This is a genomic window from Rothia sp. HMSC071C12 (genome assembly GCF_001813895.1).
GTDB lineage: Bacteria > Actinomycetota > Actinomycetes > Actinomycetales > Micrococcaceae > Rothia > Rothia mucilaginosa.
In genome coordinates this window covers 41,620-244,520 of record NZ_KV814374.1, presented here as the reverse complement: position 1 = coordinate 244,520, position 202,901 = coordinate 41,620, and the positions used below count along the sequence as shown (strand labels likewise).

At 58.9% G+C, this 202,901-nt stretch carries 169 protein-coding genes, 5 tRNA genes and 1 pseudogene; 124 read left to right on the top strand and 51 right to left on the bottom strand.

Features of this window, described 5'->3' with window-relative positions:
* Nucleotides 1-78: pseudogene (locus HMPREF2942_RS09530) on the top strand (luciferase); the annotation flags it as partial.
* A gap of 220 nt (nucleotides 79-298) precedes the next feature.
* On the opposite strand, the gene HMPREF2942_RS05990 reads toward HMPREF2942_RS09530, so the two are convergent.
* The gene (locus HMPREF2942_RS05990; protein ID WP_012902938.1) at nucleotides 299-847 is read right to left on the bottom strand and encodes a pyrimidine dimer DNA glycosylase/endonuclease V; all 549 of its coding nucleotides are present in this window, start codon (nucleotides 845-847) and stop codon (nucleotides 299-301) included.
* A gap of 2 nt (nucleotides 848-849) precedes the next feature.
* The gene (locus HMPREF2942_RS05985) at nucleotides 850-2,601 is read right to left on the bottom strand and encodes a DUF7059 domain-containing protein (RefSeq protein WP_044150140.1); all 1,752 of its coding nucleotides are present in this window, start codon (nucleotides 2,599-2,601) and stop codon (nucleotides 850-852) included.
* A gap of 144 nt (nucleotides 2,602-2,745) precedes the next feature.
* On the opposite strand from HMPREF2942_RS05985, the gene HMPREF2942_RS05980 reads away from it, so the two are divergent.
* The 5 genes from HMPREF2942_RS05980 to HMPREF2942_RS09525 all read left to right on the top strand — a co-directional run bounded on the left by HMPREF2942_RS05980 (nucleotide 2,746) and on the right by HMPREF2942_RS09525 (nucleotide 10,251).
* Entirely contained in the window at nucleotides 2,746-3,204 is a 459-nt protein-coding gene (locus HMPREF2942_RS05980) for a pyridoxamine 5'-phosphate oxidase family protein (protein ID WP_044145909.1), read from the top strand.
* A gap of 341 nt (nucleotides 3,205-3,545) precedes the next feature.
* Nucleotides 3,546-6,362, top strand: a complete 2,817-nt coding sequence (gene topA, locus HMPREF2942_RS05975) for a type I DNA topoisomerase (protein ID WP_070688639.1) — start codon at nucleotides 3,546-3,548, stop codon at nucleotides 6,360-6,362.
* A gap of 247 nt (nucleotides 6,363-6,609) precedes the next feature.
* Nucleotides 6,610-7,581 (top strand): Ppx/GppA family phosphatase, encoded by a 972-nt coding sequence (locus HMPREF2942_RS05970; protein ID WP_049357216.1) that lies wholly within the window; start codon nucleotides 6,610-6,612, stop codon nucleotides 7,579-7,581.
* Nucleotides 7,582-7,692: 111 nt separating this feature from the next.
* A complete protein-coding gene (locus HMPREF2942_RS05965) occupies nucleotides 7,693-9,294 on the top strand; it encodes a hypothetical protein (RefSeq protein ID WP_070688638.1) in 1,602 nt (533 codons plus the stop codon).
* Nucleotides 9,295-9,702: 408 nt separating this feature from the next.
* On the top strand, nucleotides 9,703-10,251 hold the full coding sequence (locus tag HMPREF2942_RS09525; RefSeq protein WP_070688637.1) for a DUF6609 family protein: 549 nt from the start codon (nucleotides 9,703-9,705) through the stop codon (nucleotides 10,249-10,251).
* A 78-nt stretch (nucleotides 10,252-10,329) separates the two neighbouring features.
* On the opposite strand, the gene HMPREF2942_RS05955 is transcribed toward HMPREF2942_RS09525, so the two are convergent.
* Complete coding sequence (locus HMPREF2942_RS05955; RefSeq protein ID WP_070688636.1) at nucleotides 10,330-11,739, bottom strand: chloride channel protein; 1,410 nt, start codon at nucleotides 11,737-11,739, stop codon at nucleotides 10,330-10,332.
* Between the two features lie 351 nt (nucleotides 11,740-12,090).
* On the opposite strand from HMPREF2942_RS05955, the gene proC reads away from it, so the two are divergent.
* Complete coding sequence (gene proC, locus HMPREF2942_RS05950) at nucleotides 12,091-12,936, top strand: pyrroline-5-carboxylate reductase (protein ID WP_070688635.1); 846 nt, start codon at nucleotides 12,091-12,093, stop codon at nucleotides 12,934-12,936.
* A gap of 213 nt (nucleotides 12,937-13,149) precedes the next feature.
* Here proC and HMPREF2942_RS05945 read toward each other — a convergent pair whose 3' ends face one another.
* Together HMPREF2942_RS05945 and HMPREF2942_RS05940 are read right to left on the bottom strand one after the other, a co-directional pair.
* Nucleotides 13,150-13,812: a potassium channel family protein gene (locus HMPREF2942_RS05945; RefSeq protein ID WP_005504725.1), complete on the bottom strand. Its 663-nt coding sequence runs from the start codon at nucleotides 13,810-13,812 to the stop codon at nucleotides 13,150-13,152.
* Nucleotides 13,805-15,430, bottom strand: coding sequence for a TrkH family potassium uptake protein (locus HMPREF2942_RS05940; protein ID WP_070688632.1), 1,626 nt, complete (start codon nucleotides 15,428-15,430; stop codon nucleotides 13,805-13,807). Before HMPREF2942_RS05940 ends, HMPREF2942_RS05945 begins: the two co-directional genes overlap by 8 nt.
* A gap of 411 nt (nucleotides 15,431-15,841) precedes the next feature.
* On the opposite strand from HMPREF2942_RS05940, the gene HMPREF2942_RS05935 reads away from it, so the two are divergent.
* The 4 genes from HMPREF2942_RS05935 (at nucleotide 15,842) to HMPREF2942_RS05925 (ending at nucleotide 20,709) form a co-directional block, all read left to right on the top strand.
* Nucleotides 15,842-17,290 (top strand): ArsR/SmtB family transcription factor, encoded by a 1,449-nt coding sequence (locus tag HMPREF2942_RS05935; RefSeq protein WP_070688629.1) that lies wholly within the window; start codon nucleotides 15,842-15,844, stop codon nucleotides 17,288-17,290.
* Between the two features lie 95 nt (nucleotides 17,291-17,385).
* The gene (locus HMPREF2942_RS05930) at nucleotides 17,386-19,488 is read left to right on the top strand and encodes a FadR/GntR family transcriptional regulator (RefSeq protein WP_070688627.1); all 2,103 of its coding nucleotides are present in this window, start codon (nucleotides 17,386-17,388) and stop codon (nucleotides 19,486-19,488) included.
* Between the two features lie 274 nt (nucleotides 19,489-19,762).
* Nucleotides 19,763-19,861: a 30S ribosomal protein bS22 gene (locus HMPREF2942_RS09270; protein WP_005504750.1), complete on the top strand. Its 99-nt coding sequence runs from the start codon at nucleotides 19,763-19,765 to the stop codon at nucleotides 19,859-19,861.
* Between the two features lie 158 nt (nucleotides 19,862-20,019).
* Complete coding sequence (locus HMPREF2942_RS05925; RefSeq protein ID WP_070688625.1) at nucleotides 20,020-20,709, top strand: histidine phosphatase family protein; 690 nt, start codon at nucleotides 20,020-20,022, stop codon at nucleotides 20,707-20,709.
* 126 nt (nucleotides 20,710-20,835) lie between these two features.
* Here HMPREF2942_RS05925 and HMPREF2942_RS05920 read toward each other — a convergent pair whose 3' ends face one another.
* From HMPREF2942_RS05920 to gluQRS, 6 genes are all read right to left on the bottom strand, one after another.
* Nucleotides 20,836-21,234 (bottom strand): PLD nuclease N-terminal domain-containing protein, encoded by a 399-nt coding sequence (locus HMPREF2942_RS05920; RefSeq protein ID WP_070688623.1) that lies wholly within the window; start codon nucleotides 21,232-21,234, stop codon nucleotides 20,836-20,838.
* Nucleotides 21,235-21,336: 102 nt separating this feature from the next.
* Nucleotides 21,337-22,251, bottom strand: coding sequence for a 1,4-dihydroxy-2-naphthoate polyprenyltransferase (locus HMPREF2942_RS05915; RefSeq protein ID WP_070688621.1), 915 nt, complete (start codon nucleotides 22,249-22,251; stop codon nucleotides 21,337-21,339).
* Nucleotides 22,252-22,362: 111 nt separating this feature from the next.
* Entirely contained in the window at nucleotides 22,363-23,733 is a 1,371-nt protein-coding gene (locus tag HMPREF2942_RS05910) for an AMP-binding protein (protein WP_070688620.1), read from the bottom strand.
* Nucleotides 23,734-23,892: 159 nt separating this feature from the next.
* Nucleotides 23,893-24,846: a 1,4-dihydroxy-2-naphthoyl-CoA synthase gene (locus HMPREF2942_RS05905; RefSeq protein WP_049356266.1), complete on the bottom strand. Its 954-nt coding sequence runs from the start codon at nucleotides 24,844-24,846 to the stop codon at nucleotides 23,893-23,895.
* 164 nt (nucleotides 24,847-25,010) lie between these two features.
* Nucleotides 25,011-26,498 carry a sodium/proline symporter PutP gene (gene putP / locus HMPREF2942_RS05900; RefSeq protein WP_070688618.1) on the bottom strand — a complete coding sequence of 496 codons (1,488 nt, stop codon included), beginning with the start codon at nucleotides 26,496-26,498 and terminating at the stop codon, nucleotides 25,011-25,013.
* A gap of 381 nt (nucleotides 26,499-26,879) precedes the next feature.
* A complete protein-coding gene (gene gluQRS, locus HMPREF2942_RS05895) occupies nucleotides 26,880-27,887 on the bottom strand; it encodes a tRNA glutamyl-Q(34) synthetase GluQRS (RefSeq protein WP_070674833.1) in 1,008 nt (335 codons plus the stop codon).
* A 308-nt stretch (nucleotides 27,888-28,195) separates the two neighbouring features.
* Between gluQRS and HMPREF2942_RS05890 the strand changes: the two genes are divergently transcribed.
* Nucleotides 28,196-29,104 carry an MBL fold metallo-hydrolase gene (locus HMPREF2942_RS05890; RefSeq protein WP_044150153.1) on the top strand — a complete coding sequence of 303 codons (909 nt, stop codon included), beginning with the start codon at nucleotides 28,196-28,198 and terminating at the stop codon, nucleotides 29,102-29,104.
* 136 nt (nucleotides 29,105-29,240) lie between these two features.
* On the opposite strand, the gene HMPREF2942_RS05885 is transcribed toward HMPREF2942_RS05890, so the two are convergent.
* The 3 genes from HMPREF2942_RS05885 to HMPREF2942_RS05875 form a co-directional block, all read right to left on the bottom strand.
* The gene (locus tag HMPREF2942_RS05885; RefSeq protein WP_070688617.1) at nucleotides 29,241-30,260 is read right to left on the bottom strand and encodes a glycosyltransferase; all 1,020 of its coding nucleotides are present in this window, start codon (nucleotides 30,258-30,260) and stop codon (nucleotides 29,241-29,243) included.
* Between the two features lie 276 nt (nucleotides 30,261-30,536).
* Nucleotides 30,537-32,384 carry a 2-succinyl-5-enolpyruvyl-6-hydroxy-3-cyclohexene-1-carboxylic-acid synthase gene (gene menD, locus HMPREF2942_RS05880; protein WP_070688616.1) on the bottom strand — a complete coding sequence of 616 codons (1,848 nt, stop codon included), beginning with the start codon at nucleotides 32,382-32,384 and terminating at the stop codon, nucleotides 30,537-30,539.
* Between the two features lie 77 nt (nucleotides 32,385-32,461).
* Complete coding sequence (locus HMPREF2942_RS05875) at nucleotides 32,462-33,505, bottom strand: o-succinylbenzoate synthase (RefSeq protein WP_070688615.1); 1,044 nt, start codon at nucleotides 33,503-33,505, stop codon at nucleotides 32,462-32,464.
* Between the two features lie 293 nt (nucleotides 33,506-33,798).
* Here HMPREF2942_RS05875 and HMPREF2942_RS05870 point away from each other — a divergent pair, with 293 nt between their 5' ends.
* The 3 genes from HMPREF2942_RS05870 (at nucleotide 33,799) to HMPREF2942_RS05860 (ending at nucleotide 37,039) form a co-directional block, all read left to right on the top strand.
* Nucleotides 33,799-35,436 carry a phosphatase PAP2 family protein gene (locus HMPREF2942_RS05870; RefSeq protein WP_070688614.1) on the top strand — a complete coding sequence of 546 codons (1,638 nt, stop codon included), beginning with the start codon at nucleotides 33,799-33,801 and terminating at the stop codon, nucleotides 35,434-35,436.
* A gap of 168 nt (nucleotides 35,437-35,604) precedes the next feature.
* Nucleotides 35,605-35,982, top strand: a complete 378-nt coding sequence (locus HMPREF2942_RS05865; protein ID WP_005504776.1) for a cupin domain-containing protein — start codon at nucleotides 35,605-35,607, stop codon at nucleotides 35,980-35,982.
* A gap of 223 nt (nucleotides 35,983-36,205) precedes the next feature.
* A complete protein-coding gene (locus HMPREF2942_RS05860; protein WP_070688613.1) occupies nucleotides 36,206-37,039 on the top strand; it encodes an oxidoreductase in 834 nt (277 codons plus the stop codon).
* A 101-nt stretch (nucleotides 37,040-37,140) separates the two neighbouring features.
* Here the strand turns inward: HMPREF2942_RS05860 and HMPREF2942_RS05855 are convergent, their stop codons facing one another.
* From HMPREF2942_RS05855 to HMPREF2942_RS05845, 3 genes are all read right to left on the bottom strand, one after another.
* Entirely contained in the window at nucleotides 37,141-37,920 is a 780-nt protein-coding gene (locus tag HMPREF2942_RS05855) for an amino acid ABC transporter ATP-binding protein (RefSeq protein WP_049347100.1), read from the bottom strand.
* Between the two features lie 33 nt (nucleotides 37,921-37,953).
* Nucleotides 37,954-38,757, bottom strand: coding sequence for an amino acid ABC transporter permease (locus HMPREF2942_RS05850; protein WP_049347098.1), 804 nt, complete (start codon nucleotides 38,755-38,757; stop codon nucleotides 37,954-37,956).
* A 134-nt stretch (nucleotides 38,758-38,891) separates the two neighbouring features.
* Nucleotides 38,892-39,731, bottom strand: coding sequence for an ABC transporter substrate-binding protein (locus HMPREF2942_RS05845; protein ID WP_049347096.1), 840 nt, complete (start codon nucleotides 39,729-39,731; stop codon nucleotides 38,892-38,894).
* Nucleotides 39,732-39,986: 255 nt separating this feature from the next.
* Here HMPREF2942_RS05845 and HMPREF2942_RS05840 point away from each other — a divergent pair, with 255 nt between their 5' ends.
* From HMPREF2942_RS05840 to HMPREF2942_RS09265, 4 genes are all read left to right on the top strand, one after another.
* A complete protein-coding gene (locus HMPREF2942_RS05840) occupies nucleotides 39,987-40,718 on the top strand; it encodes a demethylmenaquinone methyltransferase (protein WP_049349165.1) in 732 nt (243 codons plus the stop codon).
* Between the two features lie 54 nt (nucleotides 40,719-40,772).
* On the top strand, nucleotides 40,773-41,834 hold the full coding sequence (locus HMPREF2942_RS05835) for a polyprenyl synthetase family protein (protein WP_070688611.1): 1,062 nt from the start codon (nucleotides 40,773-40,775) through the stop codon (nucleotides 41,832-41,834).
* Between the two features lie 381 nt (nucleotides 41,835-42,215).
* Nucleotides 42,216-43,799 (top strand): sodium-dependent transporter, encoded by a 1,584-nt coding sequence (locus HMPREF2942_RS05830; RefSeq protein ID WP_005504797.1) that lies wholly within the window; start codon nucleotides 42,216-42,218, stop codon nucleotides 43,797-43,799.
* A gap of 8 nt (nucleotides 43,800-43,807) precedes the next feature.
* Complete coding sequence (locus tag HMPREF2942_RS09265; RefSeq protein WP_080974509.1) at nucleotides 43,808-43,951, top strand: methionine/alanine import family NSS transporter small subunit; 144 nt, start codon at nucleotides 43,808-43,810, stop codon at nucleotides 43,949-43,951.
* A gap of 97 nt (nucleotides 43,952-44,048) precedes the next feature.
* Here the strand turns inward: HMPREF2942_RS09265 and rarD are convergent, their stop codons facing one another.
* Nucleotides 44,049-45,020: an EamA family transporter RarD gene (rarD, locus tag HMPREF2942_RS05825; protein WP_070688610.1), complete on the bottom strand. Its 972-nt coding sequence runs from the start codon at nucleotides 45,018-45,020 to the stop codon at nucleotides 44,049-44,051.
* A 188-nt stretch (nucleotides 45,021-45,208) separates the two neighbouring features.
* The gene (locus HMPREF2942_RS05820) at nucleotides 45,209-46,546 is read right to left on the bottom strand and encodes a DUF6882 domain-containing protein (protein ID WP_070688609.1); all 1,338 of its coding nucleotides are present in this window, start codon (nucleotides 46,544-46,546) and stop codon (nucleotides 45,209-45,211) included.
* Nucleotides 46,547-46,826: 280 nt separating this feature from the next.
* On the opposite strand from HMPREF2942_RS05820, the gene HMPREF2942_RS05815 reads away from it, so the two are divergent.
* On the top strand, nucleotides 46,827-48,161 hold the full coding sequence (locus tag HMPREF2942_RS05815; RefSeq protein ID WP_070688608.1) for an SseB family protein: 1,335 nt from the start codon (nucleotides 46,827-46,829) through the stop codon (nucleotides 48,159-48,161).
* 112 nt (nucleotides 48,162-48,273) lie between these two features.
* Here HMPREF2942_RS05815 and HMPREF2942_RS05810 read toward each other — a convergent pair whose 3' ends face one another.
* Nucleotides 48,274-48,864: a Fur family transcriptional regulator gene (locus HMPREF2942_RS05810; protein WP_005504803.1), complete on the bottom strand. Its 591-nt coding sequence runs from the start codon at nucleotides 48,862-48,864 to the stop codon at nucleotides 48,274-48,276.
* 194 nt (nucleotides 48,865-49,058) lie between these two features.
* On the opposite strand from HMPREF2942_RS05810, the gene HMPREF2942_RS05805 reads away from it, so the two are divergent.
* Entirely contained in the window at nucleotides 49,059-49,322 is a 264-nt protein-coding gene (locus HMPREF2942_RS05805; protein ID WP_005504804.1) for a hypothetical protein, read from the top strand.
* Between the two features lie 139 nt (nucleotides 49,323-49,461).
* Nucleotides 49,462-50,346, top strand: coding sequence for a zinc metalloprotease HtpX (gene htpX, locus HMPREF2942_RS05800; protein WP_005504807.1), 885 nt, complete (start codon nucleotides 49,462-49,464; stop codon nucleotides 50,344-50,346).
* A gap of 233 nt (nucleotides 50,347-50,579) precedes the next feature.
* Here the strand turns inward: htpX and HMPREF2942_RS05795 are convergent, their stop codons facing one another.
* Entirely contained in the window at nucleotides 50,580-51,071 is a 492-nt protein-coding gene (locus tag HMPREF2942_RS05795) for a YajQ family cyclic di-GMP-binding protein (protein ID WP_005504808.1), read from the bottom strand.
* Between the two features lie 141 nt (nucleotides 51,072-51,212).
* Here HMPREF2942_RS05795 and HMPREF2942_RS05790 point away from each other — a divergent pair, with 141 nt between their 5' ends.
* The 3 genes from HMPREF2942_RS05790 to HMPREF2942_RS05780 all read left to right on the top strand — a co-directional run bounded on the left by HMPREF2942_RS05790 (nucleotide 51,213) and on the right by HMPREF2942_RS05780 (nucleotide 52,674).
* Nucleotides 51,213-51,599, top strand: a complete 387-nt coding sequence (locus HMPREF2942_RS05790; RefSeq protein ID WP_005504812.1) for a hypothetical protein — start codon at nucleotides 51,213-51,215, stop codon at nucleotides 51,597-51,599.
* 267 nt (nucleotides 51,600-51,866) lie between these two features.
* A tRNA-Tyr gene (locus tag HMPREF2942_RS05785) sits at nucleotides 51,867-51,948 on the top strand.
* A 348-nt stretch (nucleotides 51,949-52,296) separates the two neighbouring features.
* The gene (locus HMPREF2942_RS05780) at nucleotides 52,297-52,674 is read left to right on the top strand and encodes a thioredoxin family protein (protein WP_005504813.1); all 378 of its coding nucleotides are present in this window, start codon (nucleotides 52,297-52,299) and stop codon (nucleotides 52,672-52,674) included.
* Between the two features lie 96 nt (nucleotides 52,675-52,770).
* On the opposite strand, the gene HMPREF2942_RS05775 is transcribed toward HMPREF2942_RS05780, so the two are convergent.
* A complete protein-coding gene (locus HMPREF2942_RS05775) occupies nucleotides 52,771-54,045 on the bottom strand; it encodes a DNA-3-methyladenine glycosylase family protein (RefSeq protein WP_070688607.1) in 1,275 nt (424 codons plus the stop codon).
* 236 nt (nucleotides 54,046-54,281) lie between these two features.
* Here HMPREF2942_RS05775 and HMPREF2942_RS05770 point away from each other — a divergent pair, with 236 nt between their 5' ends.
* The 5 genes from HMPREF2942_RS05770 to HMPREF2942_RS05750 all read left to right on the top strand — a co-directional run bounded on the left by HMPREF2942_RS05770 (nucleotide 54,282) and on the right by HMPREF2942_RS05750 (nucleotide 59,539).
* Nucleotides 54,282-56,126: a DUF2079 domain-containing protein gene (locus tag HMPREF2942_RS05770; RefSeq protein ID WP_070688606.1), complete on the top strand. Its 1,845-nt coding sequence runs from the start codon at nucleotides 54,282-54,284 to the stop codon at nucleotides 56,124-56,126.
* A gap of 649 nt (nucleotides 56,127-56,775) precedes the next feature.
* Nucleotides 56,776-58,977, top strand: coding sequence for a DEAD/DEAH box helicase (locus HMPREF2942_RS05765; protein WP_070688605.1), 2,202 nt, complete (start codon nucleotides 56,776-56,778; stop codon nucleotides 58,975-58,977).
* Between the two features lie 305 nt (nucleotides 58,978-59,282).
* Nucleotides 59,283-59,354: transfer RNA gene (locus tag HMPREF2942_RS05760), tRNA-Thr, on the top strand.
* Nucleotides 59,355-59,392: 38 nt separating this feature from the next.
* Nucleotides 59,393-59,466, top strand: a tRNA-Met gene (locus HMPREF2942_RS05755).
* Nucleotide 59,467: 1 nt separating this feature from the next.
* A tRNA-Thr gene (locus tag HMPREF2942_RS05750) sits at nucleotides 59,468-59,539 on the top strand.
* Nucleotides 59,540-59,722: 183 nt separating this feature from the next.
* Here the strand turns inward: HMPREF2942_RS05750 and HMPREF2942_RS05745 are convergent.
* The gene (locus tag HMPREF2942_RS05745; protein ID WP_005504823.1) at nucleotides 59,723-60,724 is read right to left on the bottom strand and encodes an LLM class flavin-dependent oxidoreductase; all 1,002 of its coding nucleotides are present in this window, start codon (nucleotides 60,722-60,724) and stop codon (nucleotides 59,723-59,725) included.
* Between the two features lie 194 nt (nucleotides 60,725-60,918).
* Here HMPREF2942_RS05745 and HMPREF2942_RS05740 point away from each other — a divergent pair, with 194 nt between their 5' ends.
* The 3 genes from HMPREF2942_RS05740 to HMPREF2942_RS05730 all read left to right on the top strand — a co-directional run bounded on the left by HMPREF2942_RS05740 (nucleotide 60,919) and on the right by HMPREF2942_RS05730 (nucleotide 63,175).
* Nucleotides 60,919-61,371, top strand: coding sequence for a MaoC family dehydratase N-terminal domain-containing protein (locus HMPREF2942_RS05740; protein WP_005504824.1), 453 nt, complete (start codon nucleotides 60,919-60,921; stop codon nucleotides 61,369-61,371).
* A complete protein-coding gene (locus tag HMPREF2942_RS05735; RefSeq protein WP_070688604.1) occupies nucleotides 61,371-61,832 on the top strand; it encodes a MaoC family dehydratase in 462 nt (153 codons plus the stop codon). Before HMPREF2942_RS05740 ends, HMPREF2942_RS05735 begins: the two co-directional genes overlap by 1 nt.
* Nucleotides 61,833-62,068: 236 nt before the next feature.
* Nucleotides 62,069-63,175: a UDP-N-acetylmuramate dehydrogenase gene (locus tag HMPREF2942_RS05730; RefSeq protein ID WP_070677556.1), complete on the top strand. Its 1,107-nt coding sequence runs from the start codon at nucleotides 62,069-62,071 to the stop codon at nucleotides 63,173-63,175.
* A gap of 117 nt (nucleotides 63,176-63,292) precedes the next feature.
* On the opposite strand, the gene HMPREF2942_RS05725 is transcribed toward HMPREF2942_RS05730, so the two are convergent.
* Entirely contained in the window at nucleotides 63,293-64,264 is a 972-nt protein-coding gene (locus HMPREF2942_RS05725; RefSeq protein ID WP_070688603.1) for a histidine kinase, read from the bottom strand.
* Between the two features lie 132 nt (nucleotides 64,265-64,396).
* Nucleotides 64,397-65,824: an MFS transporter gene (locus HMPREF2942_RS05720; RefSeq protein ID WP_070688602.1), complete on the bottom strand. Its 1,428-nt coding sequence runs from the start codon at nucleotides 65,822-65,824 to the stop codon at nucleotides 64,397-64,399.
* Between the two features lie 215 nt (nucleotides 65,825-66,039).
* Here HMPREF2942_RS05720 and HMPREF2942_RS05715 point away from each other — a divergent pair, with 215 nt between their 5' ends.
* Nucleotides 66,040-66,429, top strand: coding sequence for a PGPGW domain-containing protein (locus HMPREF2942_RS05715; protein WP_070688601.1), 390 nt, complete (start codon nucleotides 66,040-66,042; stop codon nucleotides 66,427-66,429).
* Between the two features lie 91 nt (nucleotides 66,430-66,520).
* Here HMPREF2942_RS05715 and asd read toward each other — a convergent pair whose 3' ends face one another.
* From asd to HMPREF2942_RS05680, 7 genes are all read right to left on the bottom strand, one after another.
* Nucleotides 66,521-67,660 (bottom strand): aspartate-semialdehyde dehydrogenase, encoded by a 1,140-nt coding sequence (asd, locus tag HMPREF2942_RS05710; RefSeq protein WP_070688600.1) that lies wholly within the window; start codon nucleotides 67,658-67,660, stop codon nucleotides 66,521-66,523.
* Nucleotides 67,661-67,872: 212 nt separating this feature from the next.
* Entirely contained in the window at nucleotides 67,873-68,523 is a 651-nt protein-coding gene (locus HMPREF2942_RS05705) for a dihydrofolate reductase (protein WP_070688599.1), read from the bottom strand.
* A gap of 24 nt (nucleotides 68,524-68,547) precedes the next feature.
* Nucleotides 68,548-69,429 (bottom strand): thymidylate synthase, encoded by an 882-nt coding sequence (locus HMPREF2942_RS05700; RefSeq protein ID WP_070688598.1) that lies wholly within the window; start codon nucleotides 69,427-69,429, stop codon nucleotides 68,548-68,550.
* A 153-nt stretch (nucleotides 69,430-69,582) separates the two neighbouring features.
* Nucleotides 69,583-70,590, bottom strand: coding sequence for an NUDIX hydrolase (locus HMPREF2942_RS05695; protein WP_070688597.1), 1,008 nt, complete (start codon nucleotides 70,588-70,590; stop codon nucleotides 69,583-69,585).
* A 251-nt stretch (nucleotides 70,591-70,841) separates the two neighbouring features.
* Nucleotides 70,842-73,115, bottom strand: a complete 2,274-nt coding sequence (locus tag HMPREF2942_RS05690) for an RNA degradosome polyphosphate kinase (RefSeq protein ID WP_083313467.1) — start codon at nucleotides 73,113-73,115, stop codon at nucleotides 70,842-70,844.
* 66 nt (nucleotides 73,116-73,181) lie between these two features.
* Nucleotides 73,182-74,246 carry a mycothiol synthase gene (mshD, locus tag HMPREF2942_RS05685; protein ID WP_070688596.1) on the bottom strand — a complete coding sequence of 355 codons (1,065 nt, stop codon included), beginning with the start codon at nucleotides 74,244-74,246 and terminating at the stop codon, nucleotides 73,182-73,184.
* Nucleotides 74,247-74,425: 179 nt separating this feature from the next.
* The gene (locus tag HMPREF2942_RS05680) at nucleotides 74,426-75,103 is read right to left on the bottom strand and encodes a winged helix-turn-helix transcriptional regulator (protein WP_005508348.1); all 678 of its coding nucleotides are present in this window, start codon (nucleotides 75,101-75,103) and stop codon (nucleotides 74,426-74,428) included.
* 647 nt (nucleotides 75,104-75,750) lie between these two features.
* On the opposite strand from HMPREF2942_RS05680, the gene HMPREF2942_RS05675 reads away from it, so the two are divergent.
* Together HMPREF2942_RS05675 and HMPREF2942_RS05670 are read left to right on the top strand one after the other, a co-directional pair.
* Nucleotides 75,751-76,440: a nitrobindin family protein gene (locus tag HMPREF2942_RS05675; protein WP_005508349.1), complete on the top strand. Its 690-nt coding sequence runs from the start codon at nucleotides 75,751-75,753 to the stop codon at nucleotides 76,438-76,440.
* A gap of 65 nt (nucleotides 76,441-76,505) precedes the next feature.
* Nucleotides 76,506-77,741, top strand: coding sequence for a CAF17-like 4Fe-4S cluster assembly/insertion protein YgfZ (locus HMPREF2942_RS05670; protein WP_070688595.1), 1,236 nt, complete (start codon nucleotides 76,506-76,508; stop codon nucleotides 77,739-77,741).
* Between the two features lie 131 nt (nucleotides 77,742-77,872).
* On the opposite strand, the gene HMPREF2942_RS05665 is transcribed toward HMPREF2942_RS05670, so the two are convergent.
* Together HMPREF2942_RS05665 and HMPREF2942_RS05660 are read right to left on the bottom strand one after the other, a co-directional pair.
* Nucleotides 77,873-78,904, bottom strand: a complete 1,032-nt coding sequence (locus HMPREF2942_RS05665) for a 6-phosphofructokinase (RefSeq protein ID WP_005504866.1) — start codon at nucleotides 78,902-78,904, stop codon at nucleotides 77,873-77,875.
* A 473-nt stretch (nucleotides 78,905-79,377) separates the two neighbouring features.
* Nucleotides 79,378-80,580, bottom strand: a complete 1,203-nt coding sequence (locus HMPREF2942_RS05660; protein WP_049341095.1) for a pyridoxal phosphate-dependent aminotransferase — start codon at nucleotides 80,578-80,580, stop codon at nucleotides 79,378-79,380.
* A 353-nt stretch (nucleotides 80,581-80,933) separates the two neighbouring features.
* Between HMPREF2942_RS05660 and HMPREF2942_RS05655 the strand changes: the two genes are divergently transcribed.
* The 12 genes from HMPREF2942_RS05655 to HMPREF2942_RS05600 all read left to right on the top strand — a co-directional run bounded on the left by HMPREF2942_RS05655 (nucleotide 80,934) and on the right by HMPREF2942_RS05600 (nucleotide 92,740).
* Nucleotides 80,934-81,006 (top strand) — tRNA-Trp (locus tag HMPREF2942_RS05655).
* 77 nt (nucleotides 81,007-81,083) lie between these two features.
* Nucleotides 81,084-81,362, top strand: coding sequence for a preprotein translocase subunit SecE (gene secE, locus HMPREF2942_RS05650; protein WP_070688594.1), 279 nt, complete (start codon nucleotides 81,084-81,086; stop codon nucleotides 81,360-81,362).
* Between the two features lie 104 nt (nucleotides 81,363-81,466).
* Nucleotides 81,467-82,213, top strand: coding sequence for a transcription termination/antitermination protein NusG (nusG, locus tag HMPREF2942_RS05645; RefSeq protein ID WP_049327539.1), 747 nt, complete (start codon nucleotides 81,467-81,469; stop codon nucleotides 82,211-82,213).
* A 266-nt stretch (nucleotides 82,214-82,479) separates the two neighbouring features.
* Nucleotides 82,480-82,908, top strand: a complete 429-nt coding sequence (rplK, locus tag HMPREF2942_RS05640; protein ID WP_005504870.1) for a 50S ribosomal protein L11 — start codon at nucleotides 82,480-82,482, stop codon at nucleotides 82,906-82,908.
* 137 nt (nucleotides 82,909-83,045) lie between these two features.
* Nucleotides 83,046-83,741: a 50S ribosomal protein L1 gene (gene rplA / locus HMPREF2942_RS05635; protein WP_005504876.1), complete on the top strand. Its 696-nt coding sequence runs from the start codon at nucleotides 83,046-83,048 to the stop codon at nucleotides 83,739-83,741.
* 305 nt (nucleotides 83,742-84,046) lie between these two features.
* Nucleotides 84,047-85,021 carry a TDT family transporter gene (locus HMPREF2942_RS05630; protein ID WP_070688593.1) on the top strand — a complete coding sequence of 325 codons (975 nt, stop codon included), beginning with the start codon at nucleotides 84,047-84,049 and terminating at the stop codon, nucleotides 85,019-85,021.
* A gap of 101 nt (nucleotides 85,022-85,122) precedes the next feature.
* Complete coding sequence (locus HMPREF2942_RS05625; protein ID WP_070688592.1) at nucleotides 85,123-86,250, top strand: ABC transporter ATP-binding protein; 1,128 nt, start codon at nucleotides 85,123-85,125, stop codon at nucleotides 86,248-86,250.
* 410 nt (nucleotides 86,251-86,660) lie between these two features.
* On the top strand, nucleotides 86,661-87,191 hold the full coding sequence (rplJ, locus tag HMPREF2942_RS05620) for a 50S ribosomal protein L10 (protein WP_005504882.1): 531 nt from the start codon (nucleotides 86,661-86,663) through the stop codon (nucleotides 87,189-87,191).
* A gap of 155 nt (nucleotides 87,192-87,346) precedes the next feature.
* Nucleotides 87,347-87,721: a 50S ribosomal protein L7/L12 gene (gene rplL, locus HMPREF2942_RS05615; protein WP_005504884.1), complete on the top strand. Its 375-nt coding sequence runs from the start codon at nucleotides 87,347-87,349 to the stop codon at nucleotides 87,719-87,721.
* A gap of 322 nt (nucleotides 87,722-88,043) precedes the next feature.
* Nucleotides 88,044-89,585: a glycoside hydrolase family 32 protein gene (locus HMPREF2942_RS05610; protein ID WP_070688591.1), complete on the top strand. Its 1,542-nt coding sequence runs from the start codon at nucleotides 88,044-88,046 to the stop codon at nucleotides 89,583-89,585.
* A gap of 239 nt (nucleotides 89,586-89,824) precedes the next feature.
* A complete protein-coding gene (locus HMPREF2942_RS05605) occupies nucleotides 89,825-91,813 on the top strand; it encodes a PTS sucrose transporter subunit IIABC (protein WP_070688590.1) in 1,989 nt (662 codons plus the stop codon).
* A gap of 273 nt (nucleotides 91,814-92,086) precedes the next feature.
* Nucleotides 92,087-92,740: a GNAT family N-acetyltransferase gene (locus HMPREF2942_RS05600; RefSeq protein WP_070688589.1), complete on the top strand. Its 654-nt coding sequence runs from the start codon at nucleotides 92,087-92,089 to the stop codon at nucleotides 92,738-92,740.
* Between the two features lie 103 nt (nucleotides 92,741-92,843).
* Here the strand turns inward: HMPREF2942_RS05600 and HMPREF2942_RS05595 are convergent, their stop codons facing one another.
* From HMPREF2942_RS05595 to moaA, 5 genes are all read right to left on the bottom strand, one after another.
* Entirely contained in the window at nucleotides 92,844-93,935 is a 1,092-nt protein-coding gene (locus HMPREF2942_RS05595; RefSeq protein WP_049353358.1) for a LacI family DNA-binding transcriptional regulator, read from the bottom strand.
* 136 nt (nucleotides 93,936-94,071) lie between these two features.
* Complete coding sequence (locus HMPREF2942_RS05590) at nucleotides 94,072-95,385, bottom strand: molybdopterin molybdotransferase MoeA (RefSeq protein ID WP_070688588.1); 1,314 nt, start codon at nucleotides 95,383-95,385, stop codon at nucleotides 94,072-94,074.
* A gap of 151 nt (nucleotides 95,386-95,536) precedes the next feature.
* Complete coding sequence (locus tag HMPREF2942_RS05585; protein WP_065424770.1) at nucleotides 95,537-96,214, bottom strand: molybdenum cofactor guanylyltransferase; 678 nt, start codon at nucleotides 96,212-96,214, stop codon at nucleotides 95,537-95,539.
* Nucleotides 96,215-96,228: 14 nt separating this feature from the next.
* The gene (locus HMPREF2942_RS05580) at nucleotides 96,229-96,495 is read right to left on the bottom strand and encodes a MoaD/ThiS family protein (RefSeq protein WP_070643103.1); all 267 of its coding nucleotides are present in this window, start codon (nucleotides 96,493-96,495) and stop codon (nucleotides 96,229-96,231) included.
* Nucleotides 96,496-96,613: 118 nt separating this feature from the next.
* A complete protein-coding gene (moaA, locus tag HMPREF2942_RS05575) occupies nucleotides 96,614-97,825 on the bottom strand; it encodes a GTP 3',8-cyclase MoaA (RefSeq protein WP_070688587.1) in 1,212 nt (403 codons plus the stop codon).
* A gap of 232 nt (nucleotides 97,826-98,057) precedes the next feature.
* On the opposite strand from moaA, the gene modA reads away from it, so the two are divergent.
* The 22 genes from modA to tuf all read left to right on the top strand — a co-directional run bounded on the left by modA (nucleotide 98,058) and on the right by tuf (nucleotide 134,221).
* Nucleotides 98,058-98,864 carry a molybdate ABC transporter substrate-binding protein gene (gene modA, locus HMPREF2942_RS05570; RefSeq protein ID WP_070688586.1) on the top strand — a complete coding sequence of 269 codons (807 nt, stop codon included), beginning with the start codon at nucleotides 98,058-98,060 and terminating at the stop codon, nucleotides 98,862-98,864.
* Nucleotides 98,865-98,907: 43 nt separating this feature from the next.
* On the top strand, nucleotides 98,908-99,780 hold the full coding sequence (locus tag HMPREF2942_RS05565) for an ABC transporter permease (protein WP_070688585.1): 873 nt from the start codon (nucleotides 98,908-98,910) through the stop codon (nucleotides 99,778-99,780).
* 124 nt (nucleotides 99,781-99,904) lie between these two features.
* Nucleotides 99,905-101,284 (top strand): molybdopterin molybdotransferase MoeA, encoded by a 1,380-nt coding sequence (locus HMPREF2942_RS05560; protein ID WP_070688584.1) that lies wholly within the window; start codon nucleotides 99,905-99,907, stop codon nucleotides 101,282-101,284.
* Nucleotides 101,285-101,390: 106 nt separating this feature from the next.
* Nucleotides 101,391-101,891 (top strand): cyclic pyranopterin monophosphate synthase MoaC, encoded by a 501-nt coding sequence (moaC, locus tag HMPREF2942_RS05555; RefSeq protein ID WP_049341109.1) that lies wholly within the window; start codon nucleotides 101,391-101,393, stop codon nucleotides 101,889-101,891.
* 56 nt (nucleotides 101,892-101,947) lie between these two features.
* Complete coding sequence (locus HMPREF2942_RS05550; RefSeq protein ID WP_049341111.1) at nucleotides 101,948-102,466, top strand: MogA/MoaB family molybdenum cofactor biosynthesis protein; 519 nt, start codon at nucleotides 101,948-101,950, stop codon at nucleotides 102,464-102,466.
* Nucleotides 102,456-102,962, top strand: coding sequence for a molybdenum cofactor biosynthesis protein MoaE (locus HMPREF2942_RS05545; protein ID WP_005504913.1), 507 nt, complete (start codon nucleotides 102,456-102,458; stop codon nucleotides 102,960-102,962). Before HMPREF2942_RS05550 ends, HMPREF2942_RS05545 begins: the two co-directional genes overlap by 11 nt.
* Nucleotides 102,963-103,075: 113 nt before the next feature.
* Nucleotides 103,076-104,269, top strand: coding sequence for a ThiF family adenylyltransferase (locus HMPREF2942_RS05540; RefSeq protein ID WP_070688583.1), 1,194 nt, complete (start codon nucleotides 103,076-103,078; stop codon nucleotides 104,267-104,269).
* 78 nt (nucleotides 104,270-104,347) lie between these two features.
* Nucleotides 104,348-108,067 carry a nitrate reductase subunit alpha gene (locus HMPREF2942_RS05535; protein ID WP_070688582.1) on the top strand — a complete coding sequence of 1,240 codons (3,720 nt, stop codon included), beginning with the start codon at nucleotides 104,348-104,350 and terminating at the stop codon, nucleotides 108,065-108,067.
* Nucleotides 108,067-109,680 (top strand): nitrate reductase subunit beta, encoded by a 1,614-nt coding sequence (narH, locus tag HMPREF2942_RS05530; RefSeq protein ID WP_005504921.1) that lies wholly within the window; start codon nucleotides 108,067-108,069, stop codon nucleotides 109,678-109,680. Before HMPREF2942_RS05535 ends, narH begins: the two co-directional genes overlap by 1 nt.
* 3 nt (nucleotides 109,681-109,683) lie before the next feature.
* Nucleotides 109,684-110,424, top strand: coding sequence for a nitrate reductase molybdenum cofactor assembly chaperone (gene narJ, locus HMPREF2942_RS05525; RefSeq protein ID WP_005504922.1), 741 nt, complete (start codon nucleotides 109,684-109,686; stop codon nucleotides 110,422-110,424).
* Between the two features lie 26 nt (nucleotides 110,425-110,450).
* The gene (gene narI, locus HMPREF2942_RS05520) at nucleotides 110,451-111,284 is read left to right on the top strand and encodes a respiratory nitrate reductase subunit gamma (protein ID WP_070642956.1); all 834 of its coding nucleotides are present in this window, start codon (nucleotides 110,451-110,453) and stop codon (nucleotides 111,282-111,284) included.
* A 30-nt stretch (nucleotides 111,285-111,314) separates the two neighbouring features.
* Nucleotides 111,315-112,535: an MFS transporter gene (locus HMPREF2942_RS05515; protein ID WP_005504924.1), complete on the top strand. Its 1,221-nt coding sequence runs from the start codon at nucleotides 111,315-111,317 to the stop codon at nucleotides 112,533-112,535.
* Between the two features lie 286 nt (nucleotides 112,536-112,821).
* Nucleotides 112,822-115,662, top strand: coding sequence for an aminomethyl-transferring glycine dehydrogenase (gene gcvP, locus HMPREF2942_RS05510; protein ID WP_070633776.1), 2,841 nt, complete (start codon nucleotides 112,822-112,824; stop codon nucleotides 115,660-115,662).
* A 172-nt stretch (nucleotides 115,663-115,834) separates the two neighbouring features.
* Nucleotides 115,835-116,953 (top strand): glycine cleavage system aminomethyltransferase GcvT, encoded by a 1,119-nt coding sequence (gene gcvT, locus HMPREF2942_RS05505; protein ID WP_049353778.1) that lies wholly within the window; start codon nucleotides 115,835-115,837, stop codon nucleotides 116,951-116,953.
* A 275-nt stretch (nucleotides 116,954-117,228) separates the two neighbouring features.
* On the top strand, nucleotides 117,229-118,725 hold the full coding sequence (locus HMPREF2942_RS05500) for an L-serine ammonia-lyase (protein ID WP_053087935.1): 1,497 nt from the start codon (nucleotides 117,229-117,231) through the stop codon (nucleotides 118,723-118,725).
* A 257-nt stretch (nucleotides 118,726-118,982) separates the two neighbouring features.
* Entirely contained in the window at nucleotides 118,983-122,489 is a 3,507-nt protein-coding gene (gene rpoB, locus HMPREF2942_RS05495; protein ID WP_005504932.1) for a DNA-directed RNA polymerase subunit beta, read from the top strand.
* Nucleotides 122,490-122,599: 110 nt separating this feature from the next.
* A complete protein-coding gene (locus HMPREF2942_RS05490; RefSeq protein ID WP_070688581.1) occupies nucleotides 122,600-126,502 on the top strand; it encodes a DNA-directed RNA polymerase subunit beta' in 3,903 nt (1,300 codons plus the stop codon).
* A 576-nt stretch (nucleotides 126,503-127,078) separates the two neighbouring features.
* Complete coding sequence (locus HMPREF2942_RS05485; RefSeq protein WP_246823702.1) at nucleotides 127,079-129,115, top strand: neutral/alkaline non-lysosomal ceramidase N-terminal domain-containing protein; 2,037 nt, start codon at nucleotides 127,079-127,081, stop codon at nucleotides 129,113-129,115.
* Nucleotides 129,116-129,798: 683 nt separating this feature from the next.
* Nucleotides 129,799-130,173, top strand: coding sequence for a 30S ribosomal protein S12 (rpsL, locus tag HMPREF2942_RS05480; RefSeq protein ID WP_005504939.1), 375 nt, complete (start codon nucleotides 129,799-129,801; stop codon nucleotides 130,171-130,173).
* A complete protein-coding gene (gene rpsG / locus HMPREF2942_RS05475; RefSeq protein ID WP_005504941.1) occupies nucleotides 130,173-130,643 on the top strand; it encodes a 30S ribosomal protein S7 in 471 nt (156 codons plus the stop codon). Before rpsL ends, rpsG begins: the two co-directional genes overlap by 1 nt.
* A 72-nt stretch (nucleotides 130,644-130,715) precedes the next feature.
* Nucleotides 130,716-132,830, top strand: coding sequence for an elongation factor G (gene fusA, locus HMPREF2942_RS05470; RefSeq protein ID WP_049347282.1), 2,115 nt, complete (start codon nucleotides 130,716-130,718; stop codon nucleotides 132,828-132,830).
* 200 nt (nucleotides 132,831-133,030) lie between these two features.
* Nucleotides 133,031-134,221: an elongation factor Tu gene (tuf, locus tag HMPREF2942_RS05465; RefSeq protein ID WP_005508397.1), complete on the top strand. Its 1,191-nt coding sequence runs from the start codon at nucleotides 133,031-133,033 to the stop codon at nucleotides 134,219-134,221.
* 620 nt (nucleotides 134,222-134,841) lie between these two features.
* On the opposite strand, the gene HMPREF2942_RS05460 is transcribed toward tuf, so the two are convergent.
* Nucleotides 134,842-138,171 carry a Fe2+/Zn2+ uptake regulation protein gene (locus tag HMPREF2942_RS05460; protein ID WP_246824372.1) on the bottom strand — a complete coding sequence of 1,110 codons (3,330 nt, stop codon included), beginning with the start codon at nucleotides 138,169-138,171 and terminating at the stop codon, nucleotides 134,842-134,844.
* A 576-nt stretch (nucleotides 138,172-138,747) separates the two neighbouring features.
* On the opposite strand from HMPREF2942_RS05460, the gene rpsJ reads away from it, so the two are divergent.
* From rpsJ to glmM, 37 genes are all read left to right on the top strand, one after another.
* On the top strand, nucleotides 138,748-139,056 hold the full coding sequence (gene rpsJ, locus HMPREF2942_RS05455; protein WP_004005287.1) for a 30S ribosomal protein S10: 309 nt from the start codon (nucleotides 138,748-138,750) through the stop codon (nucleotides 139,054-139,056).
* Nucleotides 139,057-139,069: 13 nt separating this feature from the next.
* A complete protein-coding gene (gene rplC / locus HMPREF2942_RS05450) occupies nucleotides 139,070-139,726 on the top strand; it encodes a 50S ribosomal protein L3 (protein ID WP_005504955.1) in 657 nt (218 codons plus the stop codon).
* Between the two features lie 6 nt (nucleotides 139,727-139,732).
* Nucleotides 139,733-140,350: a 50S ribosomal protein L4 gene (rplD, locus tag HMPREF2942_RS05445; protein ID WP_005504957.1), complete on the top strand. Its 618-nt coding sequence runs from the start codon at nucleotides 139,733-139,735 to the stop codon at nucleotides 140,348-140,350.
* Nucleotides 140,350-140,652, top strand: a complete 303-nt coding sequence (gene rplW / locus HMPREF2942_RS05440) for a 50S ribosomal protein L23 (RefSeq protein ID WP_005504959.1) — start codon at nucleotides 140,350-140,352, stop codon at nucleotides 140,650-140,652. The genes rplD and rplW overlap by 1 nt, the downstream gene beginning before the upstream one ends.
* Nucleotides 140,653-140,692: 40 nt before the next feature.
* Nucleotides 140,693-141,529: a 50S ribosomal protein L2 gene (rplB, locus tag HMPREF2942_RS05435; RefSeq protein ID WP_005504961.1), complete on the top strand. Its 837-nt coding sequence runs from the start codon at nucleotides 140,693-140,695 to the stop codon at nucleotides 141,527-141,529.
* 12 nt (nucleotides 141,530-141,541) lie between these two features.
* Complete coding sequence (gene rpsS, locus HMPREF2942_RS05430) at nucleotides 141,542-141,823, top strand: 30S ribosomal protein S19 (protein ID WP_004005282.1); 282 nt, start codon at nucleotides 141,542-141,544, stop codon at nucleotides 141,821-141,823.
* Nucleotides 141,824-141,883: 60 nt separating this feature from the next.
* Nucleotides 141,884-142,249 (top strand): 50S ribosomal protein L22, encoded by a 366-nt coding sequence (gene rplV, locus HMPREF2942_RS05425; protein WP_005504964.1) that lies wholly within the window; start codon nucleotides 141,884-141,886, stop codon nucleotides 142,247-142,249.
* On the top strand, nucleotides 142,250-143,047 hold the full coding sequence (gene rpsC, locus HMPREF2942_RS05420) for a 30S ribosomal protein S3 (protein ID WP_005504966.1): 798 nt from the start codon (nucleotides 142,250-142,252) through the stop codon (nucleotides 143,045-143,047). It begins immediately after the preceding gene.
* A complete protein-coding gene (gene rplP / locus HMPREF2942_RS05415; protein ID WP_005504968.1) occupies nucleotides 143,048-143,467 on the top strand; it encodes a 50S ribosomal protein L16 in 420 nt (139 codons plus the stop codon).
* A 5-nt stretch (nucleotides 143,468-143,472) separates the two neighbouring features.
* Nucleotides 143,473-143,712: a 50S ribosomal protein L29 gene (gene rpmC, locus HMPREF2942_RS05410; RefSeq protein ID WP_070688578.1), complete on the top strand. Its 240-nt coding sequence runs from the start codon at nucleotides 143,473-143,475 to the stop codon at nucleotides 143,710-143,712.
* Nucleotides 143,709-143,981 carry a 30S ribosomal protein S17 gene (gene rpsQ, locus HMPREF2942_RS05405; protein WP_005508401.1) on the top strand — a complete coding sequence of 91 codons (273 nt, stop codon included), beginning with the start codon at nucleotides 143,709-143,711 and terminating at the stop codon, nucleotides 143,979-143,981. Before rpmC ends, rpsQ begins: the two co-directional genes overlap by 4 nt.
* A 473-nt stretch (nucleotides 143,982-144,454) precedes the next feature.
* Nucleotides 144,455-147,187 carry an LPXTG cell wall anchor domain-containing protein gene (locus tag HMPREF2942_RS05400; RefSeq protein ID WP_049347278.1) on the top strand — a complete coding sequence of 911 codons (2,733 nt, stop codon included), beginning with the start codon at nucleotides 144,455-144,457 and terminating at the stop codon, nucleotides 147,185-147,187.
* A 1,502-nt stretch (nucleotides 147,188-148,689) separates the two neighbouring features.
* Nucleotides 148,690-149,328 carry a YncE family protein gene (locus HMPREF2942_RS09520; RefSeq protein WP_239663374.1) on the top strand — a complete coding sequence of 213 codons (639 nt, stop codon included), beginning with the start codon at nucleotides 148,690-148,692 and terminating at the stop codon, nucleotides 149,326-149,328.
* Between the two features lie 657 nt (nucleotides 149,329-149,985).
* The gene (gene rplN, locus HMPREF2942_RS05390; protein WP_005504986.1) at nucleotides 149,986-150,357 is read left to right on the top strand and encodes a 50S ribosomal protein L14; all 372 of its coding nucleotides are present in this window, start codon (nucleotides 149,986-149,988) and stop codon (nucleotides 150,355-150,357) included.
* A 3-nt stretch (nucleotides 150,358-150,360) separates the two neighbouring features.
* The gene (gene rplX, locus HMPREF2942_RS05385; RefSeq protein ID WP_005504988.1) at nucleotides 150,361-150,696 is read left to right on the top strand and encodes a 50S ribosomal protein L24; all 336 of its coding nucleotides are present in this window, start codon (nucleotides 150,361-150,363) and stop codon (nucleotides 150,694-150,696) included.
* Nucleotides 150,696-151,256, top strand: coding sequence for a 50S ribosomal protein L5 (gene rplE, locus HMPREF2942_RS05380; protein WP_005505001.1), 561 nt, complete (start codon nucleotides 150,696-150,698; stop codon nucleotides 151,254-151,256). The genes rplX and rplE overlap by 1 nt, the downstream gene beginning before the upstream one ends.
* 73 nt (nucleotides 151,257-151,329) lie before the next feature.
* Nucleotides 151,330-151,728: a 30S ribosomal protein S8 gene (rpsH, locus tag HMPREF2942_RS05375; protein WP_005505003.1), complete on the top strand. Its 399-nt coding sequence runs from the start codon at nucleotides 151,330-151,332 to the stop codon at nucleotides 151,726-151,728.
* A 27-nt stretch (nucleotides 151,729-151,755) separates the two neighbouring features.
* Complete coding sequence (gene rplF / locus HMPREF2942_RS05370; protein WP_005505004.1) at nucleotides 151,756-152,292, top strand: 50S ribosomal protein L6; 537 nt, start codon at nucleotides 151,756-151,758, stop codon at nucleotides 152,290-152,292.
* Between the two features lie 2 nt (nucleotides 152,293-152,294).
* Entirely contained in the window at nucleotides 152,295-152,654 is a 360-nt protein-coding gene (gene rplR / locus HMPREF2942_RS05365) for a 50S ribosomal protein L18 (RefSeq protein WP_005505006.1), read from the top strand.
* Nucleotides 152,655-152,683: 29 nt separating this feature from the next.
* Complete coding sequence (gene rpsE / locus HMPREF2942_RS05360) at nucleotides 152,684-153,328, top strand: 30S ribosomal protein S5 (RefSeq protein WP_171840195.1); 645 nt, start codon at nucleotides 152,684-152,686, stop codon at nucleotides 153,326-153,328.
* 2 nt (nucleotides 153,329-153,330) lie between these two features.
* Entirely contained in the window at nucleotides 153,331-153,537 is a 207-nt protein-coding gene (gene rpmD, locus HMPREF2942_RS05355; RefSeq protein WP_004005265.1) for a 50S ribosomal protein L30, read from the top strand.
* Between the two features lie 2 nt (nucleotides 153,538-153,539).
* Nucleotides 153,540-153,986, top strand: coding sequence for a 50S ribosomal protein L15 (gene rplO, locus HMPREF2942_RS05350; RefSeq protein ID WP_005505008.1), 447 nt, complete (start codon nucleotides 153,540-153,542; stop codon nucleotides 153,984-153,986).
* A 281-nt stretch (nucleotides 153,987-154,267) separates the two neighbouring features.
* The gene (gene secY / locus HMPREF2942_RS05345) at nucleotides 154,268-155,575 is read left to right on the top strand and encodes a preprotein translocase subunit SecY (protein ID WP_049338085.1); all 1,308 of its coding nucleotides are present in this window, start codon (nucleotides 154,268-154,270) and stop codon (nucleotides 155,573-155,575) included.
* On the top strand, nucleotides 155,572-156,135 hold the full coding sequence (locus HMPREF2942_RS05340) for an adenylate kinase (RefSeq protein WP_005505015.1): 564 nt from the start codon (nucleotides 155,572-155,574) through the stop codon (nucleotides 156,133-156,135). Before secY ends, HMPREF2942_RS05340 begins: the two co-directional genes overlap by 4 nt.
* A 120-nt stretch (nucleotides 156,136-156,255) precedes the next feature.
* Nucleotides 156,256-157,095, top strand: a complete 840-nt coding sequence (gene map / locus HMPREF2942_RS05335; protein WP_049338086.1) for a type I methionyl aminopeptidase — start codon at nucleotides 156,256-156,258, stop codon at nucleotides 157,093-157,095.
* Nucleotides 157,096-157,218: 123 nt separating this feature from the next.
* On the top strand, nucleotides 157,219-158,433 hold the full coding sequence (gene rlmN, locus HMPREF2942_RS05330) for a dual-specificity RNA methyltransferase RlmN (RefSeq protein ID WP_049349259.1): 1,215 nt from the start codon (nucleotides 157,219-157,221) through the stop codon (nucleotides 158,431-158,433).
* A 286-nt stretch (nucleotides 158,434-158,719) separates the two neighbouring features.
* Entirely contained in the window at nucleotides 158,720-158,941 is a 222-nt protein-coding gene (infA, locus tag HMPREF2942_RS05325; RefSeq protein WP_005505018.1) for a translation initiation factor IF-1, read from the top strand.
* Nucleotides 158,942-159,065: 124 nt separating this feature from the next.
* A complete protein-coding gene (gene rpmJ, locus HMPREF2942_RS05320) occupies nucleotides 159,066-159,179 on the top strand; it encodes a 50S ribosomal protein L36 (protein WP_004005257.1) in 114 nt (37 codons plus the stop codon).
* 179 nt (nucleotides 159,180-159,358) lie between these two features.
* The gene (rpsM, locus tag HMPREF2942_RS05315; RefSeq protein WP_005505026.1) at nucleotides 159,359-159,727 is read left to right on the top strand and encodes a 30S ribosomal protein S13; all 369 of its coding nucleotides are present in this window, start codon (nucleotides 159,359-159,361) and stop codon (nucleotides 159,725-159,727) included.
* A 68-nt stretch (nucleotides 159,728-159,795) separates the two neighbouring features.
* Nucleotides 159,796-160,203 carry a 30S ribosomal protein S11 gene (rpsK, locus tag HMPREF2942_RS05310; protein WP_005505028.1) on the top strand — a complete coding sequence of 136 codons (408 nt, stop codon included), beginning with the start codon at nucleotides 159,796-159,798 and terminating at the stop codon, nucleotides 160,201-160,203.
* 138 nt (nucleotides 160,204-160,341) lie between these two features.
* The gene (locus HMPREF2942_RS05305; RefSeq protein ID WP_005505031.1) at nucleotides 160,342-161,334 is read left to right on the top strand and encodes a DNA-directed RNA polymerase subunit alpha; all 993 of its coding nucleotides are present in this window, start codon (nucleotides 160,342-160,344) and stop codon (nucleotides 161,332-161,334) included.
* Nucleotides 161,335-161,439: 105 nt separating this feature from the next.
* Nucleotides 161,440-162,093, top strand: coding sequence for a 50S ribosomal protein L17, sunset domain variant (gene rplQ, locus HMPREF2942_RS05300; protein WP_070688577.1), 654 nt, complete (start codon nucleotides 161,440-161,442; stop codon nucleotides 162,091-162,093).
* 174 nt (nucleotides 162,094-162,267) lie between these two features.
* A complete protein-coding gene (gene truA / locus HMPREF2942_RS05295) occupies nucleotides 162,268-163,233 on the top strand; it encodes a tRNA pseudouridine(38-40) synthase TruA (protein ID WP_049353769.1) in 966 nt (321 codons plus the stop codon).
* A 364-nt stretch (nucleotides 163,234-163,597) separates the two neighbouring features.
* Nucleotides 163,598-164,041, top strand: a complete 444-nt coding sequence (gene rplM / locus HMPREF2942_RS05290) for a 50S ribosomal protein L13 (protein WP_005505035.1) — start codon at nucleotides 163,598-163,600, stop codon at nucleotides 164,039-164,041.
* 32 nt (nucleotides 164,042-164,073) lie between these two features.
* Nucleotides 164,074-164,565 carry a 30S ribosomal protein S9 gene (gene rpsI / locus HMPREF2942_RS05285; protein ID WP_005505036.1) on the top strand — a complete coding sequence of 164 codons (492 nt, stop codon included), beginning with the start codon at nucleotides 164,074-164,076 and terminating at the stop codon, nucleotides 164,563-164,565.
* A gap of 179 nt (nucleotides 164,566-164,744) precedes the next feature.
* On the top strand, nucleotides 164,745-165,812 hold the full coding sequence (gene ppk2 / locus HMPREF2942_RS05280; RefSeq protein ID WP_070541458.1) for a polyphosphate kinase 2: 1,068 nt from the start codon (nucleotides 164,745-164,747) through the stop codon (nucleotides 165,810-165,812).
* 242 nt (nucleotides 165,813-166,054) lie between these two features.
* The gene (gene glmM, locus HMPREF2942_RS05275; protein WP_049349264.1) at nucleotides 166,055-167,413 is read left to right on the top strand and encodes a phosphoglucosamine mutase; all 1,359 of its coding nucleotides are present in this window, start codon (nucleotides 166,055-166,057) and stop codon (nucleotides 167,411-167,413) included.
* A gap of 172 nt (nucleotides 167,414-167,585) precedes the next feature.
* Here glmM and mscL read toward each other — a convergent pair whose 3' ends face one another.
* From mscL to coaA, 3 genes are all read right to left on the bottom strand, one after another.
* Complete coding sequence (gene mscL / locus HMPREF2942_RS05270) at nucleotides 167,586-167,969, bottom strand: large conductance mechanosensitive channel protein MscL (RefSeq protein WP_049349266.1); 384 nt, start codon at nucleotides 167,967-167,969, stop codon at nucleotides 167,586-167,588.
* Nucleotides 167,970-168,261: 292 nt separating this feature from the next.
* Complete coding sequence (locus HMPREF2942_RS05265; protein ID WP_070688576.1) at nucleotides 168,262-169,179, bottom strand: M15 family metallopeptidase; 918 nt, start codon at nucleotides 169,177-169,179, stop codon at nucleotides 168,262-168,264.
* 151 nt (nucleotides 169,180-169,330) lie between these two features.
* Nucleotides 169,331-170,287, bottom strand: a complete 957-nt coding sequence (gene coaA / locus HMPREF2942_RS05260; protein ID WP_049349270.1) for a type I pantothenate kinase — start codon at nucleotides 170,285-170,287, stop codon at nucleotides 169,331-169,333.
* 185 nt (nucleotides 170,288-170,472) lie between these two features.
* Between coaA and glmS the strand changes: the two genes are divergently transcribed.
* The 3 genes from glmS (at nucleotide 170,473) to HMPREF2942_RS05245 (ending at nucleotide 174,737) form a co-directional block, all read left to right on the top strand.
* A complete protein-coding gene (gene glmS / locus HMPREF2942_RS05255) occupies nucleotides 170,473-172,356 on the top strand; it encodes a glutamine--fructose-6-phosphate transaminase (isomerizing) (RefSeq protein ID WP_070688575.1) in 1,884 nt (627 codons plus the stop codon).
* A gap of 265 nt (nucleotides 172,357-172,621) precedes the next feature.
* Nucleotides 172,622-173,062, top strand: coding sequence for a holo-ACP synthase (locus HMPREF2942_RS05250; RefSeq protein ID WP_049341794.1), 441 nt, complete (start codon nucleotides 172,622-172,624; stop codon nucleotides 173,060-173,062).
* Between the two features lie 88 nt (nucleotides 173,063-173,150).
* Nucleotides 173,151-174,737, top strand: coding sequence for a bifunctional ADP-dependent NAD(P)H-hydrate dehydratase/NAD(P)H-hydrate epimerase (locus HMPREF2942_RS05245; protein WP_049341797.1), 1,587 nt, complete (start codon nucleotides 173,151-173,153; stop codon nucleotides 174,735-174,737).
* Nucleotides 174,738-174,961: 224 nt separating this feature from the next.
* Here HMPREF2942_RS05245 and HMPREF2942_RS05240 read toward each other — a convergent pair whose 3' ends face one another.
* From HMPREF2942_RS05240 to HMPREF2942_RS05230, 3 genes are all read right to left on the bottom strand, one after another.
* The gene (locus HMPREF2942_RS05240) at nucleotides 174,962-176,443 is read right to left on the bottom strand and encodes a sugar transferase (RefSeq protein ID WP_044150222.1); all 1,482 of its coding nucleotides are present in this window, start codon (nucleotides 176,441-176,443) and stop codon (nucleotides 174,962-174,964) included.
* Between the two features lie 510 nt (nucleotides 176,444-176,953).
* The gene (locus tag HMPREF2942_RS05235; protein WP_049338094.1) at nucleotides 176,954-177,736 is read right to left on the bottom strand and encodes a phosphatase; all 783 of its coding nucleotides are present in this window, start codon (nucleotides 177,734-177,736) and stop codon (nucleotides 176,954-176,956) included.
* 28 nt (nucleotides 177,737-177,764) lie between these two features.
* On the bottom strand, nucleotides 177,765-179,027 hold the full coding sequence (locus HMPREF2942_RS05230) for a glycosyltransferase (RefSeq protein WP_070677603.1): 1,263 nt from the start codon (nucleotides 179,025-179,027) through the stop codon (nucleotides 177,765-177,767).
* A 143-nt stretch (nucleotides 179,028-179,170) separates the two neighbouring features.
* Here HMPREF2942_RS05230 and alr point away from each other — a divergent pair, with 143 nt between their 5' ends.
* The 5 genes from alr to tsaD all read left to right on the top strand — a co-directional run bounded on the left by alr (nucleotide 179,171) and on the right by tsaD (nucleotide 183,750).
* Nucleotides 179,171-180,484 carry an alanine racemase gene (gene alr / locus HMPREF2942_RS05225; RefSeq protein ID WP_070688574.1) on the top strand — a complete coding sequence of 438 codons (1,314 nt, stop codon included), beginning with the start codon at nucleotides 179,171-179,173 and terminating at the stop codon, nucleotides 180,482-180,484.
* Nucleotides 180,484-181,089, top strand: coding sequence for a tRNA (adenosine(37)-N6)-threonylcarbamoyltransferase complex ATPase subunit type 1 TsaE (tsaE, locus tag HMPREF2942_RS05220; protein WP_060824446.1), 606 nt, complete (start codon nucleotides 180,484-180,486; stop codon nucleotides 181,087-181,089). Before alr ends, tsaE begins: the two co-directional genes overlap by 1 nt.
* Nucleotides 181,090-181,112: 23 nt before the next feature.
* Complete coding sequence (gene tsaB / locus HMPREF2942_RS05215; protein ID WP_070688573.1) at nucleotides 181,113-181,937, top strand: tRNA (adenosine(37)-N6)-threonylcarbamoyltransferase complex dimerization subunit type 1 TsaB; 825 nt, start codon at nucleotides 181,113-181,115, stop codon at nucleotides 181,935-181,937.
* The gene (gene rimI, locus HMPREF2942_RS05210; RefSeq protein WP_049346428.1) at nucleotides 181,938-182,492 is read left to right on the top strand and encodes a ribosomal protein S18-alanine N-acetyltransferase; all 555 of its coding nucleotides are present in this window, start codon (nucleotides 181,938-181,940) and stop codon (nucleotides 182,490-182,492) included. It abuts the gene before it with no gap.
* 157 nt (nucleotides 182,493-182,649) lie between these two features.
* Nucleotides 182,650-183,750, top strand: a complete 1,101-nt coding sequence (gene tsaD / locus HMPREF2942_RS05205) for a tRNA (adenosine(37)-N6)-threonylcarbamoyltransferase complex transferase subunit TsaD (protein WP_070642916.1) — start codon at nucleotides 182,650-182,652, stop codon at nucleotides 183,748-183,750.
* 157 nt (nucleotides 183,751-183,907) lie between these two features.
* On the opposite strand, the gene HMPREF2942_RS05200 is transcribed toward tsaD, so the two are convergent.
* Together HMPREF2942_RS05200 and HMPREF2942_RS05195 are read right to left on the bottom strand one after the other, a co-directional pair.
* Entirely contained in the window at nucleotides 183,908-185,056 is a 1,149-nt protein-coding gene (locus HMPREF2942_RS05200) for a glutamate--cysteine ligase (protein ID WP_070688572.1), read from the bottom strand.
* A gap of 285 nt (nucleotides 185,057-185,341) precedes the next feature.
* A complete protein-coding gene (locus HMPREF2942_RS05195; RefSeq protein WP_246824370.1) occupies nucleotides 185,342-186,817 on the bottom strand; it encodes a class I SAM-dependent methyltransferase in 1,476 nt (491 codons plus the stop codon).
* Nucleotides 186,818-187,043: 226 nt separating this feature from the next.
* Between HMPREF2942_RS05195 and groES the strand changes: the two genes are divergently transcribed.
* The 8 genes from groES to guaA all read left to right on the top strand — a co-directional run bounded on the left by groES (nucleotide 187,044) and on the right by guaA (nucleotide 197,499).
* Nucleotides 187,044-187,331, top strand: a complete 288-nt coding sequence (gene groES / locus HMPREF2942_RS05190; RefSeq protein ID WP_005505066.1) for a co-chaperone GroES — start codon at nucleotides 187,044-187,046, stop codon at nucleotides 187,329-187,331.
* A gap of 106 nt (nucleotides 187,332-187,437) precedes the next feature.
* Nucleotides 187,438-189,024, top strand: a complete 1,587-nt coding sequence (groL, locus tag HMPREF2942_RS05185; RefSeq protein ID WP_049341811.1) for a chaperonin GroEL — start codon at nucleotides 187,438-187,440, stop codon at nucleotides 189,022-189,024.
* A gap of 308 nt (nucleotides 189,025-189,332) precedes the next feature.
* Nucleotides 189,333-190,850 (top strand): IMP dehydrogenase, encoded by a 1,518-nt coding sequence (gene guaB / locus HMPREF2942_RS05180; RefSeq protein ID WP_049341812.1) that lies wholly within the window; start codon nucleotides 189,333-189,335, stop codon nucleotides 190,848-190,850.
* A gap of 145 nt (nucleotides 190,851-190,995) precedes the next feature.
* Nucleotides 190,996-192,126, top strand: a complete 1,131-nt coding sequence (locus HMPREF2942_RS05175; RefSeq protein WP_005505070.1) for a GuaB3 family IMP dehydrogenase-related protein — start codon at nucleotides 190,996-190,998, stop codon at nucleotides 192,124-192,126.
* A gap of 284 nt (nucleotides 192,127-192,410) precedes the next feature.
* Nucleotides 192,411-192,728, top strand: a complete 318-nt coding sequence (locus tag HMPREF2942_RS05170) for a lactococcin 972 family bacteriocin (protein ID WP_083309207.1) — start codon at nucleotides 192,411-192,413, stop codon at nucleotides 192,726-192,728.
* Nucleotides 192,729-192,964: 236 nt separating this feature from the next.
* Nucleotides 192,965-195,013 (top strand): hypothetical protein, encoded by a 2,049-nt coding sequence (locus HMPREF2942_RS05165; RefSeq protein WP_141752177.1) that lies wholly within the window; start codon nucleotides 192,965-192,967, stop codon nucleotides 195,011-195,013.
* The gene (locus HMPREF2942_RS05160) at nucleotides 195,013-195,684 is read left to right on the top strand and encodes an ABC transporter ATP-binding protein (protein ID WP_083309206.1); all 672 of its coding nucleotides are present in this window, start codon (nucleotides 195,013-195,015) and stop codon (nucleotides 195,682-195,684) included. Before HMPREF2942_RS05165 ends, HMPREF2942_RS05160 begins: the two co-directional genes overlap by 1 nt.
* Nucleotides 195,685-195,906: 222 nt before the next feature.
* Nucleotides 195,907-197,499: a glutamine-hydrolyzing GMP synthase gene (gene guaA / locus HMPREF2942_RS05155; RefSeq protein ID WP_070688570.1), complete on the top strand. Its 1,593-nt coding sequence runs from the start codon at nucleotides 195,907-195,909 to the stop codon at nucleotides 197,497-197,499.
* A gap of 225 nt (nucleotides 197,500-197,724) precedes the next feature.
* On the opposite strand, the gene HMPREF2942_RS05150 is transcribed toward guaA, so the two are convergent.
* Nucleotides 197,725-198,153 carry a hypothetical protein gene (locus HMPREF2942_RS05150; protein ID WP_141755596.1) on the bottom strand — a complete coding sequence of 143 codons (429 nt, stop codon included), beginning with the start codon at nucleotides 198,151-198,153 and terminating at the stop codon, nucleotides 197,725-197,727.
* Between the two features lie 359 nt (nucleotides 198,154-198,512).
* On the opposite strand from HMPREF2942_RS05150, the gene HMPREF2942_RS05145 reads away from it, so the two are divergent.
* Nucleotides 198,513-199,487, top strand: coding sequence for an AEC family transporter (locus HMPREF2942_RS05145; protein WP_070688568.1), 975 nt, complete (start codon nucleotides 198,513-198,515; stop codon nucleotides 199,485-199,487).
* A gap of 140 nt (nucleotides 199,488-199,627) precedes the next feature.
* Here the strand turns inward: HMPREF2942_RS05145 and HMPREF2942_RS05140 are convergent, their stop codons facing one another.
* Nucleotides 199,628-201,433 carry a glycoside hydrolase family 13 protein gene (locus HMPREF2942_RS05140; RefSeq protein ID WP_070688567.1) on the bottom strand — a complete coding sequence of 602 codons (1,806 nt, stop codon included), beginning with the start codon at nucleotides 201,431-201,433 and terminating at the stop codon, nucleotides 199,628-199,630.
* 126 nt (nucleotides 201,434-201,559) lie between these two features.
* Nucleotides 201,560-202,901, bottom strand: a 1,342-nt coding sequence (locus HMPREF2942_RS05135; protein WP_070688566.1) for an alpha-amylase family glycosyl hydrolase, incomplete at its 5' end; no start/stop codon positions are given.

The window sequence follows — 202,901 nt, the reverse complement described above, 5'->3', positions numbered from 1 at the left end:
TACGAAAACCCGCTCTACATGGCTGAACTTGCCGACATGGCCGATCTCATTGCGGCGGGTCGACTGCAGTTGGGTGTGGACTTCAACCTGAAGATGCTTGAGGCAATCGTGAAGGAAATTAAGCCCGCGCTGACCACCAAGTAAAGCCCCTGAGGTAAAGACCCCGTGCCAAGCTGTTTCCAGCGCTCTGTAATGCGCTGAGATGAGCTTGAGCCATACATACAGCGATGCCCCGGCAGGCACCCGCAAGGGTTCCGCCGGGGCATTACTATGCTCACGTTCTTAGAAATCCTTCTGTCTAAAAGTCTTTCGTCTTTTCCCAAGGCTCAATAGCCCCCGGAACCACCTCAAACAGCGGATGCGCACACGCCGCCAGCTCGCCGCGCGCCGCCAGGCGCTCGCTCAACTGGTGCTCCCACTCGGGGTCGCGCCCAGCCACCTTGTGCTGTAGGAAAGCAAGCTCGTACTCCAACTGACCCAAAGAAACGGGAATACGCGCGACCGAAGCGTACGGGTTTTCTGCCTTGTCAGCGCAGTTTTTATCGGTACCGTTTTTGCCTGCGCTATTTTCGTTTGTGCTATCTTTGCCCGCATCGTCTTCGCCCGCGCCAATCAGTGCGCGGTTGAACGAGTAGCCGCGGGCATCCGCCTCATCCGCCAGCCCGGACAGGTAAGCGGCAACCGCCTCCAGCGGCTGCGGGTGCGCGCGAAAACGAATCAGCTGCGGATGGTTCGTGTACCCGCGAGTCAGGCCCCGCAGAACCTTCTGCGCCAGCAGAGTTTCACGCCAGCAGGCGACCAGGGCGCGCCGATCGAGCAGACAGGGGTGAAGAGACCAAATACGCACGCCTAGCCCTGCGCTTCTGCAGTGCTCTCGTCAGCCGATGCTGCGCCCGCGTGCTCGTCGCTAAAGTGCAGGAAGCTCTTGAGCACCAGCTCGCGCACCGCGTGCAGCAGGGTGTCGCGCGGATGCTGCTCCTGCGTACCGCGTGCGGCGGCGGCAGCCTCGTCGTATTCGGGCCAGGACAGTAGCATGGCAAGAGCCGCCACAATCTGACCCACGGCAAGCTCACCATCGCTCGCCGACGCAAAACCAGCGGTCTCGGTGGAGAGCAGCTGGGTGCGGCACAGACCCGAACCGGCACGCAGCAAAATGACGCTGGGATGCTCGGCGCCGGGGCGGCCGTGGCGTTCCTCGGTGACGTCCTCGGCGACCTCCAGGTGTGCGGTAAGGAGCGCCTCATCGTCCATGGCGGCGAGGCGGTCGTAGCGGCGCACGGACTCGGTGAGGGCGCGGGCGATGGGCTGCTGAATCGGGTAGGTAATCTCCTCGAAACGCTGTAGGGGCTCGGTCACCCCTGCCGCGGTTGCCTCGGTCGGGCGGCGCAGCCAAATCATGCCGAAACCAATAGAATGAACGTTCCGGGAAGCGAAGTCGTTCAGGTACGCCACGTAGGTCTGCTCGTAGTGGCTGCGGTCGCGGTTCTCGCTCGCATCCTTCAACCAGGTCTCCGCGTAGGAGGCGGGGGTCAGCGCCTCACGCTGAATAAACCACGCCTCCGCGCCGCCGTCGGCAACCCAGGCGCGCGGACGCTCATCCCACGGGCGCGGTGCGTCCGGGTCCGCCGAATCGCGAATAATTTCCCAGTTGCCCAGCATCTGCGCGCGGCCACCGGGCACCAGCACCGACGGCAGCTGACGCACCATCGTGCTCACAATTTCGTCACCGGGCAGGCCGCCGTCGCGGTAGGTGAACTGCTCCTCGGCGCTCTCACCGGCAACGCGCGGGGTAATCACGAACGGCGGGTTCGACACCACCAGGTCAAAAAGCTCACCGGCGACCGGCTCCAGCAGGGAACCCTCACGCAGGCTCACGCGCGCCTGCGGGTTCTGCGGATCAATATTGAGCGCCTGCGCGTTCAGCAGCAGGTTAAAACGGGCGAACGCCAGGGCACGCTCCGAAATGTCGGTGGCGGTCACGTGCTCAGCGTGAGCGAGCAGATGGAAGGTCTGAATACCGCAGCCGGTGCCCACATCCAGGGCGCGCTTGACGGGGGTACGCTCGGTAATCTGCGCCAGAGTCAGGGAGGCGTGACCAATGCCGAGCACGTGATCCTTACGGAGCACTCCGGGGCGCTGATGCGCACCCAGGTCGGCGGCAACAAAGATTTCGGTGCCGTCATCGGCGGCGTGCGGGCGCAAATCAACGCTCGCGGACCAGCGGGTAGAATCCGCAGCGTCGCGCTCAATCAGCGCGGCATTCTCGAAGTCAACCAGGGCATCGCCGAAAACCTCGGCTGCCTCAGTCTCAGTGAGCGGGCGAGCCAGCAGGAAAAACGCCAGCAGACGCGCCAGGTTCTTCTCACCCGCACTGTAATCGCCGCGCAGAATATGCTCCACACGCCACAAGCCCGGAACCACCTGGTCACGAGCCATCGCCTCAGCCGCCTCAACACCGAGCAGCTCCTGCACAGCGTCATAGCTGTAGTTCAACGCCAACAGGCGTTCACGGATGCGGATCAGGCGGGCGTAATCATCGCTGCGGGGAGCATCCGCAACGGCGGCGTACTCGGGAGCGAAAGAGGCGGCAGAAATAGTCATGCACACCATTCTACGCACCCGCCGCATCTGCCCGGGCGCGCCCACCGCGTATAGGCGGCAACGCAATGACACGGCCCCGACCCACCCCCTGACCAAAACCGTCATCTACGCAAGAGCGCCCACCCCATCGCATACACTGAAACCATGAGTAACCTGTACCCCGATGAAAGTATCAGCGTCGACAAGTGCTGGGAGCGTCTGCACGCAAACACTCTCGGCCGCCTCATCCTCACTGACGGACAGCACGTCGATGTGCTGCCCGTGCTCTACGCCGTCGCCAGCCAAGACGACAAGCAGGAAATCTACATCCGCACCACCCGCGGCAACAAGTTCTCCTCCGTGGTGGTCAGCCGCCGCGTTGCCTTCGAAATCGACGAAACCCTCGAAGACGGCATCCGCTCCGTCATCGTGGTCGGTATCGCCCACTGGCTACCGCCGGAAATGACCCCGCAGATCGTGCGCACCTTCGACCTGCCCGACTCCGAAACCCACGAAATGCAGTGGGTGCGCATTGCGCCGCAGACCGTGTACGGCCGCGAATACCCGCTGCTGCCCGCATACCTGGACGGCACCCACCCCGACTCTGACACCCTCACTAGCTAGAAACGCAGGTGAGCGGGTGCGGTGCGCCCCAGCACCCGCCCCCATGTACCCCGTGCACACACCACCGCTCCGGTACCGTATGATGTACCGAGTACCCTGCGCACTCGTGCAAGCTCAACACGCCCGGTTCACATCAACTAGAACCGTGCCAGCTCGCCTCGCGCCGGGCCACCGCGCGCTCGCCGCATGAAACGCACCGAGCGCACCACATCAACCCAACATAAACTACACCCCCACCGATCACCTCACCCGCGTACAACCACAACCGACCGGCACCCACAAGCGCCAGCGTAGGTTATGGTTGAATACGTAGCTTTTCAACACACAGATAGAGGAGTGCCGTGCCCGCTCAGGCAAAGACCGGAAAAGCCCTGCTGATTGTGGAGTCTCCCTCCAAGGTCAAAACCATTAGCAGCTACCTCGGCGAGGACTACCTTGTCGACTCGTCCATGGGCCATATCCGCGACCTTCCGCAGCCCTCCGAACTGCCCGAAAACCTCAAAAAGAGCCCCGTCGGCAAGTTCGCTGTCAACGTTGAAGAGAACTTCGAACCCTACTACGTGGTCAACCCCGACAAAAAGAAAAAGGTCGCCGAACTCAAGCGCAAGCTCAAAGAAGTAGACGCGCTCTACCTGGCAACCGATGGTGACCGCGAAGGTGAAGCCATCGCATGGCACCTGAAGGAAGTCCTCAAGCCCAAGGTACCCGTCTACCGCATGACCTTCCCCGAAATCACCCGGGAAGCCATTCAGCGCGCCTTCGGCGAACTGCGCGACATCGACCTGCACCTGGTCGACGCGCAGGAAACCCGCCGTATCCTCGACCGCATCTACGGTTACGAAATTTCCCCCGTACTCTGGCGCAAGGTCGGCCGCGGCCTCTCCGCAGGTCGCGTGCAGTCCGTCGCAACCCGCCTCGTCGTTGAACGCGAACGCGAACGCATGGCATTCGTCGCCGCCAACTACTGGGACCTGACCGGACGCTTCCTGACCGCAGCCTCCGAAGGCTTCGACGCCAAGCTGGTCGCCGTAGACGGTAACCGCATCGCCACCGGCAAGGACTTCGCCGACAACGGCACCCTCAACACCTCCAAGGTCACCCACCTGAATGAGGAAGCCGCCCGCGCGCTCGCCGCAGCCCTGCAGTCCGCCGCGTTCTCCGTACGCTCCGTTGAGACCAAGCCGTACAAGCGCCGCCCGGCAGCGCCGTTCACCACCTCCACCCTGCAGCAGGAAGCCGCACGTAAGCTGCGTTTCTCCTCCCGCGTGACCATGCAGGTGGCGCAGCGCCTCTACGAAAACGGTTACATCACCTACATGCGTACCGACTCGGTGGCGCTGAGCGAGCAGGCGATCTCCGCCGCACGCCGCCAGGCATCCGAGCTGTACGGCGCCGAGTTTGTGCCCTCAGCACCGCGCGTGTACACCTCCAAGAGCAAGAACGCGCAGGAAGCCCACGAAGCAATCCGCCCCGCGGGTGACACCTTCCGCACCCCGGACGCTGTGCGCGGCTCCCTGTCCAACGACGAGTTCCGCCTCTACGAGCTGATTTGGAAGCGTACCGTCGCCTCCCAGATGGCTGACGCGACCGGTTCCACCGCCTCCGTACGCCTGGGCGCCGTGGCATCTAACGGCCAGGACGCCGAGTTCGCTGCATCCGGTACCGTCATCACCTTCCGCGGCTTCCTCGCCGCCTACGAGGAGGGCGTTGACGCATCCCGCGTGGCTGAGCGTGAGGCGAAGGACGCTGAGAAGCGCCTGCCGAACCTGACCACCGGCGAGGCACTGACCGCCGAGGCGATTGAACCCGCTGGCCACGAGACCCTGCCGCCTCCGCGCTACACCGAGGCGTCCCTCGTGAAGACCCTGGACGAGCTGGGCATCGGCCGCCCGTCCACCTACGCGGCGGTTATTTCGACCATCATGGACCGCGGATACGTGAACGTTCGTTCTGGTTCGCTGATTCCGTCCTGGATCGCGTTCTCCGTGGTGCGCCTGCTCGAATCCAGCTTCGGCCCCTACGTGAACTACGAGTTCACCGCGCAGATGGAAGAAGACCTCGACCGCATCGCACGCGGCGAAGAATCCCGCGTCGAGTGGTTGGACGAGTTCTACTTCGGCGGCGACTCCAAGCGCGGCCTAAAGCCCATCGTCGACAACCTCGGCGAGATTGACGCCCGCAGCATCAACTCCATCCCGATCGCGGACGGCATTGTGCTGCGCGTGGGCAAGTTCGGTCCCTACCTGGAGGCCGAAGGCACCCTCGACACCGAGACTGGCGAGCTGACCGAACCGGTCCGCGCGAATGTACCTGCCGACCTGGCACCGGACGAACTGACCGAAGCGAAGGCACGCGAACTGCTCGAACAGGGCAAGTCCGACGGCCGCGTGCTCGGCGTGGACCCGGTCTCCGGCAACCAGATTGTGGCTCGCGACGGTCGCTACGGCCCCTACGTTACCGAGGTGATCGAGGAGATGACCGAGGAGCAGATTCAGGCATACCTGGACGCGCAGCCGACCGAATACTACAAGAACGGTAAGCCCAAGCCGAAGAAGAAGCCGAAGCCCGCCAAGCCGCGCACCGCGTCCCTGTTCAAGTCCATGGACCTGGCGACCGTGACCCTTGAGCAGGCACTGCAGCTGATGAGCCTGCCGCGCGTGCTCGGTACCGACGCTGAGGGCGTGGAAATCACCGTGCAGAACGGCCGCTTTGGCCCGTACCTGAAGAAGGGCACGGACTCCCGCTCGATTGGCAGCGAGGACGAAATCTTCACGATTACGCTGGAGCAGGCCCTGGAGATTTACTCCCAGCCGAAGCAGCGCGGTCGTGCGGCGGCTAAGCCTCCGCTGGCTGAGCTGGGTGTGGACCCGGTCAGCGAGAAGAAGATTGTGGTGAAGGACGGCCGCTTTGGCCCGTACATCACCGACGGTATTACGAACATTACGGTTCCGCGTGCGGAATCGGTCGAGTCTCTGACCCACGAGCGTGCGGTGCAGCTGCTGGCTGACAAGCGTGCGAAGGGCCCGGTCAAGCGTAAGACCGCCGCGAAGAAGACCACCACGGCTAAGAAGACGACTGCTAAGAAGACGACTGCAAAGTCTACTACCGCGAAGAAGACGACCACTCGTAAGACCGCAGCGAAGAAGACCGCCGAGTAGCTCTTCTACCTGAAGGCGCAGGATGCGTCCCGAACCCCTTAGCGGGGGTGGGGCGCCTCCTGCGCCTTTTGCGTGCTCGGGAGAGTACATGCCCGGCGTATTTTTTGCCCGCGCTGTGCTGATGCTGGGCATCCGCCCGGATTGTTTGCGGAGTGAGCCGCGCCTCTGACAGACTGGAAGAGGCACCGCACCTGCGGTACCGCACACAGACAATATCCCGCCGCGGGGCGGGGGAGGGGAGCGCATCGTGCGCCTGGGAGTTCTGGATGTCGGGTCGAATACGGTCCACCTGCTACTGATTGACGGCAGCCCTGGAGCGCGCCCCGAACCGTACGCGTCGCATAAGATTCCGCTGCAGCTCGTGCAGTACCTCGACGCTGAGGGCAATATTTCGCAGGAGGGCGCGGACGCGCTGACCCGCTTCGTGACCAGCGCCCGCGACTTCGCGATCGAGAATGAGGCGGAGGACCTGCTGGCGTTTTCTACGAGCGCTATCCGTGAGGCGGGTAATGGTGCGGCGGTGCTGCATCAGGTGCGTGAGCAGACCGGTGTGAGCCTGAACGGTATTTCGGGCGACCAGGAGGCGGCGATTACGTACTTTGCGGTGCGCCGCTGGCAGGGCTGGGGTGCGGGCCGCATCCTTGATTTTGATATTGGTGGCGGCTCGTTTGAGTTTTCGACGGGTACGAATGCGTTGCCGGATGCGGCGATGAGCGTGCCGTTGGGTGCGGGCCGTCTGACGCGTGAGTTTTTTGATGAGCAGCCGCCGAGCCCGAAGCAGGTGAAGCGTCTGCGTAAGTATGTGCGTGAGCAGATCGCCCCGGTGGCGGAGAATCTGTTGCGTTATGGTGCGCCGGATATGACGGTGGGTACGTCGAAGACGTTCCGTTCGTTGGCGCGTATTTGTGGTGCGGCGCCGTATTCGGCGGGCCCGCATGTGAAGCGTGAGATGCATTTGCAGGATTTGCGCCTGTGGACTCGTCGTATGGAGGCGATGACGGTGTCTGAGCGTAGCGATTTGCCGGGTGTTTCGAAGGCGCGCGCGGAGCAGATGCTGGCGGGCGCTATCGCTGCGGAGGCGGCGATGGAGGCGTTCGGGGTTGAGACGATGCGCGTGTGCCCGTGGGCGCTGCGTGAGGGCCTGATTCTGAAGCGTATTGAGCACCTGGCGGAGGGTACGGGTACTCCGGTCAACCCGAAGACCCTCCTGGGTGAGTAGAACATGATGATGAACCCCGCAGGCTGGTGCGTAACGGGCACCGGCCTGCGGGGTCACCGCTTATAACGTGTATATCCCGCCGACAAAGATGTAGGAAAGGAACAATCACCGATGAAAATCGAAGACATTATTGACGAGGTCAACGAAGCCTGGGGTGAAGAGCACGAAGAAAAAAGTAGAAAAATATTTTGGGATAACCTCGTCCGTATCCCATGTTGGGAATTTTTTCTGTGGACGTTAGTTTATTTATCACCATTAATTATTCTACTTCCTGCTTTATTTATTTCGTCTGAAAAAACTGGAAATCTTCCACTGCCTTTGGCGCAATTTTGGATTAACATACCATACTATTTGCTGGATATAAGGGCTGGAATTATTGTTTCACTTGCCAGCATTCTATTGAGCTTATATGTGAGTGTGGGTAAATTTGCTGATGGGGTAGAAGGAGTTAGTGGTGATGCGCGTCGAGCCACGTATAGAAAGTTTGCCCGTATTGTTGGTGAAATTGTCTTTGTGGTGTTTGTAATTAATTTTTGGTATGGACTTATTGCTGGGTATCTTCAAGGTACGTCTCTTGTGCCGCTTGGGCCCTGGAGTGTTGGTCCGGGGTGGGGCAAGCTCATCGTTTCCGAGCATATCAACCTTACTCGCTATCAAGAAATTCCTTTATGGGTTCTGTTATTTTTTGCCTGGTTTACCATGGTCTCTTCTCGAATGCTTACTTATAGTGAAAAAGATATATTGGTTAGAAGCTCAATTTATCTTGACAGGTTAAAGAATGCGAATGGAAACGGAAGTATGTCATATTCTAAAGAATACGACATAGCGAAGTGTGAGTTCGAAGAAGAATTTTTTGGGAAGCAAATAGGGGGAAATGATTTATTTATCCCTGGCAGATCTCTTTCTCGTAGAGAAGGTGCTTACTCTGGGATGTTCTACTCCGGTGTAAGATACATGGGGTTTGGTGTTAATGTGGGTGTGAAGTCTTATGTTTTCCACCGGCAATTTCGGAACATTTTTATTTCATGGATTTTTGTGAGTATTTTGGCGATAGCTACCATGTGGATTAACGGTTTTATCCTTGTGATCATCGGAAGTGTTTTTTATGGCACATATTTATCTATGGTTATCCAGTCTAGTGTTAATCTTGACTCGAATATATATAAATTAAATGTTTTGCGGTTGAATAAGGGGTATCGCAGGGTTTTTGAATATGTATCGTTTTATTGGAAAAATTGGATGAATAGATTGGCTGCTTATATATCTAGTAGCCTTGTGTTTATGTTTGTATTGGTGGAGTATCAGGGTGATTTAGCTAATGTATTTGAATTTCTTGGCCTTTCGGATGGGGCAGCTTCTGCACTTTTTCTCATAGTTTTCTTGGTGATTTCTATAGGATCAACAGTTGTTATTGTTTATGTGGTGGAAAAGTTTGTCTATCTGTCAATGAGGCGGATCATAGGAGAGCGCTCTGCTGTTGCTCTGGAGAAAAATATAAAATATTCTGAACTTTTGGAAGAGGATAAGGGGAAAATCGACTTTTTGATGGTTGCTTATATCTATTGTTTAATGCTTGAAGTGAATAAATACTATATGGATTATAAAGCTGAAGTGGGACATGTTGACTTATCGCCGAACCAATCTGAATTGATTAGAATCAGGTATTCCAGGCCGGCTATATATAAGGAATTGAAAAGCCCTAGTCATAAGTAGTCTGGCCAAAGGTAAATATTGAGGAGCCACATGTGTTTCGAATAGCAACTTATAATGTGGCTTCTGGAAACATATGTGGCTTCTCACTATGTGGGGCTATAACCTCCTCCAGAGTTTGTGCCATAGGTTAGCGTCTTCTGCCATGGTTTTTAACTACGACCAAAGACGCTAACCTATGGCACAACTTTCAGTGCAGCACGATAAAACAAAAGTTGCCCCGGACGCGCACGCATCCGGGGCCGCCCCTCGTTTCTTAGGGGGATTTTATCGCCATCTTGATACAATCACAGAGGGTGCAATTAGCACACAGAAGGGTTGGAGTATATTAATATATGGCAGAACTTTTCACAATAAAATTTAGTGGCGCGACAAGAGAATTAATTTCACGAGAGACTATTGGAGGCATCGATGGCTTTTCTAAGCTACAACAAAGACGAAAAGTTAGAATTTAATTACAAGAGGGCCTGCGGGTTGTGGCTAATTACGGTGGCGGTAGTTATCGCAATAGCCATCATGGCCGGAGGAAAGCAAATAATAAACATGCAAGTATTCAGTATCGGCTATGTCGTCAGCTTTTTCTCAATCAACATGAATAAAAAGGTGCTGAATAGACTAGCCGATGGCCCTTCGAGTGAATTTCAAAAGAAAGTATCTTCGCGTGCCGTTATTCTATTATTTGTCTTAATGGTTTTGCTGGGCGGCCCATTCTTCGCAACAGAAAATTGGAGACTGATTTGGCTGGGAGCGCTGATGGCAACCGCGCTGCATTTCTTCCCATACTATTTTGTGCATGGAAAGTCAATGATATATCTGGGTCTTATCTGTGCCATTAACGTGTTTGCAGGATATATTTTTACCAGCATCCCGTTAGAGGTAATTGCATATATCGATGCGGCGATTAAGCTCCTCTTCGGAATCTATCTGCTATTCCTTTCAAAGCCGTCAAAACAAAAGTAAGGCAAATCTTCGGCACGGCAAAACAGGGCGGCCCCGGACGCACACACGCATCCGGGGCCGCCCGCCACCTGTCAGGACCTACTTCTTAGCGCCGAACGCCCGTGTCCACGCCCAGCGGGTCAGCACCGCCGTGCCCACCGCAACCGCCATCGGCAGCCACGCACTCGCACCCTGACCCGTAAAACCAATCAACAACGTCAACGCAGACAACGGCGCATTCATCGAAATACCCAAAAACGCCGCCGTACCCGTCAACGCCGCCGCATACAACACCATCGACGCGCCACCCGGCACCCCGCCCAAACCCGGGAACGCCCACAGCACCAGCGCCGCCACACAAAACGCAACCGCCGCACCCAACGCCAAACCCGGCGTCAACGTACCGCCATAAGAACCGAAACGCAGACTCAACACCACCACGGCAGCCTTCGCAACAGCCAACGCCAACACATACACTGCCGCCGATGCGGTCAAACCGCCCGCCGCCGCATCCAGCGACACATTAAACGTGTGCTGAGTCAGCAGACGACCATTACCCAGAATCTCCGGAAGCCACAGCGAAACCACCGCGACCAGCGCAAACGCCACAGGAATACGCCACAGAAGAGAACGATCCTTCGCCTTCAACTTCTCCGCACGCTGCGACAACGCCCTAAAACCCAACGCCAATGGAGTCAACACCACACCCGTCAGCGCCGCCACTGTCAGCGTCGTCGCATCCAACGGAAGCTGCGGCACCGGGTACGTCGGCTCATTGACAATCACCAGATTTGCCGTGACCGTCGCCGTCCACACCGTCACCGCACCCACATACAGCGACCGCAGGCTCAAACCAACAGCCATCGCCTCCACAAGGTACACCACGCCACCAATCGGCACCTGATACACCGCCGCCAAACCAGACGCCGCACCCGCCGCCACCAGCAGACTACGCTCACGAACACCCAACAGCGGGGCACCATCAGCGCCCACAAAACCAAGACGCTCCAACAGGTTCGCGGTACGGCCAGCCGCCAAAGCACCCAGCTCACGAGGCGCGACCTCCTTACCCACAGGAGAGCCCGCACCCACAGCAACAATCTGAATCACCGAATGCGAAATCTGCCGCCACAGCGACGGGGTACGGTTCTCCTCGGTAGCACCGGCAATCTGCGACTTCACGCCGACCACACGCCGCCCACCGGACTGCAGGTAGTACCACACCAGCGCCACGAACGGACCCAGCGCCGCCAAAACCAGGGCACGACGCGCCGGATCGGCACCGTCAGTCACCATCGGGTGATGCCCCTCAGCCTGACCGAAAGTTAGCTCCTGCATAAAGTCCAGAACATAATGCAGAGCAATCGCGCCCAAGCCGCTGAACACGCCCGTGACCAGCGCGGCAAGGGTCAGCCCCAGCAGGAGGCGAAACGAAAAAGAACGGAAACCCGCAGGATTCTGCGGGCTATTCGAGGAAGATTTCGAGGAAGAACCAGTATGAGAAGACATAGAAAAAGGGGTTTGTGTGTTGCGTGCTGTGTGGTTTGAAGGCTTCATGCCCGGCGCAAACTGCCGCGGGTGAAGCTGTTTTCATTCTACGCCCGCAGAATTACGCCCTCCCCGGCATGCCAGAACGTGAGAAGCGGAGCCCCGCGCATTGGGTCGCGGAGCATGAGGTGAAGCCGCTGCCCAGAAAACGCGGAAGAAACACGAGCCAGGTCATATGCCCGTAGCCGCACCCGCTATGCTGGAAGGGTACGCCTCCACGCGCCCGCCGCGCACCGAACAGTAGCCCCCGGAACACACCGGCGGCACGCCTGCCGGCACCCGGCGCAGGCACCCCATTAGGAAGGATCAACGATGACCGCAACTATCGCTTTTCTCGGCACCGGCTCCATGAACGGCTCTATCGCCGCAGGTTTGCTCGCTGCAGGCCACGACCCCGCCCACATCCGCGCCACCGTGCGTAGCGAAGAATCTCGCGCCGCCCTCGCCCAGCGCCTCGGCGACAAGGTCGAAATCATCACCACCGGCGGCGAAGCTGATGGCAACCACAAGGCAACCGCCCACGCGGACGTTGTGCTGCTCGGCGTGAAGCCCTACGGCATCGTTGAGCTTGCCCGCGACATCGCACCTGCTCTCGCGCCGAACGCTGTTGTGGTGTCCGTTGCTGCTGGCGTGACCCTCGAAACTCTCGCCGAGTGCCTTCCCGCAGGTCAGCCCATTGTTCGCTGCATGCCGAACACCCCCTCCTCCGTGGGCAAGGGCGTGCTCGCCATCTCCACCACCGACACCGTGAAGGCCGAGCAGAAGAAGCTCGTCGAAGAGGTCCTGGGCACCGTCGGCTTGGTTGTTGAGGTCCGCGAGGACCAGATGGATGCGGTCACCGCCGTCTCCGGTTCCGGCCCGGCATACGCGTTCCTGCTTGCGGAGGCGATGGCAGCCGCAGGTGAGAAGCTCGGCCTGGACGCAGACACCGCCCTCAAGCTTGCCAGCGCAACCGTTGCCGGTGCGGGCTTCCTGCTCGACACCAACCCGGATGCACCCGCCCTGCGCCGCGCCGTGACCAGCCCGAACGGCACCACCGAGCGTGCACTGAACACCTTCGTGGACGGTGGCCTCTTCCAGCTGACCGAGGACGCGATGCGCGCCTGCGCGGCACGTTCGGCGGAAATGAGCCAGCTGTACACTGCTGACGAGGACTAATCGGCGGGAATTAACCGATGAGGGCTAATACCGTCCGGTAGCATCCCCCTGACTAGCTGAAACTACAGAAAAACAGCCTCCTCCCGGAACTTCGGGAAGAGGCTGTTTTTCTATGTCTAATCGCGGGCTGCTCAAACGTGGGTTGCTCAACCGCGGGCTCCTCAAAACCAGCAGAGCTGGGAAAGATAACTCCCGCAGCGAGGAAACGTGCGCTTAGGGGCGCGCCGCGAAACGCTCGATCAGGTCCACCTGACCGGACACAATCAGAATGTCGCGCGAGTGAATGCGGGTGGTGGCGTCCGCGTAGGTGAAGTCCTCACCGGGCGACTTAATACCGACCACGGACACGCCGTACTTGGAGCGAATATCCGACTCGGCGAGGGTGAATCCGTGGGTTTCCTTCGGCGGGCGCATCTTCGCAATCGCGAAGTCGTCATCAAATTCAATGTAGTCCAGCAATCGACCCGAGACGAGGTGCGCGGCGCGGCGGCCGGCGTCCGCCTCCGGGTAGACCACGTGGTGCGCGCCAATACGCTCCAGAATCTTGCCGTGCGCGGGGGTAATAGCCTTCGCCCAAATACGCTCCACGCCAATGTCCACGAGGTTCGCGGTAATCAGCACGGATGCCTCCACGGAGGTGCCCACACCCACCACGGCGGAACCGAAATCGTCCGCACCCAACTGGTGCAGGGTGTCGATATCGGTCGCGTCGGCGGAGACCACGTGCGTCAGCACGCCGGACCACTTCTGCACCAGCTCGGGGTCCTTCTCAATAGCAAGGACCTCCTTGTTCTGCAGGCGCAGCTGGGCCGCCACCGCGGAGCCGAAGCGTCCCAGACCAATCACGAGGACGGGGGCGTTATGTGCACTAGCCAATGGTGGGCCTTTCTTCGGGGAACTTGTAGAGGCGGCGGCGTGAACGCAGCGCCAGGCCGGTCGCGGCGGTTGTGGTGCCCACACGGCCAATGAGCATCAGGCCGCTGAGCACGTAGATACCCGCCGGCGGCAGGCTGGAGGAGAGGCCATTCGAGAGGCCGCAGGTCGCGAAGGCGGAGATGACCTCGAAAATGACTTCCTTGAGGTCCGCGCCGCTAATAATCAGAATCGACGCGGCGCCGACACCTACCACGGTAGCACCCATAACAATCACGGAGATAGCAATACGCAGGGAGGACTCGGGGATGGTGCGGTTGAACGCGACAACCTTCTGATCGCCTCGCGCCTCAGCAAGGATAGACAGGGCAATCACGGCGATGGTCGTGACCTTCACGCCACCCGCGGTCGAGCCGGAGCCACCGCCAATGAACATGAGCATGTCCGTCAGGAGCGTGGAGACGGGGGTAATGCTGCTCATGTCGACCAGATTGAAGCCGCCCGAACGCATCATGACGGAGGCAAAGATGGCGTTCAGAACCTTGTCGCCTGCGGAGTAGTCGCCGATGGTGGCGGGGTTGTTCCACTCGAAGAGACCCCAGAAGAACGCGCCAAAAGCAAAGAAAAACAGGGTCGTCACGGTGGTCAGCTTCGCGGTGAGCGACCAGTGGCGGGGGCGGAAAGGGTGATGCTGAATCGCAATGAAAACAGGGAAACCGAGCGAGCCCAAGAACACGGCAATGCAGATGGGCACGAGCAGGAAAAGGTCATGACCGTAAGGCACGATGCCGTCGGAATGCGGGGTGAAGCCTGCATTGTTGAAGGCTGAGATGGAGTAGAAAATGCTGTGCCAGATCGCCTGGAACGGGTCTTCGCCGAGGGTCAGGAAACGAGGAATCAGCACAAGCGCAATGATTGCCTCGATGGAGAATGAAGCATAGGAGACGCTCTTGATGATGCCACCGACCTCGCCAAGACGGCTGATGTTCAGGTCTTCCTGTGCGATGAGTTTGGTGCGCAGACCCATCTTACGGCCGATAGCCAGCGCCAGCAGGGAGGTAATGGTCAGAGTACCCAAACCACCGACCTGACAAGCCACAAGAATCATTGCCTGACCGAAGGTGGACCACTGCTCGGCGGTGGAGACGGTAGTCAGGCCGGTCACGGTCACCGCGCTGGTAGAGGTAAAAAATGCGTGGTGGAAAGGCGCGGGCTGCCCATCATTGGAGGAGATGGGCAGTAGCAAGGTGAGCGTAAAGAAGATGATGACCAGCAGAAACGCAGTGATTGCGGTGCGCGAAGGCGAGGCAAGAACGGTCACGTCAATAAAGTCACGGAACCGTTCGAGGGTCTGCAGATTGAACCCCATGGGGGCGCGCTTACGCTGAACCTCGGAGGTTTCGCTCACGTGGTCGCGTAGGGTGAGCAGACGATCGAGGTCAATACCGGGCACGCTCGTGAGGATGCTAAGGTTTTCGGCCTCGAGGCGGTCGCGTCGGCTACGGTGAACCTGCTGCTTTTGAGGTACGGATGTGGTGCCGCTGAGGGTGTCCCAGCGGCGGTTGAGCTGACCCTGGGGGTGGTGGTGTCGGCGCCGGGTGCGGCGGATGATGCGTCCCATGCGCCTCCTTCAGCTGGTCTGGGTGTTGGTGTGTTGGGTGGCGGATATGTGCCTGTTTTGACGCCTTCTAGTGTATCGCGCCTAATGTGTGCGGAGGGGGTTGTAGTTGTGGTGGCTTGGGGCTAAATATGTGAGCCTTGAGAAGACGCATAGTTGGTTTTGTGGGTGGAGCCACGAAAACTATATATTCTGTATCTGTTATATAAGTATTGAGGAAGGTGAAGGGTGGTCATATGCCAGGGATGAGATACATAAACTCCGCACCATATGTGATGGACACTTCATGCTTTTATCCCCTTCAACGCTTCGTTTTGAGTTAGTGTTCAGGCTTCTTTCAGAATTTTTGAAGGTAATTTCTGCATCAGCCTCATTCTAAGCTTGAAGCGCCACTTTATATGTCATAATCGCTATATGCATTCTGATGTTTTTTCTGTCATCGCGGATCCGACTCGCCGCCGAATTGTGCGTATTCTCGCTGAGCAAACCCACACGGTGGGTGCTGTGGTTGAAAAGCTGGGCATGAGCCAGCCGACCATTTCGAAGCACCTGAAAGTCCTTCGTGATGCAGACGTGGTCTCCGTGACCGTGGAGGGGCAGCGTCGCCTCTACTCCCTGAACCCGGATGTATTCGCCACCGTGACCGAGTGGATCAACGAGACCGTCCAGATTGCGCGCCAGTCCAGCGAAGCGCACGTACCCGTGGCACTGCCCGGTGGCGTGACTGCATCTGCCTCCGACAAGACGATGGCTGAGAGGATTGCAGCTGAGAACGCAGTCGAGAAGGCTGGGCAGAAGCCGGTCGAGAAGACCTCTGAAAAGAGCGCTCAGAAGCCCGCAGCCGAAGAACCCGCTCAGAAGCTTGCACCCGCTGCAACTGCGCCGGCTGCATCCGAGAAGAACGCAACCGCGGAGAAGACCGAGGCGACCGACTCTGAGACTTTCGTCGTTGAGGCGCCCACCCCCGAGGAAATCGAGCAGGCTCGCATTCAGCGCGCCCGCGCACAGCACCTGACCCCCAGCGTGCGCATTTACTCGCGCCCGGCGGAGCAGGCTGCTGAAAGTGCCGCCTCCGAATCGACTGTTGAGAAGACCACTGCTGAGCCCACCTCGCAGGAAGAGACAGTGGATAGCACCCCGATGCGCCCCTTCACTCCCGCATCGTACGGTTACGATGCTGGGGTGACCCCCGCGGCGTCGGCATCCCCCGCTCAGCCCGCTACCCCTGCGGCACCTGCTGAGGTGAAGCCCGCTGAGACCACCAAGACCACTGAGGCTAAGCCTGTCGTAGCGCATAAGCCGGTGGTATTCCCTCAGCCTGCGGCTGTAGTGTCTTATGGCACCGACCCCGCTGCGGTTGTGGGTGGTTCGATTCAGCCTATCGCTGTGATCCCCGAGGCTGTTGCGCTTGAAAAGGCCGCCGACGAAAAGGTTGCTGTTGAGAAGCCTGTTGCACCCGCTGAATCCGTCACGGAAGAAGCAACCGGCAAGGATTTTGCAGCTGAGGAATCTGCATCTGAGGATTCTGCAGCTGAAAAGTCTGTGATTGAGAAGAACGTAGTGGATGAAGCCTCGGCAGAAGAGCCGGTGAAGGCTGATTCTGCTGAGGAAGCAGCTTCGCCCGCAGAAGCTACTGAAAAGGATGAGCTCGCTAAGGGCGAGCCTGCCAATGATGAGCTCACCAAAGATGAGCCTGTCGAGGGTGAGCCTGCTAAGGCTGAAACCTCCGCTGAGGAGCCCGAGTACCAGACCATGCCCTCCTACGATTCGGTGTACCGCCCCAGCACTGAGACGAACAGCGCTGAGGCGAAGGATAACCACCGCGGTGGCCTCTTCGGCTTCCTGCGTGGCCGCCGCCGCTAAAACGGGCGGCTAGGGTCTGCCCTGCCGATCACTTCCGGCATTAACTCTCTGTAAAACACACACTCACTCACTTTTTGACCGAAAGACGCATTCACGTGGCTATTCATCGTAAAATTCTGCGCTGGCTCGAGAACGAACTGTTCGAGGGCAACATTCAGCTGGGCCAGGACCTGCCCAGCGATAGCGAAATTGCGCGCGCTATTGGTGTGAGTCGTTCCCGCACCCGCGAGGCTCTACGCACCCTGGAAGATATGGATCTGGTGCAGCTATACAACGGTCGCGGCAAGGAAATGCTGGTGCACCTGAGCGATGAGCCTGCCGCTGCCGCCAGCGCTGCTCTGCGCCTGCACATGTCCAGCTCGCGTTACCCGACTCGTGACTTGGTGCAGACCCGTATTCTGCTGGAAAGCTGGGCGATTGCGCGTATTGACCCGAAGACCACCTCCTTCGCGGAGATGGACGAGGTCCTGGAGCAGATGGAAGATTTCGACCTGTCGATTCGTGATTTCCTCGAGCTTCTGCTGACTTTCCACCACCAGGTGATGCGTTGCGCCGGTAATGAGCTGCTGGTGGGTCTGCTCGCGTCGGTGCGTCAGCCGAGCTTTGAGTCGATGCTGTCGCTGGTGGGTCGTATGCCGCTGTGGAGTAGCGCTGTGGAGCGTCTGCGTGCTGAGAGTCGTGCTATTGCGGAGGCTTTGAAAGCAGGCGATTCGGCGACGGCTCGTGCCATGGTGATTGGTCAGCTGCGCGGCATGTATTCCGATGCCGGTATTGATCTGGAGCAGGAGGCGACCTCTGCGAACGGTCTGCCGGGTGAGCCGATTGCGTCTGAGTTCGCGCCGGTTGATGTGGATGAGTTTGCCGCTGATGACTTTGATGATTTGATGCAGGACGATGCGTCCTTCGCCGATGTGGGGGCACTTCCTGCCGCGGATGCTCCTGTTGCGGCACCGGCTGAGCTGGCTCAGGTTCCTGCTCCGGTGTCTGCGCAGTCTGCTGACGTGGAGTATGAGCAGTCTGAATCCGAGGCTGCCCGCGTTGAGGTTGCCCACGTTGAGGAGGCGGCGTCTGGAATTCCCTCCGAGCCGACTGATACCTCTGCCGAGACTACTTCTGGCGCAGATATTTCTGCTTCTGACAAGGTAGAACGTTCCATTCCCGCTGCGTCTCAGCCCGTACCTGCCGCGGCTTCCGCAGCCCCCGCGCAGCCTACCGCTCATACGGTGAGCGCGGATGTGCCGCTGAGCTTCGGTACCCCGCGCCGCAGTACCCCGGTAGCGCAGGTAACCCCCGCTGCTTCTGCGGCACCGGTTGCTTCTGTAGCGGCTAGCTCCCAGACTCTCGCTTCCCAGCCTCTCAGCTCCCAGACCCCCAGCGGTCAGCTGCCGAGCGTCCCTGCCGCGTACGCGCAGGAAGAGGTTGAGGGTCCCGCGAAGGTTCTGCGCGCCTCCACGGCGGCTCCGCGTCGTCGTAGCGGTCAGATTATTTCTCCGGTGCGTGCGACCATCATTAAGCCTGTGGACCGTAGCAAGGTGCTGACTGCGCCTGCCCGTACCGCCCGTCCTGCGGCTGTTGTGACTGCCGCGGCGCCTGCGGAGTCTGAGTCGGCTGAGAAGGTTCTGCGTGCCCCTGCACGCCAGGAGGTGCCCGCCGTTCAGCCTGCTGAGCCTACCCGCCTTGAGGCGGCAGCGACCATCCACGACACCTACGAGAAGCTTCCGCATGATGAGCCGGTGCAGGAGCGCGGCGGCATCTTCTCGAAGATGAAGCGTTTCTTCGGTGTGGATGTGTACGAACCTAATGAAGCGCAGGAGAGCGCTGAGAAGGATCAGGCAGTGAAGGAGCAGGTTCTGAAGGCAGAAACGAAGCCCGAGCCCCAGCCTGAGCCTCAGCCCGTCATTGATGAGGAGGCGCTGGCTCGTGCCGAGGCTGAGCGTGCTGAGCGTCTGAAGGCGTTGCACGCGGCGGCTGAAGAAGAGGCAGCTGAGGAAAGCGCCGTTGAAGAGGTTTCGGTGGAAGAGCCGGTTGAAGAACCCGCTGAGGCTTCTGATCCCGCGCAGGAATCGGCTGCGGAATTGGTAGAGGCCGCCTCCCCGGCTGAGGAGAGCGCTCCTGATGCTGCTGTAGCTTCTTCCGGTTCGGTGCTGTCTCATGGCCGCGCTAAGGGCTCGAAGAAGTCGAAGAAGAAGCGCCGTTAGGGCTACCGAATCCTCGTTTTCGCCCTGAGATATCCCCGAGATATCCTCGATATCCCCGCGGGAAAAGCGGAAATTCAGGGAAAAACTCCTGAAAAGCCGCTCTCGAATGGTGAAAATGGGGGTAAACCTAGTACTCTAGGTAGGTAGCGCTCTAAAACGCAAGGGTATTTCTGTGCCTAAAATGCGTTTTGGATCGGTTATACCGGTATAAATATCCCCGGGTAGCTACCGAGTCGAATGGCTCGGCCGGGTACGAGTAAAGTGAGGAAATCCTATGGGTTCCGTTATCAAGAAGCGCCGCAAGCGTATGTCCAAGAAGAAGCACCGCAAGCTGCTTCGTAAGACCCGCCACCAGCGCCGCAACAAGAAGTAAATAGACTTCTTTCGCCCCGCCCTCCGTATGGAGAGGCGGGGTTTTTGTGTTCCTGCAGTTTTTGCGGGCTGGGCTTTGTACGCCGGGTTTTGTATTTGTAGAGCGTATGCGCGGGTTACCTGTTTGGGGTGCGGCGCGCTATCTGAGAGACTGGGATTATGACTGAAACTTCCACCATTAAAGTTCACCTCATGCGTCACGGCGAGGTGCACAACCCCGAGCGCATTGTGTACGGCCGTCTGCCCGGTTACCGTCTGTCCGATAAGGGCCAGCAGATGGTGCGTCTGAGCGCTGAGGAGTTCGCGGCTCGTGCTGAGCGCGGCGCCCGTTTCGTGCATCTGGTCTGCTCGCCGTTGCAGCGTACCCGTGAGTCTGCCGCTCCGGTTGAGGAGTTGCTGGGTCTGACTGCGCAGCCGGATGAGCGCGTCATTGAGGCGGATAACTATTTTGAGGGTCTGCACGTGAACGCGCAGGAGCTGCTGAAGAACCCGCGTCACTGGACTAAGCTGTACAACCCGGCGCGCCCCTCCTGGGGTGAGTCGTACCTGGATCAGATTCGCCGTATGGCAGCGGCTGTTCAGGATGCGGCGCGTACCGCCTACGAGCGCGGCGGTGAGGGTGCGGAGGCGATTATTGTGTCGCACCAGCTGCCGATTTGGATTACTCGCCTGGGCATTGAGGGTCGCATGCTACAGCATGACCCGCGTGCCCGTGAGTGCAACCTGGCGTCGATTACGACTCTGGCGTTTAGCACCACTGATTTTGAGCATGAGATGCCGCATTTTGTGGGGTATTCGGAGCCTGCCGCGCCGCTGTACGGTGGCGTGATTCAGCTGCCCGGTAGCTAAAACATCCGGTAGCTAGTTCCTGAAGCTGTTTTTGAGCATAGTAAGAGGCTGTGAGCCCGTCCGTTGCGGATGCGCTCACAGCCTCTTGCTGTAAACCTTGAGGGGGTGCGAGCCTAGCTGTTCTGACTAGTTCTGCCCGTTACTCTGATTCGGCGTGCCGTCCTCGGGATCCTGCTTGTTGTTCGACTCTGCTTCGCGGCTGCGGCGTTCGCGTTCTGCTTTTGCTTTGAGCCAGCGCAGGTATTCCTCATCGTCGTCGGGGGAAGATACCGAGGGCGCCGGGGTGCTGCGTCGCTGACCGAAGCCGTGGCGAGGAGCGCCTGCTGCGGGCTGTGCTTTGGGGCGGCCCAAGATAAGCCACATGAGCGGGCCCACCACGGGGAAGAGCAGGGTGACGAGAACCCACAGCCACTTGGGCAGGGTTCGCGCCTCGTGTGCGGGGGTGCGGACGGCGTCCAAGAGGGTGTAAAGGGTCAGCCCCACGATGAGGGCGGCGCCGCCAATAATCAGCATGGCTCGAATCATAAGCACTACTATGACATACCGCCGCGTTATTGCGGAACTGTGAACCGGGTGCCCGCCAACGGCGTAACGGCGCGGCAATCCGGTGCAGATTTGTACGTCGGCTTAGTAGCCGGTGAACACCTGAACCTCGTGGCTAATAATATCCAGCGAGCCCAGCCACACGGCGAGGGCAAGAATCACGGAGTACACGAGCGCCACAATACCCGCCTGCTTGAGCACGGGAATCAGGTCGCGGCCGCCGCGCGTCCACACGGTCACGCAGGAGTGGATGGTCGGGCCGACCAGCAGGAAGATCAGCAGGAACCAGGGGTTCTCATCGAGCAGGAGCACGCCCAGGCCCAGTGCCAGCGCCATCTCCACGATGTAGGTGATGCGCGACCAGCGTTCGCCCAGGCGGACCGCCATGGTCAGCTTGCCCGCCTCAATGTCGGTGGGAATGTCACGTACGTTATTCGCCATGAGCAGCGCACAGGAAATCAGACCAATGCCGATAGCGCCCACCCAGCCGAGCAGGGTCAGGGTGTGCGCCTGCGTGTAGAGGGTGCCCAGGGTCGCGACCAGACCAAAGTAGACGAAGACGAACACGTCGCCCAGGCCCATGTAGCCGTATGGGTGCTTGCCGCCGGTGTAGCCCCACGCCGCGAAGACGCTGGAGGCGCCAATCGCCAGGAACCACCACTGGTTCGCCAGAGCAACCAGGGCAAGACCCGCAAGCATCGCCAGACCGAAGCAGGTGAATGCGGCGTACTTGACGGAGCGGGGGCTTGCCACGCCGGAACCGACGAGGCGTAGCGGACCCACGCGGTCTTCGTCGGTGCCCTTGATACCGTCGGAGTAGTCGTTGGCGTAGTTCACGCCGACCTGCAGGAAGAACGCGACGAGGAACGCCAAGAACGCGTAGAGCGGCTTGAATGCGTTGATCTCGTAGGCGGCAGCTGAGCCGGCAATAATGGGGGCGACGGCGAGCGGCAGGGTGCGCAGGCGAGCGCCTTCAATCCATTGGGCGGCAGTTGCCACGGGGGTTCCTTCCGGGTCTAAGTGTGTATGATGCGTGGGTGTTGTGACGGTGATGGTCAGGGCGTGCGGGCGACTGCGTGTGCGGGGTGAAAACCCGCGGATGAGCCTGCTTTAGCCCTGACGGTAGTCTCTGTCCAGGATACTGTATATTTCTGCGCGGTCCGGCTTGCCGGTGCTGGTGAGCGGGAAATCCGGCAGGATGCTCAGCTGCTTGGGGGCGGCGGGGGCGCCGAGCTTTTCGGCACAGCGGGCACGCAGTAGGGCGCTGAGTTCTTCGTTCAGGTCGGGGCGATTCTGGGTAGATGTAGCCGCGGCATCGGCAGAAGGCACCAGCGTGACCGCTGCGGCAATGGCTGTGCCCCAGCGGGCATCGGGTAGGCCGATGACGCAGGCTTCGCGTACGGCGGGGTGCTCTTCGAGGACGGTCGCTACGGCGCGGGCGGAGATTTTTACGCCTCCGCTGATGAGTACGTCGTCGCTACGGCCGAGCACCTGCAGGCGCTGCTCACTACAGTTCTTGTTGCTGTTGGGAGCCGCTGCAGGGCTCAACAGCCCGTAGTCGTCGGTGCGGTACCAGTGGGTGCCGTCGGCGGCGGTGAAGAAGTGCTCGGCGGTGCGGGTGGCGTCGCCAATGTAGCCGCTGGCGAGGTGCGCACCGCTGATCCAAATACGGCCCACCTGCACAGACTCTTCATTCGCCGACTTCCCCTCAATATCCGGTACGGCGGGCATACCTTCTTCGGGGACGAGTTTAACCCGCACGCCGGGCAGTACGGAGCCGGAGTAGACGCATCCGCCGGCGGTTTCGGCACTGCCGTAGGTGGTCACCGTGTTCAGCCCCAGGGCGGTGGCGGCGGCGAGCAGGTCGGCGCTGGCGGGGGCGCCTCCGAGTAGGATGCCAGTGAAGGAGCCGAGCGCCTCGTGAATTTCAGCGCCCAGGTGCGGGTTGGTGTCCGCGCTTTCGAGCAGTTTATGGAGCTGGGTGGGCACCAGGGAGATAAACCGGCGTGCCGAGCTCATGCGCTCAACCGCCTGCAGGAAAACCTCGGGGCTAAAGTGCACGGGCTCGGTCACGGAGCGGGCAATGACCGGGGCGGTGCCTGCGAGCACGGAGCGGGCGAGCACCTGCGCGCCGGCAATATAGTGCGCCGGAAGAGCCAGAAGCCACTGCGAGGCGGCATCGGAGTTTGAGCCGAAGAAGCGCTCGGTGGCTGCCGCGCTAGCGGCAAGAGCTCGCGCGGTCAGTGCGGTGCGTTTGGGGGTTCCGGTGGATCCGGAGGTGCCCACCACCAGGGCAATAGGCTCCGCAGCCGCGCCCGCACCAGCATCCGCCGCGTACCCGCCCAGTAGCTGCTCAAAGGCGCCCAGCATGGTGTGCGGGTCGGCGGGCTGGTCGGCGCGCACCTGTACCGCCTGCGGGTGCAGGGCTGCCTCCTGCGGAGCGGGGGAGGGGACGAGCCCGGGTACGGGGGTATTCATCATGGCTAAATCCTTAGCGGCTGCGTGCTGTCATGCGCCGGTGTCATATGCCGGTGCGGCATCAAATGCGCCGGAGCCGGATTCTTAGCTGAGGTTCTCAGGGTTGAATCCGGCTCCGAGCCTATGCATCTGAATCTACTTCTGCAGAAAAGGGGCTGTCTCTTAGAAGTAGTAGGGGTAGTTGGACCAGTCCGGGTCACGCTTCTGCAAGAATGCGTCACGACCCTCCACAGCCTCGTCGGTCATGTACGCCATGCGGGTTGCCTCACCGGCGAAGACCTGCTGGCCGAGCATGCCGTCATCAGGCAGGTTGAAGGCGTACTTGAGCATGCGGATTGCCTGCGGGGACTGGCGGGCAATGTGCGCCGCGTATTCCAGTCCCTTGTTCTCGAGCTCTGCGTGGGGGACTACGTCGTTGACTGCGCCCATTTCGTACATGCGCTGTGCGTCGTATTCCTTGGCGAGGAAGAAGATTTCGCGGGCGAACTTCTGACCCACCTGGCGTGCGAGCAACGCCGAACCGTAGCCTGCGTCGAAGGAGCCGACGGTTGCGTCGGTCTGCTTGAACTTGCCGTACTCTTCGGAAGCGATGGTCAGGTCGGCTACCACGTGCAGGGAGTGGCCGCCGCCTGCAGCCCAGCCGGAGACGAGTGCGATAACAACCTTGGGCATGGTGCGGATGAGGCGCTGCACTTCCAGGATGTGCAGTCGGCCTGCGCGTGCCGGGTCGATGCTTTCTGCGGTGTCGCCGCTGGCGTAGTGGTAGCCGTCGCGGCCGCGGATGCGCTGGTCGCCGCCGGAGCAGAATGCCCAGCCGCCGTCCTTGGCGGAGGGGCCGTTGCCGGTGAGCAGTACGGTACCTACGTTGGAGGTCATGCGGGCGTGGTCGAGGGCGCGGTAGAGTTCGTCCACGGTGTGCGGGCGGAATGCATTGCGGACCTCGGGGCGGTCGAATGCGATGCGCACGGTGGGCAGATCGCGTAGGATTTCACCGTTTTCGTCGCGCTGAACCTGGCGGTGGTAGGTGATGTCGGTGAAGTCTTCGAAGCCTTCGACGACGCGCCAGTCGGCGGGGTTGAAGATGTCCGAGACCTTTTCGGGAAGTTGTGCAGTCATAGACCCTATTCTACGTTGCCCGGGCGCTGTCTGAGGCTGTGAACCTGGTTGCCAGGTATAGCGAATCAGGTTGCCGAGCATATAAGAAGGCCCGGACCGCGTGTGTGCGGCCCGGGCCTTAGAAGTTGGGTAAGGAAGCTTACCCGGTCTTGGTTACCTAGGGGTTACTTGACCTTTGCGAGCTCTACCGCGCGGTCGAACTCTTCGTCAATGGCGTCGTTCTTCTTGTAGGTCATGAGCGAAACCACGATGGCGACAAGCAGCGCCGAAGCGAAGCCGGGAACCATTTCGTAGAGCACGGACTTCATCGGGCTCTGGCCCCACGCGAATGCCACAACGGCACCGGTAATCATGGAGGCGAGTGCACCCTGGGTGGTCAGCTTACGCCAGTAGAGGGAGAGCAGAACGGTCGGGCCGAATGCCGAACCGAAGCCAGCCCAAGCGAATGCGACCAGCTGCAGAATGGAGCTGTTGGGGTTCCATGCCAGGGCACCGGCGACCAGCGCCACGATTGCCACGCCTGCACGGCCGAGCCACAGGGACTTGCCGGCGCTGAGCTTCTTCGAGGAGAAGATGCCGTAGAGGTCCTCCACCAGAGCGGAGGAGCACACAATCAGCTGCGAGGAGAGGGTGGACATAATTGCCGCCAGAACCGCAGCCAGAATTAGGCCCGCAATGAGGGGGTGGAACAGAATCTGGGCGAGGTCCAGGAAGACCGACTCAGCGGTTTCCGGGTTGGTGAGGGACGCCTCGGGGTGGCGTGCAAAGTATGCGATACCCATGAACGCGCCGCTCAGTGCGCCGAACACGGTCAGAACCATCCAGCTAATGCCGATGCGGCGGCCGGACTTAGCGTCCGCGGGGGTGCGCATTGCCATGAATCGCACAATAATGTGCGGCTGACCGAAGTAGCCCAGACCCCATGCGAGGGACGAAACAATACCGGCGAAGGTGGTGCCTGCGAAGAGGCTGAGTGCGTCGGGGCGTACCTGGCTGATGGACTCAACCACGGGGCCCACGCCGCCGAGGTCAATGATGGTGACAACCGGAACGGCAATCAGTGCTGCGAGCATGAGCAGGCCCTGAACCATGTCGGTGTAGGATGCGCCCATGAAGCCGCCGAAGAAGGTGTAGAACACGGTGATGCCTGCCAGCAGGAGCATACCGGTGTGGTATTCCTGTCCGAAGGAGGACTTGAAGAACAGGCCGCCGGACACCATGCCGGAGGAGACGTAGAAGGTGAAGAACACCAGAATCACGACGCCGGAGACGATGCGCAGCACGCGCTTGGTGTCCTTGAGGCGGTTGCTCAGGAAGACGGGGACGGTCACGGCGTCGCCTGCTACTTCGGTGTAGCTACGCAGTCGCGGTGCCACGAACTTCCAGTTGCACCATGCGCCGATGGTCAGACCGACGGCGAGCCATGCCTGGGAGAGGCCGCTGAGGTAGACGGCGCCGGGCAGACCCATGAGGAGCCAACCGGACATGTCGGAGGCGCCCGCTGAGAGAGCGGCGACGGTGGGGGAGAGCTGTCGCCCGCCCAGCACATAGTCGTCAAGACTGTTGTTTTTGCTATTTGCCCATAGGCCGATCGCGATCATGGCAACAAAATAAATCGCCAGCGCGATGACCTGGTATGTACTCGCGGCCATAATGTTCCTTCTCTCCTGGTGATAGTGTGCGCCTGTGTGTATTTATGCGCTACCCCATAACTTTATGAGTGGCATAGGATACAGTCTAGGCTTTGAGGGGCTGAAAATAAAGTCTATTTGACGCCTGGGAATGAGAAGCCATGGAATAAATATGTATTTTCTGTGTAAGTTCTATGGTCGTACAGGTGGGGTGCTGTGGGAGCATGTGCGAAAAAGTGCCCGAAAAATCCCTGGATTTCAGGGTTTCGGGCACTTGAGTGAAAGATATGTAGTTGAAAAGCAACGCAAACGCTCAGTGGCATATGCATCTAAAACGAATTAAACGAAAAATTTAAAAGCCGTTCGGAGTGTTGAACTGTTACACAACAATGTCACAGAGGCTTAGAGATCCCTCACAACCCACGGCTCAGAAGCCATACGAGCCGGGTCAAAACGCTCCAAAATCGCCGCCGCATTAGGCACCGGAACATCCGCGGAATGGGCGGATCCATCAGCGTTATACACCGGAATAGACGCGGCAATCCAACCCAAAATCGTCGGGATTTCAACGCCGGCCTCATGCAGCTGCGGCAGGGTTACCGCCCCATCGCGCTTCGCCAGGCGCTTACCCTCCTCATTGAGCGCCAGCGGCACGTGAGCGTAACGCGGCTGCGTCAAACCCAAAAGTTGCGCCAAATACGACTGGCGAGGCGCCGAAGGGAGCAGATCATCACCGCGCACAATCTGCTCAACCCCCACAAACGCATCGTCCACCACGGAGGTCAGGTTATAGGCGTAGGTGCCATCATTGCGCACCAATACAAAATCATCCACCAGCCCCGTGTAGGTGCCGTAAAGATCATCCTGCACCGTGTAGCTCGTGCACTCGGCACGCAGGCGCAGAGCCGGCGGACGCTGAGCACGGCGCTCCTCCCGTTGCGCCTTGCTCAGCTCACGGCAGGTGCCCGGGTATGCGCCCGGCGCACCGTGCGGGGCGCTAGAAGCCTCCTGAATTTCGCGGCGGGTACAGAAGCACTCATAGACGAGGTTCGCCTCGCGCAGCTGCGCAACCGCCTGCTCGTAGGCGGCAAGGCGCGTGCTCTGATACAGTACGCCCGCCTCTTTGATCTCGGCTCCCTCAACGCGCTCTGTCGGGGCGCCGGGGCTCGCGTCCCAATCCAGGCCCAGCGCCGCCAAATCGGCAATCTGACGCTCTGCAGCACCCTGGCGCACGCGATCCAGATCCTCCACACGCAGGTAGAAGGGCTTGCCGCCGCGGCGCGCCATCGCCCACGCCAAAATAGCGGTACGCAAATTACCCAGATGCAAATCCCCCGAGGGGGAGGGGGCGTAGCGTCCGGTACCGCTGGGGAAAGGCTGAGCTGAGGGAGGGGTAGGGGAAGAAGTCATACTCCTATCCTATAGGGGCGTTAGATGCGGGGTAACCGTGCGCACGACTCTAGGTTGAGTGGCATCGTGGCATAAATATTGCTTCTACGGATGCGCGCCGGGCTTTTCGAGGGGCTCCTTTGGTGATGATGTGCTGTTCAAACAATCCGGAGAGGTTGATAAGGCTCACCACTTTCTTATCACTAGAGATAATTTTGTGCAAAATAATTCACTTTCATTGCCTTGAATTGTTACCGAACAGTAAATTTCTGTTCTCTGGAAGCCCGAATAGCCCCGCAAGTACCAAAAATTACAGTAGGGTTGTATCTATGGCTCGTACTATTGAACTCGCAGACGGCGTGTACCGTATTGCGACCGACAACTACCGACTGAACACCGGACTGGTCCTCGGACTGGAACGGGCACTTGTCGTGGATACCGGCGCAGGTCCCCGTCAGGCAACCGAAATCTATGATGAGGTTCGCCGTCTCACGCGCCTTCCTATCACCGTCGTAAACACTCACGGTCACTATGAGCGTTTCTTCGGTAACGATGTTTTCGCGGCAATGGGTGCCGAAGAATTCTGGGCGCATCCTCGCGCCGCGCGTGCAATTCGTAAATACGGTGAGGCGCAGCGTCCCTACGTCGAGACGCTCGAACCGGAAATGGCACACCACCAGGGTGCAGCCACCAATATTATTGTTCCCAACCGCCTGGTCGCCAATAGCGGTGACGGTATTACCTTCACCCCCATTGACCTGGGTGAGCGTAGCGCAACCCTCATGTACATGGGTCCCGGCCACACCGACGGTGACATTCTGGTCGGCATTGAAGATGTGCTCTTCATGGGCGGTCTGATTGAAGAGGGTACCGACCCCTACTTCGAGGATTCCTTCCCGGATCGCTGGATTGATACTCTCGGTGCCGTGCTCGAATTTGATCGCTACCGTGTGTTTGTGCCCGGTAATGGTGAGCCGGTGGACCGCACCTTTGTGGAGCGTGAGCGTAACACCATGGTGACCGCTATTGAGTCGATTCGTTCCTCCACTCTGGACCGTGAGGATGAAGCAACTACCGCGGCAATGTATAAGCTGCCGTATGCGCCGGGTGCGACTCGCTTCCTGCTGGATCGATTGGCTCAGCTGGAGAACGCACCGGTGGCGGCGTACCTCGATTCGGAGCACCCGGATACCAGTGGTTTCACGGGTCCGATTACTCTGGGTCAGGCATCGTACTAAACCCCGTATGCAATATGCCTCATGGGGTATAAATACAGGTGAGGGCTGGTTTCTGTGATAGAAACCAGCCCTCACCTTTTATATACCCTCAGCTGCTACATGTCTTCATCTGCATGTCTTCAGCGAGGTGACGTTTTTAGTGCTGAACGTACTGGGCGCGCATTGCCTCGCAATCAGCCTTCAGGGAGGCAGGGACCTCACCCATTGCCTCGCACAGCTGAACGAAACGGTGACGCCAATCCAGGCGCTGCAGCGCCTGACGAATCTGCTGCTCACCCTGTGCCGGAGTCCAGCGGGAGGCAGCCTCGGCAACCTGCGCGAGGCCCGCACGAGCATCCGCGTGGTCAATGTCGATGGTCGCGCCGTCCCAGAGAATCTCGCGTACGGTGGTCGTGTTCGGAACCTTGCCGACCACGGTCACGCCCGAAGCCAACGCATCGGTCCAACGACCGGTGATGTACTCCTTGGTCGGGTGAGTGTAGGGTGCCGGGCTGACCGAAGTAGAGAACGCCAGCAGGAACTTCGCGCGGTTCAGAGAATCCTGCAGGTGCTGAGCCGACTCGCGGTCATTTGCGCCGAAGGGTGGGCGGCCCTCAAAGCTCAGACCCAGCTCGCCGGCGAGGGCGGCGGTCGCCTCGTCATCTTCGTAGGCGGCGGGCTGACGGCCCACGCGCAGCAGGTCGGTGCTCTTTGAGCCCAGAGTAGCCAGACGGTCGCTGAACTTGCTCCAAACATCCGCACCCCAGGGCAGAACGCCGGGGTTCTTCACGCCCGCGGCAGTCCAGGGCTGAACGTCGTCAACATCCGCAACGAAAATACGGTCGTAGGTGGAGGACTTAGCCACCGCAGGAATACGGTCATCCCAGAAGCTATCAATCACCCAGCCGTAGACCGCGCCGTAGCGGCGGAACGCGAAGGAACGCTGCGAAATGGCGTACAGCTGACCGGGATCAGAAGCAATCACCAGGCAACGCTTCGAGCCGCCCTTGAGGCGGGGCAGACGCGCCAGAAGCTTCGTTTCCTTGCTGAGGGATGCGCCCACATCCACGGTGTGCACGGTGCCGCCGGTGTAGCGGGCGAGAAGCTCCGCCATGGCGTGTACGGGAACCCAACCGGCTCCGGAGGGGACAGCAACAATAATATCGAGTGAGCTCATGAGAATCCTTGGGGGCAACGTCCGCCGCATGCACCGGGCTCACCGGGGTAAAACCTCGGGTCGCGGGCGGTGTGCATCAGCGGCAAGAGCGTGAATGTCAATAAATGATAGATAGGGTGCCTTACGTCAGCAGGCGCGCAAAAACGCGAATGCAGCGGCGAGTGAAACCGCTACGACCGGCTAGCGTTCAGCCACGGAAGGCTATGGCACAGGTAGTTTTCAGTATATCGGTCAACCCTGCGCACGGGGCTTAGCCTGCAGCCTTTAGAAACAGCTTTAGGGTGTGTGAATGCGCACCTCAACGCCCGATTCGGTGCCAAACCCGGCAGCCATGCGCGCCAAATCAGTATTCGGGGCGGCAGCCACCGTGAAGAAACGATCCACAGCCGCAGTGAACTGCTCCTGACGAGCCATATCACCGTGTTCAAGGGTCGTGAAAATACCGCCGCCGGCATCGTCAAAGACCTCAACGCGCAGTTCGGGCAGAAGCTCAGTATTCGGCAGGTTCAGCGAGGACACATCGTGCTGGAAGGTCAGGTCACCGCACAGCAGGGTCACCGGCAGGGCGGCACCACCAATAATCGGGCGGGAGTTCTCATCTACACCGGCAGGGTAGTAGCCAGACAGGGATACACCAATAGCGGTCGCAATCGTGCCGTCAATACCGGCAAGACCGCGATTAGCAAACACGCGCGCGGGGGCGGGCTCACCCAGAGCGGGGGCTGCCGCATCCAAATCACGCACCAGGTTTGAAGAACCCAGTACGAGCAGGCGGCGCTGAGCCACCGCATCCTGCCAGACGCGGCGGGCGTAGGAGCGGCCGGCGGTGCGGTTGCGGTAATCGGTGTAGTCAACCGAGCTCTCAGCGCTGCCTACTGAACTCTCAGCACCGGGGTGTTCGTAGGCGGCAATGGCGCGCAGGCACTCATCCTGCAGCTCGCGGGCGGGCTCAACCCACTGCTCTAGCCAGCTCAGCTCGTCAGCCGGTTCAGCAGCAACAGCGGAGGCGCACGCAAACTCGGCAAGCTCATGCGGGGTAGACAGCTCCACGAAGGAGCGAGCGCCCGGCTCGTACCAGCTGGCGCGGCGCGGCGCGTAGAACGCACACTGAATATCCGTGCGTTCGAGCAGCGCCGTAATCGGGCGTGAGAGCGTCGGGTGTCCGAAGAGCACCACACGCTCAATATGTGCCGCGGGCGCGAACGACTCATCGCCGAGCAGCTGCGGATAGTGGGGGATAGAGGTCGCTCCGTGGCGCGCCTCGGAGGAAGGCTCCGCAAACAGCGGCAGGTCCAGCACACGCGCAAACTCAGCCGCGAACTCACCGGCACCATCAGCGGCAACCACCACGGTGCGGTGCGCCGGGGTGAACTCCGCCAGGTCCGCCTGCGCCTCCAAGGAGTCCAGGAGCCAACGCTGCTCAGCGCTGGAGAGCCCCGAACCCTCGGCGCGGGCGGCGCGGGCACGACCCTCAGCCTGCGGGTCGTAATCCTCCAGCAGGCTCTGCGCCCACTGCGGCAGCATCTGCGCAAAACGACCCGAGGGTGTCAACGGCGTATCAAAACAAATGTTCAGGTGCACCGGGCCAATCGGATCAGCCGACTGCTTGCGCCAATGCTCGGCGCTACGACCGGTCAGCGCATTCAGGCACGCCGCAAAAGCCTGAGTCTGCTCACCCTCAACCTGCTCCGGGTAGGAGGTCAGATCAGCTTCAGCACGAACAAAAGGATGGAAGAAACTCGCCTGGCGGGTCGTCTGATTCACGCCGCTACCGCGCAGACGCTCGGGGCGGTCAGCGCTCAGTACCGCCAGAGGCACACCGGCGTGGTACGCCTCCATGACAGCGGGCATGTACTCGCCCAGAGCCGTACCGGAGGTGCACACCAGACCCACCGGCTGACCGGACGCCTTCGCAATACCCAGGGCGGTGAAGGCTGCACTTCGCTCGTCCACACGCACGTGCGCAATCAGGGCGCCGGCTTCAGCGGCGGCGGCAATAGCGTACGCAAGAGGTGCGCTGCGGGATCCCGGAGACACGACAACATGCCGCATACCGGCACGAATCAGCGAATCGAGCACGGATACTGCGGTGAGCATGGCGGGGGTTGAGCGGTTTTCAGTCACCGTACCATTCTAATGCCGAGGGCATTTTCCTTCAGTTATGGTTACCCTTCACGACCTCATCATTACGGCACTAGCCGTTACAGATCAGCGGTGCGTTCCAGAACGCGGTAGCAGGCGGTAACTCGTTCCACCCACCACTGGCGGGTCTGCTCATCGGTCGCAAGATGCGCCAGACGCTGCGGACTGGGGACGATGGCGCGCAGATCCATGAACCCGTCGCGGGCAATGAGCGGCTCGTCGGTCACATCCTCAGCCATGAGGGAGACCGTGCCCAGGCCGCACCCGTACCTCAGGGTCGGCAGGGAAGCCGCCAGGGATGCACCGGTGGCGATGCCCACCGAAGACTCCAGTGCGGAAGAAACCACCGCCGGAAGCTGCGCCTGCTTCACCAACGCGAGGGCACGACGCACACCACCCAGAGGCGCCGCCTTAATAACCATCAGGTCGGCGGCGTTTGTGCGAGCCACGCGCAGCGGGTCTTCCGCCTTGCGAATCGACTCGTCGGCGGCAATGCGGACGGGCAGCCCCTCCTTAGTAATGGCAAAGCGGAGCGTAGCCATGTCCTCAATGGATGCCACCGGCTGCTCGGCGTAAATAATGCCGTACTCGCAGAGCTTGCGCAGCGACTCAAGGGCACCGCCGAGGGTGTAGCCCATGTTCGCGTCCACCTTCAGACGAGCATTTGGGAGGGCATTTCGTGCCGCCGCCACACGCGCAATATCGTCGGCGAGGCTCTGACCCTTCTCAGCCACCTTGATTTTGAGTTCCTGAATCTCGCCCTCGTACTTGGCGAGCACCTGCGGAACACGCTCCGCCGGTACTGCTGGCAGGGTCGCGTTCAGCGGGATGCGCGTACGCACCGGCTCCGGTGCGGGCAGCCACGCCGCCTCCAGCGCGCAGGCAAGCCACGCGGCAGACTCCTGCGCACCGTACTCGAGGAAGGGCGCGAACTCGCCCCAGCCGTGCGGGCCGCGAATCAGCGCGCTCTGGCGGCTATTGACCCCGCGGAAGGTGACCGTCATCGGAATTTCGACCGTGAACAGGTTTTCCAGAACCTCCTGCAGTGGCGGCAGGGGAGTGTTCGTGAGGTGAAAACCGTAGCCGAGAGGCGGCACGCTCATACTGGTGTTCAAGGTATCTGCCCTTCTGTGATGCGCTATGAGCTCACCATAGCATTCTGGGGGCGGGCGGGTGCGCTCGCGCCCTGTCATGTATTCTCTGGAAACTCTCAGGTTGTGGTCGAAAAAACTTTAGTTTTTCATAGCTTAACCTGGGATAGTAGGTAGTTATTCGCCCGAGAACTCGGACGGTGCTTCGCATAAAACGGCAGCTTGGGGGCTACCGTTTTGAGGGGTGGGCATCGGCGGGCTCGGGTATGGCTAACAGACATGAGGGCAAGAAGGTACGAAGGGTTATGAAGAAGAAAACACCGGCAAATACATCGGGTTCGGGAAACTCTGGTTGGGAGAGCTCCGAAAACCTCGATGCTACCAGTGTGCTTCACCCCGCTGATGTGCATGCAGCCGTGGCTGATAATGCGCCGACTACGGTATTTTCCTCTGACGAGACGCAGGTGCTCTCCGATTATCAGGATGCTACCCAGGTGCTCGCCTCCCACGAGACGGCTACCCCTGCTACTGCGCACAGTGATGACCGTACGAAAGTTTTGACGGATTACGGTTCATCGCCAGCTCACGAAGCTGCGCCTGTAGGTTCTGCAAACGCGGCTTCTGCGAACGCAGGTTCCGTGAACGCTGAATCTGCGAATACCGAAGTTATTTCTTCGCACCAGGACTCTACAGAAGTTATTGGCGCGACCCGCCCTCTGCCGCGCGCCTACCGTGCCCCCATTAAGATTCCTGAGACGATTCCCTCGCCGCAGGAACGCGCCTCTCAGGGGAACTACAGCGCGGATGAACCGATGCAGGCTACGCGCCGTCTGGATCCGCCGAAGCCTTCGGTGAGCGGTTTCCCGCTGAATAATCAGATGGGTACCCCCCAAATGGGTGCCTCCCCAATGGGCGCCCAGCAACCGCTTCCCACGCGTGCGATGCCTCCGCAGCCGGTGGCTTATCCTCCTGAGGCGTATCCTGCCGCCGCCTACCCGAACGGTGCGTATGTTCAGACCGGTCAGGTTCCCGTGGATGCTTCGGGCCGCCCGGTGAATCGTCCCGGCGAAGAGCAGGGGCATCATCTTCCGAGTACCGGTATTTTGATGCGTCACGTGATGGCGTTGCTGTTCTTGGGTCTGTCTCTCTACGGTGCGTTTGTGTTCTTCATTTACACGGCGACCGGCCAGCAGGTTGATGAGCAGGCGTACACCGAGTATGCGCATCAGTTCAAGAGTTACCGCGGTCCGACCCTGACTGCGCTGGATTCTTTGCCCACGATTGTTGGTGTGATTGCGGTGCTGGGTCTGATTGCGGTGCTGATTTGGAAGCACCGGTTCCTGCCCTCGCTGATTGGCGTGCTAGTTGGGGCTGCGGCGGTGACGAGCACGTACCTGCTCAAGCACTACCTGATCGTGAAGCCCGACCTGGGTGTTCAGGAGGCGCTGAGCAACTCGGCGCCCAGTGGCCACACGACCTTCGCGGCGGCGGCTGGCGCGGCGCTCTTCCTAGCGGCGCCTCGTTTCTTGCGGCCCACGGTGGCTCTCTGCGCGGCGGTGGCGACCTGCCTGACGGGTGCCTCCACGATTATTAACGGTTGGCACCGCCCGGCGGATGTGGTGACCGCTATTCTGGTCACCGCCATCTGGACGGTCGTGGGTATGGGCGTGTTGCGTTATGTGCGTCCGGCAGATTTTGCGGTGCCGGCGCGTGGCGGTTTGGTGCTGGTGCCGTTGATGACGATTGCGACGCTGTTCCTGTCGTTCTGCGCGGTCATCCTGTATCTGATTGCGATTTTTGCGCCGATTCCCGGTGGTGCGTTTACCGCGGCGACCTGCATGATTATTGCGGTGAGCTTTGGTACGACGGCGTTGATGGTGAACCTGTTGCGTCCGCGTAATAGTAATCGCTCCGCCTATTCGAAGGTGTGGAGTTATCAGTAGATGTTGTTCCCCTCCCTGCTCGGCATGTTTTAGCTCGGTGTGAGTTGAGGTATTGTCCTGTTGCGGGGAGGGGAATACAATATAAGAAATTTAGTATTTTAAATACCAATAATAGGGAGGGGGTTGCGCACCCCCTTTCACTCACCCCTGAAGAGAAAGGTGCGTACCATGGCAGGTACCCACGAAGGCCGCGTCCTCGTATTCCCCCAGCTCACCGAAGCGCTGACCCCCTTTGAAGATAAGCCCCAGGCTCGCAAGATTGTTGATGCCGACGGCGGCAACCTGACCCTCATGGAACTGGCTGCAGGCCAGTCTTGGCACGAGCACCACAGCGTGCACCCCGTCTTCGTGCAGGTGCTCAAGGGCGAGGTGATTTTCCACGTGAAGGACCGCGATATTACCCTGGTGCCCGGCAAGCCGATTCACGTGACCGCTAAGCTGCTGCACTCCCTGCGCGCCGTGAAGGACTCCACCCTGCTGGTGACCATGCTGACCGGCGAATCGCACCCCGAACCCAAGGTCAATATTGACGTCGAAGAGGTCTAATCCCCGGCCTCTAAACCCCTGACCCCAAAACCTTAGCTCGCCGCCGCATCTGCACCGGATGCCGCGGCGAGCTTTTTCTCTGTTCTCCTGCCCTCACATATGGCGGCAAGAATACCCTCACGCTACGCCCTGAGCTTTCTGCACGCTCGTACACCCCGCGCGGGCGTACCCTGAGAAGTACACTCCCGCTAACATCACAGGGAGCAACCCGAAAGGATACGCAATGCCCAAGTCACTGCAACGCCCCGTCGTTCTTCTCACCGGCGCCAGCTCGGGTATCGGCTACGACGTGGCGCCGCTACTGGTGCGCTACGGCTACACCGTCTACGGTGCCGCCCGCCGCGTTGAGAAGGTTGAAGAGCTCGCCTCCGAGGGCGTGAAAGCGCTCAGCCTGGACGTTACCGATGAAGCATCCATGGAAGCCGCCGTACAGCAGATTATTGACGCAGAAGGCCGCATTGACGTGCTCATCAACAATGCAGGCTACGGATCCTACGGCGCCATTGAAGACGTCCCCATCGACGAGGCACGCCGCCAGTTCGAGGTGAACCTCTTCGGCCTCGCGCGCCTCACCCAGCTGGTACTGCCGCATATGCGCGCACGGGGCAGCGGGCGCATCCTGAATATCTCCTCAATGGCGGGGCGTATTACCTCGCCCCTGGGTGCCTGGTACCACGCCACCAAGTACGCCCTCGAGGCGTTCAGCGATGCACTGCGCATGGAAGTTGAAGAGTTCGGTATTGACGTGGTCATTATCGAGCCCGGCGGTATCAAAACCCCCTGGGGGCTCATCGCGGCAGACCACCTCGAGGAATCCTCCCGAAACGGTGTCTACGCGGCTCAGGCGCAGCGGGTTGCGGCAAATATGCGTAAGCTCTACTCGCCGTCTTCCAACCTCTCAGAGCCCAAGGTTATCTCTAACGCTATTCTGCGAGCCCTGGAGGCGCGCCGCCCCAAGACCCGCTACCTCGTGGGATTCGGCGCTAAGCCCTCCGTGTTCCTGCATACCGTGCTGCCCGACCGTCTCTTTGACAAGGTTGCGCGCCGTATCTTCTAGAACCGAAATAGCCGCGAACTAGAACATTAAAAAGCGGGCGGTGCTGCGCGAAACAGAATGTTTCGTACAGCACCGCCCGCTACGTTTTTCAAGAGCTAGTACTAGTCTACTACGGCGTGGGTCGGATCGAGCACGCGCGCCAAGAAAGCCTGAGTACGTTCATGCTGGGGGTTGCCAATCACCTGATCGGCGGGACCCTCTTCCACGACCACGCCATCGGCCATGAAGACGACCTTATCGGCGACCTCGCGGGCGAACGCCATCTCGTGAGTCACCACGATCATGGTCATACCCTCATCAGCAAGGTTGCGCATAATGCTCAGAACCTCGCCGACCATCTCCGGGTCGAGTGCACTGGTCGGCTCATCGAAGAGCATCAGGTCCGGGTGCATGGACAGTGCACGCGCAATAGCCACACGCTGCTGCTGACCACCGGACAGCTGAGCCGGGAAGCGGTCTTCCTTGCCTTCCAGACCAACCTTGGCGAGCTGCTCGAGGGCAACCGCCTCCGCCTCCGCCTTGGAACGGCCCAGAACCTTAATCTGAGCGATCGTGCAGTTATCCAGAATGTTCAGGTGACCGAACAGATTGAACTGCTGGAACACCATACCCATGTGGGTACGCACGCGGTTAATGTCTACGTCCGGGTCGGTGACCTCGGTATCGCCCACCATGATGGTGCCGTCGTTCGGCTCCTCCAGCAGGTTCACGCAACGCAGCAGGGTGGACTTACCGGAACCCGAAGGGCCGATAAGGCACACGACCTCGCCCGGCTTGACCTGCATGTCAATGCCCTTGAGAACCTGAACCTTGCCGTAGGACTTGTGCAGGTTAGAAATGCGCACCGAGGAGGCGGCCATGGATGAAGTTGAAGCAGTCATAGTATCTTCCGTAATCCGTATCTGTCGTTGCGCTTACTTGCGGCCCGCAAGCTGGGTGCGGCGCTCAAAGTATGCGGAGAGCTGGCCCAGCGGAACAGTGATAATCAGGTAGCACAGACCCGCAACCACCAGGGGAGTCAGGCCCGCGTTAGCGGCGGTCAGGCCCTCACGACCGAACTTCGCCAGCTCGTACTGAGAAACCGTCACGCCCAGCAGGTACACGAGGGAGGAGTCCTTGGTCAGCAAGATAACCTCGTTGGTCAGCGGGGGCAGAACCACGCGGAACGCCTGGGGAATAATGATCGAAATCATCGCGCGAGTGTGGGACATACCCAGGGAGCGTGCCGCCTCCATCTGGCCCTTCGGAATCGCCTGCAGGCCCGCACGCAGAACCTCACTAATGTAAGCAGCCGAAACCATACCCAGGGACAGGGTCACCGGAATCAGGTTATCCACGAAGCGAATCTTGAACGCCAGAGGAATACCGTAACCGAACGCGAAGAAAACCAGCAGCGCCGGGATGCCGCGGAAAAGCTCCACGTACAGGGTCGCAATCCAACGGTAGGGAGCGATAGAGGAAATACGCATGAGCGCCAGCAGCAGACCGCCGGAGAGACCCACGATGAAGCCCAAGGTGGTGTACAGCAGGGTGTTCTTCAACGCCACGGTGATGACGTCGGGGAACTGCTGAGCCGCAACGTCCAGGTTGAATACCTGCTGGCTGAGGGTCTTCCAGTCAGCCAGAAGAATGGCTGCCAGGGCGATAACTGCCAGAAGGGCGTACTGTGCGTAGCGGAAGAGCTTCTGCTTCTGACGGGGTGAGAGTTTAGAGGGCATGCGCTTTCTTATCCGTGTGCTGTTCGGTTAGGAGCGTTCTACACGCTCACAAGGGGTAAAGGCCGGAGAATCCCCCAACCCAAAAGTAATAAGGGTACTCCTGAATTGGGGGGGGAGGCTAACCGGCTAGATGCTTAGGAAGCGGAGGAAGAGGCGCTCGCGGAGGTAGAGGAAGTGGCACCAACCCACTTGGCCTTCATCTTGTCGAGTTCGCCGTTTTCCTTGAGCTTGGCGATGGTGGCGTTTGCCTTGGTCAGCAGTGCCTTGTTGTTGGAGGAAACTGCTGCGGCAATCTGCTCGGTGTTCTCGGAATCCTGGTAGGCAATCTTGAAGGAGTCCGGGTCGTTGGTCAGCGCCTCGGACACCACGGAGAGGTTCGCTGCGACTGCCTTGACCTGACCGGTCTTCAGGGCGGAGAACATGAGGGAGGTGTCTTCGTACTGGATGACCTCTGCACCGTTTTCCTTGGCGTAGGTTTCACCGCTGGTTGCCTGCTGTGCACCAACGCTGACACCCTTCAGGTCTGCGGCGGAGGTGATGGAGGAACCCTTGGGAACCAGGATTGCCAGGTTGTCGTCGAAGTAGACGGTGGTGAATTCCATCTTGCTCTTACGTTCGTCGGTCACGCCGATACCGGCAAGGGCGATATCGCACTGACCGGTGGCCAGGCCGGTTCCGGAGTCCAGGCCCTCGAAGCTGATGGAGGTCAGCTGAGCCTTCACGCCCAGATCAGAGGCGATAGCGTTGGCGATGTCTGCATCCAGCCCGACGATGGTGCCGTTTTCTTCGTATTCGAAGGGCTTGTAGGGGGTGTTGGTGCAGACGCTGAGGGTGCCGGACTTGACGAGGCTGACCTCGCCGTTAGGGTCGGTGTTCTCGTTGGCGGTGGAGACGCAGCCGGTCAGCGCTAGGGGCAGTACTGCCAGTAGTGCGAGGGGCTTGAGGGATGCCTTCTTGAGGGATGCGGTGTTCATTGGGATGCTCCTGTGTGGGGTGTGCTCTATGAAATCTATGGTCTATTGTGCGCGCCTATGTTAAAAAATGCAAGTATATACATAAATATTCATAAATTTTTGCTGAATATGAATAATTTACACCCCCAAAAACTGAATAAAACCCCGAATTAGCGACTCGAAAACCACTTCAGAACGCACCTTAACGCACCGTGCGACACTACTACGGTTTACCCAACTATCGAATCTAGTAACCTCCATGCCACAATTGAGAGCGTGAACGCAGAGAAGAACACCCGCGCAACCCGCGCAACCCTAGACAAGAAAACCAGCGACATCGCCGCCATGTTCGATACCGTAGCCGAACGCTACGACCTCATGAACGGCATCCTCTCCCTCGGCCAGCACATCTACTGGCGCAAGCAGGCAGTCGCAGCCGTCGACGCGCACCCCGGCCAGAAAGTGCTGGACGTAGCCGCAGGTACCGGCGTCTCCTCCGAACCCTTCGCCGACGCCGGTGTGGACGTCATCGCAGCAGACCTCTCCGAAGGCATGCTGGATGTGGGCCGCCGCCGTCGCCCCGACATGACCTTCGTGCAGGCAGACGTCACAGCCCTACCCTTCGACGACGAAACCTTCGACGCAGTGACCATGTCCTACGGCCTGCGCAACGTCGCAAACTACCCCAAAGCGCTGAGCGAAATCTACCGCGTGCTCAAGCCCGGCGGACGCATCGTCATCCTCGAGTTCTCCACCCCGACCTTCGCCCCCTTCGGCGCGGTCTACAAGAACTACATCATGAAGGCGATTCCGCCGATTGCCCGCGCAATCTCCTCCAACCCCGAATCCTACGAATACCTCGCCGAGTCCATCATCGCCTGGCCCAACCAGCAGGAACTGGCGCAGAAGTTCAAGGAGGCGGGCTTCACCTCCGTGCAGTACCGCAACCTCACCGGCGGCATCGTCGCCATTCACCGCGGTTTCAAGCCTGAAGCACACAACGCATAGACACCGCGTTCACACACCACCGAAGACACCAACACCAAGAAGATAGAAGACACCGTGAGCAACGCAGAGCAGCCCATTGCCGCAACCGACCTGCTGGGAGACCTCGACCTGAAGCTTCCTGCAGGCTTCGAACTCATCGCCGCAGACCCCAAGCTGGGTCCGCAGATTCTTTCCTCCCTCGCGCGTATTGAGGAGCGCCTGGCAGAAGCCATCGCACAGACCGATCACCTGGCGGATGTTGCATCCCGCCACCTGCTCTCCGCGGGCGGCAAGCGTGTGCGTCCCCTGCTGGCGCTGCTCTCGGCAGCTGTCGACGGCGAAATCAACGACGAGGTTATCGAGGCCGCCGTGGTCGTTGAGCTGACTCACCTGGCAACCCTCTACCACGACGATGTTATGGACGACGCCCCCAAGCGCCGTGGTGTGGACAGCGCCCAGATGATTTGGGGCAACTCCGTCGCCATTCTCACCGGTGACCTGATCTTCTCCCGCGCATCCCTGCTGGTCTCCGAGCTGGGTACCCGCCCCATGAAGATTCAGTCCCAGACCTTTGAGCGTCTGGTGCTCGGTCAGCTCTTTGAGACCACCGGCCCCCGCGAGGGCCAGGACCTGCTCGACCACTACATCGCGGTCATTGAGGGTAAGACCGGTTCCCTGATTGCCGCTGCCGGTGAGTACGGCTCCCTGCTTTCGGGCGCTTCCGAAGACGTCATCTCCATGGTCAAGGCGTACGGCGAGCTGGTCGGCGTGGCATTCCAGCTCGCTGACGACGTGATTGACATTGTGAGCGACGGCAAGACCAGCGGTAAGACCCGCGGCACCGACCTGCGCGAGGGCGTGCCCACCCTGCCGACCATCCTGCTGGACCGCGCGGTAGCCGCCGGCGACGAATCTGCTATCAAGGTTCGTGCACTGCTGGATGCCGACCTCAGCTCCGACGAGGCACTGGAAGCCGCTGTGGAGGCGCTCGCCGCCCACCCGGTCACCCAGGAAGCATGGCAGATCGCCTACGACTGGGCGGACCGCGCAATCGCCGCGATTGCTCCGTTGCCCGAGTCCACCGCGAAGGCTGCGCTGGAGTCCTTCGCTCACGCTGTGGTTCACCGCGAGGGCTAAAATACCTCACCACGTAGCGTGTGCGCTGGCGTAAGCGCTGATGCGTCTCATACTTCAAACCCCCGCTGAATCTGACTGGATTCAGCGGGGGTTTTTATGCATTATGGCTAGTCAACGCCGTTTTTCAGGGTGGGTGTGAGCGAGTGCCCTGTCCCGCATGGTTCCGTATGCTGGGGTCTCCTTGACCGCTACATGCCTTTAAGGTAATCCTTATAGGCATGCCTGAGGCGCACATCCACTCTTCAGACGTTTGACGGCTCCCACGCCCACCCCGTGTTGGAGAGCCGTTTACTATTTCTGGACGCGAGCAGAGCCCAAACACCCCGACGGGTTATTCTCGCACCAACCATCCGCGTCCCCACACATTCGAGGTTTACAACTATGGGAGCATCTACCCCTAAGGCGCCCACGAAGCGCGAAGGCTTCTCTAGCCGTCGCGTCTTTATCTTTGCCGCCATCGGTTCTGCTGTTGGTCTGGGCAATATTTGGCGTTTCCCCTACATCGCATTTGATAACGGCGGCGGCGCCTTCATGATTCCCTACATTGTCGCCCTGCTGACCGCCGGTCTGACCTTCCTGTTCTTTGACTACGCGATCGGTCACCGTGCGCGTGCGTCGTCCCCGCTGGCTTTCCGCCGTCTGAACCGTAAGACTGAGTTCATCGGCTGGTGGCACATGGGTATTAACTTCGTCATCGCTATCTACTACGCCGCTATTGTGGCGTGGGCTCTGCGTTACATGGTTTTCTCTTTCACGAATGAGTGGGGCGATAACCCGAAGGCGTTCTTCCAGGGCGAGTTCTTGAAGGTCGCAAAGGACCCCGGCGTCTCCTTGGACTTCAACATGAACATCCTGATTCCCATGGTTCTGGTGTGGGGCGTTCTGCTTGCTGTGATGGCTCTGGGCGTTCAGAAGGGCGTGGGCGCAGCCAACATTATCTTCATCCCGCTGCTGCTGGTCATGTTTGTTGGTTTGGTGATTTACTCGCTGACCCTGCCCGGCGCTGTGGACGGTCTGAACGCTCTGTTCACCCCCAGCTGGGACTCCCTGGCTAACCCGGACGTGTGGGTTGCTGCTTACGGCCAGATTTTCTTCTCGCTGTCCATTGGCTTCGGCATTATGGTCACCTATTCTTCCTACCTGAAGCCTAAGACTGACCTGACCGGTTCTGGTGCAGTGGTTGGTTTCGCGAACTCCGGATTCGAGCTTCTTGCTGGTATCGGTGTGTTCGCGGCTCTGGGCTTCATGGCTCAGGCTGCTGGCACCCAGGTGAGCGAGGTTGCGACCAGCGGTATTGGTCTGGCGTTCATCGCGTTCCCGACCATTATTTCTCAGGCACCCGGCGGCGTGCTGATCGGTATCCTCTTCTTCGGCTCCCTGCTCTTTGCTGGTTTCACCTCCCTCATTTCAATTCTTGAGGTGATTATCGCCGGTATTCAGGATAAGTTCGCGACCTCCCGTCTGGCGTCTACCATTCTGGTGATTGTTCCGATGGCTCTGATTTCGCTGCTGCTGATGCCGACCACCACCGGCCTGTACGTGCTGGATATTCTCGATAACTTCGTGAACCTCTTCGGCATTCTGGCAGCCGGCCTGTGCGCCATTATCGTGGTTGCATACGTGGTGCGCGCACTGCCCGCTCTGGCTGATCACCTGAACCGCTACTCCTCCATCAAGGTCGGCAAGATCTGGATGGGTCTGCTGGCTGTCGTGACCCCGCTGATTCTGGGTTACTCTCTGATTCAGAGCGTTATCAAGCTGATTGCGACCCCGTATGAGGGTTACCCCGCGGATCTGCTGGCGATTTTCGGTTGGGGTATGAGCGCACTGCTTCTGGTTGGTGCGATCGTTGTTTCTCTTCTGCCCTGGTCGAAGAAGTCTCGTGCGGCTGAAGAGCCGCCGGCGCCTCCGGTGATTTCCGGTCAGGTGGAGCACGGCCACGTTGATTCGACCATTACCCGTTAGGAGCCCTCATGTCTATCTCTGCAATTGTGATGCTCGTTGTGGCAATCCTGATCATTTGGGGTGGCCTGGGTTTGGCTCTGCTGAACCTGCACCGTCAGCCGGATCTGGATGCTCTCGACGATGCTGCTGAGGCTCAGGGCTCTGAGCTTTAGCGTGTGAACGCGATATATAGTGATGCCCCGCAGGCTAACGTCTGCGGGGCATCACTGTGTTTTATGCGGGACTGTGTTTTGTGCGAGTTAGGGAGAGCTACTTGCTCTGTACGTCTTCAGCCTGCACGAGCGGGATCATGCCGGTTTCCGGGTCGGACAGCGCGGAGGCGCGGTAGGAGCGGGAGGCGCGCACCGCATCCACGGTGAAAATGATGAGCGCAATCCAGATGAGGCTCAGACCCAGCACCTTATCGGCGCTCATCTGCTCGTGCAGAACGGTCAGCGCCAGAACAAACTGGATGGTCGGGCCTAGGTACTGCACCATGCCAATGACTGACAGCGGTAGAGCCTTGGTGGCCGCCGCAAAGAGCATGAGCGGCACAACGGTGACCACGCCGGTGGAGGCGAGGAGCCAGAAATGTCCGGGACCCTCACTGAAGAGAGTCATCTGCCCCTGCGCGTTCAGCACAAGCAACGCTGCTATGCCCAGAGGCGCCAGGATAAAAGTCTCTAGAGACAGCGAGATGAGGGGGCTCACGTCGTGGGCTACACGCGCCTTGAGCAGGCCGTAGATGCCGAAGGAGAATGCCACGCCCAGACCCGTCCAAGGCACCTGACCGTAGATGAGGCTCATCATCAGCACGGCAATACATGAAATCACCACGGACACCCACTGCGCGGCGCGCAGGCGCTCCTGCAGGAAAATCACGCCCAGCACCACGGAGACTAGCGGGTTAATGAAATAGCCCAGAGACACGTCAATCGTGTGGCCGGTCGTTGTCGCCACCACGTAGATGAGCCAATTCGCGCAGATGAGGAACGATGCCGCCGTCAGCACCAGCATGATGCGGCGGTCCTTGAGGGCGCGGCGGAAGTCCGCGGTTGCCCGCAAAATCGGTAGTAGCAGGGCGCAGAAAATGAGGGAGAAGACCACTCGCGCCACCACAATCTCAATCGGGCCTGCCGGCGCCATCAGCACAAAATACAGGGGGAGCAGACCCCAAATGATGTAGGTGCCGATGATGGTGATAAACCCGTTACGGGTGGTGTGCTTCTGCGTTTCTGACATGGTTTCGTCTGACCTGATTCTTCGGTTACGTTCTTCTAAGCTATTCATCGGGATGCGCCAGCTGGGTACCCACACAGGTTTCGATGCGCGCACACTACTGTACCCGATACGGGGTGCAGCATACGCTAGGGACGCCGCAGGCGCGGTACCACGAGGATACCGCGCCTGAGGAATGCTGCGTATTCGGTTTAGAGACCGAAGAAGCGGGAGAAGAAGCCCTTCTTCTTGGGCTGCTCTGCCTCGCGGCGTGCAGTTTCTTCCTGCTCGCGGCGGGCTGCCTCTTCGTGTTCTGCCTGCAGATCGGGAGCTGCGCCAGCGTTGCGGATGGGCTCCACGTGCTGCTCTTCGTATTCTGCTGCATCCTGCTCGACCTCGACGGGCTGCTCAGCTGCAGTCTCAGCGGCGACCGGCTCCTCAGCGTACTCTGCGGAAGTCTCAACGGTCTCGTACTCGGGCTGCTCGGCGCCGATGGACTCGTCGGTGTAGACGCGAGCCTGTTCGGTCTCTTCTGCCTCGTACTCGCCGGGCAGGGTCTCCACGGTGACCAGACCGGGCTCTGCGTGCTCTGCCGGATCCTGATCGAAGGGAGCCTCGTCGGCGGGGTAGAGATTCTCGGTGCTCTCGACGCCGGGTACCTCGGTCTCTGCGACCGGTGCGTGCTCGGCGATCTCGACGGCGCGCTCAGCCTCAGCCTCGGCACGTGCGGCGGCGCGTTCTGCTGCCTCCTGCTCGCGCTGTGCGTTCTGAGCGGCTGCCTCTGCGGCTGCCACGCGCTCAATCTCGGCGCGCAGTGCGGCGAGGGATTCGCGACGCTGTGCGGCAGCGGCTGCGCACTGCTCCAGAACCTCGGGGCCAACCTGAGGCTCAGCCTGCTCGATGCCGCTGATGCGACCCTCGTCGAACCACAGGCGCAGGGCACCGTCGGTTGCGGTCAGCACGGCGGTTGCCTCGGTGTCCCAGGCGATGTGGAAGCCGCGCTGCTGAGCGTAGGAGTCCACCGCCAGAACCTGGTTGTGTACCTCTTCGCTCTGCAGGGTCTTAGCAATGACGCGGCCAATACCCTTGTAGGTCGGTGCCTCGAGGGTCAGCTCAGCGCCCTCCAGCAGGGTCCATGCGCGCACGCCAGCGCCCGCGGGCAGCGGGTAGTGTGCGTACAGGCCGCTGATGGTCTTGGTTGCCAGGGTCAGGCGGCGTGCCAGGGACTCGGAGAGGGGCAGCTCGTCGGTGGTCAGTTCGGCCAGGCCGTCACGCTCACCGGTTTCGCGCGCCTGAATAGCGGCGGAAACAACGGAGTCGGGGAAGTAGCCCAGCTGCTGCCAAGACCAAATCCAAGTACCGCGGTTCTCGGATTCGGTGCCCAGCAGGTGCGGCTTGAGCGAAAGCGGGGGAGTGGTCTCAAAATCCAGAGACTGGGAGGTGAAATCCACGTTCCACTCGGAGGTACCCACGAGCTCGGCGAGTCGAGCCTGGTACTCGGTGGAGATAAAGATCGATGCGTCGATAAGGTCCTGCAGAGAATTCGTCATGCTTCAAGATTATCAACCTTTTAGCGTTCACTATGCCGTGTATACCCGGTTTTAGTGTGTGCTTTATGCGTATTGGGCTTTAAGGTGCCTGATTGAGCCGTGTCCAAGAGCTCGGAGGGAGAGATAGAGCATATATCTTTCGGCGTAAACTATCTGCGTTGAGTGCCCGTGTTCGTTAGAATCGAAGAGACGGCTTCTTCCGGCACCCTGTAAGCCGACACTACGACCGAACACGGATGCCTCCAGCCGCGCCGTATTCACACTCAAGGATGTATGAACTATGACTGAACCCCGCCTTGCCGAGACGAGTAGCCGTGCCGCGCGCATCCAGGATGCGCTGAACAACATTGGAAGCTGGCTGCTGGATGTCGTTAGTGTTGACCCCGGCTGGAGCGAAATGGTGCTGGACGTCAAGCCTCTGGCAGGTCAGATTTTTGTGCGTGTGCGTGAATTCCGTGACGGTGAAGAGGTCATCGGCACTATCGGCCCGCTCAAGGACGGCTCGCCCATTATTGCTGAGGTCCGCAAGTTGCAGCGTGCCGCCTACGACGGTAACCGCGGCACCTGGTTCACCGCCTCCATCGTGGTGGCGGCAACCGGCTGGCCCAACCCGCAGTTCAGCGTGGGTGCCTCCTATAACCGTGACGATGAGCCTGCCAGCTGGAAGAATGAAGGCACCCTGACCGCAACTGACGTGCGTGAGCACCTGGCTGAGTTCCCTCGTGATGCTTCGCGTATCCCTCAGTGGGCTCGTGAGCGTATGGAGGGCCGTGCACGCCATTCTGCCGCAGAGTCACTATCTTCGAGCGAGCACGAGATCCCGAACCCGTACCTGGTCGTTGCCTTGGAGACCTTCCGTAACGATGTGCAGGAGCGAACCCTCATTAACGTGGTCCGCACGATGCTCGGTGGTGACGTTCTGCTCGATGCGACCGGCTCCCTGCTGATTCCCTCCGAGACGGATGCAATGGGCCCCGAATCCGTGCTGGCCCACCAGGTCATTCGCATGCCCGAGACCGGCATGCAGGCGTTGTGCGTGTTCTCCTCCTCCGAGCACATTGGCAAGAGCTATGTGCGTCAGGAATCCGAGGGCGACGAGCTGATTCTGCGCGAACCGGCGATGAAGGTCTTCATTGACTTCCTCAGCAATGAGGCACTGGACCTGATTGTGGTTGACCCCGGCACCGACCACGAGTGCTACATTGAGCGCGCTCAGGTGCAGTGGATTGTCACTTCGCCCCGTAACGACGGCGCGAAGATGGCGCTGACCCAGGACAACATGCAGATGCTACTCGGCTCGCTGGTGTCCCCGGCGTCCGTGCTGCTGGTGGGTGTTGACCCGGCTGACCCGTCCGGTACCTCTTTCGTCTTTGACCCGGATGAGAACGGTAACCCGCAGAGCCTGCTGGTGTTCACTTCGCCCATTGAGATTGCGGCACTGGATCCGCATATTGAGGTGCGTTCGGCGAACGCCCTGGATATTCTGCGTTACGCCCTGGAGATTGGCGCCCCGAGCGTGAAGGTGAACGCGATTAACCCCTCCACGGTGTTGACCGCGGCGCAGATCCGCGAGCTGCTGGAGATTGTGGGCTCTCAGCCCCGCATGGGTGCCTAAGCCCTTGCATCGAATATCTTAACCGTTGAGGCGGCGACACGAGTTGTGTCGCCGCCTCAACGGTTTAAAACGCTCATGACCGAGCCTGCCCGAGACTCCCGGGGCTATAGGGTTATGCCGCCAGGATGCGCGTTGCCGCTTCCTGCTGGGTGCGGGCGAGTGCCGCCTCCTGCTCGGTCTGGCAGTCTACACATACGCCCTGGTAGAGCACGTCTGCGCTGAAGAGCGCCATGCCGTGAAAATCGCTGGGGGTCAGGCAGGGTGCGGAGCCGACCGCGCAGTCCACGTCTTCGACCTTGCCGCAGCGTACGCAGAAGGCGTGGTGGTGGTTGTCGCCCGTGCGGGTTTCGTAGAGGGCGGGGGTTCCCGGCGGCTCAAACTTACGCAGCAGGTCGATGTCGGTCAGGTCGGCAAGAATCACGTAGACCGACTGAACCGTAATGGCGGGGATGCGCTCGCGGACTGCCTGCACGATGGTGTCGGCGGTGGAGTGCGGGTGTTCCTGCACTGCGTGGAGTACGGCGAGGCGCTGCTTGGTGACGCGGCGGCCCCTGGCGCGCAGGCCGGTGGTCCATGCTTCTTCGAGCTGTTCGGGGCTCATTGCGGAGAGCAGGGGCAGGCCGGTGGTGTGGGCGCAACCGGTGTTGTGATGGTCTGGGCTTTGAGCCTTCTTCGTGTCGGAGGTTGTCTTTGCGTCGGTCATAGGTTTAAGTCTACACGTTATTATGAGAAATTCATCATTATTTTATGAAAAATTCATAATAAGCCGGTGGAGCGTCCCTTTCATCCACTCTGTGGCGCCCCTCCTCGCCCCGGCCTCGGGTGTGAAGAGATGCCGTACAATCAAAGAACCTAGAGTAACCCGTACCGGCAATCACCATCAAGGAGGATAGGGTCATGGTGTACGACTTCACAAACCCCATCTACATTCTGCTGATGATTCTGCTCTTCGGTGTGCCCATCGTGACCCCGGTGATTTACGGCCAGTACCGCAGTACTACCACCGGTTTTGATCTGGAAGGTCAGCTGATGCTCGGCCTGCTCTTCATCCTTTTCCTGGGTGCTTACGGCACGATTCTGCTGCTGGGTATTTTCCCCACTGCTACGGCGCAGGTGCTGGAGCAGGTGCCCCTAGTAAATATCCCTGGCGCTATTCCCTAATCCCTTATGAGCTTTCGGCGCATGGGTGACGCTCTGGGTGAATCTGCGCTCCAGAAGGTGCGCACGCGAGTGCTTGCACGTATTCTATAGAGTCAAGTACACGCTGTACGCACTGACCTAATTGTTCAGGAGGATACCCATGCACAGCCATAACAACGGACTGAAAACTGCCCTGTTGATGGGCTCCATGGTGGGCATGATGCTGCTCATCGGTGGCCTGCTTTCGGCGACTTTCCGCACCTCCATTTTCATCTGGGTTATGGGCCTGTTTAGCTTGGGTTCGGTCGCGTACACCTACTGGAACTCCGATAAGCTTGCTCTGCGTTCCATGAATGCTTACCCGGTCAGCCGTGAAGAGGTTCCGGTGCTTTACGACATTGTGGAGGAGCTGTCCTCCCGCGCGGGCCAGCCCATGCCCGCCCTCTATGTGGCACCGACCATGACTCCGAACGCGTTCGCGACCGGTCGTAACCCGCAGAATGCGGCGGTGTGCTGCACCGAGGGTATTTTGCAGTTGCTGGATGAGCGCGAGATGCGCGGCGTGCTCGGCCACGAGCTGATGCACGTGTACAACCGCGATATCCTCACCTCTTCGGTGGCGGCGGGTATCGCCTCCATTATCGGTACTGTGGCTCAGTTCCTCTCGTTTGGCGCGATGTTCGGCGGATCCAACCGCGATGGTGAACGCGCCAACCCCCTCGCCATGTTCGTGGTTGCCATGCTGGCTCCCATTGCTACGCAGGTCATTCAGATGGCCATTAGCCGCACCCGCGAATTTGATGCCGACGAAGATGGTGCACGTCTGACCGGTGATCCGCTGGCTCTGGCTTCGGCGCTGAACAAGCTGGAGAGCGGTGTGTCCATGTATCCGATGGACCCGAACAACCGCAACACGGAGGCGGCGAGCGCCATGATGATTGCGAACCCCTTCGGTTCGCTGAAGAACATGCTCTCTACTCACCCGCCGATGGACCAGCGTATTGCGCGTCTGCAGCAGCAGGCTCGTGAGATGGGGCAGTACTAAGTCTTTTCTTCGCTGAATCATCCGGGCGCGAGTGTGTCACTGTATGCATGTGACGCTGTACGAATATGACCCGGCGTGACGATTATGACCCGCGATGACGGGTTGGCAGACAAAAATCCTCGGGGTGGCTACTGTGGAAGTAGCCACCCCGAGGATTTTTGTGTAGAAGATTTTACGTTTCGGCTTCTAACCGCCTCCCTCACCCATTGCTGGGCGGGGAGCCTCGCCTGAGTTTAGCGGTAGTTGACGAACTGCAGGTCAATCTCAAGGTCAGCGGACTTGAGCATTGCAATGACTTCCTGCAGGTCATCGCGGGACTTGGAGGAGACGCGCAGCTCATCACCCTGGATGTTTGCCTTCACGCCCTTGGGACCCTCTTCGCGAATCATCTTGGAGATCTTCTTCGCCTGGTCCTGCGCGATGCCTTCCTTGATGGAGCACTCGATACGGGTTTCCTTGCCGGATGCGTAGGGCTTGCCGGAGTCCAGGGACTTCAGGGAGATGCCGCGCTTGACCAGCTTGGACTGGAAAACGTCGAGCACTGCCAGGGCGCGCTCTTCGGCGTTTGCCTTGATGAGGATCTTATCGCCGGAGTAGTCGATTTCTGCACCTACGCCGCGGAAGTCGTAACGCTGGGAGATTTCCTTCTGCGCCTGGTGCAGTGCGTTGGAAACTTCCTGCTTGTCCACCTTGGACACAATGTCGAATGACGATTCGCTAGCCATGGGCTTTCCTTTCGTGAATGAGGTGCTACTGGCACCGGTTAGTACTAGCCTACCGGGTTGGGGCTCTTGTTCACAGCTAACTATCAGAATAACGGGCCTGTTTTACAGGTGTTACTAACCTTAAAAGAGGACAATAGAAACATGACCACTCCTAACCTGTCCACGACGGACCTGCGCACGAGCGAGGAAGCTCGCGACCTGCAAACCCTGCTCTTCATTGACTTGCATACCTCTCTGGGCGCTGAGCCCGAAGGTATTCCTGAGGCTGAGCGCCTCAACGAGTCTGACCACCACGATATTCATCTTGACCTGCATGCGGAAGAGTCTAAGCATTCTCCTTTTGAAGGCATTGGTATTACTCTGACTGAGCCTTCGCTGGTGGCACGTTTCCGTGGCGTTCGCCGTGACCTGGAGCGTGAGATTGCCGGTGACATGTGCACTGTGGAGCAGGCGCGCCGCTATCTGGAGCACCTGGAGATTGTGCTTCTGCTTGAGCAGGATGGCGATACTCCGTCCCGCTCCTTCTAAAGCTGCTGTAGGCATTGGCTTTATTCACGGCTTTATTCATGAGGGCTTTATTCAATTAGGATGAGGGCGCGGGCGCTGCGATAGATATGCGCGGTAGATATGGATGCGCGGTGAGCGTGCACCGACGCTCTGATGTGACGAAAAGACGATAAATATAACCAGATATATAACCTTCGTCACAAAACCCTGTGTGAAGTGTACAAGTCCCTAAAACTGCTGTAGAGTAGTCTCTGTTCGCTTGAGCGAGCAACTAGCACCTAGCTAGGCGGCAGGTTACCCGAGCGGCCAAAGGGGGCTGACTGTAAATCAGCTGGCACTGCCTACGGGGGTTCGAATCCCTCACCTGCCACAAATAGCCCGGTTACGAAAGTAACCGGGCTTTTGTGTATCTAAAACCAGTTTCAGGGTGGCTCCCGCAGCGGCCTTCCGTGGGTGCGCCCGTTTTTCCCGATGTCCGCGAGGGGCTTTCTTGCGGGAGGGGAGGGAGAGCTCACACGGGGGCTTTCGCCTGCCGGGTCGTGCGCCTCCATCACCTGGTGCGGAACCTTTCGCGGGAGCCTCCGCGACACGCCCGCGGGCCGGCTGAAACTGCCGCGGAAAGAGCCAACTATGACGGCAATTTGTCATATCTTTCACAATGTTTGAATCCCAGGGCGAACAATTAGCGATTGGGGTCTTGAGGGTGTAGCTTTATCTCATGGCTACTATTGAAATTACTCAGCAGAACCTGACTGCTACCGTCGAGAGCAATGACATCGTCTTCCTGGACTTCTGGGCAGATTGGTGCGGTCCCTGCAAGCAGTTCTCCCCCGTCTACGAGGCGGCTTCGGAGAAGCACAGCGACATTGTTTTCGGCAAGGTTGACACCGAGGACCAGGGCCAGCTCGCTCAGGCAGCAGGCATCACCTCCATCCCCACCATCATGGGCTTCCGTGGCGGTATCCTGGTTTACCAGCAGGCCGGCGCACTGCGCGAAGACCAGCTGGAGACCGTGATTGGTTCGATCCGCGAGCTCGACATGGACAAGGTCCGTGCAGAAATCGCAGCAGCAGAGGGCTCTGCAGAGAAGAAGTAAGCTCACCACCACAAAAGAGCTTGAACGGGGCGCACCCGCCGGCACAACCGGCTGGGGCGCCCCGTCCCCTTTTAACCTCGTTAGGGTGCATGCGTGTTAGCGGTCGCGGTGATCTTCAATGGTCATGCGCGCCCCGAACCTCTGCTTTGAGAAGCCAGAAGCATGCATGAGCCGCACCAGACGTTGCCGATGCGGGCTGTAGGGTACCAGCAGGGCGAGCATACCCGCATCATCGGTGCGTTGACCGGTGAATAGCTCACCGACCGCGTGCGCCAGATGGTAGTCGCCCACGCTGATGGCATCTGGATGCCCGCACACACGCTGCAGAACCTCGGAAATACTCCACGGGCCCACGCCGCGCACAGTGTGCAGGCTCCGCGCCAGAAGCGCCACGTCGCCTTCTGCCGCAATGTTTTTCAGAGACTCGGCGGAACGAGCGTAAGCGTACACGGCATCGTAGCGGCTTTTATCAACGCCCGCCCGATGCCAATCCCAGGTGGGAATCGTCGCCAGGGTCCGGGCGCTTGGGTAGACGCGCATGCCTTCGGGCTGATGCCCCAACCCGGTCGATGGGGCGGGGGAGCCGTACTTTCGCAGAACCCAGCCTAAGGTTCTGAACGCTTCGGTCTGGGTGATGCGCTGCTCCACAATGGCGTTGAGCATCTGCCGGTCCAACTGCCCCGAGGCGCTGAGGCGGAGCCCCGGATTCTGCCGCCACGCCTGCTGAATACGCGGCGGAAGAGCCTCAAAAGACGACAGCGCGCCAAACTGTTCGGCGGGGTCGTGCAACCCCAGCCAGTACGTCATTTCCTGCGCCAGCGCCTGAAGATCGGCTCGCGCCTGCATCTGCTGATCTGCGGCACTATAAGAAACCCAGATGCGAATACGCACCGGGCGCATCAGCAGGCGATGCAGGGAGGGGAGAGCCTCGGCGCGGGCGGTCACCTGCTCGGCTGGCTGCGCCAAACGTTCGGCGTACAGCACCGCCGGGAACTCGTGAAACGGCGTGCGAGCCGTCACCCAGATTCGCTCGGCACCATCCGCGCGGCTCAGCGCACGATACGAAAGATCCTGAGCACCGCGGCGCAACGAACCCAAAGTCTGCGCCAACTGCACCGGAACATGCGGCTCAATCACAACCTCGCACGCCTCGGGAGCCAGAGCGCCGGGAAGGGGCGAAGCGGCGGGGGAGAGAGTACGAACCTGAACACGCGGTTGGTGAAGAACTCCAGGCTCCTGAAGAACGCCCGTGAGCGTTGGCGCATAGGGCACACCAGCAGCCGCCAGGGGATGCCGGATGCGCCGTGCACCCGCTGCCGCGCGGCTACCGGAGGTCGCACCGCCGGGGTTTGAGGAAGGAAACGTACTCACCCCACCAGTCTATGCGCCCAAACCGGGCAGCAACATCCGCGGCAGATAATTGCGGACCAAGATACAAAAAGTGCAGGAAGGGCAGGCACGCCACTAATGCGATACCCTAAAGGGTAGAGCGAGAACGAACGCAAACTCCGCCACCGGCACGACACAGGCTATGCGTTCCGCCCGTTCACAAGGGCGCCCACGCCCGGACACGCACCCCGGACATACACCCCGAGAGAAGGACGCCTATGGCAGCGGAAGCACAAGAAGCATCCTCGAATACTGACGCACCTGAACAGAAGAACAGCGCCGCCACCAGTGCGGGCCGTACTCAGCGCGCCAAGAAACAGCCGCGTCAGTCCCTCACCGAGCGCGTCAAGAGCATCCGCCCCCTCGAACTACTACCCGGTCTGCTGCTTGCCGCCGCCGTCATGGCGTTGTACACCTACTACTCGCTGCAGCAGATGAAGCACTGGATTACGCCCTCCTGGGACCTGGCGATTTTCACCCAGATGGCACAGGCCTACTCGCATTTCTCCGTGCCCATCGTGCCGATTAAGGGGCCCGACTTTAACCTCTGGGGTGACCACTTCCACCCGATTCTGGTGCTTCTGGGACCCATCTACGCGCTGTTCCCCTCGCCGACCACGCTACTGGTCGTGCAGAACGCCCTGGTCGCCTTCGCAAGCTTCGCCATTGTGCGCTTCACTCAGCGTGCCTTCGCGCTCGCCCAGAAAACTGAAGATGCGCAGAAGAACGAACCTGCGCAGAATGCTCAGTCCGCAAAACTTCAGAGCGTCATCCCGACCCTCACCGGTCTGCTGCTCGGCGCCGGATTCGCCCTCAGCTTCGGCGTTCAGCAGGCTATCGCCGCCCAATTCCACGAAGTAGCCTTCGCCGTGCCGCTGCTTGTCATGAGCCTCGGCTATCTGGTGCTTGCCTCGCGAGTGAGCGGCACTGAACGTGCCCGCTACCTTGCCTATGCCTGCTGGTGGTCCCTGCCCATTGCCTTCGTCAAAGAAGATATGGGTATTACTGTTGCAGCCATCGGCCTCATTATCTTTATCCGCACCGGCTGGCTGAGCACCGCCGTAGACATTCTGATGCCGCGCCTCTCCGCAGGAACCCCCGCCCCCATGCGCACCCGCATGCAGCAGCTCTACTCCTCGTGGGCACGCACCCCCGCCGTCGCAGAATCCACCATGGTCATGATGTGGGGTGTGTTCTGGTCGGCCGTCGCCGTCTACGTGATCCTGCCCTACTTCAATAGCGGTGGAAACTTCGATTACGCCGACAAGGTGAACTTCTCCGCAGCCCTGGGCGACCCCTTCGGCTCAGCGCAGCAGATGCTCAGCAACAACACCAAGCTGGCAACCCTCGGCCTGCTGCTCATTACCGGCGCAATCCTCTGGGTCATTTCTCCGCTCGCGGCAATTGCCCTGCCGACCCTCGCCTGGCGTCTGCTCTCCACCATGGAATCCTACTGGGCAAGCACCTGGCACTACTCGCTCGTGCTCATGCCCGTCGTCTTCCTCGCCCTGCTCGACGCCGTCATGCGGATACGTTACGGCGTGGTTCCCGCCGCGATTCCGGTGCGTTTGGGTGCGCGAGTAGCCGATAGCGCCTCCGTGCAGGAGGCCGATGCAGCGGCTGAGCCTGGCCGCCTCAGCGCCATGGCACGCCGCATGCCCGTATGGGCTATGCCCGCCGTGGCGCTCTTCCTCGCGGTATCCCCAATCTTTGTGGCAGGCTCCCAGCAGCCCCTCGCGTCCCTGGGTAATGCGCAGTTTACCGCCTCCGCGCTGACTACCACCGACCAGATGAAGCAGGACGCCGTGCAGAAGGTACCCGAAGGGGTGACGGTCGCATCTGACCTGTCGATTCTGACCCAGCTCATTCCCGGCCGAACCGTCTACTGGATTGGCCACACCGGTGAGCCCGCACCCGACTACGTGGTCATTGACCGCAAGAGCAACTCCTGGGGCGGTAACCCTCCGACCAATGCCGCACAGTACGCGGCTGACCGCTACGGCCACTCCTACGCTAAGTACGCAACCGTCGGCACGATTGATATTGTGCGTCGCGTAGATTAGCCCCTTGGTTTAACTTCTCAATGAGCGCCTACCCCGCAAACGCTGGGGTGGGCGCTCGCTTTTAAGAGATGAGGTTTTAAGCACCTTTTTATAGCCCAGGCAGGGACCCTACTGTACACTGGATAGAACACGGGAACCCCCGATGAAGGTCTTGTGCGCACCCGGCACCCAAGGTGGTGCTGGAATTGTAGGTGCGCCGTACTCACCATCACCGATTGATACGCCCCACAAAAATGCGGTTCACACCGTACCCGAGGGCTTCTCTTAACGATCTCTGGTCCAGCGTCTTTGCTGCGTCTGCTGTAACAGACACACCACCGCCACAGAGCGGGAAGGCGAATCACCAGGAATACGTGACATTGCATGTGAGCATTACCCACCCTGTACACCCCTGAATCACAGGGACTACTGTGCGCTGAGCGCAGAGTACGAGCAGGCGTGCGGATAATGTGCCGAGAAATTCAAGACCACCCCCAGCAAAAAGCCGCTACCCGTAGCATCCGCAGAACACCTCTGCAGAATGCGCCGGTAACGGAGGACCCCTGGACGTTCTACTCCCCAGGGGATGATGTGTGGCTGGGCCGTGAAGGGGACACCCGGTAAGCGCCGAAAAGCGTGCGCTATCCACCCCTACCGTATAGAGGAAAAATTGACTGAGAATACTGCTACCCCGGCCGAACTGAACGCCGAGGCAGAGACCGTTGTGACCACTGAGAACATCACCGAGAACACCGTTGAGAGCCCTGCTGTAGAAGCAGAAGAAACCACCGCAGAAGCTACTGCAGAAGCACCCGCCGAAGAAACCGCCGACAAGGCTGAAGAAGAAGGCGTACGCTTCACCGACCTGGGCCTGGACGCACGCGTCCTGGCAGCGCTGGAAGAGGTTGGCTACGAGAAGCCGTCCCCCATCCAGGAACAGACCATCCCGCTGCTGCTCGAAGGCCACGACGTGGTCGGTCTGGCACAGACCGGTACCGGTAAGACCGCAGCATTCGCGCTGCCGGCACTGTCCCGCATGGCTGAACTCGCCGACATCAACGGCATCTCCCGCGACACCCAGGTTCTGGTCCTGGCACCCACCCGCGAGCTGGCTCTGCAGGTTGCAGAAGCCTTCTCCTCCTACGCAACCCACATGGAGGACTTCACCGTTCTGCCCATCTACGGTGGCTCCCCCTACGGCCCGCAGCTGGCTGGTCTGCGCCGCGGTGCGCAGGTCGTCGTCGGTACCCCCGGCCGCGTGATTGACCACCTGGAAAAGGGCTCCCTGGACCTGTCCAACCTGCAGTACCTGGTACTGGACGAGGCAGACGAAATGCTGCGCATGGGCTTCGCCGAAGACGTGGAAAAGATCCTCGAGGGCACCCCCGACAGCAAGCAGGTTGCGCTCTTCTCCGCAACCATGCCCAACTCGATCCGCAAGATCGCTCAGCAGTACCTGAACGACCCCGTCGAGGTTCGCGTCAAGGCTAAGACCACCACCAGCGCAAATATCTCCCAGCGCTACATGCAGGTCATGCACTCCCACAAGCTGGATGCAATGACCCGCGTGCTCGAGGTCGAAAACTACGACGGCATCATCGTCTTCGTGCGCACCAAGAAGGAAACCGAGGAAGTTGCCGACAAGCTGAAGGCACGCGGTTTCGCGGCAGCAGCGATTAACGGTGACATCCCCCAGCAGCTGCGTGAGCGCACCGTTGACGCCCTGCGTGACGGCCGCATCGACATCCTCGTGGCAACCGATGTGGCGGCACGTGGCCTGGACGTTGAGCGCATCTCCCTGGTCGTCAACTACGACATCCCCCACGACACCGAGTCCTACGTGCACCGCATCGGTCGTACCGGCCGTGCAGGTCGTGAAGGTGCCGCAATCCTCTTCGTCACCCCGCGTGAGAAGTACATGCTGCGCCAGATCGAGAAGGCAACCCGCCAGAAGGTCGAGCCGATGCACATGCCCACCGCAGAGGCAGTGAACGAGACCCGTAAGCAGCGCTTCGCACAGCAGATTACCGAGACCATCGAGTCTGAGGACCTGAGCTTCTTCCGCCAGATTATCGAGGACTACGAGAACGAGCACGACACCACCGCTGAGGACATTGCAGCTGCACTGGCTGTTATCGCCCAGCAGGGTCGCCCCTTCTTCCTCGATGAGAGCGAAGATATCGCCAACAAGTCCCGCCCCTTCTCTGACGAGGATTCGGATCGCGGCGGCCGTAAGGCAAAGCGCGCGCACAACGACGAGGGCATGGTCAACTACAAGCTGAACGTTGGCCGTTCCTCCCGCGTGACCGCAGGCGCTATTGTGGGTGCACTGGCTAACGAGGGTGGCATTAAGGGCTCCCAGATCGGCTCCATCGACATTCGCCAGCACTTCACCATTGTTGGCCTGCCCGAGGACCTGCCCCGCGACTTCTTCGATCGCCTGCGCGACACCAAGATTGCTGGCGAGTTCATCAACATCCGCAAGGACAACGGTCCCAAGGGCGGCGGCGGTGGCCGCAGCTTCGGTGGTGGCCGTCGTGAGGGCGGTTTCCGCGACTTCGATCGCCGCGAGGGTGGCCGTCGTGAAGGCGGCTACCGCGGTAACCGTGAGGGTGGCCGTGACTTCGGCGGTGACCGCGACTTCAAGCGTGGCGGCCGTGATTTCGGTGGCAAGCGTAATGACCGTGACTTTGGTGGTCGCGACTTCGGTGGCCGTGATAACCGCCGTGATGGCGGCTACCGTGGCAACCGCGATGGTGGCCGTGACTTCGGCGGTCGCGACTTCGGTGGCCGTGATAACCGCCGCGATGGCGGCTACCGCGGTAACCGTGACGGTGGCCGTGACTTCGGCGGCCGCGGCAAGCGCTACTAAGATTTCAGCTAAGCCTGAATTTGCGGTATGAGGGGCTTGCTAAGGCTATCGGCTAGCAGCCTTGTCATTCGCATATGAGTCAAAGACCGGCAGGGGAGCGATGAGCTCTCCTGCCGGTCTTTATGTATATGGGTGTTGATGTGTTTGCGTCAGCTGTTGCGGTGGTGCCTGATCATTACTGGGGCGCCTGGTCATTGCTGGGCTATCGTGCGGCAGGGCGGAGAACAGGAAAACGTTAAATGTGGTGCATGCCATAGCTTCTCCGCTTGCGAGCATTCTTGAAGACCTGTATAGTTTTACCTGTTGCCCCGATAGCTCAGTGGTAGAGCGCCATCTTGGTAAGATGGAGGTCCCGGGATCGATTCCCGGTCGGGGCTCTCTCATTAATTCATGCGAGAGCACGTATTAATGATGTGGCGGTGTAGCTCAGCTGGTTAGAGCGCACGACTCATAATCGTGAGGTCGACGGATCGAGCCCGTCCACCGCTACGCCCCGATAGCTCAGTGGTAGAGCGCCATCTTGGTAAGATGGAGGTCCCGGGATCGATTCCCGGTCGGGGCTCAGATAAGCCTGTCTCTTCGGAGGCAGGCTTTTTTGTTTGCCATTTTGTCTGCCTATTTTCTTTGCCTGAAGCCCGGTCTGCATGTGCTCAATAGGTACTCAGCCCCGCGGCCCGATGCCGGGCATAGCAAAGCCCCCGAGAAAAATACTCGGGGGCTTCATCTTTATGCTCTGATCGAAGCGTTAGGAGGCGCGGCGCACCACCGGCAGCTGGGACAGCAGCTCGTAGGAGCGCAGACGGTCCTCGTGCTCCCACGCCTCGGTCATGACGATGAGCTCGTCAGCGCCCGTGCGCGCCACCAGGTCCTCAATACGAGCCTGTGCGGTGGCGGGGGAGCCTACGATTGCTTCGGCGGTCATGCGTTCAATGTGCATCTTCTCCGCGTCGGTCCAGACGGCGTCCATATCTTCCACGGGAGGTGCGAAAGACAGATTGCCGCGCACCACGCCCAGGAAATGCTGCTGCTGGGTCGTGTACAGGTAGCGTGCTCGCTCGTCGGTATCGGCGAGCATTGCGGTTGCACCCACCATGACGTAGGGCTGTTCCAGGTGCTCGGAGGGCTTGAAGTTTGCGCGGTAGGTGTCTACCGCCTCCTGCAGCATTGCGGGCGCAAAATGCGAAGCGAACGCGTAGGGCAGACCCAGCTGTGCGGCAAGCTGCGCACCGAACAGGGAAGAACCCAGAATGTACAGGGGCACCTTCGAGCCCTGGCCGGGAATGGCGTGCACGCGGTGCATGGGGGAGGGCTCGCCCAGGAAGCGCTGCAGCTGCTGCACCTCGGCGGGGAAGCTCATGGCGGCAGAATCGTCGCGGCGCAGAGCGGCGGCGGTCATCGGGTCGGTGCCGGGCGCACGGCCCACACCCAGGTCAATACGGCCGGGGTGGAATGCGTTGAGGGTACCGAACTGCTCCGCCACCACGTAGGGTGCGTGGTTGGGGAGCATAATGCCGCCCGAACCCACGCGAATACGCTCGGTTGCGGCAGCGATCTCCGCCATGACCACGACGGTCGCCGAGGACAGCAGGGAGCCGGCATTGTGGTGCTCGGCGACCCAGAAACGCTCGTAGCCGTAGGACTCAGCCGCGCGGGCGGCATCGATGGTGTTGAGCATGGTCTGGTGCTGGCTCTGGTCGGGGCGGTGCGGCATCAGGTCAAGCACCGAAATTTTTACGTTGGAAGACATAACTTTTCCTTCTGAAATAGATTGCGGGTACCCGTCCAGCCTACGCCTGCTTGGGCTGGATGGGTAGGGGCCTTCGCTAGCAGGTAAAAATGCGACGAAATACTGCACGCCTGCACGCCGGTTACCTGTACAGTGGTCTGTCCACTCTGTACGTTTGAGCTGAACACTGTGCACAAGAACGGTAGACTGAAATCATGAGCATTAACCCTGAGATTGTGGGCAGGGTCTACCCGTCCGAGAACACCTACGTTGTCGGTCGCGAAAAGATCCGCGAATTTGCCCGAGCAGTTCACGCAGAAAACCCCCTCCACCACGACGTTGAGGCAGCCCGCGCGGCAGGGTACGCAGATGTGATTGCCCCGCCGACCTTCGCCATTATCCTGGCGCAGGCAGCTGACGCGGCACTCATCAACGACGATTCCGCCGGTATTGATTTCTCCCGCGTGGTGCACGCCGACCAGCGCTTCACCCACCACCGCCCCATCGTTGCCGGTGATGAGCTGCGCACCGAAGTTCACGTGGACTCCGTGCGCGTTATGGGTGCCGGCGCAATGCTGACTACCCGTGAAGAAATCGTTGACGCGCAGGGCGAGCCGGTCACCACCTGCATTTCTTCCCTGCTGGTTCGTGCTGAGGAGGAAAACTAATGGTGCGTTTTGAAGAGCTTGAAAAGGGCCAGGACATCGGTTCGCGTACCGTGGAGCTCTCCCGCGCTTCGCTGGTGCGTTACGCTGGCGCATCCGGTGACTTCAACCCGATTCACTGGAACGAGCGTTTTGCCCAGTCGGTGGGCCTGTCCGGCGTGATTGCTCACGGCATGCTGACCATGGGTACCGCCGTGCAGCTCGTGAGCGACTGGGTGGGCGACCCCGGCGCGATCGTGGACTACCAGACTCGATTCACCAAGCCCGTTCCCGTGGCGGATGCACCCGGCGGCGAAAACCCCGATACCCCCACGAACGCCCTGACCATCAGCGGTAAGGTGGGTGCCCTGAATGAGGAGGAGCGCACCGCCCGCATTGACCTGACCGTCACCGCTCGTGATGAGGAAGGCAAGGAGCAGAAGGTTCTGATGAAGAGCCAGGCTGTGGTTCGTCTCTCGGTATAGAGTTTCTGTGCTTGCAGATAGCCGTGTGAAAGCAACTATGTGAAGGCCCCGGCGCTACCCGATGCGGTGGTTCCGGGGCTTTCGCGCGCTCACCGCTTTTGTGTGCTTACCGGCGGGGTAGTTGCGTTTTTCTGAGAAAGGCGCGCCGGAAAATGAAGGCAAAATCACCATAAGGTTTTCATGACTTTAACGCGTGGCGGGTGTTGACCCCGCACAACGACCGGTATTCTTAACCTATGACTGAAAAGCTGTTGAGCGAACTGACCACCGCCCAGGTAGGCGGCCCCGCTAAGACCTACGTCCGCGCCACCTCCGAAGCAGAAATTATCGAAGCAGTCTCCGCTGCAGACGCCGCAGGCGAACCCGTCCTCATCGTGGGCGGCGGCTCCAACCTGCTGGTTTCCGACGAAGGCTTCAGCGGAACCGTCGTGCACATCGCCTCCGAAGGCGTAGAGGTTCTGCCCATCCCCGCATGCGGCGGCGCGAACGTGCGCGTGCAGGCGGGCACTATCTGGGACGACTTCGTGAAGCTCAGCATCGAGAACGAATGGGTTGGCCCCGCGGCTCTCTCCGGCATTCCCGGCACCGTGGGTGCAACCCCCGTGCAGAACGTCGGCGCATACGGCGTTGAGGTGGGCGAGTTCATCGCCTCCGTACGCACCTGGGACCGCGAAAAGAACACTCGGAAGACCTTCGCGAGCGCAGACCTGCGCTTCGGCTACCGCGACTCGGTGCTCAAGCGCGCAACCGTCAACGGCTCGCCCCGTTACGTGGTGCTGACCGTTGATTTCCAGTTCACCCTCGGTAGCCTGTCCTCCCCGATTCGTTACGCCGAGTTGGCGAGGAGCCTGGGCGTTGAGCCCGGTCAGCGCGCCGAATCCGCCCTGGTGCGCGAAAAGGTGCTGGAGCTGCGCGGCTCCAAGGGCATGGTGCTCAACCCCGAGGACCGTGACACCTTCTCCACCGGTTCTTTCTTTACCAACCCGATCGTTCCGCGCTCGACCCTGGATTCCCTGCCGGAGGGCGCCCCGAACTTCCCGGTGGTCGTGAAGACTTCCCCGTTCACCGCGGGTGTCGAGGACCCCGATCACGTGAAGCTTTCGGCTGCTTGGCTGATTCAGCACGCCGGTTTCGAGAAGGGCTTCGGTCTGGAGGGTGAGTCTCGCGAGATTGCTCAGGGCCGTGCGAGCCTGTCGACCAAGCACACCCTGGCGATTACGAACCGCGGCGGCGCATCCGCTGAGGACATCTTCGCTATCGCCCGCGCTGTGCGCGACGGCGTGCGTGAACGTTTTGGTGTGACTCTGGTTCCTGAGCCTGTCGTGGTTAACGGCGAAATCTAAACGCTCAACTTCTCGCTTCTCGTAGCGCTAGGACGCATAGAATAAACGCTTCAGAATAAACGCTTCGGGCGGTCTCTGTATCAGAGGCCGCCCGAAGCGTTGTATTGACTCACTGAGCTAGTGGCGAGGGGAAAAGATGCGCACCTGCCCCGGCAGGTAAGGCCTGCGCTTGGGCGCTGTGCGCGTTGCCGCAAGGGGAGCGGCGGGCAGGTGCTCCATCAACACCTGGACCGCCAGGGGAAGCTTCTGCGGCGGGCTGGGGGCGTGGAAAATCGGCTTATGGCGCGTGGGTCGGTAGGGGTAGTATTCCGCGTCCTCGCTGTGTGACCAGACAAGGTTGCCGAACTCGCCGGGAACGGGGGAGAGCACGTTGGCGTAGTAGGCGCGCGTCTGCAGGTCGACACGCTCGGAGGCGCCAGTAGTGGTGCCGGTGGATACGCCGCTGGGTACGCGGTCCTGTTCGATGATGAGGGCGCGGACCATGCCGCCTACGGTGCTAATCGCGTTTACGTGTAGGGCGAGCAGATCCCCGTCCTTGTGGTCGACCTGTACCTGCCCGTCCGCGAGGATTTGGGTGCCCATTGTGATGCTGCTGGCGATTCCTTCGCAGAGGGCACGGATGAGCGCCATGCGTGCAGGGTAGAGGTCTGCGATATCCCAGCCGATGAGGGCGGGCGTGGCGGAATTGCCTGCGTATTCCTCGCAGGATTCGTAGGCTGCGACGTCCACGTAGCCGCGGGCGATGGGCTCGCGGTCGTAGGGGCGGCCGTCGCGCTGCTCCCAGAAGCTGAGGGCGGTTGCGGTGAAGACAGCCTGACCGTCGCGTACGGCGACGCTGAGCGTAAAGTCCTGTGGGTAGCCATTTTTGGTGCGCGGGCGCAGGGTGATTGCGCGGGTGTATTCGTTGAATTCCTCGGGCCAGTCCAGGTAGTAGCTCATTTTTGCCCCGTCGCCACGGTGCACGGTGAGTTCGCCCGGCAGTAGCATGGCTTCGGGCACGCCGCCGGCACGTTCGGTGGCGTAGTGTTCGCTCACGGGCCAGGGGCTGAACTCTGTGCGGTAGGGGCTGGAGAGGAAGGAATCGAGCATAGAACGTATCCTCTCATAGTTTGAGGTTGTGGCGCATGGATAGGGGGCTTAAATGACAAATGAGCTGTCCCTTCTGGTTGCTCGGAAAAAGCGTTCAGGAGGGACAGCCCATCATGTAGGCTAGGCGGCTCGTTAGAGGGATTCGCCGCGGCGTTCAGGCAACAGGAACACGGTGGTTGCCGCTACCAGGAACGCGGTGGAGAAGAGCGTAAAGAGCAGCGGGGTTCCACCGAATGCGATCAGCGGCGGCACAATGAGCGGCGCCGCGATGGAGGCGATACGACCAATGCCGGCGGCGGCACCGGTGCCGGTTCCGCGCAGGTGGGTCGGGAAGATTTCCGGGCTCAGGGCGTAGAGGGCACCCCACGCGCCGAGGTTGAAGAAGGAGAGCATGCAACCGGCGAGGATAATGAATACCTCGGAGTGCGCCATGCCGTAGCCAGCCGCTGCGAGGGCGGAGCCGAGCAGGAAGGTCGCCAGGGTTGCGCGTCGGCCCCACTTTTCGATGAGGTAGGCGGCGACCGCGTAGCCGGGCAGCTGGGCGAGGGTCATGATGAGCGTGAACGCGAAGGACTTCACGAGGCTGAAGCCCTGGGCGTTCAGCAGCGCCGGAATCCAGATGAATGCGCCGTAGTAGGAGAGGTTGATGCAGAACCAGATGACGCACAGGGCGATGGTCTTGCGGCGCTGACCGGCAGCCCAGATGGAGTGAATCTTCGCGGATTCTGCGTTGTCGGCACTTTCTGCGGCACCGTGTGCGGAAGCGTCTTCGGTCTGCTTCTTACCGGTTCGGGAGAAGAGCGCGGGGGAGGCCTCGAAACGTTCGACCACCTGTCGTGCCTGATCGTGCTTGCCGACCGACTCCAGGAAGCGCACCGACTCGGGGGTTCCCATACGGATTACGAGCGAGTAGATGGCGGGGATCAGACCGATGGCAAGCGCCCAACGCCAGCCATTAGCCTGCGGAACGACGAAGGTACCGATGAGCGCGGCGAGGATCCAGCCCAGAGCCCAGAAAGCCTCCAGGGCGACCACGACGCGCCCGCGAATAGCACGCGGCGAGAACTCAGAAATCAGGGTGGACGCCACGGGAAGTTCCGCGCCCAGACCCAGACCAACCAGGAAACGGAAGACGAGCAGCACACCCAGGGAGGTTGCCAGGGCGGATGCGCCGGTCGCCAGACCGTAAATCAGCAGGGTGAGGGCGAAGATGTAGCGGCGGCCGAGCTTATCGGCGAGTAGGCCGCCGAAGGTTGCACCGAGCGCCATGCCGGCGAATCCGATGGATCCGAGCCAGGAGGCTTCGGTGGGGCTGAGCTGCCATTCCTTGATGAGTGCCGCCATGACGAAGGAGATGAGGCCAACGTCCATGGCGTCCAGCGCCCAGCCGAGACCCGAGATGCCCAGGAGCTTGCCGTGGGCGCGGGTGAAGGGGAGGTTTTCGAGGCGCTCATTGAGCGTGGGAGGTGCCGTGCGTTCCGCGGTGGGTGCAGTGGTGCTGGCGGGCGCAGCGGCGTTGGTGCGGTGTGAGTCCGTCGATGCGGGACGTGAGGAGGACACGGTAGTGGGTCGCTTCCTTAGTGTTTAGGCACAAGTGCCGGGTGAATTGTTCCATTACAGTGTATAAAGGTACTTTCGACTTGAACACTATTGAAACGAAAAAACTTTGAAATGACGAAAAAATCTCAACATGAAGAAATCTTTCACAGCACCCACCCAGCGGCGGGTGCTATTCTCTAACCACCGCCGCCCGGTGAAACTCACCTACGGCACGTTTGGAAGGACCACCCCTGAAAACCATTGAAGATGAAGTCAAGGAAAGCGAGACCAGCCGCTTTCACCGCTGGCTCGAAGCCCGCAAGGAGCGCATGCACGCGCATCCGGTCATGCGTCATCTCTACAAGCCCCTCGTCATCGGTGTGGGCGCCTTCTGCTTTATTGCCGGACTGATTATGCTCGTCACCCCCGGCCCCGGCTGGCTGTTCATCTTCATCGGCCTGGGCATCTGGGGCACCGAATTCACCTGGGCACGCCGCGCCAATATTTTCATGAAGCACGTGGTGCTCACCGCCTGGTACCGCTACTGTGCCTGGCGACAGCAGCGCAAAGAGCGCAAAGCCGCACGCAAGGCAGAACGCAAAGCCGCCGCCGAGAACCATCGCTAAGCCCGCATAAGCTATACCTAGACACAGAAGCCCTCGCTCCCATCCGATAAGGATGGTAGCGAGGGCTTTTATATAGGCTTGTCAGTGAGCTTTAGAGCTTGCCAATAGCAATCTGCAGCATACGGCGAATCGGCTCAGCAGCACCCCACAGCAGCTGGTCACCCACGGTGAACGCGCTAATGTACTCGGGGCCCATAGCGAGCTTACGTACGCGGCCGACCGGAATCTCCAGAGAACCGGAAGCAGCCACGGGGGTCAGCTGCTCCATGGACGCCTCACGCTCGTTCGGCACGAAGCGAACCCAGGGGTTATCCTCGGCGATGATGCGCTCGATCTCCTCCAGCGGCAGGTCCTTCTTGAGCTTGATGGTCAGCGCCTGAGAGTGCGAGCGCATTGCAGCGATACGGACGCACAGGCCGTCCATGGTGATCTTGTCGTCTTCGGGGCGGCCCAGAATCTTGTTGGTCTCGACCTCAGCCTTCCACTCTTCGCGGGACTGGCCGTTACCCAGGTCGGAGTCAATCCAGGGAATCAGGGAGCCGGAGAGCGGCACACCGAACTGGGAGGAATCCAGCTCGCCGGAACGCTGCTTAGCCAGGACCTTGCGGTCAATATCCAGGATTGCGGATGCGGGGTCGCTCAGCTCCTCGGAGACCTCGTTGCCCAGGTCGCGGAACTGTGCGAGCACCTCACGCATGTGGCGTGCGCCGCCGCCGGAAGCAGCCTGGTAGGTCATGGAGGTTGCCCACTCGACCAGGTCGTTCTTGAAGAGGCCGCCCAGGCCCATCAGCAGGCAGGAGACGGTGCAGTTACCGCCAACGAAGTCCTTCACGCCGGATGCCAGGCCGCGGTCGATAACATCGCGGTTAATGGGGTCCAGCACGATGATGGAGTCATCGTTCATACGCAGGGTGGAAGCGGCGTCAATCCACAGGCCGTCCCAGCCAGCTGCACGCAGCTTCGGGTGCACAGCCTCGGTGTAGCCACCGCCCTGAGCGGTCACAATAATCGAGTGCTTACGCAGCTCGTCAATGTCGTATGCGTCCTTCAGCTCGGACGGCTCAATTACGCCGTCGAAGGTGGGCGCCGCGCCACCAACATTAGAAGTGGTGAAGAAGACGGGGGTAATGCCCTCGAAGTCGCCTTCCTCAACCATGCGCTTCATGAGGACGGAGCCCACCATGCCGCGCCAGCCAACAAAACCTACAGAGTCACCGGGATTAAAGTTCATGGTTCCCAGTGTACTCTCAGGCTGGCGGGTGCGGACTAACACCGTACAAAAAATTTGATATTCGGAACGGGATATTCTGCGGAGGTGCTGGTCTCGGTACCGGTTATGCACCGCGGAGGCGTTAAAGCGCTCAAGCCTGCGGTACTCCGGGTGGAGTAGCCGCAGGCTCGAAATGTACGTCCATATTAGCGAGTGAACGCGGGAAGCTTGAGCTAGATACGTTCCAGCCGCTGGAACGAGAAGTACATGGGGTTCTTCGTGCCCGACTCATCGAGCAGGTAGCCCTTCTCGCTCTTCTCCCAGGCGCTCTCGGAAACCGTCCGCCAGCACCCGTTCGGGGAGCCAGCCGCGCAGTTACCCTGAGAATCTGCAAGCTGCAGCTCGGGCGCTCGCGTATCGCCGGTAATCTCGTTGCCCTCCTGGCAGTAGAAGAGGGTCCGCTCCACCGTCTCCACCCGACCGAAGGCGGGCAGGTCGGTGCGGGAGAGCGCCTCCGCGTACACGGAGCCTCCGCCAATAATCCAGGCATCAACTGCTGCAGCATCTGCGGGGGTATCCTCAACCGGCGCGCCCGCGGCGTCACGAGCCGCGTACAGCGCCGCATCCAGTGAAGGAACCCACAGGGCTCCGTCGCGCTCTTCAGCCTCAGAGACAGAACGGCTAATCACAATATTCGTACGACCCGGCAGGGGGCGGAAACGCGGCGGAAAGGACTCCCACGTGCGGCGACCCATAATCACCGGAGCACCCAGCGTCACCTTCTTGAAGTGCGCCAAATCCTCCGGAGCGTACCAGGGCATATCCCCGTCACGACCAATGATGCCGGCATCGGTTTGAGCCCAAATAGCGCCCAGACGATACATCATGCCTCCTAGAACTACCTGCAGTTAGACCGCAATCGGGGCGGCAATACCAGGGTGGTGCTTGTAATCCACCAGCTCAAAGTCTTCGTACTCGTAGTCGAAAATAGAAGGCTTCTTGGTTTTAATAACGAGCTTCGGGTACGGGTACGGTTCGCGCGGCGGGTAGGGGTTACCCTCCGGGTCGGTGCCGTAGCCCAGCTGCTTCTTCACCTGCTCCAGGTGGTTCGAGTAGATGTGGCAGTCGCCGCCGGTCCAGATGAACTCGCCCGGTACCATACCGACCTCTTCGGCAATCAGGTAGGTCAGCAATGCATACGAGGCGATGTTGAAGGGCACGCCCAGGAACATATCGGCACTACGCTGGTACAGCTGGCAGGACAGCTCCTTCACACCGTCGGCGCGTTCGTGCACGTAGAACTGGAACAGCGCGTGGCAGGGCGGAAGCGCCATGTTGTCCACCTCGGCAGGGTTCCATGCCGAAACAATATGGCGGCGAGAGCTCGGGTTATTCTTCAACGAATCGATAACCTTAGCAATCTGGTCAATCGTGCCACCGTCGGGGGTCGGCCATGAACGCCACTGCACGCCGTAGACCGGGCCCAAATCGCCGTTCTCATCAGCCCACTCATCCCAAATGGTCACGCCGCGCTCCTGCAACCAGCGTACATTCGAGGAACCGCGCAAGAACCACAGCAGCTCAATGGCAACAGACTTGAAGTGCACGCGCTTGGTGGTAATCAGCGGGAACGACTCACGCAGGTCAAAACGCATCTGACGCCCAAACACGCCGAAGGTGCCGGTGCCGGTACGGTCGGAACGCTGTGCATCCGCCGCGATGGCGTCCTTGTTCTCCTCGAGGATTTCGCGCAGAAGATCTTCGTAAGGGGTGGGGATTGCGTGAGTCATAAGAAAAACCTTGAATCCTGTTAGTAGACGTGAGAGACGGTCACAAATCAACCGCCCCTCTATTGTAAAACCCACGAATGGGCGCAGGTAGAGCAAACGCGCTGAGCATAAAGCCCAGCGCGCTCGCTGTTAGAAGATCAAAGTATATGGATGCTAGTCCAGAGCCGCGCGTACTCGCTCCACCGAGACAATACGCGGGTTATCGCCCTCGGTCACCTGCAGAACCAGGGCATCGCCAGGCTCCAGGTACGGGTCCTCAGTCGGAAGAACCTCCGCGGAGCCCTCCAACAGGTACTCGCGCAGAACATCCATCACCTGGGGCAGCACCGGGCGGTGAGTGCACAGCAGGGACGAAGAATCCTTATCGAACAGTGACGCCACGGTGCGGGCAGTACGTGCCGGGTGACGCTGAGCGCCAGCCTCCGACAGGGACTTCTTCTCCTTCACAGACACACCGTAATCCACCGAATACGGGGTCACAGTCTGAACGCAACGCAGCCACGGGGAAGAAATAATACGGCTCGGAGCCCACGCCGCAAAGAGACGGCTAGAAGCCAACGCCTGACGCTTGCCGGTAGCCGCAAGCGGGCGGTCATCCTCAGCGGCAGCCCAGTTCGAACGCGGCTTAGCCTTCGCGTGGCGGGCAATCAAAATCGGGCGGGTACGCAACGCATCCGCCTCAGCCAGAGCCTCCAGGGACTCCAGGGGTGCCAGGTCGTCCTCGTTGGTCAGCAGGGCGCGAGCAACCTCGGTGGATACCCAGCGCAGCTCATCCACTTCACCCTCATCCGCCAGGGCACGGGCGCCCTCGGGAAGCTCAGCAGACCAGTAGAAAACATCCTTCGGACGGCCACCCACCGGATAGGAAGTCACCGCCAGGGGCACACCCAGAACAACCTGCAGACTGACCTCTTCGCGAATCTCACGGATAGCGGTCTCAGCCAGGGACTCGCCCGGATCCTGCTTGCCCTTAGGCCAGGACCAGTCATCGTAGCGGGGGCGGTGAATGATGAGGACCTCAAGCGCACCGTCGCGCATACGCCAAATCAGTGCGCCAGAAGCAACAATATCCGCAGTGTTCGCGGGGGCTCGGTCAATGCTGTTGACCGCGTCAAAACGTCGTGCCGAGTAGTAGATGGAGGGGGAATCCAGCGGTGCCATATCTCTCTCTGAACCTCTTCGCTAGGCTTGCGCACAATGCCAGAGGGCACCATGCTCCGCGTCTAATTGTAGGTGAGAGAGCGGTCAAGTTGTAATCTCAACGTAACCTGTTGTTCACTTTTACTCTAAGTGCACTAGTCCACCGCACGTTTTTGCACGACACGCGGAAAACCCCGCCTGCCCCACGCCATAAAGCGCGAGAACAGACGGGGCTCACAACCAGAAAACACTGGCAAATCAGGGGCAAGTCCTTAGACCTTATCGACCACGTTCTTACGGGAACGCGAGCTCAGGTAGTACGACTGCACATCCTGCAGCGGGTTACCCTGATCGTCGGTGTCGTGGCGGGTCCACTTACCCTCAGAATCCAGGTGCCAGGTACGCGAAGAATCACTCATGTAGATGGTGAACATATCACGCAGGTACTTCACATGGCGCGGATCCTTCACCGGCACCAGCGCCTCAATACGGCGATCCAGGTTGCGGTGCATCATATCGGCAGAGCCAATGTAGACAATCGGATCGCCACCATTCTCAAATGCAAACACACGCGAATGCTCCAAGAAGCGGCCCAACACCGAACGAACGCGAATATTCTCGCTCAGACCCTTAACGCCCGGGCGCAGAGCGCAAATACCGCGAACCACCACATCCACCGGCACACCAGCCTGCGAAGCGCGGTACAGCGAATCGATGACGGCCTCATCCACCATGGAGTTGCACTTGATCTGAATCTTCGCCGGACGGCCCGCCTTGTGGTTCTCAATCTCCTGATCGATGCACTCAATCAGGCCGCTACGCAGAGTACGCGGCGCCACCAGCAGCGACTGGTAGTTGGTCTTCGGCGCGTAACCGGACAGCTGGTTGAACAGGCGGGAGACATCCTCACAAATCTGCTCATCGCAGGTGATGATGCCCAAATCCTCGTAGAAACGAGCGGTCGACGGGTGGTAGTTACCGGTACCAATATGTGCGTAACGGCGCAGGTGGTTACCCTCGCGGCGCACCACCAACGACAGCTTGCAGTGAGTCTTCAGACCCACGATGCCGTACACCACGTGAACGCCAGCGCGCTCCAGCTTACGAGCCCACGAGATGTTGGCTTCCTCATCAAAGCGAGCCTTGATCTCGACCAGTGCCACAACCTGCTTGCCTGCCTCAGCTGCCTCAATCAGCGCATCCACGATGGGGGAGTCACCACTGGTACGGTACAGGGTCTGCTTAATCGCCTGAACACGCGGGTCGGCGGCAGCCTGCGCCAAGAACGCCTGCACACTGGTCGCAAACGAATCGTACGGGTGGTGCAGTAGCACGTCGTGGTCGCGGGCGGCAGCGAACACATCCGCAGCCTTCGCGGTCTCGGTGGCGTTGAGCCAACGGGAAGTGTGCGCAATGTGCTTGGGGTAGTGCAGCGCCGGACGGTTCGCACGAATAATCGCACTCATACCGCGCAAATCCAGCGGGGCCGGCAGACGGTACACCTCAGACTCGTTGATGTTCAGCTCAGAAATCAGCAGATCCAGGATGGTCGGGTTGATGGTGTCCTCCACCTCCAGACGGACCGGAGGGCCGAAACGACGGCGCAGAAGCTCCTTCTCCAGGGCCTTTAGCAGGTTCTCTGCGTCGTCCTCTTCCACCTCAAGATCCTCGTTACGGGTCACGCGGAAGACGTGGTGCTCCACAACCTCCATACCCGGGAAGAGGGTGTCCAAGTGCTCAGCAATGATGTCTTCCAGAGCAATGTAGCGGCTCTCGCGGCCCGCAGTGTTGGCGGCGCGGGAACCATCCACAGAGACCATACGGTCCAGCTGATCGGGCACCTTCACACGAGCGAACAGTTCCTTGCCGGTCTGCGGGTTACGCACCAGCACCGCAAGGTTCAGCGACAGACCCGAAATGTACGGGAAGGGGTGCGCCGGGTCAACAGCCAGAGGGGTCAGAATCGGGAAGATATCCTGCATGAACTCCTGGCGCAGGCGCTGCTTAGCGTCCGCATCCAGGTCGTTCCAACCCACGATACGGATGTTCTGCTCCTCCAGAGCCGGAAGAACCTGGTTGTGGAACACATCAGCGTGGCGAGTCTGCAGCTGGTGAGCGCGTTCAGCAATCTCTTCCATCTGCTCCTCGGGGCTCAGACCTGCCGCCGAAGGCACCGCCAGACCGGTCGCAATGCGGCGCTTCAGACCCGCCACACGCACCATGAAGAACTCATCCAGGTTAGACGCCACAATCGACAGGAAGTTCAGACGCTCCAGCAGGAACAGGTTCGGGTCCTCCGCCAGCTCCAGCACGCGGGTGTTGAAGTCCAGCCAGCTGCTCTCACGGTCGAAGAAACGCTCCGGGCCGAACTCCTCTTCCAGACTGAAGTAGGAGCGCTTCTCGCCCTTCTCAATGCGGTCGCCGCGAGACTCGGCACGCTCAATCTTCGAAATATCGTGGCCGATATGAATGACACCGGTCATGGGTGCCGGCTCAGACGGCTTAGGCTTAGGCGCCTTATTCAGGCCATTGGGGGCGGGTACCATACTGTACTTGCCTTTCTAATCGGGGATAAGTCGTGAAGAAGCACGCCAGAGACGGCGCACCAAAAGCTAGGCGGCAGGCACGTCCTGCTGGGCGGGGGCGTACATGCGGTCAACCGTCGCCACGCCGAAACCCAACGAAGTGTAGAGGGAATATGCGGTGGTGTTATCGGCATCCACGTACAGGTCGATGGCGCGCAGCGGCTCGCCGTTCTCGTCCTCAGCGCATGCCAGGTATGCCAGCGCGCGCAGGGTGAGGGTTCGGCCCAGGCCGCCTCCCTGAGCCTGCGGGTTCACACCCACCACATAGATCTCGCCGGAGGGGGACAGCTCGCCCTGCTCCTGACCGGTCGGAATCTTCGTCCAGGTGAATGCCGCAATGGCGGAGTCATCATCCACCTCGGAGGCGATGAAGAAACCCTCGGGACGGAACCAGGGGGAGCCGGTGCGCTCGCGCAAATCGGCAAGGGTGAGCTTGCCCTGCTCCGGGTGGTGCGCAAACGCTGCGGCATTCACGCGCAGCCAGGGGAACTCGTCCGCGCCGGTGAAGGTGCGCATCCGCAGGTTCTCCGGCAGAGTGCGCGCGTCAGAGCGTTCCACGAGCTCTTCGCGGGTCTGCGCGTCCAGGGGCAGAACCATCTTGTACAGCACGCGCACCGGCTCGAAGCCGTGCAGGGTAGCGAACGCGTGGGCGGGGCTTTCAATGCCGGTGTCGGTGGCGCTGCCGTGAACCCAGAGTCGGTATCGTACGGCGTCTTCACCCAGCTGGCGAACGGCGTGGTCGAAGAATGCGCTACCGGCGCCTCGTCCGCGGTATTCGGGGGCGACGGCTGCCTCAATTACGCCGGTATCTTCGTCGTCTGCCGGGGTGAGCGCCACGAAGACGGCGGCGAGGGTGCCGTCGTCCTCGGCAACAAAGAAACGCGGAGGGGTGAGGGTGCTTTCGCGCAATGCCTTGCTCAACTCAACGCGGGTCTGCTCAGAGAACGCCGAGACGCCGTCATGGCGGGCAACCTTCTGCGCAAAGGAATCGAATCGTTCCAGCAGCTCTTCGGTGAGATGCGGTTCCGCGTAGACAAGGGAGCTTTCAGCGGGCAGGGTGGAGGGATTGGGTGTCTGACTGTGTACCATCATCGCCTTCTTTCGTAGCCTTCTGATTCAACTCTACCGGGGATAGTTGCTCTTTGAAGAGTTTGTTCTTCGTCCTGGGCGAATATGACAAGAACCGGAACATTTACACATTCTGGTACTCGGCTCAGCGGAGAGGCTACTTTATAACGGGTACACCAAAACAGGGGTTGGAGCCCCAAAATTTAGCGGGTGCTGTTGAAGGAATAGCCCACGTTACGCACGGTCGAAATCATCTGCTCGTATTCGGTGCCGAGCTTGGAACGCAGACGACGCACGTGCACGTCCACGGTGCGGGTGCCGCCGTAGTAGGAGTCGTAACCCCACACCTCGGAGAGCAGCTGGGCTCGGGAGAAGACGCGTCCGGGGTGCTGAGCCATGAACTTGAGCAGTTCAAACTCTTTGAAGGTCAGATTCAGAGCGGTGCCGGAGAGGTGCGCCGAGTACGCCTGGGTGTCAATGACGAGGTTACCCGCGCGCACGATGCGCTCTTCGGAGTTCTCTTCTTCTGCGGCTGCGTCGCTCTTGATGGCGAGGCGCAGGCGCGCATCCATTTCGGAGGGGGACGCCTGGTCAGAAACAATATCGTCAACCTGCCAGGAGGCAGCAACCGCCGCCATACCGCCTTCATTCAGGAGTGCGATGAGCGGCAACTGTACGCCGGCGGCGCGCAATAGCTGGGCGCATTGGCGTGCTTTGACGAGTGCGGTGCGGGCGTCAACCATGAGCAGGTCGAAGGTCTCAGATTCGAGGGTGGTGTGGGCAGTGTCGAGGGGGAAGACGTGTACCTTGTGGCTGAGCAGGCTCAGCGAGGGGATCATATCCTGCGCGGCGGTATCGCTCATGAGCGCAATACGGTACACACCCTCTCCTTTCCCGCGTATTTTTCGTGTATTTCCCGTGTAAAACTTTTGGGCTCTTTCTAGTGTACTCGCCAGGCTGTGACGCGGCTGTGGGCGCCGGTGTAGACCGGGCCGAATATCGTATTCCGGACTGTTCGTACAGGCTTCTCAGCTGGTCATGATGGGGCACCTACCCGGATTCTGCGGGGCTAATATTTTGCTGGTGCCGGGCAGGGCGTATGCCTGTTGAGAATCGTGCTGTCCACTATGTTTCTGCCGCTGATTCTGCGCCCTTTCGGGGCGGGTCTGTGGTAGGTTTAAGGCATGGAAAACAATCTTATGGCTCTTGAAGCTCTCTTCATGTCGCTGATGGCTATCATCTCCGTGTGCATCGGTATCGGTGCATTCGCAGTGTTGCGTGGCCTCTTCAGCGGCCAGAAGTAGTCTTCCCGCACAGAGCAGAAGCATCGCCCACACAGGGCTTTAGGCGGTCGTACGGTTCGTACCGCCTCGCCAATGACGGCGTGAACCCCCACCCGGTCCCCTCCGGTTGGGGGTTTTCTTTATGCTGCCTGCCGTACCGTTTACTCTGCAGACGGCGGCGCTACCCCGTGCCGTGAGCGAACGAACAGGCTACCGTTGTACGCACGGGTACTAAAATGGAAGGTATGGCTATTGAAATCCCTACCAACCTAACCCCTGAACTTGTTCCCTTCGCATGGCTGCTCGGCACCTGGGAAGGCACCGGAACCATGTGGTACGAAGGCCAGGAAAACACCCCCTTCGGCCAGATTATTACTTTTGAGCAGGATGGTCTGCCCTTCATCGAATACCGCGCTGAGTCTTTCCTGCTCGATGACGAGGGTCAGAAGCTGCGCCCCATCACCGTTGAAACCGGTTTCTGGCAGATCGACCGCCCCCTGACCGACGCTGACGGCGGCTTCGGTATTGTCCCCAAGGACGTTGTTCCCGCCTTCGCTGACGCGGCAAGCGTAGAGACTCTCCGCAATGCCGACGACGGATTCTCTCTGCTGGCGACCATTGCGCACCCCGGCGGTATTAGCGAAAACTACGTGGGCATGGTCAAGGGCCCGGTCATTCGCATGCAGACCGGCAACCTGCTACGCGATGATATTTCCCACGACTACGCCGGCTCCGTGCGCCTGTGGGGCCTGGTCAACGGCAACCTCATGTGGGACTGGGAGGTCGCAGACGCCGAGGGTAAGCTGCACAAGCACGCCTCCGCTGAACTGCGCAAGACCTCCTCGATGACCGGTGATTCCCTGGGCACTTCGATGTTCGGTTCCTTGGATGGCGAAGAATCCACCGGTGAGCCCGGCTCCGAGCCCACCGCCTAATAACTAACTTGTGTCTGCCCCGCCGGTCGGCGGGGCAGACTCTTTGCGTGAAAGGTGCACCTTCCGTGACTGAATCTTCGCTTGAAGCGCCTCAGGCTGAGGCACCCCAGCCCGATGCCGCCCGCCCGGTGAGCCCCCTGCTGAGCCTGCACGGCGCTTTTGCCGCCTCCGGGCTGGATGCCGGCGTCGCCGCACACTACGGCAACCCCATGCTGGAGCAACGCGCCCTCAGCTTCGACCGCTCCGCCAGTGCGGACGAGCCGCTGGTGCTGGTGGACCGCTCCTCCCTGGGCGTGGTGCGCGTTGAGGGGCCGGACCGCCAGACCTGGCTGACGTCCATCGCCTCGCAGATTCTGACCGGCATGACCGCCGGGGAGAGCCGCGAGTTCCTGCTGCTTTCCCCTCAGGGCCGCGTGGAGTACGCACCCTCCGCAATTGAAGACGGCGAGGCGCTCTGGCTGATCGTTGAGGGCTACCAGGCTCAGCCGCTGACCGATTACCTAAACCGCATGAAGTTCATGATGCGCGTTGAGGTGCAGAACCTCAGTGACGAGTATGCGGTACTGGAGAGCGCCCGCAACCCGATCCTGCAGGACGGTTCGGTACATCCTGCGCTCGCTGAGGGTAAGCCGCTGGTGTGGGAGGACCCTTGGCACACTCCGGCACCGGGTAGCTACCGCTACGATGAGGCGGGCGATGCTCACCCGGGTGCGGACTACGTGCGTTTCTTGAGCATTGTGCCGCGCTCTGTTCTGCCCGCCCTAGCTGAGTCTTCGGACGCGCGTTTTGCGGGGCTGTGGGCTGCGGAGGCTCTGCGTATTGAGGCATGGCGCCCGCGCTACGGTACCGAGGCGGACGATAAGACGATCCCCCAGGAGCTGGATTACACCCGTACGGCGGTGCATTTTGATAAGGGCTGCTACAAGGGCCAGGAGACGGTGGCCCGCGTGCATAACCTGGGCCGCCCGCCGCGCCGCCTGGTGTTCTTGGATATCGACGGTTCGGAGCACACCCTACCCGCGGCAGGTAGCGAGCTGTTTGTGGAGGGCAAGTCCCGCCCGGTCGGTCGTATTACCTCTGTGGCGTTGCATCACGAGGCGGGCCCGATCGCTCTGGCTGTGATTAAGCGCGGCGTTGACCCGCAGGTGCCTTTGCGTGCGGTTGATGGCGGCGACTTCCTGCCCGATGGTTCGCCGGCGCCGGCGACCGAGTACGCGGTGGCTCAGACGACGGTGGTTTCGCCGGAGTCCGGTGAGGTGGCGCGTCGTTCTTTGGCGGGTCAGGACTTCCTCAAGCGCTAGACGCTCCCGACCCAAAACCGCCTGAACTAGAACCCATCCCAACTAGAACCGCGGAGGCGGACACCCGTTACGGGTGCCCGCCTCCGCGGTTTTAGTATGAGTGCTCAGCGAGCTTGCTGAGTCTGTGGGGTTTAGCGGCCGAAGAGGACGGCTGCTTCTTCCCAGCGTTCCTGAGGTACGGACTTCAGGCCGTCCAGTGCCTCTTCGAGGGGTACGTACTTGATCTCGGTGCCCTGCACGGAGACCATCTTGCCCCACTGCTTCTGAGCGACCATGTCGACTGCGCCCATGCCCAGGCGGGTTGCGAGCACGCGGTCGTAGCCGGTGGGTGCGCCACCGCGCTGGATGTGGCCCAGGATGGTGTTACGGGTTTCGACGCCGGTCATCTTCTCGATCTCGTGGGTGATGTACTCACCGATGCCACCGAGGCGGGGACGACCGTCCTTTTCGGTACCCTTGTTTGCCATGACGTCGTCGAAGCCTTCGGGGATGAAGCCTTCAGCAACAACAACCAGGGGAGAGCGGCCGCGGTCGTGTACTTCCTTGACCCATTCAGCAACCTGCTCCATGGAGACCTTGACCTCGGGAATCAGGATTGCGTGTGCGCCTGCTGCCATACCGGAGTGCAGTGCGATCCAGCCGACGTGGCGGCCCATGACCTCTGCAACCATGCAGCGGTGGTGCGATTCACCGGTGGTGCGGATGCGGTCCATTGCCTCGGTTGCGATGGACACTGCGGTGTCGAAGCCGAAGGTGTAGTCGGTTGCGCGCAGATCGTTGTCAATGGTCTTGGGGACACCGATGACGGGCAGGCCTGCGTCTGCCAGGCGCTTTGCGCCTGCGAGGGTGCCTTCACCGCCGATAGCAACGATTGCGTCGATGCCGTGGCGTTCCATCATGATTTCGATGTTTTCGGGGCCACCGTTGGGGCCGTCGAAGGGGTTGGTGCGGGAGGTACCGATGATGGTGCCGCCCTGGGCTGCCAGGCCGCGGACCTTCTGACGGGGCAGGTCCATGTAGTCGCCTTCAACGACGCCGCGCCAGCCATCACGGAAGCCGACGAACTCGTAGCCGTACTTCTTGACGCCGTTGAGGACAGCGCCGCGGATGACAGCGTTCAGGCCGGGGCAGTCGCCGCCGGAAGTAAGCAGACCGATCTTCATAGTTGGCTCCTAATGTCTGCGCGTTTTAGGTGTTGTGCGCGCGCGTGTATATAACTATGACCTCCACGAATTCGGCACGCGAATGTTCGCCGGTCGGGAGGTCGTTCTCTTGGTCTCTATTTTAGCGATGTTTGGGTTGTGTGGGTAGTGGTGGAAAGCCGTGGGAACGCCGGTTTTGGTGCTGAAAAGTTCAGGTTTTTGAAACCTGTATGTTTGGGTTTGAAACACAAATAGCCGCCCTTTCCCACCTATGGCACCGAAGAGGCGAATGAGGCTTCCTCACATCTGTAAAGATGCGGGAAGCCTCATTCGTTTTAAAAATATTTTTAAATATTTGTGGGATTCTCCGTTTTTAGGACAAAAAACGGTCAATAGTCCTGTGATTGATCGTTTCGCACCGGTTTATCCCACGTCTGAACCGCTTCCCACGGGGTGAGTTGCAGGTTCAGCAGGCGCGCTCAGAGGGGGCGGAACTAGTCGCGTGCCTGACCGAGGAACTTCTGCAGGCGTGCCAGGCCCTCCGCCAGGTCCTCGTCGCTCAGGGCGTAGGAGAGGCGCAGGTAGCCGCTGGGACCGAATGCCTCGCCGGGAACTACGGCGACCTCAGCCTTTTCGAGGATGAGCTCAGCCAGCTCTGCGGTGGTCTGCGGGCGTACGCCTTCAATTTCCTTGCCGAGCAGTTCGCGTACGTCCGGGTAGGCGTAGAACGCGCCGGTGGGTACGGGGCAGTGCACGCCTTCAATAGCGTTCAGGCCATCTACGATGGTGCGGCGGCGGCGGTCGAAGGCTGCGTGCATGATTTCCACGTCGTCCTGCGGGCCGGTCAGCGCGGCGAGGGCTGCGCGCTGGGCGATGTTGTTGACGTTGGAGGTCATGTGGGACTGCAGGTTGGAGGCTGCGGCGATGACGTCGCGCGGGCCAATCATCCAGCCCACGCGCCAGCCGGTCATGGCGTAGGTCTTTGCCACGCCGTTGAGGATGACGCACAGGTCAGCGAGCTCGGGTACTGCCTTCAGGATAGAGACTGCCTGAACACCGTCATAGGTGAGGTGCTCGTAGATTTCGTCGGTCAGAACGAAGATGCCCTTGGCAAGTGCCCATTCGCCGATGGCGCGGGTTTCTTCTTCGGTGTAGACGGCACCGGTCGGGTTGGAGGGGGAGACGAAGATGAGCGCCTTGGTGGCGGGGGTGTAGGCCGCTTCGAGCTGCTCGACGGTGACCTTGTAGTGCTGGTCGCTACCGGCGAAAACCTCGATAGGGTTACCGCCAGCCAGGCGAATGCACTCGGGGTAGGTGGTCCAGTAGGGTGCGGGCAGCAGGACGTCGTCGCCTTCGTCAATGACGGTTGCGAATGCCTGGTAGACCGCCTGCTTGCCGCCGTTGGTGATGACAACCTGGGAGGGGTCAATCTCTACGCCGGAGTCGCGCAGGGTCTTTTCCGCGATTGCCTTCTTCAGCTCGGGAAGACCGGAGGCGGGGGAGTAGCGGAAGTTCTTGGGGTCGTTGAGCGCTTCGCGTGCGGCGTCCACAATGTGCGCGGGGGTGGGGAAGTCCGGTTCGCCTGCGCCGAAACCGATGACGGGGCGTCCCTGAGCCTTGAGTGCTTTTGCCTTTGCGTCGACGGCAAGGGTTGCGGAGGGTGCGATGGCACCGATGCGGCTTGAAATACGCGCCATGGGGCTCTCTTCTCTTTCTTCTTGTGCGCTGCCGGCGTGAAGTCGACAAGGAAATAGGTGATGGGAATGCACGTGTGGGGCCAATCCGCGCGTGATGGGCGCGGGTGTGTGCGGCGTTCCTTGTAATAGGATACGGTCCACTAGTAGCGATACGGAACCCTTCGTCAAGGTATCTCAAGAGGTTTTTCGAAAAATATTACATTTTGAAGTTGCATCAGCCCCGAAAGATGGTTTACAGTTAGTTCTGCACCCGCAAGGGTGTAATTGTTTGCCCCTCTAAAGCCACGGCTTAGGAGGCAGTGGAGGAGTAGACAAGTGAGAAGCAACTCTCACACCTGAAGTTAACGCTTCAAAGGGTGGTGGCTCAATTGGTAGAGCAGCGGTCTCCAAAACCGCAGGTTGCAGGTTCGAGTCCTGTCCGCCCTGCTTTTATTGCCTCAATAAATAATTTGTACGCCCGCACCCCGGGCGTACTTTTTTAGACTCAGAAAGGGGCAGAAGAAATGGCATCGTCTGCTACCGCCGAGAAGGTTGTTAAGCCCGGCGCATCGTCGAAGAACGATAAGAAGCTCGGTTTCTTCGGCCGTATTTTTGCATTCCTCCGTGAAGTTTTTGCGGAGTTGAAGAAGGTTACTACTCCCACCGGACGTGAACTGGTTGGTTACTTCTTCGGAGTTCTGTTCTTCGTCGTGGTGATGCTCCTTCTTATTTCTGGTCTGGATTATCTTTTCGGCCAGGGAGCATTCTGGATTTTCGGTAACGGAACCATTCAGCGTAACTAGTACAGGCTGCATCCTTATTTGGGGTGCCCCATCAGTGATTTCCCTCAGCGCATTGGCGAGTGGAAGTCCTCTCTAGATGATTAACGATAGAAAGTAGGAGCGACGTGTCCGAGCAGGAACTGGTATCCGAGATTGAAGAGGTCGAGGTAGCCGTTGCTGAGGCTACTGAGGAGTCTGCAGCTATTGAGCAGCAGGCTGAGGAAGCTACCGAGGCTGTCGAGGTGGCTGAAGCAGCTGCTGAGGCTGCTGAGGAAGTCGACGCTCTGGAAGAATTCAAGTCCAAGCTGCGCCGTCAGATGGGCGACTGGTATGTGGTTCACACCTACTCCGGCTACGAGAACAAGGTGAAGACCGGTATCGAGACCCGTATCCAGAACCTGGAAGCTGAAGATGAGATCTTCGAGGTTCAGGTTCCCATGGAGACCGTGGTTGAGTTCAAGAACACCGTGAAGAAGACCATCCGCCGCGTGCGTGTTCCCGGTTACGTTCTGGTTCGTATGGAACTGACCGACCACTCGTGGGGCGTTGTCCGCCACACCCCCGGTGTGACTGGCTTCGTGGGTCAGGATGCGTACAACCCGGTCCCGCTGCGCATGGACGAGGTCTTCGACATGCTCCTGCCGGTCTTCGAAGAGCAGCAGCAGAGCCAGGGTCTGCCTGTTTCCAAGCCCGTTATCGAGTCCGACTACACTGTGGGCGAGAATGTCCGCGTGAAGTCCGGTGCTTTCGAGGGCATGGACGCTACCGTTTCGGAGATCAAGGGCGAGTCCCAGCAGATTGTCGTGATGATTTCCGTCTTCGGCCGCGATACCCCGGTGACCTTGAGCTTCACCGAGATCGAAAAGATTTAACGCTTTTAGCGTGTGAATATGAGCCTCGCACTTCGGTGTGGGGCTCATATTTTGTAGCGGCTGTATAGCCGGTGGCGGCTGCGCAGGTGAGGTTTACTCTTTCTGCTAGCTGGCGCTGGATTAAGTCGCTGATTAACGCTAGAATGTTGGTTTGTGTATGCGCATGTCACGCTTTCATGTGGATGCACGGGTGACCGCGCCACGGTCACCGTCTTGCCGGCGTACGCTCCTGTGCGTCGGTTCCCAGCTAAGAAAAGGACCCTACATTGGCTCCCAAGAAGAAGGTCACTGGCCTCATTAAGCTGCAGATCCAGGCAGGCGCCGCTAACCCGGCTCCCCCCGTCGGCCCCGCACTGGGCTCGCACGGTGTGAACATCATGGAGTTCTGCAAGGCATACAACGCTGCAACTGAGTCGCAGCGCGGTAACATCATCCCCGTTGAGATTACCGTCTACGAGGATCGCTCCTTCACCTTCATCACCAAGACCCCTCCGGCTTCCCAGCTGATCAAGAAGGCTGCTGGCGTTGCTAAGGGCTCCGCTGTTCCTCACACCACCAAGGTTGGTTCGCTGACCGAGGCTCAGGTGCGCGAGATTGCTGAGACCAAGATGCCCGACCTGAACGCAAACGACCTGGATGCTGCTTCCAAGATCATCGCAGGTACCGCTCGTTCCATGGGTATCACCGTCGAGTAATTTCGGTTCGCCGAATAGCCGAGTAATCGGCACCGTAGATTTTTCTACACAGAACTTGTAAATGCCCGTCGTATGGACGGGATGTGGCAGAGCCGAGCGCGGCTCACGAGACCACAACTGCATAAGGAGAAAAGCAGATGGCAAAGCGCAGCAAGGCGTACAAGGCAGCTGTAGCCAAGATTGAAGAGGGTAAGCTCTACACCCCCGCTGAGGCAGTTGCCCTGGCGAAGGAAACCTCTTCCACCAAGACCGACGCAACCGTTGAGGTTGCAATGCGTCTGTCCGTTGACCCCCGTAAGGCAGACCAGATGGTTCGCGGTACCGTGAACCTGCCCCACGGCACCGGTAAGACCGCTCGCGTGGTCGTTATCGCAGCAGGCCCCAAGGCTGCTGAGGCTGAGGCAGCTGGCGCTGACTACGTTGGTTCCGACGAGCTGATCGCAAAGATCGCTGGCGGCTGGACTGACTTCGACGCAGCGGTTGCAACCCCCGACATGATGGGCAAGGTCGGCCGCCTGGGTAAGATCCTGGGTCCCCGTAACCTGATGCCGAACCCCAAGACCGGTACCGTGACCATGGATGTTGCAAAGGCTGTTGCAGACATCAAGGGCGGTAAGATCGACTTCCGCGTTGACCGTAACTCCAACCTGCACTTCATCATCGGTAAGGCTTCCTTCACCGCTGAGCAGCTCGAGGAGAACTTCCAGGCAGCTCTGGAAGAGGTTAACCGTCTGAAGCCCTCTTCGGCTAAGGGTCGTTACATCTCCAAGGCAACCGTTGCTACCACCTTCGGCCCCGGCATCCCCGTTGATCCGGCTGCCGTTGCTGCCTAAGGTATGCACCTGTAGCTTCTAGCATTTAGCTAGTAGTCGCCCCCGACGTTTAGGCGTCGGGGGCGATTTTTTTGTGCATGATTTTGTCTGTGCGAAGATTCAAAACACAGCGTGAAGATTCAAGACATTGCGTGACCGGAATCGGTTAAAGTACGTCACGGACTTCCAGCTTGTATAGGCTTAAAAACATAGAATGATTTTCTGGTCCCTGGTTCCTATGGCGTTGCCCATGCTCCGGTACCGTCGAAACACATATTGGGGCTGCGTGCCCCATCCTGCCCTACAACTATGAGAGGTAAAACCTAATGCCTTCTTCCCTTCAGAGCGAGCAGAGCGCCCGTCGCGGTCTCAGCGTGCCGGTCAATTATTTTGCGGTGGCGCTGGGCACCGGTGCTTTGGGTGCTGCCTGGCGTACCGCTGCGTCGAAGGGAATGGCACCTGATTGGGTGGGGGAGAGCATCCTGGCTTTTAACGCTGTGGTGTGGCTGCTCCTTGTGGGGTTTTTGGTTCATTCGGTGGTGAAGTACCGTGCGTGGGTGCGTAGTTTTTGGGAGCATCCGGCGCGTACCTGCTTCTTTTCGCTAATTCCGGCGACGACGGCGCAGGTGGGTGCGGCTCTCTACCCGTATGCTGAGGTTCCGGCTCTGACTCTGGTGGTGCTGGGAGCTGTGGGTCAGTTGTATTTCGCGTCTCATCGTATTGCCGGTACGTGGCGTGGTGGGTATGTGCCTGAGGCTGCCTCGCCGGTGCTGTATCTGCCGACTGTGGCGACGAATTTTGCGACCGCTACGGCGATGGGCTTTGTAGGGTGGCACGATATGGCGATGCTCTTCTTCGGTGCGGGCCTGATTTCGTGGTTCAGTGTCGAGGCCGCGATTCTGAGCCGCCTGCGCACCTTGACTCCGCTACCTCAGGGGGAGCGCGGCATTATTGGTATTCAGATGGCGCCGCCTTTTGTGGGTGGTAACGCGTACCTGGCGGCTAATGGCGGCACGGTAGACTGGTTCTTTTTGGTGCTGACCGGTTATGGCATTCTGCAGCTGTTCTTCTTGATGCGTTTGCTCCCCTGGACTCTTGAGGGTGGTTTCTCGATGAGCATGTGGGGTTTCTCGTTCGGTATGGCTTCCATGGCGGCGAGCGGTATTCGCTTGACGGCTGCTGGTTCGCTGGGGTTGGTGGGTCCTGCGCTAACGGTGGCGGGTACGGCTTTCCTCATCTTCCTGTGGGTGGGCACGCTGCATCTGGCGTTGAAGGGGCGTTTGCTGGTACGACCGAGCTAGGGTGCTCATATGAGACTCTGGTGCGAGGCTCGCATGCTGTTTTATGACGGTGCTTATCTTCTGCACCCGTGCCGGGCACAAGTTTCGGCGATAATGGGGGAATGACTTCTGCATCCTACTCTTCTGCCGCGGCGGAGCCTTTTGAAGGCCTGCGTATTCGAGGTGTGGCTAAGACCTTTGGCACTGATACGACGGTTCTGAATGAGATTGACCTGGATGTACACCCTGGCGAGTTGATTTCTCTGGTTGGTTCTTCGGGTACGGGTAAGTCGACCCTGCTGCGTATTATTGCCGGCCTGGAGGAGCCGAGCGCCGGTCGGGTGACCTACGCCGGTCAGCCTCTGGAACGCGGCTCGGTGGGTGTGGTTTTTCAGCGCCCTATTCTGTACCCGCACCTGAGTGTGAAGGATAATATTCTCTTCCCGACCCGGCTGGGTGCGTTCGCCGGTCGGGTTGATATGGACTACTACCGTGAGCTGCTGGAGGCTTTGAAGCTTGAGGGGCTGGAGTCCCGCAAGCCTTCGCAATTGTCGGGCGGTCAGGCTCAGCGTGTGGGTATTGCGCGTGCTTTGATTCGTCGTGCTCCGGTGGTTCTTTTTGATGAGCCGCTGGCGAGTGTGGATGAGCAGATGAGCGCGAGTATCCGCGCCGATATTGTGCGCCTGCATGAGCGTTACGGTTTTACGGGCCTGTACGTGACCCATGATCAGAATGAGGCGCTCATGCTGGGGCAGCGGGTGGCGGTGATGGATGCTGGCTACCTGGTGCAGGTGGACACTCCGGAGCGGCTGCTGGCGCATCCGCATACTCTGCAGGTGGCGAAGCTTTTGGCGGCGCCCGCGCTGAACCTTTTGGCTCTTGAGGATTCGGAGTTTCTTCCTGCTGGGTGTGAGCTGGCGATTCGTGCGACCGCTCTGTGCCCTGTGGCGGCAGACGCTGCTCATGCTCTGCCGGTGCAGGTGCTCGGCAGCCGCCATCTGGTGGGTGGCATGCTGTACCGTGCGCGTCTGGTGGAAGCTGTGTCCCTGCCTCTGGAATCTCGGCGGGCTTCGGCGGATTCTGAGCTGAGTGCCCGAATGTGTGCCCGAGTGCGTGCCGGTCAGGAGCTTGAGTTCTTTATCTCGGATGCGCAGGGCGGCTCCTCCCTAAGTGTTGGGGAGCAGATGCACCTGGGTGTGGCGGCGGAGCGTTGCTTCTTATTCTCGGATGGAAAGCGTTTTTACCTCTAGAACACGGTTTCTGGGTCTTTCAGCCGGGCCTTTTAGGTGGGAGAAAGTGCGGGTTAATCGGCTTAAGGAGGGGCTTTAAGTGATTAACCCCGCTTAATCTCATTAATTTCTTGTTTTAACTTGCGACTCGGGCTTTAACCTGAGATGATGAATGAACCAAAGACCGCCGGTCTAGAACTATGTCCTTTATCGCCACCTCGATGGAGACGAAGAACAGAGTTCTGATAAGAGCAGATTTCACTAGAAATCGCCGCCCGCGTAGGTAACTCGAAGTGAATAGCCGTCGCCCTCATGCAGGGTTCCGTCTATCGTGCCTCGTACGCCTACGCGTCGGGGCATTTTTTATTGCTTGCAATAAATGCTTCGAGGCTCTACCGGCGACCTTACAAGAATCGGAAGAAGGAACTACCATGGCGACTCAGGAAAAGATCGCTGCAGTATCCGAGCTGAAGGAACTCTTCGAAGCTTCGAACGCAGTCATCCTGACCGAATACCGCGGTCTCACTGTTGCACAGCTCAAGGAGCTGCGCCGCGCACTCGGTGCAGAGACCGAATACGCCGTGGTGAAGAACACGCTGGCTGCTATCGCAGCTAAGGAAGCTGGCATCGACGCATTCGAAGGCCACCTCCAGGGTCCCTCCGCACTGGCATTCATCAAGGGCGACCTGATCGATGCTGCTAAGGGCCTGCGTGACTTTGCCAAGGCTAACCCCCAGCTGATTGTGAAGAACGGTTACTACGAAGGTGCCGCTCTGACCGAGGACGACGTCAAGCGCTACGCTGACCTGGAATCCCGCGAGGTTCTGCTGTCCAAGGTTGCAGGTGGTGCAAAGGCTACCATCGCACGCATCGCACAGGTTGTGGACGCACTGCGCGTCAAGCTGGAGGAGCAGGAAGGCGCAGCTCCCGCTGCTGCCGAGGAGGCTTCGGAAGAGGCATAAGCCCCTTTCGTGCTACTGCACCAGCGCTGAGATACTCAGCAGCGTGAACGCGAATAGCGTGTAACGCACCCTAAATTTGACCGACCCTTTCGGGTAGGTACTGAAGATTTACACCGCGGGCGTCAGTCCGCACCAGATAGTGAAGGAGCCAAACAATGGCTAAGCTGTCCATCGAAGAACTCATTGCAGCATTCAAGGAACTGTCCCTCGTTGAGGTTTCCGAGTTCGTCAAGGCATTCGAGGAAGAGTTCGACGTCACCGCAGCTGCTCCCGTTGCAGTTGTAGCAGGCGGCGCAGCAGGCGAGGCTGCTGAAGAGAAGTCCGAGTTCGACGTTATCCTGGAGTCCGCTGGCGACAAGAAGATCGCAGTGATCAAGGAAGTTCGTGCCCTGACCTCCCTCGGCCTGAAGGAAGCAAAGGACCTGGTTGACAGCGCTCCCAAGGCTCTGCTCGAGGGCGTTTCCAAGGAAGACGCTGAGAAGGCTAAGGAGCAGCTCGAGGCTGCTGGCGCAACCATCACCCTCAAGTAATCGACTTCTTCTCGATTCTTACGCGGGCGGTGCATCCATCGGATGTGCCGCCTCGCGGCATTTAACAGCCCCGAACCCGCCCGGTATGAAGACTGGGGAGGTTCGGGGCTTTGCCGTGTTCGCCTTTTCTCCTGTAGCAAACGGTGGCGCTGTCCCATCTGACCGCGCTCACCTGCAGAAGTCGCTGTGACCGCACTGTGCCCCGGGTGAGAGAGGCTGAGAGCACTGTGGTGCCTCTCTCCTAGAGCCCGGCAACGGGGCAGAGGTGCCGTATGATGGGATGAGACAACCCAGACATTCCTTTGCACGAAAGCGGATAGACATGAGCGAGCAGAAGAAAAAGAAGAAGAGCGCAACCGAGCGACCCGCCCGCGACTTGGCGGCTGAAGCACAGCAGGTCCTGGACGCTTTCGGTGCCGGTGTTCGTGAAGACCGCGATTACCCGGCTCTACACCTGGCGCCTCCCGTGGGCCGTCTGAATGACCCGAACGGCCTGGTCTTCGATGGTAAGCGTTATCACGCCTTCTACCAGTACTCGCCCCTGCACCCGGAGCGTATGGTCTACTGGCGCCATGCGGTCAGTGAGGACCTGACCCACTGGACCGATGAGGGTACCGCGCTGGTTCCCGATAGCCGCTACGACTCGCACGGCTGCTACTCCGGCTCCGGTATTAAGGTTCCCGGCGGTTTTGAGTTCTTCTACACCGGTAACGTGAAGGACGAAAAGGGCAACCGCGAAACCTACCAGATTCTCGCAACCGCTGGTGAGGACGCGAAGCCGACCCGTCAGCTGCCCCCGCTGATTTCCGGCCCCGCAAAGGGCTACACTGCACACTACCGCGATCCGCACGTTTTTGAGCGTAACGGCGAATGGTGGATGGTTGTTGGTGCTCAGCGTGAGGACCTGACCGGCGCCGTGGTCGTGTACACCTCCAAGGATCGCCGCGAGTGGACCTTCCGCGGCGAGCTGGGCATCAAGGACAAGACCCTCAAGGGCACCTACATGTACGAGTGCCCCTCCCTGCTGAGCATGCGCGATGAGCTGACCGGCGAAATCCGCGACGTGCTGATTTTCAGCCCGCAGGGCATGGAGCCCCTCGGCGAGAAGTACAACAACATTTTCCAGAGCGGCTACATTGTTGGTTCGCTGGATAACGAGACCCTCAAGTTCACCGTGGAGACCCCCTTCACCGAGCTGGATGCAGGTTTCGAGTTCTACGCTCCGCAGACCATTTCCGGTACCGGCCTGACTGCTGACCCGAAGGCACCCCACACCGTGAGCGGCGATGCCCCGGTGATGATTGCGTGGCTGGGTAACGCAGCCCAGGACGACCTGCCCTCGTGGAGTCACCGCTGGGTGCACATGTTCACCTACCCGCGTGAGTTGCACCTGCGTAACGGCAAGATTTTCCAGCGTCCGGTTCCGCAGCTGAATGACGCGATGGAGATGAAGCCTCTGTACCGTGAGGAGGAGAAGGGCAAGCTCGTGGAGCTGAAGAACGCCCTGACCTTCCGTCTGCGTGGCCGCGTGAACGTCTCTGATGAGCGCGTGAAGCTGAAGATTAAGGACACTCACGGCGTGGCTCTGAGCATTGTGCTGGATAAGGACTTTGTGCAGATGGACCGTGGCGGTACCCGCTACACCGAGGGTGGTAGCCTGCGCCGCCGTACCCTGAAGCGTTCGAAGATTCGCGAGTTTGATCTGCTGGTGGATGGCTCGGCTACCGAACTGTACGTGGGTGGCAAGCTGGTCGCATCCATGGGCGCTGAGGTCATGACCGCTCGCACCTTCTTCAAGGGCGATAAACGCCGCGTCCGCCTGACCGGTGGCGAGGTGCTGTCCCTGGAGTATGGCCGTCTCTAAGCCGTTTTCTAAGCGTTAGGAGCCGCCCGCACGGGTGGTTTCCGGTAATTTCTGAATATGTCTGAGGGCTCACTTTCCGTGTGGAGGGTGGGCCCTCGCTTTTAAGAACTTTCCCGTGATACCATGTTTTACATCCGATATGTCAAACGTATGACATATGCATGACATGCACACACAGACATATCTCACCTCATTCACAAAGCATCATACGGTGGTGCTCCAAACAAAGGAGAGCGAGCGTGGACCACAAGTCAGTGGCACAGCGCGTGCTGAAGGACGTCGGGGGCGCCGGCAATATCGTTGCAGCCGCACACTGCGCAACCCGCCTTCGCCTCGTCCTGAAGAACCAGGACAAGGTCGACCAGACGGCAATCGACAACGACGAAGACCTCAAGGGCAGCTTCCTTAACGCTGGCCAGTTCCAGATTATCGTCGGCCCCGGCGACGTCAACGAGGTTCACAAGCATCTCATCGCTGCTGGCGCACCCGAGGCATCCAAGGACGAGCTCAAGGAAATTGCTTCCAAGCAGGGCAACATTGTCTCCCGCTTCATCAAGACCATTGCTGACATCTTCGTGCCGCTCATCCCGGTGCTGGTCGGTGGCGGTATGCTGATGGCGCTCAATAGCCTCCTGACCTCTAAGGGTATTTTTGGCCCCCAGGCAGTTATTGAACTTTTCCCTGAATGGGCTGACTTCGCGGATATCGTCAACCTGCTCTCCGCAGCTCCCTTCGCCTTCCTGCCCGTGCTGGTCGGCTTCTCCGCCACCAAGGTCTTCGGCGGTAACCCCTACCTGGGTATGACCATGGGTGCCGCAATGGTATCCCCGGCCCTGATGAATGGCTACAACGTCGCAGCATCCCTGGCAGGTGCTGAAGGCACCGACCCGATGAAGTACTGGAACCTCTTCGGTCTGCAGGTTCAGCAGGCGGGCTACCAGGGTACCGTGCTGCCCATCATGCTGGTCGCATTTATCCTGTCCCACGTCGAGAAGTTCTTCCACAAGGTCCTCAAGGGAACCATCGACTTCATCTTCACCCCGACCCTCACCATCCTGATCACCGGCTTCCTGACCTTCCTGTTGGTCGGACCCCCGATGTTCCAGCTGGGCACCTGGCTGGGTGAAAGCATCAACTGGCTCTACACCGTTGCCGGCCCGCTCGGCGGTCTGCTCTTCGGTACCTTCTACGCATTCATCGTGATGACCGGTATGCACCAGGCATTCCCGCCCATCGAGATGAGCCTGTGGGCTACCGGTGGTTCCTTCATCTTCGTCGTTGCCTCCATGTCTAACGTGGCTCAGGGCGGTGCCGCAGCCGGTGTCGCGCTGACCACCAAGAACAAGAAGATTAAGGGTATTGCTTCTGCAGCCGCACCCTCCGCGTTCCTGGGCATTACCGAGCCCGCAATGTTCGGTGTCAACCTGGCTCTGCGCTGGCCCTTCTACATTGCAATCGTTTCCGCGGGTATTGGTTCGATGGTTACCTCTATTCTTGGAATTAAGGCGGGTAAGCTGGGCGCTGCTGGTTACCTTGGCTTCCCCTCGATTGAAGCAACCGTTGGTGCAGGTATCCCGGGCTTCTTGGGCTGCCTCGTCCTGACCACCGTCATCGCCTTCGTTGCCTCCTTCATCTGGGGTAAGAAGGTCGAAGCTGGCAACACTGAGGAAGCTGAGGCACCCGCTGCTGCAACTCCCGTAGCAGCTGCCGCAGCCCCCTCTACTGCCGTAGCAGCTGAGGTTGGCGAGAGCGTCGAAATCGGCTCCCACATGGTCGGTTCCGTGGTTCTGCTGGCTGACGTCAAGGACCCCACCTTCTCCTCCGGCGCACTGGGTGCAGGCACTGCTGTGGAGCCCACCGAAGGTAAGCTCTACGCACCGGCTGACGGCAAGATTACCGTCGCATTCCCCACCGGCCACGCCTACGGTCTGCGAACCGAGGACGGTCTGGATTTGCTGATGCACATCGGCATGGACACTGTTGAGCTCGACGGCAAGCACTTCGAGCCCAAGGTTGCTAAGGGTGACACCGTCAAGCGCGGCGACGTGATCGCTGAGTTCGATATTCCCGCGATTAAGGCTGCTGGCTACCCGCTGGCAACTCCCATGGTGATCACCAACTCCAAGAAGGCAGCTGCTTCGGTTGAAGATGTCCAGGCTTCGGGCGCTTCTGTGACCAACGCGGATTCGCTCCTGAAGGTTGCACTGAAGGCAAAGGCTAACGCATAGTCTGCACTCTTAATGAGTAGATAACCTCAACGTGATGTACACCCCGTACCGCTCTTCCTAGAGCTGGTGCGGGGTGTTCAATTTTTCCTGCAAAAGCGTGCAAAAAGTATGCGAATAAATATTCACTAAAATTATGCATATTGGTGCAATATAAGCTGGCACACATTGGTGCATGGCCATGAAAAATGTCTTGATAAGGAACAATTTATTAGCCAGGAGTGAATAATCCAGCTAATATTTATGTATACTTTCAAGCTTTTGTAAAGGGTGAATATGACCTTAGCTTCCTATACTGTCCGCACCGCCGAGCCTCATGAATATGCTGACGCGCTCGAAGTGCTGATTGCCGCATTCGACGGTGACCCCGCCATGATGGCAGTCATTGCAGGTGGTAGCCGCCGACAGGAACTTGCCAAGCTCCGCGCCATTATGACCCTGCAGGTCTATGGCAACTTCCGGGACCGTGGACGCATCGACATTGGCATCGACGAATCCACCGGCAAAATTGTCGGCGTCTGCCTCTGGAGCACCCCCGAATCCCAGGAAGGATCCTTCCTCAACGAACTCAAGCAGATAGGCGCCTACTACAAGGCTCTCGGCTGTAAAACCCTGCTACGAGCCATCACGATGGAGCTGCATCTCCTCAAGTACCGCCCCGCCTACAAGCATTGGTACCTCTTCAACATCGGTGTGCTCGAAGAATTCCGCGGTCGCGGCATCGGCTCGAAGCTACTCGACTACGGCACCGAACGCATCGGCGACTACCCCGCCTACCTCGAAGCCTCGACCTACGACAGTGCACGCCTCTACGAGCGCCGCGGATTCTTCTCCCTCGGCCCGCTCCACGGTATCTTCTCCAAGGCGCACGCCGTTGGCATGGTCTACCCCGGAACCGGCCCGACCGAGATTGTGCAGCGCAACTCCTAAAACTTCCGGACGCTCACAAAACCGATAAATGTATATACAAAATCCGCCCCACCGTGAGCACTCGCACGGTGGGGCGGATTTTTATTCTCAGAAGACGAGATTCTTATTGGAGCTCATCCGGGGCAGACATATCAGGCTGAATCTGATCCAGATCTGGGATGGAACGCACCGTAGCCCCCAGATGGAGCTCAACGGGGAGTACATCCTCAGGCTGGCTTATCGGGGGCTGGCTGTTTGGGGGAGCATCTTCCTCAGTAGATTCTCCCTGCTGCATCTCAATCAACTCCAGCAGGCGCTGCGCGGTACGCTTCGCTATACCCTCAATCGGCTGAACCACGGTCGCCAGTTCCGGCATGAGCAACTGAACGCTCTGCGTGCCGTCATAGCCAATCACCTGGAAATCCTCAGGAACACGGATGCCTCGAGCACGCGCCCAGCCCAGGGTGAGTGCGGCGTAATTATCGTTGGAGGCGAAGACCGCGTCCACCGGCTCGGGGCTATCGGCACGCTCATCCAGGTAGCGGTAGAGCACCTCACGCTTAATGCCCAGCGAAGGGCGGAAGCCCAGCTCCACGAACTCCGGTATGAGCCCCGCCTCAAGCATTGCCTCACGGTAGCCTCGCTGACGCTCATTGTGCTCACCCAGGGTAGAAGTTACGTGCACAATATTCTGCGCACCCGTGGCGATGAGGTGCTCCGTGGCGGCGCGGGCACCTCCGTAGTTATCGGAGCGAATATTCGGGTAGAAACCGCTTTCGAGACGGTCTACGGTCACCAGGGGAGCCTGTGCATGCGGAATGTTAACCAGCGCGTCTGAGTGGGCGCCACTGATGATGCCGTCCACCTGATTGGAGAAGAGCATCTCCAGGTAGCGCTTCTCTTGCTCGGGATGATCGTCGCTATTGCAGAGAATGACCCGGTAGCCCTCTTCGGCAAGGTAGCTTTCGAGGCGGTACACCATCTCCCCGTAGAAGGGGTTCGCAACCGTGGGGAAGATGAGGCCCACCATCTGCGAGCGCTGACCCTGCAGGCTGCGGGCGATGGCATTGGGTCGATAGCCGAGTTCCCGCATCGCGTCGTGGACCTTGGTGCGGGTATTTTCGCTCAGGTAGCCGCGGTTATTGAGTACGCGGGAGACTGTGGTCGGGGAGACGCCCGCTAGGGCTGCAACGTCGCTGAGTTTGGGCTTTGCCATGGGGGCTCCCTTCGTTATGCTAAACGATTGACATATCTCTCTACTATACCTTCTTCACGGGGGCTAACGTGGCCTCAAAAACCAGAAAAAACGCTTTTCCCCTGTGCTGTCAAACGCACCGATTTATCGTACCGGTCTACAGCACCGGAATAATCGGAACGCGAGCCCCCACCTCATGGGCAGAACCCCGCACCGAAGAATCATCCAACACCGCGCAGTGAGTAGCCGCCGCCAACGAGGACAACATATGCGACGCCGACTTCGGCAGAGGATACGCCACGCCATCACGCACCGACACCGGAAGCAGACGAGCCCCCGCCGGCTTACGCAAAGTATCCACCGGATCACCCAGAACCGCTGAATCCAGCTCAGGAAGAGGCATATCCCTCATACCAGCCAAAAGCGGCGGCAAATACGAATACAAAGCCGTGTACGCAGCCAAAGGATTACCCGGAAGACCCAACACAAAACGCTCACGACCCGAATTCGGGCCCGTCTCCGGAACCGGCAAACGCGCAGCCAACGCAGGATGACCCGGACGCACATCCACCGACTCAAACAGATAGGTTGCGCCCATATCGTTGAGCACTTTACGCACCAAATCAACACCCGAGGTGCTTGACCCGCCCGTAAACACCAGCACACGAGCCGTCGACGTAGACAAGAATGTGCGGAACTCGGACTCAACATCCGCCAGACGAATTGAAGGGCGCGCCTCGCAGCCCGCAGAAATAATCGCATGCTCCATAAAGCCGCCAAACGCATCACGCACCTGACCCGGCGCAGGCACACCAAACGTAATGACCTCATTACCCGTAAACGCGCAACGCACCGGAATCGGAGCATACACCGGCAACTCATCAAAACCATTCGTGCCCAAAAACGCAGCCATACGAGCAGACACACGGTCACCGTGGCGCGCCAACAGCTCGCCACGCTCCAGCTCAGCACCAGCATGGCGAATATCAGCACCCGGTGCCGGAGGCTCAAAACCTTCCGCCATATCCAAGTAATGAATGCTCGCCTGAGTCTCCAAATGGGAACCCATGCCCGGACGCGAAGAACCCTCCGCACCCTCATACAGGCGGGAATGCTCCTCACGCACAATCGCCTCGGCACCCTCCGGGATTAAACCGCCCGTCAGAATCGGGGTCGCCTCACCCGGAACAATCGGCACCGTCAGACGGTGAATATTCGCGCGAGAATCCTCCGGATACGCCGGCGTTACCAGACGCCACGGAGGCGCACCCGCCACAGCGTAACCGTCCATCGCGGAAGAGCTATAGTGGGGCACCGGCATCATCGAATAAATATCATCCGCCAAATAGTGGCCAATCGTCGCCAACAGCGGCAAAGACTCCGTCTTCACATGATGCGCAATGTCCAGGCCCTGCTCATGCAGAATCTGGCGGGCCTGCTGCCACGAAACAGAAGGAATATGGTGAGACATCGTACCTCGTAAAAGTGTGTGCGGGACGCGCAACAGCGCGCGAGCTCAAAAATACTACCGAATGCGGTGCCCAGAGCCCTAACCTACTACCTAGGTTACTCGTAGCTTGGCAACTAGCGCTTCTGGGCGCCTCAGATGCTAATAACTCGTGCTAATAACTCGACCAGAGCGAAGTCGTATAGCCAAGAGCCTGCGCCTGCTCCCACGTATCAACATCGGCGGTATCAGCGGCAGACATCTCCACCGCCGCGGGGTTCAAACGGCGCAAAAAAGAACGAACAGAAGCGTCAGTCGTGCCGGTCGAAAAGACCGAACGGATCGCCTCAAAACGGTAAATACCCACCAGCGGCTGATAGATGCCCTCAGCGACACCCCAAAAACCTGCAGATGCTTCAGAAGCAGCGGGGGCTGACTGCCCTACAGAAGCCTGCTCGGCAACCCGCGCGGCGGCAATCAACAGCTGAACCGCCGGGGCAATACGCGGAGTATCCACACCCAAAATCAGACACCATTCAGGCAGAGGCACCTGCGATCGCTCGCAATCCGCCGCAATACACTCCAACCCGGCATGAATCGCAGCGGCAGGACCCGAAAACGGTGGATCCTCACGAGTGCGCAACACACCGGACGGCAACGGCAAGCTCTCAGGACCCACCACCACGCGCGGGGACGCGGCGTCCACCGCCTCCAGGGCACAACCCAGCAGGGTATTCGTGCCATCAGACAGGGACGCCTTCGGCACGTGGTTCAGGCGGCGAGAAGCGCCTCCGGCAACAATGACCGCGGCGCACGAAAAATCACCCTCGGCGGCAAGCTCAGAACCGGGCATCTTATCCGCCCGCATTATCCACCCGCAAAGGGAGGCAGAACGTCCACACGATCGGCATCCTGCAACGGAGCCTGCGCATCAGAACGGGCACCATTGACCAGGAACGAGCACTGCTCCATGACCTGCGCAAGAGTCAGGCCTGAAGGGGTCGTACCCTCCAAACTCTGACCCAGATGCTCAATCAGCGCGCCAAGAGTTGCAGACGACAGCTCAGCCAGGGGCACCGACAGCTGCGCGGTACCCGCCGCAGAACGCGCGGCAGCGAAAAAATGAACCTGCATAATGCTCCTCAATCCTAAGTCAGGGGACAGTCGAAAATCACGGGTGCAAGGTGCCAGCAAAAGCCCTTGTCCCAGGCATATTTGGCTGTATGTCCGGCTAATAAATAGGGTAGCTTCCTTAGCCACCAATAGCGCTCATCGAGCGGCTCGCCTTGGCGAACTCCTCAATATCGAAGTCAGCATCTTCCTTGCCGTGAGCGCGCGGCTTAAACCACATGCCCTCACGCCAACGCAGAGCCAGTTGCTGATCGTCAGCACCGGAACGCAGAAGCTGCATCAGGTCAGTCTCAGTGTCAGAGAACAAACACGAGCGAATCTTGCCGTCCGCCGTCAGACGGGTGCGGGTGCACGCATTGCAGAACGACTCCGTCACCGAGGCGATAATGCCCACACGGCCCAGCGACTCGGTACCGTCAGCCGGGAAGCCCGCCTCATCCAGGGCAGTGCCGAGCGGGTACACCTCCCACAGCTGAGCGGGGGAATCGCCACGTGCCTCAGCCACCGAACCCAGAACGTACTCAGCCGATAGCTTCTCGCGAATCTCAGCGGCAGTAATCGTGCCCTCGCGGGTCCAACGGTTATCGGCATCCAGCGGCATCTGCTCAATAAAACGCAGCTGATAGCCACCCGCCAACGCCCAGCGCAGAAGCTCCGGAGCCTGATCATCATTCAGACCCGGCATCAGCACAGCATTAATTTTGATGGGCCACAGACCAGCCTCAGCAGCACCGTCAATACCCTTGAGCACGGCATCGAGCTTATCGCGGCGGGTCAACTCGGCAAAGGTTTCACGGCAAATCGTATCCAGAGAAACATTGATGCGGGTCAGACCAGCCTCCGCCAGGGCGGTGGCACGCTTCTCCAAGCCAATACCGTTCGTCGTAATAGCAAGCGGAACATCCGGATGCGCCTGATGGATACGGGAAATAATGTCCACCAAATCGGCGCGCACCAGCGGCTCGCCACCGGTAAAGCGGATCTCCTCAACGCCCAGCTCAGTAATCGCAATATCGGCAAGGCGCGCGATCTCCTCGGCGGAGAGCAGATTCTCCTTGGGAAGCCACTGCAAACCATCCGCCGGCATGCAATAAATGCAACGAAGATTACATTTATCGGTCAGAGAGATACGCAGATCCGTCGCCACGCGACCCCAACGGTCCAAGAGCGGACCGCTGTTTGTAATATTCGGGAGCTTACGCTCGACCTTTACGCCGCTCTCAGATTTTTCGGGCGTAATAAAAGCAACCCCGTTACCCTCCGCAGAAGATAAGGTGCTTAACGTTGGGCCCGCAATGAGCTCAGAAGAGGCCGAATTTGCCGTGTACGCCATGTAAAACCTATGTGGAAAATTTGCATATTTCAGGTGACAATATGATTATTCCATGTTCCGGCGCCCCGTACATAGTGTGTGCAGGGTAAGTTACAACTGCGCCACGGCAGACAACCACGACGAAGTAACGCCGCGTGTACAAGCTAGGGACGTACACGGAACGTCATACAGAGCCCGCACATGGACGCACCTCACCTTCAATAGCAGTACGAACTAACCAAGGAAATACCTCATGAAGACCCCCCTCGCAGCCCTCAGCGCGCTTGCCGCAGCAACCCTCGCCCTCACCGGATGCGGCGCCACCCAGAGCTCCTCTTCGTCCACTGCCTCCGCATCGAGTAGCCAGGCTGCTTCCGGCAAGGTCGAAGTCTTCGCCGCCGCCTCCCTGAACAACGCAGGTGCAGACCTCGAAAAGGCATACGAAGCCGCCAACCCCGGCGTAGACGTCACCTTCGTCTATGAAGGCTCCGCAAAGCTCGTCAACCAGATCGAACAGGGCGCAACCCCCGACCTGCTCATCACCGCAGACACCAAGAACATGGACAAAGCAAAGAAGCTCGACCAGTTCTCCGACTCCGAAACCAACGTTCTGGTCACCAACAAGCTCGTGCTCGTCACCGCCGAAGGCAACCCCGGCAAGATCAACAGCCTCGACGACCTCAAGACCACCGACGGCGTCGTCGCAGTCTGCAAAGAAGACGTCCCCTGCGGCACCATCGCCCACCAGGAACTGAAGAAGCACGACATCACCCTCAAGAACGCAACCACCGAAAGCAAGGTCACCGACGTAGCCACCAAGGTCACCACTGGTAACGCCGATGCGGGCTTCATCTATACCACCGACCTCGCCGCCGCGAAGAAAAAGGGCGTCAACCTCGGCTCCGTCGAGCTGACCGATGTGGAACGCAACGAATACCCCGCAGCGCTCAGCAAGACCGGCTCCTCCTCCGAAACCGCGAAGAAGTTCAACGAATGGCTGAAGAACTCCGACGAGGCGAAGAAAATCCTCACCGAGTACGGCTTCAACACCGCACAGTAATTCAACACCGCCACAGTAGGGAACAACCCGCGTCTCATCACCCATGACAGACACTACCGCTACCCATCGCAACGCCGGAACCTCACGCACACCCGGAAGTAGCCTCTTCGCCTCCGTGCCCGTGCTCTTCCTGGTTCCGGCGTCGCTGGGTGTTTTCCTCATCGCCGGGCCGCTCCTCGGGCTCTTCCTCAATATCCCCTGGAACCAGCTCGGCAGCATCTTCACCCCGCAGGTGCTCGGGGCGGCAAACCTCTCCCTCAGTACTGCCGCCGCCTCCACCCTCATCTGCGGGCTTCTCGGTGCACCCCTGGCGCTCGTGCTCTCCAAAGTGCTCAACCGCTCGCGGCTGCACCGATTCGGGTCAGTTCTCTACGCCATCATCTACACCCCGGTGATTCTCTCGCCGGTTGTTTCCGGCCTCGGGCTGCTCTTCTTCTGGGGACGCAAGGGAATGATCGGCACCTACCTCTACCAGGCAGGAATCTCCATCCCCTTCACCCCCAACGCGGTGATTATCGCCCAGGTCTTCGTCGCCCTACCCTTCTTCGTTGCCACCGCAGTCACCACCCTGCAGGCTATTCCCCGCGAATACGAAGAAATCGCCCTCGTCGAAGGCGCTAAACCCGCAGAAATCACCTTCAAAGTGCTCCTGCCCCTCGCCGCGCCCGGCCTCGCCACCGCCTTCCTTCTCTCCTTCGCCCGAGCGCTTGGTGAATACGGCGCAACCGTCACCTTCGCCGGCAACGTCCAAGGAAAAACCCAAACCATACCCCTCGCCATCGACCTAGCCATCAACAGCAGCGACATCCCCAGCGCCCTCGGAAGCGCCCTGATACTCATCAGCCTCTACTTAGGAATCTTCGGGGTCCTCGGCCTGATCCGTGCCCTCAAAAAACTACGCGAAAGCACCCGATAAGCCGCTTCGTCACTTGCCCCACATACCGGCCGGCACACACCGGTCCTTAGGCAAAACTGCATTTACCAGTCCACAAACACACACCTACACTAGTCATAACCGCCGCCGCACGATTGGAACCGCCATGATTTCCCCCGAATTCAATGGAACCCCTAGCACCGAAGAATACCGCGCCTACCTGGCGCTCCTGCTACGCGAAGTCTTCATCGGCACAGCAGAAACGGTTCCCCTCTACCATGCGGCAGGACGCATCCTCGCCCAAGACGTCACCGCACGTATGGACGTACCCAGCTTCGACAACTCCCAAATGGACGGCTACGCCCTCACCGCTGAAGCCGCAGGACGCGAAGACCGCATCTTCACCGTCGGACGCGAAATCCCCGCCGGCCGCCCCCTGCAGCGTTCCCGCTCCTCCGACGACCTGACCTACCCCATCATGACCGGCGCGCCCATGCCCAAGGGCTACGACGCCGTTATTCCCGTCGAACAGTCCGAACGCATCGAATACCCCGACCTGCCCGAATCCTTCGGCCGCCCCAGCGAAAAGGTCAAACTTGCCCCCGGCAAGCCCGGGCAGTTCGTGCGCCGCCGCGGTGAAGACGTCGTCACCGGTCAGGTCCTCGCACGCGCCGGTGAACGCGTCACCCCCGCTCTGCTCGGCGCGCTCGCATCCCAGGGCTATGCCCGCTTGACCGTCGCGGCAGGTCCCCGCGTGCTCGTCTGCACCGGTGGCGACGAGATCCTCTCCGGTGTTGAAGAAGACGGCAGCGCCACCACCCAGGAACTCGGCCAGGGCCAGATTTTTGACGCCAACGGCCCCATGCTCACCGCCATGCTCCGCGAAGACGGAGCGGAGGTGCGGCGTATCGCTATTGGTGATGATCCCATCGAGCTGTTGCACCGCCTCACGGCAGAATACGAGAGCTTCAAACCGGACATCATCATTACCTCAGGCGGTATTAGCCACGGTAAATACGAGGTGGTGCGCAACGCCATCGCCAAGGCGCACGAAGCCGATATTCTGGTGCCCATCTCCTGGTTCGGTCACGTCAGCCAGCAGCCCGGCGGCCCCCAGGGCGTAAACGTTCTCGCTTTCAAGGGTCACCGCGTGCCCATGATTTCCTTCCCCGGCAACCCGGTGAGCACCCTCATCTCGTACGCGCTGATTCTGCGCCCCTACCTGCGTGCAGGCGGCCCCTACGGTGTGCCCTATGCGGTTGCCTCCGAACAGGCAACCCTGAACAACGCACCGCGAGGCGTGCTCGTCACCGAAACCCCGATCACCGCCCCGGCAACCAAGCGCCAGTTCCTGCGCGGAACCCTCGGCATGGTCGAGGTCGAGCCCGGAACCTACCGGGTGGAACTCTACCCCGACGTGCTCTCCGGCTCGCACCTGTTACACCGCGCCGCACAGGCGGACGTGCTCATTGAGCTGGCGCCCGGAACCACCTACACCGGGGGAGAAGCGGTACCCTACCACCGCATCCGCCTCACCGATAACTAAGCCCCCGCCCCGCATTGTTCCTTGGTCGAACGACAAGGAATAATTGAGACTCACACTAAGTAACGATTCGCGGCAGAAGAATACCGCGCAGAAGCCAGGAGAAACGATGACCTCTACCTCTCAGCCCAACCAGGAACTGACTCACGTGCGCGCCGACGGCTCGGCACACATGGTGGACGTTACGGAGAAGTCAGTTACCACCCGCACCGCCCTGGCTGAAGCAACCGTGCGCACCCGCGAAGACGTGATTGCCATGATTTTTGACGCTGACCTGCCCAAGGGCGACGCTCTTCCCGTTGCACGTGTTGCCGGCATCATGGGCGCTAAGCGCACCCCGGAAATCATTCCCCTCTGCCACCCGCTGCCCCTGGGCAAGATCACGGTGGACTTTGAGCGCGGCACCGACTTCGTGCGTATTGAGGCCTCCGTGAAGACCCGCGGCGTCACCGGCGTAGAGATGGAGGCGCTCACCGCCGTCTCCTCGGCGGCACTGACCGTTTTCGACATGATCAAGGCAGTCGATAAGTACGCCGTAATTACCGATATCCGTGTTCTGGAGAAGAGCGGCGGCAAGTCCGGCGACTGGTCCGTCCGCGAGGAATCCTAAGCTACGGCGGTGCACCGCCCCCACCGTCACCTGATAGATACAGAAAAGGAAAGCCAATGAGTAGCGAAGACTACACCATGCCCGAGAACCTCACCGGTCTGGTTATTGTCGCCTCCACCCGCGCAGCCCGCGGCGTGTACGAGGATAAGTCCGGCCCCATCGCCGTGGAGTGGCTGCGCTCGCGCGGCTTCGACACCCCGGATGCCGTGGTCATTGAAGACCGCGATATTGTCGAGTACTTCAACACCCTGGTGACCGAAGGTAAGAAGAACGGTAACCTGCCGACCTTCATCCTGACCAGCGGTGGTACCGGTCTGAACTCTGACGACCAGACCGTGGAGGCGGTTCGCCCCCACCTGGACAAGGAAGTTCCCGGCGTTATGCATGCCTTCTGGATGAACGGTCTGAAGAACATTCCCGCGGCGGTGCTTTCACGCGGCGTGGCGGGCGTCATTGACCGCACCTTCGTGATGACCCTGCCCGGTTCGCGCGGTGGCGTGAAGGATGGCGTGGCAACCCTCGACCCGCTTGTTGAGCACATTTGCCGTCAGATGGAGGACTACCATGACCACTAAGCCGCAGAACGAAGAATCCCTGGACCATTCGGGTGCGCACGGTGCTGAGCCGAGCGGCTCGACCGTGGTGTTCACCGATATTACGGAAGCGCCCCTGGAGCCGCTGTACGCGGCGGCTAAGGCTGAGGTCATGACTGACGCTATGGGTGCACTGGTAATTTTTGACGGCATTGTGCGCAACCATGATCACGGTAGCGCGGTGCGCGGGCTGTCCTATAGCGCGCATCCGCAGGCTCGTGAGTATATTGCGGAGGTTGCCGCCGAGGTTGCTGCCGAGCTGGACGGTGTGCGTCTGTGGGCTGTGCATCGTGTGGGTCCGATTGCTATTGGTGAGTCGGCTCTGACCGTGATGGCGGCGGCTGCTCACCGTGGCCGCGCGTTTGATGCCTGTGAGCTGGTGGCTGACCGGGTGAAGGCTCGTGTGCCGATTTGGAAGGAACAGGAACTGCTCGATGGAAGTATCGAGTGGGTTGGTGTGGACACTTCGCCTGCTTAGCCTTCTGAATATTCTGATATCTCTATATAAGCCTGTCAGGGGGATTTCTCTCGGGCAGGCTTATTCTCCTTGAAAGCTCAAGTCACCTCTACTACTAGACGCGAGGAATCCCTATGTCTTCTCAGCCTTCAACCGGCACGGGCGAGCTCTCTGCCGCTGAGCGTGCGTTCTATTCTCGTCAGCTGATTCTGCCCGAAATGGGCTACGAGGCTCAGCTGGCGCTCAAACGCGCACGCGTGGTGGTGCTGGGTGCTGGCGGTTTGGGTGCTCCCGCGCTGCTGTACCTGGCGGGTGCCGGGGTCGGTCAGATTGTGGTGGTTGATGATGACGTCGTGGATGCCTCGAATCTGCACCGCCAGGTGATTCATACGCACGCCAGAGTGGGTAATTCTAAGGCTGAGTCTGCCGCAGAGTCTTTGCGCTCGCTGAATCCTTTTATTGAGGTTGTGCCTGTGCGTGAGCGTTTGACGGAGGCGAATGTTGATGAGCTTCTGTCTGGCGCTGACCTGGTGCTGGATGGTAGCGATAATTTCGAGTCGCGTTATGTGGTGTCGGCGGCGGCTGCGCGTGCTGGGATTGCGCATGTGTGGGCTGCGATTCTTGGTTTTGATGCGCAGCTGAGTGTGTTTTGGGCTGGTCGCGGTCCGGTGTATGAGGATTTGTACCCTCATGCTCCTGCTGCCGGTAGCGTGCCGTCGTGTAGTACTGCTGGCGTGGTGGGTGCTATGGCTGGCGTGGTGGGTGCTGCGATGGCCATGGAGGCGGTGAAGCTGCTGACCGGGGGGGGGGAGCCGCTCATGGGGGAGGTTGGCCTATATTCGGCATTAAGCGGAAGGTGGGAATATATACCTCTTGTAGCTAGCGTGCAAGCTGTACCTAAGAAAAGCGCTGTTTTGCCCCAAGAAACGAGTCATAAGCCCAAAAATCATGTAACAATTCGTAATATTTCTCAGGATTTTACAAGCTCTTCTGCTGACTCGAAGCCCCGCTCGATGAGCGCTCAGGACCTTAAAAAGATGTCATCGGGTGAAAATATTGCCCTTTTGGATGTCCGTGAGCAGGTGGAGTTCAATGCCTTTGCGATTGATGGTGCCATTAATCTACCCCTCACTGAATTGCTTGAAGCGGCTCGAAATGACTCCCTCAAAGCCCTAATTGAGCGTAAAATCCCCGCAAATGCCCAGAAAATCGTTATTTACTGCACCGGATACACCCGAACGGTTGAAGCGGCTCGTGAAATAGCGCCTCTGGAGGAGCGTTCTGTGTACATGCTTGAGGGTGGAATTTCCGCCTGGCTTACGGTCTAAAACACCCTTATTTCGCATGAATTAGGCAAGGTTTTTATCTCGTATTTTCTATGCCAAATTTCCGATATATTGGGCAGTATGGAACAAGCATCACAGATTAAGGGCCCGGATGGCCCCCTTACCGATCAGCTGATCAAGTTCGGTAAGTTCTTCTCCCGCTGGGATGAGACTGAAGACGGCCGCGCCGTCTTCCGTGAAGGCGGCCGCGAAGGTGACGCCTTCTACCGCGACCGTTGGAGCCACGATAAGGAAGTTCGCTCTACCCACGGCGTGAACTGCACCGGCTCCTGCTCCTGGAAGGTGTACGTCAAGGACGGCATTATCACCTGGGAAGCACAGGAAACCGATTACCCCTCGGTTGGTCCCGACCGCCCCGAGTACGAGCCCCGCGGTTGCCCCCGCGGTGCAGCATTTTCGTGGTACACCTACTCTCCCACTCGCGTTAAGTACCCCTACGTTCGCGGTCTCCTGCTGGAGATGTACCGCGAAGCGAAGGCAATCCACAACGATCCCGTGGACGCCTTCCACTCCATCGTGTCCGACCCCGCCAAGCGTGCACGCTACGTGAACGCACGTGGTAAGGGTGGTCTGGTGCGCTCGACCTGGGCTGAGGCTCTCGAGCTGATGGCTGCTGCTCACGTGCACACCATCAAGTACTACGGCCCCGACCGTAACACCGGCTTCACCCCGATTCCGGCAATGTCCATGGCGTCCTTCAGCGCGGGTGTTCGCTACATCCAGCTGGCCGGTGGCGTCATGACCAGCTTCTACGACTGGTACGCTGACCTCCCCGTGGCTTCCCCGCAGGTCTTCGGCGACCAGACCGACGTTCCCGAGTCCGGCGACTGGTGGGACGCTGCATACCTCATCATGTGGGGTGCAAACGTTCCGCTGACCCGTACCCCGGATGCTCACTGGGTCTCCGAGGTCCGCTACCGCGGTACCAAGGTTGTCACCGTGAGCCCCGACTACGCCGACAACACCAAGTTCGCTGACGAGTGGCTGCCCGCCCAGGCAGGTACCGACGCGGCACTGGCAATGGCGATGGGCCACGTCATCCTCAAGGAGAACTACGTCGACCAGCGTGTCGAGTTCTTCGAGGACTTCTCCCTGACCTACACCGACCTTCCCTTCCTGGTCACCCTGGAAACCCGTGAAGACGGCATTAAGGTTCCCTCCAAGTTCCTGACTGCAGCTAAGCTCGCTGGCGAGGCTGAGCAGCCGAACGCTGACTTCAAGCCCGTTCTGATGGACCGCGAGACCGGCGAGGTCTTCGTGCCCAACGGCACCATGGGTCACCGTTACGCTCAGGAAGACCAGGGCAAGTGGAACCTGGATTTGCAGGGTCGTAAGCCGATTCTGTCGATTCGCGACCTGCCTCAGGGCCAGACTGCAGCTGCAGAGATCAAGATGCCGACCTTCGACAACCCGAAGGGCCACGGCGACGTCATTACCCGCGGCGTGCCCGTAACCTACGTTGATGGTCACGAAGTTACTACCGTCTTCGACATCATGCTGGCACAGTACGGTGTGGGCCGTGAGGGTCTGCCCGGTACCTGGGCTAAGGACTACGAGGACTGGAACGTTCAGAACACCCCGGCATGGCAGGAGCAGATTACTTCTGTCCCCGCCGAGGCTGTTATTCGCGTTGCCCGCGAGTTCGCCAAGAGCGCCCTGGATTCCGGCGGTCGCTCCATGGTCATCTTCGGTGCAGGTATCTGCCAGTGGTACCACGCTGACACCACCTACCGCGCTATCCTCGCTCTGCTGAACCTGACCGGTTGCCAGGGCCGCAACGGTGGCGGTTGGGCTCACTACGTGGGCCAGGAGAAGGCACGTCCTCTGACCGGTCTGACCAACATTGCGAACGCTCTGGACTGGAGCCGCCCGCCGCGTCACATGATCGGTACCGGCTTCTGGTACATGCACACTGACCAGTTCCGTCAGGACGCGTACTCCACCGACTACCTGCAGTCCCCGCTGGCTAAGGGCGAGCTGCGCGACGTTCACACTGCTGACGTTGTGGCACGTTCTACCCGTATGGGCTGGATGCCGTTCTACCCGCAGTTCCCCGAGAACTCGCTGGATCTGGCAGACAAGGCAGAGCAGGCAGTGGCACGCGGCGAGGCTTCCTCGAACGCGGACTACATTGCACAGCGCCTGAACTCCGGTGACCTGGAGTTCTCCGTTGAGGACGTTGACAACCCCGTCAACTGGCCTCGTACCCTGACCCTGTGGCGTTCGAACCTGTTCGGTTCCTCCGCTAAGGGTGAGAGCTACTTCCTGAAGCACCTGGTCGGTAGCATGGACAACGTCCAGGGCTCCGACTCGGAGAAGCTGCCGAACGAAGTGAAGTGGGTTGACGACGCGCCTCAGGGCAAGCTGGATCTGCTGGTCACCTCGGACTTCCGTATGACCTCCACGACCCTGCTGTCTGACATCGTTCTGCCGACTGCTACCTGGTACGAGAAGCACGATATCTCCTCGACCGATATGCACCCGTTCCTGCACGCGTTCTCCCCGGCAATTGACCCGCCGTGGGAGGCAAAGACCGACCACGAGACCTTCAAGGCACTGGCGTTTGAGTTCAGCCGCCTGGCTAAGAAGCACCTCGGCGTCCGTAAGGACATCGTTTCGGTCCCGCTGTTGCACGACACCCCCGGCCAGATTGCTCAGCCCGGCGGTCACGCACCCGACTGGAAGAACACCCCCGGTATGGTGGGCGTACCCGGCAAGAACATGCCGAACTTCGTCACCGTCGAGCGCGACTACGGCGCACTGTACGACATGTACACCACCGTTGGCCCGCTGTTCGATAAGCTCGGTGCAACCACCAAGTTCATCACTTACGACCTGAAGGACGAAGTCGCGAAGATGGCTAAGGAATTCGGTGTGATGGACTCCGGTAAGGGCGCAGGCCGTCCGGCACTGGATACCGACGTGAAGATTTCTGAAGCAATCCTCATGATTTCCGGTACCTCCAACGGTGAGGTCGCTGTCAAGGGCTTCAAGGAGCTTGAGAAGCAGACCGGTCTGCACCTGATGGACCTGGCAGAAGGTAACGAGGAACGTCGTATCACCTTCCCCATGACCCAGGCCGCACCGCAGCCCGTGATGACCTCCCCCGAGTGGTCCGGTTCGGAGACCGGTGGTCGCCGTTACGCTCCGTTCACCGTCAACATCGAGAAGAAGAAGCCGTTCCACACCCTGACCGGCCGTATGCACTTCTTCCTCGACCACGACTGGATGCACGAAATGGGCGAGGCTCTGCCGATTTACCGTCCGCCGCTGGATATGACCGGCCTGTACAACGAGCCTGAGCTCGGTACTACCGATGGTGTTTCGGTTGCTGTTCGCTACCTGACCCCGCACAACAAGTGGGCAATTCACTCGCAGTACTTCGATAACCACTACATGCTGAGCATGTTCCGTGGCGGTCCGACTGCATGGATGAGCCCGCAGGACGCTGAGAAGATTGGCGTCAAGGATGGCGAGTGGATTGAGTGTGTGAACACCAATGGTGTCTTCGTCGGCCGTGCGGTTGTTTCGCACCGTATGCCCGAGGGCGTTTGCTACGTCTACCACGCTCAGGAGCGTATGGTTAGCCCGAAGTCTGAAGTCACCGGTAAGCGCGGTGGTATTCACAACTCGGTGACCCGTATTCTTCTGAAGCCCACCCACATGATTGGTGGCTACGCTCACCAGGCGTTCGCCTTCAACTATCTTGGACCGACCGGTAACCAGCGAGACATCGTCTCGTACATCCGTCGCCGTAAGTCCCAGGAGGTAACTTTCTAATGCGCGTTATGGCACAAGTTGCTATGGTGATGGCGCTCGATAAGTGCATCGGCTGCCACACCTGCTCCGTGACCTGTAAGCAGGCATGGACGAACCGAGCCGGTACCGAGTACGTCTGGTTCAACAACGTTGAGACTCGTCCCGGTCAGGGTTACCCCCGCCGTTACGAGGATCAGGAGAAGTGGAAGGGCGGCTGGGTGCTGAACAAGCGCGGTCGTCTGGAGCTCAAGAGCGGTAACCGCTTCCAGAAGCTCTTCACGATCTTCGCTTCCCCGATTCAGCCCGAGCTGAACGACTATTACGAGCCCTGGACCTACGATTACCAGAACCTGACCAGTGCTCCTCTGGGTGATGACTTCCCGGCTGCTAAGCCGGTCTCCCTCATCACCGGTGAGGACACCAAGGTCGAGTGGGGTATGAACTGGGACGACAACCTGGCTGGTGCGACCGAGTACGGTCACCTGGACCCGCTGGTTGAGAAGGTTCGCAAGAAGGCAGAGGACAAGATTAAGTTCGAGTTCGAGCAGACCTTCATGTTCTACCTGCCTCGTATTTGTGAGCACTGCTTGAACCCCTCCTGCATGGCTTCTTGCCCCTCCGGCGCTATCTACAAGCGCGCTGAGGACGGTATCGTTCTGGTTGACCAGGACCGTTGCCGCGGTTGGCGTCAGTGCATCACCGGCTGCCCCTACAAGAAGGTGTACTTCAACCACAAGACGGGTAAGGCTGAGAAGTGTACCTTCTGCTACCCCCGTATTGAGGCTGGTATTCCGACCGTGTGTGCTGAGACCTGTGTTGGTCGTATGCGCTACATCGGTATCTTCCTCTACGATGCAGACCGCGTGACTGAGGCTGCTTCGGTCGAGGATGAGAAGGATCTCTACGAGGCTCAGCTGTCGCTGATGCTTGATCCTTCGGATCCGGCTGTGATTGAGCAGGCTCGTAAGAACGACATCCCCGATGCGTGGATTACTGCAGCTCAGAAGTCGCCCGTGTACAAGCTGGCGAAGGAGTGGAAGGTGGCTCTGCCCCTGCACCCCGAGTACCGCACCATGCCGATGGTTTGGTACGTGCCGCCGCTGTCTCCGATTGTTGACCTGCTCAAGGAGCAGGGCCACGATGCAGAGAACAGCAACAACCTGTTCGGCGCTATTGAGTCTCTCCGTATTCCGGTTGAGTACCTGGCTGAGCTGTTCACCGCTGGTGACACTGAGGTTGTTACTAACGTTCTGCGCCGCCTGGCTGCGATGCGTTCGTACATGCGTGACATCAACCTCGGTGGCGAAGGCAACGAGGAGATTGCTCAGGCAGTTGGCATGACTGGTCAGCAGGTGTACGAGATGTACCGCCTGATGGCTATCGCTAAGTACAACGAGCGTTACGTCATTCCGAAGGCTCACATGGAAGACGCCCACAACCTTGAGGAAATGGGCTGCTCCTTGAGCGTGGATGGCGGACCCGGCATGTACGGCGATGCGTTCAACGACATGGAGGGTCGCCCGACCCCCGTGTCCACCGGTGTCTACGAGGCTAACAACAAGGTCAGCTTGTTCAGCTGGGACGGTTCTTCCCGTCCTGACGGCCTCTTCCCGAATACCACCGGAAAGAAGTAATAAGTGGCTGGATTCTTTTCCAAGCTCATGGGCAAGGCCGGTTCCGAGGCTACTGTCTCGGAGCCGGCTCAGCCGGAGAACCCGTTTGATATCGATTACGGTCCCGGCGAGGATAAGGACTCGGTGATTTACCAGGTGAGCGGTATGCTCCTGGGCTACCCCGATGAGGAGACTCTGAAGGTTCTGCCTGAACTGGTGGAGATTACCGCTTCCACCCAGGATGAGGCTTTCATTGCTGCCGTTGATGCGGTTCAGCAGTGGCTGACTTCTAAGGACCTGGAGGATGTGCAGTCCGAGTACGTGCAGGAGTACGACCTTTCACGTCGTCATTCTCTGCATCTGTCCTACTGGACCGATGGTGATACCCGCCGCCGTGGTGAGACGCTCCTGCGTTTTAAGCAGATGTACCGCGACTCCGGTATGTTGACCGTTTTGAATGGTGAGCTTCCGGACTACCTGCCGCTGGTGCTGGAGTTCTGTGCGTTGGTGGATCGCCGTAAGGGACGTTCCGCTTTGCAGGCGTACCGTCCGTCCCTTGAGCTTCTTCGTCTGTCCATGAAGGACGGAAATCTGCCCCACTACGGGTTGTTGCAGAGCATCTGCGATACCCTTCCTGGCGTCTCTCCGCAGACTCAGGAGGAGGTCCAGAAGATGGCTGGCTACGGCCCTCCCGTCGAGACTGTTGGCCTGAATGGCTACGCTGATCATCAGCTGCTCCAGCAGGCTTCGGCTCGTTCTAACTAGTTTTATCCCTTGTGAGGAGACAACACGTGTACGTACTTGCTTCTGAGAACGCAGGACATGCTGCACAGGCTGTAGCCGATCCGGGTATTGTTGACATCCTGCTGTGGGGCGTTCTGCCCTATGTTGCACTGGTCATTCTGATTGGTGGCACCATTTGGCGTTACCGTACTGACCAGTTCGGATGGACTACCCGCTCGTCCCAGGTCTATGAATCGAAGCTGTTGCGCATCGCTTCGCCCCTGTTCCATTACGGTCTTGCGGCCGTTTTCCTTGGCCACGTTGGTGGTCTGCTGGTGCCTAAGGCATTCACCGACCTGGTCATTTCGGAGGACACTTACCACATTGTGGCGCTGGCTGGCGGTTCTGTTGCTGCGGTCGCAACCATTGTTGGTATGTTTGTTCTGATTGGTCGCCGTGTTTCGAACTCTCGTGTGCGTTCGGCTACCACTCGTAATGACGTTTTCATGTATGTCGTTTTGGTTCTGGTGATTCTCGCCGGTACTGCGGCTACTCTAATTTCGGCAGTGAACCCCTCGGGTGGTTTGCCTCCGGTGAATGGTCACGAGGTTCACTTCAACTACCGTGAGACCATTTCTGTGTGGTTCCGTTCGCTGTTCTACTTCCACCCTGAGGTGGCTCTGATGGTGAATATTCCTGTGGCTTTCAAGATTCACATCGTGGTGGCTATGGTTCTGTTCATCATTTGGCCGTTTACCCGCCTGGTGCATGCACTGACTGTGCCTCTGCACTACCTCTTCCGCCCCTACACCGTGTACCGCTCTCGTGGCGGCCAGCGTGTTGGTGCACGTCGAGGTTGGGATCCGGTTGGTACTCTCCCGCGTGAGCGCGCCGACCGCTAATACACATATCCATATTGCAAAAGAGGAAATATGAGCACCCCTGCTGCACCGAGCTACGACCTGAAGAATGGTCAGCTCCGTAACGTTCTGCTTGCAACCTTCGCCTCGACCATTGGTTTCTGGGCGTGGACCGTTGTTGGCCCGCTGGCCAAGATGTACGCAAAGCAGATGCACCTGGACGCTGGTATGACCAGCCTTCTGGTTGCTATGCCGATTTTCATCGGCGCTATCGGCCGTATTCCCGTTGGTGGTCTGACTGACCGCTACGGTGGTCGTATTATGTTCACCGCTGTTCTGGCGATTAGCGCACCCCTGGTCTTCCTGGTTGGTGTTGCTGGTCAGATGAACTCGCTGCCCATGCTGCTTGTTGTGGCGTTCTTCCTGGGTATTGCGGGTACCGTGTTCGCTGTGGGTATTCCCTTCAGTTCCGCATGGTATGACGCTTCCAAGAAGGGTTTTGCGACCGGTGTGTTCGGTGCCGGCATGGTGGGTACTGCAATTTCTGCATTCGCTACCCCCCGCCTGGTGCAGGGTATTGGTTACTTCCAGACTCACGTTCTGATTGCTGTTATCTGTGCTGTAACCGCTGCTATCTCTTTCTTCTTCTTGAAGGATTCCCCGGCAACCATCGGCCGTGAGGTTACTCCGCTGATGCCGAAGATTGTTCAGGCATTCAAGGTGAAGACCACTTGGCAGCTGTGCTTCCTCTACGCTGTTGTGTTCGGTGCGTTCGTGGCATTCTCGAACTACCTGCCTACTTACCTGAGCAACATCTACAACTTCAACGCTAACGACGCTGGTATGCGTGCGGCTGGCTTTGCGGTTGCTGCTGTGATTGCTCGTCCCTTCGGTGGTGTGCTGGCTGATAAGTTCGGTCCGAAGATTATCACCCTCATCTCCCTGGGTGGTGTGGTGATCCTGGCAGTTATTACCGCGTTCCAGCCTGATGCTGAGCACGTGTATGGTGCTGTTTTCATCCTGATGGCTGCTCTTCTGGGTCTGGGCCACGGCTCGGTCTTCGGCTGGGTGGCTCGTGCGGCTGATCCGAAGAACGTTGGTGCGGTGTCCGGTGTGGTTGCTGCTGCTGGCGCTCTGGGTGGTTTCTTCCCGCCGCTGGTGATGGGTGCAACCTACAACCAGGCTGAGAACAACTACTTCATCGGTCTGATGCTGCTGGCTGTGACTGCGGCTCTGGCTTTCCTGTCGGCATTCCTGGTGCCGCACGGTGGCAAGCCCAACCACGCTAAGTAGGTTCTTCTAGTACATCCTTCTGCAGGATGTATGCGAAGTTTGCTTTGACTCAGTCCGGCTCGTTTTCTCTTCGGAGGGAACGAGCCGGACTTTGTGCTTTTTTGCTGTTTTGTCGTCTGACAGGGGTGGGCTTTGGCGGGGCAGAAGAGTTTGATGTTTGGGCATGTCGAATGTTGGTAAAGCTAGCGAAACTTTGTGGAGATGTGGGACACTTTAAAGTGTTCGACTCGTCGCAATAGCGCGACGTGACCCCTCTACGGTTTGCGCCGACCAATAGGAGAATCCTATGTCCTTTATTGATCGTCATCTCGGCCCCCGTTCCGCAGACGCAGAGCAGATGCTCGAAACCCTGGGATACTCTTCCCTGGATGCGCTGATGGACGCTGTCGTCCCCTCCCAGATTCGCCTTGACGGCGAATTGCAGTTGCCTGCTCCGCTGTCGGAGCATGAGGCTCAGGCAAAGATCGCCGGCTATGCTGCGAAGAATAAGGTTCTCGCCCAGATGATTGGTGCCGGATACTACGATGCAGTAACTCCCGCAGTTCTGCGCCGTAACATTCTGGAAAACCCCGGTTTCTACACTTCTTACACCCCGTACCAGGCTGAGATTTCTCAGGGTCGTCTGGAGGCTCTGCTGAACTTCCAGAACACCGTGATGGAGCTGACCGGCCTGGAGATTGCAAACTCCTCCCTGCTGGATGAGGCGTCAGCAGTGGCTGAAGCAGCTGTCATGATGTACCGTGCAAACCGCAAGGTGAAGAACGGCTTCTTTGCTATTGACTCCCGTTGCCTGCCTCAGGTTATTTCGGTGACTCGCGGCCGTGCAGAGATGCTCGGCATTCCCTTCGTCATTACTGATTTCTCTGAGGGTCTGCCCGAGGGTGACCTGTACGGTATCGTCCTGGCGTACCCCGGCAATGAAGGCGATATCCGCGATATTGAGCCGCTGATTAAGGCCGCTAAGGAGCGTAACGCCCTGGTCACTGTGGTCGCTGACCTGCTGGCTCTGACCCTGCTGAAGTCCCCGGGTGAGCTGGGCGCTGATATCGCTGTGGGTAACACTCAGCGTTTCGGTCTGCCCTTCTTCTTCGGTGGCCCCCATGCTGCGTACATGGCTGTTCACAAGGGTATGGAGCGTACCATGCCTGGCCGTCTGGTGGGTGTTTCTAAGGACTCTGCCGGTAAGCCTGCGTACCGTCTGGCTCTGCAGACTCGTGAGCAGCACATCCGCCGTGAGAAGGCTACTTCCAATATTTGTACTGCTCAGGCTCTGCTGGCGATTGTTGCTGGCGCTTACGCGATGTACCACGGTCCTGAGGGCCTGCGCGCTATCGCGAACCGCCTGCACACCAACGCCGCTCGTGTTGCTACCGCGCTGAAGGCTGCGGGTTACGGTATCGCTCACGATACTTTCTTCGACACCGTTGTGGTGGAGGCTGCTGGCCGTGCCGACGAGCTGGTTGCGAAGGCTCTGGACGCTGGCGTGAACATCCGCCGCTTCGACGAGAACCGTGTTGGTATTTCCGTGGGCGAGTCTCACGGTGAGGAACTGCTCAAGGGTCTGGTCGAGGCTCTGGGCGGCACCCTGGGCGAGGCAGATGCACAGTACGATCTGCCCGCTGAGCTGCTGCGTACCGATGACTACATGCAGCACCCGATTTTCCACAAGTACCGTTCCGAGACCGAGATGATGCGCTACCTGCGTCACCTCGCTGACAAGGATCTGGCACTTGACCGCACCATGATTCCGCTGGGTTCGTGCACTATGAAGCTGAACGCGGCCGCTGAGATGGAGCCCATCTCCTGGCCTGAGTTCGCGAACATTCACCCGCTGGTCCCGGAGGATCAGGCTGAGGGCTGGCACGAGCTGATTAAGGACCTGACTGAGTGGCTGGTTGCTATTACCGGTTACGATGCTGTGTCCCTGCAGCCGAACTCGGGTGCAACCGGTGAGTACGCTGGTCTGCGCGCTATCCGTTCCTTCCACGAGGCTAACGGTGACCACGAGCGCGATACCGTCCTGATTCCGCTGTCTGCTCACGGCACCAACGCGGCATCTGCTGCTCTGGCTGGTCTGAAGGTTGCCGGTGTGGCAACTGCGGCTGACGGCTCGATTGATGTTGATGACCTGAAGGTCAAGATCGAGAAGTACGGTCCCAAGGTTGCCGGCATCATGATTACCTACCCCTCCACCCACGGTGTGTTTGAGGAGCAGGTTGCTGAGGTTTGCCAGCTGGTTCACGAGGCTGGCGGCCAGGTGTACGTGGATGGCGCGAACCTGAACGCTCAGATGGGCTTCGCTCAGCCCGGTAAGTTCGGCGGCGACGTTTCGCACCTGAACCTGCACAAGACCTTCTCCATTCCTCACGGTGGTGGCGGCCCCGGTGTTGGCCCGCTGGCTGTTCGTGAGCACCTGGCGAAGTTCCTGCCCGGCGACGCATACCGCGCTGACTCTGAGGGTAAGCTCCCCAACGATGCTGCACTGCCGATTTCGCAGGCGTTCTTCGGTTCTGCCGGCGTTCTGCCGATCAGCTGGATGTACATTGCGATGACTGGTGCTCAGGGTCTGAAGGACTCTTCGCAGTACGCGGTTCTGAACGCTAACTACATTGCGAAGAAGCTCAACGACAAGTACCCGGTGCTGTACACCGGCCCCGGCGGTCTGGTCGCTCACGAGTGCATCCTGGACCTGCGTCAGCTGACCGATCAGTCTCACGTGACTGCTGAGGACGTCTGCAAGCGTCTGATGGACTTCGGCTTCCACGCTCCGACTCTGGCGTTCCCGGTTCCGGGCACCCTGATGGTTGAGCCGACTGAGTCTGAGTCGAAGGAAGAGCTGGACCGCTTCATTGAGGCAATGGAGACCATCTACGACGAGATTATCGAGGTGGCTGAGGGCAAGGTCGCTGTGGATGATTCGGTTCTGCGCAACGCACCGCACACCGTTGATGTGGTGAGCGCTGATGAGTGGGATCGCCCCTACAGCCGTACTCAGGCAGCTTTCCCTGTCCCGAGCCTGCGCGCTAACAAGTACTTCACCTCGGTGGGTCGTATTGATGGCGCTGGCGGTGACCGTAACTTCGTGTGCGAATGCCCCCCGATGGAGGCTTTCGACCTGGAAGCATAAGGAGCCTGTAACGCTCCTGGGTAGGCTGTAGCGGTCTACCTGCCTCACCCGTCCTCAGGTTTCTGGGGGCGGGTGGGGGTCGCCTCCGCAGCGTATCTCGTGTCTGTGGGGGTGAACTAAATCTACGACGATTGAACGATAACAGCACAAGGCTGTGCGTGAGGAGAATCTAATGTCCCCCAAGAAGACCTCTCTGTACTCTGTCCACGAGAAGCTTGGCGCTTCTTTCACCGACTTCGGCGGCTGGGATATGCCCCTGAAGTACGCTAATGACGTTGCTGAGCATGAGGCTGTCCGTACTCGTGCCGGTATTTTCGACCTGTCCCACATGGGTGAGTTCCGTGTGACCGGTCCGGATGCGGGTGCGTTCCTGGATTACGCTCTGGTGTCGAACATGTCCATCCTGAAGGTCGGTAAGGCAAAGTACTCGATCCTGGTCAACGACAAGGGCGGCGTGATTGACGACCTGATTACTTACCGTCTGGGCGATGAGGAGTTCATGGTCGTTCCGAACGCTTCGAACATTGACACTGACTTCGCTGCGATGAGCGAGCGCCTGGGCGATTTCAACGTTGAGTTCGTGAACGAGTCGGATCAGACTTCCCTGGTGGCTGTTCAGGGTCCTCGTGCTGAGGAGATTCTGCTGGCCGCTGGTGTTTCTGATGAGGAGGCTGTCCGCGAGCTGAAGTACTACGCTTCGGTGCCGCTGACTGTTGCCGGTGTTGATGTTCTGCTGGCTCGTACCGGTTACACCGGTGAGGACGGCTTCGAGCTGTTCGTTCCGAATGAGAACGCTGTTGAGCTGTGGGATAAGCTGGCTGCTGCTGGTGAGCCTTTCGGTATGATTCCTGCCGGCCTGGCTTCTCGTGACTCCCTGCGTCTTGAGGCTGGTATGCCGCTGTACGGTCATGAGCTGGGTCTTGAGATTACTCCGTTTGAGTCCGGTCTGGGCCGTCTGGTCGAGATTGCTCTGGAGAAGAAGGCGGCTGACTTCGTTGGTCGTGAGGCTCTGACTGAGCTGGCTAAGAGCGAGTCGAAGCGCATCCTGGTTGGTTTGAAGGCTCAGGCGAAGCGTCCTGCTCGTGCCGGTTCTAAGCTGGTGGATGCTGAGGGCAATGAGATTGGTGAGGTTACCTCCGGTATTCCTTCCCCGACTCTGGGCTTCCCGATTGCTATGGCGCTGGTGAACCGTGAATTCTCTGAGGTTGGTTCTACTGTGGATGTTGATATCCGCGGTAAGCGTGCTCCGTTTGATGTTGTGGCTCTGCCGTTCTACAAGCGTGAGAAGTAAGAGTTTTTCTGCAGGTAATCTGTAGGGTAGAGGCGTCGTGTCCTGTGTGGGCACGGCGCCTTTTCTGCGCCGTGAGGTGGGCATTGAACGGTGGGGGAGAGCGCGAGGTGTTCTGAGCCTTAGTTTGTGCTGGTTCTGAAGTGCGTTAGGATTAGAGCGGCCAGTCAAGGGTGATTGTCCGCACTTATAGACCGCAGATTGATGTGTGGTTCCTCCGTTGAGGGGCGCGTATCTTTTGGTGCGGTGCACAGACATTTTTATTTGAAGGACAGAACGTGGCTATTAACCAGAGCGCGCCCAGTAGCGTGCAGAAGAAGGCAGAGGCTCTGCCGTATGACATCAGTGTTTTTGAGATGTTCAGCATTGGCGTGGGTCCTTCGAGCTCGCATACGGTCGGTCCGATGCGTGCTTCGAATCGTTTTGTGGCGGAGCTGATTGATGAGGGCCTGCTGAATCGTGTGACGGGTGTGCACGTGGATCTTTATGGTTCGTTGGCGGCTACGGGTGCCGGTCACGGCACGATGAGCGCGGCGTTGAAGGGTCTGTGCGGTTTTGTGCCTGAGACGATCAATATTGCTGATTCTGAGGCGATGATTGAGCGCAATAGCGTGGATGGTACTTTGCCGCTTGCTGGTTATCCGTCCTCTGCGTACGGTGTGACTGCGCCCGGTGGTGAGGAGCAGAAGGTGTACGGCCCGGTGGTGAATTACCGTGAGCTGGATATGACTCTGCGTCCATTGACGGTTCTTCCGCGCCATACGAACGGTATGAAGATTGCGGCGTTTGCGGGTGAGCAGCTGCTGTTGGAGCGCACTTACTATTCGATTGGTGGTGGATTCATTGTTGAGGGTGATGAGGAGGCGACCGGCGGTGCGTCACTGATGAACCCTCCGTATCCGTTTGGTTCGGCTACTGAGCTGCTGGAGATGGCGAATGAGTCTGGTCTGTCGATTGCGCAGTTGAAGATGACGAATGAATGTTCTCTGCGTTCGGAGCAGGAGGTCCGTGATGGCATCTTGCATATCTACCGTGTGATGAAGGAGTGCATTGGCTCTTCTCTGGCGCGTGTGGGTTATTTGCCGGGGCCTCTGAAGGTGCGTTGCCGTGCGGGTGCGTGGCATCGTGATTTGATGGTGGAGGATCCTTCGAAGTCTCCTGAGTTCGCTATTGACTGGGTGAACCTGATTGCTTTGGCGGTCAATGAGGAGAACGCTTTTGGTGGTCGTGTGGTGACTGCTCCGACGAATGGTGCTGCGGGTATTATTCCTGCGGTGCTGCATTACGCGATGAATTACACGCAGGGTATCCGCCATTGCGGTCAGGCTGCTCGTGATCAGGCGGTTGTTGATTTCTTCTTGGCGTCTGCTGCTGTGGGTGTGCTGTATAAGAAGCGCGCGTCGATTTCTGGTGCTGAGGTGGGTTGCCAGGGTGAGGTGGGCAGTGCCTCCTCGATGGCTGCTGCTGGTTTGGCGCAGGTGATGGGTGGTACTCCCGAGCAGGTCGAGAATGCGGCTGAGATTGCGATGGAACACAACCTGGGTCTGACGTGTGACCCGGTGGGTGGTTTGGTGCAGATTCCGTGTATTGAGCGTAATGCGATGGCTGCGTCGAATGCTGTGACGGCGGCTCGTATGGCGTTGCGTGGTGATGGTACGCACCGTGTGTCGTTGGATCAGGTGATTGAGACGATGCGTCAGACCGGTTTGGATATGTCTCACCGTTATAAGGAGACGTCCATGGGTGGTTTGGCTGTGAATGTGGTGGAATGCTAGGTGCACGCTGCGGCAGGTTTGCACTCCTGATGAGGGTGTGGTAGACAGAAGGGCTTTCTTCCTGTATCGTTAGTATTTACGCTTTCCCTAACCTTTGTGCCTTCATATAGCGGTGGGCACGGGCTGAAGGTGACGTTTTTCCGTCCGACTCTATAGCTTCGAGCACCGTTTTATTCGGGGGCTGAGGTTGTCGTGTCGCCGGTAATGTCGCCGGGAGGCTGATTGCTAACAGACATGTCTGTGGAAGGATCCCCATTTTGGTCGCTTCGAGCACCTCTAACCATGACGCCGCTAACGGCGCAGAGAACGTCTCGCGCCGAATTTCATTCGCGAAGATTAACGAACCGCTGAAGGTTCCCAACCTGCTTGCTATCCAGACCGATAGCTTCGACCGCCTCGTTGGTAACGAGCGCTGGGCGGAGCGTCTGGAGAAGGCGCAGGCTGCTGGTGACACTTCTGTCCCCGCTCAGTCCGGTCTGGCTGAGATTTTTGAAGAAATCTCCCCGATTCGTGACTTCCAGGAGACTATGCAGCTCTCCTTCTCTGAGCCTGAGTTTGCTGACCCCAAGTACTCTGTTGAGGAGTGCAAGGACCGTGACGCAACCTACTCGGCTCCGCTGTACATTAAGGCTGAATTCATGAACCTCGCTACCGGCGAGGTCAAGCAGCAGACCCTGTTCATGGGTGACTTCCCCCTGATGACCGAGGCCGGTACCTTCGTTATTAACGGTACTGAGCGTGTGGTCGTTTCTCAGCTGGTGCGTTCCCCCGGTGCTTACTTCGAGAAGGCTCCGGACCGTACCTCCGATAAGGACATTTACTCTGCCCGCGTGATTCCTTCCCGCGGTGCATGGTTCGAGCTTGAGATTGATAAGCGCGACCAGGTTGGCGTGCGTCTGGACCGCAAGCGTAAGCAGTCCGTGACTGTTCTGCTGAAGGCTCTGGGCTGGACCGAGTCCAAGATCCTGGCTGAGTTCGGTCAGTACGACTCCATCCGCGCAACCCTGGAGAAGGACTCCGTCAAGGACCGCGACGAGGCTCTGCTGGACATCTACCGCAAGCTGCGTCCGGGTGAACCCCCGACGGTTGAAGCTGCCCAGGCTCTGCTGGACAACATGTACTTCACCCCGCGTCGCTACGACCTGGCGAAGGTTGGCCGTTACAAGCTGAACCGTAAGCTCGGTGTGGACGTTCCCATGGATTCTCCCGAGGCTTCCGTTCTGAGCCAGGACGACATCGCTCAGATGATTCGTTACCTCTGCGCTCTGCACGCAGGCGAGACCAGCATCCCCGGCGTCCGTGACGGCGAGGAGATCTCCCTCAAGATTGATATCGACGACATCGACCACTTCGGTAACCGTCGTATCCGCACCGTGGGCGAGCTGATTGAGAACCAGATCCGTACCGGTCTGTCCCGTATGGAGCGCGTGGTTCGCGAGCGCATGACCACCCAGGACGTGGACGCTATCACCCCGCAGTCCCTGGTGAACATCCGCCCCGTCGTGGCGGCTATCAAGGAGTTTTTCGGTACTTCTCAGCTGTCGCAGTTCATGGACCAGAACAACCCGCTGGCAGGTCTGACCCACAAGCGTCGTCTGTCCGCACTGGGCCCGGGCGGTCTGTCCCGTGACCGTGCAGGCATGGAAGTTCGAGACGTCCACCCCTCGCACTACGGTCGTATGTGCCCCATTGAAACCCCTGAAGGCCCGAACATTGGTCTGATTGGTTCGCTGGCAACCTACGGTCGCATCAACTCCTTCGGTTTCATTGAGACCCCCTACCGCGTGGTGACTGATGGCCGCGTGACCGATGAGGTCCGCTACCTGACTGCTGACGACGAGAAGTCTGTTGTTATCGCACAGGCAAACGCACCGCTGAACGCTGACCGCACCTTCGCTGAGAACGAGGTTCTCTGCCGTGCGGGCGATGGTTCTGGCGAAGCTGTTCTGGTTGCTCCCGGCGCCGTTCAGTACATGGACGTCTCCCCGCGCCAGATGGTGTCTGTTGCTACCGCTCTGATTCCTTACCTGGAGCACGACGACGCTAACCGAGCACTGATGGGTGCTAACATGCAGCGTCAGGCTGTGCCCCTGCTGGAGTCTGAGGCTCCCGTGGTTGGTACCGGTATGGAGAAGTACGCAGCACTGGACTCCGGTGACTCCGTGCTCGCGAAGAAGCCCGGTGTGGTTTCCTCCGTGGACGCTAAGACCGTTATCGTCCGTAACGACGACGGCTCTGTCTCCACCTACCCGATCATGAAGTTCTCCCGCTCGAACCCGGGTAACTGCTACAACCAGCGCGTTGTGGTGAAGGAAGGCCAGCGCGTCGAGTACCGCGACGTTATTGCTGATGGCCCCTCCACCGACGGTGGCGAGCTGGCACTGGGTAAGAACCTGCTCGTGGCATACATGCCGTGGGAAGGCCTGAACTACGAGGATGCAATCATCCTCTCCCAGCGCATGGTTTCTGAGGACGTGCTGACCTCGATTCACATTGAGGAGCACGAGATTGACGCCCGCGACACCAAGCTGGGCCCCGAGGAGATTACCCGCGACATTCCGAACGTGTCCGAGGATGTTCTCTCGGCTCTGGACGAGCGCGGCATCATCCACATCGGTGCTGAGGTTGAGGCTGGCGACATCCTCGTCGGTAAGGTCACCCCCAAGGGCGAGACCGAGCTGACCCCCGAGGAGCGCCTGCTGCGCGCAATCTTCGGCGAGAAGTCTCGCGAGGTTCGCGACACCTCCCTGAAGGTTCCTCACGGCGAGTCCGGTACCGTCATCGGTATCCGTATCTTCGACCGCGAGAACAACGATGAGGACGATCTGCCCCCGGGCGTGAACCAGCTGGTCCGCGTGTACGTGGCTCAGAAGCGTAAGATTACCGACGGCGACAAGCTTGCAGGCCGCCACGGTAACAAGGGTGTTATTTCCAAGATCCTGCCGATCGAGGATATGCCCTTCCTGGAAGACGGTACCCCCGTGGACGTCATCCTGAACCCGCTGGGCGTGCCCGGTCGTATGAACATTGGTCAGGTTCTGGAAGTCCACACCGGTTGGCTGGCTAAGCAGGGTTGGAAGATTGAGGGCGAGCCCGAGTGGCTTAAGCACATGCCGAACTTCCCGAAGGAATCCGGCCCGACCCGCCTCGCAACCCCGGTGTTCGACGGTGCCCACGAGGACGAACTGTTCGACCTTATGGACCACTCGAACCCGAACCGCGATGGTGACCGTCTGATCAACCGTTCCGGTAAGGCACGTCTGATTGACGGCCGTTCCGGTGAGCCGTTCCCGGACCCGATTTCGGTTGGTTACCAGTACATCCTGAAGCTGCACCACCTGGTGGATGACAAGATTCACGCTCGTTCCACCGGTCCGTACTCGATGATTACCCAGCAGCCTCTGGGTGGTAAAGCGCAGTTCGGTGGTCAGCGCTTCGGTGAGATGGAAGTGTGGGCGCTGGAAGCATACGGCGCTGCATACACCCTGCAGGAAATCCTGACCGTCAAGTCCGATGACGTGGCGGGCCGTGTGAAGGTTTACGAGGCTATCGTGAAGGGCGAGAACATCCCTGAGCCGGGTATCCCCGAATCCTTCAAGGTTCTTATCAAGGAAATGCAGTCTCTGTGCCTGAACGTCGAGGTGCTCTCCACCGACGGCAAGATTATTGAGATGAGCGACTCGGAGGAAGAAGGCTTCCGGGCAGCAGAAGATATGGGCGTGAGCCTGACCCACGACGAGCCTAGCTCCGTCGACGAGGCATAAGCACCGCCTCCTTCTAGGGTGGGGAGCCCCGCATGCGCTCGCGTGCGTTGTGGGGTTCCCGCCCGCTAACCCAAGTCTTCAGAAACTTACAGAAAGAGATTAGGACCGATATGTCCAACGAATCTTCGCTTGGTTTGATGCGAATTGGCCTCGCCACCGCCGACGACATCCGTCGTTGGTCTTTTGGTGAGGTTAAGAAGCCCGAGACCATCAACTACCGTACCCTGAAGCCCGAGAAGGACGGCCTCTTCGACGAGCGTATCTTCGGCCCCACCAAGGACTGGGAGTGCTACTGCGGTAAGTACAAGCGCGTGCGCTTCAAGGGCATTGTGTGTGAGCGCTGTGGTGTTGAGGTGACCCGCTCTAAGGTACGTCGTGAGCGTATGGGTCACATTGAGCTGGCTGCTCCTGTTACCCACATTTGGTACTTCAAGGGTGTTCCTTCCCGCCTGGGTTACCTGCTGGATCTGGCTCCGAAGGACCTGGAGAAGGTCATTTACTTCGCTGCGTACATGATCACTAAGGTTGACGAGGAGGCTCGTCACGAGGATCTGCCGATGCTGCAGGCTGCTCACGATCGTGAGAAGCAGGAGCTTGAGGCTGCTCTGAACGCTGACGTGAACGCTATCAGCCGTGAGGTTGAGGCGGAGCTGGCTCGTATTGAGGCTGAGGGCGGCAAGGCTGCTGAGAAGCGTAAGCTGCGCGATAACGCTGAGCGTCAGCTCGCGTCGGTGCGTAAGCGCTACGAGCGTGAGGCTGAGCACCTGGATCGTGTGTGGGATCGCTTCAAGAACCTGAAGGTCGCTGACCTTGAGGGTGATGAGGCTCTGTACCGTTCCATGATTGATAAGTACGGCCTGTACTTTGAGGGCGCTATGGGCGCAGAGGCTATTAAGAAGCGTCTGGAGTCCTTCGACCTGGAGGCTGAGGCTGAGGCTCTCAAGGAGATTATTCAGACCGGTAAGGGGCAGAAGAAGACCCGCGCTCTGAAGCGTCTGAAGGTTGTTAACGCCTTCCTGACCACTAACAACTCTCCGCTGGGTATGGTCCTGGATGTTGTTCCGGTTATTCCGCCGGAACTGCGCCCGATGGTTCAGCTGGACGGTGGCCGTTTCGCGACCTCCGACCTGAACGACCTGTACCGTCGTGTGATTAACCGTAACAACCGTTTGAAGCGTCTGCTGGAGCTGGGTGCTCCCGAGATTATCGTGAACAACGAGAAGCGTATGCTGCAGGAAGCTGTGGACTCGCTGTTCGATAACGGTCGTCGCGGTCGCCCGGTGACCGGCCCCGGTAACCGCCCCCTGAAGTCTCTGTCTGACATGCTGAAGGGTAAGCAGGGCCGTTTCCGTCAGAACCTGCTCGGTAAGCGTGTTGACTACTCGGGTCGTTCCGTGATTGTGGTTGGTCCTCAGCTGCAGATGCACCAGTGTGGTCTGCCCAAGCAGATGGCGCTGGAGCTGTTCAAGCCCTTCGTCATGAAGCGTCTGGTGGAGCTGAGCCACGCTCAGAACATTAAGAGCGCTAAGCGTATGGTTGAGCGTTTCCGCCCGCAGGTTTGGGACGTTCTGGAAGAGGTTATTGCTGAGCACCCGGTTCTGCTGAACCGTGCACCTACCCTGCACCGCCTCGGTATTCAGGCGTTTGAGCCGAAACTGGTTGAGGGTAAGGCTATTCAGCTACACCCGCTGGTTTGCTCCGCGTTCAACGCTGACTTCGACGGTGACCAGATGGCAGTTCACCTGCCGCTGTCTCCCGAGGCTCAGGCTGAGGCTCGTATCCTCATGCTGTCCTCGAACAACATCCTGAAGCCGTCGGATGGCCGCCCTGTGGCTGTTCCTTCGCAGGATATGATCATTGGTCTGTACCACCTGACTACTCCTCGCGAGGGTCAGAAGAACGAGGGTCACGCATTCTCTTCGGTGTCTGAGGCTCTGATGGCGATGGATCGTCACGAGATTGAGCTGTACACCAAGGTGAAGATTCGCCTTGAAGGTGACCAGTTTGTTGCTCCTGAGGGCTGGGAAGCTCCTGAGGGTTACAAGGCTGGTGACCCCGTGCTGCTGGACTGCACCGTTGGTCAGGTTCTGTTCAACCAGGCTCTGCCGAAGGATTACCCCTGGTTCTCCGGTGTGGCAGATAAGAAGGGCCTGGGTAGCCTGATTAACGATCTGGCTGAGCGTTACCCGATGGATGTTGTGGCTCGTGCTCTGGACAACCTGAAGAACTCCGGTTTCTACTGGGCTTCTCGTTCAGGCGTGACCGTGGCTGTTTCCGATATTGCTACTCCCGCTGAGAAGCCGGCAATTATGGAGCGCTACGAGAAGCAGGCTGCTGCAATTCAGGATGACTTCGAGATCGGTACCATCGATGACGAAGAGCGTCGTCAGGAGCTGATTAAGGTTTGGACCGAGGCTACCGACGTGGTTGCAGAGGCTATGCGTGAGAACTTGAGCTCTCACGGTGGTCTGAACACCATTTACCGTATGGTGACCTCCGGTGCACGTGGTAACTGGATGCAGGTCCGTCAGATTGCGGGTATCCGTGGTCTGGTGTCGAACCCGAAGGGTGAGATTATGCCTCGCCCGATTAAGTCCTCGTACCGTGAGGGCCTGTCGGTTCTGGAGTACTTCATCGCGACCCACGGTGCACGTAAGGGTCTGGCTGATACCGCGCTGCGTACCGCTAACTCGGGTTACCTGACTCGTCGTCTGGTGGACGTTTCGCAGGACGTTATCGTTCGCGAGCACGACTGTGGCACTCGCCGCGGTCTGGTTCTGCCTCTGATTGATGAGGATGGCGGTCTGCACCAGGATGTTGAGACTTCGATTCACGGTCGTACCCTTGCGGTTGACGTGAAGGACGAGGCTGGCAACGTTCTGGCTGCTGCTGGTTCCGATGTCTCTGATGAGCTCATTGAGAAGCTCTTCAAGGCAGGCGTGAAGGATGTTCGCGTCCGTTCGGTTCTGACCTGTGAGTCCGCTATTGGTGTGTGTGCACTGTGCTACGGTCGTTCGATGGCTTCGAACGTGCTGGTGGACATTGGTGAGGCTGTTGGTATTATTGCGGCTCAGTCGATTGGTGAGCCCGGTACCCAGCTGACCATGCGTACCTTCCACACCGGTGGTGTGGCTTCGGCTGACGATATTACTCAGGGTCTGCCCCGTATTCAGGAGCTGTTCGAGGCTCGTACCCCCAAGGGTGTTGCCCCGATTTCTGAGGTGTCTGGTCGCGTGACCATTGAGGATACCGAGAAGTCCTACAAGATTGTGGTGACCCCGGACGATGGTTCCGAGCCCCAGTCCTACACTGTTCTGCGTCGTGCGGCTTCTAAGCTGCAGAACGGCGATCACGTTCAGGTTGGCGATCAGCTGGCTACCGGTTCTGTTGATCCGAAGGAGGTTCTGCGTATTCGTGGTCCTCGTGAGGCTCAGAAGCACCTGGTGAGCGAGGTTCAGGGCGTGTACAAGTCGCAGGGTGTGGAAATCCACGACAAGCACGTTGAGGTTATTGTTCGCCAGATGCTGCGTCGCGTGACCGTGATTGAGTCCGGTGATACCGATCTGCTGCCTGGTGAGCTGGTTGATAACATTGCTTTCCAGACTGCTAACCGTAAGGCACTGGTTGAGGGCAAGAAGCCCGCAGCTGGTCGTCCGGAAATGATGGGTATTACCAAGGCTTCGCTGGCTACCGAGTCCTGGCTGTCGGCGGCCTCCTTCCAGGAGACCACCCGCGTCCTGACTCAGGCTGCTATGGAGGCGAAGACTGACCCGCTGCTCGGCCTGAAGGAGAACGTGATCATCGGTAAGCTGGTTCCCGCCGGTACCGGTCTGGCACGTTACAACGATATTGAGGTTGAGCCCAGCGCCCAGGCTACTGCTGAGCGTATGCAGGCTCTGGACACTTTCGGTGGCTACCAGAGCGCGTTCCAGATGGATAACGAGGTGTACACTTACGGCAACGGCGGCTTTATGGCTGTTTCGCTGGATGAGTACGGTCGTGGTCTGGACTAAGGCTTCTGCCGTGAGGGGTAGGTTGGGGGTTTAGGCTCCCGGCCTGGTCCTTGATAAAGAACGCGGATACTCGAGTTTGTCTCGGGTATCCGCGTTTTTGTTTCATGAGGAGGTGGAGGTTTCTTTTAAGTGTGGCTTTAATATTCTTTACCCTTCAATGTGAGGTTGTAGATTTTATGCCTAGTGGGTGAATTTATTTATAAAAAAATCATTGGAGTGCATCATTTTTCATGATGAGAAAATTGCTTGACTGCGCAAGAAATTAGATGGCGGTCAAATATTCTAAATCTCCCTAGAAACCGCACTAGGACTGCAATATATAGAATATCCACTCGTTTTTCTTTGGGGTATATATGGAACAAATGTTCTTGATTTGAACAATGCTAATTCAACTGGAAAGCCTTTTGGCTAGGTTCTATTCTTGAAGGCATGCATATCACTCCAATCACTTCCGGACGGGTGACTACTAGTGGCACCCGACTGCCTTCCGGAGCATCTCAATCTCAGATGTCTGAACAGAATTCCTCTTTGTCTGCAGGGGAGCAAAAGCGCTCCTCTGTTTTTTCGCGTTTTAAGGTGCCTACCCATTCTCTTGCTCGCATTGGTGCAGCATGCCTTATTGCGGCTTCCGCAATTCTTCCCGCCGGTCAGGTTGCGACCGCGGCCCCTGCTTCTCAGAGCGCTAGTGCTACCCCCTACCTGGTAGGTGCGGGTGCGGCGGATATTACCGGTGAGCCCGGTGAAGTTGGCTTCATGGGCTATGGTGACTCTTCTCAGAAGGGTAGTGGTGTGCATACTCGCCAGTATGCTCGCGCTTTTATCGCGGTGGATCGCGCCTCCGGTAAGCGCAACCTCATTGTTGTCCTGGACTCTCTGACTGGCTGGCAGTCACTGCGTGATGAACTGGTCAAGCGTATCCGTGCAGAGTTTGGCTCCGCGTACGATGAGTCGAACATTATGATTACCGCGACTCACACCCACGCGACCCCCGGTGGTATTACGCACCAGAGCCTGTACAACATTACGACCCTGGGCTTCCATCAGGATACGTTCAACGCTCAGGTGAACGGTTCGCTGAAGGCAATCCGCGAGGCAACTAAGGATCTGGCTCCGGGTAACCTGACGATTTCGTCTTCGAAGCTGACCGGTGTTGGTGCTAACCGTTCCCGCGAGGCGTTTAACCTGGATTCTCCTCAGCTGCGTTCTAAGTTGCCCGGCGGTACCGATCCGACCAATATGACTCTGCGTCTGGAGCGTAACGGTAAGACTCGCGCGGTGCTGAACTGGTATGCGATTCACCCGACGTCATTGACCTCGAAGAATACTCTGATTTCGAGCGATAACAAGGGTTACGCGGAGTATCTGCTGGAGACTCAGGATCACGGCGTTGACCGCAATGTTCCCGGTAGCGGCGATGGTTTCGTTGCGGCGTTTGCGAATGCTAATGCCGGTGATGTTTCCCCGAATACCTGGTTGAAGCCTGGTCAGGGTCCCACTAATGACCAGTTCAAGAATGTGAAGATTCAGGGCGAGAAGCAGGCTAATGCTGTGCGTTCTCAGCTCAAGAGTGCGGGTACTCCGGTGGGTAAGGGTCTGGATTCGCGTATTTCGTACTTCAATTTCTCGGGCATGAACGTGGATGCCAAGTACACCGGTAGCGGCCATAATGAGCGCACCTGCCAGGGCTTCCTGGGTACTTCGTTTGGTGCCGGCTCCACTGAGGATGGCGGCGGTGGCTGGGATGCCTATAAGGAAGGCTCTGGTCGCCCCTCTATTCTGGGTACTTTGGTGTTCACTCCGAGCGCCGCGCAGGCGCGTTGCCAGCAGCCGAAGGGTATTCTCTTCTCTGCAAAAAATGGAACGATCATTCAGGAAAAGTATCCGGTGCAGATTATGCGCTTCGGTGACTACTACCTGCTGGGTATGCCCGGTGAGTTCACCGGCGCGGTGGGTGTGCAGTACCGCCAGGATGCTGCCAAGCTTTTTGGTGTTCCCGAATCGCATATTATTCTGCAGGGCTACACCAATGCCTACGACCACTACGTGACGACTCCTGAGGAGTATGACTCTCAGCAGTATGAAGGTGGTGCGACCCTCTTCGGTCGTTACACCTCCAGCGCGTTCCGCCAGACCATTAACATTGTCGGAACCTCGCTGAAGAACGGTACCCCTCTGAGTATTGGTGACCGTCCGAATGATCGTCGCCCGGTAGCGAGTCTGCAGGGTAAGGTCGTCTACGATACCCCCATGTTCGGTGTGCGTTACGGTCAGGTCACTCAGCAGCCTCAGGACGCTATTGCCGGCCGCGAAGAGGTGACTGCTCGTTTTGCTGGTGCTCACCCGAATAACAACATGCATCACGACGGTAGCTACTTCGTGATTGAGCGTCGTGTGGGTAATACCTGGAAGTACTACACCGCCGATAACAACCCGGATACCTTCTTTGAATGGAAGCGAATTGGTGTTTCGGCGTCTCAGGTGACGGTTCGCTGGAAGGTGCCGGCTAATACTCCTAAGGGGCAGTACCGCATCCGCTACTACGGCAATGCTAAGAAGAATTCGAAGACTATCACCCCGTTTGAGGGTCAGACTCGAGTCTTCCAGGTGGCGTAGTCTCTTCCAGATGGCGTAGTCCAGTAGCTGCTGTGGCGGACCTATAACTGAATACTCTCTTGCGGGAGGCGGGTGCGGATATGCGCTCGCCTCTCGTATCTGTTGAGGTCGCCAAGAATCGTCGAGAGGGTTCTTGACGGTCTTCTGCTTTAAATTGTGTCAAGGAGACAAGAGAAACAGAGATGGTGGAGGAGGTAGTGGGGGAGTGGTAAATCCCAAAGATGTAATTTAAGTGAGGCAAATCATTAGCTTTTACCCTTAGATGGGGGCTTAAAAGCAAAGAATCCCCGCTCTGGCGCTAGATTAAGCGGGATTTAACCTGTATAGTCTTATCCGAAGTACTTGAGCTCGGTGCACAAGGATCCACCCCCGGTGGGTTTACGCGGGATATTTCCCGAGGGCACGGGCATGATGAATCAATGGCAGTATGGATACCGTCCTTTGGCGTTGCTTTTTGCTGACGCCTAAATGCCATTTTTAAGCGTGCCCAAAAACTTTTTCACCTCTGATGGTGGGGAATTTTAGCCCTGAGAACTCGCCGAGATGTCGAGGAACCTATAGAAACCAACCGGATATGCATCCGAGCGTTTCTGATAACCGAGAGCACCCATCCAACGTGATGGAGGCCAGTAAGTTTATACGGGCTTCTCTAACGAGAAACCTGATCAAGCAACGGAGAAAACGTGCCTACTATTCAGCAGCTGGTCCGTAAGGGCCGGACTCCCAAGGTCGTTAAGACCAAGGCGCCCGCACTGAAGGGCAACCCCATGAAGCGTGGCGTGTGCACCCGTGTGTACACCACCACCCCGAAGAAGCCGAACTCGGCACTGCGTAAGGTCGCTCGTGTCAAGCTCAACGGCGGCGTCGAGGTTACCGCATACATCCCCGGTGAGGGTCACAACCTGCAGGAGCACTCGATCGTGCTCGTTCGCGGTGGTCGTGTGAAGGACCTCCCCGGTGTTCGCTACAAGATCGTTCGTGGCGCTCTGGATACCCAGGGTGTTAAGGGTCGCGGCCAGGCTCGCTCCCGCTACGGCGCTAAGAAGGAGAAGAAGTAATGCCTCGTAAGGGTCCCGCTCCCAAGCGTCCCCTCGTAAACGATCCTGTTTACGGTTCCGCTCTGGTCACCCAGCTGATCAACAAGGTTCTGCTGGACGGCAAGAAGTCCGTCGCAGAGCGCATCGTCTACGGTGCCCTCGAGGGCGTCGAGAAGAAGACCGGTTCTGACCCGGTCGCAACCCTGAAGAAGGCTATGGACAACATCAAGCCTTCTCTCGAGGTTCGCTCCCGCCGCGTCGGCGGTGCAACCTACCAGGTTCCGGTTGAGGTTCGCCCCGGCCGTTCCACCGCTCTGGCTCTCCGCTGGCTCGTTGGCTTCTCCAAGCAGCGCCGCGAGAAGACCATGACTGAGCGTCTGATGAACGAGATCCTGGATGCATCCAATGGTCTCGGTGCCGCTGTGAAGCGTCGCGAGGACACTCACAAGATGGCCGAGTCCAACAAGGCCTTCGCACACTACCGCTGGTAATTCTCCGTTTAGAGCCTGCCGAGTCGATTCGAGTCGGCAGGCTTTCGGAGTATCTCATTTAGGGAGAATAACGTGGCACTTGACGTGTTCACCGACCTTAACAAGGTCCGCAACATCGGTATTATGGCGCACATCGACGCCGGTAAGACCACCACCACTGAGCGCATTCTGTTCTACACCGGTATTAACCACAAGATTGGTGAGACTCACGACGGCGCTTCCACCATGGACTGGATGGCTCAGGAGCAGGAGCGAGGTATTACCATTACCTCCGCAGCAACCACCTGCTTCTGGAAGGACAACCAGATCAACATTATCGACACCCCCGGTCACGTCGACTTCACCGTTGAGGTTGAGCGCTCCCTGCGCGTCCTCGACGGCGCAGTTGCTGTGTTCGACGGCAAGGAAGGTGTTGAGCCCCAGTCTGAGACCGTTTGGCGCCAGGCTGACAAGTACGATGTCCCCCGTATCTGCTTCGTCAACAAGATGGACAAGATGGGTGCTGACTTCTACTTCACCGTTCAGACCATCATCGACCGCCTGGGCGCACGCCCGCTGGTTGTTCAGCTCCCCATCGGCGCTGAGAGCGACTTCCTCGGTGTTGTTGACCTGCTCGAAATGAAGGCATACGTCTGGCCCGGCGACGCCAAGGGTGACGTGACCATGGGCTCCTCTTACGAGGTTCAGGACATTCCTGCTGACCTGGTTGAGAAGGCTGAACAGTACCGCGCTGAGCTGGTTGAGGCTGTTGCTGAGGCTAGCGAAGAGCTCATGGAGAAGTACCTCGAAGAGGGCGAGCTGACCATCCCCGAGATTAAGGCTGGTATCCGTCAGCTGGTTATCTCCGGTGAGGCATTCCCCGTTCTCTGTGGTTCTGCATTCAAGAACCGCGGTGTTCAGCCCATGCTGGACGCTGTGATCGAGTACCTGCCCTCCCCGCTGGACGTTCCGGACGTTGTCGGCTCCAACCCCTCCAACGAGGAAGAGAAGCTGACCCGTAAGGCATCCGCTGAGGAGCCCTTCGCAGCACTGGCGTTCAAGGTTGCAGCTCACCCGTTCTATGGTCAGCTGACCTACACCCGTGTGTACTCCGGTACCGCAGCTCAGGGCCAGCAGGTTCTGAACTCCACCAAGGGTAAGAAGGAGCGCATCGGTAAGCTCTTCCAGATGCACTCCAACAAGGAGAACCCTGTTGAGGAGATCACCGCAGGTCACATTTACGCTGCAATCGGTCTGAAGGACACCACCACCGGTGACACCCTGTGCGACCCCGCACACCCGATTGTTCTCGAGTCGATGACCTTCCCCGATCCCGTGATCTTCGTGGCTATCGAGCCCAAGACCAAGGGTGACCAGGAGAAGATGTCCACCGCTATCCAGAAGCTCTCCGCTGAGGACCCCACCTTCACCGTTTCGCTGAACGAAGAAACCGGTCAGACCGAAATTGGTGGTATGGGTGAGCTGCACCTGGACATCATCGTTGACCGTATGAAGCGTGAGTTCAAGGTTGAGGCTAACGTTGGTAAGCCTCAGGTTGCTTACCGCGAGACCATCAAGAAGGCAGTCGAGAAGGTCGACTACACCCACAAGAAGCAGACCGGTGGTTCCGGTCAGTTCGCAAAGGTGCAGGTCTCCTTCGAGCCCCTGCCCCTGGATGGCGAAGAGCTGTACGAGTTCGAGGACAAGGTCACCGGTGGCCGCGTTCCTCGCGAGTACATCCCCTCGGTCGACGCTGGTATCCAGGACGCTATGAAGTTCGGTGTCCTCGCTGGCTACCCGATGGTGGGCGTGAAGGCAACCCTGATCGACGGTGCTTACCACGACGTCGACTCCTCCGAAATGGCGTTCAAGATCGCTGGTTCGATGGTCTTCAAGGAAGGCGCTAAGCGCGCTAACCCGGTCCTGCTCGAGCCGCTGATGGACGTTGAGGTTCGTACCCCCGAGGAGTACATGGGCGACGTTATCGGCGACCTGAACTCCCGCCGTGGCCAGGTTCGTTCCATGGAGGACGCATCCGGCGTTAAGATCATCAAGGCTATCGTGCCCCTGACCGAAATGTTCGGTTACATTGGCGACCTGCGTGGCAAGACCCAGGGTCGTGCAGTGTTCTCGATGGCATTCGACAGCTACGGCGAGGTTCCCAAGAACGTCGCTGACGAGATCATTCAGAAGAGCCGCGGCGAGTAATTTTCGCGTCTCACCCGTGGGCCACGGGCTAAAAACCTGTGGCCCACGCTAAAATTTTCAATTAAATCCATTATTGAGAGCATGAACAGTTTCATCTCTGCGGCGTAATCCGCTATTGTAGACGCTAGACCGTTTTATAACGGGATGCGCCGGAGCGAAGATCCGCGTGCATGTTTTCAATCGTTCTAGGAGGAACACTCTTGGCTAAGGCTAAGTTCGAGCGCTCCAAGCCTCACGTTAACGTCGGTACCATTGGTCACGTTGACCACGGTAAGACCACCCTGACCGCAGCAATCTCCAAGGTTCTGGCTGACAAGTACCCGGACCTGAACGAGAAGCGCGACTTCGGTATGATCGACTCCGCTCCCGAGGAGCGCCAGCGCGGTATTACCATTAACATTGCTCACATCGAGTACCAGACCGAGAAGCGCCACTACGCACACGTTGACGCTCCCGGCCACGCTGACTACGTCAAGAACATGATTACCGGTGCGGCTCAGATGGACGGCGCAATCCTCGTGGTTGCTGCTACCGACGGCCCCATGGCACAGACCCGCGAGCACGTTCTGCTCGCTCGCCAGGTTGGCGTCCCCACCCTGCTGGTTGCACTGAACAAGGCAGACATGGTTGACGACGAAGAGCTCCTCGACCTCGTCGAGATGGAGGTCCGTGACCTCCTCTCCTCGCAGGAGTTCGACGGCGACAACGCTCCCGTTGTTCGCGTTTCCGCACTGAAGGCTCTCGAAGGCGACCCCGAGTGGGTTGCTAAGGTCGAGGAGCTCATGGACGCAGTCGACACCTACATTCCGGACCCCGTGCGTGAGAAGGACAAGCCCTTCCTCATGCCCATCGAGGACGTCTTCACCATTACCGGTCGTGGCACCGTTGTTACCGGTCGTGCAGAGCGCGGTACCCTGAAGATCAACTCCGAGGTCGAGATTGTCGGTATCCGTCCGATCCAGAAGACCACCGTTACCGGTATCGAGATGTTCCACAAGCAGCTCGACGAAGCATGGGCAGGCGAGAACTGTGGTCTGCTGCTGCGTGGTCTGAAGCGTGACGATGTTGAGCGTGGTCAGGTTGTCGTGGAGCCGGGCTCCATCACCCCCCACACCGAGTTCGAGGCAAACGTCTACATCCTCTCCAAGGATGAGGGTGGCCGTCACAACCCCTTCTACTCCAACTACCGTCCTCAGTTCTACTTCCGTACCACTGACGTGACCGGCGTTATCACCCTCCCCGAGGGCACCGAGATGGTTATGCCCGGTGACAACACCGAGATGACCGTTACCCTGATCCAGCCCATCGCAATGGAAGAGGGCCTCGGCTTCGCTATCCGTGAGGGTGGCCGCACCGTTGGTTCGGGTCGCGTTACCAAGATCATCAAGTAATTGCCGTAAATTTACGACAATTCGCTAAAGATCTGCCGGAGAGGTAACTCTCCATCAGGTAGCGATACTCAAGGACCCCCGCATCTGCGGGGGTCCTTTTGTTATGCCCTTTTGCGGGTTGCTGAAGGCTCCGGCGAAGGAGAGAGCGGCATTATCTGCTGGGCTGTATAAAACCCGCTCTGAGCGTTATCAGTTCGTCTCAGCAGCCGCTCAAGGCTTCTGAAGGGGTATACGTGGCCGATAGCGGAGTTCATGGTGAATCTGTAGCGGCAGGGAACACCCTCCTCGGCGGCGGTATGACATGTCCGTACCTTCTAGCCGTAGATTCTGAACTCCTGGATATGGAAAGAAGCTGGACATGGAAAGAACCTGGGTAGGGGAACGATTGCCTACTCCGTTCAGAGATCTGCTGGCTCGAGACAGAATCTGGGTCATGCGGACCGGCTTGCGGCGGGGGAGCGACTACAGACCCTGTAGATGGAATATAGAATCTGCGGACAAAGAAAAACGGTTCCCAGCCCGAAGGCTGGGAACCGCAATTCGAATGACTGCCCCTCGGAAGGGACATAGGTAATCCTACTACAGAATGCCGTAGGAATAGAACCTATACGTGCTGATAGCTAGATGTTTTCCTCATGACGAGGCTCGTAGCCTTGCTGAGGAGCCGGGGGCTGCTGCATCTGGACATTGCTCTGAGGGTACATACCCGGCTGATTCTGAGACGGCGGGAAGTCCTCGAGCTGCTCAGAACCCTGGTGCGGAGCTACCACATCCTGCTTATTCTGTCGCGCCAGCAGACGCCAGATAACGCCGGCAATAAGCAAAATCGAGATGATTAGCAGGGTCAGCGGGTTCAGACCGTTGAGCAAAATTGCCAGGTCGAGGGTGACCAGAGCAGTTGCGATATAGGTCCAGACTCGGTCGAGCAGCAGAGCGCTCAGGAGAGTCAGGGCAATACCGAGTACCAACACCACGATATCCGGACCATCAGCGGGAACTGCCCACGTTACCAGGGTGAGGAACACCTGCAGACCCAAAGCCCAGTACAGAGGAGAATCCGATACCTGCGTATCTACAGGCCTCTTTGCGATGAAGTTCTTGAGAACCTTGGCTGCCACAACAGCCAGCAGAATCAGGAGAGCAACCTCAAGAATGACGCTCAGGGGGTTGGACTTCGAGTAATCAATGACCAGACGGGCGATGAAGAGGCTGAACGCCGTGGTGCAGACAATCGGCAGGTTCTTCGCCTTGGTGACAGATACGAAGGACAGAGCACCCAGACCCCAGAGAAGTGCGTTGAGCTCCACCTGCCTGGGCTCAAAAACCAACCCAACGAAGGTGTAGAATCCCAGCACCGCCAGAGCGGGAATCATCAGCAGCGTATTGACCGGTGCATAGATACCCTGGCTCAGGGGACGGCGAGACATGAAACGCGCGTAGGGGGCACCCAGCGGGCCGTGCATCGGCAAATCAACCATCGTATTACCGGCCGGAACAGCGATGCGAGGACGAACATTTGCCCTCACACCGAAGACCTCAACCGGGAGCGTGACCTTCAGAACGAACAGGATGATGACGGCAATCAGAGCGTAGTAGCCCAGAAGAGTCATCTCCATTGTGCTTTCCCTCGTGTTGAAGAGATTCCACAGAGCACCGATGCAGAAAGTCGTGATGCTGATGGAGGCACCAATCTGCATGCGGGAGACCCTGAAGATAAGGGCAAGCACCCATACAGAGATGAAGATAGCAGGAGTTGCTACCGCGAACAGAAGATTATCAAAATCGCCAATGAAACGGCCTGCGCTCAGGACAGAACCGAGCGTGAAGAAAATCGCCGCCGCGTATGCTTCGTAGTTTCGCTTGGAGTACGCGTAGAGTAGCACGCTGCACAGAGCCTGAACCGCCAGCAGCGCAAGTACGAGGAAGTCTACGAGCGATTCCTTCATATTGCCGGTGATCGCGAGCAGAATGACCGACCAGCAGATGGGGAACCGCGCAACGGTGAGTAGCTCCGAACGAATCGAAGAGCCAACCGGCATAAAGAAACCAAGCGCACCATAAACGACGGTCAGGAGCGCCGGCAATGCTACAGCAATGTACTCCTTCTGCAAGTCGTACAGCAGGTAGTGTCGCGAGCCAATCGTCGCGATAAGCAGAGTCGCGTAGAACGCGATACGGACAAACATGACAAGCGTGGAGCGGAAGGAACCAACATCCGAAAGTCGTAGCGCGCGGGCCAGAATAAGAGCGCTCAGGACGCTCAAGAAGAGGACGGCACCCGAGAAGAGAGGGAAACCAACCCAGAATCGGCCATGTGCTCCGCCATCAGCATGGTTAGCTACGTACCCCACGAAGAGAGCAAAAACGCCCAAGAAGAGGTACGTCGACATCTCTACAAGACGGTAGCTTGCGTTCTGCGCTGCAACGCCCTGAGAGAGGACAAAAGTCAGTAGCGCAATAGCGGCGCAGACCAACGCAAACATCAAAAGTGACTCAGAAGTCTGCATCTCAGGAATGAGAGCGAGGAAGAGCTGAATCATACCAATGGCATAACCGATGTTGCTCAGTACCGCTCCAGCAGTACGTGCCTCGGGAGCCTTAGCAGTGACCAGATAGATGACTACAGCCGCGGCAAAGAAGAGGTAGAACGTTCCCTGGTTGCCAGGGGAAGCATACATGCCAATGACCGGGATGAGCGCTACAAAACTCATGAGCACCAGAGGCTGAATTGCCTTGCGGTACAGCAAGAAACTGACAATGCAGAGGACACCAATAACCCAGGGCGCGGGGAAGACACCTTGATTACCCTCTGCATAGGGAAGGAAAGTGCTCCAGCGCGTTGCGTAGGTAACGCTATCAGCGACGTGAGCAGTGTAGAAGGCATCAAGGAGAGCAAAGAAGGAGAAGAATACGCCGACGCATGCGTCAATTGCCGGCAACCACTCTATCTTGCGAGCGGGTTGGTGAAGAGCTTCCTTCGCCCAGGGGATAGCCGGGGTGCTTTGCACCTGCTCGGACTGTTCAGCGGCAGCAGGAGCGGAACCAGCAATAGTCTTCTGCAGACGAGGAATAAATACGTAGGCAGAAATCAGGTTAACAACCAGAACAGAGACGAAGAAGATACTGGGGAACCACGGGCCGTGATCCGAGTCCATGATGAAGGAGAGAATGGATGCAATCGGGTAGATGCGTGCCTGGGCGTAGTAATCCGCCGTGCCGTTCAGCCAGGTGAACAGAATGGCGTGCACAGACATGACCGCAAAGGCAATACCTGCATCCGTGTAGCTCAGATCGTTGGTAAAGAAGAAAATGGCGACGGCAGTAGCCGGGACGAAAATACGGGAAGAATCAACAAGACCTTCGCGGATACCCTTCGGGGCAGCATTCGGGGCAAAGTGCAGAATCAAACCCAGAACAGTGGCAACGGCAGTCAGAGAAACGAAATACCAAACGAAAGGCAGAGCCGCCACCTTCGTAGCTGCCAACGAGTCCGAAACGATGAACGAAATCAGCAGGTACGCCATCACACGGTTACGCATGAGGGCGCAGGCTCCAACAATAGCTGCAGTGCCAACCAGAGACGTGAGGAGCCAGATGTAGCGTCCTTCAGTCCAAATCTTGAGGACATAGATAGCAACGCCGGTCAGAGGAATAAACGCAAGACCCGTTGCTGCAAAAGAGTAGGAGGCAATACGCAGGCGCTCTACGAAACGGTAGGTGAGCAGACCGGCTCCGTAGAAGACAATTGCTCCAAGCGCCATTGCGAGGACACGGAAGATAGCCGTTTCATCCTGAGAAGAAGTCACCGAGGTGACAAAAAGACCTGCAGCGCCGATGAGCAGGAGCGAGCCGATGTACAGAACAATATTGAGGAAGATATCCTCATTGACCCGGCGTCGCTGCGCAGGAGGCTGAGGATACGGACTCGATAGGGACGGGGGAACGTACAAGCCGAGACCTTGCGGCTGAGCATACTGAGGGCTCTGAGACGAAGAGTGAGAGCTAGAGGATGCCTGATGAGGTTGTGTCGGCTGAGACATGGTTTCTCCTTAGGCTGTAGTGATACTTCTACGATACGAGAGTCTTTAGGCCTAAAAGCTTTATTAAGAGCAATAAAGCGCATGGAACTTACTGAAAGTAGATTGAAAGCTCCCTGAGAGTTACATCGCGGGAGTATCCTCAGGTTGACAGCGACAGTTAAGTGTTCTTAAGCACTTAACTTGTGTTCGTATTGCATCAGGGCTCTAACTCTGAGAGAATTGACGACGTTGTCAAAGCGTCTACCTGCACTAAAGGTAGGCCCACGTATGACCCGGTCCGAAGGATGACGGGACGAGTTTGTCTAGAAAATAGGCGACACGCCCGAGTTCGGGGGTCGGTACTCAGGCGGGGTGAGGAACCCGGCAAAGCCGGATTCAGTCCGTTCTGAGTGGCGCACGTGATGAATATATCGCGTTCCTTAAGCGCTATAACAAAGGGGCAAAAGCTCCGATACAGGGAATACATCAAGAAAGAGAGTCCGACAGATGGCGGGACAGAAAATCCGCATCCGTCTGAAGTCCTATGACCACGAGGTCATCGATTCTTCGGCACGGAAAATCGTCGAAACGGTCAAGGGCGCAGGCGCAACTGTAGTTGGCCCCGTGCCGCTGCCGACCGAGAAGAACGTCTACTGTGTTATTCGTTCTCCCCACAAGTACAAGGACAGCCGCGAGCACTTCGAGATGCGTACGCACAAGCGTCTGATCGACGTTGTTGATCCGACCCCCAAGGCTGTTGATGCCCTCATGCGTCTCGACCTGCCGGCAGACGTAAACATCGAGATCAAGCTGTAGAGGATCGCATCTAATGACTAACAAATTCGAGCGCCAGGTGAAGGGCCTGCTGGGCACCAAGCTCGGCATGACCCAGGTCTGGGACGAGGACGGCAAGTTCGTGCCCGTCACCGTCGTCAAGGCTGATTCTAACGTTGTTACCCAGATCCGTAACCAGGAAACTGACGGCTACGAAGCTGTTCAGATCGGTTTCGGTGCAATCGACTCTCGCAAGGTTACCAAGCCCCTGGCTGGTCACTTCGAGAAGGCCGGTGTTACCCCCCGTCGCCACATCGTCGAGCTGCGTACCGCAGATGCTTCTGAGTATTCCCTCGGTCAGGAACTGACCGTTGAGCTCTTCGAAGCAGGCCAGAAGGTCGACGTCGTTGGTAAGACCAAGGGTAAGGGCTTCGCAGGTGTTATGAAGCGTCACGGCTTCAAGGGTGTTGGCGCGTCTCACGGTCAGCACAAGAACCACCGTAAGCCCGGTTCCATCGGTGGCGCATCCTACCCCGCACGCGTGTTCAAGGGTATGCGCATGGCTGGCCGTATGGGCGCAGCACGTCACACTACCTTGAACCTGACTATCCAGGGTGTGGACGCAGAGAACAATGTCCTGCTGATCAAGGGCGCAATCCCCGGTCCCAAGGGCGGCGTTGTTCTGGTTCGTACCGCTGTGAAGGGAGCCTAATACATCATGGCTGTTAAGACCCTTAAGGTAGACCTGCCCGCAGAGATTTTCGACGCGCAGGCATCCGTGCCCCTGCTGCACCAGGTTGTCGTTGCACAGCTCGCTGCTGCACGCCAGGGCACCCACAAGACCAAGAACCGCGGCGAGGTTTCCGGTGCAGGCCGTAAGCCCTTCAAGCAGAAGGGTACCGGTAACGCACGTCAGGGCTCCATCCGTGCACCGCACATGACCGGCGGTGGCGTTGTTCACGGTCCGACCCCGCGTAACTACGCACAGCGCACCCCCAAGAAGATGATCGCCGCTGCACTGCGCGGTGCTCTCTCTGATCGCGCTCGTCACGACCGCGTCCACGTTGTCGAGAACTTCATCTCCGGTGAAACCCCCTCGACCAAGGCTGCAAAGGCTGCATTCGCAGCTATCACCGAGCGCAAGAACATCCTTCTTGTGATTGCTCGTGCAGAGGACGTTGTGGCTCTGTCCGCACGTAACCTGGAGAACGTCCACGTTCTGTACGCAGATCAGCTCAACACCTACGATGTGCTGGTTTCTGACGACGTGGTCTTCACCAAGGCAGCATTCGACGCATTCGTTGCTGCAGCTCAGAAGAAGGAGGGCGCTAAGTAATGAGCGTTTCCACCAAGTCTGTATACGACGTGATTATCGCTCCCGTCGTTTCCGAGAAGAGCTACGGTCAGCTCGACGAAGGTAAGTACACCTTCGAGGTCGCTACCGATTCCAACAAGCTGGAAATCAAGCAGGCCATCGAGAAGATCTTTGACGTCAAGGTTGCTTCCGTCAACACCATCAACCGTCAGGGCAAGCGCAAGCGCACCCGTTTCGGTTGGGGCGCTCGCAAGAACACCAAGCGTGCGATTGTGACCCTCAAGGAAGGCACCATCGACATCTTCGGCGGTCCGCAGGCATAAGCCCCGCGGAGACCACTTTAACGAAGGAAGAAATATCTAAATGGGTATTCGTAAGTACAAGCCGACGACCCCGGGTCGCCGCGGTTCGAGCGTTGCTGATTTCTCCGAGATCACCCGCTCCACCCCGGAAAAGTCCCTGCTTCGTCCGCTTCACAAGACCGGCGGCCGTAACAACACCGGCCGCATCACCACCCGTCACAAGGGTGGCGGCCACAAGCGCCAGTACCGTCTGATCGACTTCCGTCGTCACGACAAGGACGGCGTTAACGCACGCGTTGCACACATCGAGTACGATCCCAACCGTACCGCTCGCATCGCGCTGCTGCACTACTTCGATGGTTCCAAGCGCTACATCATCGCTCCGAACAAGCTCGCTCAGGGCGACATCGTCGAGTCCGGCCCCGCAGCTGACATCAAGCCCGGTAACAACCTGCCCCTGCGCAACATCCCCGTTGGTACCGTGATTCACTGTGTCGAGCTCCGCCCCGGTGGCGGCGCAAAGCTGGCTCGTTCCGCAGGTGCTTCTGTACAGCTGGTTGCTAAGGAAGGTAAGTACGGTCAGCTCCGTCTGCCCTCCGGAGAAATCCGCAACGTGGATGTTCGCTGCCGCGCAACCGTTGGTGAAGTTGGCAACGCTGAGCAGTCCAACATCAACTGGGGTAAGGCAGGCCGTAACCGCTGGAAGGGCATCCGCCCGACCGTCCGTGGTGTGGTCATGAACCCGGTTGACCACCCGCACGGTGGTGGTGAAGGTAAGACCTCCGGTGGTCGTCACCCGGTTAACCCCAACGGTAAGCCCGAGGGTCGTACCCGCCGTCCCAACAAGGAAAGCGACAAGCTCATCGTTCGTCGCCGTCGTACTGGCAAGAAGCGCTAAGGAGCCTGAAACATGCCTCGTAGTTTGAAGAAGGGCCCTTTCGTTGATCAGCACCTCTACCTGAAGGTTGCAGCTCAGAACGAGAAGGGCACCAAGAACGTAATCAAGACTTGGTCGCGTCGCTCGATGATTATCCCCGACATGCTCGGTCACACCATCGCAGTGTACGACGGTCGCAAGCACGTGCCGGTGTTCATCACCGAGTCGATGGTTGGTCACAAGCTCGGTGAGTTTGCTCCGACCCGCACTTTCCGCAGCCACGTGAAGGACGACCGTAAGGGCAAGCGTCGCTAATCGGTTCACACCGATAAGCTAACGTTTCCCTTTCGGCAATAGACGAAAGAGAGATAGGCAATGGAAGCCAAGGCATCAGCGCGTTTCGTTCGCGTTACGCCTATGAAGGCCCGCCGTGTCGTCAACCTGATCCGTGGTAAGCAGGCGGAAGAGGCTCTGGCGATTCTGAAGTTCGCCCCCCAGGCAGCTTCGGAGCCGGTATACAAGATCGTTGCTTCGGCAGTAGCTAACGCTCGTCAGAAGGCAACCCAGCAGGGTCTGCCCTTCCGCGAGGAAGAGCTGTTCATCAGCGAAGCATTCGTGAACGAGGGCCCGACCATGAAGCGCATTCAGCCCCGCGCTCAGGGTCGCGCATACCGAATCAACAAGCGCACCAGCCACATCACCGTGGTAGTTGCTACCCCGGAGAAGGAGGAGGACCGCTAAATGGGTCAGAAAATTCACCCGAACGGTTTCCGACTGGGCATCACCACTGACCACGTCTCCAAGTGGTTCGCTGATTCCAACAAGCCCGGCGAGCGTTACGCTGACTTCGTCCGCGAGGACGTAAAGATCCGCGAGCTGCTGGCAAAGAACCTGGATCGCGCAGGCGTTGCAAAGGTCGAGATCGAGCGTACCCGTGACCGCGTGCGTGTGGACATCCACACCGCTCGTCCCGGTATCGTGATTGGCCGCCGTGGCGCAGAAGCAGACCGCATCCGCGGCGAGCTCGAGAAGCTCACCAACAAGCAGATTCAGCTGAACATCCTCGAGGTTGCTAACCCCGACCTCTCCGCTCAGCTGGTTGCACAGAGCATCGCAGAGCAGCTCGCATCGCGTGTTGCATTCCGCCGTGCAATGAAGAAGGCAATCCAGTCCGCACAGCGTGCAGGCGCAAAGGGTATCCGTATCCAGTGCTCCGGCCGTCTGGGTGGCGCTGAAATGTCCCGTTCCGAGTTCTACCGCGAAGGCCGTGTGCCCCTGCACACCCTGCGTGCGAACATCGACTACGGCTTCTTCGAGGCTAAGACCACCTTCGGTCGCATCGGCGTGAAGGTCTGGATCTACAAGGGCGACCTGACCGACAAGGAGCTGGCAGCTCAGCAGGCAGCAAACAACCGCCGTGGCAACCGCCGCGATGGTGACCGCCGCCGCCAGGGCAACCGTGGTCCTCGTCGCGAGCGCCGCAACGAGAACGCTTCGGCAAAGGTCGAGGCCAAGACTGCAGAGAACGGTGAGGCATAAATGCTTATTCCCCGTCGAGTAAAGTACCGCAAGCAGCACCACCCCAAGCGTAGTGGTCTCGCAAAGGGCGGCACCGAGGTTAGCTTCGGTGAGTGGGGCATTCAGGCCCTGTCGCCCGCATACGTGACCAACCGCCAGATTGAGGCTGCACGTATCGCAATGACCCGTCACATCAAGCGTGGCGGTAAGGTCTGGATCAACATTTATCCCGACCGTCCGCTGACCAAGAAGCCCGCTGAAACCCGTATGGGTTCCGGTAAGGGTTCGCCCGAGTGGTGGGTCGCAAATGTCAAGCCGGGTCGAGTCATGTTTGAACTCTCCGGTGTGTCCGAAGAAGTGGCTCGCGAGGCAATGCGCCTGGCAATCCACAAGCTCCCGATGAAGGCACGTGTTGTGCGTCGCCGCGAAGGTGGTGAATAAGCGAGATGGCAGTAGGATCCAAGGACCTGAGCATCGATAAGCTCGCAGAGCTCTCCAACGAAGAGCTGGCTGCAAAGCTGAGCGAAGCGAAGAAGGAACTCTTCAACATCCGCTTCCAGGAAGTCACCGGTCAGGCTAGCGCAGGTCGTCGCCGCACTATCAAGCGCGACATCGCACGTATCTACACCGTGCTGCGTGAGCGCGAGCTCGGTATTCGTCCCGCAACTGAAGGTGAGTCCAAGTGAGTGAAGTAAAGAACGAAGAGCGCGGCTACCGCAAGACCCGCCGCGGCTACGTTGTCTCCGACAAGATGGACAAGACCGTTGTCGTCGAGGTCGAGGACCACGTGAAGCACGCACTGTACGGCAAGGTCGTTCGCCGTAGCTCCAAGATCAAGGCACACGATGAGCAGAACGCTGCTGGCATCGGTGACCTCGTTCTGATTGCAGAGACCCGTCCGCTGTCCGCTTCCAAGCGCTGGCGTATCGTGGAGATCATCGAGAAGGCTAAGTAAGCTCTCTTCATGACTCTCTGCTAGAGCAGTAAAAGAGCCCCTCTCCTACTTCGGTAGGAGAGGGGCTCTTTGCTTTTAACCTTTGTACGGGAAAAACCGGGGCGGGCGCCCTATGGCACGGGCTAATAACAGGCGCTAAGACAACATTTGTCATAAATGTCTTGATATGTCATACGAGAAAGCAATATTTTTCTCTCGCGTTGATGGCGCAATCCATGAGTAGACGCTGCTAGAGAAGAAAACGCATGTGGAGGCGGAATTAGGGCGAAAAAATGAAAAGTAATACGTGAGTAAGGCGCCTGGGGTCTGCGGAATCCGATGAGCAACACTTGAAAACAACCTGATTAGGGACTTATTATCAACTTTATAGTTGCTTAGCATAACCTTTCCTAATAATTAGTCGGGTGGCTTTGCACCTTCCGGAGGTTGCACGACCTTTGGAGAAGTACCACTACACATCATTGAGGATTATCATGACTTCTTCACCCAAGCCCTCACGTAAGCTGCTCGCCATTGCTGGCGCACTTTCCGTTGTTGCAGGCTCTTTCGCTGCCGTTCCCGCTACCTTTGCGGCAAACGTCTCCGCATCCGTTCCCGGCGGGAACTCCCAGAACTCCACTGAGGAATGCCGCCACATTGCAGTGAGCGCTACCCAGTACCAGGGCCTGCCCGGCCAGTACCAGCTGGCATACTCGGCAGCAACCTCCTCCCTCTACACTTCCTTCTCCTCCGGCCGCCCGCCGATTCTGACCGGTGGCGTCGGCACCTGGAACGTTGCATCCACCCCGAGCCTTGCTACTGTCTACCAGTTCCCGACCACGGACTTTATTGCACGTGGCGCTACCGCACCGACCGGTAAGCAGATTGAATCTCCCTACGGTATTGCCTACGACGAAGCAACCGGATACGTATGGGTGACCCAGACCCGCGTCAACAAGGTATCTGTCTTCGATCCCGCGACCAACAAGATTATCTGGAGCAGTGCAGAAGGCGACGTCAACCACCCTCGTGAGGTACGCATCGACCCCTCCAGCGGCAAGGTCTTTGTATCTGGCTCCGGCGGCATTAGTGTCTTCGACACCACTCGGCACGCCCTGGTCAAGAAGATTGAATTCACCGACGCCAAGGGCGAATCTGACATCGCAATGAACATGCACGTAGACTCCGCTGATGGCAAGCTCTACGTACCCTCCTTGAGTGCCGGCACCGTGAAGGTGATTGACACCAAGAGCTACGAGGTTGAGAAGACCATTCAGCTGCACAAGGAAAATGCTGAAGCTACTCTGAACCCCTCGGACGTCACTATCGACAAGTCCCTGAAGGAAATCTACGTCAGCACCCAGGGTGACCGTAAGGGCACTAACTCCGGTATCACCGTCTACGACCTGGAAACTGGTGCCTACAAGAAGACCATTCCTTTCGGCAACCAGGCCCTCGCTCTCGCCTCCGACGAAGCCCGTGACCTGCTGTACGTGACCGATTACGGTACCGGCAACGTCGGTGTTGTTGATGCACGAACCGGCACCGTTGTTTCTCAGGTGTCTACCGGTGCGACCAGCGGCGCAAATGATGTTCTGGTCACCGCAGACGGCAGTGCATACGCTGTAGCACGCAGCATTGAAGGCGCTTCCGCTATCGAAACCGATTACACCATCGATAAGACCACCGGCGAATACCGCACCTCTAGCACCGAGCCCAAGGGCAAGGACAACGCAGACTCCCCGATTACTCCCGGCGTCATGGTGAAGATCAACACCACCGTTGAAACCACCGCGAAGCCTGCTGCACAGGCTTCTTCTGAAGAACTGGTGAAGACCTACGCCGACGGCGCTAAGCTCTACGCCGTGAAGGACTGGACCACCGGTGAAACCCTGAAGCTGCGTGGCGAAGGTTTCAAGACTCAGGACGGTTCAAAGGGCTCCGTACTCGCAGTCAAGCTGAACAAGGGCCGCATCTCCGCGAAGGAAGAGCCGAAGCTCAACGGTGCTGAGGGCAACAGCGCCGGCGTCTGGGCGTACATCCAGGCAGATGAGAATGGTAACTTCACCGCTGAGCTGCCGTACCCGACCACTGAAAACTCCAACCTGAAGGAAAACCTGAAGAGCGGCGATAAGGTATCTGTCTTCCTGCTCTCCGGCTCCATGGTTGAAGGCGATACCGCACGTGGTGGTGAAGCGCTCTCCGCAACTGTTGCAGAGAAGAAGGCAGACACCGCTGCGACCTGCGCACCGGCAGAAACTACCCAGGTCGCTGCTGCTCCCTCTGGCGTGACTACCACTTACCCCGCCGGTACTAAGCTGAGCCTGCCTGGTGGCAACGAGCCCACTCCGGCTCCGAGTGAGTCTGCTAAGCCTGAGCCGACTACTCCGGCTCCGAGCGAGTCTGCTAAGCCCGAGCCGAGCACCCCGGCACCCTCCGAAAGCGCAAATTCCAATGAGGTTGTGCACGAGTACAAGGACGGCGCTAAGGTCTACTTCCCCAAGACTTGGGACGGCCAGAAGCTGACCTTCCGCGGTGAAGGCTTCAAGACTCTGGACGGTAAGGGCTCCGTTATCGCGGTCAAGCTGAACAAGGGCGCTATTTCCGCGAAGGAAGAGCCCAAGCTCGAAGGCGTTGAAGGCAATAGCGCAGGCATCTGGGCATACATCAAGGCGGACGAAAACGGTAACTTCACCGCAACCATCGACCGCCCCACCGTGGCAAACTCTAACCTGACTGAAGAACTGAAGACCGGCGATAGCGTTGCTATCTACCTGCTCTCCGGTTCCCTGACCGAGAACGATAACGTGCGCGGTGGTGTGGCTGCAGAATACACCTTCAGCGTTGAAAACCAGGCACCTGCGCCGAAGGTTTCGGAACCGAAGGCATCCGAGTCGGCTAACGCACCTGTAACTAACCCCTCTGAGGCGCCTTCCGCACCGGCAGACTCCAAGGAACAGGTAAAGGAAAACGCTAAGGATCAGTCCAAGGCTCCCGCGGATTCTTTGAAGTCTGATGCTCAGAAGAAGGACAGCACTGCACCGAAGACCTCCGGCTCTTCGTCGCAGAACGTCACCTCTTCCAACAACGGCTCCACCGCTTCGAGCTCCTCGAAGTCTTCGCTGGCTAACACCGGTGCTTCGGGCGTCGTCGTTGCTGCAGGAATCGGCGTTCTTGCCCTGGTCGTTGGCGCAACCGTGCTGGTAGCACGTCGCCGCAAGGCATAGCCCGTACCCCACGGCAGCCCACGATACTACCGCTTGGCGGTAGCGAAAGAGGTAGAGCGGGATCTGCTAGATATTCAAGAACCCGCTTGACTCTCTGAAACTGCCGATAGGCGCTGAAAGGGGCGGTACCCATCGAACCGATGGGTACCGCCCCTATCGTTTTGCCTATACGTCTGTATTCGAGCGGAAGGCCTAGACCAGGATCAGAAGTAGTAGCGGGGGAGAGCGGAAGAGAAGCGGAGGAAGGGTGAAGCGCACCCTCTGCGCTCGCCCGCCCTTATTTGACGAGTTAACAGCCTGAAGAATGAAGTGCGGGATTCTAACGCCTCAAATACGAAGAAAACCCGCACCGAAGTGCGGGTTTAGTGTCAAAGCGAGGTTCGGTCCCTAGACAAACGGATTAGCGAGGAAAAAGGGACCCAAGAAATCTGTCCGATAAGGACCGAACCTCTTGTTTGACGCATGCGTCTCTTCTATTATGGTACATCTCGCTGATTTTCGCACCTTGAATCGCGATTTTTGCTAAAAAACTTGATTTTTGAAAAAACAACCCTTAATTTCTAAATTTTTAAGCAGATTTTTTCAGAACGCTGTTTTGAGGGGGTCAGAGGTGAAGAAATATTACAAAATCTATGGCTCTGGTCGACTCGATATAAGTCTTTTAGTTCTAGAAGATGCCGATAGTTCTAGATATATGTCTTTTATGCTAATTATGTTTAGATTGTAAAGCTTTCATGGGGTAAATTTGCCCCGCTCAGAGCCGGAGGGGAGAACAGCTCCGGATGCCAATATAGGACCTCTTGAGGATGAATTTCGTAGTGCATGGACTGCACTAGAAAAGCCTCAAAATGGTGGGCAAAGCGTAAGATATACAGCAGAAAGCTCCGGATGCTAAGCCCGCAAAATATAAGGTGAGCTAGCCTCCAAACTACACAACTCTGGAGATACTTATGGTTCCCCCTGTCGCAGGAGAAGAGCAGAAGAACGTGCCGGATGCTAAGCGTTTTTCCGTGGATCGTTCCGCGGGACTTGCTGGCCAGTATCAAGTGGCATACAACCCTGAAGAGAACGTTCTTTTTGTAAGTGGAAGCTATAACCACACAAAGACCCACGGCACTCTCTGCGCCACAATTGCTCGCATAAACGCGGATACCCTGCAGATTGAGCAGACGGCTACTCTGCCCGTTATCCCGGAAAATAACCCCGAACTAGCAAACCTCTTCCAGGTTCAAGCTGCCTATGGGTTAGCCGCAGACAATGAACGGGGGCTTCTCTGGACCGGAGGAACCCACACAAACTCGGTTACCGCATACTCCCAAAAGGACCTATCGCGCGTATGGGATTCTCTCGTTCTAGAAGTAGAGATGCTGACTCCGCGTGAGCTATACGTCGCACCCAACGGTGCCGTACTCGTTACCGGAATGGGCGGCTACCAGGTGATTTCTGCACCCACCGCAGAGGGGGAACGTAGGGTTAGCCCCCTTCAAGGGGAAGGCCCTGCCATGCTACTAGGACCCGTAGCGGACGAAAGCCGTAGCCTCCTGTACATCCCGAATATTATGCGAGATGAAATCTGGGTTGTGGATATGAATACCTGGGAGCTTGCACGCAAGCTGCCCGTAATTGGCGGGGAAGACGCCAATACTCCAGTCGGTGTTCACGGTGTGGAGATTGTTTCGACGCGCGGTGAACTATATGTCTCTGCGCAAGGGCGCGAGGGTAAGAATGGCGGTCTGTATGTTCTGAGCTTTGAGGGTGAGCACCTCGCTTATCTTCCGTTCGGAAAGATGCCCACCGATATCTTGCTCGATGCAGAACGTCACCTGCTCTATGTTGCTGATTTCGGTGGCAAGGGGGAGGCGGCAGTTGCTGGTGGCGGAACTATTACCGTCATTAATACGCTCAATCGAGCCATTATTGACACCGTGCAGGTGGCTCCCACCCGCATTAACCACCAGGTCCTGTTGAAGGACGGGAGTGTCATTGCTGTCGATAAAGCAGGAGACTACCCCGCAGCTGAGGTTCCCTACGTGCTGGATGCAAACTCTGGCGAATACTACGAGGCTGCAGAAGAGACTCGACCGGGAGAACCTCCTCGCCCTATCGTTCGTGACGGTATCGCGAAAGTATATATGCCCTAGCTGATGAGTGAAGAGCGGCTGAGCCGCCTATGTCGTGTCTGCTGTGCTCTCGCGTCGTATGCATGTTTGTGTAAGGAGCGGAACCGCGGTGATCTCCCGCCAGCCCCGCGGCAAGTCTGTCGTGGAGGGACATTAAAGCGTAGTAAAATATTAATATCTATCTTCTTTGTTTGACACATTGTTTGATAGATTTCTCGAGGCCCCTTCAGTTTCTTATGCGTCAGGAACTACACGAAGGGGCCTCCTGCTTTAAGTGTCAAATAAGGGGCCTTCTCAATCGATGGTGATGTGGGGTATGGGGTTTTTGCTCTCTAAGCCCGGCTATCCCCAGAGATAGGGTGGAGGAGACTGAAATCATAGTCGGCAAACTCTTGCGCTACATACCTGCTTCCTGTACAGTGTTAAGACTGTGTGGCTGTATCCAAATAGCCGCACAACCACGGGCTTCTCGTGCCAGTGCATAATGCCGCTATTTACGGGTGGGATACGCCCGCTTCACGCGGGTCCAAATGCTTCTGGCATGGGTTTGCCCCAGGCGTTTCCGCTAACCCCTTCCATAGAGTTGGGGCCCGGGGCGTCAACCAATCCCGTAAAAATGTTCCGCAAGGCTGGCTCGCGCCTAAAGCGAGTCGGAACCGGCGAGACGACAGGAGAAATATGATTCAGCAGGAGTCGCGACTGAAGGTCGCCGACAACACTGGTGCGAAGGAAATCCTGACCATCCGTGTTCTCGGTGGTTCCTCGCGTCGCTACGCAGGCATCGGCGACATCATTGTCGCAACCGTCAAGGATGCAATCCCCGGCGGTACCGTAAAGAAGGGTGACGTTGTTAAGGCAGTCGTCGTCCGCACCAAGAAGGAAACCCGTCGTCCCGACGGCTCCTACATCAAGTTCGACGAGAACTCCGCAGTGATCCTGAAGAACACTGATGGTGATCCCCGTGGTACCCGTATCTTCGGCCCCGTGGGTCGTGAGCTTCGCGACAAGAAGTTCATGAAGATCGTTTCGCTGGCTCCGGAGGTGCTCTAATTCATGGCTAAGATCAAGTCCGGCGACCTGGTTCAGGTTATTTCCGGTGCAGATAAGGGCAAGCAGGGCAAGGTTCTGAAGGTTCTCCCCAAGGAAAACCGTGTGATTGTTGAGGGCGTCAAGGTCGTCACCAAGCACACCAAGGCTAACCCCCTGACCGGCGCAGCAGGCGGCATTCAGAAGGTTGAGGCACCGATCCACGTTTCTAACGTTGCGATTGTTGACCCCGAGACCAAGAAGCCGACCCGTGTTGGTTTCCGCCTCGAGACTGTAGAGCGTGACGGCAAGGAGCGCACCGTTCGCGTGCGCGTTGCTAAGCGTTCGGGTAAGGACATCTAATGACCGAAACCAAGATCACCCCCCGCTTCAAGACCAAGTACGCTGAGGTCGTCGTTCCCGCTCTGCAGGAAGAGTTCAAGTACGAGAACGTCATGCAGACCCCGAAGATCGTTAAGGTCGTCGTAAACATGGGTGTTGGCGAGGCAGCTCGCGACGCAAAGCTCATGGACGGCGCAATCCGCGATCTCACCGCAATCACCGGTCAGAAGCCGATTGTTACCCGCGCTAAGAAGTCCATCGCACAGTTCAAGCTGCGCGAAGGTATGCCCATCGGCGCACACGTCACCCTGCGTGGCGACCGCATGTGGGAATTCCTGGACCGCCTCGTCACCCTGGCGCTGCCCCGAATCCGCGACTTCCGCGGCCTCTCGGACCGCCAGTTCGACGGTAATGGTAACTACACCTTCGGTCTGACCGAGCAGTCCATGTTCCACGAAATCGATCAGGACTCGATCGACCGCGTGCGTGGTATGGACATCACCGTGGTGACCTCCGCGAAGACCGACGAAGAAGGCCGTGCAATCCTGAAGGCACTGGGCTTCCCGTTCAAGACCAACTAACGACTACGTTGTAGGTCCAGACCCCGTTACCGCGGGGTAGGGAAACCACAACGAGGAAGGGCTAAAGCCCACAATGACTATGACTGATCCGGTCGCAGATATGCTGACCCGTTTGCGTAACGCAAACTCCGCATACCACGACACCGTATCCATGCCCTACTCCAAGCTGAAGGCTCGCATTGCTGAGATCCTGAAGGCTGAGGGCTACATCGCCGACGTGAAGGTTGAGGATGCAAAGGTCGGCAAGACCCTGACCCTCGTCCTCAAGTACGGTCCGTCCCGCGAGCGTTCCATCGCTGGCGTGCGTCGTATTTCCAAGCCGGGCCTGCGTACCTACGCAAAGTCCACCAACCTGCCCCAGGTTCTGGGTGGCCTCGGCATCGCAATCCTGTCCACCTCTTCGGGTCTGCTCACTGACAAGCAGGCTGCGAAGAAGGGCGTGGGCGGCGAAGTCATCGCTTACATCTGGTAGTCGGTTAGAAGAGAAAGGAAGAGAATAATGTCACGTATTGGACGTCTCCCCATCTCGGTTCCCGCCGGCGTTGAGGTTAAGGTCGATGGCAACCTGGTTACCGTTAAGGGCCCGAAGGGCGAGCTCTCCCACAAGGTAGCTTCCCCCATCACCGTGGCTCTGAACGAAAACGAGATCGTTGTATCTCGTCCGAACGACGAGCGCCTGTCTCGATCGCTGCACGGTCTGACTCGTACCCTGATTCAGAACCTGATTATCGGCGTTACCTCCGGCTACGAAAAGAAGCTGGAAATCGTTGGTACCGGTTACCGTGTGACCCCGAAGGGTAACGACCTGGAGTTCGCTCTGGGCTACTCCCACCCGATCAACATCACCGCTCCCGAGGGTATTACCTTCGCAGTGGAGGGTGCTAACAAGCTGACCGTGTCGGGTATCGACAAGCAGCTCGTTGGTCAGGTTGCAGCAAACATTCGTGGTCTGCGTAAGCCCGATCCCTACAAGGGTAAGGGTGTTCGCTACGCAGGTGAGCACATCCGCCGCAAGGTCGGAAAGGCTGGTAAGTAAACATGGCTATCAAGTCGAAGGCAGCGCAGCGTGCACGTCGTCACGCTCGCATCCGCAAGTACGTTTCGGGTACCGCTGCGCGTCCGCGCCTGTGCGTCACCCGTTCGACCCGTCACATGTTCGTTCAGGTTATCGACGATGTCAAGGGCGTAACCCTGGCATCCGCTTCCACCATGGAAGCAGAGCTGCGTGCAGCTGACCTGGACAAGACCGCTAAGGCAAAGCGCGTTGGTGAGCTCGTTGCAGAGCGCGCCAAGGCAGCTGGTGTTGAGGCAGTCGTGTTCGACCGCGGTGGTAACAAGTACCACGGCCGTGTTGCAGCCGTTGCTGACGGTGCACGCGAGGGAGGTCTTGCACTCTAATGAGCGAGCAGAACGTAAAGGAAACTCAGGTGAGCGAAGCAGTAGTAGCTGAAACCGCTGAGACCTCCAACCAGCGCGAGGAGCGCCGCAACAACCGCGGCGAGCGTCGTGGCCGTGGTGAGCGCCGTAACAACCGCGCTCGCGAGGAGGAGAAGGACAAGTACATCGAGCGCGTTGTGACCATCAACCGCGTTTCCAAGGTCGTCAAGGGTGGTCGTCGCTTCAGCTTCACCGCACTGGTCGTCGTTGGTGACGGTAACGGCCTGGTCGGCGTTGGCTACGGTAAGGCTAAGGAAGTTCCCGCAGCAATCTCCAAGGGTGTTGAGGAAGCAAAGAAGAACTTCTTCCGCGTTCCCCGCATCGAAGGCCGCACCATCCCGCACCGCGTGCAGGGTGAAGCAGCTGCAGGCGTTGTGATGCTCCGTCCGGCAACCGCTGGTACCGGTGTTATCGCAGGTGGCCCCGTGCGTGCAGTACTCGAGTGCGCAGGCATTCACGATGTGCTGTCCAAGTCGCTCGGTTCCTCGAACCAGATCAACATCGTTCACGCAACTGTTGCAGCACTCAAGGAGCTCGAGGAGCCCCTGGCAGTGGCAGCCCGCCGTGGCCTGCCCACCGATGAGGTTATCCCCAGCTACCTGCGCAACACCAAGTCTGAAAAGGCAGGTGCGTAGTAATGGCCAAGCGTATTCAGCCCAGCGACGCAAAGCTGGAAATCACCCAGGTCAAGTCCTATGTTGGTCAGAAGCAGAACATGCGCGACACCCTGCGTTCCCTGGGCCTCAAGCGCCCCGGCAACAAGGTAGTCCGCACTGCTGACCCCGTCACCGTTGGCATGGTTAACACCGTTGCTCACCTGGTGAAGGTTGAGGAGGTCAAGTAAAGATGGCAGAAGCTATCAAGATTCACGATCTGCGCCCGGCACCGGGTGCCCACAAGGCAAAGACCCGCGTTGGCCGCGGTGAAGGCTCCAAGGGTAAGACCGCAGGTCGCGGTACCAAGGGTACCAAGGCACGTTACCAGGTTCGTGCAGGCTTCGAAGGCGGCCAGCTGCCGCTGCACATGCGCCTGCCGAAGCTGCGCGGCTTCAAGAACCCCTTCCGCACCGAGTACCAGGTTGTTAACCTGGACCGCATCCAGGAACTGTTCCCCAACGGTGGCGACGTCACCGTCGAGGCACTGGTCGCTAAGGGTGCCGTTCGTAAGAACGAGCTCGTGAAGGTTCTGGGCAACGGCGAAATCTCCGTCAAGGTGAACGTTGTTGTCGACAAGGCATCGGCTTCCGCTATCGAGAAGATCGAGGCCGCTGGCGGTTCTGTAACCGTTAAGTAGTCTTCAAGACGAGAAAGCCCCCGTCCGTACACTGTACGGCGGGGGCTTTCTGCCGCTCGAAAAGACTCACAACAGGTGTATATTCCTGTATTTGCATATTTGAACGCTTGGTGCACGCCACATTTAGTGTCCAAAAATCACGCTAAGAGAATATAAAAGCTACATAATCTGCTAGGGAGTTATCGTTACCTGCTCCAAACACGATAGACTGGAAGATGTGTTTACTGCGCTCTAAAACTCCTTCAGAGAAACGGGCGCCCCATAGACTTACAGGAGGACATGTGCTGAGCGCATTCGGGCGAGTCTTTAAGACCGCCGATTTGCGGCGTAAGCTGCTGTTTACCCTGGCAATGATTGTGCTGTACCGCGTGGGCACTTTCATCCCCGCGCCAGGCGTTTCCTACGGAAATGTACAGCAGTGTCTGAACGCCAATGTTACGAGCGGTGGCGTCTACGATATCGTCAACCTTTTCAGCGGTGGCGCGCTGTTGCAGCTTTCGATCTTTGCCCTCGGCGTGATGCCGTACATTACCGCGTCCATTATCATCCAGCTGCTGCGCGTGGTCATCCCGCGATTCCAGGAGCTGCACGATGAAGGCGCTCAGGGCCAGGCAAAGCTCACCCAGTACACCCGTTACCTGACCATCGCTCTTGCTCTGCTGAACGCAACCACCATCGTCTCGATGGCGCGCTCCGGCGTTCTGCTGGGTAACTGCCCCGGCATCATCCCCCAGGACGACGTACTGCACATCCTGCTGATTATCGTCACCCTGTGTGCAGGTACCACCGTCATCATGTGGATGGGTGAGCAGATTACCGAGCGTGGCGTCGGTAACGGTATGTCCCTGCTGATCTTCACCTCCATCGCTTCCTCCTTCCCGAGCGCTCTGGGCTCCATCCAGCGCACCCATGGTTGGGGTATCTTCGCAGCTGTCTGCGGCATCGGCCTGCTGGTCATGCTCGCTGTGGTCTACGTGGAGCAGTCCGTTCGCCGTATCCCCGTGCAGTACGCAAAGCGCATGATTGGTCGACGCACCATTGGCGGCACCAACACTTACATTCCGCTCAAGGTCAACATGGCCGGCGTGATTCCGCTGATCTTCGCTTCCTCCCTGCTGACCCTGCCCGGTCTGATCGCCCAGTTCAACACCCCCACCAACGGCTCCACTCCGCCGGACTGGGTTAACTGGATCAACGCATACCTGGTGCGCGGCGATCACCCGCTGTACATTGCTCTCTACTTCTTCATGATTATTGGCTTCGCGTACTTCTACGTGGCGGTCACCTTCGACCCGGTAGAAGTAGCAGACAATATGAAGAAGTACGGCGGCTTTATCCCCGGTATCCGTGCCGGTAAGCCCACCGAGCGTTACCTCAGCTACGTACTCAACCGAATTACGTTGCCTGGCGCACTTTACCTGGGTGTAATTTCCATGATTCCCCTGGTAGCGCTTATCCTATTCAACGCAAACCAGAATTTCCCGTTCGGTGGCGCCTCGCTGCTGATCGTGGTGGGTGTTGGTCTTGATACTCTCAAGCAGATCAACGCTCAGCTCCAACAACGAAACTACGAAGGACTGCTCCGATGAACCGTCTGCTCATCGTCGGCCCTCCCGGTGCAGGTAAGGGCACCCAGGCCGTCAAGATTGCTGAAGCGCTGAAGATTCCCGCGATTTCCACCGGTGATATCTTCCGCAAGAACATCAAGGAAGAGACCGAGCTGGGCAAAGAAGCGAAGTCGTACATCGACTCCGGCAACCTGGTTCCCGACTCCGTCACCAACAACATGGTGCGCGCACGCCTGGAGGAAAGCGACGTCGTCAACGGCTTCCTGCTCGACGGCTACCCCCGTAACACCTCCCAGGTGCACGAGCTGGACTCCATCCTCGAAGCCAAGGGCGAGAAGATCGACCGCGTTCTCCTGCTGGTTGCAGACAACGACGAACTCGTCGAGCGTCTGCTTAACCGCGCAGCAGAGCAGGGTCGCACCGATGACAACGAAGAGGTCATCCGTCACCGTCTGAAGGTCTACGAAGAAGAGACCGCACCGCTGATCGCAATCTACCGCGAACGCGGCATCGTCAAGGAAGTTAACGGCCTCGGCGAGATTGCTGAAGTCACCGAGCGTATCCTCGACGCTCTGAAGTAACCTTCTGCTGTACCCCCGCAATTTGAGGTGCATGATGCATCACAAAGACTTGCGGGGGTACAGTGCTGTCTGTAGAGTTCTAAGCTTGGGCGTACCGCCCCACATACCTAAGGAGTCAGAATGGCACGAGTCGAAATCAAAACCAATGCACAGCTTCAGCAGATGGCTCGTGCAGGCGTCATTACCAGCCGTGCACTCGATGCGGCAGTGGCGGCAGCCCGCCCCGGCGTAACCACCGCAGAGGTGAACGCCGCCTTTGAACGCACCATGCTGGAGCTGGGCGGCACCTCCAACTTCTACGGCTACTACGACTACCCGGCGACCGTATGCACCTCCGTCAACCACGAGGTTGTTCACGGCATCCCCGGCGGCTACGTGCTCAAGGACGGCGATATTCTCTCCATCGACGGTGGCGCATACGTCATCGACCCCGCCACCAACCGCCAGTGGCACGGTGACTCGGCACGTACTGTGCTGGTTGGTGATAACGTAAGCGAAGCCCGCGCGGAGCTCTCCGCCGTCACTCGCGAGGCAATGTGGCACGGTATTGCTGCTCTGGCAACCGCAAAGAAGGTCGGCGAAATTGGTCTTGCCATCGAAGCGTACGTGACCGAAGAATATGGCGACAAGTACGGCATCATTGAAGACTACGTGGGTCACGGTATCGGTTCCCAGATGCACATGGCGCCGGACGTACTGAACTACGCAGTACGTGACATGGGCCCGAAGATCAAGCCCGGCATGGCTTTCGCTATCGAACCGATGCTCGTCACCGGTTCCATCGAGACCAAGGTGCTCTCCGATGACTGGACCGTTGTGACCGTTGACGGCTCCGATGCGTGCCAGTGGGAGCACTCCGTTGCTGTGCACAGCGACGGCATCTGGGTTCTGACCGCAGAAGACGGCGGCGCCAGCGAACTTGCTCGCTTCGGCGTAATCCCGGTTCCGATCCCCGCCTAACTCTCACCGCTGGGGAGGGGAACCCACCTTTAGCTGCCCCACCTCCACCCGAAGAAACCGGCGAATCCGGTCCGGTGCGTGATAGCGCATCCGAAAGCATCCACATCACAAGGAAGAAGCTCCATGAGCGAAACTCTCAACAGCAGCGAGGCAACCGCACCCGCTACGACCAAGGTGCCGGTTGAAATCTCGAACGTTCGCCCCGCACCCGGCCAGATTGCCTTGAAAGCACCGCGCCGTGCGAAGCCGCCCAAGCACATCGCTGACTTCGACATGGCTGGTCGCCGCGAATTTCTGAAGGAACTGGGCTACCAGTCGTTCCGTGCGTCCCAGCTGTCCAAGCACTATTTTGAGCGTCTGGTCACTGACCCCGCCGAAATGACTGACCTGCCGGCTAAGGACCGCGAGCAGATGGTCGCACAGGCGATGCCCCAGCTTCTGACCCCGGTCCGTACCCTCGAGGCTGACGGTGGCGATACCCTGAAGGTTGTGCATCGCCTCTTTGACGGTGCGCTCATCGAGTCCGTCATCATGCGCTATGACAACCGCGTGACCATGTGCATCTCTTCGCAGGCTGGCTGCGGTATGAACTGCCCCTTCTGCGCAACCGGTCAGCAGGGTTTGACCCGTAACCTGTCCACTGCAGAAATTGTGGAGCAGGTCGTTGCCGGTGCCCGCTACCTTAAGCAGATGAAGGGCCTGGAAGAAGCAGAAGGCGGCTCTGAGGATACTCGTCCGCTGCGTGTTTCCAACATTGTCTTCATGGGTATGGGCGAGGCGCTCGCTAACTACAAGGCAACCATGGGTGCTGTGCACCGCCTGATTGATCCTTCCCCCGAGGGCCTCGGTATTTCTGCTCGTGGTCTGACCATGTCGACCGTGGGTCTGGTGCCCGGCATTCGTAAGTTTGAGCTGGAGAAGCTGCCCATTACTTTGGCGCTGTCCCTGCACGCTCCGGATGATGAGCTGCGTGATGAGCTAATCCCGATTAACCAGCGTTGGAAGGTCGACGAGACTCTGGACGCTGCGTACGACTACTACCGTACGACCGGCCGCCGCGTCTCCATTGAGTACGCGCTGATTCGCGATATTAACGATCAGGGCTGGCGTGCGGATCTGCTCGGTAAGAAGCTGGCGCAGCGCGGCCGTGGTTGGGTGCACGTGAACCCGATTCCGCTGAACCCGACCCCGGGTTCGAAGTGGACGGCATCCCGTAAGGGCGTTGAGCAGAACTTTGTGGAGCGTCTGCGTGCCCACGGTATTCCGACGACTATTCGTGATACTCGCGGTTCCGATATTGATGGAGCATGCGGTCAGCTTGCCGCTAAGGAAGACTAAGCAGTTGAGCTGTGACCGGTGAACGGTGCCCCTTTCCTGCGGAGGGAAGTCAATAAGACTTTCAGGAACGTGGGGGAGGGGCTTCTTCCTTTTAAACATTAAGTGCCTGATGTCATAAAAATCACGGTTGTTTTTCCACGGCCTTTGCCGTAGAGTTAACAGTTGGTTGTTTGTGCCAGTGTTAAGTGCGCCTTAAAACGCCCTATCGCCTCACCGAGGTGAGCTCACAAACAGAAGATACAATTGCCCGCCGCACCTGCGACGGGCACCGACGTTAGCGGAGGATATGGCTAAGAAAGACGGCGTCATCGAGATTGAAGGCTCTGTGGTTGAAGCTCTGCCCAACGCGATGTTCCGTGTTGAGCTGGATAACGGCCACAAGGTTCTCGCACACATCTCGGGCAAGATGCGTCAGCACTACATTCGCATCCTGCCTGAGGACCGAGTAGTAGTGGAACTGAGCCCCTACGACCTTTCCCGAGGTCGTATCGTCTACCGTTACAAGTAAACCCGAGATAAACGTCGCCCCTGGCGGCGTTTAAATCGTGTTCAAAGGGATAACGCAGTTCCCCAACGTAAGTGAGGGAACCTCTTATCTCGCCAGTAATCAAGTTGCAATCAAAAGGAATGCGATGAAGGTCAAGCCGAGCGTTAAGCCGATCTGCGATAAGTGCAAGGTGATCCGCCGTCACGGTGTGGTCATGGTGATCTGCGAAAACCCGCGCCACAAGCAGCGCCAGGGCTAATCCCTAGCAGCTGACTTCATAACCGCCCCAACAGGGGGCGGAATTGTCATAGGCACCGCTCCGAAGCAACGCCCACGAGGCGACTTCGGATACCTCCGGACTCAGAGGCCGGGGACCGGGTCAGAACAACCCGGGCAGTGATGCTATAGACCTCTGGAAAACAACAAGGAGAAGCCAGTATGGCACGTCTCGCTGGAGTTGATATTCCCCGCGAAAAGCGCGTGGAAGTTGCTCTCACTTACATCTACGGCGTGGGCAAGACCCGTGCACACGAAACCCTCGCTGCTACCGGCGTCAACCCTGACACCCGCGTCAAGGACCTGACCGACCAGGAGCTCGTGGCACTTCGTGACTTCATCGAAGGCAACTACAAGGTTGAAGGTGATCTTCGCCGCGAGGTTGCAGCTGACATCCGCCGTAAGGTTGAAATCGGTTCCTACCAGGGCCTGCGCCACCGCCGCGGCCTGCCGGTTCACGGTCAGCGCACCAAGACTAACGCACGTACCCGCAAGGGCCCGAAGCGTACCGTCGCAGGTAAGAAGAAGTAAGCAACGTTGCTCTGTTGGATATCTCTATCCGACCAACGTATTAGAAAACCTTTGTAGGAGAATCAAAAATGCCTCCCAAGACTCGCGCTGCGGCAGCTCGTAAGACCAACCGCCGCAAGGTTAGCAAGAACATCGTTGCTGGTCAGGCTCACATCAAGTCGACCTTCAACAACACCATCGTCTCCATCACCGATCCCACCGGTGCAGTGATCTCCTGGTCCTCCGCTGGCGACATGGGCTTCAAGGGCTCCCGTAAGTCCACCCCCTACGCCGCACAGCTGGCTGCTGAGGCTGCTGCAAACCGCGCCAAGGAGCACGGCGTCCGCAAGGTTGACGTGTTCGTCAAGGGCCCCGGTTCCGGTCGCGAAACCGCAATCCGCTCCCTGCAGGCTGCAGGCCTCGAGGTCGGTTCGATTCAGGACGTTACCCCCGTTGCACACAACGGTTGCCGTCCCCCGAAGCGCCGCCGCGTCTAATTAGGTCCCTGACCTAATCCCTCGACGGGTACGCTCCACGGAGCTGTACCCGGAGAGTACAGACACCCGTCTGCTTCCTAAGATATGTTTTCCCCAACCTGTGGGCTCATATAGCGGAGCTCACCGAAAGGAAACAAAGTGCTTATTGCACAGCGCCCCACTCTGACTGAAGAGGTCGTAGCGCCCAACCGCTCGCGCTTCACCATCGAGCCTCTGGAGCCCGGTTTCGGCTACACCATGGGTAACTCCCTCCGCCGTACTCTGCTGTCCTCCATCCCCGGCGCCGCTGTTACCAGCGTCCGCATTGATGGTGTACTGCACGAGTTCAGCACCGTTCCCGGCGTGACCGAGGACGTCACTGAGATCATCTTGAACATCAAGAAGCTCTCCATCTCTTCTGAGAACGACGAGCCCGTCGTGGCCTACCTGCGCAAGCAGGGCGAAGGTGAACTGACCGCAGGCGACATCGAGGTTCCCGCTGGCGTGGAGATCCACAACCCGGAACTGCACCTAGCAACCCTGAACGCCTCGGCAAACTTCAACGCTGAGCTGGTTATCGAGCGCGGTCGCGGCTACGTGACTGCAGCTCAGAACAAGGTCGGCGATGGCGAGATTGGCCGTATCCCGGTTGACTCCATCTACTCCCCGGTTCTGAAGGTTACCTTCAGCGTGAACGCGACCCGTGTTGAGCAGCGCACCGACTTCGACAGCCTGACCCTGGACGTCGAAACCAAGGAAGCCATCGCACCGCGTGACGCCGTTGCTTCTGCAGGCAGCACCCTGGTCGAGCTCTTCGGCCTGGCACGTGAGCTGAACATTGCAGCTGAGGGTATCGAAGTTGGCCCGTCGCCCGCCGACGAGTCCATGGCCGCTGATCTGGCACTGCCGATCGAGGACCTGAACATGTCCGTCCGCTCCTACAACTGCCTCAAGCGCGAGGGCATCCACACCGTGGGTGAGCTCGTGACCCGCAGTGAAGCTGACCTGATGGACATCCGTAACTTCGGTGCTAAGTCCATTGACGAGGTCAAGGCAAAGCTCATTGAGCTCGGCCTGGCTCTGAAGGACTCCCCTCCCGGTTTCGAGCCTGCTGCACGCCCGCTTGATGACGAAGACGGTTCCGGCGAATAATTTCGACCGAATAGTTCACCCGGTTCCACCGGGATCAGTCAAACTTGATTCCCTAAGAGGCTCCGCTGCTGGGGCGTTAGGGAACGCAACTATGGAGATTTAACTATGCCTACTCCCACTAAGGGTCCCCGCCTCGGCGGTTCCCCGACCCACGAGCGCCACATGCTCAACAACCTGTCGGCGCAGCTGTTCCAGCACAAGCGCATCACCACCACCCTGACCAAGGCAAAGCGCCTGCGTCCGGTGGCAGAGCGCTTCATCACCTTCGGTAAGAAGGGCGACCTGGCTGCTCGCCGTCGCGTGCTGCGTTCCATCACCGACAAGTCCGTCGTGCACGAGCTCTTCACCGTTATTGCTCCGGCAATGGCAGAGCGCCCCGGTGGTTACACCCGCATCATCAAGATCGGTAACCGTAAGGGTGACAACGCTCCCATGGCAGTCATCGAGCTCGTCATGGAGCCCGTTGCAACCAAGGGTGCAGTTGCTGAGGCAACCAAGGTTGCTGAGAAGGCAGCTGAGGCTCCCAAGACTGAAGCGGCTGAGGGCCTGCCCGCAGGTTCCCACGCACCCCTGGAGTCCGGCGAGGCTCCCGAGGGCTTCGAGGTTAAGGGTAACGCCGATTCCATGAAGTACCACGTGCCCGGTTCCCGCTGGTACTCCAGCACCAAGGCTGAAATCTGGTTCGACTCCGCTGAGTCGGCAGAGGCTGCAGGTTACGCCCCCGCAGGTGGCGCAGCAGCACAGAAGGTTTCCGAGTAATACGGATCCCAGCTGATTTAGGCTAAGCCTAAAATATGTCAATCCGCCGTCCACTGCTGTGGGCGGCGGATTGGTGTATCTGCATACTTAACGAGGAGACGGTTCTTTGCGCATTCGCTATACAAGAGCCGATCCGTATTCTTCAACCGTCCTTTACCGCTGAAAGGCACACCAATGCATAACGCTACTGCTTTAGAGAACCGTGAAGAACAGCCCTTCACTGCTACGCACCGCGTGCGAATTGATTGTGCCTACGACGGTTCTCTTTTTAGCGGGTGGGCTGCCCAACCGAACCTGGTTACCGTGCAGGGGGTCATTGAGAATGCCCTTGAACTGATTTTGCGGGCGCCTCACCGCGTGGTGGTCGCGGGTCGAACCGATGCCGGTGTGCATGCGGAGGCTCAGACTCTGCATTGCGATCTGAACGATGAGGATTGGACTCGCCTGCAAGGCCGAACGGGGGAGGACGACCCGACGGCTGCCCTGGGGCGCCGCCTCACCGGCGCTCTTCAGCGTTGTCTTTACGATGCGGAAGAGCAGTTGAACTTGCCGAAGAATGTCCGCGGTATTCTGCAGGGCGCTATTCAGATTCACCGCGTGAGCGAAGTTTCTTTTGAATTTGATGCGCGCTTCTCGGCTACCGGTCGCCGCTACGTATATCGCATTGCAGATGGCGCGGCGGACGGTCTTAATCCTCTGCACCGTACCTACACCTGGGCGGTACCTGAGCACCTGGATTGTGCTGATCTTAACCAGTCGGCGCAGCAGCTACTCGGTCTGCGCGATTTCCTCTCCTTCTGCAAGCCGCGTGAAGGCGCGACCACGATTCGTGAGCTGCGAGAGCTTAGCTTCACTCGTACTGAAAGTGGCCTTATTGAGGTGCGTGTGGTGGCTGATGCTTTCTGCCATCACATGGTGCGTTCACTTGTGGGCGCGTTGGTGCTCTACGGCACGGGTAAACGTGACGCCGCCTGGTTGCGTGAGCGGATCGAGAACCCGGGACGCGAGGCTTCGCTGACTCTGGCGCCTCCGCATGCGCTCGCTCTGGCTGAGATTTACTACCCTGCTCCGGAGTTGTATGGAGAGCAAGCGGAACGTGCTCGAGCAAAGCGTGAAGACCACGAAGCACAGAGCGCTTAACGCCCTGTATATATTGAGCCCCGTCACGTTGCTCATGCACCGTGAACCATCGCGGGGGAGCGCAACTACCTCAGATGAATTACACGGATGGAATTTAAAATGTGTTTAAGGCAAAAAAGCCCTATTTTTAAGGCTTTGGCGGTGGATTAAGCACTCGACGTCCTGTATAGTCTTGATATGTTGTGCGTGTTCTACCCGAGCGCGCTCTAAATCGCTGTCTAGTTGCAGGACGTTAAGGCGGTCTAGAGTACGGGCAGAACGGGCGGCAGCTCGGTCCTCACCCGGGTGTTCGTCATGCACGTAAGTAAAAGGCGCGATACCCAACTAAGCGCCGTATGTACATTTCGAGACAAAGGCCAATATTTTGCGCACTTATACTCCCAAGCCCGGCGAAGTCGAGCGCCAGTGGCACGTCATTGACGCCACCGACGTTGTTCTCGGCCGCCTCGCAAGCCAGACCGCTATCCTGCTGCGCGGTAAGCACAAGCCGACTTTTGCTCCCCACGTTGACACCGGTGACTTCGTTATCATCGTGAACGCTGAGAAGGTCGCCCTGACCGGTGCAAAGCTCGAGCAGAAGCGTGCATACCGCCACTCGGGTTACCCCGGCGGTCTGAAGTCCGTGAACTACGCAGAGCTGCTTGAGACCAACCCCGTTCGCGCGGTTGAGAAGGCTGTTAAGGGCATGTTGCCCAAGAACAAGCTTGCTGCACAGCAGCTCAAGAAGCTGAAGGTCTACGCTGGCCCCGAGCACCCGCACGCGGCACAGCAGCCCAAGACCTACGAATTCAACCAGGTCGCCCAGTAATTCGGGCCTACGAAGAAACAATAGGAGAAATCGTGGCTCAGAACGAAGAGCAGATCGTAGTCGAGGAAGAGCTGACCAGCTACACCTCGGAGTCCGCTGCCCCCGCAGCGGCTAAGGCAGCACGTCCGGCACTGACCGTTGCAGGCGCAGCAGTTGGTCGCCGCAAGGAAGCAGTGGCACGCGTTCGCGTTGTGCCGGGTTCCGGCAACTGGACCATCAACGGTCGTAGCCTGGAAGACTACTTCCCCAACAAGCTGCACCAGCAGGACGTCAACCAGCCCTTCAAGCTCCTGGAGCTCGAGGGTGCATACGACGTCATCGCACGCATCAACGGTGGTGGCCCCTCCGGTCAGGCAGGTGCTCTGCGCCTGGGTATCGCTCGTGCACTGAACGAGATCGACCGCGAGAACAACCGCCCCGCACTGAAGAAGGCTGGCTACCTGACCCGTGACGCACGCGTCATCGAGCGTAAGAAGGCTGGTCTTAAGAAGGCACGCAAGGCTTCGCAGTTCTCCAAGCGTTAATCGCTGGTTTTTACGAAGCGTTACGCCCCGCTTCTCCTTCGGGAGAATCGGGGCGTTTTGCGTATCTATCCACCGTGAGCGTTACAAGGTTATAGGTGCATATAACTGTTACGTTTGTTCATCGAAGAGCACACCGGTAGAGTTAAAGAGTCAAAGCAGACAGGAAGAAAAGAGTACTCATGGCAGAGCAGAATCCCTCCACCCAGCCCGAAGAGAAGGCAGTGGAGGCTCCTCAGGCTGAAGCCCACCAGCACGCCGCTGAAGGCGCACACGCACACACCGGTTCTGAGAAGAAACAAGCCATCAAGGAAGCCCTGAAGCCCCAGGCACGCCGCACCTCCGTTGTCGAAGACTACTCGGCAGAGCTGGACGAAATGGCTTCCCTCACCCGCGCCCTCGGCAAGGACAAGAAGGACGACGAAACCTCGCAGGCATGGAAGAAGGGTTACCCCTACGACACCAAGCTCAGCCGTAAGGCATACGAGAAGGAAAAGCGTGCCCTGCAGATTGAGCTGCTGAAGCTGCAGCTCTGGGCTAAGTCCACCGGTCAGAAGATCCTCATCATCTTCGAAGGCCGTGACGCAGCAGGTAAGGGTGGCTCCATCAAGCGCTTCACCGAGCACCTGAACCCCCGTGGCGCTCGCGTTGTGGCACTGGAGAAGCCGACCGATATCGAGCAGACTCAGTGGTACTTCCAGCGTTACATCAAGCACCTGCCCTCCGGCGGCGAAATCGTTCTGATGGACCGCTCCTGGTACAACCGTGCCGGCGTTGAGCGCGTTATGGGCTACTGCACCCAGGCACAGTACTTCGAGTTCATGCGCGAAGTTCCGGACCTGGAGCGCATGCTGGTGAACTCCGGTATCCACATCATCAAGTTCTGGTTCTCCGTCACCCGCGAAGAGCAGCTTGCACGCTTCACCTCCCGCCGTACCGACCCGGTTCGCCAGTGGAAGCTTTCCCCCACCGACCTGGCATCCCTGGACAAGTGGGACGACTACACCGCGGCGAAGGAAGCAATGTTCTTCTACACCCACACCGGTGATGCCCCCTGGACCGTTATCAAGTCCAACGACAAGAAGCGCGCACGTCTGGAAGCAATGCGTTACGTGCTCTCCCAGTTCGACTACCCCTCCAAGGATGAGGCAGTCGTGGGCGAGCTCGACTCGCTGATCGTCCGCTCTGCATCGCACGTTTTCGAGGATGAGTCCGGTGACTCTCCCGACGGCTTCCCGGTCGTCAAGTAAGCGTTGATAGATAGGGGAGAGCAATAACTCAACCCTGCGGCGATAGAACCGCCAAACAGCTTGCACTATGAAGGTGCCTGCCTCTCTTTTCCCTCTCTGGGAACTGAGAGCAGGCACCTTTGCGTGTCTATAGAAACATTAGCTATGAAGCAGATATATAGCCGCTGAAAATCACTTTCTGATTATGAAGAATTTACGGTGTATGCGCCTAAGCAGAGTTACGCACAACGTAAAATAAAAGGGTGACTGAACGACTTTTTGGAACCGACGGCGTACGCGGTCTGGCAAACGATGTAATTACTCCCGCTCTGGCTATGGAGCTCGCACAGGCGGCTTCTATTGTGCTGGGCTTTGACACGGTAGAAGAGGGCATACGCCCCCGTGCCGTGATTGCAAATGACTCCCGATCCTCTGCAGACTTTATTGTTTCTGCGATGAAGGCTGGCTTCGCTAGCGCAGGTGTTGACGTGCTGGACGCCGGCATTGTCCCCACCCCCGCAGCAGCTTACCTGGTGGCACACACCGGTGCTGACTTCGGCGTGATGATTTCTGCATCGCACAACCCGGCAGCGGACAACGGTATTAAGTTCCTGGCCCGAGGCGGCCAGAAGCTGGAAGACTCCGTTGAGGACGCCATTGAGCGCGTTTACCGTGAGAAGTCCTTCCGCTACCCGACCGGTGGTGCTGTGGGTACCGTCAAGCCCCTGGAGAACGGTACCGAGGCTTACGTGAAGCACCTGGTCTCCACCCTGCCTGAAGGCAAGCCCCTCGCAGGCAAGAAGATTGTTCTGGACTGCGCAAACGGTGCGGCATACGCAGCATCTCCCGCAGCTTTCGAAGCGTTGGGTGCAGAGGTTGTCGCACTGGCTGTAGAGCCCAACGGCACCAACATCAACGACGGCGTGGGGTCCACCCACCCCGAGAAGCTGCAGGCAGCAGTCGTTGAGCACGGCGCGGACCTCGGCATCGCCCACGACGGCGACTCGGACCGTTGCCAGGCAGTTGACGAAAAGGGCAATCTGGTAGACGGTGACCAGATTATGGCTATCCTGGCTGTTGCCGCTAAGCGCGAAGGCAAGCTCGCAAAGGACACCCTCGTCGCAACCGTAATGAGCAGCCTGGGCCTGGAGCTGTACCTGCGCGAGCACGGCATTACCCTCGGCCGCACCGCTGTGGGCGACCGCTACGTCCTCGAGTCTATGCGCGAGCACGGCTACAACCTCGGTGGCGAGCAGTCCGGCCACGTTATCATGAGCGACTACGCAACCACCGGTGACGGCGTTCTGACCGGCATCCAGCTGGCTGCAGAGGTGGCACGTAGCGGTCAGACCCTCTCGGAGCTGGCATCCCGCATGCAGCCCACCCCGCAGCGCCTAATCAATGTCAAGGGCGTTGACCGTGCGGCGGTCAAGACCAACGAGGCGCTCGCTACCGCTGTGAGCGAGGCTGAAGGAGTACTGGGTGAGAGCGGCCGTGTGTTGCTGCGTGCATCCGGCACTGAGCCTCTGGTCCGCGTGATGGTTGAGGCTGCAACCCAGGAGCAGGCTGATGAGGTTGCTCAGCAGCTGGCTGACGTTGTGGCTAAGGAATTGGCACTCTAAACGTATTCTTCCGGTGTGAAGACCGCAGTGGAGGATAGAGAAGGGCTGGGAAGGTGTTACCTTCCCAGCCCTTCTTCGTTATCTTGGGTGGTCGTAGGGGATGTGGATACGGAAAACCCCCGTATCCACAGGGATACGGGGGTTCGAAAGTTAGTGTTAGAGAGCAGAGAAATTACTTCTTTGCCAGAGCGTCGCGGATCTCCTTCAGGAGGGCAATCTCGGTCTCTTCCTCTTCTTCAGCAGCCTCGTCTTCAGCCTTCTTCTTAGCCAGTGCGATTTCAGTCAGCTTCTGAGTGGGGACAACAACTGCGAAGTACACAGCAACTGCAATCAGGATGAAGTTGACAACAGCGGTCAGGAACACGCCAACCTTGATCTGGCCGAAGACCAGGAACTCATCGAAGTTGGGGGACTTAACCAGCATCGAGATAGCGGGCATCAGGACGGCCTGGACAAGCGAGGTCACCACAGCGGTGAAGGCGGTACCCATAATCAGACCAACTGCGAGGTCGATGACGTTACCGCGGATCAGAAAATCTTTAAAACCCTTAAGCATGAGATATAGAATAGCGCCTTTTAGGTGTTCAAAATGCCATATTCTGAGAAAATTTTCACTGTAAAGCATGTGTTTTTCTTCACAGTGGTTCTGTGGTACCCAATACTTAAGGTCTAGGTCATATAAAGGTGAGTAAAAATCTCTGAAACCTGCGAAAAATCGCGGATTTACGCGGCGTGTACGCGAAAAAATATGCATCTACTGTGCCTATTTATTCCCGGTACGAAACCTAGAAATACGACACACATCACCGCTTAGCGCACCTGGCAAAGCTGAAAGCTTAGCCCAGAGCCTAGCTCGCACTTGCATAATCGGGTGCCGCACCCGTACCGATGAACTCCTCAAAAGTCTTCGCACCCGAAGACACATACTCCTGAGCAATCTGCACACCCACATAACGGTAATGCCACGGCTCAAAACGATAACCGGTCACCGACTGACGACCATCAGGGAAACGCAAAATATATCCGTAACGCGGAGCATTCTTCGCCAACCACTGACCAGCCAGCGTATCGCGGTAACACTCCTCCAGACGGCAACCCTCAGGAGAAGCAAAATCAATCGCCAAACCCGTCTGATGCTCCGAATAGCCGGGACGAGCCGACAACTGGTCTGCCACCTGCTGGCCGTTCACCGAAACCCAATACTGATAGGTCTGCTGCTGCACCGCATACGAACGATACGCGCTAGAAACAAGCAGGGTCACGCCGTCGGTCGCCGCCGCATCAATCATCGTGTCCGCCGCCTTAGCCGCCTCAGCACGCAATTGATGGCCGTAGAACTCCACCAGGTCACTCGGCTCCCAGTCCTGCTGCGCAAAAGGGCGCATCTTATTCACGAGGCAACGCAACGAGTCCGGCTGAGACTCAACACTCGGCTGAGCAAGAGCCAACGGGGAAGAAGACGTGCTCGCAGAAGCTGAAGTGCTGGCAGAAGCACCGGTCGCAGAAGCAACAGGGGAGGGCGCGGCAGAAGAGGCTGCCGCAGTGGAAGAGACACTAGAAGAAGCCGTCGCAGACTCAGAGGCAGAAGCGCTCGCTGCAGAAGATGAAGAGGAGGCACCCTGACCCTGCGAACCACCCTGCGAACCACAAGCCGCCAATAGCGCCGTGCCGCCAACTCCCAGCGCGGCGCCCAAGAGGGTGCGGCGGTTCACCACAGAACTATTAAGAGACTCCTGAGCGGTAGACGTACGGTGCAGGGACTTCACAATAACTCCTCATCATGGCGTAGATGCAAACAAAAAGCGCCGGAAGCCTAAACCTACCCCGCGAGGGAGTGGAGCCTCCGGCGCCTTCTACTAGAATGCACCACAATACCGGCTAAAAGCCGCACGCGAACACTAAAAACCTAAAGAACCTCTAATTCTTACGCAGAAGAACCTGCTCCACGGTATGCTCGGCACCCTTCTGAAGAATCAAATGCGCACGAGCACGAGTCGGCAAAATATTCTGCAACAGATTCGGCTCATTCACACTCTTCCAAATGCCGGTCGCCACCTCAACCGCCTGCTCATCGCTTAGCTCCGCATAACGCTTGAAATACGACTCCGGGTTCGCAAAAGCCGAAGAACGCAGAGTCAAGAAACGATTCACATACCAGCGCTCAATATCCTCAGTGCGGGCATCCACATAAATAGAGAAATCAAAGAAATCGCTCAGCGTCAGATCGGAAGTCTCCGGACCCTCAGCCTGAGAAGGCGCCAAAACATTCAAACCCTCAAGAATCAGAACATCCGGTGCGGTGACCTCAATATGCTCATCCGGCATGATGTCGTAATACAGATGCGAATACTTCGGCGCCACCACACGCTCGGCACCGGACTTCACCTGCGACACAAAATTCAACAGGGCACGGCGATCATAAGACTCCGGGAAACCCTTACGGTGCATAATGCCGCGACGCTGAAGCTCCGCATTCGGGTACAAGAAACCATCCGTAGTCACCAACTGAACCTTCGGAGTCGAAGGCCAGCGACTCAAAAGAGCCTGCAAAATACGTGCCGTCGTCGACTTACCCACAGCAACAGAACCTGCCACACCAATAATGAACGGGACGCGGCGCTGAGACACATGCAGAAAATCATTCGTCATATGGTTCAACGAAGAAGCAGCAGTCACATACAGATTCAGGAGACGAGAAACCGGTAGATAAATACGCTGCACCTCTTCAAGGTCGACAGTTTCACCCAGACCACGAAGAGACTCAATTTCCTCAGCACTGAGGGGAACAGAAATCTCATCGGCTAGGTGCGACCAACGGGAACGGTCAAGATGCATGAAGCGGTCATCGCCAGAAAAATACGGTGCGGTGCTCATTTATCTAAGTGTACGAACTTTCAGCCCGCGGGGAAAATACCCACCCTCACGGTTTGTTTGAAGAAAAGAAATGTATGAGAAGAAAAGGACAACAACCAATAAAGCTAGGAAAGCCACGATATACGTGACGTATAACGGTATTTCACCGTGCGCATATTCGGATACTTGTGGGATAAACTTATAGCATGTGTGGAATCGTAGGATATGTAGGTCTGGACACTGCTCCGGACGGTAACAAGTTTGACCACAACGCATACGATGTGGTCCTCGAAGGTCTGCGCCGCCAGGAATACCGCGGCTATGACTCTGCTGGCGTGGCACTCGTGTGCCCCGACGGTATCGTATTCCGTAAGAAGGCAGGTAAGCTCCTGAACCTTGAAAACGAGGTTAAGGAACACCCCCTGCCGGACTCCCAGATTGGTATCGGTCACACCCGTTGGGCAACCCACGGTGGACCCACCGACAACAACGCTCACCCCCACGTTGTCGACAACGGCCGCCTCGCCGTCGTACACAACGGTATTATTGAAAACTTCGCAGAACTGCGTGCCGAACTGCTCGCCGAAGGCGTAGAGTTCGCATCTCAGACCGACACCGAGGTAGCTGCAGCAACCATCGCAAGCATCTACAACAAGCTCGGTACCGGTGACCTCACCGAGGCAGTACGCGTCGCATCCAACCGCCTCGAAGGTGCATTCACCATCCTGGCTATCCACGCCGACCACCCGGACCGCGTCGTGGCAACCCGCCGCAACTCCCCGCTGGTCATCGGCCTGGGCGAGAACGAGAACTTCCTCGGCTCTGACGTCTCCGCGTTCATTGACTACACCAAGGAAGCCGTCGAAATGGGTCAGGACCAGATCGTGACCATCACCGGCACCGACTACTCCATCATTGACTTCGAAGGTAACCCCGCAGAGGGCAAGCCCTTCCACATCGAATGGGACGCAGCAGCAGCTGAAAAGGGCGGCTTCAACTCCTTCATGGAGAAGGAAATCCACGAGCAGCCCGCAGCCGTCGAGCAGACCCTCATGGGCCGCCTCGACGAAAACGGCAACCTCACCCTCGACGAACTGAACATTGACGACTCGGTGCTGCGCAGCATCGACAAGATCATCGTCGTCGCATGTGGTACCGCAGCATACGCAGGCCAGGTGGCACGCTACGCCATCGAGCACTGGTGCCGCATCCCCACCGAGGTTGAGCTCGCACACGAGTTCCGCTACCGCGACCCCATCGTGAACGAGAAGACCCTCATCGTGGCACTCTCGCAGTCCGGTGAAACCATGGACACCCTGATGGCAGTGCGCCACGCACGCGAACAGGGCGCAAAGGTTGTCTCCATCTGCAACACCCACGGCTCGACCCTGCCCCGTGAATCCGACGCTGCGCTGTACACCCACGCAGGCCCCGAAATCGCAGTGGCATCCACCAAGGCATTCCTGGCACAGATCACCGCAGCATACCTGCTTGGCCTGTACCTGGCACAGCTGCGCGGCAACAAGTACAAGGACGAAATTGCTTCGATCCTTGCCGAGCTGCAGAACATGCCCGCAAAGATCCAGAAGGTCCTCGACAACGACACCCAGGTCAAGGAACTGGGCGTCGAAATGAAGGATGCCTCCTCCGTGATCTTCCTCGGCCGCCACGTGGGCTTCCCCGTCGCAATGGAAGGCGCACTCAAGCTCAAGGAAATCACCTACATCCACGCTGAAGGCTTCGCAGCAGGCGAGCTCAAGCACGGCCCCATCGCACTGATCGATGAAGGCCAGCCGGTCATCGTAGTGGTTCCCTCCGCAAACGGTCGCGACTCCCTGCACGGCAAGGTCGTCTCCAACATCCAGGAAGTGCGCGCTCGCGGCGCCTTCACCATCGTCATCGCCGAGGAAGGCGACGAGGCCGTCAAGCCCTACGCAGACCGCCTCATCACCGTCCCGGCATGCCCCTCGCTGCTGCAGCCCCTGCTGGCAACTGTGCCCCTGCAGATCTTCGCATGCGCACTGGCAGAAGCTAAGGGCCTGGACGTTGACCAGCCGCGTAACCTCGCAAAGTCCGTGACCGTGGAGTAATCCTCTGGAGTAATCCTCGGAAATCGCCTCAGCGATAACGACAAGGGCGGTGGTTGAGTTCTTAGAGAACTTGACCACCGCCCTTGTCGTTTAACCTGGTGGTTATTCGTGGATGACCCAACAAAAATAGACGCTGTGAAACAGATATCAACTATGCGTCATATTTGCCGCTATCCCATCTAAAAGAAACGAATCTCGCTAGACTTAAAACAAGAGAAACCGCAAACAGGACGCGGCACCACCCCTAGCCCAGAAGGTGAAGCTCATGATCATGGGAATCGGCGTAGATACCGTCAACATCGAACGATTCGAACGAATCGTCGCCGAAACACCAGCCTTCGTCCGCCGCGTCTTCACCCCCAACGAACGTACCCGGAATGTACGCTCCCAAGCCGTACGATTTGCCGCCAAAGAAGCCGTCGCAAAAGTACTCGGAGCACCCGCCGGACTCAACTGGCAAGACTGCGAAGTCGCCACCGCCGAAAGCGGCCAACCCTACCTCATCATTCAGGGCACCATCGCCCGCCGTGCTAAAGAACTCGGCATCAACCGCATCCACCTCTCGCTGACCCACGATGAACCCATCGCCATCGCCATCGCAACCGCCGAATACCTCAGCGATGCAGAACTGGCGCACCTGCAAAAGTTCAACCCCGAAAGCTACCGACTCAGCGTCATCACCGGCGACGACACCGACGAAAACTAACGCCACCGACGATTAAACGCAGAGCCACATCAACACCACCCCCGGTGACCCCCCTAAGGCCCGCACGGTGCCACCCAAGGAGACAGCAATGAAGCTCATCTACACTGCTTCCCAGGTACGCGAAGCAGAAAAGCCCTACATTGAAGCCGCCGACTACGACGGCTACCTCATGCAACGCGCCGCAGACGCCGTTGCAGCCGAAGCGCAGGAGCTGCTCCACGGCAAAGACAAAGCAAAAATCCTGCTGCTCATCGGCCCGGGCAACAATGGTGCAGACACCATCTACGCCGGCGCCCGCCTCAGCGCCAAGGGGCACAGCGTTGATGCAGTCATCTTCGACTCCAGCGAAAAGAACCTCGAACTCATCGCCCGCGAAGGCGGCGAAGGCACCCGCGTGCTTGACCCCGAACACGCCCTCGAACAGCTTGCCGGCTACGACCTGACCATCGACGGCATCCTGGGTACCGGCTCCAGCGGTGCCGTACGCGGTAGCGCCGGTGAATACCTGGGCGTACTCCGCGCCGCGCAGCTCGACGGTAAGCTCGGCGCAGTCCTCGCCGTCGACACCCCCTCCGGAGTCGACAACAACCGCGGAACCGTGCATGAACCCTCCCTGCGCGCCGACCGCACCGTCACCTTCATCGGTCACAAGCTGCCGGCAGGCACCAGCCACAGCGTCCACTCCGGAGACATCAAACTCTACGACCTGGGCGTGCCCGAAGCCCTCGACGCCCACAAGCCCGCCCTGCGTGTTCTCGACCGCGAAGACTACCGCGAACTCATCGAAATCCCCGACGAGCACTCCCACAAGTACACTCGCGGCGTACTCGGCATGCTCACTGGAAGCCTCGAATACCCCGGCGCAGCCCTCATGAGTGTGCGTGCTGCCCTCAACACCGGCGTTGGTATGGTTCGCTTCGGTGCCAACTCCCACGAGCTCCGCCAGCTCATGATCGCCCACAACCCCGAAACCGTCTACTTCAGCGGCGCACCCGCCCTGCAGAGGGTCACCGTCTGGGCCGGCGGCTCCGGCTCCAGCTACGACTCGCTGGACAAGAACCGCTACCTGCTCCACTCGCCCGAACCCGCAATCCTCGACGCTGGTGCCTGCGACCTGGCGGCAGAATACATGGCAACCGGTAAGCACCTCGGATCCCACAAGATTCTCACCCCGCACGCGGCAGAACTCGAACGATTCCTGCGGGTCGTACACGAGCTCGCCCCCGAAACCTGGAAGAAGCACCTGGGCGAAGCCATCGTACCCAGCCGCAAGGACATTGACGCAGAGCCCTTCCGCTGGGTGCGTGCCGCCTCCGAACTCTCCGGCGCGACCGTCATGCTCAAGGGCGGTTACACGCTCATTGCGGCACCCAACGGCGCCACCTACAGCGTTGCCGGAGGAAGCCCCTGGCTCGCCACCGCAGGCAGTGGCGACACCCTCACCGGCATCTACGGCGCCCTGCTCGCCCAGACCGTAGCCGCCTTCGAAGCCCGCGGAGAAACCCTGGAAGACTGCACCTACGCCTCCATCGGTGCGCTCGCAGTCTACCTGCACGGTGAAGCCGCACGCGCCAGCGCCACCGGAAGCGTCAAGGACGCACTGCTGGGCCCCGCCCCGGCAACCCGCGTCGCGGAGATGCTCCCCGAAGTCATTGCGCGACTCATCGCCGAATAGGGCAGAGGCGCCCAGTACGCCGCCTCCAGCCTAACGCCCTCCAGAGATTCTAGAGCGTCTCTCAATGAACCAGGCAGAAGGCACAAAGGAAGGGGCGTGAATCCACCGGAAATGGATTCACGCCCCTTCTGTGCGTTTATATCAATGGATGATGCCAAGCTGCCTGTGCCGGAACAGCATCTTCAAAAACGGCATACATACCAGCGAGAGACCCCCAACTCTTCTTAGTACGCGCCTTCCTTAGCGAAAACCGCACGGACAGTACGCAGAAGAATAATGAGGTCACCGGTAAGCGACCAGTTCTCAACATAGTAGAGATCCAGACGAACCGACTCTTCCCAAGAAAGGTCACTACGGCCAGAAACCTGCCACAGACCGGTAATACCGGGCTTCACCAGCAGACGGCGGTACGCAATGTCCTCGTACTGCTCAACTTCCTCAACCAGCGGAGGACGCGGACCCACCAGCGACATATCGCCAATGAACACGTTCCACAGCTGAGGCAACTCATCAATCGAGTACTTACGGATGAACTTGCCGATGGGGGTAATACGCGGGTCGTCCTTCATCTTGAAGAGCACACCATTACCCTCGTTCTGCTCCAGGAGGCGCTTCTTAACCTCTTCGGCGTCAGTACGCATCGAACGGAACTTCACCATCTTGAACATTTCACCGTTCAGACCCACACGGTTCTGCAGGAAGAAGACCGGACCGCCATCACGCTTGACCAGCAGCGCCACCACCAGGAACAGCGGAGACAGCAGAATCAAACCCAGACCCGAAGACACAACATCCACAGCGCGCTTGAAGAACGCCGACAGACCGGTAATACGCGGCGTCGACACGTGCACCAGCGGCAGACCATTCAGCGGCTGCATGTGCATACGCGGACCAGCAATATCGGTCGTCGCAGGAGCCATAATCAGCGAAATATGCGCATCAGCAAGCTTCCAACCCAGCAGACGAACCTGATCCGGGCTCAAGTGGTGACCATTCGTAACCGCGACCATGTGAATATCGTTCTCGCGGATGGCCTCCATAATGTCAGCCGGAGAAGTGCTGTAACCAAGGACCGGAATCGGAGCGCCAGCAACAGTAGTACCCGGGGTGAAACCGGGCAGGTAGAACGCAGCGGGGGACAGGCCGGAAGCAACCACATCCTTCAGGTTCTTGTACAGGTGCTGACCGGTCGTCACATCAGAAATAATCATGACGCGAGTCAACGCACGACCGCGAGTACGCGAACGCACCAGACCCTGACGAATCAGCCAACGCTCAACGAGCAGAAGGAACAGACCCAGCGGGTAAGCAATCAGCAGGTACATACGGGTGACGTCAACCTTAAGGAAGAACGCCACAATAATCAGCAGGCAGAAAAAGTAAGTAGTACCGCGAGTAATGAGGCGGTACTCCTCAGTGCCGAACCCCATGATGCGCAGGCTGCGGGAGCCGTTCACCTGGAGGATAAACCACCAGCCGACAACCATACCAACGCCCAGGAAGATGTAATCAATAGCGGGAATACGGCCATCCAGGGCGTTAATAGGCCAAACGTTCACATAGGGCAGGTCAGCATTCTCCCACCCGAAACGAATCAGATGCGCAGCGACAACCGCAATAGCAATGGCGAGAAAATCGCCAAAGTAAAGGGCACGCTGAACCTTGGGATGCCAGCTTCGCTTGACGACGAAGTCTGAACCCCACATTTTTTTAAGACGATCTTGTACTTTCAACGGTGTAATCTTCCCCGGAAATTTGTCCTGTGTCGTGGACTGAGAGCGGCGAATAGGCACATTTACCCCTAATTATCGGTGAATAGGGAATCGTGTCCTAGTCTTTGTCCTGATGAATGAGTGAACCCTTAATCTTACTGAGTGAAAATAATGGCAGAGACTACGGCAAAGGCGCTGGTAAGACGCCTAGTGGAGCGTTATATGAGCCCACAGAGCGCATAAACGTGTTCCGTAAACTATTCTACGGGGTCGGGGGTCTTCCGTCTCGAAGAATGAAGAGGCAAAGTCGCTCCGGTGTGATGAAATCAATCACAGAAAAAGAAGAGAATAAGAGCCCCCGAGAAGAATGCCTAGTGGAGCTAAGAAACTCCTAAAAACACCAGACTGTTTCACACACCTGCAGAAAAAACAATAACCGGCACATAAAACGACAACCCCCGGAGGCTCAATAACAAACCCTACACACACGGTGTAAAAGAGACATTAAGGACGCTCAAGCCCCGCACGATCCAAAATGAAATCAATCATCGGCTCATAACGACGCGGCGGAACGTTATCGTCCATCGGCACGCACACCGGCAGGTCCCCCTGCTCAGCCGCCACAAACAGACCCGGATCATTACAATCCGCAATACCAATCGTCAGCAACTTACAGGTCGAGGAAGCATAACCAGCCATACCGTGATCCGAAACCACCAGATCCGGAGTCACACCGCGCGCCTTCAACTGATCCAGTGCGATGCGCATCGGGCCGGGGAAATGCGTATGCTGCAGATTACCGTACTGCTCAAACATCACGACATCCATAATCTGGCGGACATCGCCGTCCAGGAAGCGCTCACCCTCCTCAATCTGGAGAACCTCAGCACCGGCAGCCTTCGCAGCCGCAGCCATCACCGCATAGATGGGGAACAGGCCCGCCGGGTGACCTGTCGCAAATAGAATACGAGAACCCGCACGCACCGCCTCACCGAAGATACGGGCGTACTCCTCCAGCGCGCTGATGCACTGCTCAGCACCAATAGTGTCCTGGCCGTGAGTATGCGAACGGTCCGGGTTCAGGCCCGCGCGGCGGACCATCACCTCAAACACCGAATCGTAATCCCACTCGCGGGTCCACTGCACACCAAACTCAAGGTGCTCATTACCATCCAGGAAACCCTGAATGTGGTCCAGGTTATTCTCTCGGGCGGTTGCCACCTCGCCGGTAATACGCACAGAATCCAGGTACGCGGCGAACTCATCGCGGCTCATCGAGAAAGACATTAAAACTCCTCACAACGTGAAAAATACATTACTGCGAGATACCCTCACGTACCTCGGCATAAGCTTCCAGGGTCTTACGCGCCGTCTGCTCCCAACCCATCGTGCGGGCACGCGCCGCGGCGTTCGCACCCAACGAATGACGCAGATATGGGGCACGCACCAGACGCTCAATAGCTGCAGCCCAACGCTGCGGAGTACGAGGCGCCACCAGCAGGCCCGTGCGGTGGTTCTCCACCGCAAAGCGCAGACCGTCAGCATCCGTAGCGAGCACCGCCGCGCCGCACGCCTGCGCCTCCAGAGCCACCAACCCGAACGTCTCAGACGACGACGGGGACGCCACGATATCGGCGGCACGGAAAATATTCGCCAACTCAGACGCCGGAACCGGGTCCTTCAAATGCACCCGCTCTGCCACACCCAGCTCAGCTGCACGCTGCAACAGGCGGCGCTCATAATCCGAATCGGAGCGACCAATAATATCCACGTCCACCTGCAGGTCGGAGGGGAGCAGCGCGAGCGCCTCCACCAGCAGATGCGGGCCCTTCAACGGCTGAGGCCTACCGGCAAACACAATGCGGCAACGAGTCTCCGAGGTGTCATTGAGCGGATGCACGCCAGGAATCGTATGGAAAATCGAGGTGTCAACACCCGGGGGGATAATGGCAAGCTTCTGCGCGTCCGTACCGTAGTACTCGCCCATCTGCTGCGCCTCCAGGGGAGTATTCACAATCACCCGGCTCGCGGAGCTACTCATGAGGCGCTCGGCTCGGTAGCGTTCCTCAGGCTCGGGTGCTTCACCTTCGCCGCGGCGCGCATCCTTGGCGGCAGCCGTCGTATGCGGAGTGAAAAGAACGGGGACCGGGAAGCCGGCGCCCTGAGCCGACCACAGCTGGGATGCGCGAGCCGCAGCCTGACCAGACAGCCAATAGTGGGCGTGAATAATATCCGGGGTGTACAGTGCCTGCTCCACGCACGCCCGAGCAAAATCATCGGTGACCGTAGCCAACTCGTTCTTCGAAAGACCACGAGCAGACGGAATATCAAGGCTGTGGCGCACAATGCGCTCGCCGGGCTGAGGAGGCTGACGGAACGGCGAATCAGCCGGAAGCGCCTCACCGCGGTCCAGCGTGAAAACCTCAACCCGTAGCTCGGGATCGAGCTCCAGCATGGCATGCACCGACCGGGCAATATAGACGTTCATGCCGCCTGCATCTCCGCTACCGGGCTGCGCAAAAGGGTCGGTGTGCATGGAATACACGTGAACCGTCCGAACCGGCGGCAGAGTGCTCATCGATGCTTTCCTCTCTCAAAGGTGTACCTTACCTAGTGTAGCGCGATAGGACTTTCGCACACCGGGAGGTCTAGAATTTAGTAGAAGAGAGGCTGTCCAAGCGCAGCCTGTAGTACCCGCCGTCAGAAGGACCGTGAAGGACCATGACTCACCCTCAGCAGCCTGCCGAACCGCTCTACTGCCCGCCCTGCACCCCGGCAGAGGCAGAGCGAAGCGCCACCATTGACCTTGATGCGCTAGAACATAATGTGCGCCGACTCAAGGAACTTATTGGCGACCGCGCGCTCATTGCAGTGATTAAGGCGGACGCGTACGGTCACGGCGCGTACCCGGTGGCACGTTCGGCTATTGCCGCCGGTGCCGACCTACTGGGTGTGGTGCACGTGAATGAGGCGCTGGAACTGCGTGCTGACGGTATTGAGGCGCCGCTCATGGCGTGGCTGCACACCCCCTCCACTGATTTTGAGGCGGCACTGCAGGAGAAGGTCCGCCTGGGCGTTTCCGGTTGGGACCTGGAGGCGGTAGCCGCCGCCGCTGAACGCACCGGCGAGCGCGCTATCGTGCATCTTAAGGCTGATACCGGTCTGGGTCGTAACGGTGCTACCGCGGCGGATTGGCCCGCGCTGGTGGCTCGCGCCGCCTCCCTGGAAGAGTCTGGGCTGATTACTGTTGAGGGTATTTTTAGCCACCTGGCGGTTGCTGATGAGCCGACCCGCGCCGAGACTGCTCAGCAGCTCGACACTCTGGATACTTTTGTGACTCAGGCTCGTGAGGCTGGCCTGGCCCCGAAGATCGTGCATTTGGCGAACTCCCCGGCGACCCTGACCGCCTCGCTGGAGGGCTGGGACACGGAGGAGCGTCTGCTCGGTGACGGCGTGCGTTGCGGCCTCGCGCTGTACGGTCTTTCCCCGCTGCCGGAGGTGACCGCTGAGGACCTGGGGTTGAAGCCCGTCATGACGGTGGGAAGCTACATTGCCGCCGTGAAGGAAGTTCCTGCAGGTCAGGGCGTTTCCTACGGTCTGCGCTACCACACTCCCAAGGCAACCACCCTGGCGCTGGTGCCGCTCGGTTACGCTGACGGCGTGCCGCGCATTGCGGAGAACGCGCCGGTGCGCATCTACCCGGGCGCGCAGAACGCGGAGAACGGCTCCGTGCCTAACAACGCGGAAGGTAAGACCTACCGCGTGGTCGGCCGCATCGCCATGGACCAGATGGTCGTTGACCTGGGCGAACCCGGCCTGAGCGACCCCGCCCTGGGCTACCTGGGGGCGCCCGCCATCCTTTTTGGTGCCGGTGAGAATCCGCCCGTGGAAGAATGGGCGGATGCCGCGCAGACCATTAACTACGAAATCGTGACCCGCATTTCGTCCCGCGTGGAGCGCCTCTACGTTGGCGGCTCCTGGGTTGAAGCTGAACTGAACGAGCTGTGGGGTACCGGGCAGGAGCAGGAGGGCTAATGAGCGCTGAGTATATTTCTGCCGCACTCGACCTGGACGTGACCGGCCCCGACCATACCCGCCGCCTGGCGCTCACCCTGGCGCAGCACCTGAACGCCGGGGACGTACTGTTGCTTTCGGGCGAGCTCGGTGCGGGCAAGACCACGTTCACCCGCTCCCTGGGTGAAGGCCTGGGCGTGCGCGAAGGCGTTATCTCACCGACCTTCGTGCTCTCGCGCGTGCACCCGAACCTGCCGGACGGCCCCCGCCCCGGCGGCCCCGACCTGGTGCACGTGGACGCCTACCGCCTCTCCAGCGCCGAAGAGCTCGACGACCTGGATTTGGAGTTCTCCCTGCCGCGCTCGGTGACCGTCATCGAGTGGGGTCGCGATAAGGCTGAGCACCTGAGCGATTCCCGCCTGGAGCTGGATTTCACCCGTCTGACCGGCGCGGATGCACGCTTCGCCTACTCGGGTGCCGAAGAGTTCAGCTGGGACGACGAAGACGAGGACGAAAGCGACGAGGATGCGGACACACCCGAACCTCGCCTGCTGCGGGTGCGTGCCTTCGGCCCCCGCTGGGAGCACGCTTTTGACGCACTGAAAGAGGCCCTGCAGAGCGCCTAGAGCCCGCGCGTTAGAATGATAGGGTGCTAGTACTTGCCCTTGATTCATCCGCCACCGCATCTGTGGCGCTCGCCCGTGTGCACGGCTCCGAAGCCGGTGCGTCCTTCGAAATCCTCGCCCGCTACGAGAGCGAAGATACCCGCTCCCACGCCGAGGTGATGGGCCCCTACGCGCAGGCGGCCCTGCAGGACGCTGGCGTGCGCGGCGAAGATTTGGATGCGATTCTGACCGGTACCGGTCCGGGACCTTTTACGGGTCTTCGCGCCGGTATCGTTACTGCGCGCGCTCTGGGTTTTGCCTGGTCGGTGCCGGTGTACGGCATGATGAGCCTGACCGCGCTGGCTGAGCGTGCTGTGTCTGGCGTGGCTGCTGGTGAAGAGAACGTAGAACGAGCGTTCGCCTCTGCTGGAAGTGCTGAGCTTGTAGAAGGTGCTGAGCTGCTCGTACTCTCCGACGCGCGCCGCCGCGAAGTCTACTCCGCCCGCTACCGCGTGAATGCCGAAGGCTACAGCCTGGTGGACGGCCCGAACGTATGCCCCGCCTCCGAAATTCTGCCCGGTGGGGCTCCCTCCTATGCCTACGGTTACGGTGCTGGCCTGTACGCCGAGGCCCTCGAAGAGCACGGCTGGACCATCGTTGATTCTGCCCGCGAGGTTCACCCCCACGCCGAGTACCTGGTTGCCGCCGCGGCACGCCTGGGCGTAGAGAACCTGAGCGAGGACACCTCCGCCCAGTACCTGCGCGACTCGGACGCAAAGGTCCCCGCCGCAATGCTCGCCCGCCAGCAGAAGCAGGCCGCGCAGTCCGCCGCACAGGCTGCGCAGACTGCCGCGCAGAAGGAGAGCTAAATGAGCGCTACCGAAAATATCGTGCGAGACGACCTGGCACTGAATAACCTTGCGCTGAATAATCTGGCACTGAGTAACCTGGCTCTGGGCGCCCGCCTGCGCGTTGCCGAACTTGCCGACGTGCAGGCCATGCACCGCATGGAAACCGCCCTGTTCCCCGCCGACGCCTGGCACATCGACATGTTCCTCGAAGAGCTGATCCACCCGACCCGCACCTACTACATGCTCGAGCTGCCGGTGGAGAACCCGGAAAGCGACGAGGGCAGCTGGCGCACTATCGGCTACTGCGGAACCATGGTCGTAGCCGACACCGCCGACGTTCAAACCATCGGCGTGCTCCCCGAATATGAGGGCAACGGCTTCGGCCGCGCCATGCTTGAGCAGATGCACGAGCGTGCCCGCGAGCAGGGTGCCGAGCGCATCCTGCTGGAGGTGCGTGCCGACAACCCGCGCGCTCAGCGCCTCTACGAACGCAACGGCTACCGTGCGATTCACGTACGCCGCGGCTACTACGATGACGGAACCGACGCCATCATTATGGAATGTACGTTCTAAATAGTCCGTTGGGCTAAACGGCAATCCCCTCAATAGGGGCGAGCATTCGCCGCTCTCTACACTTGCCCTCTACGCCACAGCATCCCTACGCCACGGCATCCTTACCTCACTGCAACTAGAAGCACTACGCGCAGACAGCGCAACAGAAAGATAGACTATGAGCACTCGCGAACCCCTCGTTCTGGGCATCGAATCCTCCTGCGATGAGACCGGTATCGGCATCGTGCGCGGTGCACAGCTGCTCAGCAACACCATCTCCTCCTCCATGGAAGAGCACGTACGCTTTGGCGGCGTGATCCCCGAAATCGCCTCCCGCGCTCACCTGGACGCCATGATCCCCGCCCTCAAGGCGGCACTCGCCGAAGCGGACATCACCCTCGATCAGGTGGACGCTATCGCCGTCACTGCTGGCCCCGGTCTGGCGGGCGCACTCATGGTGGGTGTCTCCGCGGCGAAGGCGCTCGCTATTGCCACCGGCAAGCCCCTCTACGGCATTAACCACCTGGTCGCACACGTTGGCGTTGGCCTGCTGGAGGACAACGGCACCGAAGACGGCTCCGACCTGCTGGCGAATGCCGGATCCGGTGGCCTGGGTGCGCTACTAGTCTCTGGCGGTCATACCGAAATCCTGCAGGTGCGCGATATTACCTCCGATGTGCGTCTGCTCGGCGCGACCCTCGACGATGCCGCAGGCGAGGCCTACGACAAGGTCGCCCGACTGCTCGGCCTGGACTACCCGGGCGGCCCCGCGATTGACCGCGCCGCCGCTGATGGCAACCGCAACGCCTTCGTGTTCCCGCGCGGCCTGTCGAACCGCAAGTTCATGGGCACCGCCGAGGAGCCCGGCGCACACCGCTACGATTTCTCCTTCTCCGGCCTGAAGACCGCCGTGGCGCGCGTGATCGAAAGCTTTGAAGCAGCCGGTGAAGAGGTCCCGGTTGCCGATATTGCCGCGTCCTTCCAGGAGGCGGTCGTGGACGTTATCACCAAGAAGGCGATGCTTGCCTGCCGCGAGCAGGGCATGAAGACCCTGCTGCTCGGTGGCGGCGTGGCGGCTAACTCGCGCCTGCGTGAGCTGCTTTCCGCCCGATGCGCCTCCGAGGGGGTGCGTCTGATTATCCCGAAGTTCACCCTGTGCACCGATAACGGCGCGATGGTTGCGGCGCTGGGTGCCCGCCTGGTCGCTGCCGGTCGTGAGCCCTCGGGCGTGGACTTCACGACGGACTCCTCTCTGCCGGTGACCACGGTCTGTTTCTAAACGGGCTGCCTCTGAAATAGCTACTTCCGCAGGGATTATGAGCGCGAGCCCGTTGATGCGGCTCGCCTCGAAAATACTCATAGAAATGCCTCGGCACAGTCTCACAAAGGACTGCGCCGAGGCATTTTCTGTATTCAAACTTTAGCTGGGGGCGGCTCTAACGCAGCGCTCGCGCACGAGACTGCGCGGCAACATCCAGCGCCACCTCACGCAGAGAGCCGGTCTTCTCAAAGACCGCACGCTGACGATCCGCACCCGTACCCTCGGCGAGGATGCGGCGTACCTGCGCCAGCTCTACCTCGCAGTCAAGGTCGCGTGCCACCGGCTCCAGCTTGGGCAGAAGCAGCTCAAAATCTTCACGCAGGGTACGCTGCACCGGCTCGTTAGAGACCACGATCTTAGCCTCCAGGCCGTAGCGGGCGACGCGCCACTTATTCTCCTGAGCGTGCCAGGGGGCGAGCACCTCAACGCTTTCACCCGCCTCAATGCGGCGGGAGAAGTACTCCACCAGGCACTGCGTGAACGCCACGATCGCCGCAACATCGGGCAGGGACGCGAGGCCATCGCAATAGCGCATTTCAATGGTGCCGTAACGCGGAACCGGGCGAACATCCCAACGGTCCTCGCTCGGGTCGTTGATCACGTCGGTTGCCACAAGTGACTCCAGGTAATCGCTGTACTGCTCCCAGGTATCAAAGTGGAAGGGCAAGCCGTTCGTGGGCAGCTGCTGGTAAAGCTGGGTGCGGTGCGAAGCGTAACCGGTATCGACCCCGTCCCAGTAGGGGGAGGAGCACGAAAGCGCCAGCAGGTGCGGTCCGTAGTTGGTCAGCGCGTCAATAAGCGGCAGAACCTTATCGCGGGAGTCAATACCCACGTGCACGTGCACACCGTAAATGACCATGTGGCGGCCCCAATACTGGGCACGCTCGACCACACGCTGGTAGCGTTCCTTCGCCACAACCGGCTGGTCAGCCCAGTGGGAGAAGGGGTGAGTGCCGGCGGGATAGAACTCAATGCCGAGCTCATCGGTGATGTCGCGCAGGGTATCTGCCAAATCCTGCAGCTGACGGCACGCCTCAGCGACGGTGCGGCAGATGCCGGTCACCACTTCGACGGTGTTCTCCAGGAATTCGCCGGTCACATGCGCCCGGTCGGAGGCGGGCTCAAGCAGTTCGGGGCGGCGCTCGCGCAGGATGGATAGCACCTCGCTGGCGCGCTGGGTCAGTGCGCCGCTTTCACGGTCGATGAGCGCAATCTCCCATTCCACGCCGAGAGTGGACTGCGGGGAGGTAGCAAAGTCGATCATATTGCCTTTCCTGCGTCTGGAAATAGGGTCGTGCATGGTGCCGACTATGGAAGTTATTATCGGTGGGCTCTACCCGGCTGTGCGCTAGCCGGTGGGAGCCGGCTTTTGCGGGGGAGTACCTCTACTAGGCACCGTATCTAGTGTACGGTCTTGCGGTGCCCGGTGCCCTGTCGAGTGCAGAATCCGGAACGGGAAACGTCATGAATCGTCACGAACGGTAACCCGTCCTCGGGTCTGGGTCGTCAGCGCTGGGTAGTTCGGTATGGGCAGCCGGGGCTGGTGAGGTTAGAGCGGGCGCACATGCCAGCCGACGCGGCGTGAATCCCTACCCGAACCGATGCGGGTAAAGACCAGCGTCGCTGGGCGGTACGAGGACTCCTGAGTACCCGCCTGCGCACCCGAAGAAGAATTAACGTTCTTTTTCTGTTTCTTCTTGGAAGGCTTAGAACCCGCCGAACCCAGCAGGCGCGCACGCAACTGCTCCGGAACAATGTCCACGCCACGCTTCTTAATCGTCAGCGCCGTAAAGCCCTGCTCACGCACCCAACGCTTCAGCTGCTTCTCCTGCAGGGGAATCTCCTCCAGCACCTCGTAGCAGGCAACCAACGGATGCTCCACCGGCTCGGCAGAACACAGGTACGCCAGGTGCTCATCCAGCAGGTGCGCGCCAATACTCTGCGCAAACTCAGCGACCAGATGCGAGCGCACAATTGCCGGGGCGGGCTCCAGCAGGTAATCACCGGGCTGCGGTAGGGACGTCGGAACGTCAACACTCTGCTCCGCCTCTTCCGCCGTCAAGGGGCTGCGGAAGCTCACCGCCTCGTAGGGAGGCAGTAGGGCGCCGGTTTTGGTTGAGCCTCCGGTGGATCCTTCGGTGGGGGTAGCCTCTTCCGCGGGCAGCTCGCGCACAGAGGTTTCATGCACAGAGGTCGCCGTGCGAGCCACCCCCTCCTGAGCCAGCGCGTTAAACCAGAGCACCAACTCGGCGAGGGAACCCTCCGATTGGATCCACTCCGCCTCAACGCGCGGGTTGGGGTTTGCCTCCGACGCAATATCTCCGGGCGCGGGAATGCCCTCATGCGGAAAACCGGGACCCAACTTCACGCCCATCGGCACCCCAGTGCGTGCCAGATTCAGCACGAACGAGAACGGGGGAGAGAACGCCTCCGGATCAAAAAGACGCTCCGTCTGAGCCTTCTTCGCACCGCGCAACTCGCGGCGTGCCGGGTCCATCCACACAATGCCCACCGGCTCACCGGCAGCGTCCAAAAGCTCACCGTGCGCATAATCGGTCACATCCCCCGAATACACGCGCGCCTGCGGGCAAAACTCTAGGTTCTTCGCCGCAAAAGAAGCCGTCAGCGGGTCCAGCTCCACCGCAACCACGGCACCGCGATCTGCCGCATACACGGCAGAATCCGAGGCGATACCGCACCCCAAATCAGCCACCGTGCCGGTAACCGGGCGCAGACGCTGAGCACGATAGTGGGCAATCACCGGGCGGGTTGCCTGCTCCGCCGCCTCCTGAGTGAGCATGAGCGTGCGGGCGCGCTCGCCGAACTTGGCGCGCGCACGGGTACGAGCCTGCGCCAGCGAAATAATCTGTGCAGACTCCTCGGGGCTAAAACCTCGCGAACGCAAAGAAGTAACGGCGCTGAGCGTATCTGAACCCAGCGGGTAGAGCTCGTCGGCTGCCGCGAGTGCTTCGGCGCTGAACGGAAGCTCGGCGGCGGGTGTAAAAGGGGATGCGGGAATAGGCATGCTCCTCATTTTACGGGGTGCCGGTTTTGAGAGGTGGGGAGCCCGATTTGCCCAGCTTTTTGCTCAGCGTTCGCCTTGCGGTGAAACACCCCGGCAGAGGGGTGCTTTTCTTGACCGAAAGCACAGGTGAAACTAGAGTTGAGGTAGCACTCGAGACAGTCATTGGGCGCGCCACTGCGCCGCTGTCTCGCATCAAACGTAAATCCACAACCCGGAGGAACCGATTATGGCTATCAAGCCCCTGGAAGACCGCGTCGTTATCAAGATCGAGCAGGCTGAGCAGACCACCGCATCCGGTCTGGTCATCCCCGAAACTGCGAAGGAAAAGCCGCAGGAAGCACGCGTTGTCGCCGTTGGCCCGGGCCGCGTGGATGAGAAGGGCAACCGCATTCCCGTAGACATCAAGGAAGGCGACGTTGTCGTGTTCTCCCGCTACGGTGGCACCGAGGTTAAGTACCAGGGCGAAGAGTACCTGATTCTCTCCGCACGCGACGTTCTGGCAATCGTCGACTAATACTTTCAGATGCTCATGCGCCGTACCGCTCATCCGGTACGGCGCATGAGCTATCATCTGCCCCTTAAAAATTTCCTTTCTGTGACGCACTAGGAGTAGCGAACACATGGCTAAGCAGCTTGAATTCAACGATGCCGCCCGCAAGTCCCTGCAGGCTGGCGTCGATAAGCTGGCAAACGCGGTCAAGGTAACCCTCGGCCCGCGCGGGCGCAACGTTGTGCTCGACAAGCAGTGGGGTGCACCCGTCATCACCAACGACGGCGTGTCCATTGCTCGCGAAATTGAACTGGACGACCCGTACGAAAATCTGGGCGCCCAGCTGGCGAAGGAAGTCGCCACCAAGACCAACGACGTAGCCGGTGACGGCACCACCACCGCAACCGTGCTCGCACAGGCACTGGTCAACGAGGGCCTGCGCAATGTTACCAGCGGCGCGGCACCCGCCGACGTCAAGCGCGGCATTGAGGCTGCTGTGGAGGCTGTTTCCGCACGCCTGCTCGAGAACGCACGCCCCGTGCAGGGCCCCGAGGTGGCGCACGTTGCCGCTATCTCCGCCCAGTCCGAGCAGATCGGTGAGCTGCTGGCTCGCGCCTTCGAGAAGGTCGGCCAGGACGGCGTCATCACCATCGAAGACGGCTCCTCCACCGAAATCGAACTGGACATCACCGAAGGTATGCAGTTCGACAAAGGCTACCTCTCGCCCTCCTTCGTCACCGACGCTGAGCGCGGCGAAGCAGTGCTGGAGAACAGCCTCGTGCTGCTCTACCAGGGCAAGATTTCCACCATCGCAGAAATCATGCCCGTGCTCGAGAAGATCGTTCAGGCGAAGAAGCCGCTGACCATCATCGCAGAAGACGTTGACGGTGAGGCGCTCTCCGCACTGGTCGTGAACAAGCTGCGCGGCACCATCAATGTGGTCGCTCTGAAGGCTCCCGGTTTCGGTGACCGCCGCAAGGCAATCATGCAGGATTTGGCAATTCTGACCGGCGGCACCGTCGTGACCGGTGAGCTCGGCATTGACCTGCCGCAGGTCACCCTGGAGCACCTGGGCTCGGCACGCCGCGTGACCGTCACCAAGTCCCACACCACCATCGTGGACGGTGGCGGCGACCCCGAGGCAATCGAGGACCGCGTGCAGCAGCTGCGCCGTGAAATTGAGCGTGTGGATTCCGAATGGGACCGCGAGAAGCTCAAGGAGCGCCTGGCTAAGCTCGCCGGTGGCGTGGGCGTCATCAAGGTCGGTGCCGCAACCGAGGTTGAGGCGAAGGAACGCAAGCACCGCATCGAGGATGCTGTGTCCTCCACCCGTGCAGCCCTGGAAGAGGGCATCGTCTCCGGTGGCGGTTCCGCACTGGTTCACGCGCTGAAGGCACTGGACGGCATGGACCTGGGCAACCACGACGCAAACGTGGGTGTACAGATTGTTCGCCGTGCCCTGGTTCAGCCGCTGCGCTGGATCGCTGAGAACGCGGGCGAAGACGGCTACGTCATCGTCTCCAAGGTCTCCGAGCTGCCCGTGGGCCACGGCTTCAACGCCAAGACCGGCGAGTACGTGGACCTCATCGAAGCCGGCGTGATTGACCCGGTGAAGGTGACCCGTTCGGCTCTGCAGAACGCATCCTCCATCGCGGCTCTGGTGCTGACCACCGAGACCCTGGTGGTTGAGAAGCCCGAAGAAACTGAAGAAGCCTAAATAGTGTGTGTGCCCGGTGCCGCCCCTCCACCATGGAGGCGGTACCGGGCACTCGCTGTCGGTAGGCTCGGATGCGCTCGCGTTCGCGGGGGCGTTAGAACCTGCCGACAGCCTCCCGCTGAGGAATGCTTACTCTGAGTGCTTCTCAGCAAAGAAACCTCTAGCGGTTTACTATAGAAGGTAAGCTGCTCCCGTTTGCGCTCAAACCACCTTGTGGGGTGCGAGCAGACGGGTCGTACCGCATCTTGACATACGCAACGTATAGGCTGAGCTTCTCACCGATGAAGCCAGCATCCGAAAGGTAGACAATGACCATTCCCACCGCTCTGTCCGAGGATCCCTTCGGCTTCACCGGCCTGACCTACGATGACGTGCTGCTGCTGCCCGGCAACACCGACGTCATCCCCTCCGATGCGGACACCTCCACCCGCCTGTCCAAGCGCATCACCCTGAACACCCCCATTATTTCCGCGGCAATGGACACCGTGACCGACTCCGCTATGGCAATCGCTATGGCACGTCTGGGCGGTATGGGCGTTATCCACCGCAACCTCTCCATCGAGGATCAGGCTGCACACGTTGACCGCGTGAAGCGCTCCGAGTCCGGCATGATCATTAACCCCGTCACCATCGGCGCTGACGCAACCATCGCCGAGTACGATGAGGTCTGCGGCTACTACAAGGTCTCCGGTCTGCCCGTCGTCAGCGAAGAGGGCGTGTTGGAAGGCATCATCACCAACCGCGATATCCGCTACATCTCCCGCTCCGACTACGACGGCATTCGCGTTCGCGACATCATGACCCCCATGCCGCTGGTCACCGCACACCCCAGCGTCACCAAGGACGAAGCATTCGCGCTGCTGTCCCACAACAAGATTGAGCGTCTGCCCCTGGTCGACGACGCAGGCAAGCTCGCCGGTCTGATTACCCTCAAGGACTTCGTCAAGACTGAGCAGTACCCCAACGCCACCAAGGACGAGGACGGCCGCCTGCGTGCCGGCGCCGCTATCGGCTTCTTCGGTGACGGCTACGAGCGCGCAATGACCCTGGTCGAGGCTGGCGTCGACGCACTGTTCGTGGACACCGCAAACGGTCACTCCCAGGGCGTGCTCGACATGATTGCCCGCCTGAAGAAGGACCCCGCCGCAGCACACGTGGACGTCATCGGTGGCCAGGCTGCAACCCGCCTGGGCGCACAGGCTATCATCGACGCTGGCGCTGACGGCGTGAAGGTTGGCGTTGGCCCCGGCTCCATCTGCACCACCCGCATCATCGCCGGTGTTGGTGTTCCCCAGGTGACCGCTATCAACGAGTCCGCTAAGGCAGCTATCCCGGCAGGTGTGCCGCTGATTGCTGACGGCGGTATGCAGCACTCCGGCGAGATTGGCAAGGCACTGGTTGCCGGCGCTGACTCCGTGATGCTCGGCTCCCTGCTTGCCGGCACCACCGAGTCCCCCGGTGAGCTGATCTTCATGAACGGTAAGCAGTACAAGGCATACCGCGGCATGGGTTCGCTCGGCGCGATGCAGACTCGTGGCCGTCACAAGTCCTTCTCCAAGGACCGCTACTTCCAGGCTGACGTCTCCAGCGAAGAGAAGCTGATCCCCGAGGGTATTGAGGGTCAGGTTCCCTTCCGCGGCCCGCTCTCCGCAGTGATTCACCAGCTCGAAGGTGGCCTGCGCCAGACCATGTTCTACGTCGGTTCCCGCACCATCGAGGAGCTTAAGTACAAGGGTCAGTTCGTGCGCATCACCCCCGCAGGTCTGAAGGAATCGCACCCGCACGACATCATGATGACCGTTGAGGCACCGAACTACCGCCGCTAAAACGCCTCACCAACGATGATTCGCCGCATGGTGTGCACACCATGCGCCGTTGAGCCCGCCCCATACCCGTTCAGGTATCGGGCGGGCATCGGCGCGAATAACGCCCAGCGGCACCCCTCAAACCGAATTCGAAAGGATTCACCCCATGTCTGAAATTCAGATTGGCCTCTCTAAGAACGCCCGCCCCACCTACTCCCTGGACGATGTGGCGCTGGTGCCTACCCGTCGTACCCGCGACCGCCGCGACGTCGACACCTCCTGGCAGATTGACGCTTTCAAGTTCGACACCCCCATCATTGGTGCGCCCATGGACTCGGTCATGTCCCCGGCGACTGCCATTGCACTGGGTAAGCTGGGTGGCCTGGGCGTGCTGAACCTCGAGGGCCTGTGGACCCGCTACGAGGACCCGCAGCCGCTGCTTGACGAGATTGTCGAGCTGCCCGAGGCGGACCCTGCCTCCGCAACCACCCGCATGCAGCAGATTTACTCCGAGCCGATTAAGCCGGAACTGATCACTGCACGCCTGGAAGAGATTCGTGACTCCGGCGTGGTCGTTGCAGGCTCCCTGAGCCCGCAGAACACCCAGGAGCACTACGAGACCGTGGTGAAGGCGGGCGTTGAGCTGTTCGTCATCCGTGGCGCGTCCGTCTCTGCTGAGCATATTTCCACCTCGCACGAGCCGCTGAACCTGAAGAAGTTCATCTACGAGCTGGACGTTCCGGTCATCGTTGGTGGCGTTGCTGGCTACTCGCAGGCTAAGCACCTGATGCGTACCGGCGCAGCCGGCGTGCTGGTGGGCTTCGGCGGCGGTTCCGCACAGACCACCCGCCAGGGCCTGGGCATCTCCGCACCCATGGCAACCGCTATCGCCGACGTGGCTGCGGCACGTTCGGACTACCTGGATGAGTCCGGCGGCCGCTACGTGCACGTGATTGCTGACGGCTCCCTGGGCCGCTCCGGCGACATGGTGAAGGCTCTCGCACTGGGCGCTGACGCTGTCATGCTGGGTGCTCCGCTGGCTCGCGCATCCGAGGCTCCCGGCCAGGGCTGGTACTGGGGCAACGAGGCGCACTCGCTGGACTTCCCGCGCGGCGTGCGCACCCCGCTGGGTGTTGTCGGCTCCCTGGAGGAAGTCCTGTACGGTCCTTCGCACCACGTGAACGGCACCAGCAACATTGTCGGTGCGCTCAAGCGCGCAATGGCTAACTGCGGTTACCTGGATCTGAAGAAGTTCCAGAAGGCTGACCTGACCGTGGTCCCCGCGTACCGCGGCTAATGTAGCTTCATGAATCACCGCCCGGTGGCTGATGGGTTTATCCCTCCGGCTACCGGGCGGTATTGCTTTGAGGTGTTCTTTTGGATAGGGCGCGAGTCACTATCTTTGGAATAATGAAATTTATGCCACGTTGTGAAACCTTCTCATTTTATAGTGTCGGGGGTTATATTTTCACTGTAGTGTATCTAGTGAGAGCGATGGCTAAGGTCTATATTCTCAGGAAGAACTTATGCAAAAGTGTAAGTTCAATACCATATGGATATACCTATTGAAGGAGATTAGAAATGGGTATCATCGCTACCCCTGTTAAGAAGGTTCTTGCCGCTATCGCATTGAGCGCGACGGCGCTGACCGCCGCTCCTGTCGCAACTGTCCCGGCTGCGGCGACTGTTGTTGATGTGCGTGGTGGTACTTGGGACTATGGTTCGTCTATCTGGGGCGTGTGGTCTCGTTATTACCACAAAGAAGAATGGCATAGCGCAACCGTTTGGGGAAGGGACTGGGTTTACTCCGGATGTAAGAAGCCCTTTACCACGGCTAGGGCTTCGTCTGCTCGTTCCTGGAACCACACTAACGAAGCTTACTATAACAACCATTATTAGAAATAAGCACGTTGAATATTTTATAGCGTACTAGCAATATGGTCCTGCAGATGATGCAGGAAGCTAATATGCAAAATATTTGGCGGGCCGTCTGAGCGAATCTATCAGGCGGCCCGCCCATATGACAGAAACGAATCCCCATGCTTAAGTGCCGATTCCGATTTGGCCGGTATGTATCGGTCCTCACCTCAGTTTATCTATGGGCGACCCTCGCCTCCATCGTGTTCCCCTTCTTCATGCTTCTGAGTATCAACTCGGAGATGTCTCTTGGGCATACCCGTAACCTCCAGATTCCTTCTATCAGTGAAGGCGTAGATACTCGCAAATTTCTGGAGAATATGTGTCAGGAAGCGGAGAAGAACAGCATCGCTATAGCTCGTCGCACCCTTGACGTGTCAGATACTCGGCACGGTATCGTACTCGAATTCTGTGGTGCCGAAAATACTGTACGTAGGTGGGAGCAAACGGGATACCCTTCCTATGCTCCTGAAGACCGCGTTGAGGTCAAAAGGCTTAATCCGGGCAAGGTTGTAGAAGCTCGAGGTCTCTACAACCTTTATGGCGGTAGTGACCAGCAACGTGCCCAGTTGCTCACTACCCTGCGTGAAAATGGTGCGCATGTAACGGAATACGATGTTCTCAATCTCCGAAGCATTACAGGGTACTACATGGGAACCCCAGGCGGGTATGCCTTTATCGCAACATGCCTAGCCCTTAGTACGGCTCTGATTGGTGCCGTATTCCGGCAGACGAAAAAAAGCGCGCGCCTGCGTCTGCATGGTGCATCCCTAAACCGTGTCTACAGTGCACAGCTGCTAGAATCAGGGCCTGCTATTCTTGGCGGAATTCTGGGCCTCTACGCCCTTTTCTATGCATTCCTCGCTCTGTACAATTCGTGGGCTTTTGCGGCCTTGACACTGAAAGTTCAGCTTATTCTGTTGTGCTGGATGTTGGGCCTTATGCTTCTGCTGCATTATGTGGCTTGTGTATTTACTGTAGCTATACCTATTGGACAAGCCCTTAAAGGAAAGGTACCCACGCGTATTACCTATGCGGCTAGCTGGGCGTGCCGCTCTTTGGCGCTCATCCTTGTTGTTGCTACTCTAATCACTTTGGCTTACACGACTCAGCAAGTCCATGCACTCAATCAAGCCCGCCCCGCGGTGCTTCAGAGTAGCGGATATAGTGTGTCCTTTAATGGTTTCCGGTATAAGGCTAGTGACATCCAGAACCTTCAGGGCTGGAGTAAAGAACAAGTAGAATCTGATAATGTCATCCTCGCTAGTGCGGAGAACCCTGTCTATACATCCGATGAATCGATTGAAGCTTATAGAGCCGGAAAGAATGAATCAGACTCTCTGAAACCTGATCAGAGCTTGGGTCGCACCTTTCTGTACGTGAATCGTGAATACCTGGATAGTAATCCTGAATCCCTGCCAGCAGGCTTACCTCCTCTTGAAGACCTGGAAAGTCGTAGCGGTCTTAGCGTCTACTATCCCCAGGAATTGGAAAAGCACACCGATGATATAAGGCGCCTTGCCTCTAGTGCCTTTGACTCGGCTGATAGCTCTTCTCCCTCGAACAATTTAGAAGCTCCACGAGCTGAGCTTTCGGAATTGAGAGCATATGAGACTGTAACGAGCTCCTACACATATGGTGACGGTACCAAAGCTAACTACTTTGTACAGAACCCCATTATTGTGTATGTCCCGAAAACTGTGCTGACCGACAGAATGGAGATGCTCGTTGCTGCCTTCAGCCAGAACGGGGCATTCATTAAGGATCGGCAAAAAGCTCTCGAATCTCTTGAGGGTAGTGCGGCTCGAAGCTATGTAGGTGAAATTCTGCCGGTGAGTGAAAAATATTTTAGTCTCACAAGCAGGATGCAGAGCGAACAACGCATTAGCTTGTATGCGCTCATTATCCTTTCCGTTTTGTGTCTTGTGACCCTTCTGGAGTACGCACGCGTGTACTGCGCAGAACATCAGCAGCGTATTGCTCGTTCCTTTACCTACGGTATGCATCCGACCCAGACTTTCCGTGGGGTTCTCATTGGGGAGGCGGTTTTAACGACTCTTGTCATTAGCTATGGGGTTCTCCAACTAACGAGCTTGGCCCACGAGCAGTATCTCAATGCTGGGGCTGAGACTGCATCTGTTATTGCAGTGCTGGCAACGGTACTCTTCACGTCCACCGTTATTGTGTCGATTGGTATGAGTTTATTGGCCTTTGGCAGAGGCTACCGAGTTGCAGTTGCCAATCATGCGCGAAAGGAAATGTACTGATGGCGTCCATCTTAAAAACAGAAAATCTGCTGACCGTAAGCGGAGGGTCTGTGCGTATTGCAGGGCATCCTATTTTTGCTGATGTCCACATTGTCGTAGCCCCAGGACAGATGCTAGCCCTAACTGGTGCCTCCGGAAGTGGAAAAACCACTCTCCTTAACTGTCTAGGGACCCTGACCGACTTTACCGAAGGAGAATATACCTTCCAAGGAACAATGTTGAGCGGCTCATCCTCGCGAACCCGCCGTCATTTCCGCCGTGATAGTCTAGGATATCTCTTCCAGAACTATGCCCTGGTAGAAGGGGAGAGCGTTGAAAAGAATGTCCTCGGACCGCTCGCGGTTATGCCGCGTTCGCAGCGCCCGAGCCGTAAAGAGCTAGAGTCCGTCCTCAAGCGGGTCGGTTTGTCTGGGCGAGAGAAGTCTCTTATCTACCAACTCTCGGGTGGTGAGCAACAGCGCGTGGCGCTTGCTGGGCTTATGTTGAAGCAACCGTCCCTGATTCTGGCGGATGAGCCGACTGGTGCCCTGGATGCCGAGAATGAGGCGCAGGTACTTGATATTCTGCGGGAGATGGTGAACGCTGGGGCCTGTGCCATTATTGCTACGCACAGCGATGCGGTGGCTGACTTCTGCGACCGGCGTATTGATATGTCTCAGTTCAAGGGATAAACGAAGAGAATTGTTTTTATAATGTACCGCCTGGCTATGGAGACGTTAACTCCGTTGCCGGGCGGTGCTTTCTTATATCGCTGTCTTGATGCGGTGGAATGACCGGCAAAGTGCGGAATAGTTCCCGCGCCGCGGGCATTCAACCCCACAACGCGATAGCGTAAAATAGATATATCCCCGCGCAAGTGCGCGGATTAGTACCAACACGTTGAGGTAATTTTCGTGACCAACTCTGTGAACCTGGACCAGCTCGAAGAGCGTCCCGTCCTGGTGGTAGATTACGGTGCACAGTACGCGCAGCTCATTGCTCGTCGCGTGCGTGAAGCCGGCATCTACTCCGAAATCGTCCCCCACTCCATGAGCACCGAGAAGATGCTCGCCAAGAACCCGGCAGCTATTGTGCTCTCCGGTGGCCCCTCCTCGGTCTACGCCGATGGCGCACCCAAGGGCGACAAAGCCCTGTTCGAAGCTGGCGTGCCGATCTTCGGTATCTGCTACGGCTTCCAGGTGATGGCTCAGACCCTCGGCGGCACCGTCGCCCAGACCGGTCTGCGCGAATACGGCGCAACCGACGCTGTGGTCTGCGCTGAGAACTCCTCCTTCCTCACCGGCACCCCCACCACCCAGAACGTGTGGATGTCTCACGGCGACTCCGTGACCGAAGCCCCCGAAGGCTTCGAGGTGCTGGCAAAGACCCCCGGCGCATCCGTGGCAGCATTCGTGGACGAGTCCCGCAAGCTCGGCGGCGTGCAGTGGCACCCCGAGGTGAAGCACTCCGACTATGGCCAGGTCGCTCTGGAGAACTTCCTCTACAATGTGGCAGGCCTGAAGCCTACCTGGTCTACCAACAACATCATCGAAGAGCAGGTCGCAAAGATCCGCGAGCAGGTCGGTAACGACCGCGTTATCTGCGCGCTCTCCGGCGGCGTTGACTCATCCGTGGCAGCAGCACTTGTGCACAAGGCTGTTGGCGACCAGCTCACCTGCTTCTTCATCGACCACGGTCTGCTCCGTGAAGGCGAGCGTGAACAGGTTGAGCAGGACTACGCAGCATCCATGGGCATTAAGGTCATCACCATTGACGAGTCGGAGCGTTTCCTCTCCGCACTCGAGGGTATCACCGAGCCCGAGGCGAAGCGTAAGGCTATCGGCCGCGAGTTCATCCGCTCCTTCGAAGAGGCACAGCGCAAGCTGATTGCCGAAGCAGGCGAAGAGGGCGCAGACATCAAGTTCCTGGTCCAGGGCACCCTGTACCCGGACGTTGTCGAGTCCGGCGGCGGCGACGGCACCGCAAACATTAAGAGCCACCACAACGTGGGCGGCCTCCCCGACGACCTGACCTTCGAACTGGTGGAGCCGCTGCGCACCCTGTTCAAGGACGAGGTTCGCGCTATCGGTCGTGAGCTCGGCGTTCCCGAGAAAATCGTGGCACGTCAGCCGTTCCCCGGCCCCGGCCTGGGCATCCGCATTGTCGGCGAGGTTACCCGCGAGAACCTGGAGACCCTGCGTGCCGCTGATGCTATCGTGCGTGAAGAGCTGACCGCAGCAGGTCAGGACGAGCACATCTGGCAGTGCCCCGTGGTTCTGCTGGCTGGCGTTCGTTCCGTGGGTGTTCAGGGTGACGGCCGTACTTACGGCCACCCGATTGTTCTGCGCCCGGTCTCTTCGGAAGACGCAATGACCGCTGACTGGTCGCGCCTGCCGTACGACCTGCTGGCTAAGATCTCGAACCGTATTACGAACGAGGTCAAGGACGTTAACCGAGTGGTGCTGGATGTTACCTCCAAGCCCCCGGGAACCATTGAGTGGGAGTAATCCCGCTGTGGGCTACCTAGCTTTGTAGCTGGGAGCCTGTGAAGGAGCCGCCCGGTGCATCCTGCTGTGATGCGCCGGGCGGCTTCTTGCGTAAGAACATGTAGAAAATTTCTGGGCGGATATTTTTGAATTTATAAAAAATCGTCTATTTATTTAAACTGCGAGTCTAAATAAAAACGCACTCCAAATAAATACCCTAAAAAACTACACCAAGAAATAAACCTATTAGTGCGGGTGGTTCGGGTGACGAATCGAATCACGCCAATGAGCGCTCGACCCCAACCCAAAATGCAGAGCAAAAAACGTGCCAAAACAGCAGAACCCAAACGCGCACGCCATATACACGCCGTAGGTCAGCATCATAAACTCGGAATCGTGACTCACGCCCGAAGCGACATTCAACGCCAACGAGACGCCCAGAATCACAAGCCATGCAGCGCTCGCGGCCGCAATCAGCCATGAGATAGCACTCAGCACCGGGTGCGGGACCCTAAACGTACGCTCAGGACCGCTCACAGGCGCTACAGGCGCATTATCAACGGCGACAGGTTCAGCTACCACGGTCGAAACATTCGAGGCTGAGGGAGCCGCAGAAGAGCGCCACGGAATATGCACACCGGCGTGCTGCCCCTGCGCCTTCGCGGGGGCCTTCACAGAACGGTGGGGGACACCTCCAGATTCGGGAGGAGAAGAAAGATACGGTTGCTGCATTGCGGGCTCCTGAGCGTATAAACCTCGCATGAGAAGAAACAACAGCGCGTCTAATGATGCGAGAAAATGAGTGTCGGCGATAGATTGAAAGAATACGGTGAGGGCATATTCTTTCTATATTTCAAGATTAGAAGCGAACCGCATAAAAAACGAGGGTTTAGCGGAATATGATGCAATATGACGCGAAAAATCCGAAAACCACAGAGAAAAAATAATAAACCTCAACCTGAAGGTTCAGGGTAGGGTTATTAGGCACACCCCATCGCGGCAAAAACAGCAGAGCAACAGCGAAAGGACCGAGCATGGGAATCATCCTCCCACTCATCTACCTAAGTCTAGGTCTGGGGCTCGCGCTACTGCTACCCGAACGCTGGAGCACCCGCCTCAAAGAAGGCGCCTCAACCCTGCTGACCCGCTGGATTATCCCCGCCGTCATCATCTACACCGTCGCCACCAGCCGCCCCGAACTGTTCTTTGTCGCCGCCTCCACCATGGTGCTGATGCTCCTCGGCGTGCTCAGTGCCGGGCGCATCACCGGCGACCCTGTGCAGAAGCTCGCCTTCGTCTACCTGAACGCGGGACTCTTCGGCATCCCCGTGGTTGCGGGATTCTGGGGTGAAGAAGCCGTGCGTGTGTACATCGGCGCGTACATCGGAAACTCCATCATGGGCAATATCCTGGGAACCTCGCTGCTACGCAGTGGATTCAAGACAGATGCCGAGGCAGGGGAGGGCAATGCACCGGATACACGAGCCACTAGGAGCCGTGGCGGAACCCTCCGCACGGTGCTGCGGGGTCTGCGTACCAGCCCGCCCGTTATCGCCGTGGCAGTGGGTCTGCTCTGCCTACCCGCCGGCCCCTTCCTGAGCCAGCACGGGGCGGGCTTCTACCGGGTACTGACCTGGGTTTTCAGCTTTATCGGAATGATCGTTCTGGGCATGTGGCTCGGTGCCGCCAAACTGCACCGCACCGATTTGACCCGAGCTACCGGATGGGCTCTCCTCCGCGCTGTACTCGTGAGCGTCTACAGCGTCGGCGTGCTCGCGTTCGCCCGCTGGGCACACGATACGGCGGGCGTGCACTTCGACCAGCTGCTGGCGCATCCGCAGGTGCTCTTCATCCTTGCGGTCCTGCCGCCAGCCGCCAACATCGTAATCCTCGAAACACACTACCGGCACGAAGGCACCGCAGCCCCCGTCATTGCCGCCGGGGCGGTCGTCAGCGTGGGAATGATTGCGCTCGCCGTGCCAATCCTGCAGCTCGTGTTCGCCAGATAATTAGAGCCAAGAAAGCACGCTGGGACAACCAAGAAGACAACAAGAAAGACAGCAAAAGGAGGGCGGGGCATAGGCCTCACCCTCCTTCTACTGTCTATTCACCTTATCGGCACGCGGTAGCACTCAACGAGCTACAGCGCTTAGCGTACGATGTGGTACACCTTCGCCTCGTAGGGGCGCAGGGTCGAACCCGCATCGTCCTTGTAGTTCGAGCTCACCAGCTCAACACGAGCGCCAGCCTCACGAGCCTCAGCAAGCACAGCGAAGTCACGCTCCTGCTCCTGGTCGGTGAAGTTCGAAATCACCAGCAGAGACTCATTCGCGGGGGAACCGTCCGCGCCACCGGTACGGGTGTACGCGTACACGGCCTCATCCTCGTTGTGCGGAACCTGCACCGAATCCACCGGAGCGAAGGACGCGTAAACCATCAGGTCCTTCAGCTCGCCGCGGCGCAGAGCCACCAGCTGCTGGTAGTGGTAGAAGATCGAATCCTCATCCGCCAGAACAGCCTCAGCGTTAATCGCCGGGTAGTTCGGGTTCACAGCAATCCACGGGGTCACGCCCTCGGGGCTGAAACCACCGTTAGCGGAAGCATCCCATTGAACCGGAGTACGAGCGTTGTCGCGACCCTTGATGTAGATAGCCTGCATTGCCTCTTCGTGGCTCAGACGCTTGTGGTCCACGTGCATGTCCTCGTAGAAGCGGATCGAGTCACCGTCGCGGTAATCCTCAATCGAATCAAACTTCACATTGGTCATGCCGATCTCTTCACCCTGGTAAATGTACGGGGTGCCCTGCATGAAGTGCAGAGTGGTCGCCAGCTGCTTAGCGGACAGGGTGCGGAACTCATCCGAATCGTTACCGAAACGGGAAACTACACGCGGCTGGTCGTGGTTGTTCCAGTACAGCGAACCCCAGGCATTACCCTCCAGGGTGGTCTGCCAGTCGTTCAGGATGCGCTTGAGCTCGGTCAGCTTGTACGGCGCGTAGGACCACTTACCGCCCAGGGAGCCGTTCGGGTCGTTATCCACGCCCATGTGATCGAAGTGGAAGATCATGTTCAGCTCACCGGTGTGGTATCCAGCCCACAGCTTAGCGTCCTCGGGGCTGGTTGCACTAGTTTCGCCCACGGTCATTACATCGTAGCGGCTGAAGGTCTCGCGGGTGAGCTCCTTCATCCACGGGTGCACCATGGTGCCGTTGGAGATAACGAACGGAATCGAGGAGGTGTGCTTCTCAAAGTCGGTGGAGGGGTCATCCGGGAAGCCCTCGGGCTTGGAGATGATGTTGATAGCGTCCAGGCGGAAGCCGTCAACGCCCTTGTCCAGCCACCAGCGAACCATGGAGTACAGGTCCTCGCGAACCTTCTCGTTCTCCCAGTTCAGGTCGGGCTGTTCCTTGAAGAAGATGTGCAGGTAGAACTGGCCGGTCGCCTCGTCCCACTCCCACGCCGGGCCACCGAACTCGGACGCCCAGTTGTTCGGAGGAATCGGGTTGCCGTCCTCGTCGAAGCCCTTCGGGTCCTTCCAGATGTAGTAGTCGCGGTAGGGGTTGTCCTTGGAGGAGCGGGACGCCTTGAACCAGGGGTGCTGGTCGGAGGTGTGGTTTGCGACCAGGTCCATGAGGATCTTGATGCCGTGCTTGTGGGCGGTCTCAAGCATCTCGTCGAAGTCTTCCATGGTGCCGAAGTCACTCATGATGGCGAAGTAATCGGAAATGTCGTAGCCGTTATCCACGTTCGGCGAGTCGAACACAGGGGAGAGCCAGATGACGTTGATACCCAGCTTAGCCAGGTAGGGCAGCTTCTCGGTGATACCCTTCAGGTCACCGATACCGTCGCCGTTCGCGTCGTTGAAGGAACGGGGGTACACCTGGTACACCACGGCTTCCTTCCACCACTGGCGGCCCTCGTAGGAGGGAACCTCGTATGCCTCGGAGTTGCTCATAATTGCCTTTCTGTACCGGCGGTTACGCCGAAGAGGGAAAAGGTGTCTGTGATTGAAGTATAGGGCGAAGGGGGACCGGAATGTCTGTTCCGGATCCCCCTCGCGCATTACATTTTTGGGGCGTGCCTACTCGGCGTTGCCGAAGAGGTAAACCTTCGCCTCGTAGGGGCGCAACAGGGTGCCCTCGTCGGTGAACTCGCGGTTCTCATCGCGGTAGTTCGAGCTAATCAGCTTCGGGGCGTTCTCGATAGCCTTCAGCTCGTTCGGGGAGAGAGCCTGCGAGTTGGTCAGAACCACCGAATCCAGGTTGCCGCCCGCGTAGTTCAGCTGAACGGTGTCATCGGTGAAGTTAGCTACGACCAGCAGGGCGCGCTCGCCGGTTGCAGCGGCGTCCTCATCGGAGTTCACGCGCAGGTAGGCGTAGACCTGCTCGTCCTCTTCATCCAGGAGGCGGTACTCACCGGTCAGGACGATCGGGTGCTCGCGGCGCAGGCTAATCAGGTCGCGGTAGTGGTAGAACACGGAATCCGGGTCTGCGAGCTCTGCTTCTGCGTTGATTTCGGTGTAGCGCGGGTTCAGCTTCAGCCACGGGGTGCCGGTGGTGAAGCCTGCGTTCTCGCCGGCGGTCCACTGCATGGGGGTGCGTGCGTTGTCGCGGCCGGAGGCGCTGATGTAGCGCAGCATGTCCTCGGCGGAGACGCGGCCCGACTCTTCAACATACTTGCGCCAGGAGTCGTGAATTTCCAGGTCGTTGTAGTCCTTGACGTCGTCGAAGAAGACGTTGGTCATGCCCAGCTCTTCACCCTGGTAGATGTAGGGGGTGCCCTGCATCAGGTGCAGTACGGTGCCCAGCATCTTGGCGCTGACGGTGCGGTACTCGGGGGAGTCGTTACCGAAGCGGGAGACGGTGCGGGGCTGGTCGTGGTTGTTCCAGTACAGAGAGTTCCAACCGCGGCCGTGCAGACCCTCCTGCCAGTGGGTGAGGACCTTCTTCAGGTCAACCAGGTTGAAGCGGCGGTCGGACCACTTGCCCGTCACGCCGCCCTCGGAGGCGTCCACATCCATGTGCTCGAACTGGAACACCATCTGCAGCTCGTTGCGGTCGAAGCCGGTGTAGAGTGCGGCGTCGTCCACGGTCACGCAGGGGGTTTCGCCCACGGTCATGACCGGGTACTTGCTGAGCACCTCGCGGTTCATTTCCTGCAGGAACTCGTGCACGCGCGGGCCGTTAGCTGCGACGGCAAGGGAGTTGTCGAGGCCGCCAGCGAGGACTGCCGGGTCCTCGGGGAAGGAGAGATCCTTAGAGATCAGGTTGATGACGTCCATGCGGAAGCCGTCCACGCCCTTGTCCAACCAGAAGCGCATGATGTCGTAGACCTCTTCGCGGACCTTCGGGTTCTCCCAGTTCAGGTCGGGCTGCTTGACGGAGAAGTAGTGCAGGTAGAACTGGCCGGTCGCCTCGTCCCAC

Coding starts and splice junctions, on each gene's coding strand:
- HMPREF2942_RS05985 (WP_044150140.1), bottom strand. CDS start 2,601: ATGACTATTTCTGCCGCCTCTTTCGCTCCCGAGTACGCCGCCGTTGCG.
- HMPREF2942_RS05980 (WP_044145909.1), top strand. CDS start 2,746: ATGAGTAACCTGTACCCCGATGAAAGTATCAGCGTCGACAAGTGCTGG.
- HMPREF2942_RS05965 (WP_070688638.1), top strand. CDS start 7,693: ATGAAAATCGAAGACATTATTGACGAGGTCAACGAAGCCTGGGGTGAA.
- HMPREF2942_RS09525 (WP_070688637.1), top strand. CDS start 9,703: ATGGCTTTTCTAAGCTACAACAAAGACGAAAAGTTAGAATTTAATTAC.
- HMPREF2942_RS05955 (WP_070688636.1), bottom strand. CDS start 11,739: ATGTCTTCTCATACTGGTTCTTCCTCGAAATCTTCCTCGAATAGCCCG.
- proC (WP_070688635.1), top strand. CDS start 12,091: ATGACCGCAACTATCGCTTTTCTCGGCACCGGCTCCATGAACGGCTCT.
- HMPREF2942_RS05940 (WP_070688632.1), bottom strand. CDS start 15,430: ATGGGACGCATCATCCGCCGCACCCGGCGCCGACACCACCACCCCCAG.
- HMPREF2942_RS05935 (WP_070688629.1), top strand. CDS start 15,842: ATGCATTCTGATGTTTTTTCTGTCATCGCGGATCCGACTCGCCGCCGA.
- HMPREF2942_RS09270 (WP_005504750.1), top strand. CDS start 19,763: ATGGGTTCCGTTATCAAGAAGCGCCGCAAGCGTATGTCCAAGAAGAAG.
- HMPREF2942_RS05925 (WP_070688625.1), top strand. CDS start 20,020: ATGACTGAAACTTCCACCATTAAAGTTCACCTCATGCGTCACGGCGAG.
- HMPREF2942_RS05920 (WP_070688623.1), bottom strand. CDS start 21,234: ATGATTCGAGCCATGCTGATTATTGGCGGCGCCGCCCTCATCGTGGGG.
- HMPREF2942_RS05910 (WP_070688620.1), bottom strand. CDS start 23,733: ATGATGAATACCCCCGTACCCGGGCTCGTCCCCTCCCCCGCTCCGCAG.
- HMPREF2942_RS05905 (WP_049356266.1), bottom strand. CDS start 24,846: ATGACTGCACAACTTCCCGAAAAGGTCTCGGACATCTTCAACCCCGCC.
- putP (WP_070688618.1), bottom strand. CDS start 26,498: ATGGCCGCGAGTACATACCAGGTCATCGCGCTGGCGATTTATTTTGTT.
- gluQRS (WP_070674833.1), bottom strand. CDS start 27,887: ATGACTTCTTCCCCTACCCCTCCCTCAGCTCAGCCTTTCCCCAGCGGT.
- HMPREF2942_RS05890 (WP_044150153.1), top strand. CDS start 28,196: ATGGCTCGTACTATTGAACTCGCAGACGGCGTGTACCGTATTGCGACC.
- HMPREF2942_RS05885 (WP_070688617.1), bottom strand. CDS start 30,260: ATGAGCTCACTCGATATTATTGTTGCTGTCCCCTCCGGAGCCGGTTGG.
- HMPREF2942_RS05875 (WP_070688615.1), bottom strand. CDS start 33,505: ATGAGCGTGCCGCCTCTCGGCTACGGTTTTCACCTCACGAACACTCCC.
- HMPREF2942_RS05870 (WP_070688614.1), top strand. CDS start 33,799: ATGAAGAAGAAAACACCGGCAAATACATCGGGTTCGGGAAACTCTGGT.
- HMPREF2942_RS05865 (WP_005504776.1), top strand. CDS start 35,605: ATGGCAGGTACCCACGAAGGCCGCGTCCTCGTATTCCCCCAGCTCACC.
- HMPREF2942_RS05860 (WP_070688613.1), top strand. CDS start 36,206: ATGCCCAAGTCACTGCAACGCCCCGTCGTTCTTCTCACCGGCGCCAGC.
- HMPREF2942_RS05855 (WP_049347100.1), bottom strand. CDS start 37,920: ATGACTGCTTCAACTTCATCCATGGCCGCCTCCTCGGTGCGCATTTCT.
- HMPREF2942_RS05850 (WP_049347098.1), bottom strand. CDS start 38,757: ATGCCCTCTAAACTCTCACCCCGTCAGAAGCAGAAGCTCTTCCGCTAC.
- HMPREF2942_RS05845 (WP_049347096.1), bottom strand. CDS start 39,731: ATGAACACCGCATCCCTCAAGAAGGCATCCCTCAAGCCCCTCGCACTA.
- HMPREF2942_RS05830 (WP_005504797.1), top strand. CDS start 42,216: ATGGGAGCATCTACCCCTAAGGCGCCCACGAAGCGCGAAGGCTTCTCT.
- HMPREF2942_RS09265 (WP_080974509.1), top strand. CDS start 43,808: ATGTCTATCTCTGCAATTGTGATGCTCGTTGTGGCAATCCTGATCATT.
- rarD (WP_070688610.1), bottom strand. CDS start 45,020: ATGTCAGAAACGCAGAAGCACACCACCCGTAACGGGTTTATCACCATC.
- HMPREF2942_RS05820 (WP_070688609.1), bottom strand. CDS start 46,546: ATGACGAATTCTCTGCAGGACCTTATCGACGCATCGATCTTTATCTCC.
- HMPREF2942_RS05815 (WP_070688608.1), top strand. CDS start 46,827: ATGACTGAACCCCGCCTTGCCGAGACGAGTAGCCGTGCCGCGCGCATC.
- HMPREF2942_RS05810 (WP_005504803.1), bottom strand. CDS start 48,864: ATGACCGACGCAAAGACAACCTCCGACACGAAGAAGGCTCAAAGCCCA.
- HMPREF2942_RS05805 (WP_005504804.1), top strand. CDS start 49,059: ATGGTGTACGACTTCACAAACCCCATCTACATTCTGCTGATGATTCTG.
- htpX (WP_005504807.1), top strand. CDS start 49,462: ATGCACAGCCATAACAACGGACTGAAAACTGCCCTGTTGATGGGCTCC.
- HMPREF2942_RS05795 (WP_005504808.1), bottom strand. CDS start 51,071: ATGGCTAGCGAATCGTCATTCGACATTGTGTCCAAGGTGGACAAGCAG.
- HMPREF2942_RS05790 (WP_005504812.1), top strand. CDS start 51,213: ATGACCACTCCTAACCTGTCCACGACGGACCTGCGCACGAGCGAGGAA.
- HMPREF2942_RS05780 (WP_005504813.1), top strand. CDS start 52,297: ATGGCTACTATTGAAATTACTCAGCAGAACCTGACTGCTACCGTCGAG.
- HMPREF2942_RS05770 (WP_070688606.1), top strand. CDS start 54,282: ATGGCAGCGGAAGCACAAGAAGCATCCTCGAATACTGACGCACCTGAA.
- HMPREF2942_RS05745 (WP_005504823.1), bottom strand. CDS start 60,724: ATGTCTTCCAACGTAAAAATTTCGGTGCTTGACCTGATGCCGCACCGC.
- HMPREF2942_RS05740 (WP_005504824.1), top strand. CDS start 60,919: ATGAGCATTAACCCTGAGATTGTGGGCAGGGTCTACCCGTCCGAGAAC.
- HMPREF2942_RS05735 (WP_070688604.1), top strand. CDS start 61,371: ATGGTGCGTTTTGAAGAGCTTGAAAAGGGCCAGGACATCGGTTCGCGT.
- HMPREF2942_RS05730 (WP_070677556.1), top strand. CDS start 62,069: ATGACTGAAAAGCTGTTGAGCGAACTGACCACCGCCCAGGTAGGCGGC.
- HMPREF2942_RS05725 (WP_070688603.1), bottom strand. CDS start 64,264: ATGCTCGATTCCTTCCTCTCCAGCCCCTACCGCACAGAGTTCAGCCCC.
- asd (WP_070688600.1), bottom strand. CDS start 67,660: ATGAACTTTAATCCCGGTGACTCTGTAGGTTTTGTTGGCTGGCGCGGC.
- HMPREF2942_RS05705 (WP_070688599.1), bottom strand. CDS start 68,523: ATGTATCGTCTGGGCGCTATTTGGGCTCAAACCGATGCCGGCATCATT.
- HMPREF2942_RS05700 (WP_070688598.1), bottom strand. CDS start 69,429: ATGACTCACGCAATCCCCACCCCTTACGAAGATCTTCTGCGCGAAATC.
- HMPREF2942_RS05695 (WP_070688597.1), bottom strand. CDS start 70,590: ATGGCACCGCTGGATTCCCCCTCCATCTACTACTCGGCACGACGTTTT.
- HMPREF2942_RS05690 (WP_083313467.1), bottom strand. CDS start 73,115: ATGGTACCCGCCCCCAATGGCCTGAATAAGGCGCCTAAGCCTAAGCCG.
- mshD (WP_070688596.1), bottom strand. CDS start 74,246: ATGATGGTACACAGTCAGACACCCAATCCCTCCACCCTGCCCGCTGAA.
- HMPREF2942_RS05675 (WP_005508349.1), top strand. CDS start 75,751: ATGGCTATTGAAATCCCTACCAACCTAACCCCTGAACTTGTTCCCTTC.
- HMPREF2942_RS05665 (WP_005504866.1), bottom strand. CDS start 78,904: ATGAAGATCGGTCTGCTTACTTCCGGCGGCGACTGCCCCGGCCTGAAC.
- HMPREF2942_RS05660 (WP_049341095.1), bottom strand. CDS start 80,580: ATGGCGCGTATTTCAAGCCGCATCGGTGCCATCGCACCCTCCGCAACC.
- secE (WP_070688594.1), top strand. CDS start 81,084: ATGGCATCGTCTGCTACCGCCGAGAAGGTTGTTAAGCCCGGCGCATCG.
- rplA (WP_005504876.1), top strand. CDS start 83,046: ATGGCAAAGCGCAGCAAGGCGTACAAGGCAGCTGTAGCCAAGATTGAA.
- HMPREF2942_RS05630 (WP_070688593.1), top strand. CDS start 84,047: ATGCCTTCTTCCCTTCAGAGCGAGCAGAGCGCCCGTCGCGGTCTCAGC.
- HMPREF2942_RS05625 (WP_070688592.1), top strand. CDS start 85,123: ATGACTTCTGCATCCTACTCTTCTGCCGCGGCGGAGCCTTTTGAAGGC.
- rplJ (WP_005504882.1), top strand. CDS start 86,661: ATGGCGACTCAGGAAAAGATCGCTGCAGTATCCGAGCTGAAGGAACTC.
- rplL (WP_005504884.1), top strand. CDS start 87,347: ATGGCTAAGCTGTCCATCGAAGAACTCATTGCAGCATTCAAGGAACTG.
- HMPREF2942_RS05610 (WP_070688591.1), top strand. CDS start 88,044: ATGAGCGAGCAGAAGAAAAAGAAGAAGAGCGCAACCGAGCGACCCGCC.
- HMPREF2942_RS05600 (WP_070688589.1), top strand. CDS start 92,087: ATGACCTTAGCTTCCTATACTGTCCGCACCGCCGAGCCTCATGAATAT.
- HMPREF2942_RS05595 (WP_049353358.1), bottom strand. CDS start 93,935: ATGGCAAAGCCCAAACTCAGCGACGTTGCAGCCCTAGCGGGCGTCTCC.
- HMPREF2942_RS05590 (WP_070688588.1), bottom strand. CDS start 95,385: ATGTCTCACCATATTCCTTCTGTTTCGTGGCAGCAGGCCCGCCAGATT.
- HMPREF2942_RS05585 (WP_065424770.1), bottom strand. CDS start 96,214: ATGCCCGGTTCTGAGCTTGCCGCCGAGGGTGATTTTTCGTGCGCCGCG.
- HMPREF2942_RS05580 (WP_070643103.1), bottom strand. CDS start 96,495: ATGCAGGTTCATTTTTTCGCTGCCGCGCGTTCTGCGGCGGGTACCGCG.
- moaA (WP_070688587.1), bottom strand. CDS start 97,825: ATGGCGTACACGGCAAATTCGGCCTCTTCTGAGCTCATTGCGGGCCCA.
- modA (WP_070688586.1), top strand. CDS start 98,058: ATGAAGACCCCCCTCGCAGCCCTCAGCGCGCTTGCCGCAGCAACCCTC.
- HMPREF2942_RS05565 (WP_070688585.1), top strand. CDS start 98,908: ATGACAGACACTACCGCTACCCATCGCAACGCCGGAACCTCACGCACA.
- HMPREF2942_RS05560 (WP_070688584.1), top strand. CDS start 99,905: ATGATTTCCCCCGAATTCAATGGAACCCCTAGCACCGAAGAATACCGC.
- moaC (WP_049341109.1), top strand. CDS start 101,391: ATGACCTCTACCTCTCAGCCCAACCAGGAACTGACTCACGTGCGCGCC.
- HMPREF2942_RS05550 (WP_049341111.1), top strand. CDS start 101,948: ATGAGTAGCGAAGACTACACCATGCCCGAGAACCTCACCGGTCTGGTT.
- HMPREF2942_RS05545 (WP_005504913.1), top strand. CDS start 102,456: ATGACCACTAAGCCGCAGAACGAAGAATCCCTGGACCATTCGGGTGCG.
- HMPREF2942_RS05540 (WP_070688583.1), top strand. CDS start 103,076: ATGTCTTCTCAGCCTTCAACCGGCACGGGCGAGCTCTCTGCCGCTGAG.
- HMPREF2942_RS05535 (WP_070688582.1), top strand. CDS start 104,348: ATGGAACAAGCATCACAGATTAAGGGCCCGGATGGCCCCCTTACCGAT.
- narH (WP_005504921.1), top strand. CDS start 108,067: ATGCGCGTTATGGCACAAGTTGCTATGGTGATGGCGCTCGATAAGTGC.
- HMPREF2942_RS05515 (WP_005504924.1), top strand. CDS start 111,315: ATGAGCACCCCTGCTGCACCGAGCTACGACCTGAAGAATGGTCAGCTC.
- gcvP (WP_070633776.1), top strand. CDS start 112,822: ATGTCCTTTATTGATCGTCATCTCGGCCCCCGTTCCGCAGACGCAGAG.
- gcvT (WP_049353778.1), top strand. CDS start 115,835: ATGTCCCCCAAGAAGACCTCTCTGTACTCTGTCCACGAGAAGCTTGGC.
- HMPREF2942_RS05490 (WP_070688581.1), top strand. CDS start 122,600: ATGTCCAACGAATCTTCGCTTGGTTTGATGCGAATTGGCCTCGCCACC.
- rpsG (WP_005504941.1), top strand. CDS start 130,173: ATGCCTCGTAAGGGTCCCGCTCCCAAGCGTCCCCTCGTAAACGATCCT.
- rpsJ (WP_004005287.1), top strand. CDS start 138,748: ATGGCGGGACAGAAAATCCGCATCCGTCTGAAGTCCTATGACCACGAG.
- rplC (WP_005504955.1), top strand. CDS start 139,070: ATGACTAACAAATTCGAGCGCCAGGTGAAGGGCCTGCTGGGCACCAAG.
- rplD (WP_005504957.1), top strand. CDS start 139,733: ATGGCTGTTAAGACCCTTAAGGTAGACCTGCCCGCAGAGATTTTCGAC.
- rplW (WP_005504959.1), top strand. CDS start 140,350: ATGAGCGTTTCCACCAAGTCTGTATACGACGTGATTATCGCTCCCGTC.
- rplB (WP_005504961.1), top strand. CDS start 140,693: ATGGGTATTCGTAAGTACAAGCCGACGACCCCGGGTCGCCGCGGTTCG.
- rpsS (WP_004005282.1), top strand. CDS start 141,542: ATGCCTCGTAGTTTGAAGAAGGGCCCTTTCGTTGATCAGCACCTCTAC.
- rplV (WP_005504964.1), top strand. CDS start 141,884: ATGGAAGCCAAGGCATCAGCGCGTTTCGTTCGCGTTACGCCTATGAAG.
- rpsC (WP_005504966.1), top strand. CDS start 142,250: ATGGGTCAGAAAATTCACCCGAACGGTTTCCGACTGGGCATCACCACT.
- rplP (WP_005504968.1), top strand. CDS start 143,048: ATGCTTATTCCCCGTCGAGTAAAGTACCGCAAGCAGCACCACCCCAAG.
- rpmC (WP_070688578.1), top strand. CDS start 143,473: ATGGCAGTAGGATCCAAGGACCTGAGCATCGATAAGCTCGCAGAGCTC.
- HMPREF2942_RS05400 (WP_049347278.1), top strand. CDS start 144,455: ATGACTTCTTCACCCAAGCCCTCACGTAAGCTGCTCGCCATTGCTGGC.
- HMPREF2942_RS09520 (WP_239663374.1), top strand. CDS start 148,690: ATGCTACTAGGACCCGTAGCGGACGAAAGCCGTAGCCTCCTGTACATC.
- rplN (WP_005504986.1), top strand. CDS start 149,986: ATGATTCAGCAGGAGTCGCGACTGAAGGTCGCCGACAACACTGGTGCG.
- rplX (WP_005504988.1), top strand. CDS start 150,361: ATGGCTAAGATCAAGTCCGGCGACCTGGTTCAGGTTATTTCCGGTGCA.
- rplE (WP_005505001.1), top strand. CDS start 150,696: ATGACCGAAACCAAGATCACCCCCCGCTTCAAGACCAAGTACGCTGAG.
- rpsH (WP_005505003.1), top strand. CDS start 151,330: ATGACTATGACTGATCCGGTCGCAGATATGCTGACCCGTTTGCGTAAC.
- rplF (WP_005505004.1), top strand. CDS start 151,756: ATGTCACGTATTGGACGTCTCCCCATCTCGGTTCCCGCCGGCGTTGAG.
- rplR (WP_005505006.1), top strand. CDS start 152,295: ATGGCTATCAAGTCGAAGGCAGCGCAGCGTGCACGTCGTCACGCTCGC.
- rpmD (WP_004005265.1), top strand. CDS start 153,331: ATGGCCAAGCGTATTCAGCCCAGCGACGCAAAGCTGGAAATCACCCAG.
- rplO (WP_005505008.1), top strand. CDS start 153,540: ATGGCAGAAGCTATCAAGATTCACGATCTGCGCCCGGCACCGGGTGCC.
- HMPREF2942_RS05340 (WP_005505015.1), top strand. CDS start 155,572: ATGAACCGTCTGCTCATCGTCGGCCCTCCCGGTGCAGGTAAGGGCACC.
- map (WP_049338086.1), top strand. CDS start 156,256: ATGGCACGAGTCGAAATCAAAACCAATGCACAGCTTCAGCAGATGGCT.
- rlmN (WP_049349259.1), top strand. CDS start 157,219: ATGAGCGAAACTCTCAACAGCAGCGAGGCAACCGCACCCGCTACGACC.
- infA (WP_005505018.1), top strand. CDS start 158,720: ATGGCTAAGAAAGACGGCGTCATCGAGATTGAAGGCTCTGTGGTTGAA.
- rpmJ (WP_004005257.1), top strand. CDS start 159,066: ATGAAGGTCAAGCCGAGCGTTAAGCCGATCTGCGATAAGTGCAAGGTG.
- rpsM (WP_005505026.1), top strand. CDS start 159,359: ATGGCACGTCTCGCTGGAGTTGATATTCCCCGCGAAAAGCGCGTGGAA.
- rpsK (WP_005505028.1), top strand. CDS start 159,796: ATGCCTCCCAAGACTCGCGCTGCGGCAGCTCGTAAGACCAACCGCCGC.
- rplQ (WP_070688577.1), top strand. CDS start 161,440: ATGCCTACTCCCACTAAGGGTCCCCGCCTCGGCGGTTCCCCGACCCAC.
- truA (WP_049353769.1), top strand. CDS start 162,268: ATGCATAACGCTACTGCTTTAGAGAACCGTGAAGAACAGCCCTTCACT.
- ppk2 (WP_070541458.1), top strand. CDS start 164,745: ATGGCAGAGCAGAATCCCTCCACCCAGCCCGAAGAGAAGGCAGTGGAG.
- mscL (WP_049349266.1), bottom strand. CDS start 167,969: ATGCTTAAGGGTTTTAAAGATTTTCTGATCCGCGGTAACGTCATCGAC.
- coaA (WP_049349270.1), bottom strand. CDS start 170,287: ATGAGCACCGCACCGTATTTTTCTGGCGATGACCGCTTCATGCATCTT.
- glmS (WP_070688575.1), top strand. CDS start 170,473: ATGTGTGGAATCGTAGGATATGTAGGTCTGGACACTGCTCCGGACGGT.
- HMPREF2942_RS05250 (WP_049341794.1), top strand. CDS start 172,622: ATGATCATGGGAATCGGCGTAGATACCGTCAACATCGAACGATTCGAA.
- HMPREF2942_RS05245 (WP_049341797.1), top strand. CDS start 173,151: ATGAAGCTCATCTACACTGCTTCCCAGGTACGCGAAGCAGAAAAGCCC.
- HMPREF2942_RS05240 (WP_044150222.1), bottom strand. CDS start 176,443: ATGTGGGGTTCAGACTTCGTCGTCAAGCGAAGCTGGCATCCCAAGGTT.
- HMPREF2942_RS05235 (WP_049338094.1), bottom strand. CDS start 177,736: ATGTCTTTCTCGATGAGCCGCGATGAGTTCGCCGCGTACCTGGATTCT.
- HMPREF2942_RS05230 (WP_070677603.1), bottom strand. CDS start 179,027: ATGAGCACTCTGCCGCCGGTTCGGACGGTTCACGTGTATTCCATGCAC.
- alr (WP_070688574.1), top strand. CDS start 179,171: ATGACTCACCCTCAGCAGCCTGCCGAACCGCTCTACTGCCCGCCCTGC.
- tsaE (WP_060824446.1), top strand. CDS start 180,484: ATGAGCGCTGAGTATATTTCTGCCGCACTCGACCTGGACGTGACCGGC.
- rimI (WP_049346428.1), top strand. CDS start 181,938: ATGAGCGCTACCGAAAATATCGTGCGAGACGACCTGGCACTGAATAAC.
- tsaD (WP_070642916.1), top strand. CDS start 182,650: ATGAGCACTCGCGAACCCCTCGTTCTGGGCATCGAATCCTCCTGCGAT.
- HMPREF2942_RS05200 (WP_070688572.1), bottom strand. CDS start 185,056: ATGATCGACTTTGCTACCTCCCCGCAGTCCACTCTCGGCGTGGAATGG.
- HMPREF2942_RS05195 (WP_246824370.1), bottom strand. CDS start 186,817: ATGCCTATTCCCGCATCCCCTTTTACACCCGCCGCCGAGCTTCCGTTC.
- groES (WP_005505066.1), top strand. CDS start 187,044: ATGGCTATCAAGCCCCTGGAAGACCGCGTCGTTATCAAGATCGAGCAG.
- groL (WP_049341811.1), top strand. CDS start 187,438: ATGGCTAAGCAGCTTGAATTCAACGATGCCGCCCGCAAGTCCCTGCAG.
- guaB (WP_049341812.1), top strand. CDS start 189,333: ATGACCATTCCCACCGCTCTGTCCGAGGATCCCTTCGGCTTCACCGGC.
- HMPREF2942_RS05175 (WP_005505070.1), top strand. CDS start 190,996: ATGTCTGAAATTCAGATTGGCCTCTCTAAGAACGCCCGCCCCACCTAC.
- HMPREF2942_RS05170 (WP_083309207.1), top strand. CDS start 192,411: ATGGGTATCATCGCTACCCCTGTTAAGAAGGTTCTTGCCGCTATCGCA.
- HMPREF2942_RS05165 (WP_141752177.1), top strand. CDS start 192,965: ATGCTTCTGAGTATCAACTCGGAGATGTCTCTTGGGCATACCCGTAAC.
- HMPREF2942_RS05160 (WP_083309206.1), top strand. CDS start 195,013: ATGGCGTCCATCTTAAAAACAGAAAATCTGCTGACCGTAAGCGGAGGG.
- HMPREF2942_RS05145 (WP_070688568.1), top strand. CDS start 198,513: ATGGGAATCATCCTCCCACTCATCTACCTAAGTCTAGGTCTGGGGCTC.
- HMPREF2942_RS05140 (WP_070688567.1), bottom strand. CDS start 201,433: ATGAGCAACTCCGAGGCATACGAGGTTCCCTCCTACGAGGGCCGCCAG.